Origin of the sequence: Phenylobacterium sp. (assembly GCF_965229015.1) — a bacterium.
In the GTDB taxonomy this organism is placed as follows: Bacteria; Pseudomonadota; Alphaproteobacteria; order Caulobacterales; family Caulobacteraceae; genus Phenylobacterium.
This window is the reverse complement of record NZ_CBDDIM010000001.1, coordinates 1,433,715-1,654,910: the sequence shown is the minus strand read 5'-3', so window position 1 is coordinate 1,654,910 and position 221,196 is coordinate 1,433,715. Positions and strand designations below refer to the sequence as shown.

216 protein-coding genes, 3 tRNA genes, 1 pseudogene and 1 riboswitch (2 of these 221 running past the window's edge) are annotated in these 221,196 nt (G+C 69.7%); of the genes and pseudogenes, 135 read left to right on the top strand and 85 right to left on the bottom strand.

The features are described 5' to 3' along the window. From ACO06I_RS08250 to ACO06I_RS08240, 3 genes are all read left to right on the top strand, one after another. Positions 1–737: the 3' portion of an aldo/keto reductase gene (locus ACO06I_RS08250; protein ID WP_421932096.1), read on the top strand. 217 nt of this gene lie to the left of the window's left edge; the window shows 737 of its 954 coding nt (coding positions 218–954); its start codon lies beyond the left edge, outside the window; its stop codon occupies positions 735–737. Positions 738–797: 60 nt separating this feature from the next. Next, a complete protein-coding gene (locus tag ACO06I_RS08245) occupies positions 798–1,403 on the top strand; it encodes a urate hydroxylase PuuD (protein WP_421932095.1) in 606 nt (201 codons plus the stop codon). Between the two features lie 67 nt (positions 1,404–1,470). Continuing rightward, positions 1,471–2,169 (top strand): squalene/phytoene synthase family protein, encoded by a 699-nt coding sequence (locus tag ACO06I_RS08240; protein WP_421932094.1) that lies wholly within the window; start codon positions 1,471–1,473, stop codon positions 2,167–2,169. Positions 2,170–2,172: 3 nt separating this feature from the next. On the opposite strand, the gene trmFO is transcribed toward ACO06I_RS08240, so the two are convergent. Beyond that, positions 2,173–3,582 (bottom strand): methylenetetrahydrofolate--tRNA-(uracil(54)-C(5))-methyltransferase (FADH(2)-oxidizing) TrmFO, encoded by a 1,410-nt coding sequence (trmFO, locus tag ACO06I_RS08235; RefSeq protein ID WP_421932093.1) that lies wholly within the window; start codon positions 3,580–3,582, stop codon positions 2,173–2,175. Between the two features lie 133 nt (positions 3,583–3,715). Between trmFO and ACO06I_RS08230 the strand changes: the two genes are divergently transcribed. Continuing rightward, positions 3,716–4,558 (top strand): hypothetical protein, encoded by an 843-nt coding sequence (locus ACO06I_RS08230; RefSeq protein ID WP_421932092.1) that lies wholly within the window; start codon positions 3,716–3,718, stop codon positions 4,556–4,558. Positions 4,559–4,578: 20 nt separating this feature from the next. Here the strand turns inward: ACO06I_RS08230 and ACO06I_RS08225 are convergent, their stop codons facing one another. Further along, positions 4,579–5,190, bottom strand: a complete 612-nt coding sequence (locus ACO06I_RS08225) for a glutathione S-transferase family protein (RefSeq protein WP_421932091.1) — start codon at positions 5,188–5,190, stop codon at positions 4,579–4,581. A gap of 87 nt (positions 5,191–5,277) precedes the next feature. After that, the gene (uvrA, locus tag ACO06I_RS08220) at positions 5,278–8,178 is read right to left on the bottom strand and encodes an excinuclease ABC subunit UvrA (RefSeq protein ID WP_421932090.1); all 2,901 of its coding nucleotides are present in this window, start codon (positions 8,176–8,178) and stop codon (positions 5,278–5,280) included. A gap of 287 nt (positions 8,179–8,465) precedes the next feature. Between uvrA and ACO06I_RS08215 the strand changes: the two genes are divergently transcribed. Then, positions 8,466–10,304, top strand: coding sequence for a DUF885 domain-containing protein (locus tag ACO06I_RS08215; RefSeq protein ID WP_421932089.1), 1,839 nt, complete (start codon positions 8,466–8,468; stop codon positions 10,302–10,304). On the opposite strand, the gene ACO06I_RS08210 is transcribed toward ACO06I_RS08215, so the two are convergent. Continuing rightward, a complete protein-coding gene (locus ACO06I_RS08210) occupies positions 10,301–11,110 on the bottom strand; it encodes an enoyl-CoA hydratase/isomerase family protein (protein ID WP_421932088.1) in 810 nt (269 codons plus the stop codon). The genes ACO06I_RS08215 and ACO06I_RS08210 overlap by 4 nt on opposite strands. A gap of 194 nt (positions 11,111–11,304) precedes the next feature. Here ACO06I_RS08210 and ACO06I_RS08205 point away from each other — a divergent pair, with 194 nt between their 5' ends. Together ACO06I_RS08205 and ACO06I_RS08200 are read left to right on the top strand one after the other, a co-directional pair. Beyond that, positions 11,305–12,429 carry an acyl-CoA dehydrogenase family protein gene (locus tag ACO06I_RS08205; protein ID WP_421932087.1) on the top strand — a complete coding sequence of 375 codons (1,125 nt, stop codon included), beginning with the start codon at positions 11,305–11,307 and terminating at the stop codon, positions 12,427–12,429. 12 nt (positions 12,430–12,441) lie between these two features. Next, positions 12,442–13,698: an acyl-CoA dehydrogenase gene (locus ACO06I_RS08200; RefSeq protein ID WP_421932086.1), complete on the top strand. Its 1,257-nt coding sequence runs from the start codon at positions 12,442–12,444 to the stop codon at positions 13,696–13,698. Here ACO06I_RS08200 and ACO06I_RS08195 read toward each other — a convergent pair. From ACO06I_RS08195 to ACO06I_RS08185, 3 genes are read right to left on the bottom strand one after another with little or no spacing between them, the layout of a single operon-like run. Further along, positions 13,695–14,912, bottom strand: coding sequence for a dipeptidase (locus ACO06I_RS08195; protein ID WP_421932085.1), 1,218 nt, complete (start codon positions 14,910–14,912; stop codon positions 13,695–13,697). The genes ACO06I_RS08200 and ACO06I_RS08195 overlap by 4 nt on opposite strands. A gap of 59 nt (positions 14,913–14,971) precedes the next feature. Further along, positions 14,972–15,442, bottom strand: a complete 471-nt coding sequence (locus tag ACO06I_RS08190; RefSeq protein WP_421932084.1) for a DUF1203 domain-containing protein — start codon at positions 15,440–15,442, stop codon at positions 14,972–14,974. Between the two features lie 15 nt (positions 15,443–15,457). Beyond that, positions 15,458–16,141: a 2OG-Fe(II) oxygenase gene (locus ACO06I_RS08185; RefSeq protein ID WP_421932083.1), complete on the bottom strand. Its 684-nt coding sequence runs from the start codon at positions 16,139–16,141 to the stop codon at positions 15,458–15,460. Positions 16,142–16,318: 177 nt separating this feature from the next. Between ACO06I_RS08185 and ACO06I_RS08180 the strand changes: the two genes are divergently transcribed. Beyond that, on the top strand, positions 16,319–17,896 hold the full coding sequence (locus tag ACO06I_RS08180) for an ABC-F family ATP-binding cassette domain-containing protein (RefSeq protein WP_421932082.1): 1,578 nt from the start codon (positions 16,319–16,321) through the stop codon (positions 17,894–17,896). A gap of 143 nt (positions 17,897–18,039) precedes the next feature. On the opposite strand, the gene ACO06I_RS08175 is transcribed toward ACO06I_RS08180, so the two are convergent. Both ACO06I_RS08175 and ACO06I_RS08170 read right to left on the bottom strand, forming a co-directional pair. Continuing rightward, positions 18,040–19,185, bottom strand: a complete 1,146-nt coding sequence (locus tag ACO06I_RS08175) for an MFS transporter (protein ID WP_421932081.1) — start codon at positions 19,183–19,185, stop codon at positions 18,040–18,042. Between the two features lie 282 nt (positions 19,186–19,467). Further along, positions 19,468–20,205 (bottom strand): methyltransferase domain-containing protein, encoded by a 738-nt coding sequence (locus ACO06I_RS08170; RefSeq protein WP_421932080.1) that lies wholly within the window; start codon positions 20,203–20,205, stop codon positions 19,468–19,470. Positions 20,206–20,472: 267 nt separating this feature from the next. On the opposite strand from ACO06I_RS08170, the gene ACO06I_RS08165 reads away from it, so the two are divergent. Continuing rightward, positions 20,473–20,961, top strand: coding sequence for a YbjN domain-containing protein (locus ACO06I_RS08165; RefSeq protein ID WP_421932079.1), 489 nt, complete (start codon positions 20,473–20,475; stop codon positions 20,959–20,961). A gap of 212 nt (positions 20,962–21,173) precedes the next feature. On the opposite strand, the gene ACO06I_RS08160 is transcribed toward ACO06I_RS08165, so the two are convergent. Continuing rightward, positions 21,174–21,593 carry a PaaI family thioesterase gene (locus ACO06I_RS08160; RefSeq protein WP_421932078.1) on the bottom strand — a complete coding sequence of 140 codons (420 nt, stop codon included), beginning with the start codon at positions 21,591–21,593 and terminating at the stop codon, positions 21,174–21,176. Beyond that, positions 21,593–22,120 (bottom strand): 6,7-dimethyl-8-ribityllumazine synthase, encoded by a 528-nt coding sequence (locus ACO06I_RS08155; RefSeq protein ID WP_421932077.1) that lies wholly within the window; start codon positions 22,118–22,120, stop codon positions 21,593–21,595. Before ACO06I_RS08155 ends, ACO06I_RS08160 begins: the two co-directional genes overlap by 1 nt. Positions 22,121–22,212: 92 nt before the next feature. Then, a riboswitch (FMN riboswitch) is annotated at positions 22,213–22,383 on the bottom strand. Positions 22,384–22,529: 146 nt separating this feature from the next. Between ACO06I_RS08155 and ACO06I_RS08150 the strand changes: the two genes are divergently transcribed. The 3 genes from ACO06I_RS08150 to ACO06I_RS08140 all read left to right on the top strand — a co-directional run bounded on the left by ACO06I_RS08150 (position 22,530) and on the right by ACO06I_RS08140 (position 26,458). Beyond that, complete coding sequence (locus tag ACO06I_RS08150) at positions 22,530–23,972, top strand: class I adenylate-forming enzyme family protein (protein WP_421932076.1); 1,443 nt, start codon at positions 22,530–22,532, stop codon at positions 23,970–23,972. Next, the gene (locus ACO06I_RS08145) at positions 23,969–24,364 is read left to right on the top strand and encodes a hypothetical protein (RefSeq protein WP_421932075.1); all 396 of its coding nucleotides are present in this window, start codon (positions 23,969–23,971) and stop codon (positions 24,362–24,364) included. The genes ACO06I_RS08150 and ACO06I_RS08145 overlap by 4 nt, the downstream gene beginning before the upstream one ends. Before the next feature lie 144 nt (positions 24,365–24,508). Continuing rightward, positions 24,509–26,458 (top strand): PAS domain S-box protein, encoded by a 1,950-nt coding sequence (locus ACO06I_RS08140; RefSeq protein ID WP_421932074.1) that lies wholly within the window; start codon positions 24,509–24,511, stop codon positions 26,456–26,458. Between the two features lie 10 nt (positions 26,459–26,468). Here the strand turns inward: ACO06I_RS08140 and ACO06I_RS08135 are convergent, their stop codons facing one another. The 4 genes from ACO06I_RS08135 to ACO06I_RS08120 form a co-directional block, all read right to left on the bottom strand. Then, positions 26,469–28,061 carry an ATP-binding protein gene (locus tag ACO06I_RS08135; RefSeq protein ID WP_421932073.1) on the bottom strand — a complete coding sequence of 531 codons (1,593 nt, stop codon included), beginning with the start codon at positions 28,059–28,061 and terminating at the stop codon, positions 26,469–26,471. 126 nt (positions 28,062–28,187) lie between these two features. After that, positions 28,188–28,631 (bottom strand): flagellar basal body protein, encoded by a 444-nt coding sequence (locus ACO06I_RS08130; protein ID WP_421932072.1) that lies wholly within the window; start codon positions 28,629–28,631, stop codon positions 28,188–28,190. 9 nt (positions 28,632–28,640) lie between these two features. Next, positions 28,641–28,949, bottom strand: coding sequence for a rod-binding protein (locus tag ACO06I_RS08125; protein ID WP_421932071.1), 309 nt, complete (start codon positions 28,947–28,949; stop codon positions 28,641–28,643). Further along, a complete protein-coding gene (locus ACO06I_RS08120) occupies positions 28,949–30,055 on the bottom strand; it encodes a flagellar basal body P-ring protein FlgI (protein ID WP_421932070.1) in 1,107 nt (368 codons plus the stop codon). The genes ACO06I_RS08125 and ACO06I_RS08120 overlap by 1 nt, the downstream gene beginning before the upstream one ends. Positions 30,056–30,275: 220 nt before the next feature. On the opposite strand from ACO06I_RS08120, the gene ACO06I_RS08115 reads away from it, so the two are divergent. Further along, on the top strand, positions 30,276–30,710 hold the full coding sequence (locus tag ACO06I_RS08115) for a flagellar assembly protein FliX (RefSeq protein ID WP_421932069.1): 435 nt from the start codon (positions 30,276–30,278) through the stop codon (positions 30,708–30,710). 98 nt (positions 30,711–30,808) lie between these two features. After that, the gene (gene dksA / locus ACO06I_RS08110; RefSeq protein ID WP_421932068.1) at positions 30,809–31,237 is read left to right on the top strand and encodes an RNA polymerase-binding protein DksA; all 429 of its coding nucleotides are present in this window, start codon (positions 30,809–30,811) and stop codon (positions 31,235–31,237) included. Positions 31,238–31,242: 5 nt separating this feature from the next. Here the strand turns inward: dksA and ACO06I_RS08105 are convergent, their stop codons facing one another. After that, the gene (locus ACO06I_RS08105) at positions 31,243–32,319 is read right to left on the bottom strand and encodes an aromatic ring-hydroxylating oxygenase subunit alpha (RefSeq protein WP_421932067.1); all 1,077 of its coding nucleotides are present in this window, start codon (positions 32,317–32,319) and stop codon (positions 31,243–31,245) included. A 114-nt stretch (positions 32,320–32,433) separates the two neighbouring features. Here ACO06I_RS08105 and ACO06I_RS08100 point away from each other — a divergent pair, with 114 nt between their 5' ends. The 6 genes from ACO06I_RS08100 (at position 32,434) to ACO06I_RS08075 (ending at position 37,910) form a co-directional block, all read left to right on the top strand. Continuing rightward, complete coding sequence (locus tag ACO06I_RS08100) at positions 32,434–34,101, top strand: NAD+ synthase (RefSeq protein WP_421932066.1); 1,668 nt, start codon at positions 32,434–32,436, stop codon at positions 34,099–34,101. Positions 34,102–34,333: 232 nt separating this feature from the next. Continuing rightward, complete coding sequence (locus ACO06I_RS08095) at positions 34,334–35,302, top strand: tetratricopeptide repeat protein (protein ID WP_421932065.1); 969 nt, start codon at positions 34,334–34,336, stop codon at positions 35,300–35,302. A gap of 148 nt (positions 35,303–35,450) precedes the next feature. Then, positions 35,451–35,804 (top strand): YciI family protein, encoded by a 354-nt coding sequence (locus ACO06I_RS08090; protein WP_421932064.1) that lies wholly within the window; start codon positions 35,451–35,453, stop codon positions 35,802–35,804. Next, on the top strand, positions 35,801–37,060 hold the full coding sequence (locus tag ACO06I_RS08085; RefSeq protein ID WP_421932063.1) for an RNA polymerase sigma factor: 1,260 nt from the start codon (positions 35,801–35,803) through the stop codon (positions 37,058–37,060). Before ACO06I_RS08090 ends, ACO06I_RS08085 begins: the two co-directional genes overlap by 4 nt. Before the next feature lie 27 nt (positions 37,061–37,087). Then, positions 37,088–37,453, top strand: a complete 366-nt coding sequence (locus tag ACO06I_RS08080) for a hypothetical protein (RefSeq protein WP_421932062.1) — start codon at positions 37,088–37,090, stop codon at positions 37,451–37,453. Between the two features lies 1 nt (position 37,454). Beyond that, positions 37,455–37,910, top strand: coding sequence for a GNAT family N-acetyltransferase (locus ACO06I_RS08075; RefSeq protein WP_421932061.1), 456 nt, complete (start codon positions 37,455–37,457; stop codon positions 37,908–37,910). On the opposite strand, the gene ACO06I_RS08070 is transcribed toward ACO06I_RS08075, so the two are convergent. Both ACO06I_RS08070 and ACO06I_RS08065 read right to left on the bottom strand, forming a co-directional pair. Beyond that, positions 37,907–38,614 carry a DUF4386 domain-containing protein gene (locus ACO06I_RS08070; protein ID WP_421932060.1) on the bottom strand — a complete coding sequence of 236 codons (708 nt, stop codon included), beginning with the start codon at positions 38,612–38,614 and terminating at the stop codon, positions 37,907–37,909. The two genes, ACO06I_RS08075 and ACO06I_RS08070, sit on opposite strands and share 4 nt — an antisense overlap. Beyond that, entirely contained in the window at positions 38,611–39,420 is an 810-nt protein-coding gene (locus tag ACO06I_RS08065; protein WP_421932059.1) for a DUF2306 domain-containing protein, read from the bottom strand. The genes ACO06I_RS08070 and ACO06I_RS08065 overlap by 4 nt, the downstream gene beginning before the upstream one ends. An 87-nt stretch (positions 39,421–39,507) precedes the next feature. Between ACO06I_RS08065 and ACO06I_RS08060 the strand changes: the two genes are divergently transcribed. Further along, on the top strand, positions 39,508–40,581 hold the full coding sequence (locus ACO06I_RS08060) for an AraC family transcriptional regulator (protein ID WP_421932058.1): 1,074 nt from the start codon (positions 39,508–39,510) through the stop codon (positions 40,579–40,581). Here ACO06I_RS08060 and ACO06I_RS08055 read toward each other — a convergent pair. After that, complete coding sequence (locus tag ACO06I_RS08055) at positions 40,526–40,837, bottom strand: DUF6665 family protein (protein WP_421932057.1); 312 nt, start codon at positions 40,835–40,837, stop codon at positions 40,526–40,528. The two genes, ACO06I_RS08060 and ACO06I_RS08055, sit on opposite strands and share 56 nt — an antisense overlap. A gap of 122 nt (positions 40,838–40,959) precedes the next feature. Continuing rightward, complete coding sequence (locus tag ACO06I_RS08050) at positions 40,960–41,562, bottom strand: TIGR00730 family Rossman fold protein (protein ID WP_421932056.1); 603 nt, start codon at positions 41,560–41,562, stop codon at positions 40,960–40,962. A 103-nt stretch (positions 41,563–41,665) separates the two neighbouring features. On the opposite strand from ACO06I_RS08050, the gene ACO06I_RS08045 reads away from it, so the two are divergent. The 4 genes from ACO06I_RS08045 to ACO06I_RS08030 all read left to right on the top strand — a co-directional run bounded on the left by ACO06I_RS08045 (position 41,666) and on the right by ACO06I_RS08030 (position 45,214). Further along, on the top strand, positions 41,666–42,436 hold the full coding sequence (locus ACO06I_RS08045; RefSeq protein ID WP_421932055.1) for an Ig-like domain-containing protein: 771 nt from the start codon (positions 41,666–41,668) through the stop codon (positions 42,434–42,436). Between the two features lie 80 nt (positions 42,437–42,516). Further along, positions 42,517–44,355, top strand: a complete 1,839-nt coding sequence (locus tag ACO06I_RS08040; RefSeq protein ID WP_421933611.1) for an ABCB family ABC transporter ATP-binding protein/permease — start codon at positions 42,517–42,519, stop codon at positions 44,353–44,355. Then, complete coding sequence (locus ACO06I_RS08035; protein WP_421932054.1) at positions 44,356–44,724, top strand: hypothetical protein; 369 nt, start codon at positions 44,356–44,358, stop codon at positions 44,722–44,724. A 67-nt stretch (positions 44,725–44,791) separates the two neighbouring features. Continuing rightward, positions 44,792–45,214 carry a GFA family protein gene (locus ACO06I_RS08030; protein WP_421932053.1) on the top strand — a complete coding sequence of 141 codons (423 nt, stop codon included), beginning with the start codon at positions 44,792–44,794 and terminating at the stop codon, positions 45,212–45,214. Here ACO06I_RS08030 and ACO06I_RS08025 read toward each other — a convergent pair. Genes ACO06I_RS08025 through ACO06I_RS08010 form a run of 4 tightly spaced genes read right to left on the bottom strand, consistent with a single transcriptional unit; the run spans position 45,211 to position 50,627 of the window. Next, a complete protein-coding gene (locus tag ACO06I_RS08025) occupies positions 45,211–45,717 on the bottom strand; it encodes a GNAT family N-acetyltransferase (RefSeq protein WP_421932052.1) in 507 nt (168 codons plus the stop codon). The two genes, ACO06I_RS08030 and ACO06I_RS08025, sit on opposite strands and share 4 nt — an antisense overlap. Before the next feature lies 1 nt (position 45,718). Then, positions 45,719–46,273, bottom strand: coding sequence for a helix-turn-helix domain-containing protein (locus ACO06I_RS08020; protein WP_421932051.1), 555 nt, complete (start codon positions 46,271–46,273; stop codon positions 45,719–45,721). 55 nt (positions 46,274–46,328) lie between these two features. Beyond that, complete coding sequence (locus ACO06I_RS08015) at positions 46,329–49,571, bottom strand: efflux RND transporter permease subunit (protein ID WP_421932050.1); 3,243 nt, start codon at positions 49,569–49,571, stop codon at positions 46,329–46,331. A gap of 30 nt (positions 49,572–49,601) precedes the next feature. Then, a complete protein-coding gene (locus ACO06I_RS08010; protein ID WP_421932049.1) occupies positions 49,602–50,627 on the bottom strand; it encodes an efflux RND transporter periplasmic adaptor subunit in 1,026 nt (341 codons plus the stop codon). 293 nt (positions 50,628–50,920) lie between these two features. Between ACO06I_RS08010 and ACO06I_RS08005 the strand changes: the two genes are divergently transcribed. The 3 genes from ACO06I_RS08005 (at position 50,921) to ACO06I_RS07995 (ending at position 53,033) form a co-directional block, all read left to right on the top strand. Then, a complete protein-coding gene (locus tag ACO06I_RS08005; RefSeq protein ID WP_421932048.1) occupies positions 50,921–51,361 on the top strand; it encodes a VOC family protein in 441 nt (146 codons plus the stop codon). Then, positions 51,361–52,143 carry an SDR family NAD(P)-dependent oxidoreductase gene (locus tag ACO06I_RS08000; protein ID WP_421932047.1) on the top strand — a complete coding sequence of 261 codons (783 nt, stop codon included), beginning with the start codon at positions 51,361–51,363 and terminating at the stop codon, positions 52,141–52,143. The genes ACO06I_RS08005 and ACO06I_RS08000 overlap by 1 nt, the downstream gene beginning before the upstream one ends. Before the next feature lie 62 nt (positions 52,144–52,205). Next, complete coding sequence (locus ACO06I_RS07995; RefSeq protein ID WP_421932046.1) at positions 52,206–53,033, top strand: aldo/keto reductase; 828 nt, start codon at positions 52,206–52,208, stop codon at positions 53,031–53,033. On the opposite strand, the gene ACO06I_RS07990 is transcribed toward ACO06I_RS07995, so the two are convergent. Together ACO06I_RS07990 and ACO06I_RS07985 are read right to left on the bottom strand one after the other, a co-directional pair. Beyond that, positions 53,030–53,926 (bottom strand): alpha/beta fold hydrolase, encoded by an 897-nt coding sequence (locus ACO06I_RS07990; RefSeq protein ID WP_421932045.1) that lies wholly within the window; start codon positions 53,924–53,926, stop codon positions 53,030–53,032. The two genes, ACO06I_RS07995 and ACO06I_RS07990, sit on opposite strands and share 4 nt — an antisense overlap. 88 nt (positions 53,927–54,014) lie before the next feature. Further along, positions 54,015–54,707, bottom strand: a complete 693-nt coding sequence (locus ACO06I_RS07985) for a class I SAM-dependent methyltransferase (protein ID WP_421932044.1) — start codon at positions 54,705–54,707, stop codon at positions 54,015–54,017. A 131-nt stretch (positions 54,708–54,838) separates the two neighbouring features. Here ACO06I_RS07985 and ACO06I_RS07980 point away from each other — a divergent pair, with 131 nt between their 5' ends. Next, positions 54,839–56,215, top strand: coding sequence for a DUF6880 family protein (locus ACO06I_RS07980; RefSeq protein ID WP_421932043.1), 1,377 nt, complete (start codon positions 54,839–54,841; stop codon positions 56,213–56,215). Between the two features lie 69 nt (positions 56,216–56,284). Continuing rightward, complete coding sequence (locus ACO06I_RS07975) at positions 56,285–56,443, top strand: hypothetical protein (protein WP_421932042.1); 159 nt, start codon at positions 56,285–56,287, stop codon at positions 56,441–56,443. A gap of 6 nt (positions 56,444–56,449) precedes the next feature. Here the strand turns inward: ACO06I_RS07975 and ACO06I_RS07970 are convergent, their stop codons facing one another. Genes ACO06I_RS07970 through ACO06I_RS07955 form a run of 4 tightly spaced genes read right to left on the bottom strand, consistent with a single transcriptional unit; the run spans position 56,450 to position 59,041 of the window. Then, complete coding sequence (locus tag ACO06I_RS07970; protein ID WP_421932041.1) at positions 56,450–56,626, bottom strand: hypothetical protein; 177 nt, start codon at positions 56,624–56,626, stop codon at positions 56,450–56,452. 31 nt (positions 56,627–56,657) lie between these two features. After that, positions 56,658–57,497, bottom strand: a complete 840-nt coding sequence (locus tag ACO06I_RS07965; protein WP_421932040.1) for a hypothetical protein — start codon at positions 57,495–57,497, stop codon at positions 56,658–56,660. Positions 57,498–57,554: 57 nt separating this feature from the next. Continuing rightward, the gene (locus tag ACO06I_RS07960) at positions 57,555–57,944 is read right to left on the bottom strand and encodes a hypothetical protein (protein ID WP_421932039.1); all 390 of its coding nucleotides are present in this window, start codon (positions 57,942–57,944) and stop codon (positions 57,555–57,557) included. A 38-nt stretch (positions 57,945–57,982) separates the two neighbouring features. Then, positions 57,983–59,041, bottom strand: coding sequence for a hypothetical protein (locus tag ACO06I_RS07955; protein ID WP_421932038.1), 1,059 nt, complete (start codon positions 59,039–59,041; stop codon positions 57,983–57,985). Between the two features lie 266 nt (positions 59,042–59,307). Between ACO06I_RS07955 and ACO06I_RS07950 the strand changes: the two genes are divergently transcribed. Genes ACO06I_RS07950 through ACO06I_RS07940 form a run of 3 tightly spaced genes read left to right on the top strand, consistent with a single transcriptional unit; the run spans position 59,308 to position 63,146 of the window. Then, positions 59,308–60,912, top strand: a complete 1,605-nt coding sequence (locus tag ACO06I_RS07950) for a toll/interleukin-1 receptor domain-containing protein (RefSeq protein ID WP_421932037.1) — start codon at positions 59,308–59,310, stop codon at positions 60,910–60,912. A gap of 1 nt (position 60,913) precedes the next feature. Further along, positions 60,914–61,561 (top strand): nucleotide synthetase, encoded by a 648-nt coding sequence (locus ACO06I_RS07945; protein ID WP_421932036.1) that lies wholly within the window; start codon positions 60,914–60,916, stop codon positions 61,559–61,561. A gap of 43 nt (positions 61,562–61,604) precedes the next feature. Then, entirely contained in the window at positions 61,605–63,146 is a 1,542-nt protein-coding gene (locus tag ACO06I_RS07940; protein WP_421932035.1) for a tetratricopeptide repeat-containing protein, read from the top strand. 4 nt (positions 63,147–63,150) lie between these two features. On the opposite strand, the gene ACO06I_RS07935 is transcribed toward ACO06I_RS07940, so the two are convergent. The 3 genes from ACO06I_RS07935 to ACO06I_RS07925 all read right to left on the bottom strand — a co-directional run bounded on the left by ACO06I_RS07935 (position 63,151) and on the right by ACO06I_RS07925 (position 65,183). Beyond that, positions 63,151–63,813, bottom strand: coding sequence for a Crp/Fnr family transcriptional regulator (locus ACO06I_RS07935; RefSeq protein ID WP_421932034.1), 663 nt, complete (start codon positions 63,811–63,813; stop codon positions 63,151–63,153). Between the two features lie 104 nt (positions 63,814–63,917). After that, positions 63,918–65,024, bottom strand: coding sequence for a DJ-1/PfpI family protein (locus tag ACO06I_RS07930; protein WP_421932033.1), 1,107 nt, complete (start codon positions 65,022–65,024; stop codon positions 63,918–63,920). A 27-nt stretch (positions 65,025–65,051) separates the two neighbouring features. Next, positions 65,052–65,183 carry a hypothetical protein gene (locus ACO06I_RS07925; RefSeq protein ID WP_421932032.1) on the bottom strand — a complete coding sequence of 44 codons (132 nt, stop codon included), beginning with the start codon at positions 65,181–65,183 and terminating at the stop codon, positions 65,052–65,054. Positions 65,184–65,271: 88 nt separating this feature from the next. Between ACO06I_RS07925 and ACO06I_RS07920 the strand changes: the two genes are divergently transcribed. Continuing rightward, positions 65,272–66,258: a GlxA family transcriptional regulator gene (locus ACO06I_RS07920; RefSeq protein ID WP_421932031.1), complete on the top strand. Its 987-nt coding sequence runs from the start codon at positions 65,272–65,274 to the stop codon at positions 66,256–66,258. A 3-nt stretch (positions 66,259–66,261) separates the two neighbouring features. On the opposite strand, the gene ACO06I_RS07915 is transcribed toward ACO06I_RS07920, so the two are convergent. Continuing rightward, the gene (locus ACO06I_RS07915) at positions 66,262–67,005 is read right to left on the bottom strand and encodes a hypothetical protein (RefSeq protein ID WP_421932030.1); all 744 of its coding nucleotides are present in this window, start codon (positions 67,003–67,005) and stop codon (positions 66,262–66,264) included. Between the two features lie 137 nt (positions 67,006–67,142). Between ACO06I_RS07915 and ACO06I_RS07910 the strand changes: the two genes are divergently transcribed. Further along, positions 67,143–68,246: a tetratricopeptide repeat protein gene (locus ACO06I_RS07910; protein ID WP_421932029.1), complete on the top strand. Its 1,104-nt coding sequence runs from the start codon at positions 67,143–67,145 to the stop codon at positions 68,244–68,246. Positions 68,247–68,277: 31 nt separating this feature from the next. Here ACO06I_RS07910 and ACO06I_RS07905 read toward each other — a convergent pair. Continuing rightward, positions 68,278–68,353: transfer RNA gene (locus tag ACO06I_RS07905), tRNA-Asn, on the bottom strand. A gap of 64 nt (positions 68,354–68,417) precedes the next feature. Continuing rightward, positions 68,418–69,458: a DUF7064 domain-containing protein gene (locus ACO06I_RS07900; protein WP_421932028.1), complete on the bottom strand. Its 1,041-nt coding sequence runs from the start codon at positions 69,456–69,458 to the stop codon at positions 68,418–68,420. Between the two features lie 270 nt (positions 69,459–69,728). On the opposite strand from ACO06I_RS07900, the gene ACO06I_RS07895 reads away from it, so the two are divergent. Further along, positions 69,729–71,126 carry a Mur ligase domain-containing protein gene (locus ACO06I_RS07895; protein WP_421932027.1) on the top strand — a complete coding sequence of 466 codons (1,398 nt, stop codon included), beginning with the start codon at positions 69,729–69,731 and terminating at the stop codon, positions 71,124–71,126. An 11-nt stretch (positions 71,127–71,137) separates the two neighbouring features. Then, positions 71,138–71,878, top strand: a complete 741-nt coding sequence (locus tag ACO06I_RS07890) for a hypothetical protein (RefSeq protein ID WP_421932026.1) — start codon at positions 71,138–71,140, stop codon at positions 71,876–71,878. A gap of 6 nt (positions 71,879–71,884) precedes the next feature. Here the strand turns inward: ACO06I_RS07890 and ACO06I_RS07885 are convergent, their stop codons facing one another. Continuing rightward, positions 71,885–73,225: an acyl-CoA dehydrogenase family protein gene (locus tag ACO06I_RS07885; RefSeq protein WP_421932025.1), complete on the bottom strand. Its 1,341-nt coding sequence runs from the start codon at positions 73,223–73,225 to the stop codon at positions 71,885–71,887. Positions 73,226–73,342: 117 nt separating this feature from the next. On the opposite strand from ACO06I_RS07885, the gene ACO06I_RS07880 reads away from it, so the two are divergent. The 12 genes from ACO06I_RS07880 (at position 73,343) to ACO06I_RS07825 (ending at position 84,922) form a co-directional block, all read left to right on the top strand. Further along, entirely contained in the window at positions 73,343–74,329 is a 987-nt protein-coding gene (locus ACO06I_RS07880; RefSeq protein ID WP_421932024.1) for a phosphotransferase family protein, read from the top strand. Further along, positions 74,326–74,649: a DUF6285 domain-containing protein gene (locus tag ACO06I_RS07875; RefSeq protein WP_421932023.1), complete on the top strand. Its 324-nt coding sequence runs from the start codon at positions 74,326–74,328 to the stop codon at positions 74,647–74,649. Before ACO06I_RS07880 ends, ACO06I_RS07875 begins: the two co-directional genes overlap by 4 nt. Positions 74,650–74,674: 25 nt before the next feature. Further along, positions 74,675–75,898 carry a kynureninase gene (gene kynU, locus ACO06I_RS07870; protein ID WP_421932022.1) on the top strand — a complete coding sequence of 408 codons (1,224 nt, stop codon included), beginning with the start codon at positions 74,675–74,677 and terminating at the stop codon, positions 75,896–75,898. After that, entirely contained in the window at positions 75,895–76,692 is a 798-nt protein-coding gene (locus ACO06I_RS07865; protein ID WP_421932021.1) for a tryptophan 2,3-dioxygenase, read from the top strand. The genes kynU and ACO06I_RS07865 overlap by 4 nt, the downstream gene beginning before the upstream one ends. Before the next feature lie 11 nt (positions 76,693–76,703). Further along, positions 76,704–77,000 carry a DUF1905 domain-containing protein gene (locus tag ACO06I_RS07860; protein WP_421932020.1) on the top strand — a complete coding sequence of 99 codons (297 nt, stop codon included), beginning with the start codon at positions 76,704–76,706 and terminating at the stop codon, positions 76,998–77,000. Between the two features lie 16 nt (positions 77,001–77,016). Further along, complete coding sequence (locus ACO06I_RS07855; RefSeq protein WP_421932019.1) at positions 77,017–77,523, top strand: HIT family protein; 507 nt, start codon at positions 77,017–77,019, stop codon at positions 77,521–77,523. A gap of 195 nt (positions 77,524–77,718) precedes the next feature. Then, complete coding sequence (locus tag ACO06I_RS07850) at positions 77,719–80,214, top strand: hypothetical protein (protein ID WP_421932018.1); 2,496 nt, start codon at positions 77,719–77,721, stop codon at positions 80,212–80,214. A 142-nt stretch (positions 80,215–80,356) separates the two neighbouring features. Next, positions 80,357–81,397 (top strand): hypothetical protein, encoded by a 1,041-nt coding sequence (locus ACO06I_RS07845; RefSeq protein WP_421932017.1) that lies wholly within the window; start codon positions 80,357–80,359, stop codon positions 81,395–81,397. Further along, a complete protein-coding gene (locus ACO06I_RS07840) occupies positions 81,394–81,837 on the top strand; it encodes a D-Ala-D-Ala carboxypeptidase family metallohydrolase (RefSeq protein ID WP_421932016.1) in 444 nt (147 codons plus the stop codon). The genes ACO06I_RS07845 and ACO06I_RS07840 overlap by 4 nt, the downstream gene beginning before the upstream one ends. A 67-nt stretch (positions 81,838–81,904) precedes the next feature. Beyond that, positions 81,905–82,735 carry an enoyl-CoA hydratase/isomerase family protein gene (locus ACO06I_RS07835; protein ID WP_421932015.1) on the top strand — a complete coding sequence of 277 codons (831 nt, stop codon included), beginning with the start codon at positions 81,905–81,907 and terminating at the stop codon, positions 82,733–82,735. Between the two features lie 181 nt (positions 82,736–82,916). Then, positions 82,917–84,515 (top strand): flavin monoamine oxidase family protein, encoded by a 1,599-nt coding sequence (locus tag ACO06I_RS07830; protein WP_421932014.1) that lies wholly within the window; start codon positions 82,917–82,919, stop codon positions 84,513–84,515. A gap of 20 nt (positions 84,516–84,535) precedes the next feature. After that, positions 84,536–84,922 (top strand): c-type cytochrome, encoded by a 387-nt coding sequence (locus tag ACO06I_RS07825; RefSeq protein WP_421932013.1) that lies wholly within the window; start codon positions 84,536–84,538, stop codon positions 84,920–84,922. Here the strand turns inward: ACO06I_RS07825 and ACO06I_RS07820 are convergent. Continuing rightward, positions 84,919–85,779 (bottom strand): MBL fold metallo-hydrolase, encoded by an 861-nt coding sequence (locus ACO06I_RS07820; protein ID WP_421932012.1) that lies wholly within the window; start codon positions 85,777–85,779, stop codon positions 84,919–84,921. The genes ACO06I_RS07825 and ACO06I_RS07820 overlap by 4 nt on opposite strands. A 187-nt stretch (positions 85,780–85,966) precedes the next feature. Between ACO06I_RS07820 and ACO06I_RS07815 the strand changes: the two genes are divergently transcribed. The 8 genes from ACO06I_RS07815 (at position 85,967) to ACO06I_RS07780 (ending at position 98,076) form a co-directional block, all read left to right on the top strand. Beyond that, on the top strand, positions 85,967–87,787 hold the full coding sequence (locus ACO06I_RS07815) for a PLP-dependent aminotransferase family protein (protein WP_421932011.1): 1,821 nt from the start codon (positions 85,967–85,969) through the stop codon (positions 87,785–87,787). 111 nt (positions 87,788–87,898) lie between these two features. Beyond that, complete coding sequence (locus ACO06I_RS07810) at positions 87,899–88,771, top strand: carbon-nitrogen hydrolase family protein (protein WP_421932010.1); 873 nt, start codon at positions 87,899–87,901, stop codon at positions 88,769–88,771. A gap of 18 nt (positions 88,772–88,789) precedes the next feature. Then, entirely contained in the window at positions 88,790–91,129 is a 2,340-nt protein-coding gene (locus ACO06I_RS07805; RefSeq protein WP_421932009.1) for a TonB-dependent receptor, read from the top strand. A gap of 76 nt (positions 91,130–91,205) precedes the next feature. Continuing rightward, the gene (locus ACO06I_RS07800; protein ID WP_421932008.1) at positions 91,206–92,525 is read left to right on the top strand and encodes a sulfotransferase; all 1,320 of its coding nucleotides are present in this window, start codon (positions 91,206–91,208) and stop codon (positions 92,523–92,525) included. Then, positions 92,522–94,123, top strand: a complete 1,602-nt coding sequence (locus tag ACO06I_RS07795) for a serine hydrolase (RefSeq protein ID WP_421932007.1) — start codon at positions 92,522–92,524, stop codon at positions 94,121–94,123. The genes ACO06I_RS07800 and ACO06I_RS07795 overlap by 4 nt, the downstream gene beginning before the upstream one ends. After that, positions 94,116–95,294: an MFS transporter gene (locus ACO06I_RS07790; protein WP_421932006.1), complete on the top strand. Its 1,179-nt coding sequence runs from the start codon at positions 94,116–94,118 to the stop codon at positions 95,292–95,294. Before ACO06I_RS07795 ends, ACO06I_RS07790 begins: the two co-directional genes overlap by 8 nt. 26 nt (positions 95,295–95,320) lie before the next feature. Then, the gene (gabT, locus tag ACO06I_RS07785; RefSeq protein ID WP_421932005.1) at positions 95,321–96,601 is read left to right on the top strand and encodes a 4-aminobutyrate--2-oxoglutarate transaminase; all 1,281 of its coding nucleotides are present in this window, start codon (positions 95,321–95,323) and stop codon (positions 96,599–96,601) included. After that, complete coding sequence (locus ACO06I_RS07780) at positions 96,601–98,076, top strand: NAD-dependent succinate-semialdehyde dehydrogenase (protein ID WP_421932004.1); 1,476 nt, start codon at positions 96,601–96,603, stop codon at positions 98,074–98,076. Before gabT ends, ACO06I_RS07780 begins: the two co-directional genes overlap by 1 nt. Before the next feature lie 140 nt (positions 98,077–98,216). Here the strand turns inward: ACO06I_RS07780 and ACO06I_RS07775 are convergent, their stop codons facing one another. Continuing rightward, a complete protein-coding gene (locus tag ACO06I_RS07775; protein WP_421932003.1) occupies positions 98,217–98,966 on the bottom strand; it encodes a hypothetical protein in 750 nt (249 codons plus the stop codon). A 135-nt stretch (positions 98,967–99,101) separates the two neighbouring features. Here ACO06I_RS07775 and ACO06I_RS07770 point away from each other — a divergent pair, with 135 nt between their 5' ends. Next, positions 99,102–99,716 (top strand): SAM-dependent methyltransferase, encoded by a 615-nt coding sequence (locus ACO06I_RS07770; protein WP_421932002.1) that lies wholly within the window; start codon positions 99,102–99,104, stop codon positions 99,714–99,716. Between the two features lie 25 nt (positions 99,717–99,741). Here ACO06I_RS07770 and ACO06I_RS07765 read toward each other — a convergent pair whose 3' ends face one another. The 3 genes from ACO06I_RS07765 to ACO06I_RS07755 form a co-directional block, all read right to left on the bottom strand. Further along, positions 99,742–101,502, bottom strand: a complete 1,761-nt coding sequence (locus ACO06I_RS07765; RefSeq protein ID WP_421933610.1) for a chloride channel protein — start codon at positions 101,500–101,502, stop codon at positions 99,742–99,744. A 118-nt stretch (positions 101,503–101,620) separates the two neighbouring features. Further along, positions 101,621–102,919 carry a hypothetical protein gene (locus ACO06I_RS07760; RefSeq protein ID WP_421932001.1) on the bottom strand — a complete coding sequence of 433 codons (1,299 nt, stop codon included), beginning with the start codon at positions 102,917–102,919 and terminating at the stop codon, positions 101,621–101,623. Positions 102,920–102,996: 77 nt separating this feature from the next. Next, on the bottom strand, positions 102,997–103,596 hold the full coding sequence (locus tag ACO06I_RS07755; protein WP_421932000.1) for a hypothetical protein: 600 nt from the start codon (positions 103,594–103,596) through the stop codon (positions 102,997–102,999). A gap of 157 nt (positions 103,597–103,753) precedes the next feature. Between ACO06I_RS07755 and ACO06I_RS07750 the strand changes: the two genes are divergently transcribed. From ACO06I_RS07750 to phoU, 7 genes are all read left to right on the top strand, one after another. Next, positions 103,754–104,758 carry a histidine kinase dimerization/phosphoacceptor domain -containing protein gene (locus ACO06I_RS07750; protein WP_421931999.1) on the top strand — a complete coding sequence of 335 codons (1,005 nt, stop codon included), beginning with the start codon at positions 103,754–103,756 and terminating at the stop codon, positions 104,756–104,758. 70 nt (positions 104,759–104,828) lie between these two features. Beyond that, positions 104,829–105,737 carry a LysR family transcriptional regulator gene (locus tag ACO06I_RS07745; RefSeq protein ID WP_421931998.1) on the top strand — a complete coding sequence of 303 codons (909 nt, stop codon included), beginning with the start codon at positions 104,829–104,831 and terminating at the stop codon, positions 105,735–105,737. 268 nt (positions 105,738–106,005) lie between these two features. After that, a complete protein-coding gene (gene pstS, locus ACO06I_RS07740; protein WP_421931997.1) occupies positions 106,006–107,025 on the top strand; it encodes a phosphate ABC transporter substrate-binding protein PstS in 1,020 nt (339 codons plus the stop codon). Between the two features lie 67 nt (positions 107,026–107,092). Further along, positions 107,093–108,082, top strand: a complete 990-nt coding sequence (gene pstC / locus ACO06I_RS07735) for a phosphate ABC transporter permease subunit PstC (protein ID WP_421931996.1) — start codon at positions 107,093–107,095, stop codon at positions 108,080–108,082. After that, a complete protein-coding gene (gene pstA, locus ACO06I_RS07730) occupies positions 108,079–108,936 on the top strand; it encodes a phosphate ABC transporter permease PstA (RefSeq protein ID WP_421931995.1) in 858 nt (285 codons plus the stop codon). The genes pstC and pstA overlap by 4 nt, the downstream gene beginning before the upstream one ends. 53 nt (positions 108,937–108,989) lie before the next feature. After that, positions 108,990–109,751: a phosphate ABC transporter ATP-binding protein PstB gene (gene pstB / locus ACO06I_RS07725; RefSeq protein ID WP_421931994.1), complete on the top strand. Its 762-nt coding sequence runs from the start codon at positions 108,990–108,992 to the stop codon at positions 109,749–109,751. 76 nt (positions 109,752–109,827) lie between these two features. Further along, entirely contained in the window at positions 109,828–110,520 is a 693-nt protein-coding gene (gene phoU, locus ACO06I_RS07720) for a phosphate signaling complex protein PhoU (protein WP_421931993.1), read from the top strand. Between the two features lie 179 nt (positions 110,521–110,699). Here the strand turns inward: phoU and ACO06I_RS07715 are convergent. After that, positions 110,700–110,773, bottom strand: a tRNA-Cys gene (locus ACO06I_RS07715). A gap of 152 nt (positions 110,774–110,925) precedes the next feature. On the opposite strand from ACO06I_RS07715, the gene ACO06I_RS07710 reads away from it, so the two are divergent. The 6 genes from ACO06I_RS07710 to ACO06I_RS07685 all read left to right on the top strand — a co-directional run bounded on the left by ACO06I_RS07710 (position 110,926) and on the right by ACO06I_RS07685 (position 119,288). Further along, positions 110,926–111,495: a protein-L-isoaspartate O-methyltransferase family protein gene (locus tag ACO06I_RS07710; RefSeq protein WP_421931992.1), complete on the top strand. Its 570-nt coding sequence runs from the start codon at positions 110,926–110,928 to the stop codon at positions 111,493–111,495. Positions 111,496–111,616: 121 nt separating this feature from the next. After that, positions 111,617–113,125: a TolC family outer membrane protein gene (locus tag ACO06I_RS07705; RefSeq protein WP_421931991.1), complete on the top strand. Its 1,509-nt coding sequence runs from the start codon at positions 111,617–111,619 to the stop codon at positions 113,123–113,125. A 143-nt stretch (positions 113,126–113,268) separates the two neighbouring features. Then, complete coding sequence (locus ACO06I_RS07700; RefSeq protein ID WP_421931990.1) at positions 113,269–113,811, top strand: DUF2497 domain-containing protein; 543 nt, start codon at positions 113,269–113,271, stop codon at positions 113,809–113,811. A 142-nt stretch (positions 113,812–113,953) separates the two neighbouring features. Continuing rightward, the gene (locus ACO06I_RS07695) at positions 113,954–116,617 is read left to right on the top strand and encodes a valine--tRNA ligase (RefSeq protein ID WP_421931989.1); all 2,664 of its coding nucleotides are present in this window, start codon (positions 113,954–113,956) and stop codon (positions 116,615–116,617) included. 108 nt (positions 116,618–116,725) lie between these two features. Next, entirely contained in the window at positions 116,726–118,486 is a 1,761-nt protein-coding gene (locus tag ACO06I_RS07690) for a class I adenylate-forming enzyme family protein (protein WP_421931988.1), read from the top strand. 61 nt (positions 118,487–118,547) lie between these two features. Beyond that, the gene (locus ACO06I_RS07685) at positions 118,548–119,288 is read left to right on the top strand and encodes a TlyA family RNA methyltransferase (RefSeq protein ID WP_421931987.1); all 741 of its coding nucleotides are present in this window, start codon (positions 118,548–118,550) and stop codon (positions 119,286–119,288) included. Positions 119,289–119,323: 35 nt separating this feature from the next. Here ACO06I_RS07685 and ACO06I_RS07680 read toward each other — a convergent pair whose 3' ends face one another. Both ACO06I_RS07680 and ACO06I_RS07675 read right to left on the bottom strand, forming a co-directional pair. Next, positions 119,324–119,968 (bottom strand): glycine zipper 2TM domain-containing protein, encoded by a 645-nt coding sequence (locus tag ACO06I_RS07680; protein WP_421931986.1) that lies wholly within the window; start codon positions 119,966–119,968, stop codon positions 119,324–119,326. Between the two features lie 43 nt (positions 119,969–120,011). After that, complete coding sequence (locus ACO06I_RS07675; protein WP_421931985.1) at positions 120,012–120,440, bottom strand: glycine zipper 2TM domain-containing protein; 429 nt, start codon at positions 120,438–120,440, stop codon at positions 120,012–120,014. Positions 120,441–120,609: 169 nt separating this feature from the next. Between ACO06I_RS07675 and ACO06I_RS07670 the strand changes: the two genes are divergently transcribed. Continuing rightward, entirely contained in the window at positions 120,610–121,899 is a 1,290-nt protein-coding gene (locus ACO06I_RS07670; RefSeq protein ID WP_421931984.1) for a class I SAM-dependent RNA methyltransferase, read from the top strand. A gap of 94 nt (positions 121,900–121,993) precedes the next feature. Here ACO06I_RS07670 and ACO06I_RS07665 read toward each other — a convergent pair whose 3' ends face one another. The 4 genes from ACO06I_RS07665 to ACO06I_RS07650 all read right to left on the bottom strand — a co-directional run bounded on the left by ACO06I_RS07665 (position 121,994) and on the right by ACO06I_RS07650 (position 126,045). Beyond that, positions 121,994–123,838: an ATP-binding protein gene (locus tag ACO06I_RS07665; protein WP_421931983.1), complete on the bottom strand. Its 1,845-nt coding sequence runs from the start codon at positions 123,836–123,838 to the stop codon at positions 121,994–121,996. Positions 123,839–123,936: 98 nt separating this feature from the next. Continuing rightward, a complete protein-coding gene (locus ACO06I_RS07660) occupies positions 123,937–125,037 on the bottom strand; it encodes a PA0069 family radical SAM protein (RefSeq protein WP_421931982.1) in 1,101 nt (366 codons plus the stop codon). A 37-nt stretch (positions 125,038–125,074) separates the two neighbouring features. Continuing rightward, positions 125,075–125,413 carry an ArsR/SmtB family transcription factor gene (locus tag ACO06I_RS07655; protein ID WP_421931981.1) on the bottom strand — a complete coding sequence of 113 codons (339 nt, stop codon included), beginning with the start codon at positions 125,411–125,413 and terminating at the stop codon, positions 125,075–125,077. Next, on the bottom strand, positions 125,413–126,045 hold the full coding sequence (locus ACO06I_RS07650; protein ID WP_421931980.1) for an SRPBCC family protein: 633 nt from the start codon (positions 126,043–126,045) through the stop codon (positions 125,413–125,415). The genes ACO06I_RS07655 and ACO06I_RS07650 overlap by 1 nt, the downstream gene beginning before the upstream one ends. A 109-nt stretch (positions 126,046–126,154) precedes the next feature. Between ACO06I_RS07650 and ACO06I_RS07645 the strand changes: the two genes are divergently transcribed. Continuing rightward, a complete protein-coding gene (locus ACO06I_RS07645; protein WP_421931979.1) occupies positions 126,155–126,613 on the top strand; it encodes a glycosyltransferase in 459 nt (152 codons plus the stop codon). Between the two features lie 9 nt (positions 126,614–126,622). On the opposite strand, the gene ACO06I_RS07640 is transcribed toward ACO06I_RS07645, so the two are convergent. Beyond that, a complete protein-coding gene (locus ACO06I_RS07640; RefSeq protein ID WP_421931978.1) occupies positions 126,623–126,811 on the bottom strand; it encodes a hypothetical protein in 189 nt (62 codons plus the stop codon). Positions 126,812–126,988: 177 nt separating this feature from the next. Between ACO06I_RS07640 and ACO06I_RS07635 the strand changes: the two genes are divergently transcribed. After that, positions 126,989–127,456 carry a GFA family protein gene (locus tag ACO06I_RS07635; protein ID WP_421931977.1) on the top strand — a complete coding sequence of 156 codons (468 nt, stop codon included), beginning with the start codon at positions 126,989–126,991 and terminating at the stop codon, positions 127,454–127,456. Next, complete coding sequence (locus ACO06I_RS07630; RefSeq protein ID WP_421931976.1) at positions 127,453–127,803, top strand: hypothetical protein; 351 nt, start codon at positions 127,453–127,455, stop codon at positions 127,801–127,803. The genes ACO06I_RS07635 and ACO06I_RS07630 overlap by 4 nt, the downstream gene beginning before the upstream one ends. Here the strand turns inward: ACO06I_RS07630 and ACO06I_RS07625 are convergent. Next, positions 127,800–128,312, bottom strand: a complete 513-nt coding sequence (locus tag ACO06I_RS07625) for a GNAT family N-acetyltransferase (protein WP_421931975.1) — start codon at positions 128,310–128,312, stop codon at positions 127,800–127,802. The two genes, ACO06I_RS07630 and ACO06I_RS07625, sit on opposite strands and share 4 nt — an antisense overlap. Positions 128,313–128,435: 123 nt before the next feature. Between ACO06I_RS07625 and ACO06I_RS07620 the strand changes: the two genes are divergently transcribed. Further along, positions 128,436–128,951, top strand: coding sequence for an AAA family ATPase (locus tag ACO06I_RS07620; protein WP_421931974.1), 516 nt, complete (start codon positions 128,436–128,438; stop codon positions 128,949–128,951). A 3-nt stretch (positions 128,952–128,954) separates the two neighbouring features. On the opposite strand, the gene ACO06I_RS07615 is transcribed toward ACO06I_RS07620, so the two are convergent. The 3 genes from ACO06I_RS07615 to ACO06I_RS07605 all read right to left on the bottom strand — a co-directional run bounded on the left by ACO06I_RS07615 (position 128,955) and on the right by ACO06I_RS07605 (position 132,304). Next, positions 128,955–129,548, bottom strand: a complete 594-nt coding sequence (locus ACO06I_RS07615) for a hypothetical protein (protein ID WP_421931973.1) — start codon at positions 129,546–129,548, stop codon at positions 128,955–128,957. Positions 129,549–129,662: 114 nt separating this feature from the next. After that, on the bottom strand, positions 129,663–131,372 hold the full coding sequence (locus ACO06I_RS07610; protein ID WP_421931972.1) for a lytic transglycosylase domain-containing protein: 1,710 nt from the start codon (positions 131,370–131,372) through the stop codon (positions 129,663–129,665). 116 nt (positions 131,373–131,488) lie between these two features. After that, positions 131,489–132,304: a uracil-DNA glycosylase gene (locus tag ACO06I_RS07605; RefSeq protein ID WP_421931971.1), complete on the bottom strand. Its 816-nt coding sequence runs from the start codon at positions 132,302–132,304 to the stop codon at positions 131,489–131,491. Positions 132,305–132,445: 141 nt separating this feature from the next. On the opposite strand from ACO06I_RS07605, the gene ACO06I_RS07600 reads away from it, so the two are divergent. The 4 genes from ACO06I_RS07600 to ACO06I_RS07585 all read left to right on the top strand — a co-directional run bounded on the left by ACO06I_RS07600 (position 132,446) and on the right by ACO06I_RS07585 (position 137,265). After that, the gene (locus tag ACO06I_RS07600; RefSeq protein ID WP_421931970.1) at positions 132,446–134,119 is read left to right on the top strand and encodes an electron transfer flavoprotein-ubiquinone oxidoreductase; all 1,674 of its coding nucleotides are present in this window, start codon (positions 132,446–132,448) and stop codon (positions 134,117–134,119) included. Positions 134,120–134,185: 66 nt separating this feature from the next. Beyond that, positions 134,186–135,877 (top strand): tetratricopeptide repeat protein, encoded by a 1,692-nt coding sequence (locus tag ACO06I_RS07595; protein WP_421931969.1) that lies wholly within the window; start codon positions 134,186–134,188, stop codon positions 135,875–135,877. Positions 135,878–135,881: 4 nt separating this feature from the next. Beyond that, positions 135,882–136,763: a 4-(cytidine 5'-diphospho)-2-C-methyl-D-erythritol kinase gene (locus tag ACO06I_RS07590; RefSeq protein ID WP_421931968.1), complete on the top strand. Its 882-nt coding sequence runs from the start codon at positions 135,882–135,884 to the stop codon at positions 136,761–136,763. A 4-nt stretch (positions 136,764–136,767) separates the two neighbouring features. Continuing rightward, positions 136,768–137,265 carry a GNAT family N-acetyltransferase gene (locus ACO06I_RS07585; protein ID WP_421931967.1) on the top strand — a complete coding sequence of 166 codons (498 nt, stop codon included), beginning with the start codon at positions 136,768–136,770 and terminating at the stop codon, positions 137,263–137,265. Positions 137,266–137,324: 59 nt separating this feature from the next. On the opposite strand, the gene ACO06I_RS07580 is transcribed toward ACO06I_RS07585, so the two are convergent. Together ACO06I_RS07580 and ACO06I_RS07575 are read right to left on the bottom strand one after the other, a co-directional pair. Then, positions 137,325–138,773: an ammonium transporter gene (locus tag ACO06I_RS07580; RefSeq protein WP_421931966.1), complete on the bottom strand. Its 1,449-nt coding sequence runs from the start codon at positions 138,771–138,773 to the stop codon at positions 137,325–137,327. 36 nt (positions 138,774–138,809) lie between these two features. Further along, a complete protein-coding gene (locus tag ACO06I_RS07575) occupies positions 138,810–139,148 on the bottom strand; it encodes a P-II family nitrogen regulator (RefSeq protein WP_215339866.1) in 339 nt (112 codons plus the stop codon). Between the two features lie 396 nt (positions 139,149–139,544). Between ACO06I_RS07575 and ACO06I_RS07570 the strand changes: the two genes are divergently transcribed. From ACO06I_RS07570 to ACO06I_RS07535, 8 genes are all read left to right on the top strand, one after another. After that, positions 139,545–140,249, top strand: a complete 705-nt coding sequence (locus tag ACO06I_RS07570) for a fasciclin domain-containing protein (RefSeq protein WP_421931965.1) — start codon at positions 139,545–139,547, stop codon at positions 140,247–140,249. Between the two features lie 61 nt (positions 140,250–140,310). Next, positions 140,311–140,658 carry a hypothetical protein gene (locus ACO06I_RS07565; protein ID WP_421931964.1) on the top strand — a complete coding sequence of 116 codons (348 nt, stop codon included), beginning with the start codon at positions 140,311–140,313 and terminating at the stop codon, positions 140,656–140,658. A gap of 81 nt (positions 140,659–140,739) precedes the next feature. Beyond that, complete coding sequence (locus tag ACO06I_RS07560; RefSeq protein ID WP_421931963.1) at positions 140,740–141,669, top strand: glycine--tRNA ligase subunit alpha; 930 nt, start codon at positions 140,740–140,742, stop codon at positions 141,667–141,669. A gap of 4 nt (positions 141,670–141,673) precedes the next feature. Continuing rightward, positions 141,674–143,950 (top strand): glycine--tRNA ligase subunit beta, encoded by a 2,277-nt coding sequence (gene glyS, locus ACO06I_RS07555; RefSeq protein WP_421931962.1) that lies wholly within the window; start codon positions 141,674–141,676, stop codon positions 143,948–143,950. A gap of 11 nt (positions 143,951–143,961) precedes the next feature. Then, a complete protein-coding gene (gene ppdK / locus ACO06I_RS07550; protein WP_421931961.1) occupies positions 143,962–146,658 on the top strand; it encodes a pyruvate, phosphate dikinase in 2,697 nt (898 codons plus the stop codon). Then, positions 146,655–146,894 (top strand): hypothetical protein, encoded by a 240-nt coding sequence (locus ACO06I_RS07545; RefSeq protein WP_421931960.1) that lies wholly within the window; start codon positions 146,655–146,657, stop codon positions 146,892–146,894. Before ppdK ends, ACO06I_RS07545 begins: the two co-directional genes overlap by 4 nt. Positions 146,895–146,903: 9 nt before the next feature. Then, complete coding sequence (locus tag ACO06I_RS07540) at positions 146,904–147,128, top strand: hypothetical protein (protein ID WP_421931959.1); 225 nt, start codon at positions 146,904–146,906, stop codon at positions 147,126–147,128. Further along, a complete protein-coding gene (locus ACO06I_RS07535) occupies positions 147,125–147,559 on the top strand; it encodes an ester cyclase (RefSeq protein WP_421931958.1) in 435 nt (144 codons plus the stop codon). Before ACO06I_RS07540 ends, ACO06I_RS07535 begins: the two co-directional genes overlap by 4 nt. 6 nt (positions 147,560–147,565) lie before the next feature. Here the strand turns inward: ACO06I_RS07535 and ACO06I_RS07530 are convergent, their stop codons facing one another. Continuing rightward, on the bottom strand, positions 147,566–150,118 hold the full coding sequence (locus tag ACO06I_RS07530) for a M1 family metallopeptidase (RefSeq protein WP_421931957.1): 2,553 nt from the start codon (positions 150,116–150,118) through the stop codon (positions 147,566–147,568). Positions 150,119–150,209: 91 nt separating this feature from the next. On the opposite strand from ACO06I_RS07530, the gene ACO06I_RS07525 reads away from it, so the two are divergent. Further along, complete coding sequence (locus ACO06I_RS07525) at positions 150,210–150,653, top strand: DUF488 family protein (RefSeq protein ID WP_421931956.1); 444 nt, start codon at positions 150,210–150,212, stop codon at positions 150,651–150,653. Between the two features lie 21 nt (positions 150,654–150,674). Here ACO06I_RS07525 and ACO06I_RS07520 read toward each other — a convergent pair whose 3' ends face one another. From ACO06I_RS07520 to ACO06I_RS07510, 3 genes are all read right to left on the bottom strand, one after another. Next, positions 150,675–151,211 carry a nuclear transport factor 2 family protein gene (locus tag ACO06I_RS07520; protein WP_421931955.1) on the bottom strand — a complete coding sequence of 179 codons (537 nt, stop codon included), beginning with the start codon at positions 151,209–151,211 and terminating at the stop codon, positions 150,675–150,677. A gap of 101 nt (positions 151,212–151,312) precedes the next feature. Then, a complete protein-coding gene (gene fabA, locus ACO06I_RS07515) occupies positions 151,313–151,840 on the bottom strand; it encodes a bifunctional 3-hydroxydecanoyl-ACP dehydratase/trans-2-decenoyl-ACP isomerase (protein ID WP_421931954.1) in 528 nt (175 codons plus the stop codon). Positions 151,841–151,881: 41 nt separating this feature from the next. Next, the gene (locus ACO06I_RS07510) at positions 151,882–152,487 is read right to left on the bottom strand and encodes a TetR/AcrR family transcriptional regulator (protein WP_421931953.1); all 606 of its coding nucleotides are present in this window, start codon (positions 152,485–152,487) and stop codon (positions 151,882–151,884) included. A 180-nt stretch (positions 152,488–152,667) separates the two neighbouring features. Here ACO06I_RS07510 and ACO06I_RS07505 point away from each other — a divergent pair, with 180 nt between their 5' ends. Further along, entirely contained in the window at positions 152,668–153,453 is a 786-nt protein-coding gene (locus ACO06I_RS07505) for a GNAT family N-acetyltransferase (protein WP_421931952.1), read from the top strand. 110 nt (positions 153,454–153,563) lie between these two features. Beyond that, the gene (locus ACO06I_RS07500) at positions 153,564–154,214 is read left to right on the top strand and encodes a glutathione S-transferase family protein (protein WP_421931951.1); all 651 of its coding nucleotides are present in this window, start codon (positions 153,564–153,566) and stop codon (positions 154,212–154,214) included. Between the two features lie 19 nt (positions 154,215–154,233). On the opposite strand, the gene ACO06I_RS07495 is transcribed toward ACO06I_RS07500, so the two are convergent. The 3 genes and pseudogenes from ACO06I_RS07495 to ACO06I_RS07485 all read right to left on the bottom strand — a co-directional run. Then, positions 154,234–154,899, bottom strand: coding sequence for an HAD family hydrolase (locus ACO06I_RS07495; protein WP_421931950.1), 666 nt, complete (start codon positions 154,897–154,899; stop codon positions 154,234–154,236). Next, positions 154,896–155,867, bottom strand: a complete 972-nt coding sequence (locus tag ACO06I_RS07490) for a phosphoribosylaminoimidazolesuccinocarboxamide synthase (RefSeq protein WP_421933609.1) — start codon at positions 155,865–155,867, stop codon at positions 154,896–154,898. The genes ACO06I_RS07495 and ACO06I_RS07490 overlap by 4 nt, the downstream gene beginning before the upstream one ends. A 111-nt stretch (positions 155,868–155,978) precedes the next feature. Further along, positions 155,979–156,278: pseudogene (locus ACO06I_RS07485) on the bottom strand (MerR family transcriptional regulator); the annotation flags it as partial. Between the two features lie 209 nt (positions 156,279–156,487). On the opposite strand from ACO06I_RS07485, the gene ACO06I_RS07480 reads away from it, so the two are divergent. Beyond that, positions 156,488–156,895: a GFA family protein gene (locus ACO06I_RS07480; RefSeq protein WP_421931949.1), complete on the top strand. Its 408-nt coding sequence runs from the start codon at positions 156,488–156,490 to the stop codon at positions 156,893–156,895. Positions 156,896–156,990: 95 nt separating this feature from the next. Here the strand turns inward: ACO06I_RS07480 and ACO06I_RS07475 are convergent, their stop codons facing one another. From ACO06I_RS07475 to ACO06I_RS07465, 3 genes are all read right to left on the bottom strand, one after another. After that, positions 156,991–157,833 (bottom strand): phosphotransferase family protein, encoded by an 843-nt coding sequence (locus ACO06I_RS07475; RefSeq protein ID WP_421931948.1) that lies wholly within the window; start codon positions 157,831–157,833, stop codon positions 156,991–156,993. A 225-nt stretch (positions 157,834–158,058) separates the two neighbouring features. Then, positions 158,059–158,706 carry a YceI family protein gene (locus ACO06I_RS07470; protein WP_421931947.1) on the bottom strand — a complete coding sequence of 216 codons (648 nt, stop codon included), beginning with the start codon at positions 158,704–158,706 and terminating at the stop codon, positions 158,059–158,061. Between the two features lie 74 nt (positions 158,707–158,780). After that, complete coding sequence (locus tag ACO06I_RS07465; RefSeq protein WP_421931946.1) at positions 158,781–159,539, bottom strand: PIG-L deacetylase family protein; 759 nt, start codon at positions 159,537–159,539, stop codon at positions 158,781–158,783. Between the two features lie 118 nt (positions 159,540–159,657). On the opposite strand from ACO06I_RS07465, the gene ACO06I_RS07460 reads away from it, so the two are divergent. Together ACO06I_RS07460 and ACO06I_RS07455 are read left to right on the top strand one after the other, a co-directional pair. After that, positions 159,658–160,848 (top strand): M48 family metallopeptidase, encoded by a 1,191-nt coding sequence (locus ACO06I_RS07460; protein ID WP_421931945.1) that lies wholly within the window; start codon positions 159,658–159,660, stop codon positions 160,846–160,848. A gap of 65 nt (positions 160,849–160,913) precedes the next feature. After that, complete coding sequence (locus tag ACO06I_RS07455) at positions 160,914–162,011, top strand: 2OG-Fe(II) oxygenase (protein WP_421931944.1); 1,098 nt, start codon at positions 160,914–160,916, stop codon at positions 162,009–162,011. Here the strand turns inward: ACO06I_RS07455 and ACO06I_RS07450 are convergent. Beyond that, a complete protein-coding gene (locus tag ACO06I_RS07450) occupies positions 161,998–163,119 on the bottom strand; it encodes a beta-ketoacyl-ACP synthase III (RefSeq protein WP_421931943.1) in 1,122 nt (373 codons plus the stop codon). The genes ACO06I_RS07455 and ACO06I_RS07450 overlap by 14 nt on opposite strands. A 332-nt stretch (positions 163,120–163,451) precedes the next feature. On the opposite strand from ACO06I_RS07450, the gene ACO06I_RS07445 reads away from it, so the two are divergent. From ACO06I_RS07445 to ACO06I_RS07395, 11 genes are all read left to right on the top strand, one after another. Continuing rightward, positions 163,452–163,985: a porin family protein gene (locus tag ACO06I_RS07445; RefSeq protein WP_421931942.1), complete on the top strand. Its 534-nt coding sequence runs from the start codon at positions 163,452–163,454 to the stop codon at positions 163,983–163,985. A gap of 226 nt (positions 163,986–164,211) precedes the next feature. Next, the gene (locus ACO06I_RS07440) at positions 164,212–164,748 is read left to right on the top strand and encodes a porin family protein (RefSeq protein WP_421931941.1); all 537 of its coding nucleotides are present in this window, start codon (positions 164,212–164,214) and stop codon (positions 164,746–164,748) included. 87 nt (positions 164,749–164,835) lie between these two features. Then, positions 164,836–165,249: a glycine zipper domain-containing protein gene (locus tag ACO06I_RS07435; protein WP_421931940.1), complete on the top strand. Its 414-nt coding sequence runs from the start codon at positions 164,836–164,838 to the stop codon at positions 165,247–165,249. Between the two features lie 182 nt (positions 165,250–165,431). Next, the gene (locus ACO06I_RS07430) at positions 165,432–165,731 is read left to right on the top strand and encodes an HU family DNA-binding protein (protein WP_421931939.1); all 300 of its coding nucleotides are present in this window, start codon (positions 165,432–165,434) and stop codon (positions 165,729–165,731) included. A gap of 281 nt (positions 165,732–166,012) precedes the next feature. Further along, the gene (locus ACO06I_RS07425) at positions 166,013–166,189 is read left to right on the top strand and encodes a hypothetical protein (protein ID WP_421931938.1); all 177 of its coding nucleotides are present in this window, start codon (positions 166,013–166,015) and stop codon (positions 166,187–166,189) included. 40 nt (positions 166,190–166,229) lie between these two features. Continuing rightward, a complete protein-coding gene (locus ACO06I_RS07420) occupies positions 166,230–166,586 on the top strand; it encodes a response regulator (RefSeq protein WP_421931937.1) in 357 nt (118 codons plus the stop codon). A gap of 114 nt (positions 166,587–166,700) precedes the next feature. Next, positions 166,701–167,075 carry a hypothetical protein gene (locus ACO06I_RS07415; RefSeq protein WP_421931936.1) on the top strand — a complete coding sequence of 125 codons (375 nt, stop codon included), beginning with the start codon at positions 166,701–166,703 and terminating at the stop codon, positions 167,073–167,075. Continuing rightward, entirely contained in the window at positions 167,075–168,004 is a 930-nt protein-coding gene (locus tag ACO06I_RS07410) for a sterol desaturase family protein (protein WP_421931935.1), read from the top strand. The genes ACO06I_RS07415 and ACO06I_RS07410 overlap by 1 nt, the downstream gene beginning before the upstream one ends. 103 nt (positions 168,005–168,107) lie before the next feature. Then, positions 168,108–168,287 (top strand): hypothetical protein, encoded by a 180-nt coding sequence (locus tag ACO06I_RS07405; RefSeq protein WP_421931934.1) that lies wholly within the window; start codon positions 168,108–168,110, stop codon positions 168,285–168,287. A 60-nt stretch (positions 168,288–168,347) separates the two neighbouring features. Then, positions 168,348–169,121: an SDR family NAD(P)-dependent oxidoreductase gene (locus ACO06I_RS07400; RefSeq protein ID WP_421931933.1), complete on the top strand. Its 774-nt coding sequence runs from the start codon at positions 168,348–168,350 to the stop codon at positions 169,119–169,121. A gap of 116 nt (positions 169,122–169,237) precedes the next feature. Then, positions 169,238–169,699: a hypothetical protein gene (locus ACO06I_RS07395; RefSeq protein WP_421931932.1), complete on the top strand. Its 462-nt coding sequence runs from the start codon at positions 169,238–169,240 to the stop codon at positions 169,697–169,699. Positions 169,700–169,710: 11 nt separating this feature from the next. Here the strand turns inward: ACO06I_RS07395 and ACO06I_RS07390 are convergent, their stop codons facing one another. Further along, a complete protein-coding gene (locus tag ACO06I_RS07390; RefSeq protein ID WP_421931931.1) occupies positions 169,711–170,754 on the bottom strand; it encodes an AraC family transcriptional regulator in 1,044 nt (347 codons plus the stop codon). A 144-nt stretch (positions 170,755–170,898) separates the two neighbouring features. On the opposite strand from ACO06I_RS07390, the gene ACO06I_RS07385 reads away from it, so the two are divergent. After that, positions 170,899–171,600: a DUF4386 domain-containing protein gene (locus tag ACO06I_RS07385; RefSeq protein ID WP_421931930.1), complete on the top strand. Its 702-nt coding sequence runs from the start codon at positions 170,899–170,901 to the stop codon at positions 171,598–171,600. Positions 171,601–171,637: 37 nt separating this feature from the next. Here the strand turns inward: ACO06I_RS07385 and ACO06I_RS07380 are convergent, their stop codons facing one another. Genes ACO06I_RS07380 through ACO06I_RS07370 form a run of 3 tightly spaced genes read right to left on the bottom strand, consistent with a single transcriptional unit; the run spans position 171,638 to position 173,757 of the window. Next, positions 171,638–172,600, bottom strand: coding sequence for an NUDIX hydrolase (locus ACO06I_RS07380; RefSeq protein ID WP_421931929.1), 963 nt, complete (start codon positions 172,598–172,600; stop codon positions 171,638–171,640). Continuing rightward, the gene (locus ACO06I_RS07375) at positions 172,601–173,110 is read right to left on the bottom strand and encodes a tyrosine phosphatase family protein (protein ID WP_421931928.1); all 510 of its coding nucleotides are present in this window, start codon (positions 173,108–173,110) and stop codon (positions 172,601–172,603) included. It abuts the gene before it with no gap. Between the two features lie 2 nt (positions 173,111–173,112). Continuing rightward, positions 173,113–173,757, bottom strand: coding sequence for a YfbR-like 5'-deoxynucleotidase (locus tag ACO06I_RS07370; protein ID WP_421931927.1), 645 nt, complete (start codon positions 173,755–173,757; stop codon positions 173,113–173,115). Positions 173,758–173,864: 107 nt separating this feature from the next. On the opposite strand from ACO06I_RS07370, the gene ACO06I_RS07365 reads away from it, so the two are divergent. Next, positions 173,865–174,677, top strand: coding sequence for a universal stress protein (locus tag ACO06I_RS07365; RefSeq protein ID WP_421931926.1), 813 nt, complete (start codon positions 173,865–173,867; stop codon positions 174,675–174,677). A 19-nt stretch (positions 174,678–174,696) separates the two neighbouring features. Further along, on the top strand, positions 174,697–175,068 hold the full coding sequence (locus tag ACO06I_RS07360) for a hypothetical protein (RefSeq protein ID WP_421931925.1): 372 nt from the start codon (positions 174,697–174,699) through the stop codon (positions 175,066–175,068). A gap of 50 nt (positions 175,069–175,118) precedes the next feature. Here the strand turns inward: ACO06I_RS07360 and ACO06I_RS07355 are convergent, their stop codons facing one another. The 5 genes from ACO06I_RS07355 to ACO06I_RS07335 form a co-directional block, all read right to left on the bottom strand. Continuing rightward, the gene (locus ACO06I_RS07355) at positions 175,119–175,937 is read right to left on the bottom strand and encodes a hypothetical protein (protein WP_421931924.1); all 819 of its coding nucleotides are present in this window, start codon (positions 175,935–175,937) and stop codon (positions 175,119–175,121) included. 79 nt (positions 175,938–176,016) lie between these two features. Beyond that, on the bottom strand, positions 176,017–176,892 hold the full coding sequence (locus ACO06I_RS07350; protein WP_304698282.1) for an AAA family ATPase: 876 nt from the start codon (positions 176,890–176,892) through the stop codon (positions 176,017–176,019). A 134-nt stretch (positions 176,893–177,026) separates the two neighbouring features. Further along, on the bottom strand, positions 177,027–177,368 hold the full coding sequence (locus tag ACO06I_RS07345; RefSeq protein WP_421931923.1) for a hypothetical protein: 342 nt from the start codon (positions 177,366–177,368) through the stop codon (positions 177,027–177,029). Between the two features lie 83 nt (positions 177,369–177,451). Further along, a complete protein-coding gene (locus ACO06I_RS07340; RefSeq protein WP_421931922.1) occupies positions 177,452–178,204 on the bottom strand; it encodes an SDR family NAD(P)-dependent oxidoreductase in 753 nt (250 codons plus the stop codon). Further along, the gene (locus ACO06I_RS07335) at positions 178,201–179,991 is read right to left on the bottom strand and encodes a tetratricopeptide repeat protein (protein WP_421931921.1); all 1,791 of its coding nucleotides are present in this window, start codon (positions 179,989–179,991) and stop codon (positions 178,201–178,203) included. The genes ACO06I_RS07340 and ACO06I_RS07335 overlap by 4 nt, the downstream gene beginning before the upstream one ends. A gap of 244 nt (positions 179,992–180,235) precedes the next feature. Between ACO06I_RS07335 and flbT the strand changes: the two genes are divergently transcribed. The 15 genes from flbT to ssb all read left to right on the top strand — a co-directional run bounded on the left by flbT (position 180,236) and on the right by ssb (position 204,200). Further along, positions 180,236–180,658, top strand: coding sequence for a flagellar biosynthesis repressor FlbT (flbT, locus tag ACO06I_RS07330; protein WP_304776721.1), 423 nt, complete (start codon positions 180,236–180,238; stop codon positions 180,656–180,658). Further along, positions 180,624–180,989: a flagellar biosynthesis regulator FlaF gene (gene flaF / locus ACO06I_RS07325; protein ID WP_421931920.1), complete on the top strand. Its 366-nt coding sequence runs from the start codon at positions 180,624–180,626 to the stop codon at positions 180,987–180,989. The genes flbT and flaF overlap by 35 nt, the downstream gene beginning before the upstream one ends. Positions 180,990–181,636: 647 nt before the next feature. Further along, positions 181,637–189,127, top strand: coding sequence for an ice nucleation protein (locus ACO06I_RS07320; RefSeq protein WP_421931919.1), 7,491 nt, complete (start codon positions 181,637–181,639; stop codon positions 189,125–189,127). Positions 189,128–189,291: 164 nt separating this feature from the next. Further along, complete coding sequence (locus tag ACO06I_RS07315) at positions 189,292–191,394, top strand: tetratricopeptide repeat protein (protein ID WP_421931918.1); 2,103 nt, start codon at positions 189,292–189,294, stop codon at positions 191,392–191,394. Between the two features lie 44 nt (positions 191,395–191,438). Continuing rightward, a complete protein-coding gene (locus tag ACO06I_RS07310; protein WP_421931917.1) occupies positions 191,439–193,727 on the top strand; it encodes an FkbM family methyltransferase in 2,289 nt (762 codons plus the stop codon). A 90-nt stretch (positions 193,728–193,817) separates the two neighbouring features. Beyond that, positions 193,818–194,768 (top strand): UDP-glucuronic acid decarboxylase family protein, encoded by a 951-nt coding sequence (locus ACO06I_RS07305; RefSeq protein ID WP_421931916.1) that lies wholly within the window; start codon positions 193,818–193,820, stop codon positions 194,766–194,768. 24 nt (positions 194,769–194,792) lie between these two features. Next, on the top strand, positions 194,793–195,566 hold the full coding sequence (locus ACO06I_RS07300) for a hypothetical protein (RefSeq protein ID WP_421931915.1): 774 nt from the start codon (positions 194,793–194,795) through the stop codon (positions 195,564–195,566). A 303-nt stretch (positions 195,567–195,869) separates the two neighbouring features. Then, entirely contained in the window at positions 195,870–196,721 is an 852-nt protein-coding gene (locus ACO06I_RS07295) for a flagellin (RefSeq protein ID WP_421931914.1), read from the top strand. Positions 196,722–197,029: 308 nt separating this feature from the next. Continuing rightward, a complete protein-coding gene (locus tag ACO06I_RS07290; protein ID WP_421933608.1) occupies positions 197,030–197,887 on the top strand; it encodes a flagellin in 858 nt (285 codons plus the stop codon). A 122-nt stretch (positions 197,888–198,009) separates the two neighbouring features. After that, positions 198,010–198,300 carry a hypothetical protein gene (locus tag ACO06I_RS07285; protein ID WP_421931913.1) on the top strand — a complete coding sequence of 97 codons (291 nt, stop codon included), beginning with the start codon at positions 198,010–198,012 and terminating at the stop codon, positions 198,298–198,300. A 183-nt stretch (positions 198,301–198,483) separates the two neighbouring features. Beyond that, complete coding sequence (locus tag ACO06I_RS07280; protein ID WP_421931912.1) at positions 198,484–199,311, top strand: flagellin; 828 nt, start codon at positions 198,484–198,486, stop codon at positions 199,309–199,311. Positions 199,312–199,570: 259 nt separating this feature from the next. Continuing rightward, the gene (locus tag ACO06I_RS07275; RefSeq protein ID WP_421931911.1) at positions 199,571–202,378 is read left to right on the top strand and encodes a hypothetical protein; all 2,808 of its coding nucleotides are present in this window, start codon (positions 199,571–199,573) and stop codon (positions 202,376–202,378) included. Between the two features lie 57 nt (positions 202,379–202,435). Further along, complete coding sequence (locus tag ACO06I_RS07270) at positions 202,436–203,134, top strand: hypothetical protein (protein WP_421931910.1); 699 nt, start codon at positions 202,436–202,438, stop codon at positions 203,132–203,134. A gap of 48 nt (positions 203,135–203,182) precedes the next feature. Continuing rightward, positions 203,183–203,560, top strand: coding sequence for a hypothetical protein (locus tag ACO06I_RS07265; RefSeq protein WP_421931909.1), 378 nt, complete (start codon positions 203,183–203,185; stop codon positions 203,558–203,560). A 154-nt stretch (positions 203,561–203,714) separates the two neighbouring features. Continuing rightward, on the top strand, positions 203,715–204,200 hold the full coding sequence (gene ssb / locus ACO06I_RS07260) for a single-stranded DNA-binding protein (RefSeq protein WP_304699637.1): 486 nt from the start codon (positions 203,715–203,717) through the stop codon (positions 204,198–204,200). Positions 204,201–204,221: 21 nt separating this feature from the next. Here ssb and ACO06I_RS07255 read toward each other — a convergent pair whose 3' ends face one another. The 6 genes from ACO06I_RS07255 to ACO06I_RS07230 form a co-directional block, all read right to left on the bottom strand. Next, complete coding sequence (locus tag ACO06I_RS07255; RefSeq protein WP_421931908.1) at positions 204,222–205,283, bottom strand: 2OG-Fe(II) oxygenase; 1,062 nt, start codon at positions 205,281–205,283, stop codon at positions 204,222–204,224. A 78-nt stretch (positions 205,284–205,361) separates the two neighbouring features. Then, positions 205,362–205,742 carry a VOC family protein gene (locus ACO06I_RS07250; protein WP_421931907.1) on the bottom strand — a complete coding sequence of 127 codons (381 nt, stop codon included), beginning with the start codon at positions 205,740–205,742 and terminating at the stop codon, positions 205,362–205,364. A gap of 141 nt (positions 205,743–205,883) precedes the next feature. Next, complete coding sequence (locus tag ACO06I_RS07245) at positions 205,884–206,213, bottom strand: CC_3452 family protein (RefSeq protein ID WP_421931906.1); 330 nt, start codon at positions 206,211–206,213, stop codon at positions 205,884–205,886. A 68-nt stretch (positions 206,214–206,281) separates the two neighbouring features. Beyond that, positions 206,282–206,782 (bottom strand): SRPBCC family protein, encoded by a 501-nt coding sequence (locus ACO06I_RS07240; RefSeq protein WP_421931905.1) that lies wholly within the window; start codon positions 206,780–206,782, stop codon positions 206,282–206,284. After that, a complete protein-coding gene (locus ACO06I_RS07235) occupies positions 206,766–207,119 on the bottom strand; it encodes an ArsR/SmtB family transcription factor (protein WP_421931904.1) in 354 nt (117 codons plus the stop codon). The genes ACO06I_RS07240 and ACO06I_RS07235 overlap by 17 nt, the downstream gene beginning before the upstream one ends. Before the next feature lie 119 nt (positions 207,120–207,238). After that, the gene (locus ACO06I_RS07230; RefSeq protein ID WP_421931903.1) at positions 207,239–207,766 is read right to left on the bottom strand and encodes a superoxide dismutase family protein; all 528 of its coding nucleotides are present in this window, start codon (positions 207,764–207,766) and stop codon (positions 207,239–207,241) included. Between the two features lie 110 nt (positions 207,767–207,876). Here ACO06I_RS07230 and gyrA point away from each other — a divergent pair, with 110 nt between their 5' ends. Then, positions 207,877–210,657 (top strand): DNA gyrase subunit A, encoded by a 2,781-nt coding sequence (gyrA, locus tag ACO06I_RS07225; protein WP_421931902.1) that lies wholly within the window; start codon positions 207,877–207,879, stop codon positions 210,655–210,657. A 55-nt stretch (positions 210,658–210,712) separates the two neighbouring features. On the opposite strand, the gene ACO06I_RS07220 is transcribed toward gyrA, so the two are convergent. Then, positions 210,713–211,411 carry a superoxide dismutase gene (locus ACO06I_RS07220; protein WP_421931901.1) on the bottom strand — a complete coding sequence of 233 codons (699 nt, stop codon included), beginning with the start codon at positions 211,409–211,411 and terminating at the stop codon, positions 210,713–210,715. A gap of 220 nt (positions 211,412–211,631) precedes the next feature. Between ACO06I_RS07220 and coaD the strand changes: the two genes are divergently transcribed. The 5 genes from coaD to ACO06I_RS07195 all read left to right on the top strand — a co-directional run bounded on the left by coaD (position 211,632) and on the right by ACO06I_RS07195 (position 214,592). Then, entirely contained in the window at positions 211,632–212,132 is a 501-nt protein-coding gene (gene coaD, locus ACO06I_RS07215; protein WP_421931900.1) for a pantetheine-phosphate adenylyltransferase, read from the top strand. A gap of 109 nt (positions 212,133–212,241) precedes the next feature. After that, entirely contained in the window at positions 212,242–213,114 is an 873-nt protein-coding gene (locus ACO06I_RS07210) for a peptidylprolyl isomerase (RefSeq protein WP_421931899.1), read from the top strand. Further along, on the top strand, positions 213,114–213,575 hold the full coding sequence (locus ACO06I_RS07205; RefSeq protein WP_421931898.1) for a peptidylprolyl isomerase: 462 nt from the start codon (positions 213,114–213,116) through the stop codon (positions 213,573–213,575). The genes ACO06I_RS07210 and ACO06I_RS07205 overlap by 1 nt, the downstream gene beginning before the upstream one ends. Next, complete coding sequence (locus ACO06I_RS07200) at positions 213,572–214,129, top strand: phosphohydrolase (protein ID WP_421931897.1); 558 nt, start codon at positions 213,572–213,574, stop codon at positions 214,127–214,129. The genes ACO06I_RS07205 and ACO06I_RS07200 overlap by 4 nt, the downstream gene beginning before the upstream one ends. A gap of 10 nt (positions 214,130–214,139) precedes the next feature. Next, complete coding sequence (locus tag ACO06I_RS07195; RefSeq protein WP_421931896.1) at positions 214,140–214,592, top strand: hypothetical protein; 453 nt, start codon at positions 214,140–214,142, stop codon at positions 214,590–214,592. On the opposite strand, the gene ACO06I_RS07190 is transcribed toward ACO06I_RS07195, so the two are convergent. Continuing rightward, positions 214,589–215,563: an endonuclease/exonuclease/phosphatase family protein gene (locus tag ACO06I_RS07190; RefSeq protein WP_421931895.1), complete on the bottom strand. Its 975-nt coding sequence runs from the start codon at positions 215,561–215,563 to the stop codon at positions 214,589–214,591. The genes ACO06I_RS07195 and ACO06I_RS07190 overlap by 4 nt on opposite strands. 64 nt (positions 215,564–215,627) lie before the next feature. Here ACO06I_RS07190 and queA point away from each other — a divergent pair, with 64 nt between their 5' ends. Both queA and tgt read left to right on the top strand, forming a co-directional pair. After that, entirely contained in the window at positions 215,628–216,707 is a 1,080-nt protein-coding gene (queA, locus tag ACO06I_RS07185) for a tRNA preQ1(34) S-adenosylmethionine ribosyltransferase-isomerase QueA (RefSeq protein WP_421931894.1), read from the top strand. Continuing rightward, on the top strand, positions 216,704–217,816 hold the full coding sequence (tgt, locus tag ACO06I_RS07180) for a tRNA guanosine(34) transglycosylase Tgt (protein ID WP_421931893.1): 1,113 nt from the start codon (positions 216,704–216,706) through the stop codon (positions 217,814–217,816). The genes queA and tgt overlap by 4 nt, the downstream gene beginning before the upstream one ends. Here tgt and ACO06I_RS07175 read toward each other — a convergent pair. Continuing rightward, the gene (locus ACO06I_RS07175) at positions 217,813–218,400 is read right to left on the bottom strand and encodes a hypothetical protein (RefSeq protein WP_421931892.1); all 588 of its coding nucleotides are present in this window, start codon (positions 218,398–218,400) and stop codon (positions 217,813–217,815) included. The two genes, tgt and ACO06I_RS07175, sit on opposite strands and share 4 nt — an antisense overlap. A gap of 120 nt (positions 218,401–218,520) precedes the next feature. Between ACO06I_RS07175 and ACO06I_RS07170 the strand changes: the two genes are divergently transcribed. The 4 genes from ACO06I_RS07170 to cysT all read left to right on the top strand — a co-directional run. After that, positions 218,521–218,595: transfer RNA gene (locus ACO06I_RS07170), tRNA-Lys, on the top strand. 119 nt (positions 218,596–218,714) lie between these two features. After that, positions 218,715–220,109 carry an FkbM family methyltransferase gene (locus ACO06I_RS07165; RefSeq protein ID WP_421931891.1) on the top strand — a complete coding sequence of 465 codons (1,395 nt, stop codon included), beginning with the start codon at positions 218,715–218,717 and terminating at the stop codon, positions 220,107–220,109. Between the two features lie 124 nt (positions 220,110–220,233). After that, positions 220,234–220,680: an RcnB family protein gene (locus ACO06I_RS07160; RefSeq protein WP_421931890.1), complete on the top strand. Its 447-nt coding sequence runs from the start codon at positions 220,234–220,236 to the stop codon at positions 220,678–220,680. 213 nt (positions 220,681–220,893) lie between these two features. Further along, positions 220,894–221,196, top strand: partial view of a sulfate ABC transporter permease subunit CysT gene (gene cysT / locus ACO06I_RS07155; RefSeq protein ID WP_421931889.1) — the beginning only. The gene runs 567 nt beyond the window's last position; 303 of the gene's 870 nt are visible here — the first part of the coding sequence; the start codon lies at positions 220,894–220,896; its stop codon lies beyond the right edge, outside the window.

The window sequence follows — 221,196 nt, the reverse complement described above, 5'->3', positions numbered from 1 at the left end:
ACCAGGTGTTCATCTCCACCAAGGCCAGCCCCACCGGCGGCGCCCCTGGGCGCGACGGCGAACTGATCACGCCGGCGGCCCTGACCGAGAGCCTGGAGGGGAGCCTGAAGCGGCTGGGGACCGACCATGTCGACCTCTTCAACCTGCACGGGGTCATGCTGGCCCAGTACGACGCCTGCGTGGCGACCCTGCTGCCGGAGCTGAAGCGCCAGCAGGCCGCGGGAAAGATCCGCCACATCGGGATCACCGAGGCCTTCGGAGTCGACACCCGCCACCAGATGCTGGCCCGGGCGGTTCCCGAGGCCCAGTTCGACGTGGTCATGGTGGGCTTCAACCTCCTGAACCCCTCGGCGCGCCGCACGGTGTTCCCGGCGGCCCAGGCCAAGGACATCGGGACCTTGATCATGTTCGCCGTGCGCCGGGCGCTCAGCGATCCCGTGGTGCTGCGCGAGACCGTCGCCAAGCTGCTGGACCGCGGCGAGGTGGCCGCCGGCGCCGTCGATCCGCAAGATCCCCTGGGCTTCCTGCGGGGCCATCCGGAGATCGCCTCGGAGCTGGAGGCGGCCTACCTCTTCTGCCGCCACGAGCCCGGCGCCCATGTCGTCCTCACCGGAACCGGCAGCGTCGAGCACCTGAAGGCCAATATCGCGGCCATCAACGCGCCACCCCTGCCGCAGGAGGTTTCGGCCCGGCTGGAGGCGATTTTCGGCGCCGTCGACAGTGTGTCCGGCAACTAGCAGCCCCGATTGAAACTGCGTATAGCTGACGGTCAGGGCAGGAATCGTAGAGGGATACCTATGGCTGGACTTCTCGCAAATCTCCGCAACACCGTCATCGTCAGCTTCGTGCTGGCCTTGATCATCATCGCTGGCTACTTCAGCCACTACGGCTCGGCTGACGCCATCTTCTTCCAGGCGCTGTTCCGCTTCATCCACGTCCTCTGCGGCATCATGTGGATCGGCCTGCTGTACTACTTCAACTTCGTCCAGATCCCGCAGATGGCCAATATCCCGGCCGAGCTGAAGCCGGCGGTCTCCAAGTTCATCGCCCCGGCGGCGCTGTTCTGGTTCCGCTGGGCGGCGCTGTTCACCTGGGTGGCGGGCGTGATCCTGGCCTTCAATCGCGGCTATCTGGTCCAGGCCTTCACCCTGGGCGCCACCGAGGGCTTCGCCGACGTCGGCCACATCTTCATCGGCATGGGCATGTGGCTGGCCACGGTGATGTTCATCAACGTCTGGGCCTTCATCTGGCCCAACCAGAAGATCGCGCTCGGCCTGGTGGAAGCCGACGCCGACGCCAAGGCCAAGGCCGGCCGCACGGCGATGCTGTTCTCTCGGACCAACACGCTGCTGTCGATCCCGATGCTGGTCACCATGACCATGAGCCAGACCATCTTCGGCTAGGGCCTCAGCTCCCTTACAATCGGAAGGCCCGCCCCAACCGGCGGGCCTTTTGCTTTTTGCGAACGCCATGTCCGAAGACGACGCCCACGACCCGAACGACCTCGACGCCCTGGTGGGCCGCGTCGATCCCGACCGCTGGCTGTCGAGCCGGTTCATCGCGGACGCCGACGCCCGCGCTGATGTCGTCGCGCTCTACGCCTTCGACCACGAGCTGGCCCGCGCGCCGCGCGTCGCCTCCAACGCCCTGATGGGAGAGATCCGCCTGACCTGGTGGCGCGAGGTGCTGGATGAGGCGTTCGAGGGCCGGCCGGTGCGCAAGCATCCCACGGCCCTGGCCCTGGCCGAGGCCGTCGGCCGCCACGGCCTGGCGCGGGAGCGGCTGGAGGCGATGATCGACGCCCGCTATCGTGAGCTCAGCGCCGAGCCGATGAAGCTGGGCGAGGCCCTGGAATGGGCTGACGGCACGGCGGGGAACGCCGCGGTCCTGGCGGCCCTGATCCTCGATCCCGCGGCCGATCTCGCCAAGGCCCTGGCCGGGGGCCGCGCCTGGGCCATCGGGCGGCTGATCGGCACGGCGGGCCTGGCCGGCCCCGATGTCGGGCCGATCCTGGACCGGGCGCTCAAGGACGCTGGCGGCCTCTCGGCGCCGGCCTTCCCGGCCATCGCCCATGCGACCCTGGCCCGGGTTCGCGCCAAGGGCCGCAGGCCGTCGGAGCTGGAAGCCCGTCTGCGCCTGTTCCTCGCGGTGGCGCGCGGCAAGGTCTGACCCCTATTCGGCGGCGATCTTCGTCCCGCCCGTGACCCAGGTCTCCAGGTCGGCCAGGGCGCGCTCGCCCACCGCCAGCTTCTTGCCGCGGCTCTTCTCCTTGGCGCCCAACCGGCGGCCGGTGTCGTCACGCTTGGCCACGCCCTCCACGGGGGGCAGCAGGCCGTAGTTGATGTTCATCGGCTGGAAGGAGCCCTTGCCGCCCTCCAGGTGCCCGCCGGTGATATGGCCCACCAGGGCGCCCAGGGCCGTGGTGGCCGGCGGCGCCTCGATGGGCGCGCCCAGGCGCTCGGCGGCGGCCAGGCGGCCGGCCAGCAGGCCCATGGCGGCGCTCTCCACATAGCCCTCGACCCCGGTCACCTGGCCGGCGAACCGCAGGCGGGGCTCGACCTTCAGCCGGAGCTGGTTGTCCAGCAGCTTGGGACTGTTGAGGAAGGTGTTGCGGTGCAGGCCGCCGAGCCGCGCGAAGACCGCCTTCTCCAGGCCCGGGATCATCCGGAAGATGTCGGTCTGGGCGCCGTGCTTCAGCTTGGTCTGGAAGCCCACCATGTTCCACAGGGTGCCCAGCGCGTTGTCCTGGCGCAGCTGGACGATGGCGTAGGCCTTCTCCTGCGGATTGTGCTCGTTGGTCAGGCCGACCGGCTTCATCGGCCCGTGGCGCAGGGTTTCGCGGCCTCGTTCGGCCATCACCTCGATGGGCAGGCAGCCGTCGAAATAGGGGACGTTCTCCCAGTCCTTGAACTCGCTCTTAGGACCGGCCAGCAGGGCGTCGATGAAGGCCTCGTACTGGTCCTTGTCCAGGGGGCAGTTGATGTAGGCCGCGGCGTCGCCGCCAGGGCCCTCCTTGTCGTAGCGTGACTGGCGCCAGGCCACGCCCATGTCGATGGACTCGAAGTTCACGATGGGGGCGATGGCGTCGAAGAAGGACAGTTCCCCCTCGCCGGTCAGGGTCAGGATGGCGGCCGAGAGGGCCGGGGAGGTGAGGGGGCCGGTGGCCACGATCACGCTGTCCCATTCGGCGGGGGGCAGGCCGGCCACCTCCTCGCGGGCGATGGCGACCAAGGGATGGGCCTCCAGCCGGGCGGTGACCGCCTGGGAGAAGCCGTCGCGGTCCACGGCCAGGGCGCCCCCGGCCGGCACCTGGTGGGCGTCGCCGCAGGACATGATGATGGAGTCCAGCCGGCGCATCTCGGCGTGCAGCAGGCCCACCGCGTTGCCGGTCCAGTCGTCGGCGCGGAAGGAGTTGGAACAGACCAGCTCGGCCAGGCCGTCGGTGTGGTGGGCGTCGGTGCCGCGCACAGGGCGCATCTCGTGAAGGACGACCGGCACGCCGGCCTGGGCGATCTGCCAGGCGGCCTCCGAACCGGCCAGGCCGCCGCCGATCACGTGGACGGGATCAATCTTGGTGCTCATGCGTGGCTAAGTAGCAACGATTGGCTTCGATCGCGAGGGAGGCCTTGCGGCGAAAGAGCCGCAACCGCAAAGATCGCAGCCAAAGGGGCGGCCGACTCGTTTGGTCTTTCAGACGGGCGGCCAGAGGACAGACATGACCAAGTTTTCGCCGAGCGAGTCGGCGCTGGAAGGCTTCAGAATTACCCGCGAGCGGCCAGGGACGATCCTGGTCTGGAGCCTGGTCTACTTCGTCGGCATCATGGTCATCGCGATGATCATGCTCAGCGCGCTGGGCCCCGACTTCATCAAGTTCGTGCAGAAGGGCGGCCTGGAGTCCGGCGACGCCAGCGCCTACGGCGCGATGCTGCAGAAGCACAAGTTCTCTTTCCTGCTGGTGATCGTCATCTCCATCGCCCTGATGTCGGTCCTGATGGGCGGCATCTACCGCCTGGCCCTGCGGCCCTCGGAGAAGGGCCTGGCCCACCTGCGGCTGGGCGCCGACGAGCTGCGCCTGACCATCGTCAACCTGGCCCTGTTCACGGTCGGCCTGCTGTTCCTGGTCCTGACCTACACCGTCACCGCGGTCGCCGGCCCGCTCGGGGTGCTGGTGAGCCTGGCGCTGGCCGTCGGGATGATCTGGGCCGGGGTCCGGCTGCTGCTGGCCACCCCCATGACCTTCGCCGAGCACCGCATCGCCATCGTCGATTCCTGGCGTCTGACCAAGGGCCACTTCTGGAGCCTGTTTGGCATGACCATCCTGGCCATCATCTTCTATGTGATGGTCTGGCTGCTGTTCAGCATCATCAGCGCCGCCACCGTGGCCCTGGCGGGGGGCCAGGAGGCCATCGCCAATCCGGCCAATCTCGCCCCCCTGGCCATCGTGGCCTTCGTCGCCACCCTGATCGTCCAGCTGCTGCTGCCGATCCTGCAGGTGGTGATGATCTATTCGCCCCTGGCCGAGGCCTATCGGGAACTGACCGGCGCTCCGCGGGGCTGAACCCACGAAGCGCCGCTGCGTCAGACGTTGGCGCTGGGCCGCGCGCTGACGCGGTCGTGCCAGGCCGTCAGGTGGGTGAATTCCGCCTCCAGGGGCAGGCCGATCCAGGTGGCGAAGTCGATCGTCGAGAGCAGGCAGATGTCGGCCATGGTGTAGGTGTCGCCGGTGACGAACTGGCGGCCCTCAAGCTCGCGGTTCATGTACTTCTGCGCGCCCTTGTAGATCTCCTGGTTCGACTCCCCGAAGTCCTTGAACTGGGTCAGCAGGGCCGCCGTGCGCGGGTGGGCGTGGCGCCAGAACTGGCCCACCGGCATCATCACCGTGAACTCGATGCGGCGGATCCACTGGTCCACCAGGGCCTTCTCCACCGCCGTGGTCCCGAACATCGGCGGCTCGGGATGGATTTCCTCGAAGTAGCGGCAGATGGCCACGGTCTCGGAGATGGTGGTCCCGTCGTCCAGCTCCAGGGTGGGGAGCTGACCCATGGAGTTCTTGGCGCGGAATTCCGGGCTCTTGTGCTCGCGCTTCATCATGTTGACCGGCGTCTCGGGCAGGTCGATGCCCTTCTCGGCCAGGAAGATGCGCACGCGGCGGGGATTGGGGGCCGGGTTCGGCGCGCCGTACAGCTTCATAGGGTCGACTCCAAAGTCTTAAACGAATGGAACGACGCTATTTCAAACAATTGTTTGGGGGAAGAGGCTCTCTTCCCCCAAGGGAAGCTAGGCGTTGACCAGCTTCTTCACGCGGTCCTTGCGGCGATCCTCGTGGCGCTTTAGCAGGTCGGCCAGGTAGCGTCCGGTCCAGCTCTTGGAGCTGGCGGCCACCTGTTCCGGCGTGCCCTGGGCGACGATCTCGCCGCCGCCGTCGCCGCCCTCGGGGCCGAAGTCGACGATCCAGTCGGCGGTCTTCACGACGTCGAGATTGTGCTCGATGACGACGACGGTGTTGCCCTGGTCGGCCAGTTCGTGGAGCACCTCCAGCAGCTTCTTCACGTCCTCGAAGTGGAGGCCCGTGGTGGGCTCGTCGAGGATGTAGAGGGTCTTGCCGGTGGCCTTGCGCGACAGCTCCTTGGAGAGCTTCACCCGCTGGGCCTCGCCGCCCGAGAGCGTGGTGGCCGACTGGCCGACCTGGACATAGCCCAGGCCCACGCGCTTGAGGGTGTCCATCTTGTCGCGCACCGGCGGCACCGCCTTGAAGAAGTCGGCGGCCTCCTCGACGGTCATGTCCAGGACCTCGGAGATCGACTTGCCCTTGAACAGCACCTCCAGGGTCTCGCGGTTGTAGCGCTTGCCGTGGCAGACGTCGCAGGTGACGTAGACGTCGGGCAGGAAGTGCATCTCGATCTTGATCAGCCCGTCGCCCTGGCAGGCCTCGCAGCGGCCGCCCTTGACGTTGAAGCTGAACCGGCCGGGTCCGTAGCCGCGGGCCTTGGACTCCGGCAGGCCGGCGAACCAGTCGCGGATCGGCTGGAAGGCGCCGGTATAGGTGGCCGGGTTGGAGCGCGGGGTGCGGCCGATCGGGCTCTGGTCGATGTCGATCACCTTGTCGAACATCTCCAGCCCCTCGATCTTCTCGTGGGGGGCGGGCACGTCGGAGGCGTTGTGCAGCCGCCGGGCGGCGGCCTTGTAGAGGGTCTCGATGGTGAAGGTGGACTTGCCCCCGCCCGAGACGCCGGTGATGCAGGTGAAGGTGCCGGCCGGGATCTCGGCGGTGACGTTCTTCAGGTTGTTGCCGGTGGCGCCGATGACGCGCAGCACCTTCTTCTTGGAGATCGGGCGGCGGTCCTGCGGCACGGCGATCTCGCGGGCGCCCGACAGGTACTGGCCGGTGATGCTGTTGGGGTTGGCCATCACCTGGGCGGCGGTGCCCTCGGCGATGATCTCCCCGCCGTGCACGCCGGCGGCCGGTCCCATGTCGATGACATAGTCGGCCGTCAGGATCGCCTCCTCGTCGTGCTCCACCACCAGGACGGAATTGCCGAGGTCGCGCAGGCCCTTGAGGCTGGTGAGCAGGCGGGTGTTGTCGCGCTGGTGCAGGCCGATGGACGGTTCGTCCAGCACATAGAGCACGCCGGTCAGGCCTGAGCCGATCTGGCTGGCCAGGCGGATGCGCTGGCTCTCGCCGCCGGAGAGCGTGCCCGAGGCGCGGCTGAGATTGAGGTAGTCCAGGCCGACGTTCACCAGGAACCGCAGGCGATCATTGATCTCCTTCAGGATCCGGCGGGCGATTTCCATCTGCTTGTCGGTGAGGCTGGTCTCCAGGCCGGTGAACCATTCCTCGGCGTGGCGGATCGACAGGCGCGAGACCTCGCCCACATGCTGGCCGGCGATCTTCACCGCCAGGCTCTCGGGCTTCAGGCGATAGCCCTCGCAGGCCTCGCAGGGCGTCTCCGACTGATAGCGGCCCAGCTCCTCGCGCACCCAGGAGCTGTCGGTCTCCCGCCAGCGGCGCTCCAGGTTCGGCAGCACGCCCTCGAAGGTCTTGTTGACCTCGTACTTCCGCGCGTTGTCGTCATAGACGAACTTGATCTTGTCGGCGCCCGATCCGTAGAGGACCACCTGGCGCGCCTGCTCCGGCAGCTTCCACCAGGGGTCGTCCATCGAGAACCCGTAGTGGCGGGCCAGGGCCTGCAGGGTCTGGGTGTAGAGTGGCGAGGGTCCCTTGGACCACGGGGCCACGGCCCCCTTGTGCAGGGACTTGTCCTTGTCGGGGACCACCATGTCGGCGTCGAAGGCGAGCTTCATCCCCAGGCCGTCGCAGACCGGACAGGCGCCATAGGGGTTGTTGAAGGAGAACAGCCGCGGCTCGATCTCGCTGATGGTGAAGCCGGAGACCGGGCAGGCGAACTTCTCGGAGAACAGCAGGCGCCTGGGCTCGGCCTCGCCCTCTGCCTTGTCGGCCCACTCGGCCACGGCGATGCCGTCGGCGAGCTTGAGCGCGGTCTCCAGGCTGTCGGCGTAGCGGCCCTCGAGACCGGCCTTGGTCACCAGCCGGTCCACCACGACGTCGATGTCGTGCTTGAACTTCTTGTCCAGGACCGGGGCGTCCTCGATGGGGAAGAACTCGCCGTCGATCTTCAGCCGCTGGAAGCCGGCCCGCTGCCACTCGGCGATCTCCTTGCGGTACTCACCCTTGCGGCCGCGCACCACGGGGGCCAGCAGGTAGAGGCGCTCGCCCTCGGGCAGGGCGACGAGCTTGTCGACCATCATGGAGACGGTCTGGCTCTCGATGGGCAGGCCGGTGGCGGGCGAATAGGGCACGCCGACCCGGGCCCACAGCAGGCGCATATAGTCGTGGATCTCGGTGACCGTGCCGACGGTGGAGCGCGGATTGCGGCTGGTGGTCTTCTGCTCGATGGAGATGGCTGGCGACAGGCCCTCGATCAGGTCCACGTCGGGCTTGGACATCAGCTCCAGGAACTGGCGCGCATAGGCCGAGAGGCTCTCGACATAGCGGCGCTGGCCCTCGGCATAGATGGTGTCGAAGGCGAGCGAGCTCTTGCCCGACCCCGACAGCCCGGTCAGCACCACGAGCTCGCCGCGCGGGATGTCCACGTTGACGTTCTTCAGATTGTGCTCCCGCGCGCCGCGCACGCGGATGAAGTTCAGCTGTTCGGCCATCTTGTCCTGAAACGCTCTTCACCCGCCGAGGGTCTCGACGGGACCGTTTAATGTAGTGAACGGACTCACGGATAACATGGGAACAATCGGAGAACAAACGTCGCAGGGACGCCCATTCCCGACCCCACGCGCCGTGGCCGTCCGAACAGTCTAACGCCCCCAGCGTCCAAAACTGTCAGCAGCGTTTTCGGCTGGACGCGATGTAACAGGTTACAGTCTGTTAATTGGGCCAGGCCGGGCCCTGCTCCTAGGGTCCGCTCGAATCTCCACCTTCGCCGGATCCCCCCATGAGCCTCGATCGCCGCCAACTCCTGCTCGCCGGCGCCGGCGCCGGCCTCGCCGCCGCCACGCCGGCGCTGGCCGCGTCCGCCGACGCCGCCCTGACGACGCGCCTGGACGGTCTGGCCGAGGATATCCTGCGCCGTCAGCCGGAGGCCGCCACCAGCTGGGGCGTCGACAAGGGCGCGCGGGCCGGACTGAAGTCGAAGCTGGCCGATCGGTCCTGGGCCAGCGTCACCTCCATGGCGGCCATGTGCGGCGAGCAGATCACCGCCCTGAAGGCGATCCCCGACGCGGGCCTCGGCGAACTGGGCCAGATCAACAAGGCCGTCGCCCTCTACGCCCTGGAGCTCGGCCGTGACGGCGGCAAGTTCGACTACGGCGACAACACCCTGCTGTCGGCCATGGCCGAGTCCGCCACCCCCTATGTGGTCAACCAGCAGAACGGCGCCTATGTCTCGGCCGCCGAGTTCCTCGACAGCCAGCACCAGATCGAGACCAAGGCCGACGCCGACGCCTATGTCGACCGGCTCCGCGCCCTGGCCGTCCAGCTCGACCAGGAGACCGCGCGGGTCACGCGCGACGCCGGTCACGGGGTGATCGCGCCCGACTTCATCCTGGCCAACGCCATCGGCCAGATGACCAACGCCCTGGCCACGCAGGCGGCGGCCTCGCGCTATGTCACCTCGGTCGCGGGACGGGCCAAGGCCAAGGGGATCGCCGGGGACTATGCCGGCCAGGCCACCAAGATCGTCGAGGGCGACATCTATCCGGCCCTGGCGCGCCAGCAGGCCGCCCTGAGGGCCGCCGCGGCCAAGGCCGGTTCGGACGCGGGCGTGTGGCGGCTGCCGGACGGCGAGGCCTACTACGCCTGGATGCTGCGCCAGGGCACCAACACCGAGCTCAGCGCGGGTGAGATCCACGAGCTCGGCCTGGTCCAGAACAAGGCCATCGAGGCGCGCATGGACGGCGTGCTGAAGGCCAACGGCCTGACCCAGGGCTCGGTGGGCGAGCGGATGATCGCGCTCGGCGACGACCCCCGGTTCCAGTTCCCCGACACCGACGCCGGCCGCGCCCAGATCCTGGCCTATCTCGACAGCCTGATCGCCGACATGAGGCCGCGCCTGGCCGGCCAGTTCAACCTGAAGCTCAAGGCGCCGGTGCTGGTGAAGCGGGTGCCGGTGGAGATCCAGGACGGCGCGGGGCAGGGCTATATGAACTTCGGCTCCCTGGATGGGGCCCGGCCCTCGATCTACTATGTGAACCTCAAGACCACGAAGAACTGGCCCAGGTTCACCCTGCCGACCCTGACCGCCCACGAGGCGATCCCGGGTCACGCCTGGCAGGGCGCCTATCTCACCGAGACCGGCCAGCTGCCGCTGATCCGCAACCTGCTGGGCGGCTTCAACGCCTATGTCGAGGGCTGGGCCCTCTATGCCGAGCAGCTCGGTGACGAGATGGGCATGTACAAGGACGACTGGGCCGGCCAGCTCGGCTACCTGCAGGGCCAGCGGTTCCGCGCCATCCGCCTGGTGGTGGACACCGGCCTGCACGCCAAGCGCTGGACCCGTGACCAGGCCATCGACTGGGCGGTCAGGGAGTCGGGCCGCACCCGGGCCTCCATGACCAGCGAGATCGACCGCTATATCTCAACCCCGGGCCAGGCCTGCGGCTACAAGGTCGGGCACAACGAGATCAACCGCCTGCGCGACCATGCGCGAACCGCGCTGGGTCCGAAGTTCGACATTCGCGGCTTCAACGACACGGTGGTGAAAACCGGGGCCGTGCCGATGAGCGTGCTGGCCGGCCAGGTCGAGGCCCTGATCGCCCGGGGCGGGAAGGCCTAGCCCTCCCGCTTGGCGTAGACTGGCGGGCGCTTTTCCAGGAAGGCGCGGACGCCCTCGCCGAAGTCGTCGTCCTGGGCGCAGAGAATCTGGTTGCGGTCCTCCATGGCGATCACCGCCTCCAGGCCGTTCGCGTCGATGGCGTGGTTGAGCGCCTCCTTCGTCAGGCGCAGGCCCAGCGGCGTGGCGTTGAGCATGTTCCGGGCGAAGGCCTCGGCTTCCGGCTCAAGGGCCTCGGGCGCCACCACGCGGCTGACCAGGCCGAGTTCGCGGGCGCGCTCGGCGTCGATGAAGCGGCCCGTCAGCATGAACTCGGCGGCCACCGAACTCCCCACCATGCGCGGCAGGAAGTAGCTGACTCCGATATCGCAGGCCGAGAGCCCGATGCGGATGAAGGCGGCGTTCATCCGGGTGCGCGGGGTGGCGATGCGGACGTCGGAGGCCAAGGCCAGGGCGAAGCCGCCGCCGCTGGCCGCCCCGTCGACGCAGGCGATGATCGGCTGCGGGCAGCGACGCATGGCGATGACGATCTCGCTGATCTGCCGCTGGCCGGTCAGGCCGGCGCCCACCGAGCGCGTCGCCCCGTCGTTGGACCCGGAGCGCTCCTTGAGGTCCAGGCCGGCGCAGAAGGCCCCGCCCGCCCCGCACAGCACCACCACGCGGACGTCGCGGCGCCAGTAGAGGCCGACGAAGAAGTCGCGCAACTCCTCCACCAGCTTGCGGTTCAGGGCGTTGAGCCGCTCGGGCCGGTTCATGGTGGCCCAGATGACGTCGCCGTCGGTGCGCAGGTCCAGATGCTCGTAGGTCATGCTTGTCTCGTCTGTCCGCCGTTCACGGGCGAGATCGCCCCGCGCGCATCTTCGCCCTGCGGCTCAGCTTGCTGCGCGTCTCCCTGGAGACCAAGCTGAACGCCCCATCCCTACGTCAGGCAAGCCGGGCTTTGACTGACCCAGCGGGACCCCGCGCAGCGTGACGGCAAGAGACGCGACAGGGAGGCGTTCAGGTGAACTTCGATTTTTCCGACGAACAGAAGCAGCTTCGCGACGAGGCGCGGAAGTTCCTCGCCGACCGCTGCTCGCCGGCCGCGGTGCGCGCCATCCTGGAGGGGCCGGAGCCCTATGACCGGGCCCTGTGGAAGGGGCTTGGCGAGATGGGCTTCCTCGGCGCGGCGATCCCGGAGGCCTATGGCGGCGTCGGCCTGGGACATCTGGAACTCTGTGTGATCGCCGAGGAGCTGGGGCGGGCCAATGCGCCGGTCCCCATGGCCTCCTCCATCTACCTGGCGGTCGAAGCCCTGATGCTGTGGGGGACGGAGGCGCAGAAGACCGCCTGGTTGCCGAAGCTGGCCTCGGGCGCGGTTGTCGGCGCCCTGGCCTTGGGCGAAGGGGTTGGCCGGGTGACCGAGCGCTCGATCAAGGCCCAGGTGACGGGCGGCAAGCTCTCGGGGACCAAGATCCCGGTGGCCGACGGCGATGTGGCCGATGTCGCCGTGGTGGTGGCCCGCGACGGGAAGGGCATGTCGCTCTACCTGGTGGACCTGGGAGGGCCGGGAGTCACGCGCGAGACCCTGGAGACCATCGACCCGACGCGCAGCCAGGCGCGCATCGTCTTCGATCAGGCCCCGGCCGAATTGCTGGGCGAGGCGGGGCAGGGCTGGCGACTGGTCTCCGACCTGCTGGACCGCGCGGCCGTGCTGATGGCCTTCGAGCAGGTGGGGGGCTCCGACCGCGCTCTGGAGATGGCCCGCGACTACGCCCTCGAGCGCATGGCCTTCGGCCGCCAGATCGGCTCCTTCCAGGCCATCAAGCACATGCTGGCCGATATGTACGTCTCGGCGACGCTGGCCCGCTCCAACGCCTATTACGGGGCCTGGGCGCTCTCGACGGACTCGCCTGAGCTGCCGGTGGCTGCGGCCACGGCGCGGGTCTCGGCCACCCAGGCCTACCAGCACTGCGCCAAGAACAACATCCAGGTGCACGGCGGCATGGGGTTCACCTGGGCCTTCGACTGTCACCTGTTCTACCGCCGCGCCAACGCCCTGGCGGTGGCCCTCGGCTCCCAGACCACCTGGGAAGACCTGCTGATCGAACGCCTGCGCCGACGCAACGACGCGCCTGCGGCCGCCTGAGGAGGACCTGACATGAACTTCGACGACACCCCCCAGGAAGCCGCCTTCCGCGCAGAGGTCCGCGCCTGGATCGACGCCAACGCCCCCAAGGAGCTGGAGGCCGAACTCAAGCAGGCCACCTTCGGCAATTCGGGCCTCACCAGCGGCGATCCCATCGCTCTGGCCAAGGCCTGGCAGAAGAAGAAGGCCGAGGCCGGCTGGGCCTGCCTGCACTGGCCCAAGGAGTATGGCGGCCGCGGCGCGACCCCCATCGAGCGGGTGATCTGGGGCCAGGAGGAGGGGGTCTACGGTTCGCTCGGCGGCCTGTTCATCATCGGCCACGGCATGTGCGGTCCGACCTTGATGGCCTGGGCCAGCGAGGAGCAGAAGCGCAAGCTGCTGCCGCCGCTCGCCTCGGGCGAGGAGGTCTGGTGCCAGCTGTTCTCCGAACCGGCCGGCGGCTCGGACCTGGCGGGCCTGCGGACCCGCGCGGAGCGGGCCGACGACGGCTCCGGCGACTGGATCATCCGGGGCCAGAAGATCTGGACGAGCGGCGCCCAGAATTCGGACTACGGCATCCTGATCACCCGCACCGACCCCGACGTGCCCAAGCACAAGGGGCTGACCATGTTCTGGCTGAGCATGAAGTCCCCGGGCGTCGAGATTCGGCCGATCAAGCAGGCCAACGGCCAGTCGGGCTTCAACGAGGTGTTCTTCACCGACGTCCGCATCCCCGACGCCCAGCGCCTCGGCGCGGTGGGCCAGGGCTGGACGGTGTCGCTCACCACCCTGATGAACGAGCGGCTGTCCATCGGCTCGGGCATGCCCACCGGCTTCCCGGAGCTGTTCGACTATTGCCTGAACCTGGAGACCGAGGACGGCCCGGCGGTGGACAACGCCATGGTCCGCTCGCGCCTGGCTCAGTACGCGGTCAAGGCTTCGGGGCTCAAGTACACCGGCATGCGGGCGATCAGCGCGCTGTCCAAGGGAGAGACCCCCGGACCGGAGAACTCCATCGGCAAGCTGGTGGCCGGGGCCTCGATGCAGGAGCTGGCCATGTTCGCCCTGGACCTGCAGGGGGAGACCGGCGTCATCAACGATCCGCGCCATGCCGAGGCGGCCCAGAAGTTCCAGGCCATGCTGCTGCGCTCGCCGGCCACCCGCGTCGAGGGCGGCACCGACGAAATCCTGCGCAACATCATCGCCGAGCGGGTGCTGGGCCTGCCGGGCGACATACGGGTCGACAAGGACGTGCCCTTCAAGGACATCCCCACCAGCGGGAAGCGCTAGGGCTTGGCGGTTCGCAGGTCGGCGGCGGCCTTGAGGACCCGCAGGGCGTTGCCGCCCCAGATCTTGGCGACGTCCTCCTTGCTGTAGCCCGCCGCCATCAGGCGGGCGCTGATGGCCGGATAGTCGGTGACATCCTCCAGCCCCTCGATGCCGCCGCCGCCGTCGAAGTCGCCGGAGACCCCCACATGGTCGACGCCGGCCACCTCGATGGCGTGCAGCATGTGCTTCATGAAGTCGTCGAGATTGGCGCGGGGGACCGGCCACTTGGCGTCGATGGCCTTCTTGCCGTCCAGGAAGGCCTTGCGCTGGGCCGGGGTCATGTCGCGGCCGGTCGAACCGACGGACTTCATCAGCTCGGCCAGGGCCGCGTCCCGCTCGGGGATCTTGGGGGTGGGGACCATGTAGTTGGAGAAGGCGTTGATCTGGATGACCCCGCCCTTGGCGGCCAGCGCCTTGAGCCGGGCGTCGTCGATGTTGCGGGGGTTGTCGAAGATCGCCTTCAGGCCTGAGTGTGAGAGGATGATCGGGGCCGTCGACAGCTCCAGCATCTGGTCCAGCACGTCGTCGGAGGCATGGCTGGCGTCCAGCACGATCCCCAGGCGGTTGGCCTCGGCGACGAAGGCTTTTCCCTTGGGGCTCAGGCCATTCCACACCTTGCCCTTGGGGTCGGTGGAGGAGTCGGCCAGGTCGTTGTTGAGGAAGTGGACCGGGCCCATCATGCGGACGCCGAGATTGTAGAAGGTCAGCATCAGGGTGAGATCGGCCTCGACGGGCTGGCCGTTCTCCATGCTCATGAAGACCACCTTCTTGCCCGCCGCGACGGTGGGGGCGGCTTCTTCGGCCCTGGTGGCGAGTGCGAACTTGTCGCCGTGCTTGGCCACCATCTCGTGGATCTCCACGGCCCGCAGCAGGGCCGCGTCGCGGCTCTTGGCGTCGCCCTCGGGGGTGCGCGGACCCTGCGGGGTGAAGATGGCGAAGAAGCCGCCGTCGACCCCGCCGTCCACCATGCGCGGATAGTCCACCTGGCTGCCGTCGGCGTCGACCGAGTGGCGGTCCATGATGTCCCAGCCGGCGCGATGGAAGTTGGCCGGGGTGTCGAAGTGGGTGTCCAGCACGATGGCCGCCTTATGGGCCTCCGCCGCGGGATTGGCCGCCAGGGCGGGCAGGGCGCAGGAGGCCCACAGGATCGCGAGCGGAACGGTCAAACGGTGCAAGGCGTCTCTCCCCAACTGAAGGCGAGAGGGTGTCGCCGATCCCGGCGTCGGCGCAAGCCTCAGCTGCGGTCGATGCGGGCGGCGAAGCAGCCGCGGCCCGCATTGTGGGCGTGCAGGTAGGCCGCCTGCGTGTTTTCGAACAGCCGCAGGATCAGGCCCTCCACCTCGGGCCCCGGGACCACGTCGGCGTCGAGCATCATGCCAGCCTCGTCGAAGGCGCGCAGCGAGATGGCCTTGCGCACGGTGAGCACCGGCGGGACCTCGTCGACGAAGCGGGCGGGGGCTGTGGCGGCCTCGTTGACGAAGATGGCGTGCTGGCTGCGGTAGGGGGTGGCGGCCGGCTGGTGCTCGTAGTTCAGCAGCAGCAGGGTGTCGCCGGGGGCGGCGTCGGCCAGCAGGATGCGGCAGGGGAAACCGATGGGCGCGTCGGCGGTCATGCGGACGATCTGTCGCCGGGCCAGCTCGGCGTCGGAGAGGCCGAAGAGGGGCTGGAAGGGTTCGAGCGGCAGGCCGGAAATCGTGAAGGCCATTGGGGTTTCTCCAGGTCAGAGGGCGTCGTGGAAGATGACGCCGAGGGTGTGGCGGGTCCCCGAGCGCAGGCGGCTGACGCCGTGGCGCAAGGTGACCCGGTAGGGGCCGCGGGTCCCCTGGACCGGGCGGTGATGGACGGCGAAGACCACGGCGTCGCCCTGGCGCAGGGGCACGACCTCGGCGCGGGACTGCATGCGAGGCCGTTGTTCGGTCAGGACAAATTCGCCGCCGGTGAAATCCTCGCCGGGGGCCGACAGCAGGATGGCCACCTGCAGGGGGAAGACGTGCTCGCCATAGAGGTCCTGGTGCAGGCAGTTGTAGTCGCCGGCCCCGTACTGCAGCAGCAGCGGGGTGGGGCGGACCTGGCCGGCGGCGTGGCAACGGGCCAGGTACTCACTGTGCCGCGAGGGATAGCGGACGGCGACGCCCAGGGTCTCGTTCCAGCGGTTGGCTATGCCGACGAGGCGTGGGTAGAGGGTCTCGCGCAGGTGCTGGACGGGGTCCGGCAGGGGGTAGCTGAAGTAGCGGTACTCGCCCTTGCCGAAGCCGTGGCGGGCCATGACCACCCGGCTGCGGAACCCCTCCTCCTGACCATAGAGGGCGGCCAGGTCGCGGCATTGGGCGGGGGTCAGCAGGGCCGGGAGGACGGCGCAGCCATGGGTGTCGAGATCGGCCTCGAGGGACGTGTCGGTGGTCATGGAGGGAGAAGTCGGGCCTTTGCCGGCCGGGCTCAAGGGGGCCTTTTGAACACAGGTCCGGATTGCGCCAGGGGGCGCCCGGGCCTATATCCGCAGGCCTCAGAAGGAGCCTGACGACCATGCGCATGCCGACGGACCACCGCCTCGTCCGCCACCCCCATGCCTCCAAGGTCGCCCATGCCCGCCCATCTGACTCTCGAGCGTCTGTCCTACGCAACGCCTGACGGCGTAAGCCTTTTCGACAATCTCAGCCTGGCCTTCGGGTCAGAACGCACCGGCCTGGTGGGGCGCAACGGGGTGGGCAAGACCACCCTGCTGCGGCTCATCGCGGGCGAGCTGGCGCCGGCCTCGGGGTCGGTGACGGTGCGGGGCGAGATCGGGGTCCTTCGCCAGGCGATGAGCCCGCCACTGGGCGCCACGGTCGCCGACCTGCTGGGCGTGCGGGCCGACATTGACCGACTTGTGCGCATCGAGGAGTCACGGGGTAGCGAGGACGACTTCGCCAACGCCTTGTGGGACCTGGATTCGCGCGTCGAGCAGGCCTTGGCGGCGGTGGGACTCGCTGGCCAACATGTGGACCGCGAGGCCGCCACGCTCAGCGGGGGCGAGGCGACGCGGCTGGCCCTGGCCGGGCTGCTGATCTCCGAGCCGGACCTGATCCTGCTGGACGAGCCCACCAACAATCTCGACGCCGAGGCGCGCGCCATGGTGGCCGAGGTGCTGCGCGGCTGGAAGGGCGGGGCGGTCGTGGTCAGTCACGACCGCGCCCTGTTGCGGGAGATGGACCGGATCGTCGAGCTGTCGGGCCTGGGCGCCAAGGTCTATGGCGGAAACTACGACCTCTATCTGGAGCGCAAGGCGGCCGAGGAGGCCGCGGCCGCGCAAGGGTTGGCCACGGCCGAGCGCACGGTGGTCCGGGTCGCCCGCGAGGCCCAGGCGGCCCGCGAGAAGAAGGCTCGCCGCGACGCCGCCGGCCAACGGTTCGCCGACCGGGGCGGCACGCCGAAGATCCTGCTGGGCGCCATGGCCGAGCGGGCGGAAAACTCAGGGGCCCGCGAGGGGCGGCTGGCCGACAAGCTGGCCGAGCAGGCCGGCGCGGAGCTGGCCGAGGCGCAAGGCCGGGTGGAGCGGCTGCGGCGCCTGGCCTTCGAGCTGCCGCCGTCGGGGCTGGCGGCGGGGAAGGGGGTGCTGGCCTTCGAGGACGTGACCTTCGCCCATCCCGGCGGGCGGACGCTGGCCTTCGACCTACGGATGACAGGCCCCGAGCGGGTGGCGGTGACCGGCCCCAACGGATCGGGCAAGACCACCCTGATCCGGCTGGCGGTGGGGGACCTTCAGCCCGCGTCGGGCCGCGTGACCCTGGGGGTGCGGGCGGCCCTGCTGGACCAGAAGACCGCGATGCTGCGGGACGACGAGACCCTGGTCGCCGCCTTCCGCCGGCTCAACCCGACGGCGGGCGACAACGCCGCCCGCGCGGCGCTCGCCCGCTTCCTGTTCCGCAATGTGGCCGCCGACAAGCTGGTGGGGAGCCTGAGCGGCGGGGAGCGGCTGCGGGCGGCGCTCGCCTGCGTGCTGTGCGCCGACGATCCGCCCCAGCTGCTGATCCTGGACGAGCCCAGCAACCACCTGGACCTGGATTCGCTGGCGGCCATCGAGGCGGCGCTGCAGGCCTATGACGGCGCCCTGCTGGTGGTGAGCCATGACCGGGATTTCCTCGAGGCGGTGGGGGTGGAAAGGGAGGTGGGCCTGGGGTGAACGCGCGTGAACCCTCGCCCCCTTCAGGGGGAGAGGGCAGGGTGAGGGGGCCTCCGCGCAGCGGAGGTCTTTCGGCGGTCGGAGTGACGGTGGCGGCTCAGCAGTCCCCCTCACCCTACCCTCTCCCCCAGGGGGGAGAGGGTTTAAGCCGCCGCCAGCCGTCCGAAATACCCCCACAGCAGCGCGAATCCCGCCGCCACGGCCGGCAGGGCCAGGAGGATCGGGACGCTGATCGGCGCCCCCAGGCTGACGAGCCCCGCAGCCGTCACGCACGCCGCCGCGCAGCCGATGTCCCAGCCGCCCTCCGTCGCCATGTGGAAGCGGAAGGGGCAGGGGGACGCCTTGGCGAGCGTATAGGCCGCCGCGCCCAGGGGCGGCAGCAGCAGAGGCATGAGCACGGCGCCCAGGGCGTGGGCGATGACCGCCAGCCAGGGGGTGGGCAGGCTGCCGGCGCGCAGGATGACGATCGCCACGGCCACGGAATAGGCGATCAGCACGGTCCGCCGTCCGCCCCCGCCGTCCACATGGCGGCCGACCCAGAGGCCGAAGCAGGCGCCGACCAAGCCAGCCAGCGCCATGGCCCCGCCATAGGCCGCGATGCTCTCGCCGAGGGTGAGAAAGAGGGCGATCTCCCAGACGAAGAAGTAGCAGGCGTCGAACCAGCCATCGATCACCAGCAGGGCGAAGGCCAGCCGCGCGGCGCGCAGGGCGCCCGGCGCATGGGGGACGACGCTCATATTGGGCAGGCCCAGCAGGGGCAGGGCGGCCAGGGCCTGGACCACCGCCACCCCCGCGAAGGCCCAGCGCGGCCCCAGGGTCAGCAGGGCCCAGGTCCCCAGCAGGGGCGAGGCGATGCTGAGCACGGCGATGAAGGCCTCCCGCGCCGCGACCTGGTGGCCGCGATGCTCGTCGTCCCCCAGCATGGCGAAGTAGGTGTTGTAGGTCAGCCAGTAGCAGAGCTCCGCCACCGCCGTGACGGCCAGCAGGGCGATGAGGGCCAAGTCGATCCCATGGACCTCCGCCAGCAGGGGGAAGCGCAGGGCGAGCATGAGCGTGCCCGCGATCAGCAGGGGCTTGAGCCCGAACCGGATGGCGAGCGGCAGCATGAGGGGCCGCAGGGCGAAGCGGCCGGTGACGATGGCCGCCTGGGCCAGCAGGGCGTGGGGGACCGAGACGCCGGCCTTCAGCAGCAGGACGAAGAAGAAGATGCTGCCGGCGCCTTGGGCCAGGGCCTGGACGCCGGAATGCAGGTTGACGCGATTGATCGCGTCATTGCGCAAAAATGACATGGGTTACCGGGGGTCGAGAGGAGTCGGACAGGCCGCGCGGTGTGGCGCGGCGGGTGCGGGGGGCGTTCAGCCCGCGGTGCAGCCGGTACTCATATCTCGGGGTCTTCCCTTTGGTGGGGGGACGGTGGCTGAGAGAACGGCGGTTGGCAAGCTTGAACTCCTCGCCCCCTTCGGGGGAGGAGAGGATGGGGCGGCGAGGCCTTCCCCCTGACCGTCATGGCCGGGACAAGCGGGGGGATGACGATGGGGAGGGTCTCCATGGACCCTGCCGAGGCCCGCCGCCTATTTGACGGCCGTCACCAGGGCGAAGGAGAGCAGGTCGCCACGGTCGGCTTCGAGCATGGCGATCACGCGGTCGCGGTCGGGGGTGTGGCCGGCGCGGGTCCAGCGCAGCCAGTCGGCCCAGCCGGTCTCCTGCAGCCGGGCTGAGGTGACGCTGACCAGACCGGTGATCGCCCAATGGAACCGCCACCACTCGGCGGTGTGCCAGGCGGCCGCCTCCCAGCCGACGCAGGCCCTGATGTGGGCCGGGATCTCGCCGAGGTCGCGCACCTCCTGGCGCATGGCGGGCGTGGCGATACCGAGCCGCCCGCCGGGCTTCAGGAAGCGGGTGATGTAGGCGAGGTAGCTGTCGGCCGTGCCGAAGTACTCGTAGGCGTCGATGCTGACGATCGCGTCGAAGGCGGCGGGCTCGAAGGGCAGGGCGTGGGCCTCGGCCCGCACGGCCTCCACCCGCCCGGCCACCCCCGCCTCGGCGAATAAGGTCGAGGCCTGGGCGGGATCCACCCAGAGATCGGCGGCGACCACCTCGACCCCGAACTCCCGCGCCAGGAAGACCGAGGTGGCGCCGCGACCCGAGCCGAGGTCCAGCACCCGCATGCCGGGCTGCAAGGCGAGACCCCGCGCCAGGTCCTCCAGCAGCCACAGGGGGTTTGGTCCCATGTCCAGGTCGAGCAGCCAGGCCGCGTCGTACTTGGAGGTCAGGGGATAGAGGTCGGGCTGGTGGAGTTGACGGGTCATGCCTGGCTGACGGTAGGCGGACGCCGCCAAGGTCCGCAACGGGTCGGTCGTGGGGTTCGTAGGATTCGTGGACATCTTCCGCGGCCTCGCGGCGTCACGGCCTGAAGACTTGGAACCACGAACCCCACGAACCACACAAACAGGTGGATCAAACCCAAGCGTCCGAGGTGAATCTGGGGCCCGGTCCGCGCCGGGATGAGCGGGCGGCTTGCGCGAACTTTGTTCTCGGCGGCAGATGGGGGGAGCTTGACCTTGGGAGGGCCTGTCATGCGCCGTGTCGTTCTCGCGTTGTCCGCCGCGTTCCTGCTCGCCGCGCCCGCCCGGGCGGCGGATCGGCTGCTGGATCTGCGGCAGCCGGAGGTGGTGGCCCAGGCGCTGCGGGAGGGCGGGTTCCGGGGCGAGGTGAAGACCAACAAGGCCGGGGAGCCCTATGTGCTGAGCGGCGTCAACGGGTCGGACTTCACCGTGGAGTTCTACGCCTGCGAGGGGGTGAAGAACTGCGCCTCCTACCAGTTCAGCAGCTGGTACAAGGCCGAGCCCCTGTTCACGCCGACCTTCGCCAATGACTGGAACCGGGAGAAGCGCTTCCTGAAGGTCTCGGTGGGGAGCGACGGGGAACTGAACGAATACATGGACTTCACCGCCATCGGGAAGACCACCTACGACAACTTCATGGACAGCGTCGACTGGTACAAGACCATGGACGCCAGCCTCGCCCGGTTCATCGAGGACAGGCGCAAGGCGGCGGGGAAGTAGTGAGGCCCAAATCCTCCCCCAGCGCGTAGCGCGGTTTGGGGGAGGTGGCGCGCGCAGATGTGCGCGTGACGGAGGGGGTGGAGGGCAGAGCGTTCCCTAGCAAGAGTCAAAGTCCCCCTCAGTCAGCCTGCGGCTGACAGCTCCCCCAGAGGGGGAGCATCTGTGGGGGAAGTCTTCCTCCCCCATGAATGGGGGAGGAAGACGCCGCCCCCTCAGTGCGGCTTCTTCACCACCTTGAACACCGCGTTGGCCCGGGCGCAGGGGTCGCCGTCGGCGGTGACGAAGGCCTGGGCGAAGCAGAGCGAGTTTCCGGGTTTGACGAAGATGGTGTCGAACTCCAGCCACTGGCCGGTGCGGGCGGTGGAGAGGAAGTCGACGGTGAGGTTCACCGTCACCAGGCTGGCGCCGGCGCCCAGGACCTGGCCGCAGGACAGGCCCATGGCGTTGTCGGCCAGGGCGGTGATCAGGCCGCCGTGGACGAAGCCGCGGCTGTTGGTGTGGGCCTGGCTGGCCGGGAGGCCCAGGACCACCGCGCCCTGGGTGCGGCGGCTGTAGAGGGGCTCCCAGGGCGCGGTCAGCGGGCTCTGGCGGTCGTGCCGCGCGAAGCCCGCCGGGATGGCGCAGGTCTCCATCACGCCGCCGCCGTGACGCGATGCAGGCCTTCCAGGGTCATGGCGCAGGCCCGGGCGGCCTCGGCGCCCTTGGTGACGAAGTGCTCGGCGAAGAAGGCCTGGTGGATGTCGTGCTCATGGAAGTGGTGCGGGGTCAGCACCACCGAGAACATCGGCACCTCGGTGGCCAGCTGCACCTGCATCAGGGCCGAGACCACGGTCTCGGCCACGAACTCGTGGCGGTAGATGCCGCCGTCCACCACCAGGGCGCAGCCGACGACGGCGGCGTACTTGGCGGTCTTGGCCAGAGTCTGGGCGTGGAGGGGGATCTCGAAGGCGCCCGGCGTCTGGAAGACGTCGATCATGGTCTCGGGGAAGCCCAGCTTGGCCATCTCGGCCAGGAAGCCCTTGCGGGCCTGGTCGACGATCTGCGGGTGCCAGGACGACTGGACGAAGGCGATACGGGCCGGGCGATAGGCGCCGTGGGCCGTGGGGACTTCGTGGATGGCCTGGGGTTGGGTGGCTTGGGGTTGGGTCGATTGGGTCATGGTCGTCTCCCTAGGTGGGTGAACCACGACTCAGGGAGACACTGACGACAGGTCGTGAGAGTCCACGCGCGGAGGCGTGGCGACCCATCAACAGTGGTTCTCATAACCGGACTCTAACCGTCGGCCCCGGGATCACACCGGTGTCTGCTGTCCCTGGCGGCGATGAGGCCGACAGGCGCCCGCGGGCTCGTCCGGCCGCCCCCTGGAGAGGGGAGGCCGGCATTACCGCCGGTGGGGACTTTCACCCCGCCCTGAGAACGCGTCCGCCGGAACAGCCCGGCGATGGCGTCAGGCTAGACCCAAGAGTCGGGTTCAAACAAGCGTTTTGATTGGCGGGAGGAAGGGGGCTAGGGCGCGGGCCGTGGCGGGGTTAGGGTCCGCGGTCCGATTCCAGGACCTCGTGAGCGCCATGTTCGAACGGCTGATCGCCTTCCAAGCCCAGCACCAGCCGCAGGGTCTGGCCATCGCCTCGGCCTGGGACCGGTTCACCTATCGTCAGATGGCCGACGACATCGCGCGCTGCGCGGCCTGGGCCGCGGAGCTGAAACTGCCCTGGGGGTCGCGGGCCCTGCTGGCCGTGCCCCATCCCTATCTGCACTGGGTGCTGACCTTCGGCCTGGAGACCGCCGGTGTGATCACCGCGGCCGCCAGCCCCCTGCGCGGCGTGGCCGACGACCTGCGGCTGATCGGCGCCCACGTGCTGTTCGCCCGCGACGTCCCCGACAACGCGCTTGGCGTGCCGGTCCACCGCATCGACCAGGCCTGGCTGGACGGGCTGCAGCACTATTCGCCCACCTGGGCCGGCGACCGGCCCCGGCGCGGCGAGGACGGCTTCCGCATCGTGGCCACCTCGGGCACCACCGGGGAGGTCAAGAAGATCCTGCTGACCCGGGCGATGATGGACCGCCGGGTGGCCGAGACCGCGGTGACCCAGGTCTTCGCCCCGGCCCGCAGTCCGCGGGGGATCTCCGACATCGGGGTGGGGTCCCTGGCTGGGATCCAGCTGGCCTTCCTGTGCTGGACCCGGGCCGGGACCCTGTGCAGCCACGACCCGCGCGGGACCTGGGCCCAGACCCTGAAGGACCTGGAGATCGACCTGATGATCACCTCGCCCTACCACCTGCAGGTGCTGCTGCGCAGCCTGCCGCAGGACTATGCGCCGGACCCGGAGCTGATCGTCGGCATCGCCGGCGGCTCGCTGTCGCGGCCCCTGGCGGAGGAATGCCGGCGGCGGCTGTCGCCCTACATCATCCTGACCTATGGAGCGACGGAGACCGGCAGCGTCACGGTGGGCCATATCGACAGCCTGGAGGGCGCCGAGGACTCCGCCGGCTACCTCAACCCCTGGGCCCGGGTGGAGGTGCTGGACGAGGCCGGCGGCCTGATGCCGCCGGGCCGGATCGGCGAGCTGCGGATCGGCGGCGACCAGGTGGTCGACGGCTATCTGGACGATCCCGTGGGCACGGCGGAGTTCTTCAAGGACGGCTGGTTCTATCCCCGCGACGTGGGCGTGCTGACCGAGCAGGGCCGGCTGCAGGTGCTGGGCCGGGTGGACGACCTGATGAACATCGGCGGCGCCAAGGTGGTGGCCTCCAAGCTGGAGAACCTGGTGCTGAAACTGCCCGGCATCCTGGACGCCGCGGCCTTCGCCGCCCCCGACGAGCAGGGGCTGGACGCGCCGCACGTCGCCTATGCCTGCGAGGCCGGCTTCGACATCGCCCCCCTGGAGGCGATCTTCACCGACACCCTGAAGCGGCCGCCGCGGCTGATGCGGCTGGACGCCATCCCGCGCAACCTGATGGGCAAGATCCAGCGCAACACCCTGCGCGACATGGTGGTGGCCGCCGCATGAGCGAGGATCCGGAGGAGGGTGGCGGGTTCGACGTCGACGACTGGGGCCGGCTGAAGGCCTTCAACGGCGCGGTGGCGACCCTGGAGGACGTGCAGGCCAAGGCGGCGATCTTCGCCCTGGCCGACACGGAGGACGCCCGGGTGCTGGAGATGGACCTGCCCCAGCCGCTGATCTGGTGGAGCGACGACGGCGAGCAGGCCGCCGTGGCCGTCCAGGCCGAGATCCACCAGACCGAGGACGGCGAGACGATGGAGGTGCTGGGCCTGATCTTCCCCGACGGCGGCGGCGGGGTGGCCCTGCTGGACGACGTCGACCTGGTGGACGACACAGATCCGATGTGGCGGAGACTGGTGGGCGAGGCGATCGGTGACGAGAACGCAGACGACGCCTGACGGCGCGGCCTGGCGCACGCCCGAGCCGCGGGGGCTTGCGCCGGGGGGCGCCTGTGGCCCTATTGGGGGCTTCTGCGGGGAACCTCGTGGTGGGCGGCGCGTTTGCGACCATGGCGGGGTCACCCTGTGACGCACCGGGGTGAGATGGACGGTCTGGAAAATTTCGAGGCGTCCCTGAGCGACGATCGCCGTTACCGGCTGCTGGTCGACGCCATCACCGACTACGCCATCTACATGCTCGACCCCACCGGCAAGGTCACGAGCTGGAACCCGGGCGCGCGTCGGTTCAAGGGCTATGAGGCCGCCGAGATCATCGGCCAGTCCTTCGCCCGCTTCTACAGCCAGGCCGACCAGGAGGCCGGGGTTCCGCAACGGGCCCTGGCGACCGCGGCCTCAACCGGCCGCTTCGAGAGCGAGGGCTGGCGGATCCGCAAGGACGGCGCCCGTTTCTGGGCCCACGTGGTGATCGACGCCATTCGCGACCCGGCCGGCAAGGTCATCGGCTTCGCCAAGATCACCCGCGACCTCACCGAGCGGAAGATCGCCCAGGAGAGCCTGAAGCGCAGCGAGGAGCAGTTCCGCCTGCTGATCCAGGGGGTCACCGACTACGCCATCTACATGCTGGACTCCGGCGGCCTGGTGAGCAGCTGGAACGCCGGGGCCGAGCGGATCAAGGGCTACCTGCCCGAGGAGATCATCGGCGAGCATTTCAGCGCCTTCTACACCGAGCACGACCGCGCCGCCGGGGAGCCGCAGGCGGCCCTGGCGACCGCCACGGCGGCGGGGCGCTTCGAGAAGGAGGGCTGGCGGGTCCGCAAGGACGGCAGCCGCTTCTGGGCCCACGTGGTGATCGACGCCATCCGCGACGAGGCCGGGACGGTGATCGGCTTCGCCAAGATCACCCGCGACATCACCGAGCGCCGGGACGCCCAGCGCGCCCTGGACCAGGCCCGCCAGGCCCTGCTGCAATCCCAGAAGCTGGACGCCATCGGCCAGCTCACCGGGGGCGTGGCGCACGACTTCAACAACCTGCTGATGGCGGTGATGGGCAGCCTGGAGCTGCTGAGGAAGCGGCTGCCCGAGGACCCGAAGGCCGTGGCCCTGCTGGAGAACGCGGTGCACGGCGCCCAGCGCGGGGCGGCGCTCACCCAGCGGATGCTTGCCTTCGCCCGCAAGCAGGACCTGAAGCTGGAGGGGGTGGACCTGGCGGCCCTGGTGGGCGGCATGACAGGCCTGCTGGAGCGGTCCCTGGGCCCCGACATCGAGCTCACCTGCCGCTTCCCGGACGGGTTGCCGCCGGCGCTGACCGACGCCAACCAGCTGGAGACGGTGCTGCTGAACCTAGTGGTCAACGCTCGCGACGCCATGCCCGACGGCGGGCGGATCACCATCAAGGCCTCGGAGGAGGCCCTGGGGCCGGCCTCGGAGGTGGGGCTGCCGGCCGGCGCCTATGTGCGGCTGGCGGTGACCGACACCGGAACCGGGATGGACGAGGACACCCTGGCCCGGGCCGCCGAGCCCTTCTACACCACCAAGGGGGTGGGCAAGGGGACGGGCCTGGGCCTGCCGATGGTCTACGGCCTGGCCGAGCAGTCGGGCGGGCGGCTGGTGCTCAACAGCCGGCCCGGACACGGCACCCAGGTGGAGCTGTGGCTGCGGCGGGCCGACAGCCTGGCGGCGCCGGCCCCTGCGGAGCCGCCCCCCGCGGCCGACAGCGCCCCGTCGCGGCCCCTGGTGGTGCTGGCCGTGGACGACGACGGCCTGGTGCTGATGAACACCGCGGCCATGCTGGAGGACCTGGGCCACCGGGCCATCGCGGTCTCCTCGGGCTTCGAGGCCCTGCAGGTGCTGGGGGAGCACGCGGTCGACCTGGTGATCACCGACCACGCCATGCCGCACATGACCGGCCTGCAACTGGCCGAGGAGATCCGCGCCCGCCGCCCGGACCTGCCCATCGTGCTGGCCACCGGCTATGCCGAGCTGCCGCCGGGGGTGGGGGAGGACGTGCCGCGGCTGGCCAAGCCCTACAGCCAGGCGCAACTGGCCCGGATGCTTCGCAACCTGGCGCCGCCCCGGGGCCGAGGCCCCGCCTAGGGCGCGGGTCTCACCCGGCCAGCCGGCGCAGGCGCAGGCGAACGGTGGTTCCCGCGCCTGGCGCGCTTTCGATATCCACCGTGCCGCCGGCCTGGGCGACGATGCCGAACACCTGGGCCAGGCCCAGACCCGTGCCCTTTCCCAGGGGCTTGGTGGTGAAGAATGGCTCGAGGGCGCGGGCGGCGACGTCGCGGCTCATCCCCTCGCCGGTGTCGGTGACGGTGAGGTCGACGCTGTCGGGCCGGCTCGGCGCCGCGCGGCTCCGCAGGCTGAGGACACCGCCCGCCGGCATGGCGTCGCGGGCGTTGACCGCCAGATTCAGGATCGCCAGTTCGAGCTGGTCGGCGGCGCCGATCACGTGGCGCGCGTCGTCGGCGACGTCGAGCTCCACCCGGATGGCGCGGCCCACCGACTGCTCGATCAGCCCTCTCAGTCCGCCGATCAGGACGCCCAGGTCCACCGGCCCGATCTCCAGGGGCTCCGTGCGGGTGAACGCCATCAGCTGGGCGATCAGCTTGGCGCCGCGCTCGCTGGCCGCCAGGGCGTTGGCGAGGGGCTTCTCCAGGGCGGGGTCGGCGGCGCCGGCGATCCTGCGCAGGGAGGCGTCGATGACCATCAGCAGGTTGTTGAAGTCGTGGGCCACCCCGCTGGCCAGCTGGCCGATGGCCGCCAGCTTCTGCGACTGGGCGCCCCGCGCCTCCTCCTGACGACGGGCCTGATCCTTTCGCAGCAGGACCAGGGCCATGATCCCGGCGAGCATCAGGGAGGCCAAGCCGGCGCCGAGGGTGAGGATCAGAGACCCGAGGCTGGGGTCGGTGAGGCTGCGGGCGCGGACCGCCACGTGGGAGGACCAGCCGGTGAGGGGGGAGGTCTCGAAGGCCGTGTAGTTCTTCAGACCCTCATAGGTGACGCCGGAATAGAGACCGCTGCGGCCCGCGCGGATGGCCTCGCGGACGTAGCGGGTGGCGGGCTGTCCCAGCCGTTGCCGGTGGGCCTTGGAGCGCGCGACGAACAGGCCGTCGCGATCGACCACCGCGGTCACCCCGCCGGGGGGCGTGTGACCCACGGCGATGGCGGCGAAGTCGTCGGTCCCCCGGTACAGGGTCAGCAGGTAGCGGGGCGACTGGCGCTCGAAGACGGGCGTCTGGATGGCGACGCAGGGGCAGTCGGGCGCGGCGCCGGCGACGCCGCCGAACACCGCTCGACCGGGCGTGAGGCCGACCGGGAGCATATACCGCGACCGAGCGGCGCCGGACCCGGGACGGGTCTCCAGCAGGATGGCCCCGGTCGCCAGATCACTGACCACGAGGTTCTTCCAGGCGGGACGCGTCGCCTGGACCTCGGACAGCCGTTCGCCGGCGGCCGGCCACTCATGGGTGGCGAGGAAATGAGACCCGGAGAGTACGGCAAGGGCGCTCTGGTCGGCGGTGAGGGCCGCGTCGATGGCCGAGTTGACCGTGCGGGCCCGGTTGAGGGCGTCCGCCTCGACCTCCTGGCGCAGGGTTTTCATCGCGAAGGCCGACTGCAAGGCGACGAACAGGACGAGCGGCAGCGCGATGGCCGCCAGCAATGTCCCGATATCCGCCCATCCAGGTCTTGTCATAGCCCCCCGGCCTCTTCACCCAAGCCGGAAACAGAAGTCTCCGCAACGGCGCAGGTTCCCGTAGGCCGAAAACACGGCCCCGGTGAGAGCGGGTTGAGCCGAATTCCCCGATCGACCGGGCGGGCCTCAGGCCCGCTTGTTCAGGGTGATGGCGCTGGCGGAGCCGGGGGCGGAAGGGGCGGCCTTGGGGCCGTAACCCGCGCCGGTGTTGCGCTGGGCCGCGACCTCGTTGGCGATGGTCTTGACCAGGCCCTCGGTGACCGTGCGGGCGGCGTCGAGGGCGCGGCCCTGGCGGGCCAGCACGCTGTCGAAGGCCTCGGTGGCGCGGATCAGGCGCGTGCGCTGGGCGAGCGGGGCGGCTGCCACCATGGTGGGGTCGGCGCGGACCCGGGCGGACTCGTGGCGGTAGATGTTGGCCAGCCGCGAGGTCTCCTCGATCAGGGTCATGGCGTCCTGGGGCCGCTGCTGCTCGAAGGCCTGGGCCTCCTGCAGGATCAGTTCGGTGAGGCGCTCGGTGAGGATCACCAGCTGCTCGACGCGATCGGCGGCGTCCATGGCGGAAAGGGCCATCGTGATTTCCTAACTCAAACCTTGAAGCTTCAGCATTTCCTTGGCGACGACGGAGGAGACCCCGACGCCGCCGGACTTCACGACCTGCTTGGCCATGGCGTCCGTCATGAAGGACTTGAACATCTCTTCGCCGCGCCCGCCGCCGAAGGGTTCGGAGGTGTTCACGTCCTTCATCATCGCCCCCAGCATCACCGAGAGGAACGAGCTCTCGAAGTCCTTGGCGGTCTTCTCGATCTGACCGCGCTTGGACAGTTCGGCCGCGCTCATGGGCGCAGGCGAGGGCGGCAGGTTTACGGCGGGGGCGGCGATGTCGGCCATTACATGACCTCGATGTCGGCTTGCAGGGCGCCCGCGGCCTTGATGGCCTGCAGGATGGAGATCATGTCCCGCGGGGTGACGCCCAGCGCGTTGAGGCCGGCCACCAGGGTGGCGAGCGAGGCGCCCTCGCGCAGGGTGATCAGCTTCTTGCCCTTCTCCTCGTCCACCGAGACGCCCGACTGGGGCACCACCGTGGTGCGGCCCTGGCTGAAGGGGGCGGGCTGGCTGACGGCGGGACTCTCCTGGACGCTGATGGTCAGGTTGCCCTGGGCGATGGCGACGGTGGAGATGCGCACGTTCTCGCCCATGACCACGACCCCGGCGACCTCGTCGATCACCACCTTGGCGGCGTCGTCGGGATCGACCGTGAGGTTCTCGATCTGGGAGATGAAGCCCACCATGTTCGTGCCCGGCGCGGGCTGGATGGTGACGATGGTGGGGTTGTCGGCCCGCGCGCAGCCGGGGAACTTGGCGTTGATCACGTCGGCGATGCGCTTGGCGGTGGTGAAGTCGGGGTTGCGCAGGGTCATGCGCAGCTGGGCCATGGAGGCGAGCTGGAAGCCGATCTCGCGCTCGACGATGGCGCCCGAGGCGATGCGGCCGGCGGTGGGGACGCCCTTGGAGATCGAGGAGCCCGAGGCGCCGCCGGCGGAGACCGAACCGGTCTGCACCGTGCCCTGGCCCACGGCGTAGGCCTGGCCGTCGGCGCCCAGCAGCGGGGTCACCAGCAGGGTGCCGCCCTGCAGGCTCTTGGCGTCGCCCAGCGCCGAGACGCTGGCGTCGATGGGGGAGCCGGTGGCCACGAAGGCCGGGAGCTTGGCGGTGACCATGACGGCGGCCACGTTCTTGGTGTTGAGGTTGGCGTCGCGGGTGTTGACCCCCAGCCGCTCCAGCATGGCCTCGAGGCTCTGCTTGGTGAAGGGGGCGTTGCGCAGGCTGTCGCCCGTGCCGTTCAGGCCCACCACCAGGCCGTAGCCCACCAGCATGTTCTCGCGGACGCCCTCGAATTCCACGATGTCCTTGATCCGCGACCGGGCGAAGGACGGGCCGGCGGCCAGGGCCGCGGCGAGCAGGACGGCGCTGAAGAGGCGAAGCGGTCGGCGCATGAAACCCCGGGGGCGAACAGGCAGGAAGAACTCGTCCTTGCCTATGCGATGGCCGTGCCAGGCGGGATCCGCGAAAACCCCAATGATTCCAGGGGTTGACGATTCGTCCTGCGCGGCAGGGGGCGGCGCCGCGGCAGAATTTGCCCGGCATTAACCATACCCTAAGCATGCCGGGGCGATGACTGTCGGCGAAACGTCAGGTCAAGAGTTCGACTCACCCATGAAGGTCAACGGAACAAGCGGCGTCGGATCGGCGAGCGGGCCCGGCAAGGCGCGACCGGCCGGCGACGGCGCGGGCTTCCGACTGCCCACCGCCGAGGCCGCCCCGGCCCCGGCCCAGGCCGCCCGGGCCTCGGGCCTGTCCGGCGTCATGAGCGTGGACGCCATCCTAGCGTTGCAGGAGATGGGCGGGCCCCTGGAGGCCAAGCGCCGCGCCGTGCGCCGCGCCAGCCGGATCCTGGATGTTCTCGACGATGTGAAGGTCAGCCTGCTCTCGGGCGAGATGTCTGGCGACCAGCTCGATCGCCTTCGAATCGCCCTGCGCGACGAGCGGGACGGCACCGAGGACACCAAGCTGGAAGGGGTTCTGGACGAGATCGAAACCCGGGCCGCCGTGGAGCTGGCCAAGCTCGAATGCGCGAAACGTGCGGCTTAATCGTCCGTCGTGCGCGAGCTGCGTTGAATCAAAAATTCGTTTTGATATAAGCGGCCCGCGTGTCTAAGGGGCGGTACTCTAGGGGGCGTGAGGCGTAAATGAGCACAGCCGCAGTGATGGCTGGAAAGCCGGGCTATCAACCTTCCGAGGATGAGCCCTTCATGAACGAGCGTCAGCTTGAGTACTTCAAGCAGAAGCTCCAGGCGTGGAAAGACGACATCCTGCGGGAATCCCGCGAGACGCTCGTCCACCTGCAGAGCGAAACCGAGAACCATCCGGACCTGGCGGACCGGGCGACGTCGGAGACCGACCGAGCCCTGGAACTCCGGACCCGTGATCGCCAGCGTAAGTTGATCTCCAAGATCGACGAAGCCCTGCGCCGCATCGCGGATGGTTCGTACGGCTATTGCGAAGACACCGGCGAGCCGATCGGCATCGCCCGTCTCGACGCGCGGCCGACGGCGACCCTCAGCCTCGAGGCGCAGGAACGCCACGAGCGCCGGGAACGCGTCCACCGCGACGACTGAGGCGGTCAGGCGGTCTCGGCGAACCGGCTCTTCAGGAACCGGTGGAAGCGCCAGAGGCAGGCCTCCAGGTGACTCAGCGGTCCCGGCGCGTACAGCCGGCTGGTGACGCCCCTCTGCGCGCCCTCGCAGGCCGGGATGTCCTCGGCGTGGATCGCCATGACCTGCTCGCGGTAATAGGCCGTCATCTCCGGGCTGGCGGCGAAGTCCGGCCGGGTCAGCAGGTGGATGTTGAGGCGGAAGCCCTGATGGGTGATGGCCTCCAACTCGTACCAGACCCCGAGCGGCTCCGGGCCCTCGGTGAAGAACATCAGGGTCAGCGGGAAGATGGCGGCCACCAGGAAGGGGCCGTGGGTCTCGTCGGCTGGCGGGTTCTCCAGCACCGTGAATAGGTCGCCCCCCATGCCCTCATAGGTCCCCAGACCCGGATTGCTCTGCTGCAGAGTGCCGGCGTGGGGCCCGATGTGGTGGTAGGACTCCAGGAAGTTCTCCACCATCAGCTTCCAGTTCCAGGGCGACTCCAGGCTGATGATGTCGGCGGTCACCAGGCTGGCCGGGTCGATGGACGCCAGGCGCTCCGCCAGGGGCGCCACCTGGGGCGCGAGGGGCGGGGCCTGGCCATCCAGATTGGCGAAGATCCAGCCGCCCCAGCGAGCGGTGGCGATGGCGGGCAGGGCGCAGGCGTCGCGGTCGAAGGCCTCCGAACGCTCCATGCCCGGCGCGGCGGCCAGGCGGCCGTCCAGGCCGTAGCGCCACAGGTGGTAGGGACAGGTCAGGGCCTTGGCCACGCCGGAACCCTCCACCACCGGCATGCCCCGGTGACGGCAGACCCGCGACAGGACGTGGAATTCGCCCTGGGCGTCGCGGGTGACCACCAGGGGCGCTCCGGCCAGGTCCACCGAGCGATAGGCGCCGGTCTCGGCCAGGGCGCTCTCGCGGGCCACGGGCAGCCAGCCAGTGCGGAACACGCGGGCCTGCTCGGCCTCGAACACCGCCGGGTCGGCGAAGGCCTGGCGCGGCAGCGCCAGGGCGTCGGGCAGGGTGTCGGACACCCCGGCATAGGCGCGGGCGGCGGCGTCGGGCATGGCGGTCTCCTCGTCAGTCGCGGCGATTCCATGCCACGGCTGACGCTGGGGCCGTCCAGACCCTGACTGTTTCCGGGGTGGCGACGGGCGGGCGGCGCGGCTACATGACGAAGCATGACCAACCGCCTTGTCATCGCCGCCATCCAGGCCAATCCCACCGTCGGCGCCATCGCCGCCAATGAGGCCCTCGCCCGCGAGCGGCTGGCGGAGGCCCACGCGGCCGGGGCGGACATAGCCCTGTTCTCCGAGCTGTTCCTCACCGGCTATCCCCCGGAGGACCTGGCCCTGAAGCCCGCCCTGTGGGCCGCGGGCAAGGCCGCGGTCGAGCGGTTGGCCCTGGCGACCAAGGACAGCTGCGCGGCCCTGGTGGGGCTAATCTGGCCCGCCGAGCATCGCGGGCAAAGGCCGCGCAATGCGCTCGCCTTCCTCGCCGAGGGCGAGATCAAGGGCGTGGCCTTCAAGTGCGACCTGCCCAACTACGGGGTCTTCGACGAGAAGCGCGTGTTCGAGCCGGGCCTGGGCCCCTCCGTCTTCGAATGGAAGGGCGTCAAGTTCGGGGTCCCGATCTGCGAGGACATCTGGGCGCCGGCGATCTGCGCCGACCTCAAGGCCAAGGGCGCCGAGATCCTGCTGGTCACCAACGGCTCACCCTTCCGCCGCCTAGCCGAGACCGAGCGCATGGACGTGGCCACCGCGCGGGTGGCCGAGACCGGCCTGCCGCTGGTCTATGTCAACGAGGTCGGCGGCCAGGACGAGCTGGTCTTCGACGGCGGCTCCTTCGCGCTCTCGGCCCGCGGCGAGGTGGTGATGCGCCTGCCGATGTTCGAGGAGCACCTGGCGCTCTGCGTCTGGGAGAAGGCCGATGACGGGGTCTGGGTCTGTGTCGAGGCCCCCATGGAAGACTGGGTCTCGGGCCCCGAGGAAGTCTACCGGGCCATGGTCCTGGGCCTGAGGGACTACGTGAATAAGTCGGGTTTCCCCGGTGTTTTGCTTGGACTTTCCGGCGGAGTGGACTCAGCCATCGTCGCGGTGGTGGCCGCCGACGCCCTGGGTCCCGACCGGGTGCGCTGCTTCATGCTGCCCTCGCGCTACACCAGCCAGGACAGCCTGGACGACGCGGCGGGTTGCGCGAAGCGTCTGGGGGTGCGGCTGGACGAGATCGCCATCTCGCCGGCCGTCGACGCCTTCGCCGAGATGCTGACCCCGCTCTATGAGGGCCGCGCGCCGGATCTGACCGAGGAGAACATCCAGGCCCGCACCCGTGGCCTGGCCCTGATGGCGCTCTCCAACAAGCTGGGCTCCATGCTGCTGACCACCGGCAACAAGAGCGAGATGGCCGTCGGCTACGCCACCCTCTACGGCGACATGTGCGGCGGCTTCAACGTGCTGAAGGACGTCTACAAGACCGAGGTCTACGCCGTCTGCGAATGGCGCAACGCCCACGACCCCTATGGCGTGGCGGCCTCGCCGATCCCCGAGCGCATCCTCACCAAGGCGCCCTCAGCCGAGCTGCGGCCCGACCAGAAGGACCAGGACAGCCTGCCGGAATACGCCGAGCTGGACGCCATCCTGCACGGGCTGGTGGAGGAGGAGGCGACCCTGGACGAGATCGTGGCCCGCGGCCATGCGCCGGCCACCGTCGAGCGGGTGCAGCGCCTGCTGTACAATTCCGAATACAAGCGCCGCCAGGCCGCCCCGGGCGTCAAGATCGGCCCCCGCGCCTTCGGCCGCGACCGCCGCTATCCCATCGTCAACGGCTTCCGGGACGTGGTGACGAAATAGCGAATTCCTCCCCCGCGGGGGAGGGCGACCGCGAAGCGATGGAGGGGGCTCGGCCCTTGCCGCGTCTACGGCCCAAACCTCCTCCGTCTCGCAGGCGGCGCCTGCGATCCACCCCCCCGAAACGCGCTTCGCGCTGGGGGAGGAACCGCCCCCATTCGCCTTCCGCGCGACGCCAGATTGCGATTCCAAGCTTGGCTGTTATCCTGCGCCCACTTTAGGTGGAGGGGCTGGGATGGGTCTGCGATTGTTTTCGCGGCTGGCGGTTTGCGCCGGTCTGATGATGGTGCTGAGCGCCTGCGCCACCACCGTCGACATCAGCGCCCGCTTCCCGGCGCGCTACGCCGAGACCGCCAATATCCGCCAGATCGCCGTGGCCGGCTTCGACGGCTATGGCGGGCGCGAGTTCCAGTCGGCCCTGCAGGCCGAGCTGTTCTCCGCCACCTTCGACGGCCGCCCCTATTTCACCGTGGTGGCGACCGGCGGCCCCAGCAATCCGAGCGCGGCCGCCGGCTATGGCCGCTCGGTGGGAGCGCAGGGGGTGATCCTGGGCACGGTGGGCACCGACTTCAACACCTCCACCTACCAGGGCAGCGAGAGCCGCTGCGTCCGTTGGGAAGGTGACAAGTGCAAGGAATACAAGTCCTTCCCCATCCCCTGCTGGCGCCGCAACGTCGATCTGATGGTGACGCCGAGCCTGGTGAGCGTGGCCACCGGCCGGGTGGTCTATTCGGCCCAGAAGCGGGCCAGCCGCAACACCTCCTGGTGCGGGAACGAGGCGCCGTCCACCGGCGACCTGGCCCTGGTGACCGACGCCCAGCGCGAGATCCTCGGCGATATCCGCCGCGACATCGCCCCCTACAACACCACCCTCTCGGCCACCCTGAAGACCAAGGGCGTGGGGCTGTCTGAGGGACTCAAGCCGCAGTTCACCGCCGCGGTGAAGGCCACCTCCAGCGGCGACATGGCCGGCGCCTGCCAGGGCTGGACCAGCATCAACAGCGCCCAGCCGGGCAACCTGGACACCGTCTATGACCTGGGGGTCTGCGCCGAGAGCGCCGGCGACTACGGCAAGGCGCTGGCCCTCTACCGCCAGGCCCAGCGCCTGTCGCCGGCCTCCGACAACGCCATCAACGAGTCGATCAACCGCGCCCAGAACCTCGCCGACGCCAAGGCGGCCCTGGCCCGCAGCCAGAGGAAGTAGGGCGCTCTCTTCCTCTCCCACTTGTGGGAGAGGGGAGCCGAACTTTCTTCTGCGTCCCTGTCGATGCGTCCCGGGCTGGATCGTCGTCCTGAATAGCGAGAGAGTTGCGCGGCGATGGCGTCGCGGCTCGCGTTCAGGAGACGGTTTCATGCGCTTCATGTCCTTCATCACCACCACGGTCGACGCCGGCCCGCCGCCCCCCGAGCTGCTGGAGGCGATGCACAGGCTGGCCGACCGGGAGATCAAGGCCGGCCGCATGATCGACGACGGCATGCTGGCGCCCATCGCGGCCGGGGCGCGGGTCAGCGTCCGGGGCGGCAAGCTCGCCGTGCTGGACGGCCCCATGGTGGAGGCCAAGGAGGTGGTGGGCGGCTACGCCATCTTCGAGTTCCGCAACAAGGAGGAGGCCGTGGCCTCGGCGGTGGAGTTCCTGCAACTGCACAAGGACCACATGCCCGGCTGGGAAGGCGTCTGCGAAGTGCGCGAGATGATCACCCGTTGAGGCCGGCGGCGGAGGCCCATCGCGCAATCCTGGCCGTCTGGCGGGTGGAGCAGCCGCGGCTGATCACCAGCCTGGCGCGGATGCTGCGCGACGTGCCGCTCGCCGAGGAACTGACCCAGGACGCCCTGATCGCCGCCCTCGAGCGGTGGCCGGAGACGGGCGTCCCCGAGCGTCCCGGCGCGTGGCTGATGGCGACCGCCAAGCGCCGGGCCCTGGACCACCTGAGACGCGGCCCCATGCTGGCGCGCAAGCACGGCATGGTGGCCCGCGAGCTGGAGGCGCAGCAGCAGGCCATGCCCGATCTGGACGCCGCCCTGGACGACGACATCGGCGACGAGATGCTGCGGCTGGTGTTCACCGCCTGCCACCCGATCCTGTCGCGGGAGGCGCGGACCTGCCTGGCGTTGCGGATGGTCTGCGGCCTGACCACGCCGGAGATCGCGCGAGCCTACCTGCTGCCGGAGGCTACCATCGCCCAGCGGATCGTGAGGGCCAAGAAGACGCTGTCGGAGTCGGGCCTGGCCTATGAGACCCCGCGCGGGGAGGACCTGGCCGCGCGCCTCGCCTCGGTGCTGGAGGTGGTCTACCTGATCTTCAACGAGGGCTATACGGCCGCCCGCGGCGAGGACTGGCTGCGGCCCCAGCTCTGCGACGAGGCCCTGAGGCTGGGTCGGGTGCTGACCGCCGTGGCCGGGGATGAGCCCGAGGCGCACGGCCTGCTGGCCCTGATGGAGCTGAACGCCTCGCGGCAGGCCGCGCGGACCGACGCGGCGGGCGAGCCGATCCTGCTGCTGGAGCAGGACCGGGGCCGCTGGGACCAACTCCAGATCCGGCGGGGGCTGAAGGCCCTGGGGCGGGCCCACCAGCTCGGCGGGAGCAGGGGGTTCTACGCCCTGCAGGCGGCCATCGTCGCCTGCCACGCGCGGGCGTCGACGGCGGCGGAGACCGACTGGGGCCGGATCGCGGCCCTCTATGCCGAGCTGGCGGCCATGGCGCCGTCGCCCGTCGTCGAGCTCAACCGCGCGGTGGCGGTGGGCATGGCCGAGGGGCCGGCGGCGGGGCTGGCGATCGTCGAGCGCCTGATGGAGGAACCGGCGCTGAGGGCTTATCACCTGCTGCCCAGCGTGCGCGGCGACCTCCTGGCCAAGCTGGGCCGCCCTGTGGAGGCCCGCGCCGCCTTCGAGGCGGCCGCCGCCCTGGCGGGGAACAGCCGCGAGCGGGCGTTCCTGCTGCGGCGGGCGGCGGCTGTGGAATAGCCCAGCTTGGCTCGCTAGGGTCGCGCCATGAGTCCCGCCGACGCCGCCATCGCCTGTCTCGACGCCTTCACCGCGCGGTTCAACGCCCGCGACGCGGCGGGCATGGACGCGACCCTGCACTTTCCGCACGTGATCCTGGCCGACGAGCACCTGGTGGTCTGGAAGGCCCCGGGGCGCATCGCGCCCAACTACTTCGAGGAGCTGGCGGCGACCGGCTGGGCGCGGAGCACCTATCACGGCAGGCAGGTCGTGCTGGCCGGCGAGACCAAGGTCCACCTGCTGGTGGACTACTCCCGAGACCGGGCCGACGGCAGCCAGATCAGCCGCCACCAGAACGTGTGGATCGTCACGCTGCAGGATGGCCGCTGGGGCGTGAAGCTGAGGTCCTACTGAGATGAGCGAGATCACCCTTCGCACCGCTGTTCCGGCCGACGCGCCTGCGATCCGCGAGCTGACGCGGGCGGCCTACGCCAAATGGGTTCCGCTGATCGGGCGCGAGCCCAAACCGATGGGGGCCGACTATGAGGCCGCCGTGCGCGAGCATCGGTTCGACCTGCTGTCTGTCGACGGCCGGCTGGCGGCGCTGATCGAGACCCTCGACGAGGGCGATCAACTGCTGATCGAGAACGTGGCGGTCTCGCCGGACCATCAGGGGCGGGGGCTGGGCCGCCGTCTGCTGGCGCTGGCGGAGGGCCTGGCGTCGGAGCGGGGTTACGGGCGCATCCGGCTCTACACCAACCAGCGGTTCGCGGAAAACATCGCCCTCTACCAGCGGGTCGGCTACCGCATCGACCGCGAGGAGGCCGTCAGCGCGGGGGTCGTAACCCACATGAGCAAGGCTCTCGGCTAGAGTTCCGCCGCCCTGGCCCGCCACTTGCCGGGGTTCACGCCCATGACCAGCAGCCAGGCGGTGAGCGAGCCCTCGCCGAGCAGGCCGAGCAGCATGGGCAGGGGCCCGAGCCTGGTGGAGAGCTCCGGCGCCAGGAACTCCGACAGGCCGTCAAGGCTCCAACCGAGGCAGGTCAGGGCGAGCAGCACGCCGATGATCCTCGGCATAAAGGTGGAGCGGAAGACCAGCCAGCCCAGCAGGCCGCAATAGAGGCCAAAGCAGGTCATGGCGACGGTGTAGCCCTGGCCCTGGAGGCGCAGGAAGGCGTAGGCGAGCCCCTCGAGCTGCGCGGGGCTGAACGCCGCCAGATAGGGGGCGCTCTTCAGCAGCACCAGGGGCGCCAGCAGCAGGGGAGAGACCGCCAGACCGATCGCGCATCCGGCCAGGCCGAAGGCCATGGCCACCCGCGAGATGAAGGGACCCGCGGGCCTGAGCAGGCCGTATAGCAGGGCGGTGATGGCGACGTAGGCCAGCGTCCCCACCAGCTCCACGGTGAAGCTGAGGCGGTAGAGGTCGACCGATCCCAGGATCAGGGCCGCGGTGGCGGCGGCGTCGCCCTTCACGATCAGGCCCTGACGCAGCAGCAGGCCGCTGATCCCCCCGGCGATGGTGACAACGTAGAGGGCGCCGGTGATACGGGCGGTGAGGCGCGGGGCGGCGATCATGCGAGGAGGCTCAGCGAGAAGAGGGTGAAGCCGATGGCCCCGGCCGCCATCACCAGGGTCACGCTGAACAGGCCGGCGGCCATGGCCAGGCGGGCGCGGGGCGCGCCGCCCCGCTGGGCGCGCAGGAAGAGTTCGAGGACGGCGAGGGGGACGAGGATGCAGCCAAACGACCAGATCTCGCCAAACAGCTCGGTTCCCACCGGGTGGCCGCCCTGGGCCAGGACGTAGGCGAAGAAGCCGACGCGCATGAACCATTGGGCGTTGGAGACGAGGTAGAGCCGCAGGGCCCAGCGGCGATGGGCGGCGAAGTCCCGGCCGCGCGCGGCGGCGAGCGCCAGGCCCGCGAAGGCCAGGATCAGGGCGGCGTTGAGGCTGGTGGCCAGGGAGCCCAGCAGGGCGGGATTGGTGTGGCGCACCCAGACCAGATACAGCCCGGAGACGGCCAGCCCGCAGGCGACCACCAGGAACAGGCGCCCGTTCCAGCGGTGGACCGCCGGCCAGCGGTTGCGCAGCTGGGGCAGGACCTGCAGGGCGCCGCCGAAGGCGATGATCCCGGCCAGCAGGGCGTGGGCCGCGAAGGTCAGGTTGCCGGCCGTGTCGCCCGCCACATAGCCCTTGAGCAGCAGGGTGTTGCGCGCCCAGGCCGGGAAGTCGCCCGACAGGGTCGAGGGACCATAGAAGGCCACGATATAGTAGAGGAAGGCCCACTGGCCGATGACGGCGGTGACAAACCAGAATTGGGCGGACGCGGCCAGCGCCCTGTCGGCCAGGGCGCCGCGAGGGCTAAGACTTGCTTGCAGGGTCATCACGCACGCTAACGGCTTGGCTTTGTCGCGCCGGGACCTAGCCTAGGGAGGGCGGATCGAAGGGCCATGACGCTGGGCGACAAACACATGATCGCAGGTTTCAGGACCCCGTCGGTGGGCGCCGGGTTCGCGCGCGGGCTGCTGGACTTCGCCGTCGCCAGGGGCGCCGACCGCGCCGCGCTGATCGCCCGCGCGGGGGTCGATCCAAAGGCCCTGCAGGACCAGGACGCCCGCATTTCCTTCGCCGGCTATGTGGCCCTGATGAAGGCGGCCCAGACCCTGACCGGTGACCCGGCCCTGGCCCTGCACTATGGCGAGGCGGTGCAGATCTCGGAGGTCTCCGTCGTCGGACTGCTGGGCCAGGCGTCGGAGACCATGTTCGAGGCCTTCGCGCAGCTGAACCGCTTCGTGCGGCTGATCGTCGAGACCGACAATGGCGGCCACCCCGACCGCTTCCGCTTCGCCCTGGAGCGCGGCGGGATGTGGCTGGTGGACAACCGCCGGGGCGCCGGCGCCTTTCCCGAACTGACCGAGAGCGCCTTCGCCCAGTTGGTCACCAGCGCGCGGCGGGCCAGCGACCTGCTGGTGGTCAGGGCCGTGCACGTCACCTATCCCGATCCCGGATACGCGGCCGAGTACGAACGCATCTTCCAGGCGCCGGTGGTGTTCGGCAGCGACTGGAACGCGATGCAGATCGACCCGAAGCTGCCCGACGAGCCGGTGGCCATGCTGCCGCGCTACGTCTTCGGGGTGTTGAGCGAGCATGCCGAGGCCCTGCTCAAGAGCCTGGAGAGCGCCAGCACCGTGCGCGGCCGGGTGGAGAGCCTGCTGATGCCAATCCTGCACACCGGCGAGGTCGGCATCGACAGGATCGCCGGCAAGATGGGGCTGAGCCGCCAGACCCTGTTCCGGCGGCTGAGGGCCGAGGGGGTGACCTTCGCCGGCGTTCTGGACGACCTGCGCCATCGCCTGGCCCTGCACTATCTGGAGGGGCGCAAGGTCTCGGTGAACGAGACGGCCTATCTCGTGGGCTTCTCCGACCCCGCGGCCTTTTCGCGGGCCTTCAAGCGCTGGACCGGCATGAGCCCGAAGGCGGCGCGGGGCGTCAGGACGCCCCCAGCCGACGCAGGACCTCGCGGGGGATCTGGTGGTGGGCGATGACGGGGCGCTGGTCGCGCAGGCCGAGCGACTCGCGCTGGACGAAGAACATCCAGGTCGCCTTGGCGGCGGCCTTCACCAGGACGTCGCGGGGCTCGGTCTGGTCCTCCCCGGCGTCGTAGGCGCGCAGGGCGGCCAGCGCCTTCTCCATCTTGCCGCCGATGCGGCCCAGGGCCGCGGCGGCCTCGCCGGCCATCTCGTGCTGCAGGAGATCAAACCCGCTGTCGCGGGCCGAGGGGGCCTGGCGTTTGCTGAACATGGGCGCTCCCATTGATCGGTCGGTGGAGATTAGCCAATTCCCCACCGAATGCGCTAGTTCCGGCTCGCCTTGTCTGTCGCGCGCTCGGACGGCGGACCGGCGTCCACTTCGCCGGAGCGCGCTTACGTCATCCGCAGGACGACGCTCTCCGGGACCGGCTCGGCGGGCCGCACGCCGCTGAGCGCCGGGATGATGTCCTCGACGCGGTCGACGGAGATCCAGCTGTCCATGAACTCCGGCGGTGTGAGCCTGGCGTCCACCGTATGTTTGAAGAGCGCGTAGAGCGGCTCCCAGAAGCCGTTCGGGCTGTAGAAGACCACCGGCTTGGCGTGCAGGTCCAGGCGGCGCCAGGAGAGCAGCTCGACGATCTCCTCAAGGGTGCCGATGCCGCCGGGCAGGACGATGAAGCTGTCGGCGCGATCGAACATGATCTGCTTGCGCTCGTGCATGGAGGAGACGACGACGGTCTCCACCACGTCCAGGCGGCGCTCGCGCTCCTTCAGGAAGTGGGGGATGACCCCCAGCACCTCCCCGCCGGCCTGGTGGGCGGCGATGGCGCAGGCGCCCATCAGCCCGACCCCGCCGCCGCCATAGATCAGCTTCAGCCGCGCGGCGGCCATGGCGCGGCCCAGGTCCGCGGCGTCGGCCAGCAGCTGGGGATCGGCGGCGTCGGAGGAGCCGCAGAACACGCAGGCGCTCGAAAGGGGGGCGAGGTCTTGCCCCATGGGCGGTAAGCTCCGGAAAAGGACTCAAGGGCGCGCGCTGCTGACATGTTCGGCGCGCGGGGTGGATTAGCTAGGGTCTGGGTTAAGGAGTTTCAAGCAAGCCGTGATCCGCGTCCCGATTCCTATCGTCGCAGCCCTGCTGCTGACCGCGTGCGGCGCCGAGGCCCCCCGGGTCCCCATCGCGCCCAAGAAGGAGCCGGCCGCCCAGGCCGCCGGCTATGCGATCCCGGCCATGGTCACCCGGGTCGAGGCCGGGCCCGCGGGCCTGACCCTGACCGGCTCGGCGCCGGCCGGGGCGCCCATCCGCCTGGCCAGCCCCGACGGCGCGGCCATGGTCGCCAAGGCCGACGACAAGGGCGTCTGGCGGCTGGGGGTCCCGGCGGCGGCCCAGCCGCGGCTGTTCGGGCTCTCCTCCACCCAGGGCGCCCGCACGGTCCAGGCCCAGGGCTACCTGCTGCTGACCCCCGACGGCCGCGGCTATCTGCTGCGCTCGGGCGCCGGGGCGGTGCGGGTGGGTCCGGTGGCGGGCCTGGCCATCACCGCCTTCGACTTCGACCGGGAGGGGGCCGCCGTGGTCTCCGGCGCGGCGGGGGCCAGCGCCACCATCACGGTGCGCGCCGACGGCCGCCAGAGCGCCGATGGCCGGGCCGACGCGGCCGGGCGCTTCGCGATCTCGCTCAGCCAGCCCCTGGCGGCCGGCGAGCACACGATCAAGATTTATAGCGACGGGGCCGAGAATTCGGCGACAATCGACACCTCGCCCGCGGCCTCCCTGGTCGACGGGCCATTTCGAAGCAGCACCACGCCCGCGGGTTTGCGGGTGGACTGGATGACGCCGGGCGGCGGGGTCCAGTCCACAGTGATCCTCAATTGATCTCGGAATTTTCGCCTATCGCGTGACGCCCGGATTTCGGCCGTCGCGCTCTCGAACGGAGCGTTCTCAAGGTGTCATTCATGCACGCCGGCGGTGTCCGGCGGTTCGCAAGCCCCGGGGCGGTGTCGCCGCCCTCGGTGAAGTTCAGCTTCTGGGCCTCGATGGCCGATCTCGGCCGGCTGGTCATGCGCTCGGGCGCCAAGGGCCTGTCCTGGCGCATCCCGGTGGCCCTGGCCGCCGTGTTCGTCGGCAAGCTGGCCGGCGTCACCGCCCCGGTGATGCTGGGGGACGCCATCAACACCCTGTCGCCCACCGCCGGGCAGGCCGTGGCCATCGGCGCGGACTTCGTGGTCCTGGCCCTGGCCTTCGCCGGCCTGAGGCTGGTGTCCTCCTGCGCCCCCTATCTGCGCGACGCCATCTTCACCACCGTGTCGCAGTCCACCATGGCCAAGGCCGCGGTGGAGACCTTCGCCCATGCGCTGGCCCTGTCGCTCGACTTCCACCAGGGCAAGCAGACCGGGATGTTGGCCCGGATCATCGACCGGGGCTCGCGCTCCACCGACTTCCTGATCCGCAGCGTGGTGTTCAACCTCGGCCCCACGGCGGTCGAGCTGGTGATGGCCCTGGTGGTGATGGTCCTGCGGCTGGACTGGCGGTTCGCGGCCACCACCTTCGCCACCATCGTCATCTACACGGTGGTGACCTTCCGCATCACCGACTGGCGGCTCAGCCACCGGCGCGAGCTGAACGAGGCCGACAGCCGCTCGGCCGGCCTCTCCGTGGACGCCATGATGAACTACGAGACGGTCAAGACCTTCGGGTCGGAGACCCGCACCGTGGCCCAGTACGAATCCGCCATGGGCGACTATGTCGTGGCCTCGGTGAAGGCCAACACCTCGCTCTCCCTGCTCAACGCCGTGCAGGCCGTGATCCTGACCATCGGCCTGGCCCTGATGACGGTGCTGGCCGGGCTGGAGGTGATCGAGGGGCGCATGCGGATCGGCGACGTCACCACCGCCATCCTGCTGCTGACCGGCATCTACCAGCCCCTGAACATGCTGGGCTTCAACTATCGCGAGATTCGCCAGGCCTTCATCGACATGGAGCAGATGGTCAGCCTGACGGCCCTGAAGCCCGACATCGTCGACGCCCCGGACGCCGCCGACCTGCCGCCCTCGGCCGTCCACGGCGCCGACGTGGCCTTCGAGAGCGTCACCTTCCAGCACGACGCCCGCTCCAGCGGCCTGAAGGAGGTGAGCTTCCACGCCCCGCCGGGGACCACCACGGCCATCGTCGGACCCTCCGGCGCCGGCAAGACCACGGCGGTGCGCCTGGCCCTGCGGCTGATCGATCCCCAGGCGGGACGGGTGACGATCGACGGCATGGACCTGCGCCAGGTGCGCCAGGCCTCCCTGCGCCGGGCCGTGGCCCTGGTGCCGCAGGACGTGGCCCTGTTCAACGACACGGTCTACGCCAATATCGGCTTCGCCCGGCCCGACGCGACGCCGGAGGAGGTGCGCAAGGCCGCCGAGGACGCCGAGCTGGGGCCCTTCATCGACGCCCTGCCCAACGGCATGTCCACCATGGTCGGCGAGCGTGGCTTGAAGCTGTCCGGCGGCGAGCGCCAGCGTGTGGGGATCGCCCGCGCCCTGCTGGCCAATCCCCGGGTGCTGATCCTGGACGAGGCCACCAGCGCGCTGGACGGCCGCACCGAGGAGGCGATCCAGGCCACCCTGCGCAAGGTCCGCGCCGGCCGCACCACCCTGGTGGTGGCCCACCGCCTCTCCACCATCGTCGACGCCGACCAGATCGTGGTGCTGCGGCGGGGGAAGATCGTGGAGCGGGGCACCCACGCCGAGCTGCTGGAGAAGGCCGGGGAATATGCGGCCCTGTGGCGGCGGCAGACGCGGGAGCACTAGGTGTTGGCCAAGGCGAGGCGATCGACGCTGATCCGGCTCTGGCTCTCACAACACCAGGGGGGGATGCACCTGGCCATGGGAGCGGTCGTAATCGTCGTCCTTGCTGTCATTTTCCTGCCGAGGATGGGCCCGACCCAGCTCGTCGGACGGGTGGCAGGCTTCGCGCTCAATGAGCCGCACGGCAGATTTCCCCTAGCTTACGTCCAGTTGTCCGATCGTCGGGTGACGGTCCACCTTGGAGCCCATTCGTGCGCGACCGGCGACCGGATCCATATCGAGAAACACAAGGCGCTTTGGGGACCGAGCTACCGCGCAGGAGTGATGGCCTGTGACTTCGGAAGTGAGCCCAGCGATGCGCAGGCCCGCTAGCGCGCCCAGGGCCCCTAAGCCGAAAGTCTCGGCCGTCCGGTCGGTCGGCCGATGCGTGTGCGGGGCCGTGCGGCTGGAGATCGACGTGCCGGCGGTCTGGGCCTGGCACGATCATTCGCCGGCCAGCCGCCACGCCCAGGGGGCGGCCTACGCCACCTATGTGGGGAGCTGGCGCAGCCGGTTCCGCATCCTGGAGGGGGAGGATCACATCCGCCGCTATGAGGACCCGGAGCTGGGGACGGCGCGCAGCTTCTGCGGGACCTGCGGCACGCCGTTGTTCTACGAGCGGCCCCGCTCGCCGAAGATGGTCAACATCCCCCGCGCCCTGTTCGCCGAGCGGACCGGCCGCGAGCCGCGCTACCACACCTCGGTCGAGCAGATGGCCGACTGGACCTGGCGCGGGGAGAAGATGGCGCCCCTGAAGGCCTATCCGGGGGTGATGTTCGTGCGGCCGCGCAAGAGCCGGCCGGCGCCGGACGGCATGTTCTAGCTGAGCCGCTTCCAGTAGAGGATCGTCCCGCTGAGGCCGCCGTGGGGCTTGAGGGCGTAATCGGGGATCTCGCCCGCGCGGACATAGCCCAGGCCCTCATAGAGCCCCGCCGCCCCACCGTCGCTGGCGGTGTCCAGCACCAGCAGGGTGCGGCCGCGCTGGCGGGCGAGGGCCTCGGCCGCGCGCATCAGGGCCGCGGCGATCCCTCGGCCGCGGCAGCTCTCGCGGACCATCAGCTTGGCGATCTCGCCGCGGTGCGGCTGGTTGGGCGGGCAGTCCAGCAGCAGGGTCACCGTGCCGGCCAGGACCTCGCCGTCCCAGGCCCCAAGGACCACCCGCCTGCCCTCGGCGGCGGCGGCGAGGGCGGCGTCCCAGAAGGCGGCGGAGTCCGCCGCCGACAGGGGATGCATGAAGCTGACCGAGGCGCCGCCGGCCACCACCTCGATGAGCAGGTCGCGGAGTAGGGACCGGGCCTCGGGGCCGAGGGGGCGGATGTCGAACATGTCAGCTCCGGGCCAGGGCGACGACGTAGGCGCAAGGCGCGGCGGTCTCGTTGGCGATCGTGACCTCGCCCGGCGGGCCGAAGCCCAGGGCGTCACCGGCGGCCAGGCGGTGGCGCTCGCCGCCCTCGTGGATGGTCAGCTCCCCGGCCTGGACCCAGACCACCTGGCGGATGCGGGCGTAGGACGAGGCGGGCAGGGTGACCTTCCGCCCCGGGGGCATGTCGACGCTCACCAGCTCCACCGGATGGTCGGGCCGGCTGAAGACCTGGCGGCGGAGGTAGCCGGTCTCCGGATCGCGCCAGGTGGGCTGGTCGGCGGCCCGCGACAGCCGATCCTCCTGGCCCTCGGCCCGCAGCAGCAGGCCCGCCAGGGTCAGGTCGAAGGCGCCGGCCAGCCGCACCAGGATGACGGCCGTGGGGCTCATCTCCTCGCGCTCGATCTTGCTGATGGTGGCCTTGGCCACCCCGGAGCGTTCCGCCACCTCGGCCAGGGACCAGCCGCGGGCGTCGCGCTCCAGCCGGAGCCGCGCGGCGATGCGGGCGCCAGTGTCGTCCACTATAGTCGTCATACGTCCCGTATAGTGGACGACGACGCCTCAGGCAAGCGTGGCCCTACTCGGCGGCCTTGGGCACGTCGTCGTCGCCGAACACCAGCTGGCGATCCCGCGGCGTCTTCCGACCCAGGCGCGGCCCCAGGGTGCGGGCCCAGAGCCAGGCGAACCGGCGGGCCATGACCTTGGGGGCGGCCAGCAGGACGGGGGTCAGGATCAGGGTCAGCAGGGTGGCGAAGGACAGGCCCCAGACCACCGCGCCGGAGAGCTGCACCCACCACTCCGACCCCGGCGCCTTGTACTCGATATGGGCGTTGTGGAAGTTCGGGTGGATCTGGAACATCAGCGGCAGCAGGCCCACCACCGTCACCAGGGTGGTGAGCATGACCGGCCGGAACCGCTGGGCGGCGGCGCGGACGGCGGCGTCGTCGGCCTCGTAGCCCGAGCGGCGGAGCTGGTAGTAGGTGTCCACCAGCACGATGTTGTGGCCCACCACGACCCCGGCCAGGGCCACGACCCCAGTGCCCAGCATGATCACCGAGATGTAGTCGAAGGTGTGCATGAGGTTGATCTGCACCCCCAGCAGCACGCCGACGGTGGAGAGGGCCACCGCCGAGAGGGTCACCAGCACGCCGTAGAAGCTGTTGAACTGCCACAGCAGGATCACCCCCATCATGAACAGGGACGCCGACATGGCGGTCATGAAGAAGATGGCGGCCTTCTGGCCCTCCTCGTCGGCGCCGGTGAACTTCCAGCGGACGGAGGGGTCGATGGGCGCCTTTTCCAGCCAGGGTTTGAGCTGGGCGATCTTCTGGTTGGCGGCGACGCCCTCGACGGCGTTGGCCTGGACGATCACCAGGCGCTGGCTGTCGCGGCGCTGGATGTTTGTCACCTGCTGGGCCGGGACGCGCTTGATGAAGTAGCTGGCGGGCACCGGGCCCAGGGCCGTGGAGATCTTCATGTTCTCGAAGGCCGCCACGTTGCGGCCCTCGGGCGTGAAGCGCACCCGGATGTCCAGCTCGTCCTCGGCGTCGTCGGGGCGGAAGCGGCCCACCAGCACGCCGCCGGTGGTGTACTGGATCGCCTGGCCGACGGTGAGCACGTCGACGCCGTAGCGGCCGGCAGCCTCGCGGTCGACGGCGAGGTTCCACTCGATGCCCGGTGAGGTGCGGTTGTCCTCCAGCTCGATCAGCTGCGGATCGGCGGCCAGCTTGGCCTTCACCAGGTTGGCGGCCTTGTTCAGGGCCACGGGGTCGTTGCCGCGCAACTCGACCTGCACGTCCTTGCCGGTGGGCGGGCCGCCCTGGGGCTCGCGGACCTCGACCTGCATGCCGGGGATGTCGGTGACGCGCCTGCGCACCTCGTTGGCGATGTCCTTGCCGCGCAGGCCGAGGGCCTTGCGGTCCTCGTAGTCCTGGAAGTCGACATTGATGCGGCCGATGGTGTCGTTGGGCGGGGCGTTGGGGCCGCCGCCGCTGCTGGCCGAGCCGCTGCGCACGAAGATGGAGTTGACGCCCTTGATGCCCTGCAGGCGCGCCTCCACCTGGCTCACCAGCTTGTCCTGGGCCTCGGGGGACATGTTGCCCCGCGCCTTGACGTAGACGGCCACGAACTCCGGGTCCTGGTCGAGGAAGAACTCGGTCCGGTGCTTGGTGTGGCCGAACCAGTAGAAGACCCCGAAGATGATCACCAGGGTCGCGGCCATCACCCGGAAGGGATGCTGGCCGAGGAAGCTGATGTTGCGGGCGTACCAGCCCATGAATCCGGTCATCTCGCGCGGGTCGCCCCGCTCGGACTTCTCGATCTCGGCCAGGTGGTCGGCGTCCACCGCGGCCTTGCGGGCGACGATGGAGCCCAGGGCAGGGGTGAAGATCAGGGCCACGAAGATCGAGGCGCCCAGCACGAAGAACAGGGTCAGCGGCAGGAAGCTCATGAACTTCCCGGCGATCGAGTTCCAGAACATGAAGGGGATGAAGGCGCAGAGCGTGGTCAGGGTGCCGTTCAGCACCGGCCAGAACATGCGCTTGCCGGCGGCGGCGAAGGCCTCGCCCTTGGGCATGCCCTCGGCCATCTTGCGGTCGGCGTACTCCACCACCACGATGCCGCCGTCCACCAGGATCCCGACGGCCAGCACCATGCCGAACATGACCATCTGGTTGAGGGTCACGTGCATGGCGTTGAGCATCAGGAAGGCCAGCATGAAGCAGGCCGGGATCGCCAGCCCCACCATCAGGCCCTGACGGATTCCGAGACTGGCGACGATGATCATCATCACCAGCAGGGTGGCCGACATCAGGCCGCTTTCCAGCACGATCAGGGTGCGGCCGATGAAGTCGCTCTCATCGAAGATGTAGGAGACCTTGACCGTCTCGGGCCAGCGCTTCTGCTCCTCGGCCACCACGGCCCGGACCTTCTTGACGGTCTCCAGGACGTTGGCGCCGGAGCGCTTGGAGACGTCCAGGGAATAGGCGGGTTGGCCGTTGAAGCGGCTGATATAGCTGGCTTCCTTGAAGGTGCGCCGCACGTCGCCGATGTCGCCCACGGTGATCAGGCGGTCGCCGTTCTTCTTGATGGGCAGGGAGAGGATGTCCTCGGGCTTCTCCACCACACCGGGGACCTTGACCGCGAACTTGCCGGCGCCGGAGCGCAGGTCGCCGGCCGGCACCAACTGGTTGTTGCGGCTGATCACCTGGGCCAGTTCGCCGGTGGTGACGTTGTAGGCCTCCATCCGCATGGGATCGACGGTGACCTCGAGGAACTCCTCACGGCCGCCGCTGAGACTGGCCTCCAGCACCCCGGGCGTGGCCTCCAGGCGGTCCTGCAGGTCGCGCGCGATCCGCACCAGCTCGCGCTCGGGCGCCGCGCCCGACAGCACGATGCCGATGACGGGGTCCCCGGAGAAGTTGGCCTCCTCGATGATCGGCTCCTCGGCGTCCGGGGGGAACTTGCCCCGGGCCAGGTCGACCTTGGCGCGGACGTCCTCCAGGACCTTGTCCTTGTTGAAGTCGGCCTCGAACTCGAGATTGACGACGGCCATGCCCTGGCGGGCCACGGCGTTCATCTGCTTCAGGCCCTCGATGCTCTGAAGCTCGGTCTCCATGGGCTTGACCAGCAGCCGCTCGGCGTCCTCGGGGCTGACGCCCGGATAGGGCACCACCACCGAGACGAAGGGGATGGTGATGTCGGGGTTGGATTCCCGCGGCATCGAGTTGTAGGCCAGGAAGCCGAAAATGCTGGCGATCAGGGTGACGCCCAGCACGACCTTGCGCCGTTTAATCGCGCCGTCGATCAAGGGTCCGATCATCGTCTCTATCTCCAGGGGCGCGGGCGCGGCTTAGCGCGCGCTGGCGACCCGAACCTTCTGACCTTCGGCCACGTAGGACTGGCCGACCGTGATGACGCGCACCGGACCGCGGAGCCCCGCGACCCAGACGCCGCCGGGGGTTTCCTCGATCACGGTGACCGGGGCGAAGGCCACCTGATTGTTGGCCTCGACGTAGCGGACGCCCTGGCGGCCGGCGGAGTCCAGCACCAGGGAGGACACCGGCACCTGGTGGGCGGGGCCTACGCCGGCGGAGATGCGGACGGTGGCCGAGAGGCCCGAGCGGGCGGCCATGTTGGGGTTCGCCGCGGCGACCTCCACATGATAGGTGCGGGTCTGGGCGTCGGCGTCGCGGGCGACGTAGCGGACGCGGCCCGACAGGCGCTCCCCCGACAGCAGGGTGGCGGTGGCCGGGGCGCCGACATGCAGCTTGCCGGCGTCGGTCTCGGGCAGGTCGCCGACGATCAGCAGCGGGTTCAGCTCGATCATGGTGCCGCAGGCCTGGCCCGGCGACAGATAGGCGCCGATCTCGGCCTCGCGCTTGTCGAACACGCCGGAGAAGGGCGCGCGGATGTTCATCTGCTCGACCCCGATCTCGGCCTGGCGGACCAGGGCCGCGGCGTTGTCGAGATTGGCCTGGTCCTGCAGGACCTGGGTCTGGGAGCGGAAGCCCTTCTTGGCCAGTTCCACCGAGGCCTGCTGGCTCAGCTGGCGCGAGCGCAGGGCCGCGCGGGCCTGGTCCAGGGTGGCCTGGCGCGCATCGACGTTCAGGCGGCAGAGCACCGCGCCCTTGGCCACATAGCTACCCTCGGTGGCGGGGGTGGCGGCCACGGTGCCGGGGCTTTCGGACTTCACCGACACGGTGCGGGCCGACTCGGTGCGGCCGCGGATCACCACGGCGTACTCGTGGACGCTCTCGGGCGTCAGGGCGACCTGGACCGAGGGGAGGGTGGAGGCGGTCGTCGTCTTGGCCTGGGCGCCGTCCTTCTTCTCGCCCCCGCCGAACAGCGAGCCGATCAGGAAGTACAAGGCGGCCACGAGCAAGATTCCGCCCGCGAAAAGATAAGAAGATTTGACGCGCATACAGCCGTTTCCCCGAGCGCAGCAGTCGTTCGGCGTCCGCACATGAGTCGGCCGCCCGCCCCGCAATCCTATGCAGATAGGTTGCAGTGGCTTTTGATGCCACCGTTCTGCGAGCGCAAATGAAATCGCGGACAGGATGATGTATGGCCGCATATTGTGCCCGTGAAGCCGCAGGATCGGCATGCACGTGCCCCCAGCGCCAAGCTGAGCCTTGGATACCATCCAGGGTTGAACGAAAAGGAGACGTCTTGAGATACCTGCACACCATGGTCCGCGTGGCCGACCTCGACGCCTCCCTGGCCTTCTATTGCGACAAGCTGGGGCTGAAGGAGGTCTCCCGCGTCGAGAACCAGGGGGGGCGTTTCACCCTGGTCTTCCTCTGCGCCCCCGGCGACGAGGAGATGGCCAAGGCCAGCCGCGCCCCCACCGTCGAGCTGACCTACAACTGGGATCCGGAGGACTATCAGGGCGGCCGCAATTTCGGCCACCTGGCCTATGCGGTGGACGACATCTACGAGACCTGCGCGCGGCTGCAGGCCGGGGGCGTGACCATCAACCGGCCCCCCAGGGACGGCCACATGGCCTTCGTCCGCTCGCCAGACGGCATCTCGGTGGAGCTGCTGCAGGCCGGGCCCGCCAAGGCCCCGGCCGAGCCCTGGACCTCGATGCCCAACACCGGGGTCTGGTGATGGGCGACCGGCTGGCGGGGCGCGCGGCCCTGATCACCGGGGCGGCCGGCGGCATCGGCCTGGCCTGCGCCGAGGCCTTCGCCGCCGAGGGCTGCGACTTGGCCCTGATGGACATCGACGAGAAGCGCCTGGCCGCCGCCGCCAAGGACCTGGCCAGGCAGAGCGGCCGCAAGGTCCACGCGGTGCCCTGCGACGTCTCCGACGCCGCCGCGGCCCAGAAGGCGGTGATCCGCTCGGCGGCCCTGCTGGGGCGCATCGACATCCTGGTGAACAACGCCGGCATCCTGGCGCCCGGCGACATCCTGGACTGCGACCTGGCCGACTTCGACCGGGTGATGGCGGTCAATCTGCGGGCGCCCTTCGTGATCGGCCAGACCGTGGCCCGCCACATGGTGGACGCCAAGATCCGGGGGGCGATCATCAACATGTCCTCCATCAACGCCGTCGTCGCCATCCCCAACCAGATCGCCTACGTGGCCTCCAAGGGCGGGATCGCCCAGCTGACGAAGTCCATGGCCCTGGCGCTGGCTCCCCATGGGGTGCGGGTCAACGCCATCGGGCCGGGCACCATCTCCACCGACATCCTCAAGGACGTGATGGAGAACGATGACGCGCGCCGCCGGGTGCTGGCGCGCACGCCGATGAAGCGGTTCGGCGAGCCCTCGGAGATCGGCAAGGTCGCCCTGTTCCTGGCCAGCGACGACGCCTCCTACATGACCGGCCAGACCCTCTATCCGGACGGCGGGCGCCTGGCCCTCAACTATACGGTGGCGGTGGATTAGGCCTTGGACGGCGGGCGACACGGCCTATGTCTGGGCCCGACCCTCGCCAGCCCGGAGCTCCCATGACCGACCAGACCTTCCTGACGCTCAACGACGGCCGGCGGATGCCCCAGGTGGGGCTGGGGGTCTGGCAGAGCCCGGCCGAGACCACCGCCGACACGGTGGCCACGGCGCTGGCGGCCGGCTACCTGGCCATCGACACCGCCGCGGCCTATCGCAACGAACCCGGGGTGGGCGAAGGGGTGAAGCGCTCGGGGGTGGCCCGCGACAAGCTCTTCATCACCACCAAGCTGTGGAACGAGAACCAGGGCCATGACGCGGCCCTGGCGGCCTTCGACAAGAGCCTGGCGCGGCTTGGCATGGACTATGTCGACCTCTACCTGATCCACTGGCCGGCCCCGACCCAGAACCTCTATCTGGAGAGCTGGAAGGCCCTGATCCGGCTGCGCGAGGAGGGCCGGGCCAAGTCCATCGGGGTCTCCAACTTCGCCATCCCGCACCTGGAGCGGATCATCGGCGAGACCGGGGTGACCCCGGCCGCCAACCAGATCGAGCTGCACCCCCGTTGGCAGCAGGCGCAGCTGCGCGCCTTCCATGCCGCCAAGGGCATCGCCACCACCTCCTGGAGCCCGCTGGGGCAGGGCCGGCTGCTGGACGATCCGGTGATCGGGCAGATCGCCGCCAAGCACGGCAAGACTGCGGCCCAGGTGATCATCCGCTGGCACGTGGACCTGGGCCTGACGGTGATCCCCAAGTCGGTGACCCCGGCCCGCATCGTGGCCAATCTCCAGGTGTTCGACTTCGCCCTGGACGCAGAGGACCTGAAGGCCATCGCGGGCCTGGACGCCGCCGACGGCCGCATCGGCCCCGACCCCGCCAAGTTCGGCTAAGCCTTCGCGAAGGCCAGCAGGTCGGCGTTCAGCCGGTCCATATGGGTGACGAACAGCCCGTGCGGCGCGCCCTCATAGACCACCAGCCGCGCGCCCGGGATCAGCTGGGCGGTGCGCTGGCCGGTGAGCGGTAGGGGCGCTGAGACGTCTCGGTCGCCCTGGATCACCAGGCAGGGCAGGCTGATCTTCGTCAGCTCCCGGCGGAAGTCCGTGCCGACCATCGACTTGTTGCATTCGACGACCGCCTGCATCGAGCAGGTGAGCATGATGGACTTGATCCAGTCCTTCATGCCGGTCGAGGTCTGCGGCGTGACGAAGGGGTCGGTGTTGTCATCCAGCCATCTGGGGAAATCGGTCTTCCAGGTCTTCCGCGCCCGCTCGAAATAGGCCGCTGGCGCGCCGTCGGGATTGTCCGCCGTCCGGGTCAGGAAGGGCGTCGTGGGCGCAAGATAGACCACCCTGGCGACGCGGCCGGCCCCGTGGCGGGTCAGGTAGCGGGTGATTTCCCCCGAAGCCATGGAGTGGGCGACGATGGTGACGGCCCTCAGGTGCAGGGTGGTGAGCACCGAGTCCAGGTCGTCGGCCAGGGTGTCGATGTCATAGCCGCGGCCCGGATCGTCCGACCGCCCGTGGCCGCGCCGGTCATAGGCGATGCAGCGGACGCCCTGGTCCGACAGATCGGCCGCCTGATAGGCCCAGGCCTCGGAGGTCAGGGTCCAGCCGGCCATGAAGACCATGGGCGCGCCCTCGCCCCAGTCGCGGTGGAAAAGCTTCGTGCCGTCGCGAGCGACGATCTGGGCGGCGCGGTGGGGCCTGGGCTCGGGCGCGGCCTGGGCGCGCAGCGGCAGGACGGTCGCCGTGGCGCCGAGGGCGAGGATGTTGCGTCGGTTCATCGGTCTTCCCCGTGTCTGATGCGGGGAAGGTGAGCCCTTCGGGGCGCCGGCGCGATTACGCCTCAGGTAATCAAAATGGCGGGCGGGATCAGACCGTCAGATAGTCGTAGGCCACCCGCATCTTCTTGCTCGCCCACTCCTCGGGGTGGACGGCGCAGCGGAACATGCCGCGGCTTTCGTTGATCCATTGGGACTCCACGACGAAGCCGGCGTCGGCCAACATCCTGTCGCAGCACAGGGGATTGGGGGCCCAGAAGTTGGTGAAGTCCTGGTTGTTGCTGTCGCCGGGCAGGTACTCGGCGAAGGGCTCGTCCTCGTGCTTGCGGCTGACCAGGGTCTCCAGGATGAAGGCGCCCTTGGCGTAGCGGCGCAGGGACCATAGGGCCCGGCACGGGTCGGGCAGGTGGTAGAGGACCCCCAGGCAGATCACCACGTCGAAGGGCTCGATGGGCAGGGTGTCCAGTTCGTAGACATTGGCGCGGATGAACCGGAACTTGCGCCCGGCCAGCCGCTCCATGTCGGCGAACCCGTAGAAGTCCTTGGCCGCGTAGTCGACGGCGGTGACCGAGGCGCCGCGGGCGGTGAGCATCTTGGTGAAGTAGCCGTCGGCGGGACCGATCTCCAGGACGGTCATGCCCGTCATGTCCTGCGGCAGGCCGAGCTCGCTCAGGGTGCCGCTGGGATCGTAGACGCCGGGGGTGACCACGCCGGGAAAGATCTCGAACCGGTGGTACCACCACGGGCGCGAGGCCACGATCGCTTCGGCTTCGGCCTGATCCATGTCGCAAGTCCCCCAGGCAAGGCCCGACACCGGAGAACGGACAGGCCGGGCAAGCGTTCCGTCGGCGGACCGATGGCGCGGGCGGCCGGTTCCGGGTAGAGGCGGGGGGCGGCCAGGGAGAGAGTTTTTTGGTGAAGCGTCCGGGTTCCCGCAAGACCGTCACGGCCGCCAACCTGGCCGACCTGGGCGCCGCGCGGCTGGCCGAGATCCTGGTGGACGTCGCCGAGGCCCAGCCCACCATCAAGCGGCGCCTGCGCATGGAGTTGGCCGGCGAGGTCGGCGCCGAGGATCTGGCCGCCGAGGTGGCCAAGCGGCTGGCGGCCATCGAGACCCGCCGCTCCCGCGTCCACTGGCGCAAGTACAAAGAGTTCGTCCGCGACCTGGAGCTCCAGCGCGCGATGATCGCGGGCAAGATGGCCCAGGAGAATCCGGCCCTGGCGCTGGACTTCCTCTGGCGGTTCGTCGACATGGCCGAGGGCGTCCTGTCGCTGACCAAGGACGACAAGGGCGAGGTGGAGGCGGTGTTCCTGGCCGCCGTGGAGGACCTGGGGCCCGTCGCCGCGCGCGCCGGCGGCTCGAGCCTGGCCCTGGCCGAGCGCGCCTTCCAGGCCCTGGAGACCGACGAGAACGAGATCTTCGTGCGCCTGGTGGAGATCCTGCTGCCGGCCCTGGACGCCGCCGGGATCGCCCGGCTGCGGGCCTTGCTGGAGGCCGCCATCGCCCGGCGCGGCCGGCCCAAGCCCGCCCTGCGCGCCGCGGTCCAGGCGCTCGCCGACGCCCAGGGCGACGTGGACGGATTCATCGCCACCATCACCGCCAGCGAGGCCCTGCAGCCCTGGACCGGCGCCCAGATCGCCAGCCGCCTCACCGCCGCCGGCCGCGCGCCGGAGGCGCTGGCGGCCCTCAAGCGCTCGGCCCCGCCGGCCTTCGCCGACGTCGCCCGCTCCCAGGCCCGGGTGGTGGCCTCGGCCCCCAGCCTGAAGGCCTGGGAGGACGCCTATCTCGAGGCCCTGGAGGCCGACGGTCAGGCCGACGCGGCCCAGGCGGTGCGCTGGGCCGCCTTCGAGCAGCGGCTGTCGGCCGAGCGGCTGCGGGCCTATCTCAAGCGCCTGCCCGACTTCGACGACGTGGAGGCCGAGGACCGGGCCATGGCCTATGTGGCGGGGTTCAAGAGCTTCCCCGCCGCCCTGCGGTTCTTCCTGGCCTGGCCGGCGCCCAGCCAGGCCGCCGCCCTGATCCTGGCGCGGGCGGGCGAAATCGACGGCGACGACTATGAGGGGCTGGAGGCCGCCGCCCAGGTCCTGGAGGGCCGCCACCCCCTGGCCGCGACCTTGCTCTACCGGGCGATGATCGGCCGGACCCTGCGGTTCAACCGCCGCGACCGTTTCGCCGACGCCGAGCGCTGGATGGCCGACTGCGCCGTCCTGGCCCCGCAGATCGCCGATTTCGGAGACTATGAATCCCACGCCGACTTTGTGGGTCGGGTAGGACACACTCCACAGGCCTGACGCCCGGCGCCCCTCAAAGGCCGCGGTCGGGCCTTGCGGCGGACTCGTTCGAGGCGCACAGGGTCGCCCATGGCGATGCAGAAACGACGGATTGATCGCGCTCAGCGGTTTCGGGCGCGGCGAGTCTGGTGGGAACGGCACGGCGCCTTCGCCCGCGGCCTGCTCACCGGGACCCTCGTGACCCTGCTGGCGGTCTGGATCGCCAAGATGGCGGCCGCGACCTTCTAGCGCCCGTTACTCGGCCTTGTCGTCGAGGTCGCGCATCTTCCGCTCCACGAAGTCCCGCGCCGATTCCGGCGTCGTGTCCTCGTCGGGCGGCGGCGCGCCGCCGCCCTTGAGGCGCTGGATCTGGGCGCGGAGCTTATCGGCGCGGGCCTTGCGCCGCGCCGCCTCGTCGGGATCGTCAGTCATGACGCATCCTACTCCGGACCGGGTCCCGGTTCTATTTCACGAGCTCGGCGATCTGGGCCCGCAGCCGTTGGGCCCGCGTCTCCGCCGGCGCGGCCATGGCCGAGACCGGCATGCCGACCCGGGAGGCGCTGGCCCGGCCGCCTTCGCCGCGAGCCTTCCGCTCCGGGGTGGCCCGATCGACCTTGGCGCGCAGGTTGCCTTCGCCCGTCAGGACCCCCAGGTCGCGGAAGACCGGCTCGGCCGTGCCGAACCAGACCTGCTGCCACCAGTGATCGGTCGCCAGGTCGTGCCAGGACAGGTAGCCGCCGTGGAGCACCCTGCGGGGGCCTTGGATCGCTCCCGTGAAGGAGTAGCGCACCCCGCCGTCGGCGACCGGATCGAAGAAGTGCGGCGTGTAGAAGTCGCTCACCAGGACGCCGTTGATGGAATAGCCGAACTGGGCGGCCTCCGACGGGTCGGCGACCTCCACCAGGTAGTTCACGCGGCCCTGCTTGGGCTTGAGGGAGTCGCCGCTCACCAGACGGTTGCCGAACGGGTCCACCAGCATCTCCACCGACTCGTGGCTGGCGGTCAGCGACCACTCATCGAGGTCGTTCGATCCGGTGATCAGGCCGAACGGCTGGCCGTCCTTGTCCATGTGGATGCCCGCCGCGCCGGCGTAGCCGATGTCGTCCATGACGATCATGGGCCAGTAGTCGGTGGGGACGTCCTCCAGGCGCGCGAAGGCGTCGACGGTGGCGCCGACATCCCAGGCGGGGGCGAGGTCGCGGCTGGCCTGCTTCTGCAGGGCGGCGGCGACCCGCATGACGTCGCCGGGCGCGACGACGGCGGACTCGGACACGAGCGCCAGGTGGCGAAGGAGACTGGGCATGGTGGTTCCTCTCGTTCGGTGGGTCGGCGTCCCCACGATGGCGGCGCCGGGGGTGGTTCAGATGGCCTTGGTCAGCAGGTCGCGGACGTCGGCGAGGGCGCCGGCCCCGGCCGCCGCGGACGGGGCGTGGGTCGCGGCCAGGGCGGCGCGGGCGGCCTGCTTGACGCGATCGCTCTCGGAGCGGGCCTCGGTGGCCTCGCGGCGGGCGGCGGTGACGTTGGCCTGCTGGATCTGGGTGCCCAGCAGCACCCCGCCGGCGGCGACGGCGAAGGCCGTGAAGCCGTTGTAGATCAGCAGGGCGTGCTCCCAGAGCTTGCCCTCGCTGGCGGCGAAATAGCCCATCATGGCGACGGTCAGGCCGACATAGAGCAGCAGCAGGACGCCGGCGGTGACGAGGGCGTGCAGGGGCGGGCCCGCCGGGGGCGGGGTGACGGTGGTGTCGGTCATGGCGAGCGCCTTTTCCGGAAGGGGAGTGTGGGGGGGAGCTAGGTCGGCTGCGCGGTGGTGGCCGCGCAACCGGCGACGCTAACGCGGCCGCGCTGGACGTCGCCCATGCGCGTCTTGGCGGTGCGGCAGATCAGCAGGCCCGCTGCCCGAATGCTTCCGGAACGGGGATCGGTGAGGCGATAGCTGACGACCAGGCCGCCGGTGAGGCTGACCCCCTCCGCGCCGAAGGCGGTCCATAGATTGGTTCGTTTGAGCAGGCTGCCGCCGGCCCGCTCAATGGCCACGCGGAGGACCAGCGGATTCCTGTCGGCTATGGCCGCAAGTTGGGACGCTCGGATGAGCAGGCTTGGCGTGTCCGCGCCGCCCTGGCTGACACGGAGCTGGAATTCGTCGATCCGCGCGATGAGGCTGTCGAGGACGGCGACCTTCGCCTTGATGCCGGCCGTGTCGCCCGAAGCCGCCCATTGGCTTCGGCACTGGAAGGCCGCATTGCGGCGACGGCCCAGGTCATCCAGTTCGCTGATGAGCGCGCCCGTGGCCCGCGCTCCCGGGTTGACAGCCTCGGCGGGAATGATGGCCTCGGAGCCGAGGCGGGCTGCGATCGCATTGACGAGCGCGCGGTCGTCGGCCTTGACCTCAAGGGCGCGCACCTCGGTGTCCACTTTGAGTGCGCCGACCACGGCGCCCAAGAGGGGCAGGGCCGCGCCGGCCGCCATGAACCTGGGGTCGGCCCGCGGCGGCGCGCGGGGGCAACCGGCGAGCTGGGCGTTGTCGGCCGCCGCATTCAGGGCGGCGATCTCGGCGCGAAGAGACGCTGCAAGGCCGAGATTTACGGTTTCAGACCCGGGCAGCACGAGGATCGGGCCAAGACCCTTGGCGGAGTCGGCGATCGTTCTCGCGGCCTCATTGATCGCGGCGCTGGACAGCATCCAGGCCTCCATTGCGCCGGCGCCTTCCCCCAGGGTTGTGGTTCCGGCTGCGCTCGGCAGTCCGAGAGCGGTGGCCTTGGCCTTCACGACCTCGGTCTGAGCATTGACGAGGGCGGCTTGGGCTTGCAGGCGCGCGGTGTCCGCCTTCACGCCGGCCTGGGGATCCACGGCGTCCTCCGCCCGAACCGGGGCGGCGGTCCACAAAGCCGCGATGAGGGCTGCGCCGCTCACGGAAAGTCTTAGAGACATGACGGTTTCCTCTGCGTCGGTCCCCCTCGGGGAGAGGCGGGATCACGCTGAGATTAGGAGGACATCCCGGGCCCCGCCGTGACGGCCATCACGCTCCGGAGGAGGGCGGCCGAAACACACGATCACGTTGTGAAGCCCCTCAAGCTCTGCCACGGTGCTGGAGAACATCGTTCGGGGGGACGGTGATGGACGACTTGGGCGAGGGGCGGGCGCCCCGGTACCGCGCCTTCATCAGCTACAGCCACGTGGATGGGCGGTTCGGCCGACGGCTGCACCGGCGTCTGGAGCGCTACGCCGTGCCCCGGCGGCTGGCGGGGCGGGTCACGGCGCGCGGCGCGGTTCCCGGGCGGATCGCCCCGATCTTCCGCGACCGCGAGGAGCTATCGGCCTCCGGGGACCTGACGGCCGAGGTGCGCGCGGCCCTGGCGGAGTCCGGCTGCCTGATCGTGGTCTGCTCGCCCCACGCGGCGGCCTCGCCCTGGGTGGCGCGCGAGGTGGAGCTGTTCCGCAGCCTGCATCCCGACCGGCCCGTCCTGGCGGCCCTGGCGGCGGGGGCGCCGCCGGAGGCCTTCCCCGACTGTCTGCGCCTTCCGGGCGCCGACGGGGTGGCGGTGGAGCCCCTGGCCGCCGACTTTCGGCCCGAGGGGGATGGAGAGCGCCTGGCCCTGCTGAAGCTGGTGGCCGGGATTGTCGGGGTGGGGCTCGACGAGCTGGTCCAGCGCGACGCTCAGCGCCGCCTGCGGGCCGTGACGGCCGTCACGGGGGTGGCCCTGGCCGCGATGCTAGCGATGGGGGCGTTGACCATCTTCGCGCTGACCTCGCGGACGGAAGCCCGCGAGCAGCGCACCGAGGCGGAGGCCCTGGTGGAGTTCATGCTGACCGACCTGCGCACGCCGCTGAAGGAGGTGGGACGCCTCGACATCCTCACCGCCGTCAACACCCGCGCGCTGGCCTATTACGGCGATCAGGACCTGGCTCATCTGCCGCCGGACTCCCTGGAGCGGCGCGCCCGCCTGCTCCACGCCATGGGCGAGGACGATCTGAAGCGCGGCGATCTCGAAGCGGCCCTGGGCAAGTTCGCCGAGGCGGCCCGCACCACCGGCGCCCTGCTGGCCGCCGAGCCGGACAAGGCCGACCGCATCTGGGCCCACGCCCAGAGCCAGTACTGGCTGGGCTATGTGGACTATCTCCGGGGTCGCCCGGCGCCCGCGACCCGGGCCTGGCGCACCTATCGCGCCCTGGCCGGACGGCTGGTGGCTCAGGCGCCGGAGAACCCGAAATATCTGCGGGAGGCCGCCTATGCCGAGGGCAACCTCTGCACCCTTGCGCTGAGCTCGCCGCCGGACCCGGTCCGGGCCCTGCGCGCCTGCGGGGAGGGCCTGCGCCTGATGCAGGCCGCCGCCGCCCGGATGAGGCCCGGCTGGGAGATCGCCGCCGACCTCGCCAACCGCCATGCCTGGCTGGCCGACGCATACCGGGCCAACCGCAACGAGGCCGCCGCCCGCGCCGAACGGCTCGCCGAGGGGGCGCTGCTGACGCCGCTCATCGCGGCCGCCCCCAAGAACATGTCCCTGCGGGAGCGCTGGATCGCCTCCCAGCGGGCCCTGGCCTCCATCGAATATCGCGCCAGCCGCATCCCCCAGGCGCAGGAGCGCCTGCGCCAGGCGATCTCCGCCATCGACGCCATGATCGCCCTCGATCCCGCCAACCGGGACTGGGCGCAACAGCGTGTTCGGCTCCAGGAGAACCTGGAGCTGGTGTCACGCAAGAACCGAGAAGCGAGGGACTGAAATGAAGCTCTTGAACATGGTTGAGACGAAATCCCTCAACCACATGATCCGGCTGCAGCGCAATGCGCCAGCGGACTTCAAGCCACAGGAGATCGTCTACGCCCGGTTCACCATGAATCCGAACCGGCCACGGCTGGGCTTCCAGGCCGAAGAATGCGGGGTTGTCCAGAACGAAACCCTCGGGACACTCCTCGCCAAGCGCTGCGGGGCGGTGGTTCAACCCGTGACGGTCGTCCCGAAGATTCCTGATCCCCTGGGCCCGGGCACGATCACAGATCGCGACGTGCCGGTCGATAAGCCGTGCACCGTGGTGCTCGAGCTGTCAGCGGATTGGGAGTGGCAGTTCCGGACGCAGGACGTCGGAGTCACCTCCAAGGACGACTACAGCGACGACAACTGCGATCTCTGGCACGTAAATTCCGACGGATCCCTCGCGCGCGGTACGCCGGCCAACGACGCGAATCCCGACACAGGGGCGACCAGGGTCCAGAACAAGTGCCGCATCGTCATGTTCAGCGTCGTCCGCCGAGGCGACCACGAACCGCAGAAGTTCAATCTGCACATTGAGGTGCTGCAGTCGGCCACCGACTCTGTTGAGATCATTATCGACCCCGACGTGCCCAACAATGGCGGCACCTTCCAGCCGTAGGACTTCTCGCCTTCCGTCGCCGTCATGAGTTGGAACTGTTCGCTTGAGCGTTTCCCCGCGTCCGACCCTGCTCTCCATCGTCGCCCATGCGCGGGCGGGCGCCCTCGACCACGCCTGGCGGCTGTTCCGCGAGGCCGGGTTCGAGGGCGTCCGGGACGACGCCGGGGTGCTCAGCGTGCGGGGGCGGTTGCTCAAGGACCGCGCCCTGGCGACGGACGGGGCGGACCGGCGGGCCTTCTACGCCGAGGCCGCCCTGGCCTACGCCGAGGCCGGGGCGCTCACCGGCGCCAGCTATCCCCTGATCAACGCCGCCACCCTGGCCCTGCTGGGCGGCGAGCCCGCGGTGGCCCGGACCCGCGCCGTCCAGGTGCTGGAGGTTCTCGACCGCGATGCCGACGAGGCCGAGACTCCCTACTGGCGGCAGGCCACCCGGGCCGAGGCCCTTTTGCTGCTGGGGCGCACGGCGGAGGCGAAGACGGCCCTGGCCGAGGCCGTGAGCCTGGCGCCCGAGGCCTGGGAAGACCAGGCCGCCACCCTGCGCCAGTTCGCCCTGATCCTGGCCGCCCTTGAGGCGGACGCCGGTTGGCTGGATCTCCTGCGGCCGCCCCGCAGCCTGCACTATGCGGGCCTCATGCGCCTGGAAGCGGCGGGGGTGGCCGAGGCGGTGGGCCTGCAGCTGGCGGCGGAGCGGATCGGGGCGGGCTACGGGGCCCTGGCGGCCGGCGCGGATATCCTGGTGGCCGAGGTCCTCGTCGCCCGCGGCGCGCAACTGCACCTGATCCTGCCGGGCGGCGTGGCGGCCTTCGCCTCGGCCTCGGTCGATCCCGCGGGGGGCGACTGGCGGCCGCGCTTTGACGCCCTGATGGCCGCCGCCGAGAGCGTGCGGGTGGTCGCCCCAGGCGCCGATCCGACCCAGGCCCTGGCGGTCCAACTGGCGGCCGAGGTGGCCATGGGCTGCGCCGTCATGCGGGCCCGCGCCCTGGCCACCGAGGCCGCGCAGATCGTCGTGGTCGATGAGGACGCCGAAGGAAGCCTGGCCAGCCGCCAGAGCCTGGCCACCTGGACCGCCGCCGGCCGTCGCCGGCAGGTCATCGCCGCGCGCCGTCTCGGCGGCGAGGCGTCAGCCTGGCCAGCCGCCGGGAACCTGCGCCTGGCGGCCCTGCTGTCCGTCGATTTCGGCGACACCGAGGAGGCGGCGCTGATCGGCGAGGTGCTGCCGGCCCTGGCGGCCGCGGCCCATCCCCTGGCGCCGCCGCGCTGGGAAGGGCGGCGCCTGGCCATGGTCTTCGCGGGCCCCGCCCAGGCCGCCGCTGCGGCCCTGGCGATCCGCGCGGCGGCGCCGCAGGCGCGCAGCGCCGGCCACTATGGGCTGCTGCGGGCCGCGCCCGATCCGTTCGGCGGCGCGGAGCTGCTGCTGGGGGAGACCGCCGACCTGCCGGCGCAGATTCTGGCCGCCACGCCCGTGGGCGCGATCCAGGTCAGCGACGACTTCGCCGCGGCCCTCCACGCCCTGCGGCCGTCGCGCACCGAATATGTCGGCGACCTGGACGGCGGCGAGATCCGCCTGCACGCCCTGAAAGCCTGACCCTTCAGACGATGAGGTCTTCCAGGCGGTGCGGGGCGACGATCACCAGGGCCGCGCCGTCGCGGCGGATCACGCCGCGCCGCTCCAGCGTCCCCACCGCCCGCGAGGCGGTCTCCCGGGTGGTCTGGACGCGGACCGCCAGGGCGGCGAGCACCGGCGCCGGCCTTAGGGTCCGGCCGTCCCCCAGGCGGGCGAGCCGCAGCAGTTCGGCATAGACGCGTCCCTGAGCCGAGAGGGTGGCCCGCTGCAGGATGGCGCCGGTGGCCTGGCGCAGCTGCTTGAGCAGCAGGCGCGACACCGCCAGGCCGACGGCGCCGTGGGTCTCGATGAGCTGGACGAAGTCGAAGGTCACGAAGGCCGCGGCCCGGGCCGCCTCCACCGCGACGATGTCGGCGTCCTCCGGGGTCGGCCGCACCTCGGCGATGGAGCCGAAGATGTCGCCGGGCTCGAACTCGCGCAGCAGCACCACCTGTCCGTCGCGGCCATAGAGCAGGGCGTGGGCCCGGCCCAGCATCAGCAGGAAGGTCTCGCGGCCGGGGTCGCCCTGGTGGACGATGGGCGCCTGGGCCGCATAGGTGCGGTCGTGGGCCCTGCGGGCGACGGCCGCGGCGACCTCCGGCGAGCAGGCGAAGGCCCGCTGGAAGAAGCCCGGCAGATCCGCCGTCATGTCCTCCAAGTCCGTCGCCCTCCGCCCTGGGCGCATGTTGCGACGCCCGGCGCCGACGGTCCAGAAGCAAACGCCGGACCTGTCTGCCGACCCGACAGGCCGTCCTAGCGCGGCGGGTCGTATTCCAGGCCGAGCTTGGCCAGGCGCGCGGCCTCGGGGCCGTAGCGGCGGCCCATGGAGGTCAGGTCGTCCTCGATCTGGGCCGCGACCGGGCCGGACTGCAGGGGCAGGCGGTAGGCGCCCTCGTGGGGCTCGCCGGTGGCCAGGATGGTCAGGCCGTGGCGGGAGCGCACGGATCCGAGGCCCGGGCGGGTGATCGCCACATGGGTCCGGTAGCTGCGCGACCAGGTGTCGGCGCGCAGGGCCAGCGCCACCTCGTCGACGCCGTCGGCCAGGGGGACCTCCACCGTCTCGTGACGCCAGAAGGCCGCCAGGGCCGCGATCCCGTGACCATAGTCGGCGCCGGTCACCTGGAAGTCGGCGGTGCGGTGGGCGGGCCCCCATTCGCGCACCCCGATGCGGGTGGCGGTGGCCTGGGCGACCGGGCGGCCGCCTATGGCCTCCACCAGGGCGAGCGAGGCGGGGATCGAGGCTGAGACCCCGGTGGTGGAGATCACGCGCCCGTCCTGCACATAGCGGCGGTCACGCACCCAGGTGGTGTCGGGATAGGCCTTGGTCAGACCCTTCAGGGCCGACCAGTGGGTGGTGGCCCGCCTGTCCTTCAGCAGGCCGGCGTTGGCCAGGACCCGGGCCCCCTCGCAGATGGAGACCACCGTGGCGCCCTTGGCCGCCTGGGCCTGCAGCCAGGCCGCCAGCTCGGGGCTCTTGGGCTTCACCTGGGCGGGCACGATGATGATGTCGGCGCCGGCGGGTTCAGCGGCGTCGAACTGGGCGGTGGTCTGGTCGACCAGGACCCGCAGGGCGGGCCTCAGCCGGACCGCGCCGGGTCCGGTGGAGACGCTGCGCACCTCGGCGACGCCCGACTCCTTGAGCACGCCGTAGGGGATGATGAAGTCGGTGGTCTCGGCGCCGGCGTTGTCGGCCAGGACCGCCACCAGCGGCCTGGCCCGACCGGCCTTTGGGGCCGGAAGGGTCAGGCCGTCGGCCCGGACAAGCGCCACGCTCGGCCCCGTCGCGGCCCAGGGAGCGACCGGTTGCAGGAAGGCGAGGGTCGCCGCGGTGGCCGCGGCGGCGAGGACGGGGGTGCGCATGTCAGGTCTCCGGGGAGGAAGCGGGCGTCAGTCTTGCGAGGCGGCAGGGGCGCTCGCCTGGCTCGGGGCGTTGCAGGCGCAGCTTTCGCCGCACTGGCAGTCGGGGCCGCAGGCGCAGGGTTGGCAGCTGCAGTTGTCGTTGGTGCAGGGGTCGGACATGGGAAGTCTCCGTCTTGGGGTTTCAACGAGGCTGACCCTAGGCGTCGAAATCTCTGGCGGAAATGTCATACATGTCGCATATTACGCCATGGCCTACGCCCAGACCCATCCTCGCAACATCGCCCTCATCGGCTATGACGGCGCCCAGTCCCTCGACCTGGTCGGGCCGCTGGAGGTGTTCTCCATGGCCAACCGGTTCGCCGCCGCGCCCGCCTACCAGGTGATCCTGGCGTCGCAGGCGGGGGGCGAGATCCTCTGCAATTCCGGCCTGCGGCTGGCCGGCGCCGTGCGGGTCGCCGACCTGCCGGGCGACCTCGACACCGTGCTGCTGGCCGGGGGCGATGAGCAGGGCCTGCTGTCCATGCGCGGCAGCGGTATCGTCGAGTGGTTGCAGGCGCGCCGGGACGTGGTGCGGCGCATCGGCAGCGTCTGTTCGGGCGCCTTCATCCTGGCCGCCGCGGGCCTGCTGGATGGCCGCCGCGCCACCACCCACTGGGACGCCTGCGAGAACCTGGCCGCCTTCCGCCCCGCGGTGCGGCTGGAGCCCGACGCCATCTTCGTGGCCGATCCGCCCTTCTACACCTCGGCCGGAGTGACGGCAGGGATCGACCTGTGCCTGTCCTTCGTGGAGGCCGACCTCGGGGCCGAGGTCGCCTTGGCGGTGGCCCGCAACCTGGTGCTGTTCATGCGCCGTCCCGGCGGCCAGACCCAGTTCAGCGCGGGCCTCGGCGTGCAGGCCGCCGCCACGCCGCGCCTGCGCAAGCTGGTGGCCGAGATCAGCGCCGACCCCACCGGCGACCTCAGCCTGCCTGAACTGGCCCGTCGCGGCGGCATGACCGAGCGCACCTTCTCCCGCGTCTTCCAGAAGGAGATGGGGACCACCCCGGCCGCCTTCGTTGAGCTGGCGCGGGTGGACCGGGCCAAGGCCCTGCTGGAGACCTCCGACTGGCCCCTGGCGCGGGTGGGGGAGCGGGCGGGGTTCGGCAGCCTGGACGGCCTGCACCGTGCCTTCCAGAAGCGGGTGGGGATCACTCCGGGCGAGTACCGCCAGCGGTTCGGGCGGGTCGCGGCCTAGCCTCTAGGCGCTGCGGCGGCGCAGCAGGATCAGGGCCTCGACCGCCAGCAGGACGGCCGCGCCCGCCGCCAGCCAGGCCGCGTTCGGCTTCTCGGCCTGCTCGGCCACATAGACCGCCGCCAGGCCCCAGATGATCGGCGCCAGATAGACCGGCGAGGCCAGCCGCCAGCCGACCGCGCCGCCCGTCAGCAGCACCGCGGCGATCCCCAGGACCGCCCAGGTCAGGTCGGGCCCGATCACCCCCTGGGCCGTGAGCACGGTGAGGATGTTGATGGCCGAGGCGATGGTCAGCCAGCCGGCCAGCAGGGACAGCGGCCAGACGATCAGCAGGCGATCGCGGACGGCGGGCAGGGGCGCCTGCGCCCGGGCGCGCGCCAGGCCCGCGATCAGGGTCGCCGCCGAGATGACGATGATCGCCACGCTGAGCCATTGGGCGTTGAAGGCCGAGGCCAGGATCCAAGCGCCGCAGCCGGCGATCGCCACCGCCGAGGGCCAGGCCAGGGCCTGCAGGATCGGGGTCTCGGGCGCGACCGTGAGCTGATAGAGGGCGTAGGCGGCCAGGCCCAGATAGATCAGGCCCCAGATCGAGAAGGCGTAGCCTGCGGCCCTCAGGGTCTGGTCGCCCTGTCCGGCGAACTCGGCGGCCGACAGCCCGATATGCTGGGTGGCCTGGATCGCCGGAATGGCGATGGCCGCCACAACGGCGAGCAGGACGACGAGGCTTCGTCCGAGGGGGCGTCCGGTCATGTCATGGCTCCGCTTGCTTCCTAGGAGCGCGGGGCGGCGGTTCGGGTTCCGTCGCGCCGCCAATGCCACCTTGGTCTTGGGCCGGTCGATGCGATGTGGTTTTCTCGCCGTCCATTTTTCGCGGGCCAAGGGACCTGATGCTTCCGCCGATTCTGATCGATCCGGCGACCGGCCGTCTGTTGGCCCAGGCCGTCGCGGACCTGGAGGCCGGCCGCATGGTCCAGGCCGAACAGGGCCTGCGCCGGGTGATCCTGGCCGCGCCCAAGCTGCCGCAGGCCCGCCACCATCTGGGCCAGCTGCTCTACCAGACCGGCCGCTATTCTCAGGCCGAAGCCGAGTTGCGCCGCGCCCTGGCGACCGCCCCGAGCCCCGAGACCCGGCTCGGCCTGGGCCTGGCGCTGATGGCCCAGGGGCAGTACCCGGAGGGCTGGAAGCTCTACGGCGCGCGCCACGAAATCCCGGCCATGCGGCTGCCCACGCCCAAGGACTTCCCCTATCCCGAATGGCGGGGCGAGGACCTGGCCGGCAAGCACATCGTCATCTTCCCCGAGCAGGGCTTCGGCGACCAGATCCAGTTCGCCCGCTTCGTTCCCCAGCTCCAGGCTCAGGGCGCCGACGTCACCCTGCTGTGCCGGCCGAGCCTGGAGCGATTGTTCGCCCACAGCTTCCCCGGCGCCCGGGTGCTGGCCGCCGCCGGGGCGGTGGACTTCCCCGATCCCGACTACTGGGTCATGGCCGGTGGTCTGCCGGCCCCACTGGGAACGACCCTGGAGGCCCTGCCGACGGAACCCTATCTCAACACCCCTGCCACCTGGCCCGCCCTGCCGCCGGGCTTGAAGATCGGCCTGGCCACCCGGGGCAGCCCCACCAACGGCAATGACCGTCATCGATCGCTGACCGCCGACCAGGCCGCCCAGCTCGCCGCTGTCCTGCCGGGCCAGGTTTTCGACCTCGATCCCGCCGCGAGCGGCGCCCGGGACTTCGCCGACACCGCGGCCCTGATCGCCCAGCTCGACCTGGTGGTGACGGTGGATTCGTCCATGGCCCACCTGGCCGGGGCCATGGGCAAGCCGTGCTGGGTGATGCTGTCGGTGCTGGGGGTCGATTGGCGCTGGCTGGACCGGGCGAGCGACAGTCCCTGGTATCCGAGCGTGCGCCTGTATCGCCAGGGGCCCGATCACGCCTGGGGACCGGTGATCGCCGCGATCGGCGCGGACCTGGCGCGGGGCGGCATAGGCTGAGGGCTGAGCCGCATATGGGCGGCGGTTCCAATGGCTCCCGGAGCAGGACTCGAACCTGCGACAAGTCGGTTAACAGCCGACTGCTCTACCAGCTGAGCTATCCGGGATCACCGTTGGAGGCGGGCGTATACGATGGCCCGCGCGTCGGTGCAAGTCGGTCCGAGCGCTCTTTTAGTACCCGGCGACCTTGCCGTTCGGCTGGCCGTCGACGATCTGGTCGAGGTACTCGCTGAGGCCGTAGCCCACCAGGTCGCCGCAGCGGTAGCGGGTCATGCCCTCGGTGATGCGGGTCTGCAGCTCCTGACCGTCCGGCGTGGTGCGGCGGTTGCGCAGGGGGATCAGGGACATGACCTCGCCGGTGACCTCATAGGCCTTGCCGCCATGGGTCTTCACCTTGGCCCGCAGGGCGGTCTGGTAGCCGTTCTGGTCCCAGTCGCTATCGATCACGCATTCCTCGATCAGGTCGTAGGCGCCGTCGGCGAACACCATGCCGCCCTGGCGCGCGCCGCCCTTTCCGTCGCCGATCACCGACAGCATCATCCCGAAGTCGCGGCCGAAATTCATCGGGCACCAGCGGTACCAGTCGATGGCCTGCCAGTGGCGCGGGCCCCAGGACTTGTCGCGCAGGCCGAAGCCCTCGATCTCGAATCGCTCGTCGCCGACGGTGAAGACGCCCTTGGCCGCGCAGTGCTGCTCGTAGTGGGCCTTGGCGAAGGACTTCTCCGGATCGATCTCGATCGGGACCCCGTCCTCGCGCACCGTCTCGCCGCCGTACATGGGCGAGACGCCCTCGTAGTCGAGGGTCACGGTGCAGGGCAGGGACGGATTGTCGCGGAAGGCCTTTTTCGGGTCCGCCATCTCGTGGGGACGCTCCAGAATCAGCGCCTTGCCCGAATAGGTCACCTTCAGATGCTTGAAGGGCTCCACCACCTCGACCTTGAGTCCCCCGGCGTTCATCTCCGAATTGTCGGTGATCGTCGGCCGGGCGAACATGAAGGCCACCCGACCGCCGGGCAGGTAGAGGCAGATGGTCATCTCGGCGTAGTGCTCGTTGGCGCGGTTGCCGATACGGAACCAGCCGCCCGTCTTCTTCACCGGATCGAAGACGTTGAAGTACATGCTTTCATTGTAGTTTTTCACGTCGCCGGGATCGTGGGTGAACTCGTCCTGCGGTTCAAGGCGGGTCTTGAAACCGGTCGGGGCCTTGGCCATGGCATGTCCTCCATCCGCGACTTCGCGCGGTCTGGAGGCGAGCTTGCGCCGCTTGACGCCGGGGCGGCCAATCCAAAATAGCGCGGGCCAAAAAAAGAGCCCGGCCGAAGCCGGGCTTGGAAAGTGGTGATGGTGGGGTGTCTTCAAGGAAGACCGCCACAGAGTCGGTCCTTATGGTTAATCAGGTCTTAACCGCCGGTTCCGAGGGACACCCTCGACGGAGGGGCGGGGCCTCGGCTAACTCAGGGCCGGTCCTCAGGCGGAATCGCGATGCGTATTCATTTCACGGGCATAGCTGGGGCGGGCATGAGCGCGGTGGCGCTGATGATGCGCGACGCCGGGCACCAGGTCTCCGGCTCCGACGAGGACGTCTTCCCGCCCATGTCCACCTATGTGGCCGGGCTGGGCTTCCCGGTGACCTACCGCTTCGACGCCGCCAACCTGCCCGACCATCTCGACGTCCTGGTGCTGGGGACCAGCGCCAAGCTGGGCGGGGAGGACAATGTGGAGGTGGCCGCGGCCCGGGCCCGCGGCGTGCGCGTCACCACCTTCGCCGAGCTGGTGGGGGAGGCCACCCAGGGCCGCGAGAACATCGTCGTGGCCGGCTCCTTCGGCAAGTCCACCTGCACCGCCCTGATGGCCCACATCCTGCGCAGCGCCGACTATGACGCCGGCTGGATGATCGGGGCCATCTCGCCCTCCCTGCCGGCCACCGGCTACTGGGGCAGCCGCCACGAGATGCTGCTGGAGGGCGACGAGTACATCGTCGGCAATGGCGACACCCGCTCGAAGTTCGCCCTCTACCACCCACGGCACCTGCTGCTGACCTCGCTGATCCACGACCACGTCAACGTCTTCCCGACCTTCCACGACTACGAGGCGCCGTTCATCGACCTGATGCACGCCCTGCCGCGGGGCGGGCTGATGGTGGCGCGCGATCACTCGGCCATCCGCAAGATCGCCGGGGAGACCCACGCCCACACCGTCTGGTACGACACCGCCCCCTGCGACGGCTGGTTCAGCCAGGACGTGGTCTATGGCGACACCACCAGCTTCAAGCTGACAGCCCCCGACGGGGAGCGGATCGACCTCACCACCAGCCTGCTGGGCGCCCACAACATCGAGAACATCGTGGGCGTCTGCGCCTTCCTGCTGGAGCGCCGTCTGGTGAGCCATGAGAGGCTGGCCGGCGGCGTGGCGAGCTTCCAGGGCATCCGCCGCCGGCTGGACCGGCTGACCCGAACCTCCAGGATCCCGCTGATCGAGGGCTTCGGCTCCTCCTACGAAAAGGCCCGCTCGGCCATCGACGCCCTGCAACTGCACTATCCGGAGCGGCCGCTGATCGTGGTCTTCGAGCCCCACACCTTCTCCTGGCGCAGCAAGGACGCGCTGTCCTGGTACGACACGGTGTTCGAGGGCGCGGCCCGGGTCCTGATCGTCCCGCCGCCGGGCCATGGCGCGGAGACCCACCACCAGTCGACCCATGCCGAGATCCTGGCCCGCGCCGCCGCCGCCGGGGTCAAGGTCGAGGGACCCACCAGCGCCCAGGCGGTGACGGAGTCCCTGTCGCACCTGAAGGGCGACGAGATCGTCCTGCTGCTGTCCTCGGGACCCCTGCTGGGCCTCCCCGACAGCCTGCCGCCGGTCATGGACCGGCTCTACGGATAGGGGAGGGGCCTATGCGCCTTGCGAACATCGCCCTGGCGGCCTGCCTCGGCCTGACCGCGGCGGGCTGCCAGAAGCCGCCGCCCGCCGTGCCTGCGGCCCCGGCGGTCACGCCCCTGACCGACGCCCAGCGCGACGCCGCCCGCGAGACCCTGACCGCCCACGAGGGCGAGTGGGACTGCGCGGCGCCCGCCCCCTTCGACAAGGTCACCCGACGCCTGCTGGTGGAGGACGCCGAGGCCCGGGTGGTCTCGCCTGCCGGCTTCCCGGGTCCGGTGGTGATCGGCGGGGCGACCGGGGTCACGGTGTTCCGCAAGGCCGCCGCGGGCTGGGCCGGCTACATGATCGATCCGATCTCGCAGGTGCAGGCGGTCCGCTACGGGCCCCAGGGGCTTTACGTGATCACCAAGGTCGTCCGCGAGGGCGGCGGGCCCCTGGGCCTGGCCCTGCTTCCCACCGGCGGCGGCGCCCTGGTCTGCGCCGGCCTCGCCACGCCCGAGGGCCTGGACGTTCCGGCCGAGCACCCGGAGTTCGTCAGCCTCTCCATGGACCCCGAGGGCAAGGGCGCCCTGAGCGCCAAGGCCGAACGGGCCGAGGCCGCCCCCCTCTGGTTCCGCTACGAGACCCAGGACGGCGGCGCGACCTGGTCGCCGGCCCAGACGGTGACCAAGCCCACCGCCGGCGCCCCCGACCTCCCGGCCCCGGACCAGCGCAAGGTTCCCCCCGCCCTGGCCCGCGAGATCGCCGGAGCCTGACGTGCGCTAGTGCCGGGCGGGGATGGGCTGGACGTACTCGTCCTTGGCCGCCCCCTCGATCTCCGCGAAGGCCTTCTTCTTCGGCCCCATGAAGCCGAACAGGAAGGCGGCGACCTTGCGCATCTGGATCTCCTCGGCGCCCTCGGTGATCCGGTAGCGGCGGTGGTGGCGGTAGATGTGCTCGAAGGGCTTGTGGCGGGAATAGCCGATGCCGCCGTGCACCTGCATGGCGCGGTCGGCGGCCTCGCAGACCAGGCGGTTGGCCCAGTAGTTACACATCGAGACCTTGTCGGAGATCTGCCGCTCGATCTCCTTGTGCTCCATGTGGTCCATGTCCCAGGCGGTCTTGCGGATCAGCCAGCGCAGCATCTCGCACTGGGTGGCCAGCTCCACCAGCGGCCACTGGATCGCCTGGTTGTCGGCCAGGGGCTTGCCGAAAGGCTTGCGGTCCCGGGCGTACTTGACGCTTTCCTCGATGCAGTAGACCGCCGCCCCGAGGGACGAGGCCGCCTGGCGGATGCGGTTCTGGTGCACGAAGCTCTGGCCGAGGCCGAGGCCCCGGTCGATCTGGCCCCAGTAGCTGTCCTCCGGAATCCAGACGTCGGTGTAGCTGACCCGGGGGTGGTCGGTGGGCATGTTGAAGGTCCAGAGGTACTCCTCGACCTTCACGCCAGGGGTGTCGGCCGGCACGATGAAGCAGGTGATGCCGGTGGAGTCGCCGTCCTTGCCGCTGGTGCGGGCGAAGACCATGCAGTGGGTGGCCACGTGCATGCCCGTCGACCACATCTTCTCGCCGTTGATCAGCCAGCCGGGCTTGCCGTCCTTCTCGTGCGGGACCGCGCGGGTCTCCATGAAGGTGGCGTCCGAGCCGTGGTTGGGTTCGGTCAGGCCGAAGGTGGTGCGCATCTGGCCGGCCAGCAGCTTGGCGCCGTCCCGGTCGTATTGGGCGTTGGTGGCGAACTCCTTGAACATCAGGATGAAGGGGTTGTTGCCGACGATGGAGTGCTCGTTCTGCAGGTCGTTGTGCAGGCCCAGGCCCTTGGCGGCCAGGTGCTCGCGGATCACCGCCATGTCGAGGTTGGAGCCACCCTTGCCCCCCATCTCCGGCGGCCAGGCGTAGCGCAGGTGACCGGCCTCGTCGGCCAGCTTGCGGGCCTCGCCCAGCAGTTCCTCCCATTCCTTCTTCGGCAGGCCGCCGGCCTCCCAGTCCGTCCGCTCGTATTCACGCCGGTGGTCGAAGTAGCGGATGTTGTCGTCCTTCTGCTCCAGCGGCTTGATCTTGGCCTCGATGAAGGCGTCCAGCTCGCCCAGGTAGGCGACCAGTTCGGGGGGGAGGTTGAAGTCCATGGCGTTTCCCTTCGGCCTGTTTCTGGAAGCTCGCGGCCGTTCATTTTGACGATTTACAAGCCGACGCTCAGGGCCGCAGATCGTCAAGCAGAAGTCAGCTTGAGGTTCCGCCACGTCATGGAAGTCGATATCGCACAAGCGCTTGCGCAACTCGCGCCCACCCTCGGAGGGACGGGCGTCGAGGCCGCCCAGCGCCTGTCGGGCGGGGCCAGCATGGAGACCTGGGCCTTCACCCTGACGGGCCCCGATGGCCCGCGCGAGATGATTCTGCGTCGCCGTCCCGGGCCCTTCGACGAGGAGACCTCGCGCTCCACCTCCCTGGCCACGGAGGCCGCGCTCATCCAGGCCGCCGCCAGGGTCGGCGCACCCGTCGCGCCCCTGATCCGGCTGTGCCAGCCGCAGGACGGCCTGGGGGAGGCCCACATCACCGTCCGCATCGGCGGCGAGGCCCTGGGCCGCAAGATCGTCGCCGATCCGAGGTTCGAGGGCGTCCGCCCCAAGCTCGCCCGCCAGTGCGGCCAGATCCTGGCCGAGATCCATTCCGCCTCGCCGGAGGGCATCCCGCTGAAGCGGTCGGACGCCGCCGAGGAGCTGGATCGCTACGAGCAGGTCTACCGCCAGTCGGGCGCCCAGCGGCCGATCCTGGAGCTGGCCTTCCAGCACCTGAGGAAGCACGTGCCGCCGCCGGTCCCCGAAGTGCTGCTGCACGGGGACTTCCGCAATGGGAACCTGTTGATCAGCCCCGAGACCGGTGTTGCCGCCGTGCTGGACTGGGAGCTCTCCCACCTGGGGGACCCGGCCGAGGACCTGGGCTGGCTCTGCGTCAATTCCTGGCGCTTCGGGATGAGCGGCAAGCCGGTGGGCGGGTTCGGCGACTATGCCGACCTGCTGGCGGGCTACGCCGAGGCGGGCGGGGCCCCGGTCTCCCTGTCGCGGGTCCGCTACTGGCAGGCCCTCGGCTCGCTGAAGTGGGGCGTCATGTGCCTGATGATGTATTCCAGCTACGCCGCCGGGGCCGAGAGCTCCGTCGAGCGGCCGATGATCGGCCGCCGGGTCTCGGAGACCGAGATCGATCTCATCAACCTGCTGGAGGCCGGCCTGTGATCACCCATCCGCGCACCGAGGAACTGGTGGACGCCGTGGCCCGCTGGATCGACTCCATCCGCCCCGAGCTGAAGCCCCGCGACGCCTTCCTGGCCCGGGTGGCGGTCAATGTGCTGGGCGTCGTCAAGCGCGAGGTGACGCTGGGGCCCGCCGCCGAGGCCGAGGCCGTCGCGCGGATGGCCGCCCTGCTGGGCCACACCGGCGGCTTCGAGGCCCTGACCGCCGAGCTCTGCGAGCAACTGCGGACCGGCGGGATGGACGCCGCCACCCCGGGCCTGCTGGCCGCCCTGCGCGCCAACGCCCAGGACAGGTGGCCATAGACCAGCCCAACTACTCGTCCGCCCAATGAGCCGGCAGGCGGCGCTGGACCGCGACCGCGCCGATCCCCTGGCCGCGCGCCGGGACCTGTTCGAGCTGGAAGACGGCCTGATCTACCTGGACGGCAATTCCCTGGGCGCCCTGCCGCGCGCGGTGAAGGGTCGGCTTGCGCAGGCGGTGGAGGCCGAGTGGGGCAGGGGGCTGATCCGCTCCTGGAACACCGCTGACTGGATCGGCCTTCCGGCCCGCGTGGGGGCCAGGATCGCCGCCCTGATCGGCGCCGCGCCCGACGAGGTGATCGCCGCGGACTCCACCTCGGTGAACCTCTTCAAGCTGGCGGCCGGGGCGCTGGCGATGCGGCCCGGACGGAAGGTGATCCTCAGCGAGCCGGGCAACTTCCCCACCGACCTCTACATCCTGCAGGGCCTGGCCCGGTTCCTGCCCGGCGTGGAGCTGCGGCTGGCGGCGCCGGGGGACCTGCACGCCGCCCTGGACGAGCGCGTCGCCCTGCTGCTGCTGACCCACGCCCACTACAAGACCGGCGCCCTGCACGACATGCGGGCCCTGACCGCGCGGGCCCACGAGGTCGGCGCCCTGGCGCTCTGGGACCTCAGCCACAGCGCCGGCGCCCTGGAGGTGGACCTGAACGGGGCCGGGGCGGACCTCGCCGTCGGCTGCGGCTACAAGTACCTGAACGGTGGCCCCGGCGCCCCGGCCTTCGCCTTCATCGCCAGCCGCCACCAGGCCGAGTTCCAGACCCCGCTCACCGGCTGGATGGGACACGCCCAGCCCTTCGCCTTCCGTGACGACTATGCGCCGGGCGCGGGCATGCTGCGGGCGCTGTGCGGCACGCCCTCGGTCCTCGGCCTCACCGCCCTGGAGGCGGCGCTCACCGCCTTCGACGGCGTCGCCATGGCCGATCTGCGCGCCAAGTCCCGGGCGCTCGGTGACCTGTTCCTGGACCTGGTGGCCGAACGCTGCCCGGGCTTCGGCGTCGCCTGTCCGCGCGACTCCGCCCAGCGCGGCAGCCAGGTATCGCTCACCCATCCGAACGGCTACCCCATCGTCCAGGCCCTGATCGCCCGCGGGGTGGTGGGGGATTTCCGCGCGCCCGACGTGCTGAGGTTCGGCTTCGCTCCGCTCTATGTGCGATATGTCGATGTCTGGGACGCCGTCGAGCACCTGGTCCAGGTGATGGCGCGCGAGGAATGGCGGGAGGACCGCTTCAACCAGGTGGCGGCGGTGACATGAGCGACACGATCCATACCCGGCCCGACATCAGCTACGCCGACTACCTGGCGCTCGATCAGATTCTCAGCGCCCAGCGGCCGCGCTCCGACGAACACGACGAGCTGCTGTTCATCGTCATCCACCAGGCCTCGGAACTGTGGCTGAAGCTGTCGATCCACGAGCTGTCGGCCGCGCGCCAGCAGATCGCGGAGGACGACCTGGGCCCGGCCTTCAAGATGATCGCCCGCGTCAGCCGCATCCAGGGCCAGCTGATCCAGTCCTGGGACGTGCTGGCGACCATGACGCCCAGCGAATACCACGCCATCCGCCCGCACCTGGGCCAGAGCTCGGGCTTCCAGTCGCACCAGTATCGGATGCTGGAGTTCCTGATGGGGGCCAAGGACGCGGGGCTGCTGGCGGTCCATGAGGGCACGGCGGCCTATCCCGATCTCGCCGCGGCGCTGGCCGCCCCCAGCCTCTATGACGAGTGCGTGCGGCTCTTGAAACGGCGTGGTTTCGACGTCCAGGATGAGCGCGACTGGTCGCAGGTCCACGTCGCCGACCCGGCCATCGTGGCGGCCTGGGCCGTGGTCTACCGCGACCCCGAACAGTACTGGGACCTCTACGAACTGGCCGAGAAGCTGGTGGACCTGGAATTCCGCTTCCAGCAGTGGCGCTTCGCTCACCTGAAGACCGTGGAGCGGATCATCGGCTTCAAGCCCGGCACCGGCGGATCGTCCGGCGCCAGCTACCTGGCCAAGGCCCTGGAGGGCTCGTTCTTCCCGGAACTGTTCCAGGTGCGCACGGGGCTGTAGGGGAGGGGGCGGTGACGTTCAGCTTCGAGGCCGAGGTGATCTACTGGCGGGGCCCGTCGCCCTTCTTCTACGCCCCTCTGCCGGCGGCCGAGGCCGAGGAGGTCCGGCGCCTGTCGAGGCTGGTGACCTACGGCTGGGGCATGATCCCCGTCGAGGTGACGATCAAGGGCGTGGTCTTCACCACCGCGATGTTCGCCAAGGACGGGACCTACTACCTGCCCCTCAAGGCCGCGGTGCGGAAGAAGACCGATGTGACGGCGGGGGACACCATCGCCGTCGAAATGATCCTCCAACCCGCTCAGCGGTAGCTGGGGAGCAGCAGCCTTGGCGGAACGGCAAAAGTTCGACGTCGCGAGCTACGTGGCCTCCGTCCAGAGCCGGCCGTGCTTCATCTGTGGCCTGGTCTCGGGCGATCCCGAATTCGCCCACTACGTCGTCTACGAGGACGATGTCTCCATCGCCTTTCTCAACAAGTTCCCGCCCCTGCCGGGCTATGTCCTGGTCTGCCCCAAGGCGCATCTGGAGCAGGTGACGGGCGACTTCAGCCGCGACGACTACCTGCGGCTCCAGGCCCTGGTCCACGACGTCGGCGAAGCCCTGCGCGCGACCCTGGAGACGGAGCGGATCTACATCCTCTCCCTGGGCAGCCAGCAGGCCAACCGCCACGTCCACTGGCATGTGGCCGCCCTGCCGCCCGGCGTGCCGCTGGAAGAGCAGCAGTTCGCGGCCCTGGATGTGGAGCGGGCCGGATTCCTGGCGATGACGCCGGAGGAGATGGCGGACCTGGCCGACCGGATCGCCACGGCGATCGCCACCGCGCGGGGGCGGTGAGGTCAGCGATAGCGCGGCGGGGCCGGGGAGCCTCGGCGAAGGTTGCGCGTATTACATCCGGCGTTTCCGGTCCGACATCCTGCCGTCACATGGGCGGGTGAGGAAGCGACGGAAGTCCGGTCATCACGGGTTCAGGTGAAAAGGTCTCTGAGAGGACCACGCCGCGTCTCCACCTCTCCAGCAGGATCAAATATCTTGAGTTCTTCCCATGCTTCCGGCCGCCCTGCGGCGGGCCTTGTCCTTCACCTGCTGGCCGGCTGCGCCGTCGTGGCCCTGACCGCGGGCTCGGCGTCCGCCCAGGATCCCGGCCTGGAGGACGAGACCGAGGTCGAGGAACTGGTGGTGGTGGCGGGCGCGCGCACCCTGCCGGGCTCTGTGGCTGGCGACATCACCCCGGAGGTCACCCTCTCGGCCCGGGAGATCCGCGCCTATGGGGCGGCCAGCGTCGCCGAACTGCTGAGCGCGCTCTCCCCCCAGACCGGCAGCGGCCAGGGCGGCGGCGGCCGCCCGGTGGTGCTGATCAACGGGGCGCGGGCCTCGGGCTTCGCCGAAATCCGCGACCTGCCCACCGAGGCCATCGCCCGGGTGGAGATCCTGCCCGAGGAGGTGTCGCTGAGGTACGGCTATCCCGCCGAGCAGAAGGTGGTGAACATGGTCCTGCGCCAGCGCTTCCGCGCCAAGCTGGCGGAGGGTTCCGTGGAGGTCCCGACCCAGGGCGCCGCCGGAACGACGGTGGCCGGCCACGCCGCCCTGCTGCGCATCCAGCGGGGGCAACGGCTGACCCTGGACGCCAAGGCCACCAAGGCCGACCAGATTCTCGAGAGCGACCGCGACGTGATCGGCGCCAGTCCCTTCCGCACCCTGCAGCCGGACTCCACCAATGTGGTGTTCAACGCCGTCTATGCCCGGCCCCTGGGCAATGGCGTGTCGGGGACCATCAACGGGACCTACGAGTCCACCGACACCGACTCCAAGCTCGGCGTCTCGCCCTTCGGCGCCGAGGCCCTGGCGCGGCGCTCCACCGCCGACAACGCCAGCCTGGCGGGTGCGATGAGCGGCGCCTATGCCGGCTGGCAGTGGTCCTACACCGGCAATGTCTCGCGCGACGTGGCCAAGTCCTTCAACGACCGGGCCCTGGGCGCGTTCGCCTATACCGACCGCACCAAGTCGGTGACCACCCAGGCCCAGTCCGACATCGTGCTGAACCGCGCCTTCTGGGAGCTTCCGGCCGGCCAGGTGGGCGCGACCCTGACGGGCCGGGTGTCGACGACCGAGCTGGAGAGCGAGGCCCTGCGCGCCGGTCTCACCACCTCCACCGACCTCACCCGCAACATCGGCCAGCTGCAGGCCAGCTTCGACGTGCCCCTGACCCGGGCCGGGGAGGGGCTGGGCGAGACGCTCGGCAAGCTGTCGGGCAATCTCAATCTTGGCTATCAGCACCTGTCGGACTTCGGCGATCTGGAGACAGTGGGGGCGGGGCTGAACTGGGTTCCGGTCAAGCCGCTGCGGCTGCTGGCCTCGGTGACCCGCACCGACCAGGCGCCGACCATGAACCAGCTGGGCGACCCCGTGGTCGCCACGCCGGGCGTGCGCGTGTTCGACCTGACCCGCGGCGAGACCGCCGAGGTGGTGCGGGTGACCGGTGGGTCCCCCAACCTCACGGGCGGCCAGCGGGAGGTCCTGAAGCTGGGGGTGACCTACAAGCCCTTCGACAAGACCAACCTGACCTTCCAGGCCAACTATGTCTCCAGCCGCACCGACAACCTGGTGGCGGCCTTCCCCTCGGCCTCGACCCAGGTGGAGCAGGCCTTCCCCGACCGCTTCGTCCGCGACGCCAGCGGGCGGCTGGTGCAGATCGACGCCCGGCCGGTGAACTTCGCGCGCCAGGCCCGCGACGAGCTGCGCTGGGGCTTCACCTATTCGCGCAATGTCGGCCCCCAGCCGACGCCGGAGCAACTGGCCGCGTTCCGCCAGCGCCGCGAGGCCCGTCCGCCAGGGGGCGAGGGCGCCCCGGCGGCCGCCGCCGGCCAAGGGCAGGTCGCTCGGCCCGCGGGCGCAGCGGAGGGCGGTCCGCCGCCCGCGGGCGCCGCGCCGCCCGCGCGGGAGGACGGCGGTCCCCGGATGGGCGGCTATGGCGGGGGCTATGGCGGTCCCGGCGGCGGCGGCGGCCGAGGCGGCGGCTTTGGGGGCTTCGGCGGCGGCGGTCCGCGCGGCGGGGTCTTCCAGTTCGGCGTCTATCACACGGTGGCCTTCCGCGATGACATCCTGATCCATCCGGGCCTGGCCGAACTCGACCTGCTGGACGGGGCGGCGATCGGCGGCGGGGGCGGTTCGCCCCGCCATCAGGTGGACGTGCAGGCCAACTACACCCGCGCGGGCCTCGGCGCGGCCCTGAACGCCAACTGGCAGAGCGCCACCCGCGTGGTGGGGAGCGCGACCGGCGACGACCTGGAGTTCTCCGACCAGACCACGGTGAACCTGCGCCTCTTCGCCGACCTGGGCGCCCAGCCCATCGCGCGGACCCATACCTGGCTGCGCGGCGCGCGGGCGACGCTCTCGATCGACAACCTGTTCGACAGCCGCCAGGAGGTGCGCTCGGCCGCCGGGGTCACCCCCGTCAGCTACCAGCCTGACCTGCTGGATCCGGTCGGCCGCTCGGTGAAGCTGACGGTGCGCAAGCTGTTCTTCTGAGGTCCGTTAGCCGGACCTCATCGCGCGTGGCCCGGGGTTGCGACACTCCAGGTTGAATGGTTAACTCTCCGGGCCGAGACGTCCTGGGGGGGATCATGCGTGCATCCGCAATCGGGTCTGGCGTCCAGGGGAGGGCCCCTTGATGTTGGGTCCCACCGTCGACGTCGCCATCGGCCTGGTCTTCACCTACCTGCTGTTCGCCCTGCTGCTCTCCACGGTGCTGGAGGCCGCGGCGGGCTGGTTCAAGCTGCGGGCGGCGCGGCTGGAGCAGGCCTTCGCCCAGCTCATCGAGCATCCCGAGGCGGTGGCGGAGGAGCGCAACATCGTGGCGCGCTGGCTCTCGGGCCTGGGCCACGGAGGCGGCGCGGCCGAAAAGGCCGCCCCAACGACACCCCTGACCCCGGAGGAGGCCGAGGCGGCCACCGAGCGGGCCTCGGGCGACCTGGGGCCCAGCTTCGAGCTGCGGCACGAGGACATCTATCACCATCCCCTGGTGGGCGGCGGAGGGACCAGCCGGCCCTCCTATGTCTCGGCCCAGAACTTCGCCTCAGCCCTGCTGCAGGCCCTGCGGGCCGGCGCCAGCGGCCAGGCCCTGGACCAGGTGAAGGAGTCCATCGACGCCCTGCCGCCGGGCCGCCTGCGGGAGGCCCTGGTCACCGCCCTCAACGAGGCCGAGGGCGACTGGGACAGGCTCAAGACCGGGATCGAGCGCTGGTACGACGGCGCCATGGACCGGCTGAGCGGCCAGTACAAGCGCTACACTCAGCTCATCACCTTCATCCTGGGCCTGGTGCTGGCCATCGCCTTCAATGTCGACACCGTCCGCATCGTCCAGCGGCTCTACGCCGAGCCGACCCTGCGCGAGGCGATGGTGGAGCAGGCCAGGAAGACGGTGGAGGCCGGCGCGCCGGCGCCCGCTCAGGATGGAGACCTCCCGGCCAAGGCGGCCGCCGTCGAACAGGCCCGCGACGACCTGCTGCGCAACGCCCCGGTGGGCTGGACCGCCCCACCGTCCCTGACCCTCGCCCAGCTCGCCAGCGTGCCCGGCTGGCTGGTGACGGCGCTGGCCGGCATGCTGGGGGCGCCCTTCTGGTTCGATCTGCTGAACAAGCTGATCAATATCCGGAATTCCGGCCCCAAGCCCGAGAGCAGCACCGACCCGGCCAAGGGGAAGGGCATATGACCCAGCTCAGCCCCCACTTCTCCCTCGAGGAGCTGACCCGCTCGGAGACCGCCGCGCGGCTGAAGATCAGCAACCTGCCGCCGCCCCGGGAACTGGCCCGCCTGACCGAGACCGCCAAGGCCATGGAGACGGTGCGCACCCTGCTGGGGGTCGGCGTCAATGTCTCCAGCGGCTATCGCGGCGTGGATCTGAACCGGGCGGTGAAGGGCGCCTCGTCCAGCGCCCACTGCCTGGGCTATGCGGTGGACTTCAACTGTCCGGGCCAGACCCCCTACGAGGTCTGCCAGAAGATCCTCGGCTCCAAGATCGTCTTCGATCAGCTGATCCACGAATACGGCCGCTGGACCCACATCTCCTTCGACCCGCGGATGCGGCGCATGCCCCTGTCGATCTTCGAGCCGCAGCGGCGCTACCTGAACGGCATCCTGCCCAAACCCTAGGCTTGCATCGAACTCCCATCGGTCCTTAGCTGGGCCAAAGACAAAAAGCCGACAATGGGAGTTGATGATGAGCGAGACCCTGGCCCAGGCGCGCGCCGATCAGTCGGCAGAGGTGCTGTACGAGGTGGCCGACGGCGTCGCCGTCCTGACCCTCAACCGGCCCGAGCGGCTCAACACCATCTCCGGCCCCATGCTGTCGCTGCTGTCCAAGCTGCTGCTGCAGGCCGACGCCGATCCCGAGGTTCGCTGCGTGATCCTGACCGGCACGGGCCGGGCCTTCTGCGCGGGCCTCGACCTGGTGAGCGCCACCAGCGGCTCGGGCATCGGCTCGGAGACCCAGGCGGCCACTATCTCCGTGGACCTCGACCTGAAGACCGCCCCGCCGACGGTGATCTTCAACATGAACAAGCCCACCATCTGCGCCCTGAACGGCTCGGCGGCCGGCTATGGCCTCGACACCGCGCTCGGCTGCGACATCCGCATGATGGCCCAAGGCGCCAAGCTGGCGGCGGCCTTCGTCAAGCGCGGCATCGTGCCGGAGTCGGGGGGCACCTGGTTCCTGCCGCGCCTGATCGGCTGGTCCAAGGCCGCCGAGCTGATCTTCACCGGCCGCACCCTCACCGCCGAGGAAAGCCTGGAGATGGGTCTGGCCACCCACGTGGTGCCCGCCGAGGAGCTGATGACCGAGGCCCGCAAGCTGGCGAGGGAGATCGCCGACAACGCGCCCCTGGCGGTGCAGTCAGCCAAGCGGCTGATGCGCATGGGGCTGAACGAGACCTTCAACGATCACGTCCACCACGTCTTCCTGCAGTTCCTGCAACTGGTCCGCACCCAGGACTTCCGGGAGGGGATGACCTCGTTCCTGGAGAAGCGTCCCGCCGACTTCCAGGGCCGCTGATCGGGACGATTCGCCGGTCGATTATTCGGCCGGCGCCCAAAACCGCCGCCCGCCGCCCAGGCATTAGGCACGGTCGGACCCTTTTGCCGCCCTCGCACAGGGATTGTCGGAATGGCGATTGTCACCCCCCACCCAGGCCGCTCCCTTGCACGCCATCAAGCGTGGCGTGGGGATTAGAGCGATGACTCCGGACATCATGAACGGCGGGGGCGGCATGTCGCGCCGCAGCTTCCTGGAGAGCCTGGGGGGCATGGGCGGGTCGGCCCTGCTGCTGGCCGGCATGACGGCGCTGGGCTTCGACATCGCCTCGGCCAACGCCGCGCCGCCGGAGCTGGGGGAGGGCGGCAAGGGCAAGAAGGTCATCGTCCTGGGCGCCGGGGTGGCCGGCATGACCAGCGCCTACGAACTCTCCAAGGCCGGCTACGACGTCACCGTGATCGAGGCCCGCGCCTTCGCCGGCGGCCGCTGCCAGACCGCGCGCAAGGGTTTCAAGCTCACCGAGCTCGGCGGCGAGGCCCAGGAGTGCGACTTCGACGACGGGCTCTACATCAACCACGGCCCGTGGCGCATCCCCTACCACCACCGTTCGACCCTGCATTACACCAAGCTTTTCAACGTGCCCCTGGAGGTCTTCGTCAACGACAACGACGCCTCCTACGTCGCCTTCAACAAGGGGACAGGCCCCCTGGCCGGCAAGGCGATCCGCAAGGGCCAGATCGCCGCCGACGCCCGCGGCGCGGCCGCCGAGATCCTGGCCAAGCAGGTCAAGCAGGGGGCGCTCGACCAGCAGATGACCGCCGAGGATCGGCAGCTGTTCCTGGCCTATCTGACCCGCGAGGGCTACCTGTCGGCCGACCTGGCCTACAAGGGCACGGACGGTCGCGGCTTCGAGGTCAATCCGGGCCCCGGCGTGGTTCCCGGCCCCGGCAAGGAGTCGACCCCCTATCCCCTGACCGACGTCCTGCATTCCAAGGCCTGGGGCGTGCTGTCCTCGGTCACCGGCTACGAGCAGCAGCGGACCATGTTCCAGCCCGTCGGCGGCATGGATCAGATCGCCAAGGGCTTCGAGCGACACGTCGGCCAGCTGATCCGCTATTCGACCCTGGTGAAGAAGTACCGCCAGAACGACAAGGGGGTGGAGGTCACGGTCTCTGGCCCCGACGGCAAGGTCGAGACCCTCAAGGCCGACTACTGCATCTGCACCATCCCGCTCTCGGTGCTGCGCCAGATGGACATGGGCGTGTCACCCAAGTTCAAGGAGGCGATCGGCGCGGTCTCCTACGCCCTGGTTGGCAAGATCGGCCTGCAGATGAAGACCCGGTTCTGGGAGGAGAAGCACTTCATCTACGGCGGCCACGTCTATACCGACGACCCGGACATCAACACCATCACCCTGCCGTCCACCGGCTTCCAGAGCCAGAAGGGCGTGTTGCTGGGCTATTACAACTTCGGCGCCTCGGCGGCCAAGGTCAGCGCGCTCAGCCCCAAGGCCCGCCAGGAGTTCGCCGCCCAGGGCGGGATGCGCGCCTTCCCGGAATACGCCGCCAATGTCGAGACCTCGTTCTCGGCGGCCTGGCACCGCATCGAGCACAATCTCGGCGGCTGGGCCCAATGGGACGACGAGGGGCGCAAGGACGCCTATCCCATCCTCTGCGAACCCGATGGCCGGCTGTACCTGGCCGGCGAACACCTCTCCTATCTCACCGGCTGGCAGGCCGGGGGTATCGAGAGCGCCTGGCAGCAGATCGCCAAGCTGCACAAACGCGCCCAAGCGGCCTGATTTCCGGAGTCCAGAGTAAGATGCGTCTTTCGATCCCGCTGGCCGTGGTCGCCCTTGGCCTGTCCGCCGCCCCGGCCTTCGCCGCCGACGGCAAGGGCCTGTTCGCGGACAACTGCTCGGCCTGCCACCAGCTGACCGGCAAGGGCATTCCCGGCGCCTTCCCGCCCCTGGCCGGCAGCAAGATCGCCCAGGGCGATCCGGTGGAGCCTGTGACCCGCGTGCTGAAGGGCCGCGGCGGCATGCCCTCCTTCGCCAGTGAGCTCACCGACCTGGAGGTGGCCCAGGTCCTGACCTATGTCCGCGCCTCCTGGGGCAACAAGGGCAAGCCGGTGCAGCCGGCCCTGGTGACCTCCCTGCGCAGCGGCGCCAAGCGCGAGAACGCCAAGGCCTCGCTGCTGGCCCACTAGGTCTCGAAGCGGTAGGCGCCCTTGTCCCGCCGCACCCGCCCGGCGGTGGGCGGGGCGAAGTGGGTGCCGATCAGCAGGACCTGGCTCGTCGCCAGGTCCGCCAGCAGGCTGTTGCGGGTCGCCGCGGCCTGGGCGGGATCGGAGTCGGCGCCCTGGGGCAGGTCCGGCGTGGCCATCTGGCAGGGATGGTGGATGAAGTCGCCGCTGATCATCGCTTCCTGGCCCTGGGAGACGATGCGGACGCTGGCGTGGCCGGGGGTGTGGCCCGGGGTGGAGACGAGGGTGATTTCCTCGCAGAGCCGGTGATCGAGGTCGATCAGATCCAGCAGGCCGGCCTCCAGGACCGGCGCGATGGAATCGCCGAACATGGCGTCCAGGCCCGGGTCGGGCCGCTGGCCGGACCAATGGTCGTACTCGGCGCGGTTCAGCAGGTAGCGGGCCTTGGGGAAGGTGGGAACCCAGGCCTCCCCCACCCGCATGGTGTTCCAGCCCACATGGTCGGAATGCAGGTGGGTGCAGAAGACCACGTCCACCGCCTCGCGATCGAAGCCGGCGGCGGCGAAGTCCTCCAGGAAGGCGGTCTGCAGGCCGTTCCACTGGGGCAGGCCGCGGCCGCTGCGTTCGTTGCCGACGCAGGTGTCGATGACGATCAGGCGCTCCGGAGTCTCCACCACCAGGGCCTGGATCGCCAGGTGGATGCGGCCCCTCGCGTCGATGAAGTGCGGCGCCAGCCAGTCGAGGGCCAGCACCGACTCCCGCGTGACGCCGGGCAGCATCAGGGCCGGATCGAAGGTGTCGATGGTCTCGATCAGGCGGGTGACCTTCACCTCGCCGACTTGCCATGTGTGCGTCGTCATCCGCCATGCTCCTCGTCTCGCGCCGCAGTCTAGGGGCGGCCCAACGGCCTTGTCGCCATCACCGTGCAGGGTCCGGCGTGTCTGAAGGTCTGACCCGGCGTCGCATCGGCTACCTGATGCGTCATAGGGGTTGGGATGGAGCCAGATCAGGGTTTAAGCTGGGGCCAGTCTTCCGCTCGGGGGTGCTTTGGCCGAGGTCGTCTTCTATCTGGACCAGGGCGGTCCGCAGACGCTGCAGACACAGCTGCGGCAGCGGATTATCGACTCGGTTGTGTCGGGGAATCTGGAGCCGGGCGCCCGAATGCCGGCGTCGCGGCGCCTGGCGGGCGACCTGGGCATCGCGCGCAACACCGTGGCCCTGGTCTATCAGCAGCTGATCGCCGACGGCTATCTGACGGGCCGCGAGCGTAGCGGGGTCTTCGTCAGCGACGCCCTGTTCGAGGCGGTGCGTCCGGGTCGCGACCGGGCTGACCGGCCGGTGATCGCCGCGGCCCCGTGGCGGTCACGACTGCAGGCCGTGGTGCGGGTGGACGTGGAGGGCCGGCCGCCACCGAGCTGGGAGCTCAATCCCTATCCCTTCCTCGACGGGGCCTATGACGCCTCCCTGGCGCCAGGCCCGGAGTGGCGCGACGCGGTGCGCTCCACCCTCAACGCCAGGGAGTTCGCCGAGTGGAGCCAGGATGGCGGCGAACTGGACGACCCACGCCTGGTCCATGAGATTCGCACCAAGATCCTGCCGCGCCGCGGCCTGCAGGCCGGGAGCGAGGAGGTCTTGGTGGTGGGCGGGCGGCGGGAGGCCTTCAGCCTGCTGGTGCGGGCCTTCGTCGGCCGCGGCGCGCCGGTGGCGGTGGAGGAGCCCGGCCTGCCCGACCTGACCCAGGTCCTGCGCCTGCAGGGCGCCGATCTGATCCATCTGCCGGTGGACTCCGAGGGCATGGTTGTCGACGACCGGCTGGCGGCCGCCAGCCTGGTCTTTGTCACCCCGGCTTGTCAGTACCCCACGGGCGCGCGGCTGGCCGCCTCCCGCTGCCGCGCTTTGCTGGAGCGGGCCGAGGCCGACGACCTGCTGGTGATCGAGCACGACCTGGCGGCCAGCGGCGGATTCGCGGCCCAGGCTTCGCCGGCCCTGCGCAGCATGGATCGCTCGGGACGGGTGATCTATGTGGCCGATCTCTGCGACGTGCTGAGCCCCGGACTCGGCCTGGGGTTCATCGTCGCTGACGCCGAGCTGATCCGCGAACTGCGCCGCCTGCGCACCCTGGTGTCCGGTTGTCCCCCCCGCGCGGCCCAGCGGACCGCCGCCTTCTTCCTGTCGCTCGGTCACTACGACGCCAATCTGGGCCGCCAGCATCGGGTGCTGCGGGAACGGCTCAACGCCCTGCGGGACGCCCTGAACTACCATTTGCCGCAGCTCGTCGCGATCGACCCGCGCTCCAATGGTTCGGCCATGTGGGTGGAGGGGCCGCCCGACCTGTCGGCGCGCCAATTGGCCAACGAGGCCGCCAAGCGCGGCGTGTTGATCGAGCCGGCGGACCGGTTCTATTCCACCCCCACACAGGCGGTGAACCGGTTTCGGATGGGAGTGACCGGCATCCCTACCGACCGGATCCGTGAAGGGGTGGCCGTCCTGGCCCAGGTCGTGAAGAGCCTGACCCAGCCGGGGCTGGACCGGTTGGACCCCGCCGCGCGGGCCTGGATGCCGGGCGAGCCCCTTCGCGCCCTGATGTCCGGAGCCAAGCTGCTGTGCCGCACGGTCTATGGCGATCCCTACGAGGTGGACGTGCTGCCCGACGGCCGGCTGGTGGGCCGGGCCGGCTACGCCCACGAGGACTGCGATGTGGGCGTCTGGTGGATGGAGGGCGACTACTGGTGCCGCCGTTGGACCGAGTGGTCCTATGGCGAAACCGCCCGCTTCCTCACGGTGGTGGAGGGCGACCAGATCCGCTGGTACCGAGACGATCACCTGCTGTTCAACCGCGGCATCATCAAGGCCAACGGCCTGACCTGATCCCTGGCATGGGAGGAATCTGGCCCCATAGATTGAGCCAATCTGGTCCTACGCTTGTCCGTCCACGACCTTCACCGTGGCGTCATCGTCGTTCGGGTGAGGGATTTCTCCATGTCGCATTTGGCCATCGCGGGCCTCCAGTTGGACCTGCAAGCCGGCGACAACCTGGATCGAATCTCCGACGAGGTGGCCGCGGCCAAGCGCCGGCTGTCCTGGGTGGACCTGGTCCTGCTGGGGGAACTCAGCGTCTACGGCCCCTCGGTGGACTACGCCCAGGATCCGGGCGGGGCGGCGGAGACACGACTGCGCCGCATCGCCCGCGACAATCGGGTCTGGCTGCTGGGCGGCTCGATCTTCGAGCGGGTCGACGGGAAGATCTACAACACCTGTCCGGTGATCGACCCGAACGGCGACGTCGTCCTGAAATACCGCAAGATCTACCCCTTCCGTCCCTACGAGACCGGGGTCGCGGCGGGGACCGAGTGCATGACCTTCGACATGCCCGGTATCGGCCGGATTGGGGTCTCCATCTGCTACGACATGTGGTTCCCCGAGACCACCCGCACCCTGGCCTGGATGGGCGCCGAGGTTATCCTGCATCCGGGGATGACCAACACCGTCGACCGCGATGTCGAGCTCTCCATCGCCCGCGCCAGCGCGGCCCAGAACCAATGCTACTTCGTGGACATCAACACCGCGGGCCACCTCGGCAACGGCCGTTCGGCGGTCTACGGCCCCGGGGGCGAACCGGTCTATGAGGCCGGGTCAGGCCGCGACGTGATCGGCCTCGAACTCGACCTCGGCTACGTGCGGCGGGTCCGCGAACGCGGATGGCACGGCCTGGGTCAGACCCTGAAGAGCTTCCGCGACGGCCCGCCGAGCTTCCCGCCCTATCGCGAGGGGACTTCATCGCCGGCCCTCGCCGCGCTGGGGCCGCTGGAGAAGCCGCAGGGCGGCGCCAATCAAGATCAAGAGGAGGGGTAGATGTTCAGAACCGTACTCATGACGACGACCGCAGTGTCGTTGTCTCTCGTCGCGTCCCAGGCATTCGCCCAGGTCGCCGCCAAACCAGCTGCCGACACGACGGTCACCGAGGTGGTGGTCACCGCCACCCGGCGGGAAGCCTTCGTCCTGGACGTGCCCTACAACATCTCGGCGGTCTCGGGGCAGGCCATCGACCAGGCCAAGGTGCAGAACGCCGCCGAGCTGCTGCGCTCAGTCCCCGGGGTGTCCGTGGTCGATCGTGGCTATCGTAACCAGGGGGTCTCCAACAGCATCCAGATCCGCGGGCTCAATGTCGACAGCGCCATTCTCGGCGACTACGCGGTCTCCGCCGTCGCCCCGGTGTCCAGCTATATCAACGACACCCCGCTGTTCGCCAACTTCGCTCTGAAGGACATCGACCGCGTGGAGGTGCTCCGTGGACCTCAGGGGACGCTCTACGGGTCCGGCTCCCTGGGCGGCACGATCCGCTACATTCTCAAGGCGCCGCAGTTCGGCGAGTTCGGCGGCAAGGTCAGCGCCACGGCCTCGCAGGTCGACGGCTCCGGCGGCGTGGGCTGGGCGGCGGACGGCACGGTGAACATCCCCCTGGGCGAGAAAGCGGCTCTCCGCCTGACCGGCAGCCTCCAAGACTATCCCGGCCTGACGGACTATGTGAACGTCTACAAGCTGGACGCCGCGGGTATTCCCCTGGCGCCGTCCGGCGTCCTCTCGCCGGCGGCTTCCTATGAGAGCCGCAAGGACGCCGACACCGTCGACATCAAGTACGGCCGCGCCGCCCTGCGCCTGCAACCTACGGAGTGGCTGGACCTGACACTCTCCTACGCGCGGCAGTCCGATGAGGTGGGCGGTCGTCGGCAGGTGACCCGCGGCAAGGACGGCTTTGGCCGCACCTACGGTGAGTACGACAACGGATCCGTGCAGTTGGAGCCCTCGTCGCGGGACGTCAGCCTGACCTCGCTTGAGGCCACCATCGACCTGGGCTTCGCCACCCTGACCTCGTCGACCTCGTCCTACGATCACCATGGCGAGAGCGTCAGCGAGAACACCGGCTACTACGCCAAGAACGGCTGGCTCTCCTTCTACTACAACTTCCCCCGGCCCATGGCCTCGGCGGTGCGGACCTATTCGGACGAGGCGGTGATCGAGGAGATCCGGCTGGTGTCGAACACCGAGGGGCCGATCGACTATGTGCTGGGCGGCTTCTACGAGAAGCAGAAGCTGGGGGCGACCCAGGCCAGCTACCTTCGGGGCTTCAAGCGCTGGTGGAACGCCGCCTATCCGGCCTTCGCCGCCGAGGTGCAGTCAGATCAAGACTTCGCCTATGACCGGCGCGAGGACTTCACCGACAAGGCCCTGTTTGGCGAGCTGACCTACCACTTCAACGATCGCCTCCAGGCGACCGGCGGCGTGCGGTGGTTCGACAACGAATCCAAAAGCCGCACCTTCATGGACGTGCCGGTCTACACCTCGCTCTCGGCGCCCACCAATGCGCGGTTCGAGACCTCCGACAGCAAGGCGCTGTTCAAGGCCAACCTGTCGTGGAAATACGGCGAGCGCGGCCTGGCCTACGCCACGGTGTCTGAGGGCTATCGCCGGGGCGGAGCCAACGCCGTGCCGACGATCGGGCGCTATGCGGAGGACGCCCGCTGGCAGCAGTACGGACCCGATCGGGTGGTCAATTACGAGGCCGGCCTCAAGGGCGTCAGCCACGGGATCACCTACAACGCGGCCCTGTTCTACGTCGACTGGAAGGACATCCAGATCAACACCGTCACGCCGAATTGGGGCTTCTTCGTCGCCCAGAATGGCGGCAAGGCCCGTTCCCAGGGGCTGGAGGCGCAGATCGAGGGTCGTCTGGCGGGCGCGCGCTACAGCGTCGGCTACACCTATACCGACGCCCAGCTGACCGAGAACGCCTATCCGCCCACCGGCGGGGTCCGGCCCGTGGCGCTGAAGGGCGCGCGGCTGCCGGGCACGCCCGAGCACGCGGTCACCGTCGCCTTGGACCGCAGCGCCACCCTGTCCAATGGAGTGCTGCTGACCGGCCGGCTGAGCGGCTACTACCAGTCGGAGACCCGCAACGCGGTGACCACCTCGACCCGCCTCAACGTCGGCCTGCCGCCGTTCCAGATCTGGAACGCCTCGGCCACCGCCACCTTCGACAAGTGGTCGGCGACCTTGTTCGTGAAGAACATCTTCAACGCCGACGGCGTCACGGGCCGGTTCACGGAGAGCTACATGGGGACCGATCCGGCGTCGGGTTACTACGGCAATGGCGCCAAGGACCTCATCAGCCTGCCGCGCACCGTTGGCCTGACCCTCGACTATCCGTTCTGAGACGATGACGACGCCAGGCGCCCCACGAACGATCGGCGTCCCCGCCTCCCCATCGGGGGGCGGGGCGTTGGACGCCGTGCGGGCGCTTGTCCATGCCGGACGGCGGGCGGAGGCTGACCAGCGCCTGCTGGCCCTGGAGCCCCAGCTGCAGGGCGACGCCCGGGGGCTGCAGGCGGCCGGCGAGATCTTCCTGGCCAACGCCCGGTTCTCCGAGGCGCTGCGATGCTATCGCCGCGCCGCCGAGCTCGCTCCGGCTGACCCGGGCGCGGTCTACAACCTGGCCTCGGCCCTGGTGGCCACCGGCGATCTGGCCGGGGCGGAGGCGGCCTTCGATCAGGTGATCGCGCTGGACCCCACCGACGCCGACGCCTTCTACAACCGCGCGACCCTGCGGCGCTGGACGCCCGCCGAGAACCACGTCGCGGCGCTGGAGGCGGCGATCGCCCGCGCCCGCCATCCCGCCGCCGAGGCCGCCCTCTGTTACGCCCTGGCCAAGGAGCTGGAGGACCTGGGGAGACATGACGCCTCCTGGACCTGGCTCGCCCGCGGCGCCGCGCGGCGGCGTGGGCAACTGAGCTATCGCGTCGAGGCCGACCTGGAGACCATGAGCCAGATTGCGGCGGCCTTCGACGCATCTGTCATGGCTGGCGCGAACTCGATACCCGGGTCGACCGGCCCGATCTTCGTCCTGGGCCTGCCGCGCTCGGGCACCACCCTGGTTGACCGGATTCTCAGCGCCCACCCACAGGTGGAGAGCCTGGGGGAGATCAGCGACTTCGCCCTCTCTCTGATGCGAACGGTGGGGCCGGCGAGCGGGAAGGGCGACCTGGTCGCGCGCTCGGCCAAGATGGATTTCGGGGCTCTCGGCCAGGCCTATCTCGATAGCCTGTCGTCCTATGGCCGGGCCGCCCCGCGGCTGATCGACAAGACCCCCGCCAACTACCTCTATATCGGCCTGATCGCGCTGAGCCTGCCGCAGGCGCGGATCGTCCATGTGCGCCGTGACCCGATGGACAACGGCTACGCCCTGTTGAAGACCCTGTTCCGCACGGGCTGCCCCTATTCCTACAGCCAGTCGGATCTGGGGGCCTATATCGGCGCCTATCATCGGCTGATGGACCACTGGCGGACCGTCCTGCCTGGCCGCCTGGTGGAGATCGACTACGAAGCCCTGGTGGAGGACCAGGAGGGAGAGAGCCGGCGGCTTCTTGCCGATCTGAATCTGGACTGGGACCCGGCCTGCCTGGACTTCCACGCCAATCCCGCGCCGGCGGCCACCGCCAGCGCGGCCCAGGTGCGCCGGCCGATCTACCGGGACTCGCTGACCCTTTGGCGGCGCTATGAGGCCGGCCTCGCGCCGCTCTCCGAGAGCCTGCGGGCGCAAGGCCTGCCGTGAGCGTCCTGGCCATCCTCGGGGTGATCGCGGCCCTGGCCGACGGGCCCCTGCCGATGCCGGCCTTCACGCCGCCGGCGGAGGCCGCGGCGCCGGCCGCGCGGCTGGAGGGGCGACTGACCCTGACCTTCGGCCCGCGCCCGAACGGCCTGACCCGGCTGCGGGATGACGATCCCCCGAGCGGCCCCGATCCCCGCCTGGCCTGGCCCGCGCTCACCCTCGATCTGGTCCAGGATGGCGACCGGCTGATCCCCGCGCCGGTCAACGGCGAGGCTGCGGGATACTGGGACTGGTCGGCGGGGCCCGGCCGCGTCTGGGCCGGGGCCGAGGGCGATGTCGCCGTCCTGCCGGTGGCGCTGCGCGAACGCAACGCCAACTGTGCGCACAACGGCCTGCTGCGGCTGACGCTCAGCTCTGCCGGCGCGCCCAGGACCGCCCAGGTGCGGTTGGGGGCGGAGACCTGCCTCTATGAAAAGTTCGACGCCTGGGCGGCGCCCCGGACGATGGGCTTCACCCCCGGGGGGGCGCCGGATCGCGAGGGTCTGATCGCCCGAGACCGTGAGAACCGCGCGGCCCAACTGCCCGTCCGGCCGTTGTCGGGGCTGGCCGACAGGTATCCCGGCGTCGATCTCCCGGCCCTGGCCCGGGCGGCTGGCGACAATCAGGCAGTCTACGGGGTGGTGGCCGACGGGGTGAACTATGCGGCGCCCTGCCAGACCCGGTTCGGCGAGGATTCCTTCTGCGAAGGGCGAACCCTGCCGTCCTATTCCACCGCCAAGACCCTGGTGGGTGGACTGGGCCTCATGCGTCTGGAGCGCCTGGCGCCCGGCCTGGCGACCCGAGCCTTGACCGACCTTGTCCCGGCCTGCGGGGTGTCCGGCGCCTGGAGCGGGGTTGCTCTGCTGGACCTGCTGGACATGGCCAGCGGCCACTACGATTCCGCGGCCTTCGAGGCCGACGAGAACGCCGCCGGCGCCTTCTTCATCACTCGGACCCACGCCGAAAAGCTGGCCTACGCCTGTCGCTACCCGCGCCGCGCGACGCCGGGGGCGACCTGGGTCTACCGCACGTCCGACAGCTACCTGCTGGGAACGGCGCTGCAGGCGGCGACGCCCGGGGACCTCTACGACACCGTGCTGCGCCCGATCTGGCGAGACCTGAAGCTTAGCCCCGCCCTGGACGAGACCCGGCGGACCCTGGACGCGCGAGGCCAGCCGTTCGTCGGCTGGGGGCTGTTCCTGCGGCGCGACGACGTCGCCCGCCTGGGAGTCTTCCTGTCGCCCGCCAACGTGGCGGAACAGGATCGGTTGTTTTCTCCGCGGCTGATCGGCGAGGCCCTGCAGCGACCCGGACTGGAGGGCGGCCTGGCCGCAGGCTCGGCGCGACTGCGCTACAGCCACGGCGTCTGGGCCCGCGACATCGCCGATCTGGTGGGCTGCGCCCATCCGGTCTGGACCCCCTTCCTGTCCGGCTATGGCGGGATTTCCATCGTGCTCTTTCCCAACGGCGTCGTGTTCTACGCCATCGGCGACGAGTCCCATTTCGACTGGGGTCCGGCCGCGGGGTCCGCCAACGCCGTGAAAGCCCTGTGCCATGACTGACCAGCCCCGCCGCCGCTTCGCCCTGCCCAAGGCGGCCCCCGACGGGCTGGTGGCCAGCGTGCTGCTGGCCTTCATCGCCACGGCGGGCCTGTTCTACGTCAACATCATGCCCGCCCTGGTGAGCGGGCTTCAGGACGGACTGGGCTTCTCGGCCCGGTCGGCGGGCCTCGTGGGTTCGCTGAACGTCTATGGCGCGGCGCTCGGGGCCCTCGCCGCGGTGTTCGTGGTGGCGAGAATCTCCTGGAAGCCGGTGGCGTTCGGCCTGCTCCTGGCCCTGATCGCGACGGACCTGGTCTCCACCCAGCTCACCACGGCCGGCGTGCTGATGATCGTGCGCTTCCTGCACGGCCTGATCGGCGGCTTCCTGGTAGGGGTGGGGTTCGCCGTCATCGCGCGCACGGCGGCGCCCGACCGCACCTTCGGCATGCTGCTGGTGGTGCAGTTCGGTCTGGGGGGGCTGGGCCTCCTGCTGCTGCCGGGCCTGGTCCCCACCTTCGGAACCCCGGTCCTCTTCCTCAGCCTGGCGGCCTTCAGCGTCGCCGCGGCCCTGATGCTGCCCTTCCTGGCCGACTACGCCCCGCGGCCCCGGCCGGCGCCGGTCGCCCAGGCCGGCGGCCTGGTGCGCTGGGCGCCCCTGGCCTCGGCCCTGGTGGCGGTCTTCCTGTTCCAGGCCGCCAACATGGCCCTGTCGGCCTATGTGATCGGGCTGGGCCGGTTCTACGGCCTGTCGGGCCCGTTCATCAGCAGCACCTTGGCGGCGGCCAACTGGATAGGGGCCCTGGGCTCGGTGCTGGTGGTGGTGATCGGCCTGCGCTGGGGACGGTTCTGGCCGATCCTGATCGGCGCCCTCGTCACCCTGGCGGGGACCCTGGCCTTCCTGCGGAGCGACCTGCCCATCTTGTTCGTCGTGGCCAATGTCCTGACCGCCGTGGTCTGGGCCTTCGTCATCCCCTACCTGCTTGGTCTCTGCGCCGCCTTCGACCCCGGCGGCCGGATCGCCACCCTGGCCGGCTTCTTCTCCAAGCTGGGCCTGGCCTCCGGCCCCGCCCTGGGGGCGGTGCTGCTGGCTGAGACCCATTTCCCACGCCTCGTGGCCCTGGCCCTGACCGGCCTGTGCCTGTCGGCGGCCTTCGCCCTGGCCCCGGCGCGACAACTCGACCGCACTTCCTGATCCCGACCAGAAGAGAGTTTTTCGACATGTCCGCAAACGCAGCTTTGCAAGCCCGGCGCGTGGCCGCCATTCCTCGGGGCGTGGCCACCGCCACCGCCATCTTCGCCGACCGCGCCGACAACAGCGAACTCTGGGACGCCGAGGGCCGCCGCTATGTGGACTTCGCCGGGGGCATCGCCGTCCTCAACACCGGGCACCGCCATGCCGGGGTGATGGCGGCGGTCAGCGCCCAGATGGAGCGCTATACCCACACCGCATTCCAAGTTGTGGCCTACGAACCCTATGTGGCCCTGGCCGAGCGGCTGAATGCGCTCGCCCCCATCGAGGGGCCCGCCAAGACCATCCTGTTCACCACCGGGGCCGAGGCCGTCGAGAACGCTGTGAAGATCGCCCGGGCCGCCACCGGCCGCTCGGCGGTGATCGCCTTCACCGGCGGCTTCCATGGCCGGACCATGCTGACCATGGGTCTCACCGGCAAGGCGCTGCCCTACAAGCATCGGTTCGGGCCGATGCCGGCGGAAATCTACCACGCACCGTTCCCGATCCCGCACTACGGGGTCACGGCAGAGGACAGCCTGAGAGCGTTGGAGTTCATCTTCCGCGCCGACGCCGCGCCCGACCGGGTGGCCGCCATCATCCTGGAGCCGGTGCAGGGGGAGGGCGGGTTCCACGTCGCGCCGACCGAGTTCATGCAGGCCCTGCGCGCGCTCTGCGACCGCCACGGCATCCTGCTGATCGCCGACGAGATCCAGGCGGGCTTCGGCCGAACCGGCAAGATGTTCGCCGTGGAGCATACCGGGGTGAAGCCCGACCTGATCACCGTGGCCAAGTCGCTGGCCGGGGGCTTCCCCCTGGCCGGCGTCATCGGCCGGGCCGAGCTGATGGACGCCCCAGAGCCCGGCGGCCTGGGCGGGACCTATGCCGGGTCGCCGATCGCCTGCGCCGCGGCCCTGGCGGTGCTGGACGCCATCGCCGAGGAGGGCCTGCTGGCGCGGGCCCAGGCGCTGGGGGAGCGCACCCGCGCGCGGCTGGCGGACTTCGAGGCGCGCAACGACCTGCGGCCCATCGCCGGAATTCGTGGGCCCGGCGCCATGATCGCCTTCGACCTCGTGACCTCCCGCGGCGGACGCGAGCCCGATGGCGCGGCGGCCAAGCTGGTGACCGCCAAGGCCCTGGAGGAGGGGCTTATTCTGCTGTCCTGCGGAATCCACGGTGAGACCATCCGCCTGCTCTATCCGTTGACCATATCCGACGCCCTGCTGGACGAGGGCCTGGACCGCCTTGAAGATGCTCTGAGGATCGTTTGATGACGACCGACACCAAGCTCGAACTAGACCGCCTGGCCCTGACGCGGACCGACCTGCTGCGGGAGGCGGCCTATATCGGCGGCGCCTGGGTCGGCGGGGCCGAGACCATCGCGGTGACCAACCCGGCCACCGGTCGGCCGATCGCCACCATCCCCAATCTCGGCCGCGCGGAGACCGAGCAGGCGGTGGCGGCCGCGGCGGGCGCCCAGCCGGCCTGGGCCGCCAGGTCCGCCAAGGCCCGCGCCCAGGTGCTGCGCCGCTGGTTCGATCTGATGATGACCCATCAGGAGGACCTGGCCCGGTTGATGACCGCCGAGCAGGGTAAGCCGCTCTCGGAGTCGCGCGGGGAGATCGCCTATGCCGCGGCCTTCCTCGAATGGTTCGGCGAGGAGGCCAAGCGCGCCTATGGGGAGGTGACTCCCGGCCACCAGGCTGATCGGCGCATCCTGACCTTGAAGCAGCCCGTGGGCGTGGTGGGGGCGGTGACCCCCTGGAACTTCCCCGCCGCCATGATCACCCGCAAGGTGGGTCCGGCGCTGGCCGCCGGCTGCACGGTGGTGCTCAAGCCCTCGGAACTGACCCCCCTGTCCGCGCTGGCCCTGGCGGTCCTGGGGGCGGAGGCGGGCTTGCCCGACGGGGTGTTCAACATCGTCACCGGCCATGCCGCTCCCATCGGCGAGGTGCTGACCACCGATCCGCGCATCGCCAAGTTCACCTTCACCGGCTCCACCGCCGTGGGCAAGATGCTCGGCGCGCGGTGCATGGACACCGTCAAGCGGGTGTCCCTGGAGCTGGGAGGCAACGCCCCCTTCATCGTCTTCGACGACGCCGACGTCGACGCCGCCGTCCAGGGAGCCCTGGCGTCGAAGTTCCGCAACACCGGCCAGACCTGCGTCTGCGCCAACCGCTTCTACGTCCAGGCGGGCGTCGCCGAGGCCTTCGCGGCGGGGCTGGCGGCGAAGGTGGCGGCGATGCGGGTCGGTGACGGCCTGGAGGGCGAGACGGACCAGGGGCCGCTGATCGACGCCAAGGCCCTGGCCAAGGTGGAGAAGCACGTGGCTGACGCCGTCCAGGGCGGGGCCGCGGTGCTCACCGGCGGCAAGGCTCTGGGGGAGGGCAACTTCTACGCGCCCACCGTCCTGACCCATGTCGCGCGCTCGGCCCTGCTCACCCAGGAGGAGACCTTCGGGCCGGTGGCCGGCATCGTAGTCTTCGAGACCGAGGCCGAGGCGATCGCCCTGGCCAATGACACCCGGGCGGGCCTGGCCTCCTATCTCTACACCCGCGACCTCAGCCGGTCCTGGCGGGTCAGCGAGGCGCTGGAGTACGGCATGGTGGGACTCAACACCGGCCTGATCTCCACCGAGATCGCGCCCTTTGGCGGGGTCAAGGAGTCCGGCCTGGGCCGCGAGGGCTCCCGCCACGGTCTGGACGAGTACCTGTCCCTAAAGGCGGTCTGTCTGGCGGTGGAATGAGTGCGTAAAGTCGGCGCCGTCCTGACCGCAGGGAGAGGCCTCGTGTGGTCTTGTGCTCGACGGGCCAGTCACCCTGATCCGCAACTCGGCTGCGGCGCTTCAGCAGCCCTTGCGATGTCTCGGATGCGCAGGGCCGAAGGTCAGCGGCGGTCCGGAATCTTCAACGCCTGCTCGACGACGCCGGCGTTGGGGGTGGTCCGGTCGGTGGCTATCAGCCGCAGGGTGTAGCGTCCCGGAGGTGCGTTCGGCAGCAGGCCGGCGAACTGGCTGGGCTGGCCGGCATAGACGAGCGGGGCGGTCGCCACCGCGCGGCCGCGTCGCAGCAGGACGGCGGTCACCGCGTAGTTCTTGGCGTCCCATAGGCCGCCCGGCTCGATGGGGCAGCCGCACATCAGGCTGACCTTGGCCGTGACCCGCAGCGCCCCATCGGCCGCCGGCGCCGTGGCCGGCTCGATCACGAGGCCCGGAAAGGTGAGAACCCAACCGTCGCCGGTGACGTCGCGGCCGGGCAGGATCCACAGGCTGGAGGACACCTTGATCGCGGCCGCGGGATGGCCCGCCGGCCCTTCCGCCTGCGCGCGGACCAGGGTGGGCTGCTTGAGGTCCAGGGTCGCCAGGAAGCCGGCGGTCGCGGCGTCGGCGAGATCGGCGCCCCGCACCCTGGTCGCCTTCATGATCCGCGGCGTGTCGCCCGTGCCGCCCGTGGTCAGGCCCTTGGCCAGGAGGGCGCCGGTGCGGGCGTCCGTCAGGGTGACGCGCACGCCGCCCATATGGTCGCCGATGAACTTGGCGTCGAGGGCCTGGGCGCGGACCATGACATGGGTGGGCTCGGCCTGGGCCGAGGTGGCGAGGAGGGCGGCGAAGGCGGCGGCGGCGAGGGATCTGATCATGGCCTATCAGACCGCTTTGGACCGCCTCTGCAAATGGAGAATCTGGCGCGCCGATTTGGGGACGCATGCGGCTTGCGCGCCGGCCCATCGCCGGGCTTCTTGACCGGTGCGGCATGGATGGATCGGGACCGACGGATGAGTGCGACAGAGAACCTCTGGGACAAGCGCTATGCGCAGGCCGGCTACGTCTTCGGCGTGGAGCCGAACGCTTTCCTGGCGAGCCAGTCGGCGCGGCTGGTCCCGGGCGCGCGGGCCCTGGCGGTGGCCGACGGCGAGGGGCGCAATGGGGTCTGGCTGGCGCAGCAGGGCCTGTCGGTGTTGTCCATCGACAACTCCGCCGTCGCCCTGGCCAAGGCGCGGCGGCTGGCCGATGAGCGGGGCGTGGCCCTGACCTTCGAGCAGGCGGATCTCGAGGCCTGGTCCTGGCCCGAGGGAGCCTTCGATCTTGTGGTGGCGATCTTCATCCAGTTCGCGCGCCCCGAGCTGAGGGACCGCATCTTCGCGAATCTGCGCCGCGCGCTGAAGCCCGGCGGTCTGCTGCTGCTGGAGGGCTATCGCCCCGAGCAGATCGCCTATGGGACGGGCGGGCCGCGCGTGGCGGAGAACCTCTATACAGAGCCGATGTTGCGGAGCGCCTTCGCCGACCTGGAGATCCTGGAGCTGCGCGCCTACGACGCGCCCATCCACGAGGGCGAGGGGCACGAGGGGATGTCGGCCCTGATCGACCTGGTGGCGCGCCGGCCTGGCTGACCGGCCGCCGCGCTCCGCCCGGCGGTCATCGACGCTCGCCGAACAGCCCTTCCTGAACCTTCTCCAACTCCTTGGCGTATCGGCGGCTGGCGAAGGCCTCCGCCAGCAGACCCAGGACCGCGCCCTGCGGGTCGACCACGGCGAGTTCCTCGGTCTCGGTCTGGTCGAAGATGCGCATGACCTGCTCGATGTTCATGTCGGGGGAAAGGGTGACGTCCTGGCTTTCGGCGAGGGTGGCGACAGGGCTCTCAAGATCGCCGCCCTCGATGTAGGCCTTGGCGGTCTGGACAATCCCGGCATAGCGCTGAGCGTCGTCCAGCAGGATCACCCGGGTGGTGGCGCCCAGCGGGAACTTGCGGCGGAACTCGGCCAGGGTGGCGCTGGCCGCCAGGGTGGCGGTGTCGCGGCGCATCATCCGCCCGGCGGTCAGGGTGCGGATCCAGCCGACGTCACGGGCGCTGCGGATCGTCTCGCCGCGCAGGTGCAGGCGCCAGGTGGAGAAGGAATAGCCGAACCGCTCGCGCACGATGGTGCTGGCCACCAGGGAGGCGGCCAGGGTCGCGGCCGTCACCCCGAAGTCGCCGGTGGTCTCCAGCACCAGGAAGGACATGGTCAGGGGCCCGCCGACGATGGAGACCGCCAGGGCGCCCATGCCCACCAGGGCGGCGTTTTCCGGCTGGAGCACCAGGTCCAGGTGGCTCAGCAGTTGGGCGTAGACCTGCCCCACGAGGGAGCCCAGGAACAGCGAGGCGAAGAACAGCCCGCCGCGGAATCCGAACCCCAGGGAGACGACGGAGGCCGTGGTCTTCAAGAGCAGGATGAAGGCCAGGGCGCCGAGGGAGGCGCCCATCGCCAGGTCGGCGTGCAGGGCCCCGTGCCCTGAGGACAGGGTCTGGGGCGAGACATAGGCCAGGAGCGCCAGCACGCCGCCGCCGATCATCGGCGTCAGCCACGCCGGAAGCGCCAGGCCTCGCAGTCCCTGCTCGGTGCGCGCCACCAGCCGCATGATGGCGATCCCGACTCCGGCGCAGACCGCCCCCAAACCCGCATAGAGCAGGTAGGCGGCGACGTCGGGCGCCTGATGCACCGACACGGAGATCGAATAGGGCGCCGCCCCCAGGGCGCGGGCGGTGATGACGCTGGTGAGCGCCGCGGCGGCCACGGGCGCGATCATCGAGGGCGCATAGGAGCCGATGACGATCTCGAAGGCGTAGAAGGCGCCGGTCAACGGCGCCCCAAAGGCTGCGCCGATGGCCGCGCCCGCGCCCGCCCCCACCAGGGTCCTCAGGTCGTGGCGCCGGAGTTTCAGCCGCTGGCCCAGGGCCGAGGCCACGCCGCCGCCGGCCTGGGCGTAGGCGGCCTCCAGTCCCACCGAGGCGCCGACGCCATTGGACAACAGGGTCTGCAGGCAGACGATCAGACTGTCGCGCAGGGACATCCGGCCGCCATAGAGGGCGTTGGCCTCCACGACGTCGATCAGGGGCGTCGTACGCGTCCGCGCGATCATCCAGCCGGAAAGGCCCAGGGCCAGACCACCGAGGGGAAGCCAGATCAGGGCGACCAGGGGCACAAGGGGCTGAGTGCTCAGCCGGTCGTCGACGCCGAGGCCGTAGAGCAGGGCCTGGGCGGCATGGGCGACCTGGCTCTGGACAACGGTGAGCAGGCCCGCCGCCGCGCCCACCGCGATGGCCAGGAGGATGAACCAACCCTCGCTGGCGCGGAAGCGGGCGCGGAGCCAGGCCAGCGGGCGGGCGAACAGACTGGGCGCGGGGGGCAGGGCCACCATCCTGCTCACCTACCGCTCCGGAAGGTCTCAGGAAAGGACCCCGCAGCCTCGGCGGGCGATGACAGCAAACAGGGGCCGCCGGCTGGCGACCCCTTCCTGCCGTACGCTTGAGTGTGGATTAGAAGCGGAACTGGCCGAACAGGCCGACCTCGTCGTAGGTCCCCTTGTTCACGCCGCCGATCGTCCCGTTGGAGGTGGCGAGCAGGCCGCGCTCGACCTTGTCGCGCTTGTAGACCAGGGACAGGTCCACGATCTTGGCCGGGCTGTAGGTGAGGCCGACGTTGAAGTAGTTGTCCTTCTTGGCGGGCGCGGTGTCCTTGTTGGGCTTGACCCAGTCGTAGCGGGCGAAGGCGCCGAGCTTGTCGTTGAAGGCGTAGGACCCGAACACCGAATAGCCGTCGGCGCTGTCGGAGGCCGCAGTGGTGACATTGTTCCAGTTCTCGGCGGAGAAGTACTCCACCCCGAACCGGTACTGCTTGGTGGTGTAGGCGGCCAGGGCGTTGAAGCGGTTGGCGGTGTGGAAGGTCGTGGCCCCTTGGGTCTCCTTGCCCAGCTTGCCGGTATAGCCGCCGATGGCCAGGGTCACGTGGTCGATGGGGGTGACGCTGACCCGGGCCTCGACATCCATGCCCTTGGAGCGCAGCGGCGCCTTGTAGCCAGCCCCGTCGATGACGGCGATGGCGTAGTTGACCTTGCCGTCGGCCAGCTTGCCCGAGGCGTGGACGCCCCAGTCGGCCGAGGTGCCGTACTTGGTGCGGTCGATCAGGGTGTTTTCCACATAGCGGTAGCCATAGATGTCCTCGGCGAAGGGCACCCAGGGCAGATCGGTGGAGCCCAGGCGGATCACCAGGGCGTCGGAGACCTTGGCCTGCAGATAGGCCTTCTTGATGTAGAGCTCGGTGGAGGAGATCGCCGACGAGTACTGGAAGTCGGTGGTGACATTGGCCGAGAAGGTGTCGTTGAACTTGTGATCGACGCCGACATAGAACCGCTTGATGTCGAAGCCCGTGCCGCTGGGCGCGACCCGGCGACCGTCCGACTTCTGGGTGATGTTGGACAGGTCGTAGTACATGCGGCCCGAGACGACGGTGTCGTCGGTCCAGGACTTCTTGGCGACCGGCTTGGGAAGCGCGGCGACCGCCGTCTGCACCTGGGTCGGGATGGTCTGCACCTGGCTCGCGGTCTGGGCCTGGGCGGCCTGGGCCTGCTGCAGGGCGGCCTCCTGGGCGGCGAGGCGGTCCGACAGGGCCTGGATCTGTTCGCGCAGGGCCTGGAGCTCCTGGGCCTGGGCGCTGGCGGTGGCGGCCTGGGCCGGCGCGGCGAACCCGCTGATCAGCAGCACACTCATGGCGGCGCCGCCCAGCAGGGCGCCCCGCAGCTTCATCGACGACGCCTGGACTCCGAAGCGCTTCTTCATCTGTTGAATCCCTATCTAACCCCATTCCGACCTTGTGATCGGGCAGGAGGGGCCTAGCGGGGGTTTGCAACAGATTCTTAACGTGACGCTTTCTTGCGTAAGGTAGACTTACGATGTGCTTCCTCCGCCACAGGCGCCGCCGGGGTAGGATCCTCGCGCAACAGGGCATGGATGCAGTCGGGGGTGCGGCGATAGATCAGGCCGATCCGCCGCGCGGTCAGGCCTGCCCGCGCCAGGCGCCGGATATCCTCGATCTGATCAGCCCGCAGCAGCTGGCGCGCGCTGTCGGGCATCCGCGGGCCGGTGGCCTGCCCGCTGGAGAGGCGGGTGCGATGGACCTCGGCCAAGAGCCGCAGCAGCACGACGGGGTCGGTCCGAGAATCAATCTCCACAACGGCTTCGTCGGGGACGAAGGTCAGGCAGCGGACCCCGCGGTCCAACAGAGTCGCCAGCAGTTCCGCAGCCTCACCGGCCTCCAGGCGGAGGGCTGTCAGTGAAACGAGACAGAGCTCGTCGCCGCGGCCCAGCTTCTCAAGACACTCGACAATCCGCTGCGCCGCATGGATCGAGGCGGTCTCCTCGACATGGTAGGCGTCCGGGCGCAGGCGCTGGAGCAAGGCCATCTGCGCCTCCAGCGGCGGCAGGTCGGGCCCAAGCTGTACGAAGGCGGTGCGCATCTCAAAACGGTGGCCAGCTGCGCGGAGCAAGTCAAGTTGAACTTACAATGCAGACGATCGGCCTAAGATTGGTCATGGGATGGCGGCAAAACTGTCATCGAAACGCAGCAAGATCGTCGGCGGTCGGCGCGCGGAATGGCGCGCCAGGAGATGTCCCATGATGCGCCCCGCCGCCGCCCGGCATCCGCTCGCCGGCTATGCGACCGCCCTGGCCCTCGTCCTCGTCGGCTTCGCCGCGCGGTTGGCCCTGGCCCCGGTGTTCGGCGACAACCACACCTACACCGTCTTCTATCCGGTGGTGATCGTGGCGGCCTACTTCCTGGGCGCCGGACCGGCCATCGGCGCGGCCATGCTCTCGGCGGCCCTGGCCTACTGGTGTTTCGCCGTTCCGGTCCTGGCGTGGAAGAGCGACTTCACCACCCTGGCCCCGGTGATGTTCTTCGGCTTCACGGCCGCGGTCTCCATCTACTTCATCACCGGCATGGCGCGCGCGCTGGAGGATCTCGCCGTGGCCCGGGGCCGCGCCGAGGGCCTGGCGAGAAGCCACGCCGAACTGTTCGGCGAGCTGAACGAGCGGGTCACCAACCACCTGCAACTGGTGGCCGCCCTGCTTCAGCTGCAGGCGCGCGACGAGGCCGACCAGCCGTTGGCGCGCGCCCTGGCCGAGGCCTCGGCGCGCACCCTGCTGATCTCACGCGTCCACCGCAGCGTGGCCGGGGAAGCCGACAAGACCCTCGACTTCGACACCTTCGCCCGCCAGTTGCTGGACGCCACGCTGGCGGCCCGCGGCCATCCTCCGGTGCGGGTCGAGGTGGCCCAGGAGGGGCTGCGACTGCCCCTGGACCAGGCGACCTCGGTGGCCATCGTGCTTCTGGAGTGCCTGAACGCCCGGCTGGACCTGAACACGCCGGCCAGCCTGCAGGTGCGGCTGCGCGGGGACGGGCAGGAGGCGACCCTGGAGGTGAGCGAGGTCTGCGATCAGCCGGGCGGTCTCGCCGGCCTCGACCTGAAGCGCCATCCCATCGAGGCGATGGTCGAGCAGCTGGGGGGACGCTTCTCCTTCAAGGCTGACGCCGGTCGCGCCATCTCCTCCCTGGTGTTCCCAAGGCCCGGCGCCCTGGCCGCCGCGCGGGGGGCCGCCGTCGCGCGCACCCTGCATTGACCCCTTCGCGCTCTCATCCGTTGCCAAATCGCCCTAGGCTCGCCCCAACCCCGACCTTACGATTGCTGAGATGACCGACCGCCCGCCGCCGTTTTCCGCTCTCCGCGCCGTCGAGGCCGCGTCGCGCCATCGCAGCTTCACGTGGGCGGCCAAGGAGCTGCAGATCACCCACAGCGCCGTCAGCCAGTCCATCCGTCGGCTGGAGGCCGATCTCGGGACCATGCTCTTCGAGCGCAAGGGCGGGGCGATGGAGCCCTCCGAAGCGGCCCTGCGCCTCGCCGAGAGCTATTTCGAGGCCGCCCAGTCCCTCGACCGCACCCTGAAGGAGATCACCGGCGCGCCCAAGGAGGGGATCCTGGCCGTGGCGATGCCGGCCGATTTCGGGCGTCTCTGGTTCAGCGGGAAGCTGGCGCGGCTCACTGAGACGGTGCCGGACCTGCGCATCGAGGTGCGCACCCTGAGCGCAGGCGCCCAGGATCGCCAGTGCGATGTGGAGATCGAGTTTGCGGCGACCGAGGGGCGGGCGTCCGACGACGTCGTCTCCGACCTGGCCTCCTTCCCGGTCTGCAGCCCCGGCTTTCTGGGCCGCAAGGCGATTTCGCGGCCGCAGGAAGTCCTGCGCAATCCACTGATCTCCGGCGGCGGCCTGGCCTGGGATGGCTGGACGACCCACTTCCAGGTCGCGCCGAAGGCCCCGACCCATGTCTTCGACGACGCGGCCATGGCGCTGGACGCCGCGGCCCAGGGGGGTGGGGTGGCCCTCACCCACCTGTTCGCCGCCGAGGGCCATCTCGACACGGGGCGTCTGGTGGCCCTGCCTCTCGAGGCGCCCACTGGACGGGCGATCCGGCTGAGCGCCAACGCCTCGCCGGGCAAGGCCGACCTGGTCGACCGCTTCTCGATGTGGCTGCGACTCGAGGTCAGCCGCAGCCTGGCCCTGCACGCCGCCCGCAGCGGCGCCGGCGGGGCCGGTCTGTAAGTCTTTCTTACGGATCGGACCCGGCGCGCCGTGGCGCGCCTTGAGCGGGCGAGGGGGTCGAGTCTGGTCGGGTTCGCCGGATATTCGGCCCGTATACGGCTGAAATCCTGGAATAATTCGCGCGATCCTGCGCCCTTGAGAGCGCAGCCCCAGCCATGGACGCGGCAGGCGTCGTGTGACTGTCACATCAAGAAGTTAATCCAGCTTACACCGCCTCGCGACGGACGTGACTCCGACGCGACGGACGACAGGTTGCATGGAGAGCGCGATGAAAGTGGACTTTGCGAAGCGGGCCTTGCTCGCAATGGGCGTGAGCCTGGCTTTGACGGGGGCGGCGCAGGCCGCGGACATCACGGGCGCCGGCTCGACCTTCGTCTACCCGATCCTCTCGAAGTGGTCGTCGGACTACAGCAAGGGCGGTGGATCGAAGATCAACTATCAGTCGATCGGCTCGGGCGGCGGCATCGCCCAGATCAAGGCCGGTACGGTGGACTTCGGCGCCACCGACAAGCCGCTCTCGCCCACCGAACTCGACCAGGCCGGCCTCGCACAGTTCCCGATCGTCATCGGCGGCGTTGTCCCGGTGGTGAACATCAAGGGCGTCGCCGCCGGCAAGATGCGGTTCACCGGGCCACTGCTGGCCGACATCTATCTGGGCAAGGTCAAGAAGTGGAATGACCCGGCCATCGCCAAGGTTAATCCGGGCCTGAAGCTCCCGGCGGCCGACATCACCGTGGTCCACCGTTCCGACGGCTCGGGCACCACCTACAACTGGGCCCACTATCTCGGACAGGTCAGTCCCGAGTGGCAGTCCAAGGTGGGGGAGGGCACCTCGGTCCAATGGCCCGTCGGCGTCGGTGGTAAGGGCAATGAAGGCGTCGCCGCCTACGTCAACCAGATCCTCAACGCCATCGGCTACGTCGAATACGCCTACGTGCTCCAGAACAAGATGACCTGGGGCTCCGTGCAGAACCGCAGCGGCGTGTTCGTCGCGCCCAACGCCAAGACCTTCGCCGCCGCCGCGGCCAACGCCGACTGGTCGAAGGTCAAGGACTTCTACCTGGTCATGACCAACACGGCCGGCGCCAACGCCTATCCGGTGACCGCCTCGACCTTCGTGCTGATGTACAAGTCGCCGAAGAACCCCGCGCAGTCCAAGGCCGCGCTCGCCTTCTTCAAGTGGGCCCTTGAGAAGGGTCAGCCCCAGGCCGCGAGCCTCGACTATGTGGCCCTGCCGCCCGGCGTGGTGAAGCAGATCGAGACCTACTGGGCCGCTGAAATCAAATAGGCGCCGCAGTCCGGCTCGGCGTGGGCGCTCGCCGCCCGCGCCGAGCCTTTCGCGTTCCGAGAACCGCATGACAGTTTCGACTGACGGCCAGGCCCCACGCACCTCCGACCCAAGGCGCGCGCGCGCGCTTCCGACCGGCCTTGGCGACCGCGTCTTCCTGGGCCTGACCGGCGCCATGGCCTATTTCGTGCTCGCCTTGCTGGGCGCGGCCGCCTTTTCGATGTTCTGGGGCGGGAGGCTGGCCTTCCAGACCTTCGGGCTGGGCTTCATCTATCGCTCCGATTGGGATGCGGTGAACCACCAGTTCGGCGCCTTGGTGCCGATCTACGGCACCGTCGTCAGTTCGGGGATCGCCATCCTGATCGCCGTGCCGGTGAGCTTCGGCATCGCGGTGTTCCTCTCCGAAGTCGCCCCGCGTTGGCTCCGGGGCCCGGTGGGCGCGGCGATCGAGCTGCTCGCGGCGATCCCCAGCATCATCTACGGGATGTGGGGTCTGTTCGTCTTCGTGCCCTTCATGGCCGGCCGGGTCGAACCCTGGCTGAACCGGCGCCTGGGCTCGGCCCCCTGGATCGGCGAGGTGTTCTCCGGCCCCCCCATCGGCATCGGCATGCTGACGGCCGGCATCATCCTGGGGATCATGATCATCCCCTTCATCTCATCGGTGATGCGCGACGTGTTCCTGGCCGTGCCGCCGCAGCTGAAGGAGTCGGCGGTTGCGCTTGGCGCGACCCGCTGGGAGGTCATGCAGCGGGTGAGCCTGCCCTACACGCGCACCGCGGTGATCGGCGCCATCTTCCTCGGTCTCGGGCGCGCCCTGGGCGAGACCATGGCCGTGACCTTCGTGCTCGGCAATGCGCACGACTTCTCCAAGTCGTTGCTGATGCCCGGCAACTCCATCGCCGCGGCCATCGCCAACGAGTTCACCGAGGCCGACTCGCCGATCTACCTGTCGTCGCTGATCGCGCTGGGCTTCGTGCTCTTCGCGGTCACCTTCATCGTGCTGGCCGCGGCCAAGATCCTTCTCCTTCGCGTCGACCGCCGGGAGGCCTCCCATTGACCCGCACAATCGCCACGGACCGGGTCGCCATCCGCCAGGCCGTCAACCTGCTGGCCCTGGCGTTCAGCGTCCTGGCCACGGCGTTCGGCCTCTTCTGGCTCGCCTGGATCCTGTTCACGACGTTCACCGAGGGGGCCTCGGCCCTGAAGCCCGAGCTCTTCACCCAGATGACTCCGCCGCCCGGGGAGTCCGGCGGCCTGCTCAACGCCTTCTACGGAAGCTTCGTCATGATCCTGATGGCGGTGGCGATCGGCGCGCCCATCGGCGTGCTGGCGGGGGTCTATCTGGCCGAGTTCGCCAGACACTCGAAGATCGGGGCGGCGATACGCTTCATCAACGACATCCTGCTGAGCGCCCCGTCCATCGTCATCGGCCTGTTCGTCTACGAGCTGGTGGTGCGCCGCGCCGGTCACTTCTCCGGATACGCCGGCGGGCTGGCTCTGGCGATGATCCTGCTGCCGGTGATCGTGCGGACCAGCGACGAGGCCCTGCAACTGGTGCCGGGGTCACTGCGCGAGGCCGGGCTGGCCCTGGGGCTGCCGCGCTGGAAGGTGATGGGCGCGGTCATCGCGCGCGCCGCGGGAACCGGCATCCTGACCGGCATCCTGCTGGGGATCGCCCGCATCAGCGGCGAGACCGCGCCCCTGCTGTTCACCGCCCTGAACAACCAGTACTGGACCGGCGACCTGAGCAAGCCGATGGCCAATGTTCCAGTCGTCATCTTCCAGTACGCCATGAGCCCCTACGACAACTGGCACGCCCTGGCCTGGGCCGGCGCCCTGGTGGTCACGCTTTTCGTCCTCGCCCTGGGGATCGCCGCACGCGTCCTGTTCCGGCAGAGGGGCCCGCGATGAACCGTCCCCTGTCCCCGGACGCCCACGTCTCCAAGGCACCCGCAGGAAACCCGATGGCGTCCGAGCCCAAGATCCAGGTCCGCGACCTCAGCTTCCTCTATGGCAAGTCTGCGGCTCTGAAGGGCGTCACCGTCGACTTTCCCGCCAACAGGATCACCGCCATCATCGGGCCGTCGGGCTGCGGAAAATCGACCCTGCTGCGGGCGATCAATCGCATCTTCGAACTCTATCCCGGGCAGTCGGCCAAGGGGGAGATCCTGCTGGACGGTCAGGATGTGCTGTCGCGGCGCTACAGCCTGGCCCTGCTGCGAAGTCAGGTGGGGATGGTGTTCCAGAAGCCGACGCCCTTCCACCTCTCCATCCTCGAGAACATCGCGTTTCCGTTGCGCCACTACGAGCGCCTCTCTCGGGCCGAGACGCTCGAGCGTGTGGAGTCCGCCCTCCGCCAGGCGGCGCTCTGGGACGAGGTGAAGGACAAGCTGCACGACAGCGCCGTGGCCCTGAGCGGCGGCCAGCAGCAGCGGCTCTGCATCGCTCGGACCCTTGCGGTCCGCCCGGAGGTGCTGCTGCTGGATGAACCGACCTCGGCGCTCGATCCGATCTCAACGGCGAAGATCGAGGAGCTCCTGGGCAACCTGGTTCGCGACTACACGGTCATCATCGTCACCCACAACCTGCAGCAGGCCGCCCGCATCGCCTCCCAGGTGGTGTTCATGTACGACGGCGCGCTGGTGGAGGTTGGGCCGCAGCAGGACATGTTCCTGCGTCCCAAGATGCAGCAGACCTCGGACTACGTGACCGGAAGGTTCGGATAGTCCGCCTCCACCGACATTCAGGCCGACAGTCAGGCGCGGCCAGCGAGGCGCGCGACCAAGAGGGAAGGCGCAGACCATGGAACATACCGTCAGGGCCTATGACGAGGAACTGGACCGGCTGAAGGATTCGATCGTGGAGATGGGGCGCCTGGCGACCGTCGCGCTCGCCCAGGCGCTCGCCGCGATCGCCGGTCGCGAGGTCCTGCTGGCCAACGGCGTCATCGAAGCCGATCGGCGGATCGACGCCCTGGAAGCCGACATCGAACAGGGTGCGATCAGCCTGATCGCCCGACGCCAGCCCCTGGCCGGGGATCTGCGGCGAACCTTGGCGGCCATGAAGATCGCCGGCAATCTCGAACGCTGCGGCGACCTGGCCAAGAGCATCGCAAAGCGCAGCCTCTTGCTTGGCGACGGCTCGATCGAGAGCCTGATGCGTTCGCTGGAGCGAATGGGTGAGATGGCGGCGGCACGCCTCACCCAGGTCATGGAGGCCTACCGGGACGGGGCCCTGGACCAGGCCATCGAGGTCTGGACGCGGGATCAGGACATCGACGCCTACTACGAGACCGTCTTCCGCGAGTTGCTGACCCACATGATGGGCGATCCTCGCCTGATCGCGCCCTGCTCCCACCTGCTGTTTGTCGCCAAGAATCTCGAGCGCATCGGGGACCACGCCACCAACATCGCCGAAGTGGTCCATTACCAGATCACAGGCGACCCCATGCCCGGAACCGACCGGCCCAAGTGGGACGCCCTGGAGGAGCGCTGACGCCCCGTGCGCCGGCACCGCGCGGAGGACAGACAGCGGCGTGGCCAGATCGCGTCGCTGATGCCGGAGCTTCGGACTCGCCACCGGGCTTGACCGTCGGCTGATCGCGCGCGGGCGCGAACCTGGCGACCCGCTCTGCAAACTGGCTTGGCCGTGAGCCGAATTATCTAAGGAAAATATGGAGGCCTGACCCGGAATCGAACCGGGGTGCACGGATTTGCAGTCCGCTGCGTAACCACTCCGCCATCAGGCCAACGCCGACGTCTTCAACACGCCGGGAGTTTTGAAGGGCGGATGGCTAACAGAACGACCCGCCTCGGGCAATGTCTGTCGCAGGGTCGCATTGCGTTCGGGTTAAGGGGCGACCTATAAGCGCGGAAATTACAGTTTCCGGTTTGGGGAATCATGGCCGATCTCGCCGAAGCCCGCTCGAACATGGTGGAGAGCCAGGTGCGTCCCAGCGACGTGACCGACATCCGCATCCACGACGCCATGCGCGCCATCCCGCGCGAGGACTTCGTGCCGCCGGGCAAGCGCTATCTGGCCTATGCCGACGCGCCGGTGGAATACGCGCCCGGCCGGGCGCTGCTGAAGCCCCGCGACGTGGCCAAGCTGCTGCAGATGGCCAAGCCGGTGAAGGGCGAGCGGGCCCTGGCCATCGCCGCCCCCTACGCCGCCGCGATCCTGGAGGCCCTGGAAGTGGTGGTGGACCGCCTGGAGGAGGGCGACCTCAAGACCGTTCCCGGCGCCAACTACGACCTCATCGTCGTCGAGGGCGCCGTCGCCCGCGCGCCGGAGGCCTGGCTGAAGGCCCTGGCGCCCGGCGGACGCCTGGCGGTGGTGGAGCGCGACGGTCCGGTGGGCAAGGCCTGCCTCTATGTCCGGGGCGAGGGGGATCTTGGCCGCCGCACCGTCTTCGACGCCACCCCGCCGCTGCTTTCGGGATTTGAGGCGCATCAAGGTTTCGCCTTCTGAAGCGTGCTGAAACGCACCCGAAACCTTGGCGTGAAAAAAGCTTAAGGTGGCGCCCACTGGCGTCATCTCAATTCGGCGGCCATATAGGCCCCGGTCTCTCTCGCCGATTTCGGGGATAAGCATGTTGAATAGCCGTCGCGGAGGTTTGCTCGCCGCAGTCTGCAGCGCGGGCCTCATCTGCGGATTCGCCGCCGGTCCCGCCGCCGCCGAAACCCTGGCCGACGCCATCGCGCTCGCCTACGACTCCAATCCGACACTGCAGGCCCAGCGCGCCAGCCAGCGAGCCCTGGACGAAACCTATGTCCAGGCCAGGAGCGGCTACCGCCCGAGCCTGAGCGCCTCGGTGCAGGAAACCTATTCCGACAGCCGCACCCCCGGGGCCTCGGGCCTGGTGGACACCAACGGCGACGGCATCCCCGACACCTTCGTCACCCGCAGCATCAGCCAGAGCCAGCGCGGCAACGCCTCGCTCTCCCTGAGCCAGCCGCTCTACACCGGCGGCCGCGTCGGCGCCGCGGTGTCGGCGGCCGAGGCCGATATCCTCACCGGCCGCGAGAACCTGCGCCGGGTCGAGGCCCAGGTGCTGGGCAACGTCATCACCGCCTATGTCGACACCCGCCGCGACCAGGAGGCCCTGCGCATCCGGCAGGAGAACGTCCGGGTGCTGGAGCGTCAGCTCGAGGAATCCAAGGCCCGCTTCGACGTGGGCGAGATCACCCGCACCGACGTGGCCCAGTCGGAGTCGCGCCTGGCCTCGGCCCAGGCCCAGTTCCAGACCGCCCAGGCCCAGCTGGCCATCAGCCGCGCCAACTATGTCGCCATCGTCGGCCAGAGCCCCGGGGACCTGGCGCCCGAGCCGTCCCTGGCCAATCTGCTGCCCGCCAGCGTCGACCAGGCCTTCGACAGCGCCCAGGTGGACAATCCGCAGATTCGCGCCGCCCAGTACGCCGAGCAGGCCAGCAAGGCCCGACTGTCGGGGGCCCGCGCCGAACGCATGCCCAGCGTCGCCCTGCGCACCACCCTGGGCTTCAGCGGCGACATCAACCCGGTCGACACCGATCTCTATTCGCGCAACCTCACCACCTCGGTGGGGGTCACGGTGCCGCTGTTCACCGGCGGCCTGACCAATTCGCGGGTCCGCCAGTCCATCGAGCGCAACAATGTCGACCGCATCGGGGTCGAGACGGCCCGGCGGTCGGTGCTGCAGGGCCTGACCCAGTCCTGGAGCCAGCTCAGCGCCGCCCGCGCCAATATCGGCTCCACCGACACCCAGGTCCGCGCCGCCCGCATCGCCGCCGAAGGCACCCGCCAGGAGCAGCAGGTGGGCCTGCGCACCACCCTGGACGTGCTGAACGCCGAGCAGGAGCTGCGCTCGGCCGAGCTCGCCCAGATCACCGCCCGGCACGACGAATATGTCGCCGCCGCCAGCGTCCTGGCCCAGATGGGCCGGCTGGAGGCCGCCAACCTGACCCCCAACGTGCCGCACTACGACCCCAAGGCGAACTTCGGGAAACTGCGCTTCGCCTGGGGCTGGGTGCCGTGGGAGGAGCCGATCGCCATCGTCGATTCGGCCCTGACCCCCAAGCCGCACGAAAAGCCGGTCAGCGCCCTGGCGACCGCGCCGAAATAGGGTCAGGCCAGTCGGTCACAGGCGCGGCGTTTCGCCTATCGGGCGAATCCGCGCTTGCGCAGCTTGGCGGAAATTGCAGGATCACACCGTCGCGCCTAGGCTGGCGTTGACGGATTCTCTCTTCGCTCCAGCGACGGCTCAACATGTCTGACCAGACCTCTCAAGAACCGACAATGGAGGAGATCCTCGCCTCCATCCGCCGCATCATCTCCGAAGATGACGCGCCCGGTTCGGAGGCCGCCGCGCCCGAGGAGGAGCCCGCCGAGGAGCCCGTCGCCGAAGAGATTCCCATTCCGCCCGAGGAGGAGGATGACGGCGTCCTGGAGCTGACCGAGAAGGTCGAGACCCACGGCGACATCGACGTCTACGCCGCCGCCGCTCCCGAGCCGCAGCCTGAGCCGTCCTACACCTCGCCGCCCGAACCGACCGCCTGGGCCGACGACGCCCCGGACGTGGGTCCTGGCGCCGGCCTGGTTGGCGATCCCGCGGCGGCCGCGGCCGCGGCCGCCTTCGGCGCCCTGTCCTCGCAGATCCTGATGCCTCGCGATGGCCGGACCCTGGAGGACGTGGTGCGCGAACTGCTGCGTCCGCTGCTCAAGCAGTGGCTGGACGACAACCTGCCGCGCATCGTCCAGGACACCGTCCAGTCGGAAGTCGAGCGCATCGCGCGCGGCGGCCGAGTATAGATCTCCCCTGACCGTCAGGGCCGGGACATCGCCCGGCCTTCCGCGGTCCCCGAGGCGTCCACGCCGGAGGGATGACGTTTGTTGGGTGCGGGGTGTCGTGGATTTGCGGCAGGCGCCGCGCCCGTATATGCACCGCCTCAGCATGCTTGAAAAAACCTTCGACCCGAAAACCGCCGAACCCCGCCTCTATGCGAAGTGGGAGAGCTTGGGCGCGTTCGCGCCGACCTCGGACCCCGCCGCCGAGCCGTTCTCCATCGTCATCCCGCCGCCCAACGTGACGGGCTCGCTGCACATCGGGCATGCGCTGAACAACACCCTGCAGGACGTGCTGATCCGTTTCGAGCGGATGCGCGGCAAGGCGGCCCTGTGGCTGCCCGGGACCGACCACGCCGGCATCGCCACCCAGATGGTGGTGGAGCGGCAACTGGCCGCCGCGGGCAACCAGAGCCGCCGCGACATGGGTCGCGAGGCCTTCGTCGCCAAGGTCTGGGAATGGAAGGCCGAAAGCGGCGGGACCATCACCAACCAGCTTCGCCGCCTGGGCGCCTCCTGCGACTGGAGCCGTGAGCGCTTCACCCTGGACGAGGGCCTGAGCGCGGCCGTGCGCAAGGTGTTCGTCACCCTGCACAAGCAGAAGCTGATCTATCGCGACAAGCGCCTTGTGAACTGGGACCCGGCCCTGCAAACCGCCATCTCCGACCTCGAGGTCGAGCAGAAGGAGGTGGACGGCCACTTCTGGCACTTCGCCTATCCCCTGGAGGATGGCTCCGGCGAGATCGTCGTGGCCACCACGCGCCCCGAGACCATGCTGGGCGACACCGCAGTAGCGGTCCACCCCACCGACGAGCGCTACAAGCACCTGATCGGCAAGGCCGTGCGCCTGCCCATCGTGGGCCGGCCGATCCCGATCATCGCCGACGAATACGCCGACCCGGAAAAGGGCTCCGGCGCGGTGAAGATCACGCCCGCCCACGACTTCAACGACTTCCAGGTCGGCAAGCGCCACAACCTGCCGCAGATCAACATCCTGACCCCCGACGCGAAGATCAACGAGAACGGTCCCCGCGAGTACCAGGGTCTGGACCGCTTCGAGGCGCGCAAGAAGGTGATCGCCGCCTTCGAGGAGCTGGGCCTGCTGCGCGAGGTGGAGAAGACCCGCCACGCCGTCCCGCACGGGGACCGTTCCGGGGTCGTCGTCGAGCCCTACCTGACCGACCAGTGGTACGTCGACGCCAAGACCCTGGCCGGCCCCGCCATCAAGGCGGTGGAGGAGGGGCGCACCGTCCTCGAGCCCAAGACCTGGGAGAAGACCTACTACGAGTGGATGCGCAACATCGAGCCGTGGTGCGTTTCGCGCCAGCTCTGGTGGGGCCACCGCATCCCGGCCTGGTACGGACCCGACGGCAAGATCTTCGTCGAGGAGACCGAGGAGCGGGCCCGGGCCGTCGCCCGCGAGTTCTACGGTCGCGACGAGCCCCTGCGCCAGGACGAGGACGTTCTGGACACCTGGTTCTCCTCCGGGCTGTGGCCGTTCTCCACCCTGGGCTGGCCGGAGGAGACCGCCGACCTGGCGCGCTTCTACCCCACCAACACCCTGGTGACGGGCTTCGATATCATCTTCTACTGGGTCGCCCGGATGATGATGATGGGCATCCACTTCACCGGCCAGGTCCCCTTCAAGCGGGTGTTCTTCAACGCGCTCGTCCGCGACGCCTCGGGCGCCAAGATGTCCAAGTCCAAGGGCAATGTCATGGACCCGCTGGAGCTGGTGGACCAGTACGGCGCCGACCCCCTGCGCTTTACGCTCACCGCCATGTCGGGCCAGGGCCGGGACATCAAGCTCTCGACCCAGCGCATTGAGGGCTATCGGAATTTCGGCACCAAGCTGTGGAACGCCGCCAATTTCTGCCAGTTCAACGGCTGCGTCCGCGCCGAGGGGTTCGATCCCGCGGCGGTGACCAATCCCCTGAACCGCTGGATCGTCGGCGAGACCCAGAAGACCGCCCAGGCGGTCACCGAGGCCATCGCCTCGTGCGGCTTCGACGGCGCGGCGAACGCCCTCTACCGGTTCATCTGGAACACCTATTGCGACTGGTATGTCGAGCTCTCCAAGCCCCTGCTGAAGGGCGAGGACGCCGCCGCCAAGGCCGAGACGCAAGGGACCGCCGCCTGGGCCCTGGACGTCATCCTGAAGCTGCTGCACCCGATCATGCCCTTCCTCACCGAGGAGCTGTGGAGCCAGACGGCCGACCTGGGCGTCCCGCGCGCCGAGGGCATGCTGATCTCCGCCCAGTGGCCGGACCTGCCCGCCAGCCTGCTGGATCCCAAGTCCGAGGCCGAGATCGGCCTGATCGTCGCCGCCATCACCGAGGGCCGCTCCGTGCGGGCCGAGCTGAACGTGCCCGGTTCGGCGCGTCCGCCCCTGCTGGTGCTGGAGGCCGACGCCGCCCAGCGCGCCGTGCTGGAGGCCAATGGCCCCATCATGGCCCAGCTGTTGCGGGTCTCGGAGGTGCGGGTCGCTGAAACCGCGCCGCAGGGGGCCATCCCCTTCGTGGTCCAGGGCGTGACCTTCGCCCTGCCGGTGGCCGAATTCATCGACCTCACCGTCGAGAAGGGGCGTCTGGCCAAGGAGATCGCCACCCTGGCCAGCGACATCGCACACGTGATGAAGAAGCTCGGCAACCCCGACTTCGTGGCCCGCGCCAAGGAGGAGGTGGTCGAGGAGAACCGCGAACGTCTGGCCGAGTCCGAGGCGGCGAAAGCCAAGCTGGAAGGGGCCCTGGCCCGCCTGGAAGCCGTGGTCTGACCCGACCGGCGTTCTCCCAACCGGCGTTTGCGTCGACGCCTAGGTTATGCTTGTTCACCTAGGACGACGCGGCCTGTGAACGCCGCGCGCTTAGTGGAGAACGCTCAGATGTCCGAGGCTGTCTTGCCGGCCGGCTGGCCCGCCATGTCCATCGCCCAGGCCCACGCCATGATCACTGCTCCGGGGACCCCGGCGGAGATCGAGGAGGTGGTCATCCGGGGCGTCAAGACCAAGACCTGGAAGAACCAGCCCCCGACCATGCGCTCGGTGGTGGAGATGTCCCGCGCCCACGGCGAGAAGGTCTTCCTGGTCTATGAGGACGAACGCGTCACCTTCGAGGCCTTCTACCGCGCCGTCTCGGCCTTCGCCCGCGAGTTGCAGGCGCGGGGCGTGGCCAAGGGCGATCGGGTCGCCATCGTCATGCGCAACCTGCCGGAATGGCCGGTGGCCTTCTACGCCGCGGAGTCCATCGGCGCCATCGTCACCCCCCTGAACGCCTGGTGGACCGGCCCTGAGCTGGAATACGGCCTGACCGACTCCGGCTCCAAGGTCGCCATCCTCGACGCCGAGCGCTACGAGCGGCTCACCGAGCACCTGCCCAACTGCCCCGACCTGCAGACCATCTATGTCAGCCGCGAGGTGGACGAGATCGCCCATCCGATGGTGCGCAAGCTGGAGGCCGTGCTGGGCGGCCCCAACGACTGGGCCAAGCTGCCCGACCAGGCCCTGCCCGCCGTCGAGATCGACACCGACGACGACGCGACCATCTTCTACACCTCCGGCACCACCGGTAAGCCCAAGGGGGCCCTGGCCACCCACCGGGGGGTCAATTCCAACATCATGGCCGGCGCGGTGGCCGGCGCCCGGGCATTCCTGCGCCGCGGCGAGGCGCCGCCCCAGCCCGACCCCAATGCGCCCCAGCGCTCCTCGCTGATTTCGGTGCCCTTCTTCCACGCCACGGGCTGCTTCGCGGTGCTGAATCCCTCCCTGGCCGGAGGCGCCAAGCTGGTGATGATGCACAAGTGGGACGTGATCCGCGCCTTCGAGCTGATCCAGCGCGAGAAGATCCAGTCGGCCGGCGGCGTGCCCACCATCGCCTGGCAGCTGATCGAGCACCCGATGCGCGAGAAGTACGACCTGTCGTCCCTGGAGAGCGTGGCCTATGGCGGCGCCCCCTCGGCGCCGGAGCTGGTGCGCAAGATCAAGGAGACCTTCCCCAAGTCGGCGGCCGGCAACGGCTGGGGCATGACCGAGACCTGCGCCACGGTCACCACCCACGGGGCGGAGGACTACGCCAACCGTCCCGACAGCTGCGGCCCGGCCGTGCCGGTGAGCGTGCTCCAGATCCGTGACCCCGCCGACGGCGTCACGGTGCTGGGTCCCAACCAGGTGGGCGAGCTCTGGGCCAATGGTCCGCAGATCGTGAAGGGCTACTGGAACAAGCCCGAGGCCACCGCCCAGACCTTCGTCGACGGCTGGGTGCGCACCGGCGACCTGGCCCGCGTGGATGAGGAGGGCTTCTGCTTCATCATCGACCGGGCCAAGGACATGCTGATCCGCGGCGGCGAGAACATCTACTGCATCGAGGTGGAGAACGTCCTCTATGACCACCCGGCGGTGATGGACGCCGCCGTCGTCGGCATCGTCCACCGGACGCTCGGCGAGGAGCCCGGCGCCGTGGTCACCCTGAAGCCCGGCGCCACCGCCACGGAGGCCGAGCTCCGCGCCCACGTGGCCGAGCACCTGGCGGCCTTCAAGGTCCCGGTGAAGGTCAAGTTCTGGCACGAGACCCTGCCGCGCAACGCCAACGGCAAGATCCTCAAGAACGAGCTGAAGAAGCTGTTCGAGGAGGATACGGCGAGCGCCTGATGGCGAGACGTGCTCTCAACCGCTCGTCCCGGCGAAGGCCGGGGGGGAGCGGGGTCTTGCCGTGACCAAGGTCCGCGCCGATGTCCTGCTGGTGGCGCGCGGCCTGTTCGAGAGCCGCGCCAAGGCCCGCGCGGCCATCGAGGCCGGCGGGGTCACCGCCGACGGCCAGGCGGTGGCCAAGGCCTCGGACATGCTGGACGAGGCCTGCGACCTGCAGGGGCAGGCCGCCCATCCCTATGTGGGGCGCGGGGCGCTGAAGCTGGTCCACGCCCTGGAGCTTTGGCCTGTGGCCGTCGAGGGCGCCTTTGTGCTGGATGTCGGCGCCTCCACCGGCGGCTTCACCCAGGTTTGCCTGGAGCGCGGCGCGGCCCGGGTCTACGCCGTGGACGTCGGGCGCGGGCAGCTCCACGCCAAGCTGGCCGCCGATCCCCGCGTCACGGCCCTGGAGGGGCTCGACGCTCGTGGCCTGACCGCCGACCAGATCCCGCATCCGCCGCAGCTCGTGGTCTGCGACGCCAGCTTCATCGGCCTGGCCAAGGTGCTGCCGGCGGCCCTGGCGCTGGCCGCTCCCGGCGCCGACCTGATCGCCCTGGTGAAGCCGCAGTTCGAGGTGGGGCCGGAGCTGGTGGGGAAGGGGGGGCTGGTCCGCGACGCCGCCGCCCGGGCCCGCGCCCTGGCCGATGTCGCGAGCTTCCTCACCGCCTCGGGCTGGTCGGTGCTCGACACCGCCGACAGCCCGATCCTCGGCGGGGACGGCAATTCCGAATACCTGCTGCACGCACGAAAAAGCCGCCCGGCGTGAACCGGGCGGCCTTGGTTCGTCTGAGGCGCTAGGTCTTAGTCGACGACCTGATAGCGGCCCTGGCTGTCCTGGCAGACCCGCACGAAGCGCTTCTGGACCCGACCGTCGGGCAGGTAGATCGGGCTTTCGGCCAAGGTGCAGCCGTCCGCGCCGACGCCGCCCTGGGTGGAGACGCTGTAGCTGCGGCCATACCGGTCATAGGCGTTGTCGTTGTAGGAGCTCGACCGGTCGTAGTCGTAGGTCCGCTGGGCATAGCCGTTGTCGTAGCCGTTCCCGTAGTAGCCGTTTGAGCCGTACTGGCTGTTCCCGTAATAGCTGTTGGAGCCGTACCGGCTGTCGCCATAGTAGCTCTGGCGGCTGGGGGTGCAGGCCGCGGAGTCCTTGCCGATCTTCGCCCCGGCCGCTGCGCCCACCAGGCCGCCCAGCACCGCGCCCTCGGTCCGCGCGTTGCGGGCCGCGACGTTGGATCCGATGGCCGCGCCGGCCAGGGCGCCCAACAGGCCGCCGGTGGTGCTGCGGTTCGACGACGACCGGCGGCAGGGGTCGTAATAGCCGCTGTCGTAGTTGTTGCCGTAGTAGCCCGACTGCGCCGAGGCGAAGCTCGGAACCGCCAGGGCGGCGCTGAGGGCCATGACGCCGGCGACGCCGGCGAGGGCGGACTTGGCGAAGGTGTTGGTCATCGGAAACTCCCCGTTTGGGACTGGACGAAAGGTGGAGGGGCTCCTACGAGCGCCCGCTGGGCCGCCACACGCCATCCTTGCCGCGGCAGATCTCGAAACTGTGGTCGCGGCCGCCGTAGTACTCGCTCACCCACTGGCAGTTCTTGCGGCTGTAGGAGGACTGGGCGACGCGGCTGGGATAGCCCTTGCAGTTGACGCGGTTGCGGCCGACCTGGTTGCCGGCGGCTGCGCCGACCACGCCGCCGAGCACGGCGCCTTCGGTCTTGGCGCCCTTGCCGGCGACCTGGGAACCCACCAGCGCGCCGAGCACGCCGCCCACCAGGGCGCCCTTGTGGCCGGACTCGCGGCGGGCCTCGCGGCAGATGTCGCCGGTGCCGTAGGAGCGGGTGGATTGGGCCGCGGCGAACTGCGGAACCGCCAGGCTGGTCGCCAGGACGGCGGCGGCGGCGGTGAGGGCGAACGTACGCTTCATGGTCTCTTCCTTCGCAGGCTCCGGCGGCGCCAAGGCCCCGCTTTCGGAGATGAGGTTTGACTGAACGAACCTGAACGGGTCTTGAACAGGCTGAGGCCGCCCGTTCGTCTGCATCCAGGTGCGCACGGTGAAGCTATCATCCGCCCTACAGCCGTAAATGATCCCGATCATGCGAAGTTCCAGCCGCCGTCCCGGCCGTCCCGAGAGCCCCAAACCCGCGGGGCCGCCCGTCGAGGTGGTCATCGAAACCGTGGGCGGGGAGGGGGACGGTGTGGCCGCCGGGCCCATCTATGTGCCCTTCACCCTGCCCGGCGAGCGGGTCCGCGCGGTGGGCGGCGGCGAGCGCCGCGAACTGGAGGCGGTTCTCAGCGCCAGCGCCGAGCGGGTGGCCCCGCCCTGTCCGCACTTCGGGGTCTGCGGCGGCTGCGCCCTGCAGCACTGGGAGCACGGCGCCTACCTGGCCTGGAAGGTGGAGCGCCTGCGCACGACGCTCGGCCTGCAGCGCATCGAGAGCGAGATCCTGGCGCCCTTCGCCGCCAAGCCCGGCACGCGCCGGCGCCTGGCCTTGCACGCCCGTCCCGGCAAGCGCGCCGAGGCGCGCCTCGGTTACAAGGGCCGTAAGTCCTGGGACCTGGTGGACATCACCGTCTGCCCCATCGCCGATCCCCGGCTGGAGGCGGCCCTGCCGGCCCTGCGCCGCATGGCCGCGCCGCTGTTCGAGCATCCCAAGTCCGCGCCCACCCTGCACGTCACCCTGACCTCCGAGGGGATCGACGTCGATATCACCGGGGTGGAGCGCAAGAGCGGCGGCCTGTCAGCCGACGCCCGCATGCGCCTGGCCGAGGCCGCCGCCGAGGCCGACTTCGCGCGCGTCACCATGGACGGGGACGTGGCCTATGGCGCGCGTCAGCCGGTGGTGCGCCTGGGTCCCGCCGCCGTGGCCCTGCCGCCGGGCGCCTTCCTCCAGGCCGTCCCCGAGGCCGAGGCCGCCATGGCCGCCTTCGCCGTGGCCCAGGTCGCCGGCGCCGAGCGTATCGCCGACCTCTATTGCGGGGTGGGGACCTTCACCTTCCGCCTGGCCCAGGTGGCGCCGGTCTACGCCGTGGACGGCCACGCCCCGGCCATCCGCGCCCTGACCTCGGCCATCTCCACCGCGCCGGGCCTCAAGGGCGTCACCGCCGAGGCCCGCGACCTGACGCGCCGCCCGGTCCTGGCCGTGGAGTTCAAGAAGATCGACACCGTGCTGTTCGACCCGCCCCGGGCCGGCGCCCTGGAGCAGACCGCCGAACTGGCGGCCTCCAAGGTCTCGAAGATCGTGGGCGTGTCCTGCAATCCGGCCACCTTCGCCCGCGACGCCCGGGTGCTGATCGACGCGGGCTTCAGCCTCGACCGCGTGCTGCCAGTGGACCAGTTCCTCTGGTCGCCGCACGTGGAGCTGGTGGGGGTCTTCTCCCGCTAGAGCGCGTCAGGCTGGAAGCCGGTTAACCCGTCCGACGCGCTCCATCTCTTTGAATTGGAGCCTCGGGTCAGATGATTCCATCTGACCCGAGGCTCTAGCCGGCCTGGGCCATCGCCCGTTCGGCTCCGGGATCGGCCATGGCCCGGGACATGGCGGACATCAGGGCGGGAATCTGGATCGGCTTGGCGGTGTGCTCGGTGAAGCCGAGCTCCAGATAGTGCGCCCGCCCGCCCGAGGTGACGTCGGCGGTCAGCGCGATCACCGGAATCGCCTGGTTCGGGCCGCTGCCGGCGCGCAGGCGCTGCAGGACCTGGGCGCCGCTCATGCCGGGCATCTGGATATCCATCAGGGTCAGGTCGAAGGGACGGCAGGCCAGCAGGTCCAGGGCGGCCTGGCCGCTGGCGGCCTTCTCCACCCGGTGGCCGAAGGCGCAGAGGATCTGCTGCAACACCAGCAGGTTGATCGGGTTGTCGTCGACGATCAGCACGTCGAGGTCGGCCGCCGGAGTCTCTTCCGCCACGGGCTCGGCGGCGGCGGCCGGCGCCTGGGCCAGGTCGAAGATGGCCTCCACATGGAAGGTCGAGCCGTGGCCAAGCTGGCTCTCGACCCAGACCCGGCCGCCCATCAGCTCGGTGAGCTGGCTGGCGATGGCCAGGCCCAGGCCCGTGCCACCGAACCTGCGCGCCTCGGACTCGTCCACCTGGGAGAACCGCTCGAAGAGGGCGGGCAGGTGCTCCTCCGGGATGCCGGGGCCGGTGTCGATGACCGAGATATGGATGCGGGCGGCGGTCTCGCCGACGGGCTGGGCGGCGACCCTGACGGTGACGGCGCCCTGGTCGGTGAACTTCAGGGCGTTGCCGATCAGGTTGAACAGCACCTGCCGGACCCGGATCGCGTCCATCCAGACATGGCTGGGCAGGTCCTCGTCGGCCTCGAGCCGCAGGGCCACGGCCTTCTCGTCGGCCCGGGCGCGCCAGAAGGCCACCGCGCGGTCCAGGAACAGGGGCAGGTTCTCGGGGGCCGGGGTGATGTCCAGCCGCCCGGCGTTGACCTTCGACATGTCGAGGATGTCGTTGAGGATCGACAGCAGGTGTTCGCCGCTCTCCATGAGGGTCTCCAGCCGGCTGGCCTGGACGGGGTCGGTCTCCTCGCGCCGCAGCAGCTGGGCCATGCCCAGGACGCCGTTCATGGGGGTGCGGATCTCGTGGCTCATGGTGGCCAGGAAGTTCGACTTGGCGAGATTGGCCTGGCGGGCCACCTCGCGGGCCTCGTCGGCCGCGCGGGTCTCGGCCATGGCGTGGTCGCGGGCGGCCTCCAGTTGCGGGATCATCGCCAGGTTCGAGGCGTAGGCCGCCTGCCAGCTGGTCACCGCCCGGGTGGTGCCATCCGAGATCATGACCAGCAGCACCATCAGGCAGGCCATGGAGATCATCAGGCCCGCGAAGGTCGCGGGGGGGAAGATGCCCAGCAGGGCCACCGTCAGGGCCAGGACGGCCGGACCGGCGAAGGACCAGAAGATGGCGCGCGACAGGGAGCCGCTGGCGCAGGCGACCGCCACCATCGAGGCGACCGTGATGGCGAGATAGGCCAGCTCCTTCTGCCCGCCCCAGAGGGCCAGGACGGTGGGACCGGCGAGATAGGTCGAGACCCGGACGACGCACAGCAGGGCCAGGCGCCGGAAGCCGCGCGCGACCTCGGTCTCCGCGCTGCGCGCCAGCCAGCGGGCGATGATGCGCTGATAGATGGTGTCGACGGCGCAGCTGACCAGGAAGGCGAGGGCGGCGACCACCGGATGGCCAAGCGCCAGGACCGCCGCCAGGGCGACGGCGTTGAAGACGACGTGGCGCCTGATCGGCATGGCCAGGCCCGCCAGCGTCAACTGGTAGGCGTTGGCGTTGGCCGCCGGATCCATCGTCGTTGTGGTGGTCTGGCCGTCCATGACCGGTCACCTGCCCCTTCTTGCCGGACCATTTAAGAACAGTTCGATTAATTGACTGAGAACTCGGCAGCTCTTTCTCAAAGCCCGCGCCGCCTGATCTATCCGCCCGCGAACAGGTCGCCCTGGTCGCCGGCCCGGACCGGAACCCGGAACCGCGTCAGGTCCAGGCCCTCGAAGGCGAACTCCAGGCCGTAGCGTTTGCGGGCGGCCTGGAAGCGCGCGGCCATCAGGTCGGCCAGCGGACCCTGGCCCTTCATCCGCGTCCCCCAGTCGGCGTCATAGTCCCTGCCGCCGCGCATCTGGCGCACCAGGGACATCACCCGGCTGGCGCGGTCGGGGTGGTCTGTGGCCAGCCACTCGCGGAACAGGTCCTTGATCTCCAGGGGCAGGCGCAGGGCGACATAGCCCGCCCCCTTCGCGCCAGCCTGTCCGGCCCGCTCCAGCACCGCCTCCATCTCGTGGTCGTTGAGGCCGGGGATGGCAGGAGCGAACATGACGATCACCGGCACGCCGGCCTCGGCCAAGCCCTTGATGGCCGCGATCCGCTTCTCCGGCGTGGCGGCCCGCGGCTCCATGCTACGGGCGAGCTTGCGGTCCAGGGTGGTCACCGAGATCGCCACCCGCACCAGGTTGGCGTCCGCCAGCGGCGCCAGCAGATCCAGGTCCCGTAGGATCAGGGCCGACTTGGTGATGATCGAGAAGGGATGCTGGAAACGGGCCAGCACCTCGATGATCGATCGGGTGATCCGCAGGCTGCGCTCTTGCGGCTGGTAGGGATCGGTGTTGCCGCCGATGTGGATGGCGATGGGCTGGTAGCGCGGCTTGGAGAGCTCGGCCTCCAGCAACTCCGCCGCGTCGGGCTTGAAGAACAGCTTGCTCTCGAAATCCAGGCCCGGCGACAGGCCCATATAGGCGTGGGCCGGCCGGGCGTAGCAGTAGATGCAGCCGTGCTCGCAGCCGCGATAGGGGTTGATCGACCGGCTGAAGCCCACGTCGGGGCTGGTGTTCTTGGAGATGATCACCCGGGCCCTCTCGGCCGTCAGGCTGGTCTTCAGCTTCGCGGGCTCGAGATCGTCCGGCGTCCAGCCGTCGTCGAAGGCCTCGCGGGCCTGGGCCTCATAGCGGCCCGAGGCGTTGGAGCGCGCGCCGCGGCCCCGGACCTGGGGGGCAGGGTGGACTTGCTGGGTGAAGGTGGCCATGCCGCATCCAAGCGCGGCGAAGAGAACAAAGCAAGAACTAATCCCCGCGCTCGCGTCGCGCCTTCTTGCCCCGCGCGACCTCGGTGGCCAGGGCCTCCAGCCGGGGGACCCAGAAGGCTCGGAAACCGTCGAGCCAGGCGTCCACCTCCTGCAGGGGCGCGGGGTCGAGGGCGTAGAGCCGGCGGGGCCCCTCGACCCGCACGGTGGCGAAGCCGCTCTCCCGCAGCACCTTCAGATGCTGGGAGACCGCCGACTGGGTGATGCCGAACTCCGCCTGGACCACGCTCACCACGTCGCCGGAACTGTGCTCGGCGCCGGCCAGCAGCTCCAGGATGCGGCGGCGGACCGGGTCGCCGAGGACGTCGAAGGCGTGCACTATGCCTCGCCGGTGTAGAAGGCGACGGTGCGTGCGGCCGAGGCGCGGGCCGTTTCAGCGTCCTCACCCGAGGCGGCATGCGCCTCGCCCCAGGCGGTTCCGCTGGCGGCCATCAGGGCCCTGCCGTCGGGGGAGGCGGACCAGGCGGCGAAGCCGTCGGGATCCACCTGCGCGCCGCCTTCCAGATGCAGGGCCAGGCCGATCAGGGAAAGTTCCCAGCCGATCCCGACGGCGCCAGGGCCGAACTGCTTCCAGTGGTCGTTGTCGACGTGGGCCACATGCTCCAGTTCGAGCTGGGCGCCGTCGCCCGCCTCGGAGAGGGCGACATTGACCCAGCTGGTCTGGCCGGCGAACTCCCAGGTCAGGGACAGCCGGCGCGGCGGTTCGCAGGCGGTGATGGTTCCGCCCGCGTTGCCCTGCAGCTGATAGCGGCCCCCCAGCTTCAGTTCCCCCGTGACGGGCAGGAACCAGCGGGGAATGCGCTCGGGATTGGTGATGGCCTCCCAGAGGTCGTCCACCGTGGTGTCGTAGGCGCGGGTGGCGATCACGGCGCGGGCGGGCCTGCCATCCTGTTCGCGCACGGCGACCTCGCGGACGACGGCGCCGATCATGGCCGGGACGTCGATGTTCATGGCGGGCTCCTGTTGCAGTCCGGCCAAATCGTAGTAGTTCAAACTTATATAAGGCAAGCCTGAAATGATCGCGGCTTGACCGCGCCGCCGACGCATCGCTTGTGGCGCCATGCTCTCGGTGATCATCCCGACCTTCAATTCCGCGGCCGACCTGCCCGAACTGCTGACGGTCCTGGTGCCGGCGGCGGTGGACGGCCTGGTGCGGGAGGTGATGGCCGCCGACGAGGGCTCCACCGACCCGACCCTGCTGATCTGCGACGACGCCGGGGTCGAGGTGGTCACCGACGGCATCGCCGCAGCCATGAAGCGCGCCCGCCAGGACTGGATCCTGCTGCTGCCGGCCGACATGAAGCTGACCCATGACTGGGCCGACCGGGTGGCGCGCGGCGTCAAGCAGGGTCGCTCGGCGGGCCTCAAGGGCGTGGCCCAGGGCGGCGCGCTGATGGACCGCCTCAAGCCCGGCCCCTGGGGTCTCCTGATCCGCAAGAGCGAGCTGGGCAACCTGCCCCCCGACGCCGATTTCGCGCGCCTGCGCCGTCAGTTCGGACGATTGCCGAGCCTCAAGTAGGGCCGTCGACTAGCGCCCGGTGTCTGGCGCGCCCTTCACCGGATTGGGAGTCCGTGTCGCCTCCAGCGCGGCGTAGGCTTCGTCGAGCAGGCTGCAGAGCCGGGTCCTGTCCTCCTCGGTTCCAGCGACGGCCAGCATGTTTTCAAAGCGCCGTACGTTCTGGTGCGCGACGTACCGGTTCATGTCAGAGGCGGGCATTCTCGCGCTCCACGGGCCATTCCGTTTGTGAAGTGAAACGCATTTTCCAGCTGCGGTCTGTCCGATGTCGCACCTAGGAGGCGAATATCGCCGCCGGAGGCTGTGGGGCCAAAACGGGGAGGACTTTGCGCGCGCCCGCACCGGACGCACTATCCTTGAACACAGGAGGACAACAGCATGACCCCGCCGAGCCTGCCCTGGGAGGGCGGATGCCGCTGCGGACAGGTGCGGTTCCGGGTCGGCGCCCCGCCGATCCTGACCATGGCCTGCCATTGCACAGGCTGCCAGAGGATGAGCTCCAGCGCCTTCTCCCTCAGCGCCGCCATCCCCAGCGAGGGTTTCACAGTCACGGCGGGGGAGCCGGTGATCGGCGGCCTGCACGGCGCCGACCGCCACTATTTCTGTCCCCATTGCATGAGCTGGATGTTCACGCGGCCCGGCGGCATGGACTGGTTCGTCAACCTGCGGCCGACGATGCTGGACGACGCGTCCTGGTTCGTCCCCTTCATCGAGACCTATACGAGCGAGAAGCTGCCCTGGGCCACGACGCCCGCGGTCCACAGCTTCCCGACCTTTCCGGCCTTCGAGGCCTATGAGGGGTTGAGCGCGGCCTATGCGGCCTGGTCGGGCGCCGCCCAGGGGTGAGCGACGCCCAGGGCCTGATGCTGGTGCGGGCGGTCCATACCGTCATCTACCTGGTGATGGCCAGCGCCTCCCTCGTGGTGCTGTTTGGCGGGATCACGGGCCAACATGGCCCCTGGCTGTGGGGCGCGGCGATCCTGATCGGCGTGGAGAGCCTGGTCTTCGCCGCCTGGGGCTTCAAGTGCCCTCTGACCGCGGTGGCGGTGAAGTACGGCGCGGGCGAGGGGCCGATCTTCGACACCTTCCTGCCCGAGAAGGTCACCCGCCACACCTTCCACGTTTTCGGGCCCCTGGTGGTGCTGGCGTTCCTGCTGCTGGCGGCGCGAGGGCTCTGGCTCGGCTGGTCCTAGGCCGGCCGCCAGTCGAAGCGCAGGATGGCGCCGTTCCAGCGGTCGGTCTCCACGTCGCTCTCCTGGAGGTTGCTCGCCTGCGCCGCCTCGCTGATGGTCCGTCGCCAGAAGGCCAGGGCCGGCAGGTTCTTGCGCGCCACGGCGGCCTCCCAGGACCCGGCGTGGAGGTCGAAGACCAGCTCTGCCGCCCGGCGTCCGACCCCGCCGCCCCGATGTTTCCGCACGACGAAGAACTCCGCCACGCTGCGGTCGACCGCGACGGGGCCGTGGGCGTAGTCGTTGACCAGGGCGAAGCCCGCCAGGTCGCCGTCGCGCCAGATCAGGTGGGCCGACCAGTTGGGCGCGTTCCAGTAGGGATCCAGCGGGTAGGGCGGGAACCGGCCGTCGGCCAGCAGGTCGCCATGGGGCGTGCCGGCCCAGAACTCCGAGAAGTCGTGAGTGTAGAGCTGGATCAGGTTCTGGAGCAGGGGCTCCTGGGCGGCGGAGGCCCGGGTGAGGGTGACAGTCATCGGCGGTGCTTAGAGCGGGTTGAGGAAAAGTGCGACGCGGTTTTCCGCTCGCGCCCGCTGAAGCCCTTGAATCGAGGGCGTCCGACGTCGACAGCCGGCGATCCTGAGACGTAGGCTGGGACCATGGCCACCCTGATCGTCCTCTCCGGCCCGCCCGCCAGCGGCAAGTCGACCCTCGCCCGGCGGCTGGCCCAGGAGTCCGGCGCGGTCTGGCTGCGGATCGATTCCATGGACCAGGCGATCCGCGAGTCCGGCGTCGTGCCCGGCGACCTGAAGGACGTCAGCTACCGCGCGGCCTATGCGGTGGCGCGGGACAATCTGCGCCTGGGCCGCGACGTCGTCGCCGACAGCGTCAACGACATGAAGCTGACCCGCGACGCCTGGCGCGCGGCGGGGCTGGCGGCCGGGGCGCGGGTCCTGGAGGTGGAGGTCCTGTGCTCGGACCCGGCCGAGCACCGCTGGCGGGTGGAGAACCGCACGAGCGAGGTTCCGGGCCTGGTCCTGCCCGACTGGGCGGCGGTGACGGCGGCGGCCCCCCATCCCTGGGATCGCGACCACCTCACGGTGGACACCGCCGGCCGAGGCCTGGAGGACTGCGTCCAGCTCATCCGGGACGCGCGGGACGGCGTCTCCGACTGAGGGTCAGCGCGCGGCCCAGAGGTTGTCGGCGGCCGCCTGCAGATCGCCGGCCACGCCGCGGCGGGCCAGGGACAGCCCCTCCAGCTCCAGCCTGTCGCCGCGCAGGGTGCGGGAATGCAGGCTGTAGCCGAGCCAGTAGACGGCCCGGTCGGTCTTGGTCTGGCCGTCCTCGAAGAACACCGTCAGCACGCCCACCGGCACGCGGCCGGTCTTGGTCTTGGTCTTGCGCAGCCCGCCCTCGATCCAGCCGGCCTCCAGGCGCGGATTGCCGGTGGTCTCCAGGCTGTCGGCGCGGATCGCCTTGGGGAACCAGACGGTCTGGGTCTGGATCACCTGCTCGGGCCGCAGGGAGGCGAGGCGGATGCGCTCGCCGGAGCTTTCCGCCGCCCCGGTCATCAGGAAGGTCTGCTTGAGCGCCGCGGCGCGAACCTCCACCTGGCGCTCCCGGGCGGCCAGGGCCTTCTCGCGGGCCTCCTGGGTGCGTTCGCGGTGCGAGTCCCAATAGCCGAGCACCGCCACCACCACGGCCACCACGCCCACGATCTCGGCCAGGCTCAGCCAACGCAGAGGCAGGCGTTTGCGGGGTGTCTCGCTCAATCTGGCCTCCGTGGCTTGGCGCGCGCGCCATGACCCGCTTTAGGCCAGTTGGTCGCGCGGCGCAGAGCTAATCGCAGAATGAGGGCTGAACTTGGCCGTCGCGGACGGGACGGCTCAGCCGCGCTTGGAGTGCTTGGCCTTCTTGCCGCTCTTCGCGGGCGCCTTGGATTCGGCGTCGCTGTCCTCGTCGTCGGCGGCGACCTCGGCCTTCACCACCGGGGCGGGCAGGGGGGCGTCCCAGCGGGCGTCGATATACTTCTGGCCGCTGGCCAGCGCGTCGAGGGTGCGGGATTCCTGGCCGAACTTCTTCTGGTAGGTCCAGTAGGCGGCCATGACGCGTTCGACATAGTTGCGGGTCTCCGGCGCGGGCATGCACTCGATGACCATCAGGCTCTCGTCGTCCTCGCCCAGCATCTGGGCGGTCTTCTGCAGGGTGCCGGGGCCGCCGTTGTAGGCCGCCACGGTGCGCAGGATGTCGTAGCCGACCCCTTCGCCCATCAGCCAGGCTACGTAGTCCTGGCCGACCTTGAGGTTGTAGCCGGCGTCGAACAGCGGGCTCATGTCGTCGCGCAAACGGGCGTTGCCGGTGGCGTGGGCCGCGGCGTCGGGCATCAGCTGCATCAGGCCCACGGCCCCGGCCGGCGAGACCACGCCCGGGTTGAAGCGGCTCTCCTGGCGCACGATGGCGTAGACCAGGGCCTTGTTGATCTTGAAGCCTTCGCGGGGGTTGAGGCTGGGGGTCGGATAGTCCGGCTCACCGCGGCGCCGCGCGGGACCGGCGGCGGCCATGTCCTCGGCGAGGCCCGCATTGATCACCGCGGCCAGCTGACCCCAGCGGGCGCGCTCCTCGGCGGTGCGGGCGAGCGCCAGGCCGGCGCGCAGCTCCTGGCCGGCTTCCGCCACCCGGCCGATCTGGGCGAGGGCCGCGGCGCGGTGGGCGCGTACGTCGTCGCGCATCATCCGGGCCACCTCGGGGGTGGGGCCGCCATAGGAGGCCCTGATCACCTGCCGCGCCCGGGGTTGGTAGGGCTGGGCCTCCGACAGGGGCAGGGCCGGGCCCAGACCGCGCAGGGCGACCTGGCGCTCGGCGATCATGCCGTAGAAGGTCTGGGGCGAGCCCGCCGCCTGGCGCAGATAGGTGGCGGCCCGGTCCGAGGCGCCCCGCGCCTCGGCGGCGCGGGCGGCCCAGTAGGCGCCCCCGGCCCGGACCCAGATGTCCTGGTCGGTGTCCTGGGCCAGTTGGGACAGATAGGTCTCGGCCTGGTCGTAATGGCGCAGGCGATAGGCCGCCATGCCGGCGATCCAGCGCTCGCCCACGGCGCGGGCCAGATCCAGGGCTCGTTTGGAATCACCCGAATAGAAGGCTTCGCGGGCCAGGCGGGCGTTGTCGGCGTCGAAGGGGCCGCCGGAACCGGGCGGCACCAGCTCGATCTTGCTCCAGTCGACCCCGGTCAGGCCGGGAACCACGGGCGGGGGCAGGTCGGGCGTCTTGCGCTTGCTGGCCAGGGTGTAGATGCGCTCGGCCACCGGCAGGTCGGCGTAGCGCGACAGCCAGCCCGACAGCTCGTCGAAGTTGGACTTGTGCGCCGTCGGGTGCATCAGGCCGCGATAGGTGATGTAGCCCGAGAGCGAGGGGTCGCTGAGCTCGATGCTCTGCATGGTGGCGTCGATGAAATCGCCGCGGTCGACGGATTCGAAGGCCCGGGCGTAGCCCTGCGCATCGGCGGGCGTCAGGACTTGCGGGCTGCCGGCCAGCGCCTTTCCCGCGATGGTGGCGCAGATCAGGGCCAGGGCCGCGATCCGCACGCGCTTGGTCTGCGTCATGCCCACTCCCACGCCGCGCGTCCTAGCGAGTCCGGCGTGGCCCTACTTCCAATGACCGGCGACCTTTAAAGCCCTTATGCGGAAAGGGAAAGCGGGTTCGCGCGCGAAGGGTTTTGTTAAGGACGTTCGGGCCGGTTGAGTCGCTCGGTGAGCGTCAGCAGGTCACTCCACGCCTTCTTCTTCGCCCCCGGCTGCCGCAGCAAGAAGGCCGGGTGCAGGGTGGGCATGGCCGGGAGCTCGATGGCCCCGTCCGAGGACTTCCATTCGAACCAGCGGCCGCGCAGGGAAAGGATGCCTTCCTCCCGCTTCAGCATCGACTTGGCCGACGGCCCGCCCACCAGCAGCAGCATCCGGGGCGCCAGCAGTTCGATGGCCCGCTCCAGGAAGGGGGCGCAGACCATCTGCTCGCCCACCGTCGGGTTGCGGTTGCCCGGCGGGCGCCAGAACACCGAGTTGGTGATGAACACCCGGTCGGTTAGGCCGGCGGCGGCGAACATCTTGTCCAGCAGCTGTCCCGCCCGGCCGACGAAGGGCGCGCCCTGGATGTCCTCCTCCTGGCCGGGTCCCTCGCCGATCACCATCAGGGGCGCGTCGGTCGCGCCGCGATAGAAGACCGACTGGCGCGCGGCGCCCTCGAATTTCAGCGGACAGCCGTCGAAGGCTTCGATGGCGGCCTTCAGGGCCTCCAGGTCCGGGGCCGCGGCCGCCAGGCGTTTGGCCTCGGCCATCGCGGCGGCGACGTCAGGGCCGGCCCTGACCGCGCCCTGGGCGGGCGGTGGCGCGGCCACGATCCGCTCCGGCGGCTTGGGCGGCACGAACTTGCCCGCCTCTATGCGGTCGAAGGGCTCGTCCAGCAGCATGGCGTCCACGCCGGCCTCGGCCCAGAAGGCGAGCAGGCTTTCGGCGTTGAGGTCGCGCGGGACGGGGGTCATGGGTCCTTGTAATCGTTCCTGCGGCGGAGTTCACCCTTGACCGCCGAACGATAAGCTTCAGATAAGTCGCCCAACGGATCAACGCCGTGCGCGACAAGGGAGGGGAACCCTTGGCGCATGGCCCAGCGGAGCATGGGGATCATGAGCGACGTCATCGAACGCGAGGCCATGGAGTACGACGTTGTGATCGTCGGCGCCGGCCCCTCGGGCCTGGCGGCCGCCATCCGCCTCAAGCAGCTCGCCGAGAAGGCCGGGACGGAGATCACCGTCGCGGTTCTCGAAAAGGGCTCCGAGGTCGGCGCCCACATCCTGTCGGGCGCGGTGATCGATCCCAGCGGCATCAACGAGTTGCTGCCGAACTGGCAGGAACTGGGCGTTCCGCTGGAGACCAAAGTCACCCGCGACAAGTTCGTGATGCTCGGTCCGCAGGGCGAGCTGGACGTCAGTTGGGCGCCCTTCCCCAAGTGGATGCTCAACCACGGCAACTACATCGCCAGCCTCGGCAATGTCTGCCGCTGGCTGGGCCAGCACGCCGAGAGCCTCGGCGTTGAGATCTATCCCGGCATGGCCGCCTCCGAGGTGGTCTATAACGAGGACGGCTCGGTGAAGGGCGTCGTCGCCGGCGTGTTCGGCATCGGCAAGGACGGCCAGCCCGGCCCCGACTACCAGCCCGGCATCGAACTGCACGCCAAGTACACCTTCATCGGCGAGGGCGTCCGCGGCTCCCTGGCCAAGCAGCTGCAGGCCAAGTACGGCCTCACCGAGGGCCGTGAGCCCCAGAAGTTCGGCATCGGCATCAAGGAGTTGTGGCAGGTTCCCGACGAGGCCTTCGAGGCCGGTCTGACCCAGCACACCTTCGGCTGGCCCCTGGACAACGCCACCGGCGGCGGGTCCTTCATGTACCACTTCGGGGACAACTACGTGGCCATCGGCTTCGTGCTGCACCTCAACTACAAGAACCCCTGGCTCTCGCCCTTCGACGAGTTCCAGCGCTTTAAGACCCACCCCTCGATCCGCGGCTATCTGGAGGGCGGCAAGCGCATCTCCTACGGCGCGCGCGCCATCACCGAGGGCGGCTCGCAGTCCCTGCCGCAGCTCTACTTCCCGGGCGGCGTCCTGCTGGGCTGCTCCGCCGGCATGGTCAATGTCCCGCGCATCAAGGGCAGCCACAACGCGGTCAAGAGCGGCATCCTGGCGGCCGAGGCCGCCTTCGCCGCCATCGGCGAGGGCCGTTCGGGCGACGCGCTCACCAGCTACGAGGACGCCTACAAGAAGTCTTCGATTCACAAGGAGCTGTGGAACGTCCGCAACTTCAAGCCGCTCTGGTCGAAGTTCGGCACCATCCCGGGCGTCTTGCTGGGCGCCGCCGACGCCGTGATCGCCACCATCTTCGGCGGCTGGTCGCCCTGGGGCACCGTCAAGCACGGCAAGTCGGACGCAGAATCCACGGGCCTGGCCAAGGACTACAAGCCGATCGTCTATCCCAAGCCGGACAACGAGTTCAGCTTCGACAAGCTGTCCAGCGTCTTCCTGTCGGCCACCAACCACGACGAGAACCAGCCGGCCCACCTGAAGCTGAAGGACCCGACCGTCCCGATCGAGGTGAACCTGCCCCGCTTCGGCGAGCCTGCGCGCCTCTACTGCCCGGCGGGCGTCTACGAGGTGCTCTACGACGAGGCCGGCCAGAACCCGAAGTTCCAGATCAACTTCCAGAACTGCGTCCACTGCAAGACCTGCGACATCAAGGATCCGTCGCAGAACATCAACTGGACCACGCCCCAGGGCGGGGACGGCCCCAACTACCCGAACATGTAGGGCAAATGGGCGCGCGGCCCGTGGCCACGCTTGCGGCGCGGAAGGAAAGCGGTGAGGTTCGGCCCCATGCGTAAACTGCTCGCCTGCGTCGCCCCCCTTGTCCTTCTGGCCGCCTGCGCCACCCGGCCGGCGGACGATCTCGCCAGTCTCGATGACCTGGGCGGCTCGTCCTATGGCCTGTTCCTGGCGGGGCAGGGCGCGCTGAACGACGGCCGGGGCGCGGAGGCCGCGGCCTATTTCGAGCAGGCCCAGGCCGGCGGCGCCGACGACGACCTGATCTCCGAGCGGGCCTTCACCGCCGCGGTCATGGCTGGCGACATCGGCAAGGCCGCCGCGCTCGCGCCCACCGGGGACGGGGCCTCGGAATCCTCCAAGCGTCTGGGCCGCATGGTCCAGGCCGTCGAGGCCCTCGCCCAGGGCCAGGGCAAGTCCGCCCAGGCCCTGCTGGCGCCAGAGGGCATGGGCTTCCCGCACAAGGGGGCCGCGGCCCTGCTGGCCCCCTGGGCCGCCGCCATGGCCGGAAACGCCGACGGGGCGGTCACCCGGCCCGAACTGCGCAACGACAAGGTCGTGGAATATTTCGGCCTGCTGGGCCAGGCCTTCCTCTATGAGCGCGCCAAGCGCTACGACGAGGCCGAGACTGACTTCAAGGCGCTGACCGCCGGCGACAATCCCGGTGACATGGTGCTGCTGGCCTATGGCGGCTTCCTGGAGCGCCGGGGCAAGCGCCTGGACGCCGTGGCCGTCTATGACAAGGGTCTGGCCGACGAGCCGGCCAACAGCGTGCTGCTGGCCGCCAAGGCCCGCGCCGCGTCCGGCAAGGCCCCGCCGCCGGCGCCGACCCTGCGCCAGGGTGCGGCCCAGGCCCTGATGGCGCCGGCCGCGAGCATGATGGCCGCCAAGCAGGAGCAGCTGGGCCTGGTCTATCTGCGCCTGGCCCTGCGGCTGGATCCCAACCGCAACGAAGCCTGGCTGATGGTGGGCGACCTGATGGAGACCGCCGGCGACATCGACTCCGCCCGCGCCGCCTACGCCAAGCCCAAGCCCGGCTCGCCGGAATACGCCGCGGCCCGCTCCAAGCTGGCCTGGAGCTACCAGAACGCCAAGGACAGCGCGACGGCGCTCACCATGGCCCGCGAGGCCGCCGCCTCCGGCGACCTGGACGCCAAGGTGACCCTGGCCGACCTGCTGCGGGTCAACGAGAAGTTCGCCGAGTCGTCCCAGATCCTCACCGAGGTGATCGCCGCCCGTCCCGGCGACTGGCGGCTGATGTACGCCCGCGGCGTGGCCAACGACCGGGCCGGCCGCTGGGCGGACGGCGAGGCCGACCTGCGCGCCGCCCTCAAGCTGCGCCCCGACGACAGCGAGCTGCTGAACTATCTCGGCTATTCCTGGATCGACCGCGGCGAGCACCTGCCCGAGGCCCTGGCCATGGTGCAGCGGGCGGTGGCCTCCAACCCCAAGTCGGGCGCCATGATCGACAGCCTTGGCTGGGCCTACTACCGGCTCGGCGACTACAAGAAGGCCGTCGAGAAGCTGGAGGAGGCCGTCGAGCTGGAAGCCGGCGACCCTGACATCAACAACCACCTGGGCGACGCCTACTGGCGCATCGGCCGCCGCGCCGAGGCGGAGTTCCAGTGGAAGCGGGTCCTGACCCTCGACCCCGAGGCCAAGATGAAGACCGAGGTCGAGGCCAAGCTCGCCTCCGGCCTCGGCCCCAGCGGTCCGGCTCAGGCGGCCCGCGTCGCCGGGCAGTAGGCCCGTGGCCGCCGACACCCTGGCGCCGGCCAAGATCAACCTGTTCCTGCACGTCGGTCCGCCGGGCGCGGACGGCTATCATCCGCTCTGTTCCCTGATGGTCTTCGCCGACGCCGGCGACCGGGTGATGTTGCAGGCCGGCGACGCCCTGGACCTCAAGGTCCGCGGCCCCTTCGGCGCCCAGTTGGCCGGGGAGGGGGACAACCTCGTGCTCCGCGCCGCCCGCGCCCTGCTGGCCACGGCCAAGGGCCCCCAGGCGCCCCACGCCTTCGTCCTCGACAAGCGCCTGCCGGTGGCCGCGGGCCTCGGCGGCGGCTCCAGCGACGCCGGCGCGGCCCTGCGGCTGATGCGCGAGCAGGTGAGCCCCCGCCTGGGCGACGCCGAACTGGAGGCGGTGGCCGCCAGCCTCGGCGCCGACGGGGCGGCCTGCCTCTGGGCCCGTCCGGTCCTGGCGCAGGGCCGCGGCGAGCGGCTGAGCCCCGCGCCCGGACTGCCGATCCTCGAGGCGGTGCTGGTCAATCCCGGGGTGACGGTCTCCACCCCGGAGGTCTACCGCCGCTTCGACGCGGGCGGGGCGTTCGGCGAGGTCGAGCCGCCCCCCATGCCCGAGGCCTTCGAGAGCGTCGAGGAACTGGCCGGCTGGCTGGCGTCCACCCGCAACGACCTGGAGGCGCCGGCCGTGGCCCTGGCCCCGGCCATCGGCGACGTGCTCGCCACCCTCGCCGACGAACCCGAGGCCCTGATCGCCCGCATGTCCGGCTCCGGCGCCACCTGCTTCGCCCTGTGCCAGAGCGAGGTCGAGGCTGAGACCCTGGCCGAGCGGATCATGGCCATGAAGCCCGACTGGTGGGTTCAGCGCTGCCGCCTCGGCGGCCCCTGGGACTAGGTCCGTGGAGATCGCGCGCCTGCGCCTGCGGCCCCTGACGCCCGATGATCTCGAGCATCTGGTCGCCCTGCACGGCGATCCGCAGGTCATGGCCTTCATCACCGGAGCCGGCGAGAGTCGCGAGACGGTGGCGCGGGAACACCTGCCGGACCTGCTGAGCCGACGCACCTGGCTGCTGTTCGAGGGTGACCGCTTCATCGGCTGGGCGTCGCTGCGGGTCGAGGGGACCGACGCCGAACTCGGCTACCGCCTGGTCCGTTCGGCCTGGGGGGAGGGTTATGCCGCCGAGGCGGCTCGCGTCCTCTTGGAGCTGGGCTTCGGCGAGTTGGGGCTGACCCGCATCTGGGCGCAGACCATGGCGGTCAACACAGCCTCCCGCCGGGTGATGGAGAAGGCCGGCCTGGCCTATGTCCGCACCCTCCACCTGACGTGGGACGATCCCCTGCCGGGCGCCGAACAGGGCGAGGTGGAGTACGCCATCGCCCGGACGGACTGGCGGTAGCCCAAACGAAAACGGGGGCCCCGAAGGACCCCCGTTCCCGACGCTTGGTGCGGTTCGAACTATTCGTGCAGGGCTTCGCCGTGCAGCGACAGGTCCAGACCCTCGACTTCGCCCTCTTCCGAGACACGCAGGCCGGTGGTGAACTTGCAGATGAACAGGATGACCAGGGTGGCGATGCCCGACCAGGCGATGGTCGCGCCGATGCCCAGCATCTGCTTGGCCACCGAGGCGCCTTCGCCCAGGCTGTTGATGGACGGGTCGGCCAGGGCGCCGGTGAGCAGGGCGCCGGCGATGCCAGCGATCCCGTGCACGCCGAAGGCGTCCAGGCTGTCGTCGTACTTCAGCAGGCGCTTGAGCCAGACCGCGCCGACATAGGCTGCGCCGCCGCCGATGACGCCGATGATCAGGGCGCCCTGCGGGTTCACGAAGCCGGCGGCCGGGGTGATGGCGACCAGACCGGCCACCGCGCCCGAGGCCATGCCCAGCATGCCGGGCTTCTTGCGTTCGACCCATTCCACGATCATCCAGGCCAGGGCGGCCGCGGCGGTGGCGACTTGGGTGTTCAGCATGGCGGCCGAGGCGATGCCGTCGGCGGCCCATTCCGAGCCGGCGTTGAAGCCGAACCAGCCCACCCACAGCAGGCTCGCGCCGATCATGGTGAAGACCAGGTTGTGCGGGGCCATGTTTTCCGAGCCGTAGCCCTTACGCTTGCCGAGCACGAGGGCGCACATCAGGCCGGCGACGCCCGCATTGATGTGAACGACCGTGCCGCCGGCGAAGTCGAGGACGCCCGCGCCCGAGAGCCAGCCGCCGCCCCAGACCCAGTGACAGATGGGCGCGTAGACGAAGATCGCCCACAGGGTGGTGAAGAGCAGCAGGGCCGAGAACTTCATGCGCTCGGCGAAGGCGCCGGCGATGAGGGCCGGCGTGATGATGGCGAAGGTCATCTGATAGACGATCCACAGCATCTCCGGCAGGCCCTTGGCGGCCGAGAAGGCCGTCTCGGTGGTGACCCCGTTGAGGAACAGCACGTCGAAGGAGCCGATGTACTTGTTCAGGGTCTCGTCCGGGTTGACCCCGAAGGCCATGCCGTAGGTGATCGCCATCCAGACGATCGTCACCACGCAGGTGACGGCGAAGGACTGGGCCACCGTGGCGATGACGTTCTTGCGGCGGACCATGCCGCCGTAGAACAGGGCCAGGCCGGGGATGGTCATCAGCAGGACCAAGGCCGTGGAGGTCAGGATCCAGGCGGTGCCCGAGCCGTCCAGCTCCAGCTTCACCTGGTGCGCCATCAAAGGCTTGGCCGGTGCGGCGGCCTCGGCGGCCGGAGCTTCGGCGGCCGGCGCGGCCTCCGGAGCCGGAGCGGCGGCTTCCGGCGCGGGCGCGGCGGCCTCGGCGGCGGGCGGCGCGGCGTCCTGAGCGAAGGCGGGCAGCGCCAAGGGCGCCCCGGCCAGGGTGGCGGCGAGCATCAGGCCCGCCAGCCGCTTCATTCCGAATGTTCTCATGTCTATCCCCTTGTCCCGATGAGTTCGCGCCGCGCTCTAGAGCGCCGCAGTGCCGGACTCGCCGGTCCGAATGCGAACCGCGTCCTCGACATTGAGGACGAAGATCTTCCCGTCGCCGATCTTGCCCGTGGCGGCCGCGGCCTTGACGGCCTCGACGGCCTTGGCCGCGGCGCTGTCGTCGACGACAGCTTCCAGCTTCACCTTGGGAACGAAGTTCACCTGGTACTCAGCGCCCCGGTAGATCTCCGTCTGCCCCTTCTGCCGGCCGTAGCCCTTAACTTCCGAAACCGTCAGCCCTTCGACGCCGGCGGCCACGAGCGCTTCGCGCACGTCGTCCAGCTTGAAGGGTTTGACGATCGCCATGATCAGTTTCATCCGCTCGCTCCTGCGCAGCCTCTAAGCTCGGCACGCCCGTGGTGAATTCCCGCCCGTCGCGAGTTCAGCCCCCCCGACGGCAAGGCGACGCTACCGAGACGCGGCCGTCCCGCAGGGCGCGCGGTAACTTCTGATCAAGGAAAAGACTAAAGGCGCCCAAGAACTGAGCAGATGGGGCCGACTGCGCTTAAAATGTGCGCACAACCTGCCTCCGGAATGGTCGCGCCGGACGCCGGGGCGCCGACGCGGGGGCGTCCAACCAGTGAAGGGACAAGCCGTTCACGACCCCGTGATCGGAGCAACCACCGGCTGCGCCGTGCGCTGTCAGCCCGACAGGCCGAGCTTTCGATGCGTCGGCCGGAGGGGGCTCCCGTTCAACCCCGTCATGAGGACCGTATGACCCTGAAATCCATTCTGACCACGACCGCCGCCCTGGCCCTGATCGCCGGCGCCGCCCAGGCTCAGACTCCCGCCGCCAAGGCCGCCCCGGCCAAGACGCCCCCCGCCGCCTCGGCGCCGGCCAAGGCTGCGGCGACGACTCCGGCCGAGACACCGGCCGCGGTCAGCACGACCCCCAAGGTCGCCGCCGCCGGCGACATCGTCGCCACCGCCCAGGCCTCGGGCCAGTTCACCACGTTCCTGAAGGCGGCCGAGGCCACCAACCTCACCGGCCTGCTGAAGACCACGCCGAACCTGACGGTGTTCGCCCCCACGGACGCGGCCTTCGCGGCCCTGCCGGCCGGCGAACTGGACAAGCTGATGCTGCCCGAGAACAAGGCCCAGCTGCAGAAGGTGCTGATCTATCACGTGATCAACGCCAAGGTGCCGTCCTCGGAGTTCAAGGGCGCCAGCCGCAAGGCCGCCACTGTGGCCGGTCCCTCCGTCGAGCTGACGGGCGGGGCGACGCTGAAGGTCAACGACGCCGACATCGTCCAGGCCGACGTCATGGCCTCCAACGGCATCCTCCACGTGGTGGACAAGGTGCTGCTGCCGCCGGGCGCCATGGCCGCGGCCGCCAGCGCCCAGCCCGCCTCGGCCACTGCCGGGACCCCCACCACGGCGCCGGCCATCCAAGTCATGCCGAAGCCGCAACAGAAATAGTCGGGGCTGCCCGGCGGCCCCCGGCCGTCGGGATTCCTAGGAACCACCAGGAGCAATGACCATGACCCTCAAGCACCTTCTCGCCGCCGCCGCCGCCACCGCCCTGATGACGGGGGCCGCCCACGCCCAGACCATGAGCCAGCCGGCGCAGCCCGCCGAACCGGCCATGACCACCCCGGCCGGCGATCCGGCCCCCGGCACGGTGACCACCACCGACACGGCGGCTGACGGTTCGACCTCCACCAGCGTCACCACCCCGCTGGCCAACACCGGCGCCACCACCGACACCTCGGCCACGCTGACCACCACCACGGTGACCAACGGCCCGGTGGCCGACACCCCGGAGAACCGCGCCAAGTACAAGCCCCTGTCCAACGCCGGGAAGCGCTCGGCGCCCAAGGGTAACTAAAGACAGCCCTACGTGGGTTGAAGCCAAGGTCGGCGGGCCCTATGGTCCGCCGACTTTTTTTGCGCCTGCGAAACAGCCCCCATGCCCGCCGACAAGCCGCTTTCATTTCAGGGCCTTATCCTGAAATTGCACGACTATTGGAGCCGTCAGGGCTGCGTGATTCTGCAGCCGCACGACGTTGAGGTCGGCGCGGGCACCCTGCACCCGGCCACGGTCCTTCGCGCGCTCGGCCCCAAGTCGTGGCGGGCGGCCTATGTGCAGCCCTCGCGGCGGCCCGGCGACGGCCGCTATGGCGAGAACCCCAACCGCCTGCAGCACTACTACCAGTACCAGGTGATCCTGAAGCCGAACCCCGACAACCTGCAGGACCTCTATCTGGGCAGCCTGGAGGCCATCGGCCTCGACACCCGCCTGCACGACATTCGCTTCGTCGAGGACGACTGGGAGAACCCCACGGTCGGGGCCTGGGGCCTGGGCTGGGAGGTCTGGTGCGACGGCATGGAGGTTTCCCAGTACACCTACATGCAGCAGGTGGGCGGGCTGGACGTCTTCCCGGTGGCAGGCGAGCTGACCTACGGCCTGGAGCGCCTGGCCATGTACATCCAGGGGGTGGACCACTTCACCCAGCTGGCCTTCAACGATCCCGACGGCCCCGAGCCCAAGACCTATGGCGACGTCTTCCTGGAGAACGAGCGCCAGCACTCGGAGGCCAACTTCCACGGCTATGACGTGGAGACCCTCAAGCGCCAGTTCGAGGACATGGAGATCCAGGTCCCGCGCCTGCTGGCCATGACCGGGCCGCAGGGCCAGGCCATCGTCCTGCCGGCCTACGACCACGTGCTGAAGGCCAGCCACCTGTTCAACCTGATGGACGCTCGCGGCGCCATCGCCGTGGCCGAGCGCCAGAGCTATATCGGCCGCATCCGCGACCTGACCAAGATGTGCGCTGTGGCCTGGGTGAAGAACGAGGGGGGCGAAAGCCCGCCGCAGGCAGAGCAGGGCGCGAAGTAGGACCATGCCCCAGCTTCTGATCGAACTGTTCTCCGAGGAGATTCCGGCGCGCATGCAGGCCCAGGCCGCGCGCGACTTCGAACGCATGGCCCGCGAGCACCTGGCGTCCGAGGGACTGATCCCCGAGGCGGTGAAGAGCTTCGGCGGCCCGCGCCGCCTGACCCTGGTGGCCGAGGGGCTTCCCGCCACCCAGGGCGACCGTCACGAGGACCGCAAGGGCCCGCGCGTCGGCGCCCCCGACCAGGCCATGGACGGCTTCCTGCGCTCGACGGGCCTGACCCGCGAACAGCTGGTGGAGAAGGACGGCGTCTGGTTCGCCCACATCCACCGCCAGGGCCGCCCGACGCCGGAGATCATCGCCGAGATGGTCGAGAAGATCGTCCGCGACTTCCCCTGGCCGAAATCCATGACCTGGGGGCGGGGAACCCTGCGTTGGGTCCGCCCGCTCAAGCGCATCGTCTGCGTGTTCGGCGGCGAGATCGTGCCCTTCTCGGTCGATGGTATCGAGAGCGGGAACGTCACCGAGGGCCACCGCTTCATGGGCTCGGGCCAGCCCTTCAAGGTGCGCGACTTCGACGAATACGCCGAGAAGCTGGCCAAGCACTTCGTGATCCTCGACCCCGAGGAGCGCAAGGACCGCATCATGGACGCGGCCCGTACCCTCTGCTTCGCCCGCAACCTGGATCTGGTGGACGACGAGGGCCTGCTGGACGAGGTCGCGGGCCTGGCCGAATGGCCCTCGCCCGTGCTGGGCGACATGGACCCGGCCTTCCTCGACCTGCCGCCGGAGGTGATCCGCACCTCCATGCGCACCCATCAGAAGTATTTCGCCGTCCGCAATGAGGCCACCGGCAAGCTGGCGCCCCACTTCCTCACCGTGGCCAATATCGAGGCCGCCGATGGCGGCAAGGTGATCGCGGCCGGCAACGCCAAGGTGCTGTCGGCCCGCCTCTCCGACGCCCGTTTCTTCTGGGACGAGGACCGCAAGACCCGGCTGGAGGACCGCCTGGAGAAGCTGAAGGGCGTCACCTTCCACGCCAAGCTGGGCAGCCTCTATGAGCGGGTCGAGCGGCTGGAGATCCTGGCCGGGGCCATCGCCCCGCGGGTCGGCGCCGACGTCCCCAAGGCGGTCCTGGCCGCCCGGCTGTCCAAGGCCGACCTTGGCACGGGCATGGTGGGCGAGTTCCCCGAGCTGCAGGGCCTGATGGGCGGCTACTACGCCCGCGAGGAGAAGATCAGCGGGGTCGTGGCCGACGCCATACGCGACCACTACCGCCCGGTGGGCGCCAATGACGAGGCGCCCGACGTGCCCGTCACCATGGCCGTGGCGCTGGCCGAAAAGCTCGACACGCTGACGGCCTTCTTCGCCATCAACGAGAAGCCCACGGGCTCGCGCGACCCCTACGCCCTGCGCCGCGCGGCTCTGGGCGTGATCCGCATCCTGCTGGGGTCGGAGGCCCGCGCCCCGATCCGCGAGCTGGTGGCCGACTGGTACCGGTCCCTGCGCTGCTTCGTCGATCCGGGCCGCGCCCTCTATGTCTCCACCAAGCGCACTACCGGCTATCTCGGCCCCCTGTCGCGCAGCCCCTCGGAGGTCTTCGAGACCTATGTCGAGGAGTTCGAGGCCGCGCTGTTGGAAGGCAAACCCTATGTGGTGGCCACGCAGGAAGACTTCGATATCCGCTTCGACCGTACGGCCGCGGCCGGCGAGGCGCCTGAGGGCGAGGTCATCTACGAATTCCGCCCCTATTCGGTGGTGGCCGACGAGGTCATGGCCTTCTTCGCCGACCGCTTGAAGGTGGTCCTGCGCGACCAGGGCAAGCGCCACGACCTGGTGGACGCGGTCTTCGCGCTCGGCGACGACGACCTGGTGCGCATCGTGGCCCGGGTCGAGGCCCTGGACGGGTTCCTCAGCACGCAGGACGGCAAGAACCTGCTGGCAGGCGAGAAGCGCGCCGGCAATATCCTCAAGGCCGAGGAAAAGAAGGGGCCCTTGCCCGTCGGGCCGGCGGTCGGCATGGCCGGCGCGCCGCCCGAGGAGACCGCCCTGATCGGGGCGATTTCCCTTGCGGAACCCGCCGTGGCGCGTGCATTGCAGCAAGAAGATTTCGCGGGTGCGATGCGTGCCCTGTCGGGACTGCGCGCGCCCGTGGACGCCTTCTTCGAGAAGGTATTAGTGAACTCTGAGGTCGCGGCGGAACGTGAGAACCGCCTGCGGCTATTGGCGCAGGTGCGTGACGCCATGGGGCGCGTCGCGGACTTTTCTCTGGTGACGGGTTAGGAGACTCAAGGATGTCGACCGATACGCTGACGAAGTCGCGCTGGGTCTATTCCTTTGGCGGAGGCGGGGCCGACGGCGACGCCTCCATGAAGAACCTGCTGGGCGGAAAGGGGGCCAATCTCGCCGAGATGTCCTCCCTCGGCCTGCCGGTGCCGCCGGGCTTCACGATCACGACGGAAGCCTGCGTCCACTACTATTCCAACGACAAGCGCTATCCGGACGGACTGAAGGAACAGGTGGCCGCCGGCCTGGCCAAGGTCGAGGTCCTCACCGGCAAGGTGTTCGGCGACGCCGCCAACCCGCTGCTGGTCTCGGTGCGCTCCGGCGCCCGGGCCTCCATGCCCGGCATGATGGACACGGTCCTGAACCTGGGTCTCAACGACCAGACGGTGGAGGGCCTGGCCAAGCTGGCCGGCGACCGCCGCTTCGCCTTCGACAGCTATCGCCGCTTCATCCAGATGTACTCGGCCGTGGTGCTGGACCTGGATCACCACATGTTCGAGGACATCCTCGACGAGCATAAGGAGCGCCTCGACGTCCACGTCGACACCGCCCTGCGCGCCGAGGACTGGGAGAAGGTCGTCTCCGCCTACAAGGCCGCCGTCGAGCGCGAGCTGGGCCATCCCTTCCCGCAGGATCCGGAGGCCCAGCTCTGGGGCGCGGTCAGCGCGGTGTTCGCCAGCTGGATGAACGACCGGGCCAAGTTCTATCGCCGCATGCACGACATCCCTGAAAGCTGGGGGACCGCCGTCAACGTCCAGTCGATGGTGTTCGGCAACATGGGCGACTCATCGGCCACCGGCGTGGCCTTCACCCGCAACCCCTCCACCGGCGAGGCCCGCCTCTATGGCGAGTTCCTGATCAACGCCCAGGGCGAGGACGTGGTGGCCGGCATCCGCACGCCCCAGGCCCTGACCCGCGCCGCGCGCGAGGAGATGGGGGAGAAGTCGCCCTCCATGGAGGAGGCCCTCCCGGACGTCTTCCAGGAGTTCAAGTCCGTCGTCGAGAAGCTGGAACACCACTATCGCGACATGCAGGACATCGAGTTCACCGTGGAGAAGGGGCGCCTCTACATGCTCCAGACCCGCAACGGCAAGCGCACCGCCAAGGCGGCGCTCAAGGTCGCGGTGGACCTGGCCAATGAGGGCCTGATCACCAAGGAAGAGGCGGTGATGCGCATCGAGCCCGGTTCGCTCGACCAGCTCCTGCACCCCACCATCGACCCCAAGAGCCCGCGCGACATCATCACCTCGGGCCTGCCCGCCTCACCCGGCGCGGCCACCGGCAAGGTCGTCTTCGACGCCGACGAGGCCGAGCGCCTGGCCAGCGCCGGCGAGGACGTCATCCTGGTCCGCGAGGAGACGAGCCCCGAGGACATCCACGGCATGCACGCGGCCAAGGCGATCCTGACGGCCCGCGGCGGCATGACCAGCCACGCCGCCGTGGTGGCCCGGGGCATGGGACGCCCCTGCGTCTCCGGCGCCAGCGAGCTCTATATCGACGACGCCGCCCAGACCTTCCGGGCCCGCAACCGCACCTTCAAGGCCGGGGACATCATCACCATCGACGGCTCCAAGGGCGAGGTCTTGGCCGGCGCCGTCCAGATGATCGAGCCCGAGCTCACCGGCGACTTCGCCGCCCTGATGGTCTGGGCCGACGCCATCCGCCGCCTGAAGGTCCGCGCCAACGCCGAGACCGCCGCCGACGCCGCCGCCGCCCGCCAGTTCGGGGCCGAGGGCATCGGCCTGGTGCGGTCGGAGCACATGTTCTTCGACGCCGTGCGCATCGCCGCGGTGCGCGAGATGATCCTGGCCGACGACCGCCCGGGCCGGGAACAGGCGCTGGCCAAGATGCTGGTCATGCAGCGCGAGGACTTCGTGCAGCTGTTCTCCATCATGGAGGGCCTGCCGGTCACCTTCCGCCTGCTGGACCCGCCCCTGCACGAGTTCCTGCCCCACACCGCCGAGGACGTGGAAGCCGTCTCCAAGGCCACCGGCCTGGACGCCGCCAAGCTGCTGGCCCGGGCCAAGGAGCTGCACGAGGTCAATCCCATGCTTGGCCACCGCGGCTGCCGCCTGGGCGTGGCCTATCCCGAGATCTACGAGATGCAGGTCCGCGCCATCCTGGAGGCCGCCATCGAGGTGGTCGCCTCAGGCAAGGCCGCGCCGATCCCGGAGATCATGCACCCCCTGGTCTCCAAGGGCCTGGAGATGAAGTTCCTGCGCGAGCTCACCGATCGGGTGGCCCAGCAGGTGATGGCCGAGAAGGGCGTCACCATCGACTACCGCGTCGGCACCATGGTGGAGCTGCCCCGCGCCGCCATCCGCGCCGACGACCTGGCCGAGCACGCCGAGTTCTTCTCCTTCGGCACCAACGACCTGACCCAGACCACCTTCGGCATCAGCCGCGATGACTCGGGCCGCTTCCTGGGCGCCTATATCGACAAGGGCATCTTCGAAAAGGACCCCTTCGTGAGCCTCGACCAGGAGGGCGTCGGCGACCTGATCCGCATCGCCGTGGAGCGCGGCCGCAAGACCCGCCCCGACATCAAGCTCGGCATCTGCGGCGAGCATGGCGGCGACCCGGCCTCGATCGAGTTCTGCGAGAAGGTCGGCCTCGACTATGTGAGCTGCTCGCCCTTCCGGGTGCCGATCGCCCGCCTGGCCGCAGCCCAGGCCGCCATCGGCGAGCGGGAGAAGGACCGGTGAGCGAAGAGCCCGAAACCCCCGTCGCCCGGATCGCGCCCAAGGCCCTGCCGGCCGGCGCTGTGGGGGCCGGGGCGCTCGGCGCCCTGGCCGTCGGCTTCCTGGCGCTGGGCGCGCTGACCATCGGCCGGCTGGCGGTAGGTCGCCTGGCGGTCGGCCGCAGCCGGATCAAGCATCTCGAGATCGAGAATCTGACGGTCCGCCACCTCACTGTCCTCGACGACAAGTCCCACAGGTAGGAACCGCCCATGCCGCCCCGCATCCACGGCGTCCTCTATCCGCCGCCCTCCGAGGGCCTGCCCCTGCTGGTGGCGATCTTCCGCGACAACGCCCTGGTGGGCTGCAACATCGCCGCCGACCAGGCCGAGGGCGAGGACAAGATCGCCACCGCCGTGGCTGAGGTGCAGCGCCTGGAGGTGGCCTCCAAGATGCCCCCCAGCATCACGGTGAAGCGCCCGGTCCAGGGCCGGTGAGCGCCGAGCTGCGGGCCGCCCGGGAGAAGACCGTCCGCGACCACATGCGGCTGGAGACCGAGCTCGACTTCGAGGCGGTGCTGAAGACCTTCGTGGTCCCCCGCTACGAGCTCTACGGCCAGGGCACGGTGATGGAGGGCGACGCCGCGGTGATGGAGTACTTCCGCCGCTCGCGGACCCCGTTCCCCGACCAGTCCAACGAGGTCATCGCCCTGCACCAGGACGGCGACACCGTCTTCGTGGAGTTCTGGCTGATGGGCACGCACCTGGGCCCGCTGCGGATCCAGGGCAAGGAGCACCCCGCGACGGGCAAGACCTTCCGCATCCGCATGGCCGCGGCCTTCGAGTTCGCCAAGGACAGCGACAAGATCGTCGCCGAGCGGCCCTATTTCGACCCCACCGCCATCTGGGCCCAGCTCGGCGTCGGCTGAGCGCTCCTACCGCCCCTGGGCGGCGATCCAGGCGCTGATCTCCGGGACGCGCCTGGCCTTGATCTCCGCGCCATAGCGAATGCGGGCCACCGCCACCTTGGTGTCGCCCTGGGCGTCGGCGGGGATGTTCGCCGCGGCGAAGGCCAGCAGCTCCTCGGCGCGGGCGGCGTCCTTGGAGCGCCCGGCGATCCCCGGCACGAAGCTGTTGCGGCGCAGGGCGTCGAAGCCCTTGGAGATGGCTGGCAGGTTGGCCAGGGTGAAGCGCCAGGCTAGGTCCGGATGCTCATTGGAAACCCCGGCGATCAGGCGCGGACCGACATTGGTCGGCGGCTCGTCGGTGATGGCCAGGTCCAGCACCCTCTGAGCCAGGGCCGCGTCCTGCACCCCGGCCAGCAGCTCGTAGAGCTGCTGCTTCTCCAGGGGATCGCGGCTGGCCCGCGCCAGGCCGCGCAGGGTCTCGAAGGTGGCCGCGTCGGCCCCCTGGACGACCCCGGGCAGCACCCAGCTGCGCGCTGAGGCGTCCAGCTTGGAGAGGTCGTGGCCGGTGGCTTCGAACCGCCGCCGCGCCTCGGCCAGGACGGCGGGGGAGTCCAGCGCGATCAAGGCGGTGAGGAGGGTCTCGCGCAGGATGGCCTCGTTGTCGGCCTCGCCGGCCCGGGCGTCGAAGCCGACGCGGCTCAGCACCGGCGCCAGGCGCGCCAGCACCCAGGCGCGGTAGGCGTCCCGCCCCGGTCCCGGGTCGAAATAGCCGTCCAGTCCGGCCAGGCCGTCCGCGGCCCTGCGCCAGACCAGGGGGTCGGCCGAGGCGGGCAGGGCGGCGGCCAGCTGCAGGTAGTTCCCTACCGGCGCGTAGCCGGCCAGGCCGAGCGCCAGGCCGTCGTCCAGCAGGCCGATCTGGTCGGCGGCCTCCCACTTGCCCATCTGCCCCGCCACCAGGGCGAAGGCCTTGGCGTCGTAGAGGCTGCGGTAGTAGCCGGTCTGGCCGGCGTTCAGCACGGCGGGCATCACCAGGCCGTCCATTGTCTGGGGCGCGGCGCCGGAGATGATCGCGCTCCCCAGGCCGGTCACCGGGGCGGCGCGGACCGGCACGCGCCAGGTCAGGGGCGCCTTGGAGGCCTCGTCGGTGCCGAACCGGCCCTGGCTCAGGGTGGGGGGCGAGCCGGAGGCGAGGGCGATCAGCGGAACGCCCGGCTGCAGGGTGAAGTCGTGGGCGATCGCGGAGATCGGCTTGCCGGCGGCCTTGTCGATGGCGGCCCAGAGGTCGCGGCTCGCAGTGTTGCCATAGGCGTGGGCGGCCATGTAGGCGCGGACCCCGTCGCGCCAGGCGTCCGGGCCGGCATAGCCCTCCAGCATGCGGATCACCGCCTCGCCCTTCTGGTAGGTGATGGCGTCGAAGGCCTGCTCGGCCTGGGCCACGGTGTTGATGGTCTGCACCACCGGGTGGGTGGAGGCCTTGGAGTCCAGCTTGAGAGCGTCGTCCTTGTCGGCCTGGGCGGTCAGCAGGGGCCGCCACTCGGGGTGGAAATGGTCGCTGGCCTTCACCGCCATCCAGTTGGCGAAGCCCTCGTTCAGCCACAGGTCGTCCCACCAGGCCATGGTCACCAGGTCGCCGAACCACTGATGGGCCATCTCGTGGGCCACCACGTTGAACACCGTCTGGCGGTCGGCGGCGGTGGAGAGCTTGGGATCCACCACGATGTAGGACTGGGTGTAGAGGATGGCCCCCCAGTTCTCCATGGCGCCCGCCGCCTCGCCGGGCGCCCCGATCAGATCGAGCTTGGGCAGAGGGTACTTCACCCCGAAATAGCCGTTGTAATAGGCCAGCAGCTGGGTGGCGGCCTCCAGGGCGTAGCGGCCGTTGGCGGTGTCGCCTTTGCGCATGACCACGCCCACCGTGGTCCCGTCCACCTGGGCGCTGATACGCTCCAGGTCCCCCAGGCCGAAGAACAGCAGGTAGGAGCTCATCTTGGGGGTCGGCGCGAAGCGGACCTTCTTCAGGCCTCCGGCCAGGGGCGTGCTGGCGCTCTGCGGCATGTTGGACAGCGCCATCTGGGTGGCGGGGACCACGGCGCTTACGGTCCAGACCGCCTTCTTGGCCGGTTCGTCGAACATTGGCGCGAACCGGCGGCCATCCGCCGGTTCAAATTGCGTCATCAGCATCCGGCCGCCGTCGTAGTCGACGTGGAAGAGGCCGGCGGGCCCCTCGTTGATCTTCCCGGCATAGCTGACGGCCAGGACGTGCCTGCCGGCCTTCAGGGGCCGGGCCAGGGCGAAGGTCGCGGTCTGGGCCTCGGGATCGGTGGTCACCTTGGCCGGCGCCCCGTCCAGGCTGGCCTGGGCGAAGGTGAGGTCGGCGGCGTTCAGCACCACCCGGTCGGTCGGCCTGGCGGTGGTCAAGGTGATCCGCACCTGGCCCTTGAAGGTCAGGGCCTTGGCGTCGGGGGTCACCGTCAGGTCGTAGGCGACGGGCTCGACCCCGGCCGGCAGCTGGGTCTGGACGGCGGCCTGGGCGGGGAGGGCCCCCAGGACCAGGGCGGTGGCGAGGGCAAACAGTTTCATGCCTCGAGTCCTAGCCGCACCGCCGCCTGCGTTCGAGCCCTTTTGCGACGGCGCCGCTGGCGATCTGACCAACCGCCCCTATCTTGCGGAAATGCCTGCTCAAATCCCCCTCGCCACCATCGGCTACGAGAGCGCCACCCAGGACGCGGTGATCGCCCGTCTGAAGGCCGCCCAGGTGGCGGTGCTCATCGATGTCCGCGCCGTGGCCGCCTCGCGCCGCGCCGGCTTCTCCAAGACCCTGCTGGCCGCCAGCCTGGCCCAGGCCGGGATCGAGTACCTCCACCTGCGCCAGCTGGGCACGCCCAAGCCCGGCCGCGAGGCCGCCCGCAAGGGCCGCATCGGCGAGATGGCGGAGATCTTCCAGGCCCACATGGCCGAGCCCGCCGCCCAGCTCGAACTGGCCCGGGCCACCGCCATCGCCGCCGACCGCAAGACGGCCTTGCTCTGCTACGAGGCCGACGCCTGCGGCTGCCACCGCAAGATCCTGGCCGAGGCCATCGCCGAGACGCTCGGCTGCGAGATCGAGAACCTGTAGGGCGGCCTAGGACGGCCGGCCCTACCGACCGACCGAAAAGCCCGCATGGACCGCCGGGCAGGGCGGCCGGCTGCAGGCGTCCCTGTCCGACAGCCGGTCGCCGACCTTGCCGCTCTGACTGAACAGCCACATCCACTGGCCGTCGCGCTTCTCGAACACATCCACCCAGGCGAAGGTCCCGCTGACATCGGTCCCCGCGAAGGTCGCCCGGCCGGTATTGACGCCCTCGACGATGGCGGTCGATCCGAAGATCTGGATCGTGAAGGGCCGGAACTCCATCGACTCGACCACCAGCTTTCCGGACCCGATCAGGCCGAGCAACTGCGCCTTCGAGGCGCCGGCGTCGCGGCTGGCCGGGTCTACGAAGCGAAACCCCTCGTCCATCACCCCTGCGACCCGCGCCAGGGTCTTTGGATCCTGGGTGACCTGCATCTCGGCGAAGTCGTGTTCGATCTTCGCCAGCGCCTCCTCGTCGGCCCCCGCCGACGCCGGGCTCGACACGCTCAGGGCCGCGGCGATCGAGAGGCTCAGCAGCATCGCGGCCGATGGACTTTTCATGGGTCTCTCCGTCGGCGCCGGGCGCCCATCCAATTCACATCCGTAAACCAAAGAAACTACGGCTGTAAATTTGAGTCAACGCCGGAATCCCGGGCGCCGCTTCAGCCCTCGGGCCGGATCATCCCCACCCGCAGGTCGCTGGCGACATAGGCGCAGGCGTCGTCGGCGAAGACCTGACCCGTCGCGACCCCCACGGCGGGCGACCCGCGCCGCGCCTGCCGCACGCTCACCTCGTAGCGCACCAGGCGGGTCTCGGGGGTGATGTCGCCCCGGAACCGGATCTCACCGCCCAGGGCTCTGCCCTTGCCCGGCGACCCCGACCAGCCCAGCCAGTAGCCCAGCATCTGCCACAGGGCGTCCAGCCCCAGGCAGCCCGGCATGACTGGGTCGCCCGGAAAGTGGCAGGCGAAGAACCAGAGGTCCGGGGTGATATCCAGTTCGGCCACGATGTGGCCCTTGCCGAATTCCCCGCCGTCGAGGCTCAGCGCCGTGATCCGGTCCATCATCAGCATGGGCGGCGCGGGGAGTTGCGCGTTGCCCGGTCCGAAATAGCCGCCTCGGCTCGACAGGATCAGGTCGTCCTTCGTGTAACTGGACTTCGGCTGGTGGAATTCGTGCGGATCGGCCACGGCGTCGGTTCCTTTTCTGGCCCGGGATGTTTGCTGTCAGGTCACGTCGGCGATCCCGCCTCGGGGACCGGCAGGCGCAGGGCTCCGGCGACGAAGACCCAGATTTTCTCGGTCAGCACGCTTCGGTCGGGGCGATGGGGGCTGGTCAGGGCGCCGATCAGCGCCTGGCGGATGCCGCCGATCATCAGGGCGATGGTGAGACGCGGATCGAGGTTGCCGGGGATCACGCCCTCCCGCCGCCCCACCCGCAGATTGTGCGCGCCGGCGGCGAGCTGCCGCTTGGTGAAGGCCTGCTCGACATCCAGCACCTCGGCGGCCCGGCTCAAGGGGCCCACCACCAGGGGTGCGAAGGGGTGGTCGTAGTGGAAGGCGATATAGGCCGCCAGCCGCTCCTTCTCCCGCCCCGCCCAGTCCGGGGAGACCAGCTTCGACGGGCTGAAGGCGGTGTCCTCCAGCCGGTTGTAGAAGCGCTCCACCACCGCGGCGATCAGCCCGGCCTTGGATCCGAAGTGGTGATAGGCCAGCCCCACCGAAACCTTGGCCCGCTTAGCGACAGCCTGCATCTCCAGCAGCCCGTGGCATTGGATCAGTTCCTCCTGGGCGGCGCGGATCAGGCGCTCGCGCGTGCCGATTTTGGTCGTGGCCATGGCGTGATCCCGGAATTGAATTGAATTCAATTTAGGCGCAGAGCCGCGCGGACGACAAGTGCCCCAATGCGGATCGGGGGAGAGCGGCGACGACGCGACGTTCCCAGCCGCGCAGAAGGATGGCAGGCTGGCTCCCGTTGCTGTGACAAGCTCGGCCGAGACCGGGCGCGGGGGGGATTCATGGACGAGACCGACGAGCTGATGCGGCTTTGCGTGCGCGCGCTGGTCGCCCAGATGGGCGATGTGCCGGGGGTCGAGATGGCCCTGACTCGGGACTGCGTTCTGGGCCTGACCGGCGAGCCCTCGGCCGACTTCAACAGGCTGACCCTGGGCGGGGGGCCCGAGGCCGAGGCGTTCCTGATCTCGTCGGTGGCGCGGGCCAGGGCGCGGGGGCTGCCGATGATCGCCGTGATGCCGCCACGGGTGGCCGAGGCGCTGGCGCCGGTGGCGACGCGGTTGGGGCTGACGCCCGTGGGGACCTCGCCGCTGATGGTGCTGCGGGCCGACACCCCCGTCGCGCCGAGCCGGCCCGTCAAGGTCACCCGCGCCCTGGGGCCCGAGCTGGTGGGGATCGCCGGGGACCTGGCGGCCGCCGCCTTCGACTCGCCGCGCGACGTCCTCGCCCGCTGCATCGATGTCTGTGTCACCGAGACCGCCGGGGTCGAGACCTGGATCGCCTGGGACGGTGAGCAGCCGATGAGCGCGGTCACCGTGACGCCCACCGGGAACACGGCGGGAATCTCGCTGATGGCCACGCCGCCGGACCGCCAGCGCGGGGGCTGGGGCCGCGCCCTGCTGACCCAGGTGATGGCCGACTATCGGGGGCGGGGGGTCGTGCGCTTCCACCTGGGCGCGACCGAGGCCGGGCTGCGGCTCTATGAGAGCCTCGGCTTCACCACCATCGCCAGCCTTGCGGCCTGGCTTCTGGAGGGCCCGGCGGGTGGAGGTCCGAGGCGAAAACGCTAGGCCGTGTCGGGAGGCGCATAGGCCGTTCGTCCTGTGCGGTAGACGAAGACGCGGAGACAGACAGTGCGAGAGACCCATGCCACGCGCGACGCCGCCACCGGAGCCGCCCGATGACGCCCACCATAACCGCCTTCAAGGCCTCACCCGACCGCGGCCGGGGCCTGGCCCGCGACATGCGGGTCCGCTGGGCCTTCGAGGAGGTCGGCCAGCCTTATGAGGTGCGGCTGCTGACCTTCGCCGAGATGAAGGAACCGGCCCATCTGGCCCTGCATCCCTTCGGCCAGATCCCCACCTATGAGGACAGCGAGCTGGCCCTATTCGAGAGCGGCGCGATCATCCTGCACGTCGCCCAGCAGCACGCCGGCTTGCTGCCCGACGACGCCGACGGCCGGGCCCGCGCCACCAATTGGATGTTCGCGGCGCTCAACACCGTGGAGCCGCCGATCCTGGAGCTGCAGACCGCCATGTTCGCCGAGCGCGACAGGAGCTGGTTCGCCGAGCGCCTGGCGCTGATCCACGACCAGATCCGCGTGCGGCTAGGGCAGCTGTCCCAGCGGCTGGGCGAGGCCGACTGGCTGGACGGGCACTTCAGCGCCGGCGATCTGATGATGGTGTCGGTGCTGCAGCGGCTGGGCAGTTCGGGCCTGGTGGCGGAGTTCCCGAACCTGGCGGCCTATGTCGCCCGGGCCGAGGCGCGGCCCGCCTACCGGCGCGCCTTCGACGCCCAGTACGCGGTCTTCCTCGCCGCTTCGGCCGGCTGACCGGCGCGCGCCACCCTGCTCACAGGCCCGCCAAGACCAGATCTCGGACTTCATGCAGATCGCGGGCGACAAGGACGCACACGGCGCGAAGCGCCTCGGTGGGTTCAAGCAGATCCGGGACCATCACGGTCATCATCCCCGCCGCCGCCGCCGATCTGACGCCGATATGGGAGTCCTCGAGCGCCAGGCATGAGCGCGCCTCGACCCCCAGCCGTTCGGCGGCTTTCAGGAAGGGATCGGGCGCGGGCTTGCCGTTCTCGTAGTCGCCCCGGCAGACGATCTGGTCGAAGCGATCCCTCAGGCCGTGCGCGGTCAGGTGGCGCTCGACGGTGGCCCGGGATGACGAGGTGGCGATGGCGCGCGGCAGCCGGACCTGGTCCAGAACCTCCAGCAGCTCGGACGCGCCGGGCTTCAGGGCCAGGTCCTTCTCGGCGATCGCCCAGAAATGGCGCCGCCAGTCGGCGTGGAAATCCTCGAAGCGAAACCCCTCGCCGAAGTGCGCGCGGAACAGACCCCCGCATTGCGAGCGCCGCACGCCGATGGACCCGGCGTAGACCGCGTCCGGAATCTCATGCCCAGCTTCGGCGGCCGCGGCCAGCAGCGCCGCCTGCCAGAGCGCCTCGGTGTCGAACAGCAGGCCGTCCATGTCGAAGACCACGGCGCTCGGCCGATGGGGCAAGGTCATGCCGTGCGCGCGCCGTGGAAATCCCCCAGGGCCGCCAGGACGCGCTCGCGCACCGGCGGCGCGGGGGCAGGCGGCTCGAACGCGCGTCCGGTGATCCGCTCGTGGGCCTCGACATAGGTGAGCGCGGTCTTCCAGATCAGCTCCGGGGGGATTTCCGGGACCTCGTCCTTGTAGGGGTCGCATCGCGCGGCGACCCAGGCGCGGACCACGTCCTTGTCGAAGCTGTCCGGGGGCTCGCCGGCGGCGAGGCGCTGGGAATAGGTGTCAGCCCGCCAGTAGCGGCTGGAGTCGGGGGTGTGGATCTCGTCGGCGAGACGCAGGGTCCCCGCGGCGTCGATCCCGAACTCGTACTTCGTGTCGGCGAGGATCAGGCCGCGCTCGGCTGCTAAGGCCTGGCCCCGGGCGAAGAGGGCCAGGGCGGTTTCGCTCATCTGCCGCCACTGGGCTTGGCTGAGCAGGCCGCGCGCGAGGATATCGCCCTCGGTCAGCGGTTCGTCATGGGCGCCGTCGGCGGCCTTGCTGGTAGGGGTGATGATCGGCGTCTCCAGCGCCTGATGGTCGGCTAGGCCGTCGGGCAGCCGATGCCCGTACATCTCCCGGTGACCGGCCCGGTACAGGGTAAGGATCGAGGTGCTGGTGGCGCCCGCCAGATAGCCGCGCACGACGATCTCCACCGGCAGGATCTCCAGGCGCCGGCCGACGACGATATTCGGGTCGGGGTAGTCCAGCACGTGGTTGGGGCAGAGGTCGGCGGTCTGCTCGAAGGCCCAGCGGGCGACGCTGTTCAGCACCTGGCCCTTGAACGGGATGCAGCACAGCACCCGGTCGAAGGCCGACAGGCGGTCGGAGGTGACCAGGATGCGCCGCCCGTCCGGCAGGTCGTAGTTGTCGCGCACCTTGCCGCGGTAGAGGCCGGGCAGGCGCGGGTCGATCGCGTCGCCCAGCACCTGGTGGGCGCTGACCGCCAGCCGGGTCTCGTCCAGCGTGGACATGGTCGTCTCCCTAGCGAGGTCAATGAGGTCTTCCAGGGCGAGCCGCCCGTCGCGCGTGACCTTCGTGCGGGCGGCTTGCACCGACTTGCGCGCGCGCTGCAGGTCGTTGATGCGGGCGGTGAGCACGTCCTCCTGCAGGGCCAGCAGAGCCGGCAGGTCCGCGACTCGCCCGCCAAGCAGTTGGGTGATGCGGGCCAAGGACAGACCGAGTGACTTCAGCGTCAGCACCTGGTGCAGTCGCTCGATCTCGTCTGGGCCGTAGACGCGCCAACCTGCCTGCGTCCGCCCGGGGCGGACCAGGCCTCTCCGCTCGTATAGGCGCAAGGCCCGCACACCGACGCCGAGGCGGCGCGCGGTCTCGCTGGGACTGAGGAAGCGTTCGCTCATCCTGCTTGGCGTCTCCGTGGGACGGCCCCACCTATGAGGCCGGACCCAGGTTCCGGCTCAAGCCCTATTTTCCAGCCTATCGCATCTGCGCCGAGCAAACCTCGGAGACGGGTGGGTCGCGGAGGTTGCGTTCCGGCGCGCCTCACGCTCTTTTCCCGCTGCGGAGCCGACCCGGCGAACGAACCGACCGTGGCCCGCGGGGAAAGCCAATGACCGTTCGAACCGGCAGCTGTCTCTGTGGCGCCAGAGCCTATGAGATCGACGGCGATCTGGATGGCGTTTGGGTCTGCCACTGCTCGCTGTGTCGCAAGGCCTCCGGTTCGAACGGCAACGCCATCCTGATCGTGCCGGTGGACCGCTTTCGCTGGGTGAAGGGGGAGGATCACGGCGTCACCTTCGCCCTGCGCGAGACCTATAGCATCACCCGTTGCAGGACCTGCGGCACGCCGCTCCCGGCCGAAACGGACGCGCGGAACGTCTATGTCACGGCCGGGACGCTCGACGAGCCCCTCGGCAAGGGCGTTCGCACGCACCTGTTCTGCGCTTCGAGGGCGGACTGGGACCGCGACGAACCCGACGCCCGCTCCTTCGATGAACGCCCCACCAGATCGGGGTGACACATCCCCGACCCTTGGAACTTGCAGGAAGGGTGGAAAGCAGACGCGGCGCCGAGAGAGTCGCGGCTAATCTCAGCCGCAATCCCGGAGGCCCGTCAGCCATGCCCCTCAAGCTGCCGTGCCATGGCGTGGAGCGACGGCCATGGCGGGCCTTTGCGCAGGGTGTCGATGAAGTGGTTGGCCCACTGTCGGCCGTTCGGGAACTCATCGCCAGCGTCCCATCGCCACGCTGCGACCATCGCGATAACTAGGGCGCGGCACTCGCTCAGCAACGCCTGATCAACGTCCGGATAGCACTCGGACACCGCCTCGGGCACGTGCGCCAGGTCGAACTCGATCGGCCCGAGGCAGCAGGTCTCAAGGTCGATGAACAGCGGCCCAATCTCTGTACTCAGCACATTGCCTGGGTGCGGTTCGCCGTGAAGCAATTGCTCCGCCGCGCCGCGAGCGACAATCGTTCGCCGGAGGCTCTTCAACATGTCGCTGAGAAGGCGCCGGTCTGGGTCGGCGAGGTCCGGCGTTTGGGCCCGGTTCGCCACGAGGTCCTGGGCTTCTGCGACGCGGTCGGTGAAGTGCGGCGCCGTGATCTCGATCGTCCGCATGCCGGCGTGCAGACGCCAGAGCGCATCTGCGTAATCGGCTGGCGCGAGGTCTGGAGCCACGGGCGCGTGGTAGGTCCAGAACGTAATCGCGAATTGGTCACGCTCGTAGACGCCGGGCCGAACTCTAGGTTCGAGAGCCACCGCAGGACTGCCGATCTCGGCGAGCCGAGTGGCGATCACCACCTCGAACTGCGCCACTTGCCGCGCCACCGGCGCGACCCGGGCAAATGCATCACAAGGCAGTATGCGGAGGGCGAGCTTGTTTGAGTTGTGAAGAACGACCGCCTCGTCGGCGTGGAGGCCAAGGGCCTTGGCGGTCGAGATGGCGTCGGCCATCGCACGCTGAAGTTCAGGGGCCTGCACGGGCTGCTCGCTCTGCGCTCAAGATAGGCCCACCGAGGAACCTGCGCCCCTTCAACGCCCGGGGGGCGCGGGGGGTCAACCTCCGAGCGCGGCCAACCTCCGCTCAGGGTCGATAGCCACCGTCGGCCTCCAGCCCACAACCCGACCTTCGGCCAACCTCACTGCGCGCCGGGACGCCGGTTCGAGCCTGCCTCTCCCTCACCCCTGCTTCTCGAACTCCGCGTCGATCACCAGCTCGATGGGGTCGGCGAACACCGCGGGCATGCCGTAGTCGCCGGGCTTGATCCAGCCGCGCGCGGTCATGCCGATGCGCGGGGCGCCGAAGCCCTTGCCGGCGCCCACCAGGACGACGTCGAAGGTCAGGGGCGCGGTCTTGCCCATCAGGGTCAGGCGACCCTCCACCTGACCGTGGGTGGCGTCGGTCCGGCGGAAGGCGGTGGAGGTGAAGCTGGCCGTCGGATTGGCCTTGGACATCAGATACTTGTCGGCGATCTCTGTGGCGAATCCGGGGACGTTGCTGGTGATCGAGGCGGTCTCCACCGAGGCGGTGACCGATGACTTGGCAGGCGCGGCCGGGTCCCAGGTCAGGGTCGCCTTGGCCTTGTCGAAGCGGAAGACGCTGATGGAATAGCCCATGTGCGCCACCCGGGCGACGACGGCGGCGTGCTGGGTGTCCATGGCGTAGGTCCCGGCCGGCGCCAGGCTGGCGTCCTTCTCGCCGCAGAAGATCCCCTGCGGCACGCCGGGCGGGCAGGCGCCGCCCGCCGCAAGGGCGGAGGCCGGCGCGGCCTGGGAGAGGGCGAGGCCGGCGGCGGCGGCCAGCAGGGTCTTCATCAGGTTCGACATGGCGGGATTCCTTGCAAGCTTTCCCCAAGGACGAAGAGGGGCGTCAACGTCCGACAGGCGGACGCGATTGTTTTTCAGGGGAGGGGGCTGACCAGGGCCTCCCCCAGCAACGCCTGCAACAGGGGCGTGCGGGGGTAGGGGTGGTGACGGTACTGGCGGAAGCCCTCGGCCAGGGGAACGCCGAAGTCGCGGCCCCGACGGCGGGTCCAGGCCTCCATCGAGGCCTGGTGGTCGCTGATGTCGTGCTGCTGGGAGACCCAGCTGTCCTGGCTCTTGTGGGCCGCCAGCATGGCTTGCTTGGTGGCGAAGTGGTCGCCCACCTCGGCGCCGAATTCGGGCGCCACCCGGACCCCCTCCCGGTCGCGGCCGCCGATGGGGTCCATGAAATAGAGGTGCGGGATCCCCGCCAGCACCGGGGCCTCGCCCGTCCTGTAGTTGGGGACGGAGGCGGCGAAACAGGCGTCGCGCACCAGGACGCTCACGGCCTCGTGGTCGGGGTGGTAGTCGGCCGGCGAGGCGGTGATGACGATGTCGGGCGACGCCCAGCGGACCATCTCCGTCACCCGCCGCCGGCAGGGATCGTCGTTGAACACCGACAGGTCGGGGATGTCGGCGCAGCGGTAGTCGGCGCCGATCAGGGCCGCGGCCGCGGCGGCCTCGCCCCGGCGGACCTTGGCCGTGGTGGCCAGGTCCATCTCCGCCGAGCCGCAGTCGCCGGCCGTCACCGTGACGATCCTGATCGCGTGGCCCTTGGCCGCCAGCAGGGCGAGCGTCCCGGCCCCCAGGGTCTCGATGTCGTCGGGATGGGCGTGGATGGCCAGGATCACGGTCATCGGCCTTTATCCTCCGGCGCTCCCGGCGGGGGAAGGGGCCCGTCACATGAGACAAATTTCACCTGACAAGCGGGGGGTTATCTGGCTTTTTCCACCCCTTATTCGGGAGGGACGGGGCATGGCCCAATTCGATCCGGCCGCGGCGACGCAGGCCTATCTCGCGGTGCTGCCGCCGGAGGCCCACGCCAAGGCCACGGCCTACACCCAGGGCGGCCACTGGCTGCTGCTGTGGAGCGCGGTGGTGGCGGTGGTCATCGCCTGGCTGGTCCTCAGGTCCGGCGTCCTGGTGAAGCTGCGGGCCTGGATCGAGGCCAAGAAGAGCCGGCCCTGGCTGGCGGCCCTGGTGGTCCTGCTGGTGGACGGCGCGGTCGAGGGCGTCCTGGGCCTGCCCTGGTCGGTCTATGAGGACTGGTGGCGGGAGAAGGGCTACGGCCTCACCAGCCAGCCCCTGGCGGGCTGGATGGGCGAGCACCTGATGATGATGGCCATCTCCCTGGTGCTGTCGGTGGTCCTGGCCGCCTGCCTCTACGCCCTGATCCGCCGCGCCCCCAAGACCTGGTGGCTGTGGGGCGGCGGCCTGGTGGCCTTCGCCTTCATGGTGCTGATGGTGCTGTCGCCGGTCTTCATCGAGCCGCTGTTCAACACCTACACCCCGGCCCCGCCCGGTCCGGTGCGCGACACCGTGGTGGCCATGGCCAAGGCCAACGGCGTGCCGTCGGACAAGATCTATGTCTACAACGGCTCCAAGCAGTCCAACCGCTACACCGCCAATGTCTCGGGCCTGTTCGGCACCGCCCGGGTGGCGATGAGCGACACCATGTTCAAGCAGGGCGCGGACATCGCCGAGGTGAAGGGCGTCGTCGGCCACGAGATGGGCCACTATGTCCACATGCACTCCATCTGGTTGGCCTCGGGCTTCGGCCTGCTGGCCCTGATCAGCTTCTTCCTGGTGGACCGCCTGTTCGCCCCCGTCGCGGCCCTGGTGGGCGCCAAGGGCGTGCAGGGGCTGTCCGACCCCGCCGGCTTCCCGGTGATCTCCATCATCATCGCCGTCCTGGCCCTGGTGGGGACGCCGATCACCTCCTCCATGGTGCGGCTGGCCGAGACCGACGCCGACAAGTTCTCCCTGGAGCGGGTGAACGAGCCCGACGGCCTGGCCAAGGCCCTGGTCAAGACCATCGAATACCGCGCCGCCACCCCCTCCAAGCTGGAGGAGATCCTGTTCTATGATCACCCCGCCGTGGGGAACCGCGTGCGCATGGCCATGGACTGGAAGGCCGCCCACCCCAAGCCCGAGATGGTCCCCTGACCCAACGCATCCTGACCTTCGACGAAGCCAACCGCGCGGCCCTGGCGGGCGACACCGAGGCCCAGATGGCGCTCGCCGAGGCCCTGGACGCCCAGGGTCAGTCCAAGGCCGCCCTGGACTGGATGGTCCGCGCCGCCCAGGGGGGCTGGATGCCCGCCGTCTCGCGCCTGGGGCTTTGGCAGCTGGTGGGGCACATCACCCCCAAGGCGCCGGCGCTGGGCGTGGCGCGCATCGTCCAGGCCGCCCAGGCCGGCGACCCCTTCGCCCTGCACCTGGCCGCCATCGTCGATTCCGGCGCGGTGGGCACGCCGCGCAACCTCGGCCGAGCCCTCTACTGGCTGGCGAGGGCCGCGGAGGCCGGGGACGGTCGCGCCGCCTGCCAGCTCGGCCTGCTCTGCGGCGACCCGGACCTGTCGCTGGCGGCTCTGTCGGCGTCGGCGGCCACCGGCTTCGAGCCGGCCTTGGCGGCCCTGGCCGGCCGCGCCCCGACCGTGCCGGCCTTCGACTGGGACGCCATCGCCGCAGCCGCCGACCTCTCGGCCTTCGCCGCCCCGGTGGCGCGTAAGGTGGAGAGCGAGAGCCCCCGCATCCTGTCGATCCCCGACCTGCTGCCGGCCTGGGTCTGCGGCTATGTCATGGCGCTGGCCGAACCGGCCCTGGACCGCGGCATGGTGGTGGACGACGACGGCGCCGAGCGGGTGAAGGACGAACGCTCCAACCGGGTCATGCACTTCGGCCTGGTGGATTCCGACGTCATCCTGGAGCTGGTCAACCTGCGCATCAGCCAGGCGGCCGGCATGCCGGCGGAGAACGCCGAGGGCCTGGGCGTCCTGCACTACGCGCCGGGCGAGCGCTACCGCCCGCACATGGACTACATCCCCGAGACCCCGGAGAACGCCCGCCAGCTCGAGGTCATGGGCCAGAGGGTGCGCACCCTGCTGGTCTATCTCAATGACGGCTTCGAGGGCGGGGCGACCCTGTTCCCGCGCCTGGACGCCGCCTACCGGCCGCCGTCGGGCGGGGCGCTGATCTTCGACAGCGTCACGCAGGACGGAACCATGGACCCCCGCACCCTGCACGAGGGCTCGCCCCCCACCTCCGGCGAGAAGTGGGTGATCTCCAAGTGGTTCCGCACCAAGGCCCTGCGGCCTACCGCTTCCTGACGAACACCGTGCCGGCCGAATAGCCCGCCCCGAAGGAGCAGATGAGGCCGGTGTCCCCGGACGCGAAGTCCTCATTGGCGCTGTGGAAGGCGATGATCGAGCCGGCCGAGGAGGTGTTGGCGTAGGTGTCGAGGATGATGACGTTCTCGCCCTCCAGCGGTTCGCGCCCCAGCACCTTCTTGCCGATCATCAGGTTCATGTTGATGTTGGCCTGGTGCAGCCACAGGCGCTTGAGCCCCGTGGGATCGAGCCCCAGGTCGCCGGCGTGGTCGACGATCATCTCCGACACCATCGGCACCACCTCGCGGAACACCTTGCGGCCCTCCTGCACGAACAGCTTGTCGGGCGCTCCGATCCCCTCCGGCGCCGCGCGGTTCAGGAAGCCGAAATTGTTGCGGATATTGTTGGAAAACTGGGTCTTCAGCCGCGTGCCCAGGATCTCCCAGCCCTGGCCGGGCTCGGCCAGGTCGGCCCGCTCGACGATCACCGCGGTGGCCACGTCACCGAAGATGAAGTGGCTGTCGCGGTCGCGGAAGTTCAGGTGGCCCGAGGTGATCTCCGGATTGACCACCAGCACCGCCCGCGCCGAGCCGGTGGCGATGTAGTCGGCCGCCGTCTTGATCCCGAAGGTGGCCGAGGAGCAGGCCACGTTCATGTCGAAGCCGAAGCCCTCGATCCCCAGGGCCTGCTGGATCTCGATGGCCATGGCCGGATAGGCCCGCTGCATGTTCGACGCCGCGCAGATCACCGCGTCGATCTGGCTGGCGTCCTTGCCCCAGCGGGCGATGGCGTCGCGGGCCGCGGCCACGCCGATCTCGGCCATGATGGAGAGCTCGTCATTGGGGCGCTCGGGGATGCGCGGGGTCATCACGGCCGGATCGATCACCCCGGCCTTGTCCACCACGTGACGCGACTTGATCCCCGAGGCCTTCTCGATGAACTCCACGGAGGAGGGGGTCAGCGCCTCCACCTGGCCGTCGGCGATGGCCTGCGCGTGTTCGGTGTTGAAATTGGCCACATAGGTGTTGAAGGCCTCCACCAGTTCGGCGTTCGAGACGCTCTGGGGCGGGGTGTAGAGGCCGGTGGCCGCGATCACGGCTGATTCCAAAGCGGTCGTCTCCCGATACATGGCCCCCGTCAGGGGGAGTCAGGCGCCGTTGATAGCACGCGGGCGGCGCGGGGCCGACAGATCGCGCCGATCACGCCGTTACGCCAAGGCTAAGCTTTTGAATCGGGGTTGCTTCTTCGCCTTTAAGTTGCCTGCCCGACATGGGCCGTGCGTGCGATTCGCGCCGGTTCAAGCCTGTGGCCGTTTAGGCACAGGCCGCGCCAGACCTTGTGATTTGCGGGATTTGCCCAATCGGTAGGCTTGTTTCGCGGTCGGTGCATGCCATTTGGGCGGAGCTGGGCAATGAAACCCAGAGTTGGAGTTCCAAAAAAATGAAGTCTCTCATCGCACTCGCCGCCACCGCCGCCGTTCTCGCCATCCCGGCCGCCGCCTCGGCCCAGAGCCTGTCGCCCACCACCGTCTACGGCTCGCTCGGCTACGCCAACGCCAATATCGACGACGTGAACCTCGGCACGATCCAGGGCCGCCTCGGCGCCCGCTTCGGCCAGTATGTCGGCGTCGAAGGCGAACTCGCCGGCGGCGTCAAGGAAGACAGCGTCACCATCTCGGGGATCAAGGTCGACCTGAAGCTGAAGCACCAGGTCGCCATCTACGCCGTCGGCTTCCTGCCCCTGAACCCGCAGTTCGACCTGCTGGCCCGCGTCGGCTACGGCAACTCCAAGCTGGAGGCCTCGGCCCTCGGCTCCAGCGCCGCCGATGACGGCGACAGCTGGAACTACGGCGTCGGCGGCCAGTACTTCTTCGACGACAAGAACGGCGTGCGCGTCGACTACACGCGTCACGACTTCAAGGACTCCAGCGACAACGCTGACGTCTGGGCCGTCGCCTACACCCGCAAGTTCTAAAGCCTGAACAGCCCTTCCCCGGCGACGGGGGAGGGCGACCCGGGCGGCGCGGACGGAACACCGGTCCGCCGGTGGGCCGCCCGCGTCCCCGATCTGTGGCCCCTGGGTCACAGGCGGCCCGCCGCCACAATGTTTCCGCCCAATGTCGAGGAACAGACCTTCCCCCGCCGTGTTTGAGGCCCACTTGGGCGGTGCTGGGGAGCTGAACCTGACGTTGGAGTATCAAATGAAGTCTCTCATCGCGCTTGCGGCAACGACCGCCCTTACCCTTTCCATCCCCGCCATGGCCTCGGCCCAGAGCCTCTCGCCCACCACGGTCTACGGCTCGCTCGGCTATGCGAACGCCAATATCGACGACGTGAACCTGGGCGCGATCCAGGGCCGCCTGGGCGCCCGCTTCGGCCAATATCTCGGCGTCGAGGGCGAGCTGGCCGGCGGCGTCAAGTCGGACGACACCAACGTGGCCGGCGTGCCGGTCAATGTGAAGCTGCAGCACCAGGCCGCCATCTACGGCGTGGGCTACCTGCCCATCACGCCCCAGGCCGACCTGTTCGCCCGCGTCGGCTACGGCAATTCCAAGATCAAGGCCTCGGCCGCCGGGACCTCCGCGGCCGATGACGGCGACAGCTGGAACTACGGCGTCGGCGGCCAGTACTTCCTGGACGACAAGAATGGCGTCCGGCTGGACTACACCCGCCACGACTTCAAGGATTCCAGCGAGAACGCCGACGTCTGGGCCGTGGGCTACACGCGGAAGTTCTAACCTCGGAACCTTGGCCGGGCCGACGCCGTTGGTGTCGTGCCCGGCCCCCCGTCACGGGGCCCGATCCCCTATTCGAAGAGAAGATCCATGGCCGACCCGATGACCTCCTCCCTCGCCAACGGAACCGCCAACGGGGCCACGGCGAACATCGCCGACGAAACCGCCGCTCTCGACCCGATGGCCAGCGGCGCCAAGGCCTCCCTGGGCGAAGCCGCCGGCGCCGGCCGGGCCGCCACCTCGGCCCTCAACGACGCCGCCCACAGCCTGCTGGACGCCGCCAAGACCCTCCTGGAGGGCAAGACCGAGATCGTCGTGGCCAAGGGCCAGAAGGTCTATGGCAAGGTCAAGGAACAGGCGGTCGAGCGCTTCGGCGACACCGACGTCCTGGTGCGCGAGAAGCCCTACCTCGCCCTCGGCATCGCCGCGGCCGCCGGCTTCCTGCTGGGCCACCTGATCAGCTCGGGCCGTAGCCAGGTCGTCTATCTGCGCGACGCCCGCTAATCGCCTCCCGGGGGCAGGATCACGCCCCGTTTCCCCGGGGAACGTGCGTCATCTTGCCCGAAAAGGCCGTCTGACGGCCCCGTTTCCGTTGCGTCAAGGTCGCCACGGCCCCCGAATCTGCGCAAACCCTTGCCTCCTTGCGTCGCGACGCGAGGCGCATTCCAAAGACAACCGGAGGTCACATGACCCAATCTGAATTCATCGAACAGGTCGCCGCCGCCGCCGGGACCACCCAGGCCGAGACCGGCCGCGTGCTGGAAGCCATGATCGCCACCGTCTCGGCGGCCCTGGTCAAGGGCGGTGACGTCCGTCTCGCCGGCCTGGGCGTGTTCGACGTGGGTGACCGCGCCGCCCGCGAGGGCCGCAACCCCTCCACCGGCGAAGCGATCAAGATCCCGGCCTCCAAGGCCGTGCGCTTCCGCGCCGCCAAGGGCCTCAAGGACGCCGTCAACGGCGAAGCCCCCAAGAAGGCCAAGAAGTAGGACTTCCGGCGCGGGCCTCTCGCCCGCCGCCGACGGACTTTCGAGACAGGGCCGTCCCTCCCGGGGCGGCCCTGTTTTGGTTTGGCCCGGGGCGGGGCCTCCGCCTCGCCCCCGCCTGCGGGGGAGAGGCCGGGTCCGCCGGGCAAAAGCAGAACAAGATGACTCCCTGGCCCGAACATGAACGCCGCCCAACGATCCGCTCCGCCTCTATTCAGCCGGGGCGGCGCTTCATGGCGGGCATGGCGGCGAACCCCGCCGCCTCCATGATCCCAGGTGACGCCATGCAACACGAGCTCCCCGACACCCCGGCCCCCGCGGCGGACCTGCCGACCGCCGAGATCATCACCTACGCCCAGTTCCTCAGCGCCCGCTCGCGCCGCGCCCTCGACCAGGCCCGCGCCGGGAACGCCGGGGTCTCGGACTATCCCTGGGCCTACACCTTCGAGCCCCGTCCCTGAGCGCGGCGGAACCTCGCCTCCCGCCGCAGGTTGCCTCTCCATGTCCCCCCTAGTGCTTGTCGTCGAAGATGAAATCCTGGTCCGTCTCACCGCCGCGGCGGGCCTTGAAGACGCCGGTTTCACGGTGATCGAGGCCGACGACGCGGCCCAGGCCATCGAGATTCTCAACAGTCACGCTGACATCTGTGCGGTGTTCACCGACGTGAACATGCCAGGCTCCCTGGACGGGGTGGACCTGGCCCAGCTGGTCCACGACCGCTGGCCCAACGTCCGCATCCTGGTCACCACCGGCGGCGCCGACCTCAGCGGCGGTCTGCCGGACGGCGCCGACTTCGTCGCCAAGCCCTACCACGCCGAGCAGGTGGCCGCCCACCTGCGCCGCTCCATCGCCCTTTAGCAGGCCCAGTGGGCCTGGCGGGCTGGGCGGGCCGACCCGCCCGCCCCCCCTTGACGGTCCTCCGTCCACGGTCGACTCTCCGCCGCCAAGGGGAGAGACGTTTTGGACAAGGCGATGCTGATCCAGTTGGCCGGATCGTTCGCGGCCGTGGCCGTGCTGGTGGCCGTGGCCGCCTGGGCCAAGATCGCCAAGCCGATGTCGCCGCTCAGCGATGCGCGGGCCCGGGCCCTGCTGGCCGACGAATTCCCTGGCAAGACCCTGGACGGCCTCTGGATCGCCACCGACGGCCGCGGGGCCCTGGCGCGCTCGGGGGCCTCGGCCCTGGTCCTCTGCGAGGTGGGCGACGGCTATGCGGCCCGCCACATCCCCTGGGCCCAGGCCCTGGCCGCCAGCTTCCGCGACGGGGTGCTGAGGCTCGACCTCGCCGACGTCGCCGCGCCCCGCGCCCGCCTGGTCTTCGACGCCTGGCCCCCGGCGGGGGCCCAGTGATGGATCCGCTGCACGCCCCCTTCGATCCGGTGACCCTGGCGATCCCCTTCTTCGTCCTGGCCATCATCCTGGAAATCGCGCTCGCCCGCTTCAAGACGGTGAAGGCCCACTACGAGACCCGCGACACCATGGCCTCCCTGGCCATGGGCCTGGGCAGCAACGTGGCCGGGCTCATCACCGGCGGCCTCGCCTTCGCCGCCACGGTCTGGGTGTGGAAGCACCGGGCCTTCGACATCCCCATGACGGCGGTCTGGGCCTGGGTGGCGATCTTCTTCCTGGAGGACCTGACCTACTACTGGTTCCACCGCCTGAGCCACGAGCGGCGGTTCTGGTGGGCGGCCCACGTCAACCACCACTCCTCGCAGCACTACAACCTGTCGACGGCCCTGCGGCAGACCTGGACCGGCGGCGTGGCGGCCACCTGGGCGCTGTGGCTGCCGCTCGCCTTCCTCGGCTTCCCGCCGGCCATGCTGGCCATCCAGAAGGGGGTCAGCCTCGTCTACCAGTTCTGGATCCACACCGAGGCCATCAAGCGCATGCCCCGCTGGTTCGAGGCGGTGTTCAACACCCCCTCTCACCACCGCGTCCACCACGCCCGCAATCCGCGCTACCTCGACAGCAACTACGCCGGCATCCTGATCATCTGGGACAGGCTCTTCGGCACCTTCCAGCCCGAGCTGGACGAGGAGGCGCCGCGTTACGGCATCGTCAAGAACTTGAATAATTTCAATATCCTGCGCGTCGCCTTTCATGAGTGGGTCGGCATCGCCAAGGACCTGGCCGGCGCCCGCTCCCCGCGCGAGGTCGCAGGCTACCTCCTGGGTCCCCCCGGCTGGAGCCCCGACGGCTCCCGCGACACCTCGGCGACCCTCAAAGCCCAGTGGGCCGCCGACCAGGCCAAGCCGGACACCCCCGACGTCGCCGCCTAGGGCGCCGCAAATTCCGGCATTTGGCGTGCGCGCGGACGGTGTCCCTCATCCGGCGGTTCGCGCGTCACGGGAACCTTCGCCGTGGCTTCCCCGTTGGTTGTGCATGGAGCTTCACCCGAACAACAAGATCGTGCTCATCGACGACGACCCGATGGTGCGTCTGCTGCAGGTTCTGGCCGAGTTCGCCGAGGAGCGCCGACCCCGCGAGACCGCCGACCGGCAGTACGCCCGCCGCGCCTTCCCCGGCACGCGCTTCTCCTCGGTTTTCGACCCCCGGCACTGACGGGCCGGCTTCCCAACACCATCGCACCGCCCTAGCGTCTCCTGAAAAGGGGAGGACGCCATGAACGATCTTCAAGGTCGGATCGCGCTGGTCACCGGCGCGGGGCGCGGTATCGGAGCGGCCACGGCCCGGGCCCTGGCCGCGGAGGGTGCTCGGGTGATCGTCACCGACCTCGAGGCGCCCCAGGCCCTCGCCGACGAGCTGGGGGGCTTGGCCCTGGCCCAGGACGTCACCCACGAACCCGGCTGGATCGAGACCATCGACTTCGCCCGCAGCCGGGCCGGCGGCCTCGACATCCTGGTCAACAACGCCGGCCTGTTCCTGATGAAGCCCGTCACCCAGACGACTCTGGAGGACTGGCGGCGGCTTCAGGCGGTCAATGTCGAGGGCGTGTTCCTCGGCGCCAAGCACGCCATCCCCCTGCTGGCCGAACGCGCCGGACGCTGGCGGGGCGGGGCGTCCATCATCAACCTCTCCTCCATCGCCGGCCTGGTGGGCTCGGCCGGGACCAGCGCCTACAACGCCTCGAAGGGCGCGGTGCGGCTGCTGACCAAGTCGCTGGCCATGGAATTCGCGGCCCTCAATGTGCGGGTCAATTCCGTCCACCCGGGGGTCATCGAGACCGACATGGGCCGTGAGGTGCTGTCGGGCGTCTCGGCGGCCACCGGCGCCGGCGACAACGAGGCCCGCACCGCCATCGCCCAGCGCCACCCCCTGGGCCACCTGGGAGAGGTCTCCAATATCGCCGACGCCATCACCTTCCTGGCCTCCGATCGGGCGGCCTTCATGACCGGCTCGGAGGTGGTGGTCGACGGCGGCTTCACCGCCAACTGAGGCGGCTCACCGCGGACGCGCGGCCCGCCGATTCGGCGCCAGGGGCGGAAGGGCGTATCGTACGTCCCGTGGCCCGGGCCGCGTTTCGTGCGTCTGACGCCAAATGGGGGTGCGTGATGACGGTGAGACTTCCGATCCTGTCGGCCCTTGCGGCGAGCGCTTTGGCGGTCCTGGCGGCCGGCGCTCCGGCCTCGGCCCAGCCCGTCACCCAGCACGTGGAGGACGCCAGGCTCTACTATCTGCGCAAGGACCATCTCTGCGAGCTGCGTCTGGGGGGCTTCATCGCGCTCACCAAGCCCGAGAACAATCCCACCCAGGCCGATATCGACCTGATGCGCGAGATCTACGCGGTCGCCGACCGCATCATCTACGACTCCGCGATCCTGGCGAAGCAGGTGGGGCCGGAGGCGGACAAGCGCGTCATCGACGACCTCCTGCCGGCCTGGTACGCCGCCCTGAAGCACGGCGACGGTCAGCCCGACAAGGCCGCCATCCTGCGGGCGGACCTGACGCCCGGCCTACGCGACTGCGTCGAGCACGCCCAGACCCTGCCCAAGCCGCCGGCTTCCTGGAAATAACGGCTCGCCGCTCAGTCCCGCGGCAGCGGCATGCGGGACCTGGGGGCGGCGAAGCCTGCGCGGACCTCTCCAGGATTTCGGCCAGTCCATCGCTTGAAGGCGCGTGAGAACGAGGCGCGGTCGGAGAAGCCGACAAGGTAGGCGACCTCGTTGACCGATGCTCGGGCACCCTGGAGATAGCGCAAGGCCATGCGATGGCGCAGGTCGTCGAGCAGCGCTTCGAAGGTCACGCCCTCACTCTTCAGCCGGCGAAACAAGGTCTGCCGGCTGTACCCCAGGGCGGCGGCGATGGTCTGGGCGTTGGCGCTCCCCTTGTGCAGGATCGGCAGGATCAGGCCCTCGACCTGGGCGCGCACGGTTCGTCTGTCGTCCAGGGTCTTCAGCAGCAGGTCGGCGCGCTCCGTCAGGACGCCGAACACATAGCGCGGTTGCAGCGCCACGCGCCACGAGGCCGCCTCGGGGTGCATGAGCATCGCGTTCCAGTGGCTCCCGAAGACGACCTTGCACCCGAACACCCGCTCGTAGGCCGGCCGGTAGCTGGGGGCCGCATGGGTGAAATGGACCTCCAGGATGTGCGACTGGGGAAGAAACCGGCGCGGCCCGCAGGCCAGCCGCGCGAAGGCGACCTCCGTCAGTTGCGGGAACGCCTGCGCGTTCGACCGATGATCGACGATCCACAGGTCGCCGCCCTGCAGGACGACGCCGAACCGCTCATGGACGTCGTCGACGTCCAGCGCCAGACGGTTGAAGCGCTGGAGCTGCGCGAACGCCTCGGCCATCGTCTCCGAGGCGTTCATGATCAGCCCGACGATCGACACCTCCGACATGTCGACGCTCTCGCCGTAGTGCAGCGCCAAGGCGGGGTCGGCGCACAACGCGCACGCTGCGAGCATCAGCCTTGTGTAGGTGTCGAAGGGAACCCGGTTGTCCGGATTTTCCAGGGCCTGCTCGTCTATGCCGGCCTGCGCGACCAGGGTCTGGCGGTCGGCGCCGCGGCCCGCGGCGAACTCGAGCAAGCCCCGAACAAGTCCCGCCGAGGCGGTCGGATCGGCCATTCAGGTCGCCATTTGGCACAGGGGATCACAACGATGAAACGCAAGAATATAGCGCTCGCGTCGATTGTCGAAGACGATGGGCCTCGGATTGCTCTGGCCCCTCGTGGCGCGAGGCATCCGCCGGCGATGATGGAGGGGGGACGCATGGAGTCTCGGAAACGCACGGCGCGCTGGGCGGGATTCCTGTATGTCCTCGTCGCCCTGACGACGCCCTTCGTCCTGCTCTACGTGCCGGGACGCCTCTACGTGCCGGGCGACGCCTCGGCCACGGTCGCCAACATCGCGGCCCATCAGGGCCTGTTCGTCGCCGCCATCCTGGTCGGGCTCGTGAGCCAGGTTCTCTTCGTGCTGGTGGTCCTTGCGCTCTGTCGGCTCCTCTGGACCGTGGACGCGCGCCTGGCCGTCCTGATGGCGGCGCTCATCCTGCTGCAGGCGCCCCTGGCCTTCCTGGGCATGAGCAACGAGGTCGCGACCCTGCAGTTCATTCGTGGCGGCGCGTTTCTCCAGGTCTTCGATCCGCCGCAGCGCGACGCCCTGGTCATGCTCATGATCAACCTCGATCATCAGGGCGTGCTCGTCTCCCAGGTCTTCTGGGGCCTGTGGCTGCTGCCCCTCGGCGTGCTGGTGATCCGTTCGGGCTTCCTGCCGCGGCTCTTGGGTCTCTGGTTGATCCTGAACGGACTGGCCTATGTGACCTTGAGCGTGATCGGCCTCGTGACGCCGGAGCATCGCGCGCTCGCCTTCAACCTGGCGACGCCCTTCATGTTCGGTGAGCTGGCGCTGGGCCTCTGGCTGCTCTTCGTCGGGCCGCGGCCAAGCCTGGCGAGGCCGGCGGCCGCCGCCTGACCGCCGGTGGAGACATGGGGCGCGCCTCTCCCGCCGCTCAGTCCCGCAGCAGCGGCAGGCTGAGCCCGGAAACGGGCCGCGCGCCGAGGATCTCGCGGCGGAAGCGGAACAGCTCGGCGGGGCGGCCGCCGGTGTCGGTGTCCATCGACCCCAGGCCCTCCACCAGCTCGGCCCGCTCCAGGGCGCGGCGGAAGTTCTGCTTGTGCAGGGGAACGCCGGCTATGGCCTCTACGGCCCGCTGCAGGGATGACAGTGTGAAGGCCTCGGGCATCAGCTCGAACACCACGGGTCGGTACTTCAGCTTGCCCCGCAGCCGCGACAGCGCCGTGGCCAGGATGCGGCGGTGGTCGGAGAACATCGGCTCGCCCATGGCCGCCGCCAGGGCTGGGGAGGGGGCGTGCTCGCCCCGGTCGCGGGCGGCCTCAGGGGCCAGGCCCGCCTCGTAGAGCAGCTCGTAGCGCTCCAGCACCCGCTCCTCGTTCCAGGGGGCGTCGTCCAGGGCGAACAGCAGCCGGGCGGCGGACCGGCGGCGGATCGCCTCGGGCCCGGCCGCGGCCCCGGCCCACTGCCGCAGGGCGGGTTCCAGGGCGGTCAGCGCCGCCGGACGGCCCTCGCGCCAGTCCTCCCAGGGAAAGAACCGGCTCCAGTCGGCCCAGGCGGTGTCGGGGGCGTGGGTCTCGACGGCCTGGGGGGTGAGGGCCAGATACCCCACCGAGATCACGCGGGCGGCTCCGGCGCCGGCGCCCATGTCGGCCAGGGGCGCGTCGCGGCCCTTGTCGCCGAAGGTGTAGAGCTGCTCCACATAACCCAGTTCGAACCGCGTCTGGGCGGTCACGAAGGCGCGCAGAGCCAGTTCGAAGGTGCGGTGGCCGTCCGGGTCGAAGGGGCCGAAGGGCAGGCCCGCCTGCTGGCCCTGCGGCCGCACGGTCAACACCACGGCCTGGCCGTCGCGGATGGCGACGACCACGGCCGACAGCCCGATGACGACGGCGCGGTCCATCTAGTGGCGGGCCGGGAAGTCGAAGGGCCGGGCGCGGCCGTAGTCGTACTCCCCCATGGCCGCCACGGCGTCGGCCATCTTGCCCCCGCGGCCCATGATGTCGTCGGCGAGCGCGATGATCCTGCGGTTGGGGGAGGCGTGGCGGGCCGCCCGGCGCATCACCAGGGCCATCTGCCGCTCGTCGGCCTGCGGGTTGCGCGCGCAGGCCAGGACGAAGGCGCTGGCGGTGGAGCGGCTGATCCCGGCCCAGCAGTGGATCAGCATGGGGGCCTCGCCGCTCCACTGGCTCCCGAAGGCCAGCAGGTCGTGCACCAGCTGCTCGTCGGGGGGGATCATGCCGTCCATGGGCTCGGCGATGTCGTTGACCCCCAGGCGCAGGTGGTTGGAGGGCGCGATCGCCGCCGGGGTCGCGATCATGCTGGCCGGGTCCAGCAGGGTGATCATGTGCGACGGCCGCCGCGCCGCGATGACGGCGGGAACCTCGGCCAGCCCGCAGATGATGAAGGTCACGCTCACTCCGTATCGAAGGCCTGGGGCGTGACGGAGAATCCCGCCGCCTCGGACAGCACATGGTAACGTTGGATGTAACGTATCTGCGCCTGTCCGGCCGACAACGGTTCGATGTGGAGGTCGTAGCCCGCCGGCGGCGGATCGAAGAACTCGATCGATTCCGCCACCCCGAACCCCGCCAGCTGGGTGGCCTCGAAATAGGCGCAGGCCCGGTCGGCCTGCTTGATCAGCTTCTTGATCGCCAGCGGAACCTTGGCCGGCAGCCCGAACCGCGTGTGGATCGCAATTTCTAGTCGTTCCTCGAACAACTTGTAATCGTACCCCAGCGCCGCCTTGAACGGGCTGATCATGTCGCCGATCACATATTCCGAGGCGTCGTGCAGCAGGGCGGCCAGCCGCCAGCGCGGCTCCAGGTCCGGCTGGATGTGGGCGCAGATCTCCTCCACCACCACCGAGTGCTGGGCCACGGAGAAGGCGTGCTCCCCCACCGTCTGGCCGTTCCAGCGGGCCACCCGGGCGAGGCCGTGGGCGATGTCCTCGATCTCGATGTCCATCGGGGACGGGTCGAGCAGGTCCAGCCGGCGCCCCGACAGCATGCGCTGCCAGGCGCGGGGCTCCTTGGCGGTCTTACGCAGCCCTTTCCTCACCGACGCGTTCCTCTCACACTCAAGGTCGTGACCTGAACCAGGACTTGAGAAAGATCAATGAGCAGGTCCATCGTGCTCACCACTGTGATCATGCCAAGGGGAAACACATGAGTTGGGCTAGAATCATGACGCCGCTGTCCGGCGGCGAGGGCGACAAGGCCGCCGTGAAGGCCGCCGCCCTGCTGGCCGAGCCCTTCGGCGCCGAACTCGCCTGTGTCTATACCCCGGCCGACGTGGCTGATGTCATGCCCTGGATGGGCGAGGGCTTCCTGGGCGGCGTGCAGTCCACGGCCTTGGAATCCCTGAAGGAAGCCGCCGCCGCCGGCGAGACCAAGGCCCGCGCCGCCGTGGAGGCCTGCGCCTATCCCAAGGCCAACTTCATCGCCCTGCAGACCCCGGTCTGGGCCGGGCTGTCGGCCGAAAGCCGGCTGTCGGACGTGGTGGTCTTCACCAACGATCCACCCCGCGGCCGTGGCCCGCTCGCCGAGGCCTTCCAGCAGATGGTGGCCGACGAGCAGCGCCCCGTGCTGATCGCCCGCGAGGGCTTCAAGACCGGCGGCGTGGTGGCCGTGGCCTGGGACGGCGGCAAGGAAGCCTCCCGCGCCGCCCGCCTGGCCATGCCCCTGCTGGAGAAGGCTTCCCGCGTCGTCATCCTGGCCGCCCCCAAGGCCAGCTCCCGCAGCTTCGACCCCGCCCGCCTGCAGGCCTATTACGCCGCCCGGGGCATCGCCTGCGACATCGACATCCTGCCGGACTCCGGCGACGCCGCCCCCCTGCTGCTCTACGCCACCAAGAAGGCCGACGCCGACATCCTGGTGGCCGGCGCCTTCGGGCACCCGCGGTTGCAGGAGTTCATCTTCGGCGGTACGACGCGGTCGCTACTGGCGGCCGATCAGCCGTCCCTGTTCCTTTCCCACTAAGTCAAAGAGGTCTCGCGCCATGAGTTTGTCGCGCATCGTGATGCGGCTCGCCCGCAATCCGGGCACTGAATTCGCCGGGGGCGACGATCACCGCGGCTATACGCTGACCGCGCCCCTCACCGCCGACGGCCACATCGACGAGGCGGCCTATTCCAAGGCCAAGGCCGAGTGCGTGGTTCGCCGCTTCGCCCCCGACGAAGAAGCGACCGACGGCCGCCTGGCCCGCAAGGGCGCCCGCTGGTACTTCGACTACGAGGCTGGCGACTCCGCGGACGACGAACCGGTCCACCGCCTGGGCGACCACCGGTTCGCGGTGGGCGAATACGTCACCGTCGCCGACGAGGACGGCCGCCCCCTGACCTACAAGGTCGTCGAGGTCCAAGCCGTCTAGGAAGACCCACGCCCCGGCGAACCGGATTCCGGTTCGCCGACGGCGGGCTCTCAGACCCCGCCGTTCTTGCGGACCAGCTTCTTGACGTCCTCGTACATGTCGTTGTGCTGGTTCGACCGGGACTTCGACTTCACCACGGCCACCGTCAGCGGTCCCGTGCGTGGCCCGCCGGCCTCGTAGCCGAGGTAGCGATAGCCGCCCGACAGGTCGTCTCCGGCATAGATGAAGGTGGCCCGCACGCCGCGCTTCTCCCGCGACAGGGCCTCGCCGCGCAGGCGGACCTCCCGGTACATGGTGATCGTCGCGCTGGAATTGTCGCCGTCGGCGTCGATGTGGATCGGCCCCACGCTGACGTCGGCCTTGTCGCCCTCGGCCACCACGTGCAGGCCGGGCAGGTCGACCCGGGTGTGATCGTCGCCGTTCTCGCCGTCCTCGACCTTGGCCTGGAAGCGCGGGCCGTCCGCCTTGTCGCCGGCCGCGGCGTCGACGTCGGCGTCCACCTTCTGGTCGATCTTGGCGTCCGCCCGGGCTTCGGCCTCGATGCGGGCGGCTTCGGCGGCCGCGCCCGGGGCGGCGGCCTTGTCGGCGGAGGAGGCGCCGGTAGGCGTACCGCCCAGGGTCTTCAGTTCGGTCTCAAGGGCGGTCAGGGTGGCGCGCGCGGTCCCCTTCACCGGCATGCGGGTCAGGGTGACCTCGGCGCCGTCGGTCTCGCGATAGACGCAGCTCTGGCCGTCGACCGCGGCGCTGACGCGCGTCAGGCCCCCCTGGGTGGCGGGGCAGTCCAGCTTGGCGCTGAGGGTGGCCGGCCTCTGACAGGCCGCGGTGGTGAGCGCGAGGGCCGAGGCGGCCAGCAGCGTCAGGGTCTTCATAAGAATTGGGCTCCGATCCCGTTCGCGCAGAACGGTGACCGGAGCCCTTGATTTGGTCGAGTGAATTCGTCGTAAGCCGTTACTGGCCCGGACGGGAGCCCGCGCCTTCGCGTCGGGCCAGGAAGGCCAGGCGCTCGAACAGGTGGACGTCCTGCTCGTTCTTCAGCAGGGCGCCGTGCAGCGGCGGGATCAGCTTGGTGGGATCCTTCTCCGCCAGCGAGGCGGCGTCGATGTCCTCGACCATCAGCAGCTTCAGCCAGTCGAGCAGTTCCGACGTCGAGGGCTTCTTCTTCAGGCCCGGAACCTTGCGCATGTCGTAGAAGATGCGCAGCGCCTCGGCGACCAGCTTCTGCTTGATGCCGGGATAGTGGACCTCGACGATCTCGTTCATCGTCTCGGCTTCCGGGAAGCGGATGTAGTGGAAGAAGCAGCGGCGCAGGAAGGCGTCCGGCAGTTCCTTCTCGTTGTTGGAGGTGATGATCACGATCGGCCGGACCTCGGCCTTGATCGTCTCATTGGTCTCGTAGACGTAGAATTCCATCCGATCGAGCTCCTGCAGGAGGTCGTTGGGGAACTCGATGTCAGCCTTGTCGATCTCGTCGATCAGCAGGACGGGGCGCTTGTCGGCGGTGAACGCCTCCCAGAGCTTGCCCTTCTTGATGTAGTTCTTCACGTCCTTGACGCGCTCGTCGCCGAGCTGGCTGTCGCGCAGGCGGGTGACGGCGTCGTACTCGTAAAGGCCCTGGTGGGCCTTGGTGGTGGACTTGATGTGCCAGGTGATCATCTCGGCGCCGAGCGCCTTGGCGATCTCGAAGGCCAGCACGGTCTTGCCGGTGCCGGGCTCGCCCTTGATCAGCAGCGGGCGCTCCAGCGCGATGGCGGCGTTGACGGCCACCTTGAGGTCTTCGGTCGCGACGTAATTGTCGGTGCCTTCAAAACGCTGACGCTCGCTCATAATTGGGCTCCCAGGGGCGGGCGTAGAAAGACGCTCGCGCTCGAACAAATGTTTCAACCTGGGGCCAACCTAAAGGGCCAGCCGCGACATTCAAGCGGCTTGAACGTCGCGGCGGGCGCTAAGTGCGGGGTCGGCTAGTCCTTGCGCGGGCTGACCGCGAGGGGGTCGGAAGCCGGAAAGGTCTCCTTGAGCCCCTCGTCGAGGCGCGCTTCCAGGGCGGGTTCCGCCGCGTCGCCCTGGGCGCGCACGGGGTAGGGCCCCTCCACGTCGTCCGGGCCGGGGGTGTCGTCGTTGTCGGCCATCAGGCCGTCTTCGTCGTCGTCCTCGGGCTCCGCGGTCACGTCGAGCAGGTCGGGCAGTTCCTCGAAGGTGCGCATCTCGCCGACCTCCTCGCGGTCGTCGAGATTGGTCTCGTCCTGGGTTTCAGCCTGGTCCTGGGGGTCGGCGCCGTCGTCGAACTCGGAAATGCCCGGCATGGGGGGAGCTCCTCGTGGGGAGGGCCCGGGGAGGGCGCTCCACTCCAGACAAACCCGCGGGCGGCGGCTCTGTTCCGCGGCGCTCACCAGGGAATCGGTGTCCCGTCCCAGGCGAAGAGACCACCGTTGTCGTCGGGCTTCAGGCCGTCCAGCACCGCCAGCAGGGCCTGGGCCGAACGGTCGGGTGTGAAGAGGGCTTCCGGGGCCACGCCACCCTGGAACGGCGCGCTGAGGTCGGTGTCGACCGTGCCCGGGTGCAGGGCGACGCACAGGCCGAGCGGGCGGGTTCGCCGGTGTTCGATCGCCAGGGTGCGGATCAGCATGTTGAGGGCCGCCTTTGAGGCGCGGTAGCCGTACCAGCCCCCCAGCCGGTTGTCGCCGATGCTGCCGACCCGCGCGGAGAGCGCGGCGAAGACGCTCGGCCGGTCCCGGGGTGTCAGGGGCAGGAAGTGCTTCGCGGCCAGGGCCGGCCCCGCGGCGTTGGTGGCGAAGAGGGCGGTGAGGGCGGCGAGATCCAGGGACCGCATGGTCTTCTCCGGCGCCAGGCCCGCGCCGTGCAGTTGGCCGGTGGCGACCAGGATGCGGCTGGGCGCGCCGAGGTCCGCCGCCTGCGCCGCCGCCCGGACCAGGCTGTCCTCGTCCAGGATGTCGACCTCGCGCCAGGTCCGTCGGCCATCCTCCTCCCAGCCCGGCGGCCGGCGCCGCGACAGGGCCAGGATGCGGCCGTGGGCGGGATCGGCGCTCAGGCGCTCGGCCAGGGCGCGTCCGACGCCCCCGGAGGCGCCGATGACGATGGCCAGGTTGGGGGCGGCGGTGGACCGGCCGCCCGCGTTCATGACGCGGCGAACTCAGCCAACGCCTGGGCCACCTGGGCCATGACCGGCTCCCATTCGCGGAACGCCGGCGGCTGGAAGACCCGCATCTGCGGATACCAGGGATAGCGGTCCGTCCCCACCCGGGGCCAGGCGCCGGGGGTCGAAACCATCCAGCATGGGGCGCCGCAGGCCGCGGCGATGTTGGAGGTGGCGTTGGCGAAGCCCACCACCAGGTCCAGGGCGCACGACAGGGCCGCCAGGTCGTCCAGATCCTGCTTCAGGTCGATGCCCGGCGGGGTCCAGATCTCGACTCCGAAGTCGCGGCGGGCCTGTTCGATCTCCTCGCTGCAGTCGCCGTACTGCAGGTTGACGAAGCAGACCCCTGGCGTGGCCAGGATCGGCGCCCACTGCTCGAAGGGCGAGAAATAGCGGTGGCGTCCAGCGCTGGCGATGGCGCTCTTCCAGAGCAGGCCGACCTTCTTGCCGGCCGGCGCGGTCTTGAGCACCTCGCGCCAGTGGGCCACCCGGACGGGATCGGCGATCATGTAGCGGTCGCGGACCGGGAAATCGTCCACCGAGCGGCGGAATTGGCGCAGGGCCGAGCCGATCGGGGTCCAGAGGTCGATCTCGTCCATCCGCCCGGAGAGGAACTGGACGGCCCGCACCGTGCGGCCCTCGACGCTGTAGGTGTTGTGGCGGCCGACCTCGGCCTGGGGGAAGGATCGCTGGAACAGGCTCACCAGGCGCGGCTCGACGGCCAGGGTCAGCCTGCCCTCCGGCCCCAGGGCCTCGATGATGTCGGGCAGCTGGTTGGCGAACAGGATCTCGTCCCCCAGCCCCTGTTCCCCGATCACCAGCAGGGACTTGCCGGCCAGGTCCATCCCCGGCTCCCAGCGGGGACGCTCCACCAGGAACTGGGTGCAGTCGGCGAACTGCGGATGCAGCCGGGCCTCGTAGTCGTCCCAGCCCTCGCCGATCCGGCCGAGATTGATCAGGATCGTGGACCGGGCCAGCCGCATCATCTGGCGTTCGGACTCCAGCACGGTCTGGGAGAGCGCGGTGTCGCAGTCCTCCAGGGCCGCGGCGATCTCGCCGATGGCCATGCGCATGTTGCCGCGGTTGTAGCGGGCCTTGGCGAAGCCGGCGTCCTGGCGGAGCGCTTCGTCGAAGAAGATCTGGGCGTTCACCGGGTCGCCCTGCTCGGCCATCACCGTGCCGAGCGTGTTCCAGACCATCGGATGGCGCGGGTCCTTGGTGAGGGCTGGCTTGAGCACCTCGATGGCCTCGTCGAAGCGGCTCTGGCTGCGCAGGGCGCAGGCCAGGTTGTTGGCGCCCTCCGGATGGTCGGGGAACCGGGCCAGGAAATGCCGGAACAGCCGCTCGGCGACCTCGGGCTGGCCGAGTCGGAAGGCGAGGCGGCCCAGGTTGTTGCCGAGTTCGGCATGATCGGGGAGGAGGGCGATGGCCGCCTCATAGCAGGTGATCGAGCCCTTGAAGTCGCCGGCCAGCTCGCGGGCGATGGCCAGCATGTACCAGCCGAAACCGCTGCGTTCGTCCTGTTCCAGGGCCTTGATCGCCCATTCCGCCCCGGCCTGGTGGTCATCCTTGCGCAGGGCGTTGACGGCGTTCTGCAGCAGGGGCTGGATCGCCAGGGCCTTCAGTTCGCCCACCGCGGCGTTCAGCCGGTTGAGCGTGGCCCGGTCACCGCTGGCGCCCATGGCGTCGGTGGACAGGCGCGCCTGGGTCGGGGCGGTCCCCCGCTCGAGCGCCGCTGTCGACGTGGCGCTTTGCTTGACCGGACGCGGCATGAGCCGGGGCTCCCTGGGATGACGTGGGCGAAGGGCGACAGATAGATGCGATCATGGTTAATCTGTTGCTAAGCGCCACTTGTCGCGCGGCGTCGCGGCGCACCTGTCGCAGGACGTCGCAAGGCGTCGTTAACCTACGTCCGGTTATGCCTCGCAGGTCCGGAGCCGGCGTTTTCGCGTTTCGGGCCATCCTGGTTCAGGAAGTCGCGCCGCTTTGGCGTAAGTTGTTCGGGGGAATAGCGCCTTGCCGCTGAAATTGTCGCTGAAACCCGGCGAGAAATTCGTGCTCAACGGCGCCGTCGTCCAGAACGGCGACCGCCGTGGTGTTCTGATTCTCCAGAACAAGGCTTCTGTCCTTCGCGAGAAGGACATCATGCAGCAGGAAGAGGTCAACACGCCCGCACGCCGGATCTACTTCCCGGTGATGATGATGTACCTCGATGAGACCGGCGCCGCCCGCTACTACGACGAATTCGTTCATCGCCTGACCGAATTCATGGGTGTGATTCGGAATCCCGCGGTGCTCTCGGAGTGTGTCGCGATCTCCAAACACTGCATGGAGAAGGAATACTACAAGGCGCTGATGCTCTGCCGGAAGCTCATCGAGTACGAAGATCAGAGGTTGGGGACGAATGTCGCTTCGAGCGTACCAGCAGACCGCGGCTAGGGCCGAGACCGCCCGGGAGACGGAGTATCGTCTCTTCGGCCAGGTCACCCGCGCCCTCATGGAAGCGGCCAAGCTCGATCCGTCGGATCTGGGCGGCCGCGCCGACGCGCTCGATTGGAACCGCCGCATGTGGTCGGCCTTCGCCACCGATTGCGGCGCGAGCGAAAACGGCCTGCCGGAATCCCTGCGGGCCCAGATCATCTCTCTGGCCATCTGGGTCGGCAAGCACACCAGCCTGGTGATCCGCGGCCAGGACGACATCCAGGACCTGATCGAGATCAACCGCATGATCATGCAGGGCCTCAGCGGCGGGGCGGCCGAGGCCGCCTGATTCGCCGCCCGCGGAATCGGCACAACCAACCGTAGTGCGCCCCGCAGCCCGGGTTTCCGCCGCCTGTCCCGGCGGTCGGAACGGCGATTTAAGGTCAACAGGTTTGCTGCGCTCTATGGTCGCGGCGACGCCGCCGCGCCCTGCGCTCCGGCGTCCGACGCCAGCCTTCGCAAGGGCCCGGCCGGAGCGCCGCCCCGGGACGTCGGGAGCCGCCGGGAGCCCGTCGGCCGCCGTCGTCCGGCGTCCGACGCTCCGAAGGCCGGCGCGCGGCCCCGGAGACGGCTGACGCCGCAAACCCAGGCCCTGTAACAGATCGCCGAATGTGGCGCCCGCGTGGCGGCAGGGTGTCAGCCCCTCGATGGGACAGCCTGGCGCCATGGGGGCCGGGGGAGGGGGCCGGGGCCTCGCCGAGAATAATCAGACCAGGGCCGCCGCGAGGACCTGCGCGGGGGGGCCCAAACCTGTCCGTACACTTCCGGACCCAATGGATAACGGGTCCAGAGCCCAAGAATCATCGTAACAAACTGGTAAGTGATTCTGTTGTGGGTGGGGTCGGGGGACGCGTCCAGGTAGTGCGCCGCTCTCTATAATGTCTACGCGTTCGACCGACTGACCGCTGCTCAAAATATATCGACTAGGAAGCTCACATGGCGATTTCCAGCCTCTCGGCGGCTCAGATAAGCGCCCTCTCGGTCACCGTGATCCAGGGGCTCTCCCAGACAGAGATCCAGTCGCTCAGCGCCACCCAGGTCGGGGCCATCAACACCACGGGCATCGCCGCCCTCAGCACCACACAGGTCGGAGCGCTCTCCGCCTCCCAGGTGAAGGGGCTCTCGGCGACCCAGATCCCATTCTTCGACACCTCGGTGGTCTTCGACACCGCCCAGCTCACCGTCCTCAGCGCCCCGCAGGTCAAGGCGCTCACCACCACCCAGCTCGCCGCCCTCGACACCTCCCACATCTCGGTCCTCAGCGCCTCGCAGATCGGGGCCCTGTCGGCCACCAACCTCTCCAGCCTCGACGGCACCCAGGTGGGCGCGCTGTCCTCCACCCAGATCAAGGGTGTCACCACCACACAGATCCAGGGCCTCAGCACCACCGACATGGCCGAGCTGTCGGCCAACCAGTTGGGGGCGATGCTCGCCGCCCAGGTCGGCGCGATCTCGGCCACCAACCTCTCCAGCCTGGACGGCACCCAGGTGGCGGCCCTGTCCACCACCCAGGTGAAGGCGCTCAGCACCGCGCAGCTGCAGGGTCTCAACACCACCGATATCGGCGAGTTCTCCACCACCCAGATCGGCGCCCTCAGCGCCAGCCAGATCGGCGCCCTGTCGGCGACGAACGTGGCGGCCCTCGACACCACCCAGCTCAGCGCCCTCTCGGCCTCGCAGATCGGCGCCCTGACCGCCACGGGCCTGTCGGCCCTCGACTCGACCCAGGTGGGCTCGCTCTCCACCACCCAGGTCAGCGGCCTGACCACGACGCAGCTGAAGAGCCTGTCGACCACCGACTTCGGCGACCTCAGCTCGACCCAGATTGGCTCCCTGTCGGCCGCCCAGCTCGGCGCGCTCTCGGCCACCAACATCTCCAGCCTGGACGGCACCCAGGTCGCGGCCCTGTCCACCACCCAGGTCAGCGGGCTCACCACCACCCAGCTCAAGGGCCTGAGCTCCACCGACATGGGTGAGTTCTCCACCACCCAGATCGGCGCGCTCTCGGTCAGCCAACTCAGCTCGCTGACCGCCACCAATGTCTCCGCCCTCGACGGCACCCAGGTCGCCGCCCTGTCGACGACCCAGGTCAAGGGTCTGGCCACCACCCAGCTGGCCGGCCTCAACCCCACCGATATCGGCGAATTCACCGCCACCCAGGTGGGCGCGCTCAGCGCCAGCCAGATCGGCGCCCTGTCGGCGACGAACATCGCGGCCCTGGACGGCACCCAGGTGGCCGCCCTTTCCATCACCCAGGTCCGGGCGCTGTCGACCACCCAGGTCCGCCAGCTCGACACCACCGACGTCGGAGAGCTTTCGGCGACCCAGGTCGGGGCGATGTCCGCCGCCCAGATCGGCGCCCTGTCGGCCACCAGCCTGGCCAGCCTCGACGGCACCCAGGTCGCGGCCTTGTCGGCCTCGCAGATCGGCGCCCTGTCGGCCACCAGCCTCTCGGGCCTGGACGGCACCCAGATCGCCGGCCTGACCACCACCCAGGTGGGCGGTCTCACCACCACCCAGCTGAAGAGCATGTCGACCACCGACTTCGGCGAGCTCACCTCGACCCAGATCGGCGCCCTGTCGGCCGCCCAGTTGGGCGCGCTCTCGGCCACCAACATCTCCAGCCTGGACGGCACCCAGGTCGCCGCCCTGTCGACGACCCAGGTCAAGGGCCTGGCCACGACCCAGCTCAGCGCGCTCGGCGCCGCCGACGTCCAGGAGTTCACCGCGACCCAGATCGCGGCCCTGGCCACGACCCAGATCGCGGCCCTGACCCCGACCGGCGTCTCGGCCCTGGACGGCACCCAGGTGGCCGCCCTCTCCACCACCCAGGTCAAGGCGCTCACCGCCACCCAGCTGCGGGGCCTGGAGACCACCGACATCGGTGAGCTCTCGGCGACCCAGGTCGGCGCGCTCTCGACCAGCCAGATCGCGGCCCTGTCGGCCACCAATCTCGGCGCCCTGGACGTGACCCAGGTCGGCGCCCTTTCGGCGGCCCAGATCGGCGCCCTGTCCAACACCAGCCTCTCGGCCCTGGACGGAACCCAGGTCGCCGCCCTCAACACCACCCAGGTGGGCGGCCTCACCACCACCCAGCTCAAGAGCCTGTCGACCACCGACTTCGGCGAGCTGACCTCGACCCAGATCGGCGCCCTCAGCGCGGCGCAGATCGGGGCCCTGTCGGTCACCAACCTCTCCAGCCTGGACGGCACCCAGGTCGCCGCCCTGTCGACCACCCAGGTCAAGGGCCTGGCCGCGACGCAGCTCAGCGCGCTCGGCGCCGCCGACGTGCAGGAATTCACCACCACCCAGCTCAGCGCCCTGGCCAACACCCAGATCGCGGCCCTGTCGCCCACCGGCTTCTCGGCCCTGGACGGCACCCAGGTGGCGGCGCTCTCCACCACCCAGGTGAAGTCGCTCACCGCCGGCCAACTGGCGGCGCTGAACACCACCGACATCGGGGAGCTCTCGGCGACCCAGGTCGGGGCCCTGGCCGCCAGCCAGATCGCCTCCCTGACCGCCACGGGCCTATCGGCCCTGGACGGCACCCAGGTGGCCGCGCTCTCCACGACCCAGGTCAAGGCGCTCACCGTCACCCAGCTCCGGGCCCTGGACACCACGGATGTCGGTGAGCTCTCGGCGACCCAGGTCGGCGCCCTCTCGGCTGTGCAGATCGGCGCCCTGACCTCCACCAGCCTCGGCAGCCTCGACACGACCCAGATCGGCGCCCTCTCGGCCGCCCAGATCGGCGCCCTCTCGGCCACCAGCCTGTCGGGTCTCGACGGCACCCAGATCGCCGGGCTCACCACGACCCAGGTCGGGGGCCTGACCACGACCCAGCTGAAGAGCCTGTCGACCACCGACTTCGGCGAACTGACCTCGACCCAGATCGGCGCCCTGTCGGCCGCCCAGATCGGGGCCCTGTCGGCCACCAATGTCTCCAGCCTCGACGGCACCCAGGTCGCGGCCCTGTCGACGACCCAGGTCAAGGGCCTGGCCACCACCCAGCTCAGCGCCCTGAACGCCACCGATATCGGAGAGTTCACCACCACCCAGATCAGCGCCCTGGGCACGAGCCAGATCGCCGCCCTGACGGCGACCAACGTCTCGGCCCTCGACGGCACCCAGGTGGCGGCGCTCTCCACCACCCAGGTCAAGGCGCTCACCAGCGGACAGCTGGCCGGACTGTCCACGACCGACATCAGCGAGTTCGACGCCACTCAGGTCGGATCCCTGACCCCGAGCCAGATCGGCGCCCTGACGGCGACCAACATCTCCGCTCTCAGCAGCACGCAGGTGGCGGCCCTGTCCGTCACCCAGGTGAAGGCGCTCTCCACCACCCAGCTCCGGGCCCTCGACACCACCGACGTCGGTGAGCTCTCCTCGACCCAGGTCGGCGCCATGTCGGCCGCCCAGATCGGCGCCCTGTCGGCCACCAGCCTGGCCAGTCTCGACGTCACCCAGATCGGCGCCCTGTCGGCCGCCCAGATCGGGGCCCTGTCCAACACCAGCCTCTCGGGCCTGGACGGCACCCAGATCGCCGCCCTGAACACCACCCAGGTCGGCGGCCTCACGGCCACCCAGCTGAGGAGCCTGTCCACCACCGATTTCGGCGAGCTGACCTCGACCCAGATCGGCGCCCTGTCGGCGTCGCAACTGGGCGCGCTCTCGGCCACCAACCTCTCCAGCCTGGACGGCACCCAGGTCGCGGCGCTCAGCACGACCCAGGTCAAGGGTCTGGCGACGACTCAGCTCAGCGCGCTTGGCGCCGCCGACGTGCAGGAGTTCACCGCCACCCAGATCGCGGCCCTGGCCACGACCCAGATCGCGGCCCTGACCCCCACGGGCCTCTCGGCCCTGGACGGCACCCAGGTGGCCGCCCTCTCCACCACCCAGGTCAAGGCGCTCACCGCCACCCAGCTGCGGGGCCTGGAGACCACCGACATCGGTGAGTTCAGCGGGACCCAGATCGGCGCCCTGTCCGCCAGTCAGATCGGGGCCCTGTCGGCCACCAACCTGGCGGCCATCGACACCACCCAGATCAGCGCCCTGTCGGCGAGCCAGATCGGCGCCCTGTCCAACACCGCGCTCTCCGCCCTCGACGGCACCCAGATCGGCAGCCTGACCACGACCCAGGTGGGCGGCCTCACCACCACCCAGCTTAAGAGCCTGTCGACCACCGACTTCGGCGAGCTGACTTCGACCCAGATCGGCGCCCTCAGCGCGGCGCAGATCGGGGCTCTGTCGGCCACCAACATCTCCAGCCTCGACGGCACCCAGGTCGCCGCCCTGTCCACCACCCAGGTCAAGGGCCTGGCCACGACGCAGCTCAGCGCGCTCGGCGCCGCCGACGTGCAGGAATTCACCACCACCCAGATCAGCGCCCTGGCCAGCACCCAGGTCGCGGCCCTGTCGGCCACCGGCTTCTCGGCCCTGGACGCCACCCAGGTGGCGGCGCTCTCCACCACCCAGGTGAAGGCCCTGACCGCCACTCAGCTCAAGGGGCTCGAGACCACCGACGTCGCCGAGCTCTCGGCGACCCAGATCGGCGCCCTGAGCCCCAGCCAGATCGGCGCGCTCACGGCCACCAACATCGCGGCCCTCGACGGGACGCAGGTGGCGGCCCTGTCGGTCACCCAGGTGAAGGCGCTCTCCACCACCCAGCTGCGGTCGCTGGACACCACCGATGTCGACGAACTCTCGGCGACCCAGGTCGGGGCGATGTCCGCGGCCCAGATCGGAGCGCTCTCGGCCACCAGCCTGGCCAGCCTCGACGTCACCCAGATCGGCGCTCTCTCGGCCGCCCAGATCGGGGCCCTGTCCAACACCAGCCTCTCGGGCCTGGACGGCACCCAGATCGCCGCCCTGACCACGACCCAGGTGGGCGGTCTCACCACCACCCAACTCAAGAGCCTGTCCACCACCGACTTCGGCGAGCTGACCTCGACCCAGATCGGCGCCCTCAGCGCCGCCCAACTGGGCGCCCTGACCGCCACCAATGTCGCCAGCCTCGACGGCACGCAGGTCGCGGCGCTCAGCACGACCCAGGTCAAGGGCCTGGCAACGACCCAGCTCAGCGCGCTTGGCGCCGCCGACGTGCAGGAGTTCACCGCCACCCAGATCGGGGCGCTCACCACCGTCCAACTGGCCGCCCTGACCCCGACCGGCGTCTCGGCCCTGGACGGCACCCAGGTGGCCGCGCTCTCCACGACCCAGGTCAAGGCGCTCACCGCCACCCAGCTGCGGGGCCTGGAGACCACCGACATCGGCGAGCTCTCCTCGACCCAGGTCGGCGCGTTCACCAACACCCAGCTGGCGGCCCTGACCCCCACCACCCTCGGGGCCCTGGACACCACCCAGGTCGGCGCCCTCTCGGCGGCCCAGATCGGCTCCCTCTCCGGGACCGCCCTCTCGGCCCTGGACGGCACCCAGATCGCCGCGCTCAGCACCACCCAGGTGACCGGCCTGACCGCCACCCAGCTGCGCGGGCTGTCCACCACCGACTTTGCCGAACTGACCACGACCCAGGTGGCGTCCTTCTCGCCGGCCCAGCTCGGGGCGATCACCGCCACCAACCTGGCCAGCCTCGACGGCACCCAGGTGGCGGGTCTCACCACGACCCAGGTCAAGGGCCTGGCCACGACCCAGCTCAGCGCGCTCGGCGCCGCCGACGTCCAGGAGTTCACCGCGACCCAGATCGGCGCCATGGCGACGACCCAGATCGCAGCCCTCTCGGCCACCGGCTTCTCCGCCCTCGACGGCACCCAGGTGGCGGCGCTCTCCACGACCCAGGTCAAGGCCCTGACCGCCACCCAGCTCGGCGGCCTGCAGAGCACCGACGTCGCCGAACTCTCGCCGACCCAGGTCTCGGCCCTCACCGCGACCCAGCTCTCGCAGATCTCGGCGACCAACATCTCGGCCCTCGACGGGACCCAGGTGGCGGCGCTCTCCGCGACCCAGGTGAAGGGCCTCTCGGCCACCCAGCTCCGGGGCCTGGACACCACCGACATCGGCGAGCTCTCGGCGACCCAGGTCGGCGCGCTCACCGCCGGCCAGATCGCGGCCCTGTCCACCACCAGCCTGTCGACCCTGGACACCACCCAGATCGGCGCCCTGGCCACGACTCAGATCGCGGCCCTGACGCCCACCGGCCTCTCGGCCCTGGACGGCACCCAGGTGGCGGCGCTCACCACCACCCAGGTCGGCGGTCTGACCACCACCCAGCTCGCTTCGCTCTCGCCGGCCGACTTCAGTGAACTGACCTCGACCCAGATCGGCTCTCTGTCGGCGTCCCAGCTCGGGGCTCTGTCGGCCACCAACGTCTCGTCCCTCGACGGCACCCAGGTGGCGGCCCTGTCCACCACCCAGGTGAAGGGCCTGACGGCGACCCAGCTGAAGAGCCTCTTCACCACGGACATCGCCGAGTTCACCTCGACCCAGGTCGCGGCCTTCTCCACCTCCCAGATCGCGGCGCTGACGGCCACCGGCCTCTCGGCCCTCGACGGAACCCAGGTGGCGGCGCTGTCCACGACCCAGGTCAAGGCCTTCACCACCACCCAGCTCGCTGGCCTCAACACCACCGACGTGGGCGAGCTGAGCCCGACCCAGGTCAGCGCCCTGAGCGCCAGCCAGTTCGCCGCCCTGACCGCCACCAGCGTCGGCGCCCTCGACACCACGCAGATCGGGGCCCTCAGCGCCTCGCAGATCGGCAGCCTGTCGACCACCAGCCTCTCGACCCTGGACGGCACCCAGATCGGCGCCCTCTCCACCACCCAGGTGGGCGGCCTGACCACGACCCAGCTCAAGACCCTGAGCACCACCGATTTCGGCGAGTTCAGCTCGACCCAGATCAACGCCCTCTCGGCGGCGCAACTCGGGGCCCTGACGGCGACCAACATCGCCTCGCTGGACTCGACCCAGGTGCAGGCGCTCTCCACCACCCAGGTGAAGGGCCTGACCACGACCCAGCTGTCGGGCCTCTCGGCCACGGATGTCGGGGAGTTCAGCGCCACCCAGATCGGCAGCCTCACGGTCGCCCAGATCCCCGGCCTGACCGCCACCGGCGTCTCGGCCCTGGACGGCACCCAGGTCGCGGCCCTCTCCACCACCCAGGTGAAGGCCTTCACGACGACCCAGCTCAGGGGGCTGGACACCACCGACGTCGGCGAACTCGCCACCACCCAGTTCGGGGCCCTGTCCTCGACCCAGGTGGGCGCGCTCTCCGCCACGGTGATCTCCGAGCTGACGACGACCCAGGCCGCGGCCCTCGCCACGACCCAGATCACCGGTCTGACCTCGACCCAGCTCGATGGCCTGACGGCCACCAACATCTCGGCCATGAGCTCCACCCTGCTGAACGCCATGACCGCCACCCAGGTGCAGAGCCTGTCGGGCGATCAGGTCGACGCCTACATCGCCGGCACCTGACGCCGACGGACGATCAGACTGCGCCGGGAGCTTGGGCCCCGGCGCAGTTGGTCGCACCGGGAGCCCCGGCCTGGAATCCGCGGCCCGGAGGCGCCACAAGAGGGTGACTCGATCGCACGACGGCCGACTCGCCGGCCGGCTGGGGTCGGGACGGCTGGAAGGACATGCTCGAGACCGCGATGCCCCAGGACCTCTTCCTTTCCGCGCTCCAGAAAACGACCTCGGGCGCCCTGGCGCTTGGCGAGCTGATCAACACCGCCAATGCGCTCAGCGGGACGGGGAGGGCCGACCAGGCCACCCAGCTCTACAAGATCTGGGCGGGCTTCAATCCGGAACATCCGCAGCTCTACGTCGCCCATTTCAACCGCGGCTGCCTGCACACCCAGGGGGGTGACCTGCCTCCGGCCATCGAGGCCCTGCAGGCGGCGATCGCCGTAAGCCCCGACTTCATGCCGGCCTATATCAACCTGGGCGGGGTGCTGGAGCGCAGCGGGGAGATCGACCAGGCCATCGCGCTGTGGCGCGCCGGCCTGGACCACGTCAGCGCCGTCAGCGGTGAACGGGTCGGCTACAAGCTGGCCACCCTGAAGCAACTGGCCCGCGTCCTGGCCGACAACCGCCGGATCGAGGCGGCCGAGGTGGCCATGCGCGAGGCCCTGGCCCTCGATCCGACCCAGCGCGACGTCATCGAACAGTATCTCGCCATGCGTCTGGCCCAGTGCAAATGGCCGGTGATCGAAAGCCTGCCGGGCGTGGACCGGCAGGGCCTGTTGACCTCCATCCACCCCCTGTCCATGGCCGCCTATACCGACGACCCCATGCTGCAACTGGCCTCGGCCAGCCGTTATGTGGAGATCGGGGTGGAGACGCCCCCCGACAGCGAGATCGAGGGCCGCCGCCGCGCCCCCATCGACCTGCAGGGCCGCCGCCTGAAGGTCGGCTACATTTCCTCGGACCTGCGCGACCACGCCGTCGGCTACCTGATGGCCGAGCTGTTCGAGCTGCACGACAAGTCCAAGGTGGAGGTCTTCGCCTACTACTGCGGCACGCCCTCCGCCGACCCCCTGAACCTGCGTACCCGCCAGGCCGTGGAGCACTGGGTCGACATCCGGCCGATGAGCGACGCCGAGGCCGCCCACCGTATCGAAGAGGACGGCATCGACATCCTGGTGGACGTCAACGGCCATACCCGGGAGTCGCGCACCGCGGTCTTCGCGCGCCGGCCGGCCCCGATCCAGGTCAACTGGCTGGGCTATCCCGGCACCATGGGCAGCCCCTATCACCACTACATCATCGCCGACGGCTGGATCATCCCGCCGGGTTCGGAGATCTACTACTCCGAGAAGGTGGTGCGCCTGCCGTGCTACCAGCCCAATGACCGCAAGCGGGTGGTCGCGGCCGATCGCCCGACCCGCCAGTCGGCCGGCCTGCCCGAGGACGCCTTCGTCTTCTGCTGCTTCAACGGCGCCCAGAAGATCAGCCGCGCCACCTTCGAACGTTGGCTGACCATCCTGGGGCGCGTCGAGGGCAGCGTGCTCTGGCTGCTGGAGAGCTCGCCCGAGACGCACGAGCGCCTGCTGGCCTTCGCCGAGCAACACGGGATCGCCCGCGAGCGGCTGATCTTCGCGCCGAAGCTGCACAATTCCCTGCACCTGGCGCGCTACCCCCTGGCCGACCTCTTCCTCGACACCGCCGCCTATGGCGCCCACACCACCGCCTCGGACGCCCTGTGGATGGGGGTGCCGATGGTCACCCTCTCGGGCCGCAGCTTCGCCGCCCGGGTCTGCGGCAGCCTGGTGCGGGCCTCGGGCCTCACCGACCTTGTCTGCTCCAACCCCGACGAGTACGTGGCGCGCGCCGTGGCCCTGGGCCACGACCGCGCCCAGATCGCCGCCTACAAGGCCCAGCTCGAGGCCAACCGGGACACCTGCGACCTCTTCAACATGGAGAAGCTGGTGGGCAGCCTGGAGGACCTCTACGCCAACATGGTGGTGGACTATCAGCAGGGCGCCCTGCCGCGCCCGGACCTGTCCAATCTCGACGTCTATATGCGTGTCGGCGTCGACCACGACCACGAGGGCCAGGAGATGCTGGCGGTCGAGGACTATGCCGGCCACTACAAGGCCAAGCTGGCCCGCCGCCATCTGGCGCGCCCCATCCCCGCCGACGCCCGGATGTGGACGCCGCAGGACATCGCCTGGGCCGAGGGGGAGAGCCTCGAGACGCCCCCCGCCGATGTTCGGCCGCGCCGCGCCGCCGCCGATTGACTCGTCCGCCCACGACGCGGATCTGGTCCTGAACTGGAAGTCGGATGATCAAGACCGTTCTCGAAAGCCTTCGCGCCGAGGGCTACGCGCCGGCCACCCTGTTGGACATCGGGGCCCACGAGGGACGGTTCGCCACCGGTTTCCTGGCGGTCTTCCCCGACTGCGTCCCGACCCTGATCGAGCCCAATCCCCACTGCGCCGAAACCCTGGCCCGGCTGCCCTTCGAGCGGCACATGGTGGCGGCCTCGCGGGAGGCCGGCGTCGGCGAGCTGTTCGTCACCGCCGGCTGGCTGCAGACCACCGGCGCCTCGCTCTACCGTGAGGACACCGACTATTTCCGCGAGGAGTTCGTGGTCCGGGAGGCCGTGCCCAAGATCCGCCTGGACGACCTGCTGGCGGGACGCCGCTTCGACTTCGTCAAGATCGACACCCAGGGCTCGGAGCTGGACGTCCTGCAGGGTGGCCAGACCGTGCTGTCCCAGGCCGACTACATCCTGGTGGAGGTCTCGCTGGTGGAGTTCAACCTCGGCGGCGCGCGCGCCGAGGCCGTGTTCGGCCAGCTGGCCGCCATGGACTTCCGCTGCGCCGAGGTGGTCGACTTCCACCGGCTGGAGGGGATCCGCAACGGCGAACTGCTGCAGATGGACTTCCTGTTCGAGCGCCGGACCAAGCGCCAGACCGCCACCACCCAGCGGCTGATGGACCTCGGCCGGCGCCTGGCGGCGGAAGGACGGGACGACGACGCCCTGACGGTGCTGGAGAACCTGGCGGCCCTGCGGCCCCGCGACGAGGCGGTCCTGCGCCCCCTGCTGGAGGCCTATGGCGCCCACGGCCGCAGCCTGGAGGCCCTGGAGGTGCTGCGCACCCTTCGCGCCCTCAGCGACGACAAGGACCGCCTGCTGCCCGAGATCCAGGCCTATTCCCTGCCGGCGGTGGACAGGTTCAACGCCCACGTGGCGGCCGGCGAGATCGCCCAGGCCGAGCGCTACGCCGCCGCCATGGCCGCCCTCGTGCCCCAGAACGAGCCGATGCTGAGCGCCGCCATGACCTGCAACCAGGTCCTGGGCCGCTGGACGGAGGTCAACCGCTACGCCCGGGCCCTGGCGGCGATCAATCCGCGCCATCCCGCCGCCCTCGACGCCCTGGCCCAGGTGGGACAGGCGCCGGCGCCCCCGGCCGACCCGGTCCTGGCCGAGATCGCCGACAAGGTGGCCCTGGCCCTCGATCCGGCCCCCGACACCCATCCCCTGCTGCGGCTGCGGGATATCCACGATGTCGTCAGCCTGATCCTCTGCCGCCCGCTGACCGCGCACAGCCAGGCCCAGATCCAGACCCTACTGGCCGCCGCGGCCGGCCTGCGGATCGAGGTGGAGCCCGGCTCGGAGTGGGAGGGCTGGGCGATCCACTATCGGCTGCTGCTGGACGCCGTCGACCTGGCGGCGGTGAACGCCCCGACGCCGGAGCCCGATCCCGAACCCGAGCTGGTCTTCGTCTCGGCCTCCGGCGCGCCGATGGACTGGGCCGGGGTGCGCGCGACGGCCGATCGGCTGGGGGTCGAGGCGGTGTTCTTCGCCGCCGCCGACGAGACCTATGTGGACCTCTACGCCCGCTGGTACGCGCTCTCGGTGCTGAAATACGCCGACGTCCCCAGCCTGATCGTCATCCATGTGATCGGCGGCGCCGACCGCCTGGCGGAGATCGCCGCGGCGGTGGGGGTGGGGGACGAGCGCCTGATCTTCGCGGGCGACGCCTTCGACGCCGACGCCGTGACCACCAAGGTCTATGACGCCCCGCCCAAGGGCTTCATCGCCCGGCCGGTGGCCCACTTCCAGTGCGTGCGGTTCCTGCGCCTGGGGGGGCTGCTGGAGCGGCTGGAACGGCCGATCTTCGTCTCCGACATCGACCTGATCCTGCAGCGCGGCGTCGCCGACCTGCTGGCCCGCGGCGCGGGCGCCGACGTGATGTTCAACGAGAACGAACTGAGCCTCAACGCCGGCTCGCGCCTGACGGCCAACCTGCTGTGGGTGAACCCCACCCCCAACGCCCATCGCCTGCTGGCCTTCCTCGCCCGCTATCTGGAAACCCAGCTGGACAAGCCCGAGGTCACGCGCTGGATCGACCAGGTGGGGCTGATCTTCGCCCGTCATCACCTGCAGATCCGCGGCGAGGCGCCCCAGATCGCCTATTTCGACACCGAGACCGACATCAACAACGTGATGTACCCGTCCTACCAGGCCCACCCCTTCCGCTTCCTGTCCCTGTTCCACGGCTTCGACACCTCCAGCCTGGAGGGCGACCCGCGGGTGCTGGGGGAGGGGGCCGCGGCCCAGTGACGCCCGCCCACGGGGCGCGAGACTCAGTCTAGGTTCGGCGGCTCAACGGGTCGGCGGGCGTAGCGTCCGACCTGGCAGGACCGGACGGACATGAAGCGCATATTGGTCACCGGCGGCGCCGGCTTTGTCGGCTCACATCTCTGCGAGCGTCTGCTGGACGCGGGGCACGAGGTGTTGTGCGTCGACAACTACTATACAGGCTCGCGGCGCAACGTGGCCCACCTGCTGTCCAACCCGAACTTCGAGCTGCTACGTCACGACGTGACCTTCCCGCTCTTCGCCGAGGTGGACGAGATCTACAACCTGGCCTGTCCGGCCTCGCCGATCCACTACCAGTTCGATCCCGTTCAGACGACCAAGACCAGCGTGCATGGGGCCATCAACATGCTGGGCCTGGCCAAGCGCCGGCGGGCCAAGATCTTCCAGGCCTCCACCAGCGAGGTCTATGGCGACCCCACCATCCATCCGCAGGTGGAGGAGTACTGGGGCAATGTGAACCCCATCGGCATCCGCTCCTGCTACGACGAGGGCAAGCGCTGCGCCGAGACCCTGTTCTTCGACTACCACCGGCAGCACAAGCTGCAGATCAAGGTGGCGCGGATCTTCAACACCTACGGCCCGCGCATGCACCCCAATGACGGTCGGGTGGTCTCCAACTTCATCATGCAGGCCCTGCGCGGCGAGCCGATCACCCTCTACGGCGAGGGGCTGCAGACGAGATCCTTCTGCTACGTCGACGACCTGGTGGAGGGCTTCATCCGCCTGATGAACACCGGCGACGAGGTCACCGGCCCCATCAATCTGGGCAATCCGGGCGAGTTCACCATCAAGGCCCTGGCCGAGATGGTGGTGGCTCAGACGGGATCGAAGTCGAAGATCACCTACCAACCCCTGCCGTCGGACGATCCCAAGCAGCGCCAGCCCGACATCTCCAAGGCCCGCGCCCTGCTGGACGGGTGGCAGCCCACCATCGCCCTGGAACAGGGTCTCACCCGCACGATCGCCTATTTCGACGGCCTGCTGAAAAGCGGCGCGGCCTAAGGGCTCAAGGCAAGGGAATCGCGGATGGACATCAACGAGCAGGCCGCGGTCAACGCCGACATCTATCGCTTCGCCCAGGGCTACCTGCAGAAGCGCGGCTGGTTCGAGAGCCTGGGGGGCATTCCGCGCAACAACGAGGGCGTGGTCCCCTGGATCACCTATCCGGCCTTCATCCAGCTCAAGCGGATCATCCGCCCCGACTTCAAGGTGTTCGAATACGGATGCGGCGGCTCCTCCCTCTGGTGGGCCAACAATGTCGCCGAGGTCACCAGCGTCGAGCACGACAAGGAATGGGGGCTGCACGTCTCCAACGCCGCCCAGCCCAACCTCAAGGTCATCGTCCGGGAGATGAACGCGGCGGTCGACGACGACCGGCGGGCGGCCGTGGCGCCGTTCTTCGCCGAGCCGCCGGAACTGCCCCTGTCCCACAGCACGCCGCACAACATCATGCATGGCCTGCTGTCGGAGGAGTTCGTCGCCTACGCCACCGAGATCATGGCCTTCCCCGCCGCGCACTTCGACGTCATCGTGGTGGACGGCATGGCCCGCACGCTCAGCACCTGGCTGGCCATCCGCCACCTCAAGCCGGGCGGGTTCATCCTGTTCGATAACACCGACCGCTGGCAGTACAACGGCGCCTACCGCCTGCTGAGCGCCGCCGGCTTCCGCCGGATCGACTATTACGGCCCGGGTCCGGTGAACAAGATCGAGTGGTGCACCTCGATCTTCGTCCGCGACCTCAGCGTCTTCGACGCGAGCGTCGACAGCCCGCCAGGCGACTGCGACCTGGGCTGGTGAGCCGGGCCGGCCGCGGCGCCGTGGCGACGGCCCCGGGTTCTGCTTGCCTCGCTCGGCAGAATCGGCACGGCCAGCCCCGCCCGCAGCTTTGATCCCGGCAAGTCGTGCCGAGGCGGCAATTGAGTCCGGGCATGCTTAACGCGGCGGCCCGGCGGTCCCTATAAAACACAATTAAAACAACAAGATAAAAAGTGAACGGGGCGTCGAAACTGGCCCGCGCCTTGCGAGGGTGTGGGTAAGGCGAAGAACGCCCCGCAGGCAAAAGCCGCAAACTCTCTCCCGACCAGAATGGAAGGATCCCAAATGCCGTATAATTCGGTGAACACCAACGTGGGCGCGATGGTCGCGCTCCAAAACCTCAATGCGACCAACTCCGACCTGGCGATGGCTCAAAACCGCATCAACACTGGCAAGAAGGTGGCGAACGCCAAGGACAACGGCGCTGTCTGGGCGATCGCCCAGAACCAGCGTGCGGCGTCCGGCTCGTTGAACGCCGTCCGGGATTCGCTGCAACGCAGTCAGTCCACGGTCGACGTCGCTATTGCTGGCGGTGAGACGGTTTCGGATCTTCTGCTGCAGATGAAGGAGAAGGCGCTGGCTGCGTCCGACTCGAGCTTGGATTCTGCCTCTCGCACGGCCCTGAACGAAGACTTCATGGCCCTGCGCGACCAGATCACCAAGGCGACGAAGAACGCATCGTTCAACGGCGTGAATATGTTGGACGGAAGCCAGGTCGGGGGTCCGGTGACGATCGCCGCTCTGGCCGATGAGTCTGGTCAATCCAAGCTCACGGTCATGGCGCAAGATATGTCGCTCGGCACGCCCGGTAGCGCGGTTTCAGTTCTGCCTACCGACTCGATCGGGACGCAGACGGCCGCCGCCGCCATGATCACGACGATCGGGAATTCCATCGCGAATGTCTCGACCGCCCTGTCGAAGCTGGGGACGGGCTCCAAGTCGCTCGCCAACCATCTGACCTTCATCAACAAGCTACAGGACTCGATCGACGCCGGGGTGGGTAACCTCGTCGACGCCGATCTTGCCAAGGAGAGCGCAAGGCTCACCTCGCTGCAGACGAAGCAGCAACTCGGTGTCCAAGCGCTGTCGATCGCCAACCAGATGCCGCAACAGATCATGTCCCTGTTCCGCAGCTAAGTTGGTCGCAGCGCCGGGCGGGCGCTCCCCCGAAAGGGGTGGCCCCGCCCGGCGAGCTCTTTGAACTGCTGGGCGCCGTTTGCCGCATGAGGTCGGCAATTTCTGCCCAAGCGCCGTCAAGCTAGGCAAATCTTGCCGGGCGCGAACGTCCCTAACAAGGGTTTAATCCAACCATTTCAGTATCTTGTGGCGGGCCGATAGCCCGTGGGCGCATCCCCTGAGGTGGCCCGGAACTTGCTCTTAACCACACGGGCAAAATGCCTGCGGTCAGCAAAATGCCGACCGGTGACCTGAGAACAAGGACACCTCTGATGCCGAATAGCGTCAATACCAACGTCGGGGCGATGGTCGCCCTCCAGAACCTCAACGCCACCAACGCCGACCTGATGACGGTTCAAAACCGCATCAACACCGGCAAGAAGATCGCTTCCGCCAAGGACAACGGCGCCATCTGGGCCATCGCCCAGAACCAGCGTGCGACCTCCGGCTCCCTGAACGCGGTCAAGGACTCCCTGCAACGTTCGCAATCGACCGTCGATGTCGCCATCGCCGGCGGCGAAGCCGTTTCCGACCTGCTCCTGCAGATGAAGGAAAAGGCCCTGGCGGCTTCCGACTCCAGCCTCGACACCGCCTCGCGGACCGCCCTGAACGAAGACTTCATGGCCCTGCGCGACCAGATCGCCAAGTCGGCCGCCAACGCGACCTTCAACGGTGTGAACATGATCGACGCGGGTTCTCCCGGCGGTGCGGTGACCATCGCCGCCCTCGCCAATGACGACGGTTCCTCCAAGCTGACCGTGCAGGCTCAGGACATGGCCCTGGGCGGCACGATCATGGGCGGCGCCGGCGGCCTGACCGCGACCTCGTCCATCGGCACTCAGACGGCGGCCGGTAACATGATCACCACGATCGGCACCGCCATCGGGGCGGTCTCGACCGCTCTGTCGAAGCTGGGCACGGGCTCCAAGTCGCTCTCGGCCCACCTGACCTTCATCAACAAGCTTCAAGACTCGATCGACGCCGGGGTGGGCAACCTCGTCGACGCCGACCTGGCCAAGGAAAGCGCCCGCCTCACCTCGCTGCAGACCAAGCAGCAGCTGGGTGTCCAGGCGCTGTCGATCGCCAACAGTTCTTCTTCGGGTCTGCTCAGCCTCTTCCGAGGCTAGGCAGGCGCGCGAGGCGGAAACGCCTCGTCACCGGCCGGACCTGGCGGGGAGGGCGATTTCCTCCCCGCCGATTTCGGTCAAACAGGGACGTTCACGGGCCTGGCCCGTCAACGAATGGAGAAATGGAAACCAAGGCAACAAAGTTGGCGGTCGTCGCCGACCCGAACATCAACCAGCAGGCGCCTCCTCCGTCCGCCCTCGAGACCGGACCGCTCTCGGTTCGCATCGCCGAAGGCGCGCAGGATCAGGCCGATCTCCGGCTGGTGATCGAGGAACAGGCCGGGTCCTACGTCTACAAGACGGTGGACCGGCGCACGGGCGACATCGTGGCGCAGTATCCGAGGGAAGAGCTCCTGAAGATGCGCGACGAGGACGATTACACCGCCGGCACGGTCATCCGCGCCAAGATCTGACGAGCCCGTAAGGCTCGCAATCTGTTGATTTCACTGCCCCGGGAAACCGGCTGGCAGTCGCTCGCACATGGTCGTTAACCTTCTGGACACCATGATTCCATAGCTTCCAGCGCAGGAAGACCGGTCTCAACGACTCGCAGGCGAGGCGTTTGAAGGGGCCGGGCGCGCCAAGGAGGCCGAGTAGTGTCAATCAGCGTTCATACGAACAAGTCGGCGCTTGTCGCGCTGCAGAACCTGAACAAGACCAACGATGAGCTGAGCGAAGTCCAGAACCGTATCAATACGGGCCTGTCCATCGCGAACGCCAAGGACAACGCCTCCGTCTGGTCCATCGCCCAGGGCCAGCGCGCCGACATCGGCGCCCTCTCCGCGGTGAAGATGAGCCTCGACCGGGCCCAGTCGATCGCCGAAGTCTCCATGGCCGCCGGTGAATCCATCTCCGACCTGCTGGTGCAGCTCAAGGAGAAGGTGGTTTCCGCCCAGGACCCCTCCCTCGACATCAACTCACGCACCGCCCTGGACGCCGACTTCAAGTCGATCCTGCGGCAAATCGCCCAGGTTGGCCAGAACGCCTCCTTCGACGGCGCCGACATCCTGGACGGCACCACCACCTCGATCCGGTTCCTCGCCAACGCCGACGCCAACGCCTACATCACCCTCTCGGGCCAGGACATGAGCCTGGGCGGCCTGATCATCACGCTGGCCTCCACCGCGTCGATCACCACGGTGACCAACGCCCAGCAGGCCCTGACCGACCTCGACACCTCGATCGCCAACGTCAACCAGGCCCTCGGGGGCCTCGGCGCCCAGGCCAAGCAGATCGAGAACCACAACAAGTTCGTCTCCAAGCTGACCGACGTGCTGCAGGCCGGGATCGGCAACCTGGTGGACGCCGACGTCGCCAAGGAAAGCGCCCACCTGCAGGCCCTCCAGGTGCAGCAGCAGCTCGGCGCCCAGGCCCTGTCGATCGCCAACCAGGCGCCCCAGATCATCCTGTCGCTGTTCAAGTAATTGAACCCCGTTCCACAGTCCGGGCGTCCTGAGGCTCGAGCCGTTCTGGCTCGGGCCTTTGCTGTTCATGCCGAATGGCTTGAGCAGCAGGAAAAGGCCCGATCTTCAAGGATCAGAGCGTGACAGGCGCCGAAACCGGAGACCACTTTCGGCTGTCACGCTCTGGCGCTTTTTGCGTCTTAACGCTGTGGCTTAACCCCCCGTCATCCCTCGCCGTGGCAAGGTCGGCTGGCGGAACCCTGTCCGCGGACGGCGGATCATGACGATCACCTTCGACACCAGCATCCTGGTCAACTACTACGCGGCGCGCTCTGGCGTGGCGTCGGGTACGACCACGACCGCTTCAGGGACCAGCACCGCCAAGAAGTACGCCCCCAGCGCGCCCTGGCTGCCGGGGGCGAAGACGGCCTCCAACACCCCGGCCCTGATGACCACGGCGGTCAAGAACGCCATGCTGGGCCGCAAGCTGATCGACGAGAACGCCGCCCAGCTCGACCTGGCCGGCGCCAGCTCCGACTACAAGAAGCTGTTCGCCCTCTATCAGGGCCTCGACACCCTGGCCGGCGTGGTGGACCAGATCGGCGGCAAGGGCCTGACCAGCGTCGACAAGGACCGGATCAAGTCGGTGTTCGGCAAGGGCCTGGCCGAGGTCACCGCCTATACCGACCAGCTGGAGATGGACCAGATCCGCCTGACCCGGGCCCAGGTGACCGACAAGGCCAAGTCCAAGGTGGGCGTGACCAAGGCCAAGACCGACTACACCACTCCGCCGCTGGTCTCCGGCGACGTCGCCGCCCCGGTGGACGCCTTCCAGGGCGATGTGAAGTTCAACATCTCGATCAAGCGCGTCGGCGTGACGCACGACATCACTATCGACCTGGCGGACATGGGCGGCACGCCGCGGAACATGTCCAACGTGATGGCCTACATCAACACCCAGCTCAGCGACTCCGGGGTCGGCACGCGGGTGTCCTCCCTGCGCATCCCCGGCGGCGACCGCACCGTCCAGGTGGGTGGCAAGCCGGTGAAGGTGGGGGTCAATCCCGACCAGTGGGCGATGAAGTTCAACGTCGATTCCGGCGACACCCTGACCTTCTCGGCGCCGAAGACCGAGCCGGCCATCTACCTGGCCCAGAGCGTCGGCAACCCCGACCCGGACGGCAAGGCGTCCACCAAGGACGGGGTGGTGCTGAGCCAGCTGCTCAAGGTGCAGACCGACACCGTCGACGTCACCCCGCCGCCTCAGGCGCTCGGCGACGCCAACTATATCGACGGCCGGGTCTGGGCCAAGGACATGGAGAAGACGGTCGGGACCGTCCACGCCACCCAGATCGCCCCCGACGGCTCGGTCTATGTGCTGGCCGACGTCACCGGCAAGACCAGCGGCCAGGAGATCAAGGGCGACCAGGACGTCGCTCTGCTCAAGTACGATTCCGCCGGCAAGCTGCTGTTCACCCGCACCCTGGGCGCCTCGGCCAACGCCAGCGGCCTGGCCCTGGCGGTCTCGGCCGACGGCAAGGTCGCGGTGGCCGGGAAGGTCACGGGGGGGCTGAGCGGCGCCACGGAGGGCGCGCTGAATTCCGGTGCGACCGGCAGCTTCGCCACCAGTTCCGACAGCTTCGTCACGGTCCTGAACACCGAGGGCGAGGAACTCTGGACCCAGCGCCGCGGCGCGCGCCAGAACGACGAGGCCAGCCAGATCGCCTTCGGCGCGGACGGGTCGGTCTATGTCGCCGGCCGCGCCCAGTCGAGCCTGCCGGGAACCACCGCCCTGGGCGGCTGGGACAGCTATATCGAGGGCTTCAAGGCCGACGCCGCCGGCAAGGTCTCCACCCTGTTCACCCAGACCGTGGGTTCGGCCGGGTCGGACCGGCCGGGCGGCCTGGTGGTGGACGGCTCGACCCTGTACCTGGCCAACAACGAGGACGGCCACGCCGTCCTGCACCGCTTCGACCTGTCCGGCGGAACCCCCGCCGAAACCGCCGCCCGCGACCTGGGCGACCTGGCCGGCGGCGAGATCGCCGGTCTGGTCCTGGACGGCGGCCAGCTGGTCATAGCCGGCTCGACCCGCAACGATTCCATGGCCGCCGGCGCCGTCACCCGCGGCTATAGCGGCGGGACCGACGGCTTCGCCGCCCGCGTCGCGGCCGATCTCGGCCCCAACGCCGCCGACCGGATGGCCTACTACGGCGGCGCCGGCGACGACCGGGTCTCCGGCCTGGCCGTGGCCGAGGGCCGCATCTATCTCACCGGCCAGGCCGGGACCGATCTGCCGGGCGAGGATCCGGTGTCCAAGAAGGACGGCTTCCTGGCCGAGCTGGACGTCAACAGCGGTGCGGTGGGCTTCTCGCGGCGCTTCAGCGGCAAGGACGGCTACGCCACCCCCACCGCCATCGCCATCGACTCCTCCGGCGCCAGCGCCCTGGATCGCCTGGGCCTGCCCAAGGGCACGCTGGACATGACCGATTCCCCGCAGCTCACCGCGGTCAGTTCGGTGCGGGCCGGCGACCAGTTCCAGGTGCGCACCGGCGAGGCCGGCGCCTTCAAGACCATCACCATGGACGCCAACGACACCTTGGAGACCCTGGTCACCAAGCTGAAGCGCGGCCTGAACTATCAGGCCAAGGTCGAGATCGTGACCTCCGGCGGGGTCCGGTCGATCCAGGTCAAGCCGCTCAACGAACGCACCATCCTGGAGTTCTCGGCCGGCAAGACCGGCAAGGACGCCCTGGACCTGCTGGGGATTCCCGAGGGTGTGGTGCGCGCCACCGTCACCGGCAAGGACGGCAAGACCACCCCGGCGGACGGGAAGGGGGCCTTCTATGGCCTGGGTCTGGAGAAGGATCTCAACCTCGACGACGCCGACGGCATCTCCCACGCCAAGGCCGCCCTGGCCGCGGCCCTGGGGGTGATCCGCAACGCCTACAAGGACCTCAAGGAGGCGGCCACGCCCCTGAACGAGCGGGCGTCCGAGAAGGCCAAGGCCACCGGCCCGGTTCCGGCCTATCTCACCAACCAGATCGCCAACTACCAGGCCGCCCTCAACCGCCTGAACGGCGGGACCTGACGGCGCTTCCGATCACGAACGCTTGAAACCGTCACACGCGCGGTCTAGCGAGGGGGCATGGATATCTTCAACGACCGGCGGATTGTTCTCGCCCTGATCGGCGGGGCGCTCGCCCTCCTGGCTGGCCTCGGCATCGCCATCGGCATGGTCTCCAAGACCCGCAGCGACAAGACCTCCGCCCCGCCGGCCTCCCAAGGCGGCCTGGTGGTGGAGACCACCGCCGCCGACGACGGCGGCATCGATCCGGCCCGCCCGCTGCGTTGCTTCGTCGCCGGCCAGTATGTCGGGGAGGTCACCCTGGCCGAGTGCGCCAAGAAGAACGGCGTGGCTACCGGCGCCCTGGACGTCGGCGTCGATTCCAGCGGCAACCTGGCCGCCGCCGACCAGGCCGGCACCGTCCTGACCCCCCTGCCGCCGGTCCAGACCGAGCCCGTGGTGGCCCAGGCTCCCGCCATTCCCACCGCGCCGACGACCACCAGCACGCCCGCCGCCCCCGCCGCGGGCGGCCCGGCCGGCGCCTGCTGGCGCTATTCCGGCGCCGCCTGGTCCAAGCTGCCTTCGGAGATGCCGCTGGGCGCCTGCGTCCAGGCCCTGTTCGCCGGCCACTGCGAACGGCCCGGCGGCGCCACCTACGGCCGCTGGATGGCCCAGACCCTGCGTCTGGTCCCCGGCAAGGTCGAGGTCTCCGGCGACAACCGCAGCTTCCGCACCCTGGTGGACCAGGGCCCCGGCTGCGCCATCCCGTCGATCGGCTGAGGACAAAGGCCACTCGCGCGCCGCAATCGGGCTGTGTAGTCTGACGCCATGGTTCGCAATCTCCTCCTGCTCGGCGCCGCCCTGATCGCCCTCGGCGCCTGCGCCAAACGCACCGTGCCGCCCGGCGACGTGGGCGTCTGCTACGTGGTCCAGTTCCAGAAGGACGGGACGCTGAAGTACAACAAGCTGGTGAGCGGGCTTTCGGACCTCGAGCACTGCGCCGCCTCCCTGGAGGCCATGCGCGTCAAGTTCCTGCGCATGGGCGGCAGCCAGTACGAGATCACCGGCGCCTATCAGGGCAACTTCATCTTCCTGCAGAAGGAGGGGGTGCTGACCGCGCCCTCCCTGGAGGCCCACCGCTATGTGGCCCTGGTCCGCACCGGCGACGGGCGTCTCGCCGTCCCCGGGGCCATGCCGCGGCAATAGCGCGCGACCCTACGCCACGGGCAATCGCCTGTGGACGGCGGTCGCCGAACGCGAACGTAACGAGAACATTAAGATTGATCGTCCGGGCAGGCTCGTCTAGCGTGCCGCCCATGGACCGACGGTCCGCATCTACGGAAAAGACAGGAAGAGCATCATGGCGGGCAGCGTCAACAAGGTCATTCTGGTCGGCAATCTGGGCGCCGACCCCGAAATTCGCAGCCTCGGCTCGGGCGATCGCGTCGCCAATCTGCGCATCGCCACGTCGGAGACCTGGCGCGACAAGAGCTCGGGCGAGCGCAAGGAAAAGACCGAGTGGCACCGGGTGGTGATCTTCAACGAGAACCTCGTGAAGGTGGCCGAGAACTATCTGAAGAAGGGCTCGAAGGTCTATATCGAGGGCTCCATCCAGACCCGCAAATGGACCGACCAGTCGGGCGTGGAGAAGTTCTCCACCGAGATCGTCCTGCAGAAGTTCCGCGGTGAACTGACCATGCTGGACGGCCGCGGCGACGCCGAGCGCGACGAAGGCGGCGGCTACGGCGCCTCCGATCGCGGCGGCTTCTCGTCAGGCCCCCGCGCCCAGAGCTCGGCCCCCCGCGAGGACTTCTCCGCCGACCTGGACGACGAGATCCCGTTCTAAAGCGGGGGAGGGGCCGGGGATCTATTGCTCCGCCGGCCCCGCGCCCTCCAGGCTCCCGAGGTTCGCCAGTCGGATCTCGGCGGCCTCGGCGTCGTAGAGGAAGGGCAGGAAGGCGTAGCGGCGGCCCTTGGTCACCGGCGTCGCCTCGTGCAGCAGGGCGCAGGAGAACACCACCGCCCCGCCGGTCGGCGGGCGGTAGGTCTTGGTCCCGAATTCCGCGAAGCTCAGGTCCCCGCCCTCGAACTCTTCGGCGTTGAGGTTGATGGAGCAGGCGAACCGCCGGTGGGCGGTGGCCGGGGTGGTGTCGTCGCGGTGCGGCTTGAAGTAGCCCCCGTCCTCGGCGCTGTAGCAGGCCACCAGATAGCGCTCGATGTGGGTGACCTTGAACTGGAACACCTTGCGGATCTGCGGGATCAGCCGGCGGGTCAGGGCCAGGCGGGTCTCGCGCGCCAGGTCGGGGTCGCTGATCATGGTGTCGCGGCGCTTCTTGTAGCCATCGAGCATCCCCACCGTCTTGCCGCCGATCTCCCGCATCACCCCCGAGGGCGTGCCGCCGTCGGCCTCATAGTGGGCGATCAGCCGCCGGCAGAGGTCGGGCTCGAAGATCCGCGGGGCGATCAGCACCGGGGCGTGCAGGGGCGTCCCGGCATGGTCCTCGGGAGCCGGCAGGCCGCGCACCAGCTCGAACAGCCGCTCTGGCCGGTCGATGTCGGCGATCGCCAGGACACACTCGGCCGGGTCCAGTAGCACCCAGCGGGGCCGGGCCTGGCCCTGGTCGTCCAGGGCCTCGAACAGGCGGCTCACCGCCCCATCGCGGTCCAGGAACCAGCGCAGCCCCAACTGGTCGCGGGCCAGGGCGATCGCGCCTTCGTCGCGCAGCACGCCATAGGCCGAGAGGCGGACATCGTCGAACAGGTCGCGGTGCGCCACCAACTGGGCCAGGGCCTGGCGGCGGCCCGCTTCGTCGGTGGGCAGGAAGCCCAGCAGGATGTAGCGGCCCCCGAAGGCGGCCGAGGTGTAACGCGGATTGCTGGTCGTCGGGCAGACGAACCGCGGCGCGAGCGCGCCCATAACCATAGCCATTCTTGAGGTTTGATCCCCTGGCCGGCTGGTGGCAAGGCGTCTCGGGCGGCGCGGGGCGCGACCGGGGCGACCCGCCCGCTATCGGGCCGGGGGCTCGAACAGCTCGATCGGGTTGCCCGACGGATCTTCGATGAGGATCTGCTTGCCGCCGTTGCCCTGCACGATCTCGTTGCGGAAGTGGCCCCCCGCCGCCTTGAGCCTTTCGACCTCCGCCTCCAGGTTCCCCACCGCCAGCTGGATGCGGTTCCAGCCGCCGGGGGCGGGCGCGTCGCCATTGGGCATGCTCTGGCCCGCGCCGCCGGCCCCGGGGCGGTTCAGCAGCATCCGCAGCGGCCCACGGCTGAGCATCGCGAAGCCCGGCCCCGCCTGCATGTCGACGGTGAACCCCAGCAGATCGCGATAGAAGGCGACCGCCGCGTCCATGTCGGCGACGAAGTAACGCACGCTCACCGTATCCATCGATGTCTCCGTTCGGCTTGCGGCCCGGCGCGTCTTGCGCGCCTGATCTGGAAGGAAAAGGCGGGCCGTCGGTTCCCATCGGTCTCCGACGGCCCAGGCGGACAGAAGCTCGGCGAATGAGCTGCTGGGAGAGGGGCGGCCCTACGGCCTGGCGAGGGCGCCGGCCGTCTTGGCGGCGGCGGTTCTGTTGCAGTCGGCGAGCTTGTCCTCGTCCAGGGCCTTGCGGCCGCTGAAGGCGACGATGACCCCCACCTTGGCGGCGACCGCCTTGCAGGCGCTGAAGGTCTCGGCGGTCGGCGCCAGGGCGACACAGGTGTCGCCTTCGCAGTTGAACAGGGCCCCGCCGGCGATGAACTTGGTCTTCGCCGCCACCGGCGCCGCGAGCTTGGCGGTGATCGGATCGGCGGCCATGGCCTGGCCGGCGGGAAGGATGGCGAGGGCGGCGCAGGCCGCCAGGATCTGGAGCTTCATGGAGCCCTCCGGCTTCTGGGAGACAGTGAGGCGGCCCGGCGCGGACGCCCGGCCCCTGGGATGGGGGATCATGGGACGCCGCCTTGGGCCAGGGCCTCGGCGTAGGCCTGCTCGTGGTCGAACAGCAGGCTCCAGGCGACGAGGTGGTTGTCGCGCCGCTCGAGATTGGCGAAGGGGGCTTGGTGGAAGGTCTGCACCGTCATGCCGTTGCGTTCGGCCAGGGTGACGGTGACCAGGCTCTCCGCCCCGCCGGTGGGGCCGGAGTCCCAGGCGAAGCTGAAGACGATCTTCCGGTCGCGTTCGATCTCGCGATAGACGCCACCCTGCCACTGTTCGCCGAACTGGGCCGAGATGATGCAACCACGCCAGGCGCCGCCCTCGCGGAACTCGTGGGTGAAATGGGCGCAGGTGACCGCCTTGGGCCCCCACCAGCGGGCGCGGTGCACGGGGTCTTCCCAGAGGCGGAAGATCAGGGCTGCGGGCGCCGCGAAGGCGCGGACGATGAACAGCTCGTCGTCGGGCAGGGCGGCGCCGTGCGCCGGGCGGCCGACCTCAATGCTTGCGGCCATGGGGCTTTCCTTTGGTGAGTTCGGCTAGGTAGGCGTCCATCTTGTCGAAGCTGCCATCCCAGAAGCGGCGGTAGTGTTCCAGCCAGCTGGCGATGTCCTTCAAGGGCCCCGCCTCCAGGCGGGCGGGCCGCCACTGGGCCTCCCGGCCCCGGGAGATGAGGCCCGCCGCCTCCAGAACCTTCAGGTGTCGCGACACCGCCGGCAGGCTGATGTCGAAGGGCTCGGCGAGTTCCCCCACCGTGGCCTCGCCCTCGGCCAGCCGCGCCAGGATCGCCCGGCGGGTGGGGTCGGCCAGGGCCGAGAGCGTCGCGCTCAAGGGGTCGGTGGCCACCTGCATTTAACGAGTCCTTTAAATAACCTATCGGTTAAATAGACCCGCCTTGGAGACCCGTCAAGCGCCGGCGCGGGGAGGGACCTCGCGGCGGCCTGTCGGGCCCGGCCGCGAGGTCTGACGGCCTAGCCCTTGGGAATCGTCGCGCAGGCGATGCGCGGCCCCGCGCCGCCGATCGGCTGGGCCTTGTGGTCGTCGGGATTGGCGTGGATCACCAGGGCCGAGCCGTCGGCGTCCATCAGGTCGGGCTTGGCCCCGCCGCCCCCCAGGGTGACATAGGTGGAGAACAGTTCGGCGGTCCCGGTCCCGTCGGCGGCCACATAGAGGTTGGGCAAGTCGCCGGCCTCGTTGCCGTCGGGGTTCAGCAGGCCATGGACCACGCTGGCCTGGCCATGGACGTGGGCGCCGGCCGAGGTGAAGCCGGCCGCCGAGCAGTCGCCCTTCTCGTGGAAATGCAGGCCGTGCCAGCCGGGGGTCAGGCCCTTGACCTCCAGCTTCAGCAGCACCCCGTTCGGGGCGGCGGTGAGGGTCGCGACGCCGGCGGAGCCGCCGGTGGAATTCTTCAAGTCGATCCGAAGGTTGGCCGGCGGTGTGGCGGCGAGCGCCGCGGTCGCGGTCACGCTGGCGATCAGTCCGAGCAGGGCATATCTCATGGCGGCTCCTAAGGCGTTTCCCGGGCTCACGAAGGTTGGCCTCGGGGGTCCTGGGATGTTAACAACTGAACTCTGATTTCCAGTCCGATTCCAACGGCGAAAAATTCCCCTTGAGCGACGACAGCACCATCCCTCCGGACGACGGCCGGCGCGGGGGCATCGCCCCTATCGCCATCGAGGACGAACTCAAGAAGTCCTACCTCGACTACGCCATGAGCGTCATCGTCAGCCGCGCCCTGCCCGACGTACGCGACGGCCTGAAACCGGTGCACCGCCGCATCCTGTTCTCCATGAGCGAGCAGGGGCACACCCCTGACCGCTCCTATGTGAAGTCGGCCCGCGTCGTCGGCGACGTGATGGGTAAGTATCACCCGCACGGCGACCTCGCGATCTACGACACCCTGGTGCGCCTGGCCCAACCCTTCTCCATGAGCCAGCTGCTGATCGATGGTCAGGGCAACTTCGGCTCGGTGGACAACGACCCGCCGGCGGCCATGCGCTACACCGAGTGCCGCCTGACCAAGGCGGCCATGGCCATCCTGGCCGACCTCGACAAGGACACGGTCGACTTCAAGGACAACTACGACGGCTCCGAGCATGAGCCCGTGGTCCTGCCGTCGCGCATCCCCAACCTGCTGGTGAATGGCGCGGGCGGCATCGCCGTCGGCATGGCCACAAACATCCCGCCCCATAACCTGGGCGAGATCGTCGACGCCTGCCTGGCCTATGTCGACAATCCCGAGATCGGGACCGACGAGCTGCTGGACATCGTTCCGGGCCCCGACTTCCCCACCGGCGGCGAGATCATCGGCCGCACCGGCGCGCGCACCGCCCTGATGACCGGGCGCGGCTCGGTGATCATGCGCGGCAAGGCCGCCATCGAAGAGGTCCGCAAGGACCGCGAAGCCATCATCATCACCGCCATCCCCTACCAGGTGAACAAGGCCTCCCTGGTGGAGCGCATCGCCGAACTGGTGCGGGAAAAGCGCGTCGAGGGCGTCGCCGACCTGCGCGACGAGAGCGACCGCCAGGGCATGCGCGTCGTCGTCGAGCTGAAGCGCGACGCCTCGGCCGACGTGGTGCTGAACCAGCTCTACCGCTTCACCCCGCTGCAGAGCTCCTTCGGCGTCAACATGCTGGCCCTGAACCGCGGCCGTCCGCAGCAGATGGGTCTGCGCGAGATGATCGTGGCCTTCATCGACTTCCGCGAAGAGGTCGTGGTCCGTCGCGAGAAGTTCGAACTCTCCAAGGCCCGCGACCGCGGCCACGTCTTGGTGGGCCTGGCCATCGCCGTGGCCAATATCGACGAGTTCATCCACATCATCCGCTCGTCCAAGGACCCGGCCGAGGCGCGTGAGCGCATCGTGGCCAAGGGGTGGCCGGCCGGCGACATGATGCCCCTGGTCGAGCTGATCGCCGACCCGCGCACGGTCCTGGAAGAGGGTGGCCTGATCCGGCTGACCGAGGAACAGGCCCGCGCCATCCTGGCCCTGACCCTCTCGCGCCTCACCGGCCTTGGCCGTGACGAGATCTTCGGCGAGGCCGAGAGCCTGGCCGGCGCCATCCAGGGTCACCTCAGCCTGCTGTCCTCGCGCGACAACATCATGGCCGTGGTTCGCGAGGAACTGGTGGCGGTGCGCGCCGCCTTCGCCGTGCCGCGCCGCACCGAGATCGTCGACGGCGACGCCGACGTCGAGGACGAGGACCTGATCGCCCGCGAGGACATGGTCATCACCGTGACCCACGGCGGCTATGTGAAACGCACCCCCCTGGTGACCTACCGGACCCAGCATCGCGGCGGCAAGGGCCGCTCGGGCATGTCCACCAAGGACGAGGATGCGGTCACCCGCGTCTTCTCGGCCAACACCCACACCCCGATGCTGTTCTTCTCCTCAGGCGGCAAGGTCTACCAGCTTAAGGTCTGGCGCCTGCCGGTGGGCACCCCCACCTCGCGCGGCAAGGCCTTCGTGAACCTGCTGCCCATCGAGCCGGGGGAGAGCATCACCTCGATCCTGCCCCTGCCCGAGGACGAGGCGACCTGGGATCAGTACGACGTCATGTTCTCCACCCGCTCCGGCGGCGTGCGACGCAACAAGCTGTCGGACTTCGTCGGCATCAAGCGCAACGGCAAGATCGCCATGAAGCTGGACGAGGGCGACTCCATCATCGGCGTCGGCGTCTGCAACGCCCAGGCCAATGACGTCCTGCTCACCACCGCGCTCGGCCGCTGCATCCGCTTCGCCGTGGAGGAGGTCCGGGTCTTCGCCGGCCGCGAATCCACCGGCGTGCGCGGCATCCGCCTGGCCGAGGGCGACAGCGTCATCTCCATGGCCATCCTGCGCTCGGTGGACGCCACCCCGGCCGAACGCGCGGCCTATGTGAAGCACGCCAACGCCATGCGCCGCGCCGTCTCCGGCGAGGGCGAGGACGTCGAGGACGCCGCGGCGCCCGAGGACGAGGACGAGGCCGGCGAGGAAGCCGCCCTGTCGGGCGACCGCATCGCCGAACTGGGGGCGGCCGAGGAGTTCATCCTCACCGTCTCCACCGAGGGCTACGGCAAGCGCAGCTCGGCCTACGAGTTCCGCCGCACCGGCCGCGGCGGGCAGGGTCTGCTGGCCCAGGACCTCACCAAGAAGGGCAAGGGCGGACGTCTGGCCGCCTCCTTCCCGGTGGAGGAGTTCGACGAGATCCTGCTGGTCACCGACCAGGGCCAGCTCATCCGCACCCCGGTGGCCCAGGTCCGCGTCATCAGCCGCAACACCTCCGGCGTGACAATCTTCCGCACCGCCCAGGACGAGCACGTCGTCTCGGTCGAACGTCTGGCCGACCAGGGCGGCGGCGACGATGACCTAGCCGAAAAAACGCCCGACGCCGGTCCGGCGGAAGTCTAGACACCGAAGCGGCGTCGCAGATCAGTTGCGGCGCCGCTGCCGGTTCGGCCTCGGGTCACGGCGCGCTGGCCCGGCGGAAGGCGTCATTGGCATGGCTCCAGGAGAGGGCCTTCATCACCGCGTTCACGTAGTCGCCGGCCTTGGCGCCATAGTCCATCTGATAGGCGTGCTCATACATGTCGAGCGCCAGCAGAGGGGCGCCGTCGGCCAGTGTCATGGTGTGGTCGGCGGCCCAGGTGTTCACCAGCCGCCCATCACGCCGGCTGTAGGTGAGCAGAACCCAGCCGGACCCTCCGCCCAGCGCCTTGCCCATGCCGGAGAACTCCGCGGCCCACCGGTCGCGGCTGCCGAAGTCGCGCTCGATGGCCTGGGCCAGGGCGGGGCTGGCCACCGCGCCGCCGGTGAGGCCCGCGAAATAGACCTCGTGCAGGATCATCGAGTTCCAAGCGATCAGTTCCTCGCGCTTCAGGCCATTGAGCATGAAGCCCGGCGCGGTGGCGGGATCGAGCTTGGCGAACTCGCCGCGGATCGCGCCCAGTCGCTTCACGGCGCCGACATAGTTGTTGTCATGGTGGCTGACGAGCAGCTTCTCCGACAGTCCCGGCACGCCCTTGGGATCGAAGGGCAGGGGCTGCGGGGTGAAGGCGGGCGCGCTCCCCGGCGGTGTCTGCGCCGATCCGACGCTCGCCGTCGCGGCGCCGGCCAGCGCCAGTCCGCCGATCAGCAACCGGCGGTCGAGGGTGGGTTGGGACATGGTGTTCCTCCGGCTCTGGTGGCCGTTCATCCGACGATGACGCCCGAGAGGAAGGCCGAGCGCCACTTGGTGTTGCGCGCGGCGGAGGTTCGGCTCCTTCAGCGCCGGGCGCAAGCCTCGGCCGGTCTCTCGGCCCACGCCGCCCCGAACAATTAGCGCTTGCTTTCATCGCCCCGCCCGGCGAAAGCCGAAGGCAAGAACAGTTGGGGGATACAGGCGAATGGTCACCCGCGTCGGGATCTATCCGGGCACCTTCGACCCGATCCACAACGGCCACACCGATATCATCGGGCGGGCCGTGAAGCTGGTGGACAAGCTGGTGATCGGCGTGGCGATCAACGCCGGCAAGGGGCCCTTGTTCACCCTCGACGAGCGGGTCGCCATTCTCCGCGACCTGGCCGCCGGCCTGCCCAAGGATATCGAGATCGTGGTCCAGCCCTATGAGGGCCTGCTGATCCACTTCGCCCGCGAGATGGGGGCCAGCGTCATCGTCCGGGGCCTGCGGGCCGTGGCCGACTTCGAATACGAATTCCAGATGACCGCCATGAACCAGCAGCTCGACCGCGACATCGAGACCGTGTTCCTGATGGCCGACCCTCGCCACCAGGCGGTGTCCTCCAAGCTGGTGAAGGAGATCGCCATCCTTGGAGGCGAGGTCGGCAAGTTCGTCAGCCCCGGGGTCAAGGACGCCCTGCTGGCCAAGGTCGCGGCCGCGAAGTAGTCCGATCTCCGAGCGCACTCCCGACCCCCTTCAGATCCCCACGGGGCGCCCGAACTTGCCTGCGGGCGGGGGGTGGCGGTCTTCGCCGCGCGCCGCTAGGAGAGAGACCATGATCCGCACCCTCCTGATCTCCACCGCCGTCCTGGCGCTCGCCGGCTCCGCGCTCGCCGCGCCCAAGGCCAAGGCTCCGGCCGCGCCCGTCGTCCCCCCGGCGCCCGGCGCGCCCACCGCCGCCGACTGGCGCACCCCCGATCCCGAGAACGTCCTGGTGATCGACACCACCAAGGGCCGCATCCTGGTGGAGCTGTCTCCCGAGGTCGCCCCCAACCACGTGGTCCGGGTCAAGGAACTGACCCGCACGGGCCTCTATGACGGCCGCCTGTTCTTCCGGGTGATCGACGCCTTCATGGCCCAGACCGGCGACCCCAAGGACACCGGCGAGGGCAATTCCGACAAGCCGGACCTGGAGGCCGAGTTCACCTTCCGCCGAGGCCCCCAGACCCCCTTCGTCCAGGTCGCCGACCAGACCGTGGCGGAGATCGGTTTCATCGGCGCCCTGCCGGTCATGACCCAGAGCTCGATGCTCATGCCCATGACCAAGGACGGCAAGATTTCCGGCTGGGGCCTCTACTGCCCCGGAGTCGCCGGCATGGCCCGCGGCGAGAGCGAGGCCAGCGCCAACAGCCAGTTCTTCCTGATGCGCCAGGCCTATCCGTCCCTGGAGAAGCGCTACACCGCCTTCGGCCGGGTGATCTCGGGCCTCGACGTGGTCCGCGCCATCAAGGTGGGCGAACCGGTGGTCGATCCCGATAAGATGTTGAAGGTCCGCGTGATGGCGGATATTCCGGCCGCCGAACGCCCCAAGGTCCGGGTGATCGACCCCAACAGCGCCTGGTTCAAGGCCGAGGTCGCCAATGTGCGCGGCGCGATGGGCGCCGATTTCACGGCCTGCGCAATCAAGATTCCCTCAGAGGTGAAGTAATGGACGCCGAAAATACCCTGATCATGACGCTGGAAAGCGGCCCGGTGACGATCAAGCTTCGCCCGGACCTGGCGCCAGGCCACGTCGAGCGGATCAAGGAACTGGCCCGCGAGGGCTTCTATGACGGCGTGGTCTTCCACCGCGTGATCCCGGGCTTCATGGCCCAGGGCGGCGACCCCACCGGCACCGGCACCAGCGGCTCGGACAAGCCGAACCTGACCGCCGAGTTCTCCAAGGAGCCCCACGTCCGCGGCGTCTGCTCCATGGCCCGCACCAACAACCCGAACTCGGCCAACAGCCAGTTCTTCATCTGCTTCGACGACGCCAAGTTCCTGGACGGCCAGTACACCGTCTGGGGCGAGGTCATCGAGGGCATGGACCTGGTGGACGGCCTGCCCAAGGGCGAGCCGCCGCGCGCGCCTGGCAAGATCGTCTCCATGAAGGTCGCGGCCGACGCGTGACCCCCGAGCTTGAAGCGGCCTATGCGGAACCGCATCGGCGCTATCATACGCGGACCCACATCGAGCAGTGCCTGGCGCTGCTCGACCAGGTTCCCGACCTCATGGACTCCGAACGCCAGGTGCTGACCTACGCCATCTGGTGGCACGACGCGGTCTATGATCCGACCGCCTCGGACAACGAGGCGAAGAGCGCGGAGATGGCCAAGCGCGATCTCCGCGACCTCGACATCTCCCTTCACGCCCGCGAGGAGGTGGCCCGGCTGATCCGCCTGACCGCCTGTCACGTGGTGGAGGAAGAGGACCGGCTGGGGGAGATCCTGGTCTCCATCGACCTGGCCATCCTGGCGGCCGCGCCGCTGGACTACGACGCCTATGCGCAGCGGGTGCGCGAGGAGTACGCCCACGTCCCCGACGAGGCCTGGCGCGCCGGCCGGGCCAAGGTGATGCAACACTTCCTCGACGCCCCGGTTATCTATCCCGACCCGGCCTTCCGCGCCCTCTTCGAGGACGTGGCGCGGGCCAATATCGCCCGGGAGATCGCCTCCCTGGCCTGAGGGAGCTGGGATGGCCGCCAAGCTGAAGGTCTTCGTCACCTCCGACGGCCTGGCCGACTATGTGGTCGCCGCCAGCTCACGCCCCAAGGCGCTCGCCGCCTGGGGTGCGCACCAGGACCTGTTCGCCACCGGGTCGGCCCAAGAGACCGACGATCCCGAACTGATGCAGGCCGCCCTGGCCAAGCCGGGTGAGGTGCTGCGCCGGCCGGCCAGGAGCCACGCCCTGCCGGCGGCCCTGCCCAGGGCCGCCAAGCCCAAGGGCCCGTCCAAGGCGGCCTTGCGGAAGGTCGAGGAAGCCGAGCGGCGTTTGGCGGACCTGGAGGCCGAACACGAGCGCGCCGCCGCCGAACTCGCTGCGCAGCGCGCCGCCCTCGACGACCGCGAGGCTGAGGACTCCGAACGCTACGAGACCGACCGCCGCAAGGCCGAGCGGGCCTTGGCCAAGGCCCGCCGCGCCCTCTAGGGGGCGCGCGCCAGGGTGACGATCACCGGATAGTGGTCCGAGCCCAGCCTCGGCCCGCGCTTGACGCTCACCGTCCGCCAGGCCTTGCCGGCATAGACCTGGTCGATGGGCAGGAAGGGGAAGGGAACCTTCACCCGCTCGTGCGACACCTCTCCGGCGGGCCAGGAGAACAGCGCCCGGGTACGCCGCTCCAGGCCGAACATCGCGTCCTCGCGCCGGCGAGAGAAGGACCAGGGCGTGGAGTTGAAGTCCCCCGCCAGGATCATGGCGTCCTTGGGATACTGGGCGAGAATCCAGGCCAGGCGCTGACCCTGCTGCTGCTGCAGAGAGCCCTTGGTGGGCCAGGTGTAGTGGGTGCCCACCACGGTGAAGTCGCCTGACGCGCTGTGATAGGCCCCCCGCGCGATCGGCGGCCGCGGCAGGCCGTGGGGCGTGTCGACGACCCCGCTGTCGATGGTTGGCAGTTTGCTGAAGATCATCACCTGGCACTTGCCGCAGACCACGTGATAAGCGCGCCGCTGCAGGATGGCGTCGCGGATGGCCGGCGTCGCCTCCTCGATCACCACCACGTCCGGGTCCTGGTCGACGATCCATCGGGCGGTGTCGGACAGGTCGGTGTTGCGGCCCCAGACGTTGAACTGGACCAGCTTCAGCTGATGCGGCGCGCCGGCAGGCGCGCGCGGGCTCATGGGACGCACATACTCCGGCAGGACCAGCGATCCGGCGGCGATAGCCCCCACCCCGCCCAGGGTCAGGAAGATGGTCCGCAGCGGCCTCGGCGCCAGCAGCAGGGCGTAGGCCGCCACCACCACCGCGCCCGCCAGCCAGAAGGGCGCGAAGTGGGTCAGGATATCCGCCCGCGCCGAAATCCGCCCGCCCTGGGCGACCAGGGCGGCGACGGCGCAGACCAGGCCCTGGGCGAACATCAGGCCGGCGACCAGGCCGGAAATCGCGACTCGGAGGAATCCCATGCCTCGCCTCTAGCATGGTCTGGCGCTTGACGCGTGACGGCGCACATGGCCTTCACGCCCCCACATGCAACTCGCCGATTTCGACTTCGACCTGCCCGACGACCACATCGCCCTGCGGCCTGTCAGCCCGCGGGATTCCGCCCGCCTGCTGCGGGTGGCGCCGGGCCAGCCCCTGGCCGACCTGACCGTGGCCGACCTGCCCGAGCAGCTTCGCGCCGGCGACATCCTGGTGCTGAACGACACTCGGGTGATCCCCGCGCGGCTGAAGGGGACCCGTTATCGCGGCGAGAACCGACAGGCCTGCGAGGCCACCCTGCACCGCCGCCTGTCCCCCAGCCGCTGGACCGCCTTCATGAAGCCGGGCAAGCGTCTGGCCGTCGGCGACCGCGTCGCCTTCGGCGAGACCAACGACCGCGCCTGCCTGCTGGGCCAGCTGGACGCCACCATCACCGCAAAGGGGGAGGGCGGCGAGCTGACCCTGTCCTTCGACCTGATGGGGCCGGACCTGGACGCCGCCATCGCCGAGCGGGGCGCCATGCCCCTGCCGCCCTACATCGCCGCCAAGCGCGCGGAGGACGAACAGGACCGCGCCGACTACCAGACCGTCTACGCGCGCGACGACGGCTCGGTCGCCGCCCCCACGGCCGGCCTGCACTTCACGCCGGAGCTGATGGCGCGGCTGAAGGCCAAGGGCGTGGGCGTCGCCTTCGTCACCCTGCATGTGGGCGCCGGCACCTTCCTGCCGGTGAAGACCGACGATCTGGCCGATCACAGGATGCACGCCGAATACGGTGAAGTGGCTCAGGAAACCGCCGACGCCCTCAACGCCGCCAAGGCGGCCGGCGGCCGCGTCGTCTGCGTCGGCACCACCTCCCTGCGCCTGCTGGAGAGCGCCACGGGGGAGGATGGCGTCGTCGGCCCCTTCGCCGCCGAGACCGCCATCTTCATCACCCCCGGCTACCGGTTCCGGGTCGTCGACGGCCTGATGACCAACTTCCACCTGCCCAAGTCGACCCTGTTCATGCTGGTCTGCGCCTTCGCCGGCTACGAGACCATGCGCGCGGCCTATGCCCACGCCATCGCCACGGGCTACCGGTTCTATTCCTATGGCGACGCCAGCCTGCTCTGGAGGGCGAACCCTTGAGCGTCTTCCCCTTCCAGATCACCGCCACCGAGGGCAAGGCCCGCACCGGGGTTCTGAAGACCGCCCGCGGCGACATCCGGACGCCCGCCTTCATGCCGGTGGGGACGGCGGCCACGGTCAAGGCGCTGACCGTCGACCAGGTGGCGTCGACGGGCGCCGATATCATCCTGGGCAACACCTATCACCTGATGCTGCGGCCGGGCGCCGAGCGGGTCTCTCGCCTGGGCGGCCTGCACAACTTCATGCGCTGGGACAGACCGATCCTCACCGACTCGGGCGGCTTCCAGGTGATGAGCCTGTCGAAGATCGCCAAGGTCACCGAGCAGTCGGTGGCCTTCCAGAGCCATATCGACGGCTCCAAGCACGTCCTGACCCCCGAGCGCTCCATCGAGATCCAGGCCGACCTGCTGGGCTCGGACATCGTCATGCAGCTGGACGAGTGCGTCGCCTGGCCGGCGGAGGAGAACCGGGCGCGCGAGGCCATGCTGCTCTCGGCCCGCTGGGGCCAGCGCTCCAAGGCCGCCTTCGGGGAGCGCGACCGCCAGGCCCTGTTCGGCATCCAGCAGGGCTCGACCTTCGAGCACCTGCGCAGGGAATCCGCCGAGCGCCTGATCGAGACCGGCTTCGACGGCTACGCCCTGGGCGGCCTGGCGGTGGGGGAGGGGCACGAGGCCATGTGCGAGGTGCTGGACTATGCGCCCGCGATGCTGCCCGCCGATCGGCCGCGCTATCTGATGGGGGTGGGCAAGCCCATCGACCTGGTGGAGGCCGTGGCCCGCGGCGTCGACATGTTCGACTGCGTCCTGCCCACCCGCTCCGGCCGCCACGGCCAGGCCTGGACCTGGGAAGGCGCGGTCAACCTGAAGAACGCCCGCTTCGCCGAGGACGACACGCCCCTGGACGAGACCAGCGCCTGTCCGGCCTCCAGCCACTATTCCAAGGCCTATCTGCACCACCTGGTGAAGTCCGAGGAGATTCTCGGCCAGGTCCTGCTCTCCTGGCACAACATCGCCTTCTTCCAGGCCCTGACGGCGGCCATGCGCGACGCCATCGCCGAGGGCCGGTTCGAGACGTTCCGGCGAGACTTCAAGAGCCGGCTGTCCAGCTAGCGGATCGGGAAGCGGGGCTTCAGGGTCTCGCTCATCGGCGGCTCGCGCTCGACCCGGCTGTGGGAGGGTGTCGCGGGCGGCTTGCAGCCGCGGGATTCCCCCAGGCCCTTCAGATAGGCTCGCCGCACCGCGCCGGCGTTGATCGCCGCTGTGACCAGGCCGTCATGGCGCTCGGCGCCGGAGAGCTTCCGCACCCAGCCCCGGAAGGGGATCAGCCCCGAGGCCGCGCCGGCCACCGCTCCGAGCGCCGCGCCGCGCCCGCGCACCATCAGGTCGTCCTCGTCCTCCACCGGCTCGTCGAGGTCCGCGCCCAGGGCCCCGTTCAACGGCAGGATCATGCCGGTGATCCGGGCGCAGTTGGTGGGGATCGGCAGGGCGTAGGGATCGGCCATGGCGTCCAGCAGCACCTGGGGAATCTTGGTCCGCAGGACATTGACGTCCCGCAGGGGCGAGGCGACCGCGCCCTGCACGCTCTCGCGATTGGCCGCCGAGCTGGTCTGGATCTCCGGCGATCCGTCGGCCGGGGCGGTGGTGCAGGCTCCGACGAGGACCAGGATGGGAAGAACGGACGGGGGCGCGCGCATAGATCAATTGTACAGCTTGGCTCCGCGCCTTGGAAAGCCCGTGCGTGGCCTTGCCCAGGGCAGGGACGCACCCTATGGTCCGCGCCGCTTCGCCCGGCGCGCATCTGCTCGCCGCGCTTAGGGCCGGTAGCTCAGTGGTAGAGCATTCGACTTTTAATCGAATGGTCGTGGGTTCGACCCCCACCCGGCCTACCAAACCGTCGGAGGGCTCGTCTCCGACGCGGGAATGTCCCGGCGCGGCGACCGCTTCACAATCAGGCGACGGTCAGACAGAAGGGTGACGGTGATCGCCCCAGCCCGCGCAGGAATGACCCATGGATATCGCCGCCCTTGTCCGCGCCGGCCGCCAGGCCGAGGTCTTCGCCGATCTTGAGCCCAGGTCGAGGGCTGGCGACCATGGGGCGTCCAACAACCTGGCCCTGGTGCATCGGTGGCTCGGCGATCAGCACCGCGAAGTGGCCTACGCCCTGCTGGCCTTCCAGCAAGACCCTTGGTCGCCGCACGGCGTCAACACCGTCTTCCGGGCCCTGGGGACCGCGGGCCACTACCAGGTCCTGGCCGACATCTATGCGGGCATGCCCAACAAGCGCCTGCTGAATCGTCACCAGAACCTGCTGGCCGCCGTGGCCTACCGTGAATGCAATCGTCTCGCCCAGGCGCAGGCCATCCTGGACCTCGTCGCGGACTTCCCCCTGGAGGACGCCGTCGAGTTGGACGTGGCGATGAGGTTCGCCCAGGCCAATTCCGACCATGCGAAGGCTCTGGGCCTGATCGACCGGCTCGAGGCGGTGACGGGGGAAGGGCGCCGCCAGCGCTTGTCCCAAAGGTTCAGCGCCGGCGACATGGCAGGCGCCCTGGAGGTCTACGAGGGCTTCTGGCGGACCGACCCGGGCGTGGCCGAGGAAGCCAAGACGGCTCTATTCTGCGCCATCGCCTTGGGGGAGCGCGCCGTCGTCGAACGTCTGGCGCCCAGCATGGTCGGCGGCGCTCGCGATTTGGCGAGGCTGTATCTCGAGGGCGCCCGCGAGGTGGTGGTCCAGGGCGCGGCCCGAACCTACCGCTTTCCCTTCGAGCCCACCAACCTGTCGATCGCCCTGCGCCACGCCGCCGGCCAGTTCTACGAGATCCAGACCCTGCAGCGCCTCGCCCCCCTGATGTCCCGGGGCGATCACGTCGTCGATGTGGGCGCGAACATCGGCAATCACACCCTCTATTTCGCGGGCGAGTTGGGGTGCCAGGTGACCCCCTTTGAGTGCAATCCACGGCTCGCGCCGCTGCTGCGCAAGGCCGTGGAAGACGCCGATCTCTCCGGGCTGGTGGATCTTCGATACCTCGGCAAGGCGGTCTCCGACACCGACGGGGACGTGTTCTTCAACTACATCCGCAACGACTATTCCAATGTGTCCAAGGAGTCCGACAGCTCCCTCACCCGTGTGCCCGCCATGAATTTGGACAGCCTCGACCTGCCGTCCTGCGGCCTGCTCAAGGTGGATGTTGATGGCGGTGAGATCGGAGTCCTGCGGGGCGCCGAGGCGTTCCTGGCCAGGCATCGGCCCCTCCTGGTTATCGAGGTGATGAACTTCAACACCGCCGAAGCCCTGATCCTGATCGACAAGGCGGGCTACGCCATGATCCGGGAGAACGCCCAGGCCGGAACCCATAGTGATTTCGTGTTCTCGCCCGTCGAGCGCGATCCGCCGGTGCTCTAGGCGCCCCGATCGTGATGAACGGGGGATGACCAGGCTCGTTCAAAACGGGTTCAGGGCGGGAGTCGCATCTTGGGAACAACGCCGACAGCCACCCGGCTTGAAGCTCCCCCGAAAGGACACGCTCATGAAACGCGCAATCGCCGCCGCCCTGGCCCTCTCCCTGCTGGGCGGCACGGCCGCCATGGCCCAGCCTGCGCAGTATCAGCGCGACTATCAGGGCCAGTACCAAGGCCAGTATCAGCAAGGCTACGGGGACCAGCGCGACGCCCGCTACGACGACCGGCGCGACGCTCGCTACGACAACCGTTACGACAACCGCTACGATGATCGGCGCAGCGGCTGGGACAATCGCAGCGGCCAACACCATCACCGCGCCCATGCCTGGCGCCGCGGCGAGCGCCTGCCGAGCCAGTATCGCGGCGCCAACTACTATGTGAGCGACTATGGCCGCTACGGCCTGCGTCAGCCGCCCCGCGGCTATCGCTGGGTCCGGGCCGACAACGACTACGTCCTTGCCGCCCTGGCCACCGGCCTGATCGTCCAGGTGCTGAGCAACGGTTACGGCCGCTAGGCCCCAAGCCCACCCTAGCGTGTCGGCAGCCCCGTCCTCTCTATGAGGGCGGGGCTTTCTCGTGGGCGGTGGGCAGGCTTTCAGGTCTCGTCTTCAGAAATTCTACATTGGCGATAGACTCACTAGGAATTAGCTCGTGTCTCCGCCGCGCGGCAGGTGATCCAGGTCTGCGGGGCGGCGCTATTGTGCGAAACCCGAGGCTCCGAGCGCGACATGACCGCCAAGGCCCTGACGACGGCGTCCGCCGGGACGCGCCGGCCCTTCCTCCGACGCCGGTCGGCGATCCCGGGATTCGCGCTCAGCCTGGGCGTCACGGTGACCCTCCTGTCGACCATCGTCCTCATCCCGATGCTGGCGGTCGCCCTGAAGGCCACGCAGCAGAGCTTTCCGGACTTCCTGGACGCCGCCTTTTCCGAGCGGGCGCTCGCCGCCTACCGTCTGTCCTTCGGGGCGGCCTTCATCGCGGCCCTGATCAACGGGGTGTTCGGCCTGGCCACCGCCTGGGTCCTGGTCCGC

Excerpts from the sequence above, each read along its gene's own strand:
- ACO06I_RS07310 (WP_421931917.1), top strand. The coding sequence starts at position 191,439 with ATGATCAAGACCGTTCTCGAAAGCCTTCGCGCCGAGGGCTACGCGCCG.
- ACO06I_RS07275 (WP_421931911.1), top strand. The coding sequence starts at position 199,571 with ATGACGATCACCTTCGACACCAGCATCCTGGTCAACTACTACGCGGCG.
- ACO06I_RS07470 (WP_421931947.1), bottom strand. The coding sequence starts at position 158,706 with ATGTCGAACCTGATGAAGACCCTGCTGGCCGCCGCCGCCGGCCTCGCC.
- ACO06I_RS07410 (WP_421931935.1), top strand. The coding sequence starts at position 167,075 with ATGGATCCGCTGCACGCCCCCTTCGATCCGGTGACCCTGGCGATCCCC.
- ACO06I_RS07305 (WP_421931916.1), top strand. The coding sequence starts at position 193,818 with ATGAAGCGCATATTGGTCACCGGCGGCGCCGGCTTTGTCGGCTCACAT.
- ACO06I_RS07950 (WP_421932037.1), top strand. The coding sequence starts at position 59,308 with ATGGACGACTTGGGCGAGGGGCGGGCGCCCCGGTACCGCGCCTTCATC.
- ACO06I_RS08245 (WP_421932095.1), top strand. The coding sequence starts at position 798 with ATGGCTGGACTTCTCGCAAATCTCCGCAACACCGTCATCGTCAGCTTC.
- flaF (WP_421931920.1), top strand. The coding sequence starts at position 180,624 with ATGTCGCTTCGAGCGTACCAGCAGACCGCGGCTAGGGCCGAGACCGCC.
- ACO06I_RS07480 (WP_421931949.1), top strand. The coding sequence starts at position 156,488 with ATGACCGTTCGAACCGGCAGCTGTCTCTGTGGCGCCAGAGCCTATGAG.
- ACO06I_RS07250 (WP_421931907.1), bottom strand. The coding sequence starts at position 205,742 with ATGGATACGGTGAGCGTGCGTTACTTCGTCGCCGACATGGACGCGGCG.
- ACO06I_RS07700 (WP_421931990.1), top strand. The coding sequence starts at position 113,269 with ATGTCTGACCAGACCTCTCAAGAACCGACAATGGAGGAGATCCTCGCC.
- ACO06I_RS07435 (WP_421931940.1), top strand. The coding sequence starts at position 164,836 with ATGGCCGACCCGATGACCTCCTCCCTCGCCAACGGAACCGCCAACGGG.
- ACO06I_RS07385 (WP_421931930.1), top strand. The coding sequence starts at position 170,899 with ATGGAGTCTCGGAAACGCACGGCGCGCTGGGCGGGATTCCTGTATGTC.
- coaD (WP_421931900.1), top strand. The coding sequence starts at position 211,632 with ATGGTCACCCGCGTCGGGATCTATCCGGGCACCTTCGACCCGATCCAC.
- ACO06I_RS07505 (WP_421931952.1), top strand. The coding sequence starts at position 152,668 with ATGGACGAGACCGACGAGCTGATGCGGCTTTGCGTGCGCGCGCTGGTC.
- ACO06I_RS08230 (WP_421932092.1), top strand. The coding sequence starts at position 3,716 with ATGACCAAGTTTTCGCCGAGCGAGTCGGCGCTGGAAGGCTTCAGAATT.
- ACO06I_RS07935 (WP_421932034.1), bottom strand. The coding sequence starts at position 63,813 with ATGACGGCGGATCTGCCGGGCTTCTTCCAGCGGGCCTTCGCCTGCTCG.
- ACO06I_RS07750 (WP_421931999.1), top strand. The coding sequence starts at position 103,754 with ATGATGCGCCCCGCCGCCGCCCGGCATCCGCTCGCCGGCTATGCGACC.
- ACO06I_RS07465 (WP_421931946.1), bottom strand. The coding sequence starts at position 159,539 with ATGACCGTGATCCTGGCCATCCACGCCCATCCCGACGACATCGAGACC.
- phoU (WP_421931993.1), top strand. The coding sequence starts at position 109,828 with ATGGAACATACCGTCAGGGCCTATGACGAGGAACTGGACCGGCTGAAG.
- ACO06I_RS07930 (WP_421932033.1), bottom strand. The coding sequence starts at position 65,024 with ATGCGCACCCCCGTCCTCGCCGCCGCGGCCACCGCGGCGACCCTCGCC.
- ACO06I_RS07840 (WP_421932016.1), top strand. The coding sequence starts at position 81,394 with ATGACCCAGCTCAGCCCCCACTTCTCCCTCGAGGAGCTGACCCGCTCG.
- ACO06I_RS07295 (WP_421931914.1), top strand. The coding sequence starts at position 195,870 with ATGCCGTATAATTCGGTGAACACCAACGTGGGCGCGATGGTCGCGCTC.
- kynU (WP_421932022.1), top strand. The coding sequence starts at position 74,675 with ATGAGCCGGCAGGCGGCGCTGGACCGCGACCGCGCCGATCCCCTGGCC.
- ACO06I_RS08210 (WP_421932088.1), bottom strand. The coding sequence starts at position 11,110 with ATGACCTACGAGCATCTGGACCTGCGCACCGACGGCGACGTCATCTGG.
- ACO06I_RS07880 (WP_421932024.1), top strand. The coding sequence starts at position 73,343 with ATGGAAGTCGATATCGCACAAGCGCTTGCGCAACTCGCGCCCACCCTC.
- ACO06I_RS07755 (WP_421932000.1), bottom strand. The coding sequence starts at position 103,596 with ATGCGCACCGCCTTCGTACAGCTTGGGCCCGACCTGCCGCCGCTGGAG.
- ACO06I_RS07710 (WP_421931992.1), top strand. The coding sequence starts at position 110,926 with ATGGCCGATCTCGCCGAAGCCCGCTCGAACATGGTGGAGAGCCAGGTG.
- pstB (WP_421931994.1), top strand. The coding sequence starts at position 108,990 with ATGGCGTCCGAGCCCAAGATCCAGGTCCGCGACCTCAGCTTCCTCTAT.
- ACO06I_RS07230 (WP_421931903.1), bottom strand. The coding sequence starts at position 207,766 with ATGAGATATGCCCTGCTCGGACTGATCGCCAGCGTGACCGCGACCGCG.
- ACO06I_RS07400 (WP_421931933.1), top strand. The coding sequence starts at position 168,348 with ATGAACGATCTTCAAGGTCGGATCGCGCTGGTCACCGGCGCGGGGCGC.
- ACO06I_RS07805 (WP_421932009.1), top strand. The coding sequence starts at position 88,790 with ATGACGACGACCGCAGTGTCGTTGTCTCTCGTCGCGTCCCAGGCATTC.
- pstC (WP_421931996.1), top strand. The coding sequence starts at position 107,093 with ATGACAGTTTCGACTGACGGCCAGGCCCCACGCACCTCCGACCCAAGG.
- ACO06I_RS07745 (WP_421931998.1), top strand. The coding sequence starts at position 104,829 with ATGACCGACCGCCCGCCGCCGTTTTCCGCTCTCCGCGCCGTCGAGGCC.
- ACO06I_RS08125 (WP_421932071.1), bottom strand. The coding sequence starts at position 28,949 with ATGGCCGACATCGCCGCCCCCGCCGTAAACCTGCCGCCCTCGCCTGCG.
- ACO06I_RS08095 (WP_421932065.1), top strand. The coding sequence starts at position 34,334 with ATGGGTCTGCGATTGTTTTCGCGGCTGGCGGTTTGCGCCGGTCTGATG.
- ACO06I_RS07175 (WP_421931892.1), bottom strand. The coding sequence starts at position 218,400 with ATGCGCGCGCCCCCGTCCGTTCTTCCCATCCTGGTCCTCGTCGGAGCC.
- ACO06I_RS07885 (WP_421932025.1), bottom strand. The coding sequence starts at position 73,225 with ATGGACTTCAACCTCCCCCCCGAACTGGTCGCCTACCTGGGCGAGCTG.
- ACO06I_RS07160 (WP_421931890.1), top strand. The coding sequence starts at position 220,234 with ATGAAACGCGCAATCGCCGCCGCCCTGGCCCTCTCCCTGCTGGGCGGC.
- ACO06I_RS07210 (WP_421931899.1), top strand. The coding sequence starts at position 212,242 with ATGATCCGCACCCTCCTGATCTCCACCGCCGTCCTGGCGCTCGCCGGC.
- ACO06I_RS07600 (WP_421931970.1), top strand. The coding sequence starts at position 132,446 with ATGAGCGACGTCATCGAACGCGAGGCCATGGAGTACGACGTTGTGATC.
- ACO06I_RS07320 (WP_421931919.1), top strand. The coding sequence starts at position 181,637 with ATGGCGATTTCCAGCCTCTCGGCGGCTCAGATAAGCGCCCTCTCGGTC.
- ACO06I_RS07445 (WP_421931942.1), top strand. The coding sequence starts at position 163,452 with ATGAAGTCTCTCATCGCACTCGCCGCCACCGCCGCCGTTCTCGCCATC.
- ACO06I_RS07640 (WP_421931978.1), bottom strand. The coding sequence starts at position 126,811 with ATGCCCGCCTCTGACATGAACCGGTACGTCGCGCACCAGAACGTACGG.
- ACO06I_RS08130 (WP_421932072.1), bottom strand. The coding sequence starts at position 28,631 with ATGGCCCTTTCCGCCATGGACGCCGCCGATCGCGTCGAGCAGCTGGTG.
- ACO06I_RS07405 (WP_421931934.1), top strand. The coding sequence starts at position 168,108 with ATGGAGCTTCACCCGAACAACAAGATCGTGCTCATCGACGACGACCCG.
- ACO06I_RS07315 (WP_421931918.1), top strand. The coding sequence starts at position 189,292 with ATGCTCGAGACCGCGATGCCCCAGGACCTCTTCCTTTCCGCGCTCCAG.
- ACO06I_RS07350 (WP_304698282.1), bottom strand. The coding sequence starts at position 176,892 with ATGAGCGAGCGTCAGCGTTTTGAAGGCACCGACAATTACGTCGCGACC.
- ACO06I_RS07595 (WP_421931969.1), top strand. The coding sequence starts at position 134,186 with ATGCGTAAACTGCTCGCCTGCGTCGCCCCCCTTGTCCTTCTGGCCGCC.
- ACO06I_RS07780 (WP_421932004.1), top strand. The coding sequence starts at position 96,601 with ATGACGACCGACACCAAGCTCGAACTAGACCGCCTGGCCCTGACGCGG.
- ACO06I_RS07495 (WP_421931950.1), bottom strand. The coding sequence starts at position 154,899 with ATGACCTTGCCCCATCGGCCGAGCGCCGTGGTCTTCGACATGGACGGC.
- ACO06I_RS07890 (WP_421932026.1), top strand. The coding sequence starts at position 71,138 with ATGCGCCTTGCGAACATCGCCCTGGCGGCCTGCCTCGGCCTGACCGCG.
- ACO06I_RS07425 (WP_421931938.1), top strand. The coding sequence starts at position 166,013 with ATGCAACACGAGCTCCCCGACACCCCGGCCCCCGCGGCGGACCTGCCG.
- ACO06I_RS08190 (WP_421932084.1), bottom strand. The coding sequence starts at position 15,442 with ATGGCCTTCACGATTTCCGGCCTGCCGCTCGAACCCTTCCAGCCCCTC.
- ACO06I_RS07165 (WP_421931891.1), top strand. The coding sequence starts at position 218,715 with ATGGATATCGCCGCCCTTGTCCGCGCCGGCCGCCAGGCCGAGGTCTTC.
- ACO06I_RS07825 (WP_421932013.1), top strand. The coding sequence starts at position 84,536 with ATGCGTCTTTCGATCCCGCTGGCCGTGGTCGCCCTTGGCCTGTCCGCC.
- ACO06I_RS07965 (WP_421932040.1), bottom strand. The coding sequence starts at position 57,497 with ATGCCCAGTCTCCTTCGCCACCTGGCGCTCGTGTCCGAGTCCGCCGTC.
- queA (WP_421931894.1), top strand. The coding sequence starts at position 215,628 with ATGCAACTCGCCGATTTCGACTTCGACCTGCCCGACGACCACATCGCC.
- ACO06I_RS08180 (WP_421932082.1), top strand. The coding sequence starts at position 16,319 with ATGCCCGCCCATCTGACTCTCGAGCGTCTGTCCTACGCAACGCCTGAC.
- ACO06I_RS07380 (WP_421931929.1), bottom strand. The coding sequence starts at position 172,600 with ATGGACCGCGCCGTCGTCATCGGGCTGTCGGCCGTGGTCGTCGCCATC.
- ACO06I_RS07670 (WP_421931984.1), top strand. The coding sequence starts at position 120,610 with ATGCGAAGTTCCAGCCGCCGTCCCGGCCGTCCCGAGAGCCCCAAACCC.
- ACO06I_RS07920 (WP_421932031.1), top strand. The coding sequence starts at position 65,272 with ATGGCCTACGCCCAGACCCATCCTCGCAACATCGCCCTCATCGGCTAT.
- ACO06I_RS07240 (WP_421931905.1), bottom strand. The coding sequence starts at position 206,782 with ATGGCCGCAAGCATTGAGGTCGGCCGCCCGGCGCACGGCGCCGCCCTG.
- ACO06I_RS07610 (WP_421931972.1), bottom strand. The coding sequence starts at position 131,372 with ATGACGCAGACCAAGCGCGTGCGGATCGCGGCCCTGGCCCTGATCTGC.
- ACO06I_RS08135 (WP_421932073.1), bottom strand. The coding sequence starts at position 28,061 with ATGACAAGACCTGGATGGGCGGATATCGGGACATTGCTGGCGGCCATC.
- ACO06I_RS08155 (WP_421932077.1), bottom strand. The coding sequence starts at position 22,120 with ATGACCCAATCGACCCAACCCCAAGCCACCCAACCCCAGGCCATCCAC.
- ACO06I_RS07575 (WP_215339866.1), bottom strand. The coding sequence starts at position 139,148 with ATGAAACTGATCATGGCGATCGTCAAACCCTTCAAGCTGGACGACGTG.
- ACO06I_RS08080 (WP_421932062.1), top strand. The coding sequence starts at position 37,088 with ATGAGTCCCGCCGACGCCGCCATCGCCTGTCTCGACGCCTTCACCGCG.
- ACO06I_RS07985 (WP_421932044.1), bottom strand. The coding sequence starts at position 54,707 with ATGGATCAGGCCGAAGCCGAAGCGATCGTGGCCTCGCGCCCGTGGTGG.
- ACO06I_RS07345 (WP_421931923.1), bottom strand. The coding sequence starts at position 177,368 with ATGCCGGGCATTTCCGAGTTCGACGACGGCGCCGACCCCCAGGACCAG.
- ACO06I_RS08170 (WP_421932080.1), bottom strand. The coding sequence starts at position 20,205 with ATGACCCGTCAACTCCACCAGCCCGACCTCTATCCCCTGACCTCCAAG.
- ACO06I_RS08065 (WP_421932059.1), bottom strand. The coding sequence starts at position 39,420 with ATGACCCTGCAAGCAAGTCTTAGCCCTCGCGGCGCCCTGGCCGACAGG.
- ACO06I_RS07355 (WP_421931924.1), bottom strand. The coding sequence starts at position 175,937 with ATGAAGACCCTGACGCTGCTGGCCGCCTCGGCCCTCGCGCTCACCACC.
- uvrA (WP_421932090.1), bottom strand. The coding sequence starts at position 8,178 with ATGGCCGAACAGCTGAACTTCATCCGCGTGCGCGGCGCGCGGGAGCAC.
- ACO06I_RS07500 (WP_421931951.1), top strand. The coding sequence starts at position 153,564 with ATGACGCCCACCATAACCGCCTTCAAGGCCTCACCCGACCGCGGCCGG.
- ACO06I_RS08165 (WP_421932079.1), top strand. The coding sequence starts at position 20,473 with ATGCGCCGTGTCGTTCTCGCGTTGTCCGCCGCGTTCCTGCTCGCCGCG.
- ACO06I_RS07245 (WP_421931906.1), bottom strand. The coding sequence starts at position 206,213 with ATGAAGCTCCAGATCCTGGCGGCCTGCGCCGCCCTCGCCATCCTTCCC.
- ACO06I_RS07340 (WP_421931922.1), bottom strand. The coding sequence starts at position 178,204 with ATGAACGCGGGCGGCCGGTCCACCGCCGCCCCCAACCTGGCCATCGTC.
- ACO06I_RS07360 (WP_421931925.1), top strand. The coding sequence starts at position 174,697 with ATGAGTTTGTCGCGCATCGTGATGCGGCTCGCCCGCAATCCGGGCACT.
- ACO06I_RS08060 (WP_421932058.1), top strand. The coding sequence starts at position 39,508 with ATGATCGCAGGTTTCAGGACCCCGTCGGTGGGCGCCGGGTTCGCGCGC.
- ACO06I_RS07960 (WP_421932039.1), bottom strand. The coding sequence starts at position 57,944 with ATGACCGACACCACCGTCACCCCGCCCCCGGCGGGCCCGCCCCTGCAC.
- ACO06I_RS07335 (WP_421931921.1), bottom strand. The coding sequence starts at position 179,991 with ATGCCGCGTCCGGTCAAGCAAAGCGCCACGTCGACAGCGGCGCTCGAG.
- ACO06I_RS07285 (WP_421931913.1), top strand. The coding sequence starts at position 198,010 with ATGGAAACCAAGGCAACAAAGTTGGCGGTCGTCGCCGACCCGAACATC.
- ACO06I_RS07235 (WP_421931904.1), bottom strand. The coding sequence starts at position 207,119 with ATGCAGGTGGCCACCGACCCCTTGAGCGCGACGCTCTCGGCCCTGGCC.
- ACO06I_RS07365 (WP_421931926.1), top strand. The coding sequence starts at position 173,865 with ATGAGTTGGGCTAGAATCATGACGCCGCTGTCCGGCGGCGAGGGCGAC.
- ACO06I_RS07420 (WP_421931937.1), top strand. The coding sequence starts at position 166,230 with ATGTCCCCCCTAGTGCTTGTCGTCGAAGATGAAATCCTGGTCCGTCTC.
- ACO06I_RS07620 (WP_421931974.1), top strand. The coding sequence starts at position 128,436 with ATGGCCACCCTGATCGTCCTCTCCGGCCCGCCCGCCAGCGGCAAGTCG.
- ACO06I_RS07835 (WP_421932015.1), top strand. The coding sequence starts at position 81,905 with ATGAGCGAGACCCTGGCCCAGGCGCGCGCCGATCAGTCGGCAGAGGTG.
- ACO06I_RS08105 (WP_421932067.1), bottom strand. The coding sequence starts at position 32,319 with ATGCCCGACGCCGCCGCCCGCGCCTATGCCGGGGTGTCCGACACCCTG.
- ACO06I_RS08075 (WP_421932061.1), top strand. The coding sequence starts at position 37,455 with ATGAGCGAGATCACCCTTCGCACCGCTGTTCCGGCCGACGCGCCTGCG.
- ACO06I_RS07625 (WP_421931975.1), bottom strand. The coding sequence starts at position 128,312 with ATGACTGTCACCCTCACCCGGGCCTCCGCCGCCCAGGAGCCCCTGCTC.
- ACO06I_RS07895 (WP_421932027.1), top strand. The coding sequence starts at position 69,729 with ATGCGTATTCATTTCACGGGCATAGCTGGGGCGGGCATGAGCGCGGTG.
- ACO06I_RS07455 (WP_421931944.1), top strand. The coding sequence starts at position 160,914 with ATGGCGCTCGCCGAGGCCCTGGACGCCCAGGGTCAGTCCAAGGCCGCC.
- ACO06I_RS07520 (WP_421931955.1), bottom strand. The coding sequence starts at position 151,211 with ATGAAAAGTCCATCGGCCGCGATGCTGCTGAGCCTCTCGATCGCCGCG.
- ACO06I_RS08070 (WP_421932060.1), bottom strand. The coding sequence starts at position 38,614 with ATGATCGCCGCCCCGCGCCTCACCGCCCGTATCACCGGCGCCCTCTAC.
- ACO06I_RS07390 (WP_421931931.1), bottom strand. The coding sequence starts at position 170,754 with ATGGCCGATCCGACCGCCTCGGCGGGACTTGTTCGGGGCTTGCTCGAG.
- ACO06I_RS07415 (WP_421931936.1), top strand. The coding sequence starts at position 166,701 with ATGCTGATCCAGTTGGCCGGATCGTTCGCGGCCGTGGCCGTGCTGGTG.
- ACO06I_RS07995 (WP_421932046.1), top strand. The coding sequence starts at position 52,206 with ATGACCGACCAGACCTTCCTGACGCTCAACGACGGCCGGCGGATGCCC.
- ACO06I_RS07705 (WP_421931991.1), top strand. The coding sequence starts at position 111,617 with ATGTTGAATAGCCGTCGCGGAGGTTTGCTCGCCGCAGTCTGCAGCGCG.
- ACO06I_RS08200 (WP_421932086.1), top strand. The coding sequence starts at position 12,442 with ATGAACTTCGACGACACCCCCCAGGAAGCCGCCTTCCGCGCAGAGGTC.
- ppdK (WP_421931961.1), top strand. The coding sequence starts at position 143,962 with ATGTCGACCGATACGCTGACGAAGTCGCGCTGGGTCTATTCCTTTGGC.
- ACO06I_RS08050 (WP_421932056.1), bottom strand. The coding sequence starts at position 41,562 with ATGGGGCAAGACCTCGCCCCCCTTTCGAGCGCCTGCGTGTTCTGCGGC.
- ACO06I_RS07525 (WP_421931956.1), top strand. The coding sequence starts at position 150,210 with ATGCCTGCTCAAATCCCCCTCGCCACCATCGGCTACGAGAGCGCCACC.
- ACO06I_RS07810 (WP_421932010.1), top strand. The coding sequence starts at position 87,899 with ATGTCGCATTTGGCCATCGCGGGCCTCCAGTTGGACCTGCAAGCCGGC.
- ACO06I_RS07300 (WP_421931915.1), top strand. The coding sequence starts at position 194,793 with ATGGACATCAACGAGCAGGCCGCGGTCAACGCCGACATCTATCGCTTC.
- ACO06I_RS07605 (WP_421931971.1), bottom strand. The coding sequence starts at position 132,304 with ATGACCCCCGTCCCGCGCGACCTCAACGCCGAAAGCCTGCTCGCCTTC.
- ACO06I_RS08090 (WP_421932064.1), top strand. The coding sequence starts at position 35,451 with ATGCGCTTCATGTCCTTCATCACCACCACGGTCGACGCCGGCCCGCCG.
- ACO06I_RS07220 (WP_421931901.1), bottom strand. The coding sequence starts at position 211,411 with ATGTCCCAACCCACCCTCGACCGCCGGTTGCTGATCGGCGGACTGGCG.
- ACO06I_RS07645 (WP_421931979.1), top strand. The coding sequence starts at position 126,155 with ATGCTCTCGGTGATCATCCCGACCTTCAATTCCGCGGCCGACCTGCCC.
- ACO06I_RS08215 (WP_421932089.1), top strand. The coding sequence starts at position 8,466 with ATGAGCCTCGATCGCCGCCAACTCCTGCTCGCCGGCGCCGGCGCCGGC.
- ACO06I_RS08160 (WP_421932078.1), bottom strand. The coding sequence starts at position 21,593 with ATGGAGACCTGCGCCATCCCGGCGGGCTTCGCGCGGCACGACCGCCAG.
- ACO06I_RS07910 (WP_421932029.1), top strand. The coding sequence starts at position 67,143 with ATGCTTCCGCCGATTCTGATCGATCCGGCGACCGGCCGTCTGTTGGCC.
- ACO06I_RS07665 (WP_421931983.1), bottom strand. The coding sequence starts at position 123,838 with ATGGACGGCCAGACCACCACAACGACGATGGATCCGGCGGCCAACGCC.
- ACO06I_RS08040 (WP_421933611.1), top strand. The coding sequence starts at position 42,517 with ATGCACGCCGGCGGTGTCCGGCGGTTCGCAAGCCCCGGGGCGGTGTCG.
- ACO06I_RS08055 (WP_421932057.1), bottom strand. The coding sequence starts at position 40,837 with ATGTTCAGCAAACGCCAGGCCCCCTCGGCCCGCGACAGCGGGTTTGAT.
- ACO06I_RS07760 (WP_421932001.1), bottom strand. The coding sequence starts at position 102,919 with ATGAAGAAGCGCTTCGGAGTCCAGGCGTCGTCGATGAAGCTGCGGGGC.
- ACO06I_RS07770 (WP_421932002.1), top strand. The coding sequence starts at position 99,102 with ATGAGTGCGACAGAGAACCTCTGGGACAAGCGCTATGCGCAGGCCGGC.
- ACO06I_RS08225 (WP_421932091.1), bottom strand. The coding sequence starts at position 5,190 with ATGAAGCTGTACGGCGCGCCGAACCCGGCCCCCAATCCCCGCCGCGTG.
- ACO06I_RS07690 (WP_421931988.1), top strand. The coding sequence starts at position 116,726 with ATGTCCGAGGCTGTCTTGCCGGCCGGCTGGCCCGCCATGTCCATCGCC.
- ACO06I_RS07830 (WP_421932014.1), top strand. The coding sequence starts at position 82,917 with ATGACTCCGGACATCATGAACGGCGGGGGCGGCATGTCGCGCCGCAGC.
- ACO06I_RS07650 (WP_421931980.1), bottom strand. The coding sequence starts at position 126,045 with ATGAACATCGACGTCCCGGCCATGATCGGCGCCGTCGTCCGCGAGGTC.
- ACO06I_RS07560 (WP_421931963.1), top strand. The coding sequence starts at position 140,740 with ATGCCCGCCGACAAGCCGCTTTCATTTCAGGGCCTTATCCTGAAATTG.
- ACO06I_RS07925 (WP_421932032.1), bottom strand. The coding sequence starts at position 65,183 with ATGTCCGACCCCTGCACCAACGACAACTGCAGCTGCCAACCCTGCGCC.
- glyS (WP_421931962.1), top strand. The coding sequence starts at position 141,674 with ATGCCCCAGCTTCTGATCGAACTGTTCTCCGAGGAGATTCCGGCGCGC.
- ACO06I_RS07205 (WP_421931898.1), top strand. The coding sequence starts at position 213,114 with ATGGACGCCGAAAATACCCTGATCATGACGCTGGAAAGCGGCCCGGTG.
- ACO06I_RS07430 (WP_421931939.1), top strand. The coding sequence starts at position 165,432 with ATGACCCAATCTGAATTCATCGAACAGGTCGCCGCCGCCGCCGGGACC.
- ACO06I_RS07775 (WP_421932003.1), bottom strand. The coding sequence starts at position 98,966 with ATGATCAGATCCCTCGCCGCCGCCGCCTTCGCCGCCCTCCTCGCCACC.
- trmFO (WP_421932093.1), bottom strand. The coding sequence starts at position 3,582 with ATGAGCACCAAGATTGATCCCGTCCACGTGATCGGCGGCGGCCTGGCC.
- ACO06I_RS07915 (WP_421932030.1), bottom strand. The coding sequence starts at position 67,005 with ATGACCGGACGCCCCCTCGGACGAAGCCTCGTCGTCCTGCTCGCCGTT.
- ACO06I_RS07190 (WP_421931895.1), bottom strand. The coding sequence starts at position 215,563 with ATGGGATTCCTCCGAGTCGCGATTTCCGGCCTGGTCGCCGGCCTGATG.
- ACO06I_RS07395 (WP_421931932.1), top strand. The coding sequence starts at position 169,238 with ATGACGGTGAGACTTCCGATCCTGTCGGCCCTTGCGGCGAGCGCTTTG.
- ACO06I_RS08240 (WP_421932094.1), top strand. The coding sequence starts at position 1,471 with ATGTCCGAAGACGACGCCCACGACCCGAACGACCTCGACGCCCTGGTG.
- ACO06I_RS08140 (WP_421932074.1), top strand. The coding sequence starts at position 24,509 with ATGGACGGTCTGGAAAATTTCGAGGCGTCCCTGAGCGACGATCGCCGT.
- ACO06I_RS07530 (WP_421931957.1), bottom strand. The coding sequence starts at position 150,118 with ATGAAACTGTTTGCCCTCGCCACCGCCCTGGTCCTGGGGGCCCTCCCC.
- ACO06I_RS07270 (WP_421931910.1), top strand. The coding sequence starts at position 202,436 with ATGGATATCTTCAACGACCGGCGGATTGTTCTCGCCCTGATCGGCGGG.
- ACO06I_RS07900 (WP_421932028.1), bottom strand. The coding sequence starts at position 69,458 with ATGGCCAAGGCCCCGACCGGTTTCAAGACCCGCCTTGAACCGCAGGAC.
- ACO06I_RS07195 (WP_421931896.1), top strand. The coding sequence starts at position 214,140 with ATGGCCGCCAAGCTGAAGGTCTTCGTCACCTCCGACGGCCTGGCCGAC.
- ACO06I_RS08000 (WP_421932047.1), top strand. The coding sequence starts at position 51,361 with ATGGGCGACCGGCTGGCGGGGCGCGCGGCCCTGATCACCGGGGCGGCC.
- ACO06I_RS07565 (WP_421931964.1), top strand. The coding sequence starts at position 140,311 with ATGACCCTCAAGCACCTTCTCGCCGCCGCCGCCGCCACCGCCCTGATG.
- ACO06I_RS08115 (WP_421932069.1), top strand. The coding sequence starts at position 30,276 with ATGAAGGTCAACGGAACAAGCGGCGTCGGATCGGCGAGCGGGCCCGGC.
- ACO06I_RS07970 (WP_421932041.1), bottom strand. The coding sequence starts at position 56,626 with ATGACTGACGATCCCGACGAGGCGGCGCGGCGCAAGGCCCGCGCCGAT.
- ACO06I_RS07265 (WP_421931909.1), top strand. The coding sequence starts at position 203,183 with ATGGTTCGCAATCTCCTCCTGCTCGGCGCCGCCCTGATCGCCCTCGGC.
- ACO06I_RS08015 (WP_421932050.1), bottom strand. The coding sequence starts at position 49,571 with ATGATCGGACCCTTGATCGACGGCGCGATTAAACGGCGCAAGGTCGTG.
- ACO06I_RS08175 (WP_421932081.1), bottom strand. The coding sequence starts at position 19,185 with ATGTCATTTTTGCGCAATGACGCGATCAATCGCGTCAACCTGCATTCC.
- ACO06I_RS07695 (WP_421931989.1), top strand. The coding sequence starts at position 113,954 with ATGCTTGAAAAAACCTTCGACCCGAAAACCGCCGAACCCCGCCTCTAT.
- dksA (WP_421932068.1), top strand. The coding sequence starts at position 30,809 with ATGAGCACAGCCGCAGTGATGGCTGGAAAGCCGGGCTATCAACCTTCC.
- ACO06I_RS08120 (WP_421932070.1), bottom strand. The coding sequence starts at position 30,055 with ATGCGCCGACCGCTTCGCCTCTTCAGCGCCGTCCTGCTCGCCGCGGCC.
- pstS (WP_421931997.1), top strand. The coding sequence starts at position 106,006 with ATGAAAGTGGACTTTGCGAAGCGGGCCTTGCTCGCAATGGGCGTGAGC.
- ACO06I_RS07945 (WP_421932036.1), top strand. The coding sequence starts at position 60,914 with ATGAAGCTCTTGAACATGGTTGAGACGAAATCCCTCAACCACATGATC.
- ACO06I_RS07540 (WP_421931959.1), top strand. The coding sequence starts at position 146,904 with ATGCCGCCCCGCATCCACGGCGTCCTCTATCCGCCGCCCTCCGAGGGC.
- ACO06I_RS07570 (WP_421931965.1), top strand. The coding sequence starts at position 139,545 with ATGACCCTGAAATCCATTCTGACCACGACCGCCGCCCTGGCCCTGATC.
- ACO06I_RS07865 (WP_421932021.1), top strand. The coding sequence starts at position 75,895 with ATGAGCGACACGATCCATACCCGGCCCGACATCAGCTACGCCGACTAC.
- ACO06I_RS07580 (WP_421931966.1), bottom strand. The coding sequence starts at position 138,773 with ATGAGAACATTCGGAATGAAGCGGCTGGCGGGCCTGATGCTCGCCGCC.
- ACO06I_RS07460 (WP_421931945.1), top strand. The coding sequence starts at position 159,658 with ATGGCCCAATTCGATCCGGCCGCGGCGACGCAGGCCTATCTCGCGGTG.
- ACO06I_RS07440 (WP_421931941.1), top strand. The coding sequence starts at position 164,212 with ATGAAGTCTCTCATCGCGCTTGCGGCAACGACCGCCCTTACCCTTTCC.
- ACO06I_RS07510 (WP_421931953.1), bottom strand. The coding sequence starts at position 152,487 with ATGGCCACGACCAAAATCGGCACGCGCGAGCGCCTGATCCGCGCCGCC.
- gabT (WP_421932005.1), top strand. The coding sequence starts at position 95,321 with ATGTCCGCAAACGCAGCTTTGCAAGCCCGGCGCGTGGCCGCCATTCCT.
- ACO06I_RS07475 (WP_421931948.1), bottom strand. The coding sequence starts at position 157,833 with ATGGCCGACGCCATCTCGACCGCCAAGGCCCTTGGCCTCCACGCCGAC.
- ssb (WP_304699637.1), top strand. The coding sequence starts at position 203,715 with ATGGCGGGCAGCGTCAACAAGGTCATTCTGGTCGGCAATCTGGGCGCC.
- ACO06I_RS07680 (WP_421931986.1), bottom strand. The coding sequence starts at position 119,968 with ATGACCAACACCTTCGCCAAGTCCGCCCTCGCCGGCGTCGCCGGCGTC.
- ACO06I_RS08145 (WP_421932075.1), top strand. The coding sequence starts at position 23,969 with ATGAGCGAGGATCCGGAGGAGGGTGGCGGGTTCGACGTCGACGACTGG.
- ACO06I_RS07820 (WP_421932012.1), bottom strand. The coding sequence starts at position 85,779 with ATGACGACGCACACATGGCAAGTCGGCGAGGTGAAGGTCACCCGCCTG.
- ACO06I_RS07635 (WP_421931977.1), top strand. The coding sequence starts at position 126,989 with ATGACCCCGCCGAGCCTGCCCTGGGAGGGCGGATGCCGCTGCGGACAG.
- ACO06I_RS08100 (WP_421932066.1), top strand. The coding sequence starts at position 32,434 with ATGACCAACCGCCTTGTCATCGCCGCCATCCAGGCCAATCCCACCGTC.
- ACO06I_RS07790 (WP_421932006.1), top strand. The coding sequence starts at position 94,116 with ATGACTGACCAGCCCCGCCGCCGCTTCGCCCTGCCCAAGGCGGCCCCC.
- ACO06I_RS07845 (WP_421932017.1), top strand. The coding sequence starts at position 80,357 with ATGTTGGGTCCCACCGTCGACGTCGCCATCGGCCTGGTCTTCACCTAC.
- ACO06I_RS08150 (WP_421932076.1), top strand. The coding sequence starts at position 22,530 with ATGTTCGAACGGCTGATCGCCTTCCAAGCCCAGCACCAGCCGCAGGGT.
- ACO06I_RS07675 (WP_421931985.1), bottom strand. The coding sequence starts at position 120,440 with ATGAAGCGTACGTTCGCCCTCACCGCCGCCGCCGCCGTCCTGGCGACC.
- ACO06I_RS07990 (WP_421932045.1), bottom strand. The coding sequence starts at position 53,926 with ATGAACCGACGCAACATCCTCGCCCTCGGCGCCACGGCGACCGTCCTG.
- ACO06I_RS08025 (WP_421932052.1), bottom strand. The coding sequence starts at position 45,717 with ATGTTCGACATCCGCCCCCTCGGCCCCGAGGCCCGGTCCCTACTCCGC.
- ACO06I_RS07255 (WP_421931908.1), bottom strand. The coding sequence starts at position 205,283 with ATGGCTATGGTTATGGGCGCGCTCGCGCCGCGGTTCGTCTGCCCGACG.
- ACO06I_RS08185 (WP_421932083.1), bottom strand. The coding sequence starts at position 16,141 with ATGACCACCGACACGTCCCTCGAGGCCGATCTCGACACCCATGGCTGC.
- ACO06I_RS07660 (WP_421931982.1), bottom strand. The coding sequence starts at position 125,037 with ATGGCCACCTTCACCCAGCAAGTCCACCCTGCCCCCCAGGTCCGGGGC.
- ACO06I_RS07765 (WP_421933610.1), bottom strand. The coding sequence starts at position 101,502 with ATGGTGGCCCTGCCCCCCGCGCCCAGTCTGTTCGCCCGCCCGCTGGCC.
- ACO06I_RS07975 (WP_421932042.1), top strand. The coding sequence starts at position 56,285 with ATGGCGATGCAGAAACGACGGATTGATCGCGCTCAGCGGTTTCGGGCG.